Raw genomic sequence first — 230,157 nt, forward strand, 5'->3', positions numbered from 1 at the left:
CACCCGGCCGCGGACCCTCAGATCACGCCCGATACACAAAATTCCTGACAGACCCAGCGAGCACCAGAGCCGGGGTCTGAGCCTGCCTGCATTGGTTGAAGTTCGGGCCGCGTCATTGCAGCTACATATCAGTCATGCTGCTGCGAAGACTTCACATCTCACTAATATGAACTACCATATAACTGTGAAGTAGCTGTTATCTTACTATGATGATGTCTTCGGAATGAGGCCAGACTGGGCTAAAGCCGCACTGCCGCCGGTGCCCAAAAGGAGAAAGGATAGCGATGGAGAGCAGTTTGCAGGAACAGCTAGATGCATGGTTGCCCAGGCTGCGAAAGGCAAGAACCGACATGCAGCGCATCGAGGTCAAAGACGCCAAAGGTGGATTTCCGTCGAGCGCTCTGAAGAGCATCTCGGCATTTGCCAATGGGTCGGGTGGCTTGATTGTGCTTGGATTGGAAGAGCCAGGCTTTACCCCTACCAGGGCAGATGCCGACAAACTGGCATCAGACCTAGCTTCGCAGTGCGCCACCAATCTTGAACCGCGAATCCTGCCAGAGATCGAAATCTGCGAAGTAGACGGCCAGCAGGTGGTAGTGGCCGCCATAAGTGAATTGGACGCACACCAAAAGCCGTGCTTTGTCATGGAGAAGGGCCAGAGGGACAACGCCTACTCGAGGTCGCACGACGGCAACCGCCGCCTGACGTCCTACGAACACCATGCGGTGGAAGCGGCCAAAGGGCAGCCTGTGGATGATCAAGAGCCGGTTGAGGGCGTCGGCATCGACCATCTTGACAGCGACGCGGTGCAGGCAATGCTGCAAAGAATTCGAGCGATGAGGGGCCAGGCGTTTCGCGGTGCCACTGACGACGAGGTCCTCCGTATGCTCGGGGTCCTCGTCAATACGGAAGCAGGGGAGGCGGTCACAATGGCCGGGCTGTTTGCCCTGGGCAGATATCCCCAACAGTTTTTTCCGAGGCTGGGAATAACCTTTGCCGCCTATCCAACGGAGACGGGTGAACCGTTAGAAGACGGAACTCGATTGCTGGACAACCAGCCAATCGACGGCCCTATCCCGACGATGCTCAATGGCGCGTTCGAAGCATTGCAGAGGAACATGCTGAGACGTGCCGTAATTCGGGGGATGGGTCGTGAGGATCGCTGGGACTATCCGCTCGAAGCGATTCGGGAGGTGGTGATCAATGCCCTGATCCACCGCGATTACCACTCCGCCGCTCGAGGCCAGTCCGTAATGATGTCGCTCTACCCCGATCGGCTGGAGATCGTCAGCCCGGGTGGCCTATTTGGTGCCATTGATCCTGAGCAGTTGATGAATGAACCGGTTACCGCAGCACGCAATGTCCGACTGACGAAACTTCTCCAAGACGTTGTAGTTCCAGGAACGAACGAAACAGTGTGCGAAAACGCAGGATCTGGGCTCATCGCAGTAGCGGCGCGATTACGCAAAGCGGGTCTGTCTCCTCCAGAAATCGATTACAGCCTTTCGAAGTTCAGAGTTGTATTCCGCAATCACACACTTCTCGATGGGGACGCGGTGAAGTGGCTCGGGCTGGTCGCCCACGAGGATCTCAGCGACCGGCAGAAGTTGGCGCTGGCTTATGCACGCCAGAACGGTGAGATTGACAATCAGCGTTATCGCGCCCTGACTGGCTGTCAGGCCTATGAGGCCACACAGGATCTGACCGATCTGGGGCGGCGCGACCTGTTGAGGAAATCCGGTGATCGCCGATGGACCACCTGGCACTTGCCCGATCGCCTGCTGGGAGTAAGACATCCGCGACTTGAATTCCAGTATCCGAAGCCTCTGACGGTTGACATCTCTGATACTGAAGTGCCGTTAGCAGGTCCGCCGGACCGAACTTTGGCTCAGTTGACCCTTGGGCCGATAACTCCCAGACAAGGCCAAGTGTTCGACATGCTGGCCGAGGGCACAATGTCTAGTTCGAAGATCGCAGAGCGTCTCGGGGTGACTCGCGGCGCGGTACACCAGTTGCTGCGCTCTCTCGAAGATCGAGGTTTGGTGCAGACAACTCAGCCGGGACGCAAAAGCCGCTACCAACAATGGGCTCTAGCGGTTGATGCGGAGTGGGAGAATATACCGATTTTCGAAGACGGCTCTGATTGATCGAAATACCAGGTTGAGAAGTCGTCCCTAGCTAAGGCGATGCTGCCTAACCGCCAAGTCGAATGACTTATTCAACCAAGTCCCGCAGGGCGGCGAGGCGGGGGGCGATCAGATCGGCGATGACCTTGGGGCGGTCGGTGGGTGAGGCCAAGGCGGCTTCGCCCCACAGGGCTCGGCCGACGGTGAATCCGGCGCAGCCCGAGGCCATTGCCACCTCCAGTTGGTCGTGGTAGCTCTCGAAGCTGCCCCCGCCTGAAAGCAGGGTCCAGGGCATGTCGCACCGTCTGGTGATTTCCCAGCAGGCCGCGGCCCATCGGGCCTTTTCGGGGTCGTGGACGGGATCGACGGGGAACGGCAGCTTCAGCACGTCGACTCCCATGGGGGCGAAGCGGTCCACGGTCTCTAGCACGATCTGGGGGCGGACCGAAGGATCATCTAAGCCGTAAAACAGCGGCTCCACCAGCATGGGGATGCCCACTCGGCGGCACTCGGCCAGAATTTCGGCCGCAGCCTGCTCCTGGGCGGCGGCGTGGGGGCGGTCGGGCCGGTAGAGCACCAGCAGTTTGGCCGCAGCTGCGCCGCAGTCGGCGGCGGCCTGCACCGACCAGCCCTCCAGCAGGGCAACCGGCGAGGCTTCGGGGTCGGCCATGTATCCCTGGGCCTCCAGCGCGGCGGTGAAGCCCACTCCGGGGGGCAGCGTGCCGTCCAGAAGCTGGGGGATGGAGTACTCCGGTTCGAGCATCACCCCGGTGGCCTGTTCGGCTAGACCAGCCACTAGGTCGCGCTTGAGGTCAACGATGGCCTCGCTGGTTACCGAATCGGGATCGTTTGGTGCGAGGACGGCCCGCAGAGAGTCGCGGTGGTCGATGGCCAGCACCGCGAATCGCCCGTTGTGGGCTAGGTCGGCTACGCCCATGTCAGTTGGAGGGTACCGCGCCGGCCACCGGGAGGGTCCAGGCACCAGCGCCCCAGTCGGATTCGATCCAGGTGTGCTCGGCGGCGAAGCAGGGGGGAGTGCGCCGCTCTTCTCCAAGCAGCTCCCCGGCCAGATAGTTGAGGAAGTACATGTTGGCGCTGGGACAGGCCACCGACGTGTGATAGCCCTTGGGCACCAGCACTGCATCGCCGTCGCGGGCCACCACCGCCTCGTCGAATCCTTCCTCGGAGCGCCAGTTCCGGTGCATGCAATAGCCCTCGGGACGGTCCAGGCGGAAGTAGTACACCTCCTCCAGATAGGGCGAGCCGTCGCGGCCGTCGTGGCAGTGGGGCGGCCATCCCGACCAGGTTCCCCGAGGTACGAACACTTCGTAGAGGATGAGCTTCTCGGCGGGAAGCGGATGGGCCAGCGAGTGGACCACTTGGCGGTAGGCCTGGCCACCGCCCCGGATCTCCACCCTCATCTCCGAAGGCTCGAAAACCCGGGCCGGATAGCGGCCCTCGGCCGGGGCCGAGCCCACCGCGGCCGTCAGCGAGCCATCGGTTGAGATCTCATAAGGCGTACCCGGCGGCAGGTAGACGATGCGCCCCAGCTCCTCGAACACCGATGTGCGGCTGATGGCGGCGTCGACCCCTCCGGCTTGCACCCGACCAGCACCGGAGAGGGGGACGATGGCGGTCTCCCGATCGGACTCCACACCCGACCACGGATCAGAAGGGGTGAGCTCCACCACCGAGAAGGCCACGTTTTCCCAACCGGCCGACTCCGGGGTGACGTCGAGAATCCGCCCCGGTCCCGGCTGGGGGCGGATGGGGCCTGATGCGGATGCGGTGGGGGTATAGGCCATGGTCAGCCTCCTTTCGCTGTGTTTGTACCGGTGATCGCCGGCACCAGATCGCCGGCATCCATCTCTTGTTTGAATCGCTCCAGCAGCGCCCGAGTGCCCAACGGCTCATAGCCCAAGACCTCCCTGGTGCGAGGCGTGCCCAGGGAGCTGTCGTAAGGGATGCGGGCGCCGCCTAGCGATGCCATCATTTCCGGTTCAGGCGGCACCGACCGCAGCAACGACGGGTCGTGGCCGAACACGTCGCAGGCCGTTCGGGCCAGCTCCATGCGGCCCACTGGCTCGGCCCCGCAACAGTGGAAGATGCCTTCGGCATCGGGGTTGGCGGCGATCAGCCACATGGCCTCGGCGCACTCGCTGGCCAGACTCGACGTCGCCGTCATGTTGATGTCGTTGCTCTCCCACACCCCAAAGGGCTCGCCCTGCGACACGGCGTTGAGCACGGTGGTCACGAAATAGCCGAAGCCGGGGTCTTGGCCTCGGGGCATCTCGGACCGGGCCCAGTGGACACCGTTCACCGCCGACACCCGGGCCACCGCAGCCTGGTCGGCCCGTAGCAGGGCGGCCTGCTCGCTGATGGCCTTGAGCACGCCGTAGTAGTTCACCGGGTTGGGGGGAGTGTGCTCATCGGCGCCCGCTTGGGTGCCGTCGAACACCCAGTCGGTAGATACCACAATCAGCTTGGCCCCGGACCGGTTGGCCGCCTCGGCCAGGGTGAGCGTGGCATCAACGTAGCTGCGCCAGGCCAGCTCCCGCTGGGCGTAAATGCCGTCGAGGTCGTTGAGGATCATGGAGTGGACGATCACGTCGGGGTCGAAGTGGGCCACGCTGGCCAGCGCGGCCTCGCTGTCGAGCAAATCCAGCGGCTCTGTGGTGTAGCCCTGGGGGTTGTCGGGCACGAAGGAGTGGACCGGGCAGTGGACTGTGGCGCGGTGGCGTTGGGTGAACACCTTGACGATGTTGGAACCGATGAAACCGGTCCCCCCGGTGACGTAGGCCCGCATCGCTCAGCCGATCTCGCGGCGGCGGTCGGCGGTGGTCGCTGGTGGTCTCATGGGGTGCTCCATTTCCGGTTCAGCCGATCTCGTCGATCCGCACCGGGCGGTGCTCGCGGACTGACTTCCACGCGGCTAGGCCGATCACCAGCGGGGCCCGGCCGTCGGCCAGGGCGACCGGCGACGGTGCGCCCTCCATCATCTCCACGAACGCCCCCCACTCGGCCAGATATGAGGGTATGTACCGCTCCAAGAAGAAGTAGGGCAGCGTGGGTGCGTGGGCGCCGTCGGCGGTTCGGGTGATCGCCGTGGCCACCAGCGGGTTCTCAGAGGCCGCCATCCCCGCTGAGCCGAACGCCTCTACCCGCTGGTCGTAGCCGTAGACCGCTTGGCGGCTGTTGTCGATGGTGCTGATGGCGCCGTTCTCGTGGGTGCAGACGATGACCGCGGTGTCGAGGTCGCCGACCTCGCCGATGGCCTGGTCGACCCGCACCGCGCCAATGGCGTACACCTCGGTGACCTCGCTTGCGGTGATGAACCGGATCATGTCGAAGTCGTGGATGGTCATGTCGCAGAAGATGCCCCCGGATTGGTCTAGGTACATCAGCGGCGGGGGCTCCGGATCACGGCTGGAGATGCGAACGAGGTGGACGTCGCCGACCTCTCCGGCCTCCACGCGGTCGCGCACATAGCGGTGGCTGGGATCGAAGCGTCGGTTGAATCCAACCTGCACGGGGATTCCAGCAGCTTCGGCGGCGGCGATGCCCCGGTCCACGTCGGCCAAATTGAGGGCCAGCGGCTTCTCCACGAAGACGGCTTTGCCGGCCTCGGCCGCCGCCACCAGCAGGTCGATATGGGTGTGAGTAGAGGAGCAGATGGCTACCGCGTCCACATCGGAGGCCCGCAGAATCTCGGCCGGGTCCGCGGCTTGATGAACCCCCAGTTCGCCGGCCAGGGCCGCAGAGGCATCGGCCACTACGTCATAGACCGCCGTCACTACGGCGTTGGGCACCTGCTTGGCGATCAGCTCGGCGTGCATCCGCCCGATCCGCCCACAGCCCAGCACCCCGATACGCGCCGGGATCATACCCCGGACTCCTCGGATTCGGCTTGCAGGCTTGAGACCACCCGGCCGTTTCGTATCTCCACGGGGTACAAGGTAAGGGGGTCGGTGGCCGGATACCGAACCGCCTCCCCGGTGCGGAGGTCGAAGCGGCCGTTGTGCTTGGGACACTCCACCAGGCAGTCGAGCACCACGCCCTCGGCTAGGTAGGCCTGGCCGTGAGTACACAGCCCCTCGGCACACACCAAAGTGCCGTCGCCCAAGCGGAACAGGGCGTAGGCCTCATCGCCCACTTCCACCTGCCGGGCCGATCCGGGGGTGAGGGCGTTGGCAGGCCCGAGATCGATCAGGCCGTCGTGGCGGTCGCCGGCCCACATGGTGTGCCCGGTGTTGACAAAGCAGCGACCGCCGTCGGTGGCCGCAGGCAGATCGCCGCGGGGCTCCTCGTAGGCTGAGTCGCGCCACTGGCGGCGCAGGGTGGACAGGATCTGCCGATAGGCCGACCAGGTGTTAGGCGATGCCGGAGCCAGGCAGTCCTTCACCTCTTGGTGCAAAGCGGGCAGGGAGTAGTAGGGCACGGTGGGGAATATGTGGTGTTCCACGTGGTAGTTCATGTTGGAGTACAAGAACCGGAAGACGGGATTCATATGCACGGTGCGGGTGTTGAGGCGGTGGTCGAGTACGTCCTCCTGCAATCCGGCGTGCTGGGTGATGGCGAAGAACACCATCAGCCAGGCCCCATATACGGTGGGCAGGCCGACGTAGAGCAACGGCACAATGGACCAGATGGCAATCGACCATGCCGTCACGCCGGCCAGGATGGCGATATAGGCCCGAGACTCCCACTTCAGCTTGCCCAGCTCGTCGGCAGGAATGAAAGAGCGGGCCTCGTCGTCGATGTCCCCGATGGCGTGCTTGGCAGCGCGGGCTACCAGCCGGGGCACGTTCATCAGCGGCAAGAAGACCAGTGCTACTCCCGTGGGGGAGGGGGGGCGGGGAAAGATGATCTCGGCGTCGCGTCCCACCACGATGGTGTCGGTGTGGTGGCGGACGTGCGACCAGCGCCACAGGGTGGGCTGGCGCAGCAGCATGAACGAAGCCAGGTAGTACACCACATCGTTGAGCCACTTGGTTCTGAAGGCCGTGCCATGGCCGCACTCATGCCAGCGGGAATCGCCGGCACCCCCGTAGAGCGCGCCGTAGGCGGCAAAGGCGGGGATGGCCCACCAAGTGCCTAGCGAGAGGAAGGCCAGGTAGCCGAACCCGGCCAAGAGCCCGAGCCAGGCAATCGTGTCGATGGCGGCCCGGGCGTTGCCCCTGACTTGCAGCTCGCGCAGGCGCTCCGGATTGATGGGCGGGCGGAACCACTCAGCTTCGACCAGGCCAGCGGTCGCGGCCCGGTCAGCCTCGGGACCACCGACCCGGTAGTCGCGCCGCTCGGTACTCACTTCTTCGCCCGGCCCACCTGGCTCATCGGTTCACCATCCCACCCGTTGATCGGCTCTGCCGGTGTCCATGGCGGCCCGGGCGGCCCGCACATCGGCGCTGGCGCTCACCTCGGGCACGCCCACTTCCCAGAACGAGCCGCCCTCGGTCCAGCGGTAAGCATGGGTATTCAGGGCGATCACATAGGTGCTCTCGGCGGCCCTGGCCCGGCCGAACGCGGCTTCGAGTTCGGCGATGGAGGTCACGGTCTCGGTTTCGCAGCCCATGGAGGCGGCGTGGGCTGCGAAGTCAACCGCGGTTGGTTCCTGCACTCGGGAGTCGGCGATGAGGTTGTTGAACGGCACGCCGCCCTGGGCCAGTTGCAGGCGGTTGATCACCGCGTAGCCGCCGTTGTCGCACACGATGACGATGAGTTTGTGGCCGGTGAGCACCGTGCTATAGAGATCGCTGTTCATCATGAGGTAGGAGCCGTCTCCCACCAGCACCACCACCTCCCGGTCGGGCAGGGCCATCTTGGCCCCCCATCCGCCGGAGATCTCATAGCCCATGCAGGAGTAGCCGTATTCGCAATCGAAGGAATGGACGGCCTGGCCCCGCCATCCATTGACCAGCTCGCCGGGGAATCCTCCGGCCGCGGCCAGCACATAGGTGGACTCATCGGCGGCCCGGTCCACCACTCCCACGACCTGGGCGTAGGTGGGCAGATCGGCGTCGGCCTCGGCATCGTCGGCAGATCGTCCGGCCGCTGCCACCGTCTCGGGGGCGGCGATCTTGTCGATGTAGGCGTGGTATTGCGAAGTCTCCGAAGAGGCCCGGTCTGACCACTCCTCGGGGGCCCGGCAATCACCCAGGGCCGCTCCCAGCTCGGTGAGGCCCTCGCGGGCGTCGGCCACCAGCGGCAGCGAGCGATGCTTGGTGGCGTCGAAGCGGGCCGCGTTCAGACCGATGATCTGCACGTCGTCGCCCCCACCGAACACCGTCCACGATCCGGTGACGAAGTCGCCCAGGCGGGTGCCCACCGCCAGCACCACATCGGCCTCGGCAGCCATGGCATTGGCCGAGGTGCACCCGGTGACGCCGATGGGGCCGCAATTCAGCCGGTGGTCGGCCACCAGCGAGGTGCGCCCGGCCACCGTCTCCACCACCGGGATGTTGTGGATCTCGGCGAAAGAGCGCAGCTCGTCTTCAGCCAGCGACCAGTGGACCCCGCCGCCGGCCACGATCAAAGGCCGCTCAGCGGCAACCAGCGCGGCCGCGGCCCGACGAAGCTCGCGGGTGTCGGGCCGGGGACGGCGGATCTCGTGGATGGCCTCCTCGAAGAAACGGGCGGGGAAGTCGTAGGCCTCGCCCTGGATGTCTTGGGGCAGACCGATGAAGGCCGGACCGCAGTCGCCGGGGTCGAGCATGGTATTGACGGCGTTGGGGAGCGACTGGACCAGCTGCTCGGGCGCGGTTATGCGATCCCAGTAGCGGACTACGGGTCGGAAGGCGTCGTTTGCCGTCACAGTCGGATTGTCGAAGTGCTCCACCTGCTGGAGCACGGGGTCGGGGATGCGGCTGTTGAAGGTGTCGCCGGCCAACAGCAGCAACGGCATCCGGTTGGCCATGGCCACTGCAGCCGCGGTCACCATGTTGGTGGCACCGGGGCCGATGGAGCTGGTGGCGGCCATGATACGGCGGCGGCGGTTGGCCTTGGCGTAGGCCACCGCGGCCAGGGCCATGCCCTGCTCGTTCTGACCCCGCCAGGTGGGCAGCGCCTCGCCGGCCTGCTCCAGATCATGGCCCAGACAGGTGACGTTGCCGTGGCCGAAAATGGCGAATACTCCTGCGAACAGGGGGACGGCCTGGCCGTCGATCTCGATGCGCTGGGCCGCCAGATAGCGCACCACGGCCCCCGAGGTTGTCAGGCGGATGGTTTCCATGGCTGCCCTCCCTTCAATCCATCCTCAGCGATACCACATCTTCCCAGGTGCCGGTCTCCCAGCTCTTCAGCATGGCCGCTTGCACGCTCACACAGGCGAGCGCCTGCTCCATGCCCGCACTGTGAGGCCGCCCCTCGGCCACCGCGGCGAGGAACTCGTGGTCTTGGATGGCCACCATGTCCTCGAAGCCAATGGAGTTGGCGTCGCCCGGTACGAAGACGCCGTGGAAGGGGTGGCGATCGCTGGCCCGAACGGTGGTGTAGCCCTGCTGGGGGTCGGACGCCCGGAAAAGCTGGAGTTCGTTCAATGTCTCGTGGTTCCAGCTCAAAGCCCCCTCGGTGCCGTAGACGTCGAAGGCCATTTGGCTTTGGGGACCGACGATGGCCCGGCTGGCCTCGAACATTCCATGGCTGCCGTTGGCAAACACAGCCAGCGCGCCGAAGTAGTCCTCGTTGGTGACCTCGCCGGTGGGATCACTGGGGCTGCCTCGGTCGTAGTGGGTCCCTGCCCCTGACGGCAGCGGGCGCTCCTTGATGAAGGTCTCACCGATGCCCACCACCCGGGTGATGGGGCCGTTCAGCATCAGGGCCAAATCCACCGCATGGCTCAAGATGTCGGTGGTGGCACCGTGCCCGGCTTGGTCGATGAGAAAGCGCCAGGAGAGCAGGCCCATGGGGTCAGCCCCGTACATCGAGAAGAACCGGCCCCGATAGTTGGAGATCTGCCCCAGTTGACCGGTGGCGATGAGCTCTCGGGCGTAGAGCACCAGGGGGGCGAAGCGGTAGTTGTAGCCCACCCCGGTGACGATCCCGGCCTTGCGGCAGGCCTGGGCGATTCGGGCGGTCTGGATAGGAGTGCCTCCCACCGGCTTCTCGCAGAACACGTGCTTTCCGGCTTCGGCGGCCGCGGTGGCCAATGGCTCGTGGAGCATGTTGGGAGCGCAGACGACGACCACGTCGACGTCGGGATGTTCTATGGCGGGACGCCAATCTTCGGTGGCCTCTCGGAAACCGAAGGCACTGATCGCCGCATGGCGGCGGGACTCCACGTTGTCGGAGCAGATCACCAAGTCCACGTCGTAGGCCCGATCCTCGAACAGCGTGGGCAGACGCAGGTAGGAGCGGGTGTGGGCCTGGCCCATCCAGCCGAAGCCCACAACGGCCAGACCGAGTCGTTTTGGGGAGGTCACGGCCTGGTCCCTACCCGGCGGTCCACTCCCGGATGGGCTGCGGCAGGGTCGAGCAGGTGCTCGGGTATGCCGCCCCGCAGCCAGGTGAGAGCCTGGTCCAGCGCTTGGCCAATCAGCCTGACGATCCCCACGGTGGTGGTCGAGGCCACATGGGGGGTGACGACCACGTTGACGCGGCCCAACAGGGGATGGTCGGGGGGCAGCGGCTCGGGGTCGGTGACGTCGAGGCCCGCGCCGGCCACGTGCCCCGAGTCGAGGGCGGTCAATAGGGCTTCTTGGTCCAGCAGCGCGCCCCGGGCGCAGTTGATGATGATCACGCCAGGACGCATGGCAGCCAGCGAATCCGAATTGATGATGTGGCGGGTTTCGGAGGTGGCCGGCGCGTGCAACGACACCACGTCGGCCTCCGTCCAAAGCTGGTCGAGGCCGACCAACTCGCCCACGGGCGCGACCTCGAGATAGGGGTCGTAGACCAGAAGGCTCATCCCCAATGCCTCGGCGTAGCGCCCCAGAAGAGAGCCGATCCGCCCACAGCCCACCAAACCCAGCACTCGCCCGTCCAGCTCCAGCGCGCCGGGGCCAGTGAGTCGGCCCGGGCCACCCGCGGTACCGGCGGCCAGGCGAGCTTCGGAACCCTTGAGCCGCTTGGCCACCGACAGCATCAGCGCCAAGGCGTGCTCGGCGGTGGAAACCGTGGGGGCGTCGGGGGTGTTACAGGCGGCCACCCCGTGGGCGGCGCAGGCAGCGACATCCACGTTGTCGTAGCCGATGCCCGAGCGGGCTACCACCTTGAGGTTGGACAGCCGGCGGCAGGCATCGTCGTCCCACGCCCGGTCGGCGGCCACCACCACGCCGTCGGCGTGCTCTGGGCCGTCAACCAACTCCACATCGGGGGGAATAGCCAACTCTGATGGGGGAGTGCGGTCGATCCAAATCCGGAACTTGTTGCCTGATCCGGTCATGCTCCGGCCTCACCGGGGAAATCTGTTGGAGCGATCATTGTTCTCGGGCCAGCATCTCGTCGATCTCCGCAGGGGTGGGCATGGCGTCAGAACAGGCCAAGCGACCAGCCACGATAGCCCCGGCGGCGTTGGCCCGAGTGACGATTGCAACCGGGTCGAGGCCAGCCAGCAGCCCATCAGCCAGCGAACCCCCGAAAGCGTCGCCGGCCCCGAGGCCACAAACCACCTCCACTGGCATTGGGCGCACCTCGGAGCGGTTCTCTGGAGTGGCCACCAGCACTCCGTCGGCCCCCTGTTTCACGATGGCTAGCAACACGCCTCGATCCAGTAGCCGATCAGCGGCATCATGGGGATCGGAGGTGCCGATGGCAATCTCGCACTCGGTACGGTTGCCCACCGCAACGGTGGCCAACTCGACGGCCTGACCGATGTGGGTGCCGGCCTCTTGGGGGGAGTTCCAGAAGCTGGGCCGGTAGTCCAAGTCGAGCACGGTGTGGGGACGGCGGTTCCGCCGGTCGAGTACCTCCATCACGGTGGAGCGGGACGGTTCTTGGGCGAAGCGGGATCCGGCGGTCCACAGCACTGGCACTGTGGCGGCGATGTCGGGGATATCGGCAGGCCGCAGGTTCATCTCCGGGCCGCGGGGCTCGCGGTAGAACAGCAGCGGCGGGTCGGTCGGGGGGTCAAGGGCGCAGAAGGCCAGCGCGGTGCGCAAGTCGGGGTCAGTGGAGACGAAGCGATTGTCCACTCCGAACTTCTCGGCCAGTTCGCCCCTGATGTACTCGCCGAAGCCGTCGTCGCCCACCCGGGTCACCACCGCGGTCCGCCGCCCCAGTCGGGCGCAGGCCACCGCCACGTTGGTGGGGGAGCCGCCAATCGACTTGGCGAACGTTTGGACCTTGCTCAGCGGAACGCCGCTCTGCTGGGGATACAGATCGACGCTGACCCGTCCGATGGTCAGCACCTCGAGATTGGTTGGAGCGCGGGCAGCGTCAGCCGCCTGTGTGTCAGTCACGCAGTGATGCTAGTTGTGGCCAGAAGCTCCGACTATGTACCAGCTTGAGCCAGTTCGTGCTGAAGTGCTTCGAGCTCGGCACCACCGGCCATGAGCTGGGTCAGATCAGCTTGCGACAGCTCTTCCTTGGCCCAGTTGCCCATGGACACTCCCCGGTTGAGGATCACAAATCGATCGCCCACCGGGTAGGCGTGGTTGGGATTGTGGGTGATGAAAATGACCGCCAAGCCCTGGTCCCGGGCCTCCACAATGCGCCGCAGAACCACGCCCGACTGCTTGACGCCCAGCGCTGAGGTGGGCTCGTCGAGGATCAGTACCCGGGCGCCGAAGTAGCTGGCCCGGGCGATGGCCACCGACTGCCGCTCGCCCCCGGAAAGCGTGCCCACGGGTTGCTCGACGTCGCGGATGTCGATTCCCATCTTGGCCATCTCTTCTTTGGCGATGCGCTTGGCCCCCTCGATGTCAATCTGGCGGAAGGGCCAGATGCCCGTCTTCGGCTCTGACCCCAAGAAGAAGTTCCGCCACACCGACATGAGCGGCACCATGGCCAAGTCCTGGTACACGGTGGCGATCCCTCGACCCAGCGCCTCGCGGGGCGAGTTGAAGCGCACTTCCTGGCCTTCCATCAAGAGCGTGCCCTCGTCGTGCTGATGCACGCCGGCCAGGATCTTGATGAAAGTGGACTTGCCCGCGCCGTTGTCCCCCAGCACGCAGGTGACCTCGCCGGGATTCACCGTGGTGGTCACGCCGGTGAGGGCGATGATGTTCCCGTAGAACTTCGAGATGTTGTTGAGTTCGAGGAATTCAGCCATCAGCAGGTCTCCTTGAGGTTGTTGGTAGTCCGAATTGTCTGCCGGGAGAAAGTCATCGGACCTTCTCTGCTTGAGAGCGCACATAGTTGTTGACCAGCACCGCCACCAGCAGCAAGGCGCCCAACACCAGGAAGCGCCAGTCGCTGTTCCAGGTAGCAAAACCGATACCGGAGGTGATCATGCCCCAGATCACCGCGCCGATAGCCGCGCCGATGGCCGATCCATAACCACCGGTAAGCAGACAGCCGCCGACCACGGCCACAATGATGTAGCGGAACTCGTTTCCGTCGCCCACGTTGGCCTGCACTGAGTTGAGTCGGAAAGCGATCACCATGCCCGTGACCCAGGCCGACGCCGACACCAGCATGAACAGCGTGGTCTTGGTACGGGCGGCAGGCACACCCACCGAACGGGAGGCGTCCTTGTTGCCGCCCACGGCGAAAATCCAGTTTCCGAACTGGGTGCGGGCCAGGACCCAGGCCCCTGCCACTGCAAACAACAAGAAAAGCATCACACCCACGCCGAAGCGAGTCTGGGCCTGGGTAGCGGCCAGTTCTTCGCTGGTGATGAACATCAGCTTGGCCGCGATGCCCAGCATCACTGAGCCCAGCCCGACGAAGACCAGCGATCGGCCCACGCTCTCGTCGGAGGTGAACAGCGTGCGGTAGAGGGTGGCCAAGGCAAAGACCGCGAATGCGACGATGCCCCCCTTGGCCACCGCCATGATGATGCTGTAGAGAATCCCGTCGCCATCGGCCAATTCCAGGATCAATGACACGAGTCCTGCGACCAATCCGAGCACTGTCCCGACTTGCCGAGCGAGCGGGCCGTGTGCCGGTGGTGGCGGGGCAGAGGTGCGCCGGGCCGCGATCAGCCGGGCGACGGCGGAGGCGGCGAGTAGGAGCGCGATCAACAGCAGGGCAGTGAACAGCTCCACCCGCAGCTTTCGGGAGGTGGCCTCCGACTGGATGAAGAAGGCCAGTATCACGATGCCCACCGAGGTGAGGAGGGTGAACAATGCCGCTAGCCCTCGGCGCCGGGCGGCAATGCTCAGCAGTACCACCCCCGCAAGGGCCAAGATGCCGAACAGGATGGCTCGGGCCCCCTGCACGGTGATCATGTAGCTGACGGCGGGGATGAGGGCGATAAGGGCACCGATAGCGGGATATCCCACGCTGACCCGGCCCAGCGCGGCCAGCACGGCCAATACCCCGGTGGCGCCAATGCCGATGGCCAACACAGCGCGTCCCGGCGTGCCGGTCAAGAAGTCGAGGCGGTCGGCATTGTTGGAGTCCATGACGGCGGCGATGAGAATGGCACCGACAATGGCCACAACCCCGGCGATCAGGAACTGGACCACCCGCGGGTCGTGTTCCGTTGAGGTTGGTTCTCGCTCGGCTGGTTGGTAGCGGGCCAGACACCAGCCAGCCACCGCTGCCAGAACTCCCGCTCCGGTGATGATTCCGAATATCCAGTTGGAGCTCTTGCTGTCTTTGCTGAGCAGCAGGATGTAGCCAACTGTCCCGACAGCGGCTCCCACGATGAACATCAAGTATCCGCCCAAGACCGGTCTCTTCCGGCGAGAGTAGGCCAACTCCATGGTGCCCAGGATCAAGACAACCGCGCCGATGATGAGTAGACCGCTCCAAGCCCAGTCTCTGCTGCTCCAGAGATTGGTCCAGCCATCGTTCTCCCACACATGGCCGTTTCGGACCCAGGTGGCGCCGAAGATGTTGTCCCAGAACTCGTAGCCGCCCGACCGGTCGAGACCTTCAGCGATCACCTTGTTGGTGAACAGCTTGGTGAAGCCGAGCTTGGCCCCGATGAGGATGAAGAACGTGCCCAGGGTGACGATGAAGCTGGGCAGCGAGGTCTTGTCCACCAGCGTCCCGTTGAACCAGCCGATGGCCAAGGCAAAAGCCAGTGAGAGCGGGACTGCGAGGTGGAGGCTGAGCCCGGCACCGCCCAACTCAGCGGTGTCACTGCTCAACAAGACCACAATCACCGCGGTGGCCCCGGTCATGGAGCCGGAGGAGAGGTCGAACTCTCCTCCGATCATCAGCAAGGCCACCGGTATCGCCATCAAGCCGAGCGTGGCCGCTACGTCCAGATAGTTCGCTGTACCCCCAGCGGTTCCGAATGGGGCCGACACCAGCCAGAACAGCAGCCAGACTCCGACTGCGCCGATCAGAGCGCCGATCTCCGGTCTGGTCAACAGCTGTTGGACCGGACCTCGGTGGGCTAATCGCTCGTCTTCAACCGACGGCGAGCTATCCGTAGAGTCAGTCGTAGTGGTCGCGTCGGACACGAGAGCCCCCCTCTCTACCTGGGCGATGTACCCGGCCAATGGACTTCTTTGACTATAAGCGAAACGAAAGGAGCGCTGCCCGGATACCCGGGCAGCGCTCCTTTTTCTTGTTTCTTGCGACGCGCTCAGCGTCGCAGGTCAGTTTTTGGGTTTAGCGGGTTCCCTGGGAAACCAGCGCCTTGACCTCTGCCGCGTTGGCGGTGTCGACGAAGCCCGGGCCGGTGAGGATGGGCAGGCCGCCACCCGCGGTGTTCAGGTTGGTGGCTTGCAGGTGCATCAGGATGACCGGCAAGTAGCCCTGGAGGTACTGCTGCTGGTCGACCGTGAAGGCCACATGGCCATCCTCAATCTCATTGATGAGGTCGCTGGACAGGTCGAAACCGCCGATGATGAGGTCCCTACCGGCTTGCTCGCCGGCAGCAAGGGCCCGCAGGGGCAGGTTCGGACCGACACCGAGCACGCCGTCGATGCTCTCATCGCCTTGAAGGATCGCAGCAATGGTGTTCTGCTGCTCATCGGGGGTGGCGTCGAGACCGACGAACTCCGAGGTCACCTGGCCGTTGAAGGTCTCGGCCAGGCCATTGCAGCGCTCTTCCAGAGCCACGTTGGTCTGCTCCTGGCGGGCGCAGAGCACGTGGGTGGCGCCCAGTGCATTGAACCGCTCGCCGGCGCCGTTACCGGCCACGGTCTCGGTTTGGCCGATGTGGGTGGTGGCGCCGAGGGCCTTGTAGTTGTTCACACCCGAGTTGAGCGTGTACAGCGGGATGCCCGCGGCAACCACGGCCTCAGCCGCCGACTGGACGCCAGCCGGATCGGCCAGCGAGATGGCAATACCGCTGGAGCCGGCAGCGATGGCCGCCTCGATCTCCTGGGCTTGCCTCAGGGCGTCGTTGTTGGAGCCGAAGTAGACGACGTCGCAGCCGATGGCCGCGGCGGCGTCACGCACAGCCACCTCAACCACTGACCAGAAGGTGCCGGAGTCACCGTGGGTGATGACGTGGTAGGTGTGGTCGCAACCCTGGGTCGGGTCGACTTCCACGGCCTCCGTCGGCGCTGGAGCTTCAGTGGCTGGTGCCGCTGCTTCGGTAGGTGCGCTGGGTGCATCCTCGCTGGTGTCATCGTCGTCGTTGCCGCAGGCCGCGACTACGAGCGTGAACGCTAGGAGCAAAGCAAACAGCTTCCATAGCTTTCTCATTGTTGGGTTACCCCTCTCAAGGTAGTTGTTATTGGTTTTGTGAGGTTCCGGCACCCGCGAGTACGGGTTCCAGACTGCGCAGGAAATCGATGCTCTGGCGGGCGTCGAACCTCAGCCGAGCTACCGCAGAGGGATCATCCTCTGAGATTGCCGCATCCTGCTCCAGGACGTACCAGAGGTCGCGTCCTGATTTTTCCAGTAGGTCGACGATCTCGGCGATCGGCAGCCCTCCCTGGCCCAAGGGCGGGAATAGGCCCTGCTGAACGCCCTGCATGAGCGACAGCTCTCCCGCCATGACCCGAGCGGCGATGCCCAGGTCGACGTCTTTGATGTGTACAAGTGCGACGCGATCCAGATAGCGCTTGGTCATGTCCAGGACGTCAGCGCCCCCCAACAGAAAATGCGCGGTGTCGAGCACCAGCGCGGTATCGCTGATTTCCAGTACGCGCTCGGCTTCCCCTGCGGTCTCCACCAGGCATCCAAAATGGGGATGGAGGGCCTGGGTCAGACCGTGGTCGCCGGCTACTCGCCCTACTCCGGCCAAAGCGTCGGCCACGATTCGCCATTCGTGATCGGCCAGCGGCTCTTGGCGCCAGTCCTCCAAGTGGCTGACCACACAGGTGACAAAGAAGCCACCGCCTCCACCGGCGATCAGCGCCGCAGACTCAGCAGCCGAGGCCAGGGTGCTCCTGATTTGAAGTGGATCGTGCAGAACCAAGGGGACGAAGCCCCCGAGCAGCGACAGATTGTGGCTCTCGAGTACGGCTCGCAGGTCGCCGGGATCGGTGGGCAAATACCCGAGTGACCCAAGCTCGGTATGGGTGAACCCGGCCTTGGACATCTCCGTCAGCACGGCTTCAACAGGAAGCTGAAATCCCCAGCCGGGCATCTCGCAGACGCCCCAACTGATAGGCGCGGTCGCGGTTCGCTCAAACAGTGTCATGTGCGCGCCGAATCCCCTCCTTCGCGCCCCTCCAAAGCCCCATTTTGCTAGTGATCTTGCCAAATGGTCAAGTCGAAATTTCCCATTTGGCTCTATTCCGAGGCTATGACCATGTCGAGTTCAGCGAGAGCGCCGGAGATGTCGTCTTCTACCAGAATCCCGTGCATGCCGAGATGGCGTGCGGCGGCCACGTTGGGTTCGAAGTCGTCCAAAAATGCGCTCGTATCCGAGCTGGAAACTCCCAGTTGATCGAGGGCTAGCCGGTATATCCTCGGGTCGGGTTTGCGCATGCCCACCGTACTGGAGTCGATCACCGCGTCGAAGAGTTCGTCGACGGGGATGAGTTGGCGCCACATGTTGCCGAACTCTTTGGCGTTGTTGGTGATGATGGCCTGTTGCATGCCCGCCTCGTTGAGCTCTCGGACTTTTGACACGGCCAACTCTCGCCGCTCATCGTTGTTGGTGCCGGACATGGCCTTGAAGAACCCCTCGGAGTTGAACCCCTCAATGCCGTCTGCCCGGCAGGCCTCCGCCGCCGCCTCTAACGCGTCGGCCAGTGTGCCCTCACCCCGCTCCAGGCGGTGCCAAGGATGGTCGCCGTTGGCCTCGTAGCGCCCGAAGACATGCTCCAGGAGACGCTCGTTGGTGGTGCCCAGAGAGCGGGCATAGTCGTCGAGGTGGAACGGCGATCCGGTGAACACCCCGCCAAAGTCCCAGAACACGGCCTTGATCATCAATCACTTCCTAAGGTTCAGACCGAAGCGTATTGGCTGCCCCAGCAGCGGACCGAGCCGTCCTCTCGGAGCGCGCAGCTGTGGTAGTCGCCCGCGGAGATGGCGGTGAAACTTCCCTCGGGGATGCCATCCAACTGGCCAATCACGGTTCCATCGAAGTCTTGATTCGATCCCCAGCACGTGATCGTTCCGTCGTCTCGAAGGGCGCAGGAGTGCCAATAGCCTGCTGAGACGGCAATAAAGCTACCTTCAGGGATGTTGTCCAACTGCCCATAGCGGTTATCGCCCCAGCACTTGATGCCGCCAGCTTCTGGAAGCCCGCAAACATGAAAGCCGCCGGAAGCCAATGCGCTGAAGCGACCCTCGGGAGGACCACTTACCTCACCAAAAGCATCGGAACCCCAGCACAGAACAGTTCCGTCAACGAGCAATCCACAGGCAAAAGAATCACCGGCGGCTACCGAACTGAACTGTCCATCAGGGGCACTCAAGCTTTCGCGGCCCCAGCATAAGGCTGTGCCGTCTTCTCGGAGTCCGCAGCTGAATGACGAACCGGAAGTGACGGCGGTGAAGCGGCCCTCAGGAGAATTGCTTACTACGCCGGAATCGTCGGATCCCCAGCATAGAACGGTTCCATTGTCTTTTATCGCACAGGTGTGGATGTGGCCGGATGAGGTTGCCGAGAATCTGTCCGCGGGTGCAGTGGCCGAGCCGTGCGCGCCGCTACCCCAGCATAAGGCTGTGCCGTCTTCTCGAATACCGCAGGTGAAGCTCCTGCCAGCTTCGATAGCCGTAAATGAGTCTCCGGGAACGCCCAAGCCCTTGAAGTAGCCACCACCCCAGCATTGGATGGTGCCGTCTTCTCTTGCTCCACACACGTGCCAGGGTGCTGCTTCGATTGCTCGGAACTGCCCGCCCGGCACCTCCAGGGCTCCGTTGGCATTTGTGCCCCAGCATTGGACAGCTCTATCTTGCTTCAAACCGCAGGTGAAGCCGCTTCCCGCTGAAATAGAAGCAAAGGCTCCTGTGGGCGCATCCGACTCACCGTCGTCGTTGGATCCCCAGCATTGGGCGGTGCCGTCTGGCCGCAGGCCGCAGGTGTGCCAGGTGCCGGCGGAGATGGAGGTAAAGGTTCCGGTGGGCGCACTCGATTGGCCAATGAACTCGCCGTGTCCGTCGTCGTTGGATCCCCAGCATCGGGCGGTGCCGTCTGGCCGCAGGCCGCAGGTGTGCCAGGTGCCGGCGGAGACCGCGGCAAAGGTCCCGCCCGGCGCATTCGACTGGCCCACATAGGTGTTGTGCCAGATATCGCGATTGCTGCCCCAGCACTGGACGGAGCCGGTGGGCCTTAGGCCGCAGGTATGGAGATGCCCCGCGGTAATGGCCGTGAATCGACCAACGGGCGGACTTGCCAGCCCAACCTGGTTGCCCCGCTCATCGTCGTCGAAACCCCAGCACTTGACGTTGCCGTTGGCCCGCAAACCGCAGGTGTGCCACAGACCGGCAGCAATCGAAGTGAACGAGCCTGAGGGAGCGTCTTTTGGCTCAAGGTAGTTCTCGCCCCAACACACTGCGGCGCCGTCTTGCCGCAGCCCGCAATTGTGGTATTGAGCAGCGGTGACGGCGGTGAAGTCGCCGCTGGGGATATTGAGCCTGTTCAGATCACAGCGGTCGTGCTGACGCCACCCCAACTTGAAGAGGTCGTCGCAGCCAATGCGGTTGTCGCCGAGCGTGGCCCGAGCACTTGGGGCAGTCATGATCGACAGGAACTCTGAATCGTGTCCCAAATCAAAGACCGAGTGGCCCAGTTCGTGGCCAATGAGGATGGCGTGATTCTTGCGGTCGTTCGAATATCTCTCAAGCGTTGGAACTGTGACGGCTCCAATTTCAGGCGAGGCGTAACCGGCCACGCCGCTTCCCGAAGAGATCCCGGCGAGAATGAGCGGGAATTGGTATTGGCCAATGGCAGAGACCTGGGTTTCGCAGGGGTTCATCCCATGGGCATTCGACCAGTCGCCAATTCTTACGTCATTCCATGCCACATGGGGTGACACGATCCCCCCGGGCACGAAGTTCAACTTGACGGTGTTCGATGACTCCCGCAAGAAAAAATTGCGGATGTCCCCATTGAATCTGCCGGCCTCGGCTTGCAGTTTCGCTTGGGTGTATCCGGCGTTGGCCGGGACGCAGTAGAAGACATGGACATCGATCTGTTCCGGGTCGGGTTCTTCGACGGGTTCTTGGACGGGCTGCTCAGCGCAGCCGTCGGGCACGAGTTGGGTGTCGATGTCGAATCGGCAGCGGTAGACGTTGAGCAGTGATTCCTGGGCAACTACTAGGTCGTCGCGCAACATGACTTGATTTCGGGTAGGCGTGCCCCCGAAGTCGGCGGGCTCAGTCGGGCCCTGGCTGGGTTGGCCGCTGATACAGCCGCCCGGCACCTGTTGGGTGTCGATGTCGAATCGGCAGCGGTAGACGTTGAGCAGTGATTCCTGGGCAGCGATCAGTTGATCCCTGAGGGTGATGTCTTGGAGGGTTGCCCCACTGTCCTGCGCCGCGGCGACGGTGTTCCCGAGGGCGACGATTCCAGTGGCGAGCATCGTGATAGCCAAGAGACAGGCGGAAACCCACCTCAGCGCCAGGTTCAAGGCAATTTTCCTGTCTCCATGAGCTCTTGGAACTGTGCCTCGTCGAGAATCGGGATGCCTAGCTTCTCGGCTTTCTCCAGCTTGGAGGCACCGGGATTCTCACCCATCACCAGTGCAGTGGTCTTGGACGACACGCTGCCCGGCGACTTCCCGCCCCGAGCCTTTATGGCCGCGCCCACCCCGTCGCGGGTGTAGCCCTCCACCCCGCCGGTGACCACGATGGTCATCCCCTCCAAAGTCTGCGGCAGCGCTTCGGCCGGAGTGTCGTCGTTGTTGTCAGGGGGGATGAACTTGGTGGCGCGCAGCTCGGCAGCTTTAAGGTTCAAAACGATCTGCCGGTTGGCCTTCGTTTGGAAGAACTCACGGACGCTTTCCGCGATGATTGTACCAATCCCTTCCACATCAGAGAGTTCCTCGACCTCTGCCTTCATGATGAGGTCCAGGGCCGGCTCGTGCATGTTGGCAGACTTGCTTTCGTAATAGTCAGCCAATACTTCGCTGGCAGTGTCGCCAAAGTGGCGGATGTTGAGCCCCACAAGCAGCCGGGACAGTGGTTGGTCTTTGGACCTTTCAATGGCTTGTCTCAGATTGTCGATTGATTTGTCGGCGAAGCTGGCCAGTTGGGCCACCTCGTCAACGTGCAAGCCGATTTCATCCTTAATGCCATCGTCGAGGGCTCTGCTCCAAGTCAATTTTCTGAACTGTTCGAGCAGGTCCAGGTCAATGTTGAACAAGTCGCCGAAATCGGCGATCAGGCCGAGATGGAAAAGCAACCTGGCCTTTTGCTCGCCAATTCCCCTGCTTGGTTGCCCCGTGCTGCTGGTTTGTTCACCGGCGGTCTCATTTCTTTCGAAGTCCCGTATTTCCTGAGGGTCTAGGTCTTTATCGCTCAGCCTCTTGGGGGTAGGAGCAACGAATCTGATGGTCCGCTGGAGTGCTTCCTCTTGCTTTGGGGAGAATGCCCTACCAGGCGGCGAAGGGGGATCATCCTTCAGTGAGACCTCTTCGTTGCAGTCCGGAGGACTGTCGCCCGCTGTCGATGAGGGCAGGTCTCCCATCTTGACTCCCGCCGCGCGCAGCTTGGCGATGGACGATTGGTTCTCCTCTGAGCCAAAGAAAGTCCTGATCGCCTCGGCGACTGCCAACCTGACTCCTTTGATCTGAGCCAAGTCCTCTGCCGAAGCCTCGATGATGTCGTCGAGATGGGGGAATGCCTGGGCCACGGACTTTGCGGTCGTAAGCCCAAGTCCATCGATCCTGAGCCCAACCAGCAGTTCGGCCAGCGGGCGATGCTTCAGGCTCTCGATTGAGGCGGCCAGATCGGCGCGGCGTTCGGAATCGAGTTGGGAAAGGGCAGCAACCAGGCTGGATTCAAGGAAAATCTCTGCGTCATCATTGAGGCGAGTAGTCCAAGTGGCGCTCTTAAGGTCCCGAAGCAACTCAAAACCGTTGGAATCCAACCTGTAGATGTCATCCACACTGGCGATGAGTCCGAGCTTGATGAACAACCGGACTCGCTGTTCGCCCAAGTGCTCGATGTCCATGGCGTTCCGGGCGGCAAAGTGCTCGATCCAGCCCCGGATCTGCTCGGGACAGCGTTCGAAACGGCAATAGTGGGCTGCATCGCCCTCTTCTCTAGTTAGCGGCTTCTTCTCCGGACAAGGGCAATCTGAGGGGAACTCCCACTCAGGCAGTCCGGTGGGACGATCGGACAAGACTGGCCCCAACACCTCGGGAATGACATCGCCGGCTTTCCGAACCACGACGGTGTCTCCCTTTCGCACATCCTTGGCCTTGACCTGATCTTCGTTGTGTAAGGTGGCCATCGCCACTGTGGATCCACCGACAAAAACAGGCTCAAGCACGGCAAATGGGGTGGCCTTGCCCTTGCTTCCGATGGAGACCTGGATGTCCAAGAGTTTGGTGGTTTGTTCTTCAGGGGGAAGTTTGTAGGCAATAGCCCAACGTGGGGCCCGGCTGGTTGAGCCCAGTTCCCGTTGGAGGTCTAGGCGGTCGACTTTGATGACCGCGCCATCGATCTCGTAAAGAAGGTCGTGGCGCTGTGCCTCGCACCGCTCAATGAATTTCCAGGCTGCGTCGACAGAGTCCACCGTGGTGGTTTTTGGATTGACCGGCAGGCCCAGGCTCTCCAGATACTCCAGCATGGTGCTGTGAGTGGCCAATCCAGGGCCACCCTGAACTTCGCCAACCGAGTAGCACCACATGGACAAGCCCCTAGTAGCGGTAATCGCCGGATCCTTCTGTCGAAGCGACCCGGCTGCGGTGTTACGGGGATTGGCGTAGCGAGGCTTACCCTCGGCCTCTTGCTGAGCGTTGAGAGCCTCAAAAGCAGCCAGTGGCATGTAGATCTCTCCTCGCGCTTCAAGTACTCGGGGTGCTCCCGCGGGGAGCCGATGAGGGACGGACCGTTTACCCTCATATTCAAGAGCGAGGATGTTCGCAGTGATGTCCTCACCCACGCGCCCATTGCCTCGGGTAGCAGCCTGCACCAGTTTGCCGTCCTCATAGCGCAGCGAAACGGCCAGACCATCAAACTTGAGTTCGCACACAAGGTTGCCCAACTCCGCAGAGGGCATTTCCGTCTCAGATGTGCCTCCGTCTTTGCCTTCTCTTTCTTCGACCAACAGCAACGACCCCTGGCCACCTGCCTCTTCGGCAGCCCTGCGAGCCCGTTGAACAGCAAGACGGCGTCGGGCCCGATCGGCCCAAGCGCTCAGCTCGTCGCGATCGAAGGCGTTGTCCAACGACATCATCGGCACCCGGTGTTCGACCGGTTCGAACAATGTCGATGGGTCAGCTCCGACGGTTTGGGTGGGGGAGTCGGGTCGAGCCAGATCCGGATGGGCTGCTTCAAGATCCCGCAGCTCGCGTTTGAGCAGGTCGTAGTCGGCGTCGGGTATCTCCGGCATATCGTCGCCGTGGTAGCGCTGGTCGTGGTAGCGGACAAGCTCAATCAACTCCGCAATGCGGTCTTCCGCGCGGGCGCCTGCTCCCGATGTCACTGGCCGGATAGTACTGCTAGCTGGCGATGATGACGCCCGCTGTTTCGTTGGTGGATTCTTGTCCGGATTCGGTTCTTTGACTTGGGCTGCGGGCTCGTGGCCTAGATGGCGGGACGATCTGGCATTGCCCTGAGGAGTCTTGCGTGACCACGTAGCCATGTTTGTGGACCTTCTTGTGGCACTTGGGGCAGAGCAGCACGAGGTTGGTGATGTCGGAGGTTCCGTTGTTGCCCCACCAGGTGATGTGGTGGGCGCCACAGGCGCTGGCTCGCATGCCGCAGCCGATGCACTGCTTGTCTCGGATGAACAGGGCCAGCTTTTGGGCGGCGGTGGCGGCTCGTTGCTTTCTTCCCATATACAACGGCTGGCCGTCGGCTGCGAAGATGGCTGGGACGATGCTGGCGTCGCAGGCGATGTGTCGGAGATCGTCGATGTCGATTGGGGTGCCGTCGATGAGTCCAGCGTTCTTTAGTTGACCGCACAGAGTGTCGTAGTCGACAGAGACGATCAGTGTGGTGGGCTGCGGTGTGAGATCGCCGCATTCCAGTCGGTCAAAACTGGATTTGTCACTGTGGCGGCCGTGGCTGTCGGAATCGCGGAAGTCGGTGCCATCGTTCGTATCACAGCAATCAGCGTGTGATTTGCCGCAGGATTTTTTAGACCCCGCGGGTCGTTGGGTGATGAGAGCGACTAGAGCATCAGCAGTGCGCTGCTCGTGAGTACGATCCGAACTGCTTTTGGCGTCTTCTTTGAACATGCGGTCGGCTAGGGCATAAAGCGAGGTTTTGACCCGCTCGCCGGCGATGCGATCGAACTCCGCATGCAAGATGACCATCTCGTCATCGCCATCGAACACCTTGCCGATGCGGTGCTCGCGCTGGCGTTCATGGCGGGTCAAACCGTCGTCGGCCCGGCGCTGGTCTTCGTCGCGGGCCACAGTCTTCTTGAACACGTCCAAATCCTCGGTGATGGCTGCGGTGATCAGCGCCAATTCCTGCTCGGTTGACAGCGGGGCCCGTTGGTGGGACTCGCCCAACACTCGAGCGTGGTCAATGGAGATCCATCCTTGCTTGGCTGCATCCAGCGTGGTGGGCAGAGCATGGAGCGCGCTGGCGGTCTTGGCCTGCTGGCGGGCACGGTAACGACCGAGACCGAATTGGCGGCACAATTCCTCCACTGCCTCTTGGCCCTCTAGATCGCCTAACCGTCCCAACAAGGACGTCAGGTAGCCATCCAACTGGCGGCGAGCGCTGTCGGCTTGGAGGATCACCTTGACCAATTCACCCGACTCCATTTCGGATGAATCAGGCAGCTCTACTCCAACACAGCGGCCTCCACGGCCCGAAGGCCCGCTACTGGCAACTGCGGTGTTTCCCCTGGTGAAACCACCTAAATCCATGCCACAAGTCTACCGACGCCAGTGACAAATTGACCTCGCAGCTTTGGGCGGGGCCAAGTGTTTTGCCCTTGGCGTGTCGAGTCTTTGTCAGGAGAAGGCAGCGGGATCAGCCATCCGGAGGAAGTCGCTTTCGTTGATGATCTCAATGGCCGCACCGGAATCTCGTAGCTCTACTGCCTTGCGGAGCTTGGTTGACATGCCGTCAGCCCCGACTCTGCTGTAATCGGTCATCCCCAGGACCAGAAAGTGGGTGCGCTTGGAAATCGAGGTAGACGGCTTTCCGCCTGAATTGACAGTGACTTGAAATGCCGCATTACGGGTCATTGAGTCCAGGGTTCCAGTGAAGGCAACACGCTTGTCGAACAGCAGGCCATCAGGATCAATCTCATCAACGGTGGGTTCGATTTCCGATACACGCGGGCTTGACCTCGACGACGTCGAAGATCGTTGTGCGGCATTGGAGAAAGGTGCATAGTGGTCAACGGACAGCCGACCAATTCTGTAGCCCAATTTCTCGCACGCTTCGAAGACACCGCTGCTGTCGAGTTCGCACATGGTCAACAAGACTTGGGCGGCTGCACGGGCGTCCGACAGTGCATCATGGTGATTTAGGTCTGCAATGCAAAGGGCATCACAGACGTCTGGCAACCTCCAGGATCCAAGGTCTGGCCAGCGACTACGCGCCAGCCGGGAAGTGCATAGGAATGAAGATTCAGGAGGTGTGTAGTCGTGAAAGATCGCAGAGTGGCGAATAACTGACATGTCAAAGGGGGCGTTGTGAGCTACGAGCACACGATCTCCGATCAGAACGGAAGCTTGGGTCCAGACGTCACCGAATGAAGGTGCGTTCTTGGTATCAGCAGCGTGGATTCCATGCAGCCAAGTATTGAATTCCTCATATTCGTTGTACGGCGGTCGAATCAGCCAACTCTGCTCATCGACGATGCGTCCGGCGTCAACGGCAACAACTCCTAAAGCGCACGCAGAGGAGCGTTGGGCAGTGGCAGTCTCAAAGTCGATAGCAGCGAAGGAGCAGTCCTGCTCCCACTGGCGCTCTTGGTTTGGCCCGTTCGTCACCTGTTGCACTCTAGTGTTACACCGCGACGTTGAGCATGTGGTTGCGTCGTCAGATGAGGCTGTGGATGGTAAGAAGTGCTTGACCAGGGTCTAGCCCCTTGGCGTCTGGTCTTGGTCTGGCCGGTGCAAAGGAGACTGCATGGCTTCTAGCACTGCCAGGGCGACTTCGTGGTTTATGGCCTCGGGCACGGGGTGGGGACCCAAGGGCATGGTTTTGCTTTGGGTGGCCAGAAGCTCCAGTGAGCGGGCTTGAAGGGTGAAGCCGAGGTCCATTGACTCTATGGAGTTGCCCCGCGAGCCTTGGGCGGCAAGGTTCACGATCTGCCCATCGGCGATCACGAATACGCTCTTGTCAGCACCGAGGTCGTAGCGGGTGAGCGACGGTTCCATAGGGCTGGCTGACGCCGCATCTTTGAGTTCCGACACGGTGATCTCCCGGTCGGTATGGCCCGCGTTGGCGAGCACGGCGCCGTCGCGCATTTGGCGGATCAGGTCGACATCGACCACGCCCTCCCGTCCGGTAGCAGTGATGAAGACTTGCCCGATTCGCGCCGCTTCGGATGCGCTGGCGATGCTGAATCCGTCCATGGCCGCTTCGAGCAACTTCACCGGGTCGGGATCTACCACCACAACGTTGGCACCGCGGGCCGCGGCGAACTGCGCAACGCCTCGACCGCACCAGCCGTAGCCGAAGACCACCACGACCTTGGCGTGAAGCGAGATGTTGGTAGTGCTCACGACGGCGTCGACCACCGACTCGCCCACCCCGTACTTGTTCTCCACAATCGACTTGAGCGGGCTGTCGTTGATGACGATAACGGGCATCCGCACCCGCTGGGCATACTGCTCTCTCAGCAGAAAGGCGCCCGAGGTGGTCTCCTCTGTGGCCCCTAGCGGCAACCTGCCGGCTTCTATGCACGCCACGATCAGTTCCGCGCCGTTGTCCAGCAAGAGATCGAATCCCATGGCGGCCATATGTTCGAGGTGCGCAGACACCGAGTGGGCGTCGTCGTCGGGACGGTCGAGCACTTCGCAGCCCCACGACTCGATTTCTGCGACGGTGTCGAATTGGGTGGTGCCCACGTTTCCCAAGGCAGTTACTTGCGCACCCCCGCGAATGAGCGCGTTGATCAGCACCGCAGTCTTGGGCTCCAAGTGAATCCGCAGGCCGATGCCGAGGCCGTCGAAGGGACGGGTGCGGCTGAATTCTTCGGCCACAGAAGCCAGCACAGGCATGTGGCGGCGGGTCCAGGCGATACGCCCGCGTGCGTCACCCATGAATCTGAGCCGACGAACAAGCGTGACGTACCCAACAAAGGCGACTCACAGCCGAGATGGTAGAGGTTGGCTTTCCTTGGGGTAGGGAAGATGCTGTAGTGGGACGAGTGAAGGGTCTCTCGGGGGATCGGGCTTGGGCGTGGTTGGTGCGAGTGTGGTGGGCGGCATTGCCGTTCACTGCTGGGCCGCTCTTGGCCGATGGGTTGCACGAGACGGGCGCGGCCTGGCGGACCACAGCGTCGGTGGGGCTATGGGTGGTGTGGGGCGTAGTCCTGGTGGGGTCGTTGCTTGCCCATCCGACCACGCTGGTCTTGGTCCGGCTGGCCACACCCTCCGCCGTGGTGGCCTTGGTTTGGTCGGGGAGGGAGGGGGCCGATTGGGGCGAGGTTGCGCTGGTCTCGGCCATCACCGCCGGGGTGGCCGCAGTGTCGCTGAGCGCTCCGGTGGGCCATTTGTTCGTGAACGGCATTTCCTATGGTGACGAAGCGCGGCTCTTGCTTCGACCGTCGGCGCTGTTGCTGGCCGGGCCGCTGCCCGTAGCGGTGGCAATCACGGTCGGAGGCGTGGTGAGCGGGCCACTGCTGTTGGCTGCTGAACACTGGGCTATTGGCGGGGTGGTCACCGCGGCAGGCGGGGCTCTCGCGATGGTCGGCGCTCGCTCACTCCATTCGCTCACGAGACGATGGCTGGTGTTCGTTCCCGCCGGTGTCGTGCTCCACGACCACCTCGCGGTGCAAGACCCCGTTCTGCTCCGTCGCCGTGCGGTGGGCAGCTTCGGGCCCGCTCGACAGGGGTCCGATGCCTTGGACCTCACCCAAGGTGCCGCTGGTTTGATATTGGAGCTGACCACAAACCAGCCAATCACCCTGACCCCGCCCACCCGACGCAAGGGTTCGGCCGAAGAGATCCAGGCCAGCGGCATCCTCATCGCCCTTTCGCGTCCTGGCTATGCAGTGACCCTGGCCCACCAGCGCCAGCTCATTTCCTGAGACCCTGAGCACGGACAAAACTTTGGGCCTAAGATAGCGAGCACTGAAATACCTAGGGGGAGGGGCAACGTGGCGAGTGAATTCACCGATGCCGATTTTTTCGAGCATGTCCAGCGGTACGGGGGCAAGGAACTTGACTGGGAGCCGTTTGCCGCGCAAGGAGACCTGAAGGAGGAGTACCGGCGGGCCCATGTGCGGATGGTGGGGGCAAGCATCACGGGAAAGCACTACGAGCCGGGAACGGTCACGGCCGACAATTTCACCCTGTCGGTGATGATGATGCCCCCCGGTGCGGTGGCCCCCTCCCACGCACATGAGGTGGAAGAGGTTTTCTTCGTGGTCAAGGGAGAGTTGACCGCGTGGTGGGAGGATGACGACGGGCGGATCGTCGATACGGTCCTGAAGGAACGAGAGATGATCTACAGCCCTGCCGGAATCATGCACGGATTGCGCAATCACACTGATGAGGAAGCCCTGGTGCAGGTGGTGATCGGCGTCGGCCGCCCGCAGAAGCCCACCTATCTCGACGCCACCCTTACCAACCTCTGAGGCGCTCGTGCGGCTGGGGGAGATGAGCTGGACGGCTTTGGGTGAGCAGCTCAAACAGGGTCCGCTGGATGTGATTGTGCCCCTGGGCGCCCTCGAGCAGCACGGTCCTCATCTTCCCCTGGACACCGACTCCCTTATCGCCGAGGCGGTAGCCGACCGGGCGGCACAAACGGCGGGGGAGTGCATGGTGGTGCCCGGCATCCCCATAGGCGCCTCTAGTCACCATCTGGCTTTTCCCGGCACGGCCAGCCTGAGCGACACAACTCTCCGCAGCATGATGGTGGAAGTGATCCAGACCCTGCTGAGCCACGGTTTTCGGGGGGCCTATTTGGTGACCGGCCATGCCGGGAACGTCGGTGCTATGGCCGCAGTCATGGCTGAGTTGGATCCCACCGAACGGAGCCGGGTGGTCTCGTTCGACGATTGGCCCGCCCAACGGGACGCCGTTCATCGGGTGGCCGAGGATCAGCTCGGTTTGGACCGCGAGTTGGTCGGAACCCACGGCGGTCACTTCGAGACCAGCATCATTCTGGCCATCGCTCCCGACCGGGTGGATATGGCGTCGGCAGTTGCCGGCCATATCGGACCAGCAGCCTCGGCCAGTGCCAAGTTGCGCTCCGGGGGCATGGCCGCCCTCTCCCCGGTTGGCATCATCGGCGACCCCCGCGGGGCCACCGCGGATGCCGGGGAGCGCTACCTCGACGCCTTGGTGGATCTGGTGGTCGAGGGCATCGAAGCCCATCGCCATCGGTCGAGGCAAGAGGTGGCCCCGTGACCGAGCCGGCGGTCGCGATGGACTGGGACAGGATCCGTGTCGCCATACCCCGGGTGGTGGAAGCCGGGTTCGCGATCTTCGTGGTCATCATTTTGGGCGCGGTGATGACGGTCAAGTCCGACGTGTTCCTGACCACCGGCAACCTCCAGAACATCCTTCTGCAAACCTCGTTCTTGGCCTGCGCGGCCTTTGGGATGACCCTGGTCATCATCGCGGCCGAACTAGATCTGTCCCAGGGGTCCGTGCTGGCCCTCATCGGGGTGGTGGCGGCCGAGACCATGGTGCGGAACAACAGCATTGTGCTCGGCTTGCTGGCCGGTGTGGGCGTGGGCATCGCCGCTGGACTGTTCAACGGGCTCATCACCGCGGTGCTCAAAGTCCCGTCGTTCATCACCACCTTGGGGCTTCTGATCATGGCGAGGGGATTGGCCCGTGAAATCACCGCGGGCAACACGGTGGGCAACCTCCCTGGCGGCTGGAAGGCGTGGTGGAGCGGAGAGTTCATCGGCTTGCGAATGCCCATTTGGGTCGCGCTGGGCCTTGGCGTGGTCTACCACGTGATCCTGCGCTATTCCCGGTTCGGACTGCGGATCTACGCAGTGGGGGGGAACGCCGAAGCAGCCCGCCGGGCCGGAATCAACGTCACCAGAGTGCGGGTCACGGTGTTTGTGCTGGGAGGACTCGCCGTCGCGGTCGGAGGCTTCACCCTGCTGGGCCGGGTCAATGTCGGCCAGCCCAACGCCGCGGTGCTTACTGAGCTCTATGCGGTGGCCGCGGTCGTTCTCGGAGGCACCAACCTGTTCGGAGGACGGGGATCAATACCCCGCACCCTTGCCGGGGTGTTGCTGATCGGGGTGATTCGCAACAGCCTCAACCTGCTCAATGTGTCGTCCAACATGCAGGACGTGTGGCTGGGCGTTGTCTTCGTGCTGGCCATGACCTCACAATTCCTGCGCCGCTACTTGGACCGCTGGGCCAATCGAAGCGAGGACACCGCCATTGAAGTCGAAGTCGAGCACGAACTCGATGAAGAACGTCGCGCCATCGAACGGGCCGAGCAATCGGCCCGATCGGGCGAGAGAGAACTCCAAGATGCCGACCAGACCGAGCAATCGGCCCGATCGGGCGAGAGAGAACTCCAAGATGCCGACCAGACCGAGCAATCGGCCCGATCGGGCGAGAGAGAACTCCAAGATGCCGACCAGACCGAGCAATCGGCCCTGTCGACGTCGGAGCAACCATAAACACCCGGAGGGGAACCACAATGAAAACCAAAAAACTGTTGTTCAAACTTCTGGCGCTGCTGTTGGCCTTTGGGCTGGTGGTGTCGGCCTGTGGCAACGACGATGACGACGACGCCGCGTCCGGTGACGGAGGCTGTGAGGAGATCTACGAGGTGCGATACGCCAACCTGGCGACCTTCATCTTGTACTTCCGCGACCTCGAAGCTGGCCTGGCCGAGTTCGGCGCCCAGAACTGCTGGAACTTCGTCGCCGCCGACGCTGCGTACGTGATTGAAGACCAAGTGGCTCAGATCGAGGACTTCGTCACCCAGGGGGTCGACCTCATCATCGCCTCGCCTGGCGACCGCCAAGCGCTCATTCCCGCATATGAAGCCGCTGCGGCTGCCGGCATCCCCATGCTGTCTACTGGCGACAGCGTGCAGGAGGCCGCCCCGGAGATCGGCTTCATCGGCACTGACTGGGGTGTTGAGGGCACCAAGCAGAGCGAGTGGATGGTCGAACAACTCGGCGGATCGGGCAAGATCGCCCGGATCGGCGGACCGGGGGCCAGCGAGTATGTGGAGAAGCGGCGCGAGGGCTTCGAGCACACCATGGAGGCCAATCCCGGCGTCGAGGTGGTGTTCAACCAGAGCGCCAACAGCTTCACCGCTGAAGAGGGCCTCCGTTTGGCTCAGGACGCGCTGACCGCCAATCCCGACCTCGACGGAATATGGGCCGACAGCGACGCTCTGGCATTGGGCGCGGCCACCGCAGTGGAAGAGGCCGGCATCGACCATGCCGACATCCTCGTCACCGGTACCGACGGCGAGCCGGCGGTGTTCGATCAGATTCGGGCTGGTACCGGCGTGGATATGACCATCGCCCTGCGGGGCTACCAGTGGGGTTGGCAGACTGCCGAAGTCGCCCACCAGTACCTCACTACCGGCAGCACTGGCCAGGGATACTTCATCCAGGCCCCCACCTTCGTGGTGGATGCCGACACTATCGAAGGCATGACCAACGCCGACCTCCGGTAGGGGTTCTCCCCTCCGGTAACCCGAAAGCGAACATGACCTATCGGGCCGACGTCTTGATTATCGGTGCCGGTGCGTCCGGCGGGGTGGCGGCGCGCCACCTGGCCGAGCACGGCTTCGATGTCGTCTGCCTTGAGCAGGGCGATTGGCCCGATAGGTCCGCGTTCCCCGGCACTCGACCTGATTGGGAGCTGGCCATACGCAAGGACTGGGCCATGAGCCCCAATGTGCGTAATCGGCCGGAGGACTACCCGGTGGTTCACGATGAGTCGGACATCGAGCCCCTCATGTACAACGCGGTGGGGGGCAGCATGATCATCTACGCCGGGACGTGGCCTCGGATGCTTCCTTCGGACTTCCGGGTGCGGACGATGGACGGGGTGGCCGACGACTGGCCCATCGCCTACCGGGAGCTGGTGCCGTACTACGACGCCATCGACCAGCAGATCGGCGTGTCCGGCTTGGCCGGAGACCCGGCCTATCCTCCCCACGACGACTACCCGCTGCCTCCGCTGCCCTTGGGTGCGGCCGGGCGGCGGGTGGCTGAGGGGCACAACCGGCTGGGATGGCACTGGTGGCCTGAGCCCAATGCCATTTTGTCCGCCCCCTACGACGGGCGGCGACCGTGTGTGCAGCGGGGAGTGTGTACCTCAGGGTGCGCCGAGGGGGCCAAGGCCTCAACCGACCTGACCCACTGGCCCAAGGCGACCGCCGCCGGAGCCCGGCTCATCACCGGCGCCCGGGTCAGCCGAATCACTATGGGCCCGCGAGGGCTGGCCACCGGGGCCGTCTGGCTGGATCGCTCTGGCGTCGAGCGCCACCAGGAGGCTGATGTGGTGATCTTGGCGGCCAACGCCATCGGCACGGCCCGGCTGCTGCTGCTGTCGGCCGACGACCGCCACTGCCCCGATGGGCTGGCCAACTCCAGCGGCTTAGTGGGTCGTCGCTTGATGATGCACCCGTTCTCGGTGGTGACCGGGTGGTGGGACGATCAGGTGGAGGGCTGGCAGGGCCACTTCGGGGCCAGCATCACCAGCTACCAGTTCTACGAGACCGACCCCGGTCGCGGGTTTGTCAGGGGAGCCAAGTGGGCGCTTTCACCGGTCGGTGGTCCCCTCAACCACATCTTGCCCATGCGGGCTGGCAACGAGGTTTGGGGACCGGATCACCATGTACTCATGGGCCGCACCTTCGGCCGAGGAGCGAGCTGGGCCATTTTCGGCGAGGATCTTCCCGAGGAGTCCAACCGAGTAGAACTCGATTCCGAGTGCATTGACACCCACGGAATACCCGCGCCCCGGGTGAGCTACCGGATCTCCGACCACTCGCGGCGGCTGATGGCCTTCCAGGAAGACCGGGCCACCGAATCGCTGAAGGCATCGGGGTGCCAGGAGACCGCAGTGGCCAGCATGATCCCCTATTCGGGATGGCACCTCATGGGAACCGCCCGTATGGGCAATGACCCGGCTACTTCGGTGGTCAATCCCCGCCAGCAAGCTCACGACGTGGCGAACCTCTATGTCGCCGACGCCAGCGTGTTCGTGACCAGTTCCGGGGTCAATCCCACATGCACCATCACCGCGCTGGCCCTGCGGACCGCGGACCTGCTGGTTCGGCACCGCAGCGAGCAGAAAGTCCCGGCATGACTGCTGCCGTATCGCCTGCCGAAACCGCCGACATCGACATCGGTCGGCTGACTGCCCTCGCCGATGTGATGCTTCCCGCGGCCCACGGCATGCCCGCAGTCTCCGACGTGAAGGCAGTGGAGTTTTATCTGGCTCAAATTCTCAGTTGGCGCGACGATCTCCGCCAGCCCTTGGTCCGGGCGGTGGACGCGCTCGATCCAACTTCGTTCACCGTCGACCGACTGGCGGCCCTCCACGCCGACGACGAGGCCGCTTACGTCGCGCTGACCATCGCCGTCGCGGCCTGCTATTACCTCAGCCCGGTGGTACGCGAGCAGATCGGCTACCCCGGCCAGGTGGCCAAGACCTACGACCCCTACGCCTACACCGAGTGGGTGGCCGAAGGCCTGCTCGATCCGGTGGTTGAGCGGGGCCCGATATGGCGGGAGGCTCCCGAATGAGTCGGGCAGTGATGTTGGCGGACTACAGCCACGGACCCACGATTGAATCGCTCGATCTAGGGCCCGTTCTTCCCGGGGGCGCGCTGGTGCGGATCGACGCCGCCACCGTGTGCGGAACCGATGTCCACATCTCCGATGGCGTCTTCGGGCATCTGGCCCGTCTGCCCCTGGTAATGGGCCACGAGGGCACCGGCACGGTTGTGGAGTTGGGCCCGGGGTTGGAGCGCGACGCGCTGGGGCAGCCGATTCGAACCGGAGATCGCATCGTCTGGGCCCACAACTGGTGCGGCCGGTGCTATTTCTGTGCGGTGGCCAAGCAGCCCACGCTGTGCGAGAACACCATGGGCTATGGGTGGGGTCCCTATGAGGAGGGCGTGGCCAGCGGGACTTTCTCAGAACACCTTCATGTCTCTCCCGATTCGCGTGTCCTGCGGGTTCCCGCTGGTGTGTCCAGCCCACTGGCCTCGGCGGCCACCTGCGCTTTGCGCACGGTCATGCACGCCCTAGATCGAATGCCCCGCATTCGCTTCAGCGACACGGTGGTCGTTCTCGGGGCCGGTCCGGTCGGGGTTCTGGCCGCGGCGGCGGCTATGCGGAGTGGAGCCGACCAGGTAGTCCTCATCGGTGCGCCAGGGTCCCGGCTGGCCGCCACCGAGTCGTGGGAATTGACCGCCCGCATCAACATCGATGACACCGAGCCCGACGAGAGAATCGAAGCGGTTCGCAGCATGACGGAGGGCAGGGGGGCAGACATCGTGCTCGAATGCGCGGGGCCGCCCGATGCCTTCACCGAGGGTATGGAGATGGTGCGGGCGGGGGGCACGCTCATGGTGATCGGCCAAGCCCACGGCGAGACAGTGCCCGTGCCGACCACGGCCATGAAGGTCCGCCAGCTCACGGTGAGGACTTCGCTTTCGGCCGACATCTCCCACTTCCACGACGCCCTCCGGTTCTTGGACCGGCACGGCGGCGAGCTGGAGCTGGAATCGGTGGTGTGCTCAACGGCCTACTCGCTGGATCAGGTGACCGACGCGCTGGTCGCCATGCGGTCCGGCGCCGAGATGAAACCGGTGATTTTGCCATGACTGTCGAACTTCTTGAAGTCGACCTCCGCGACCGCTATCCGCTGTTGGTGGGAGACGGCGAGGTGTCCGATGGCGACATGATGGCGGCCATTGCCCCGGGCACCGGCGAGACGGTGGCCGAAGTGCCGCGAGCCGATGCCGCGGTGGTGGATCGCGCCGTCGATGTGGCTGCGAAGGCCCAACCGGGATGGGCGGCGCTGTCGGCCGCTGAGCGAGGCCGATATCTGCGCGCTCTAGCCGACGCGGTGCGGTCGCAAACTGAGCGTCTGGCCCGGATCGACGCCATGGACAGCGGGAACCCCGTGGCCGCCATGCGCAATGACGTGGCCTACGGGGCCGATGCCCTGGACTACTTCGCCGGCATCGCCCGAGAACTGCACGGAAAGACCCTGCCAGCCTCGGCCAACAGCCTCCATCTGACCTTGCGAGAGCCCTACGGCGTGGTGGGGCGCATCCTGCCCTTCAACCACCCGCTGATGTTCACCCTGTTCCACTCGGCCGCTCCTCTGGCCGCGGGCAACACCGTCATCGTGAAGGCCCCCGACCAAGCCCCCATATCCCCCTTGGAAGTGGCCTATCTCGCCGCGGAGATTCTTCCTCCCGGCGTGCTCACCGTGCTCACCGGTGACGGGGCGACAACGGGCGAAGCCTTGGTGGCCCACCCGGGCGTTGGCCGGATCGGGTTCACCGGGCGGGGCACGACCGGGCTGCGGGTGATGGAGGCTGCTGCGCAATCCGGGCAGGTCAAGAACGTGACCATGGAGCTCGGGGGCAAGAACCCCCTTCTGGTGGCGCCCGATGCCGATCCCGCATTCGTAGCCGAGCAGGCCGTGGGAGGGATGAACTTCGAGTCCTCCCAGGGGCAGTCTTGTGGGTCTACTTCGCGGCTCTATGCCCCGGCTGATCTGCACGACGAGATCGTTGACGCCGTGGCCGCCCGACTCGACCAAATCAGGGTGGGCGATCCTCTGGATTCCGCCACCACCATGGGGCCGCTGGTGTCGGAACCTCAGCTCAGGCGGGTGCGGGGCTTCGTGGAGACCGGCCACTCCGAGGGTGCCCGGCTGATTCGGGGCGGTGGCTCTCCCAACGGCGTGCCCGAGGGCGGGTACTACCTGGTGCCGACGCTGTTCGACCGGGTGGAGCCGGGCCATGTCATTGCCACCGAGGAGATATTCGGTCCGGTGCTGTCGGTTCTGGAATGGCGAGACCCCGACGATCTCATCGCCCAGGCCAATGCCACCCGCTATGGACTGACCGCCAATATCATCACCAACGACTTGGACTGGGCCATGGACGCCGCCCGCCGAGTACAGGCCGGATGCGTCTGGATCAATGGGCGGGGCCAGCACTTCCTGGAAACGCCATTCGGCGGGTACAAGGACTCCGGGTTGGGAGCAGAGGGATCGATGGAGTCGCTGCTCAGCTACACCCGCACCAAAGTCGTTCACATTCTCGATATCGGAGCGCGGCCATGAGCAGCAACAGCACCGAGGCCATTGCGGTTCTCAGGGAGAAGATCGCCACGTCTACTCGGATATTGGTCCGCGAGCGGCTGATCGGCCCCTTTGGCCACCCGTCGGCCCGGATTCCGGGCACCGACTTGGTGGCAGTGCTGGGGCACACACATGACGATGTGAAGGATCTGGCCAAGACGGAGCCGAGCGATGTGGTGGTGATGGACCTGGACGGCGAGGTTGTGGACGGATCGATGGATGCTCCCGGAGAGCGGTTCATGCACACAGAGATATATCGGGCCCGCCCCGATGTGGGAGCGGTGATCCACGCCCACCCCATGCACTGCATTGCCTTCTCTATGACCGACGTTCCCCTCGCCCCGGTCTGGCACCTGTGCACGCTGTTTGCCGACGGCGTGCCGGTGTACGACTCCGCAGTGCAGATTGACAACCCTGAGCGGGGCCAGGCAGTGGCCGCGGCCCTGACCGACCGGAAGGGGATCCTGCTGAAGGGGCACGGCCTGACAGTGGTGGGCTCGTCCATCGAGGAGGCCACCGTCAGCGCAGTCAACCTCGAGCGCTCAGCACGATTGCAGATCATGGCCCGAGGTCTCGGCACGGTGGAATCAATCGACCGGTCTGAGCTGACCGACGAGCTGCTCACCGACGGACTGACGCTGGAGGAGTACACCCATACCCAGTGGGACTACTGGGCGATGGAGATAGCCCGGTGAAGGCACTGCGGCGGGAGGATCCCCGGTTGCTGCGGGGCGGCGGACGCTATGTGGCCGACATCGAGCTTGCGTCGATGCGCTATGTCGCGTTCGTTCGCAGTCCTGTGGCCCACGCCGACGTGAACGGGGTGGAATTGCCCCCGGACGTTGTTGGCTGGACCGGCGCGGATCTGATCGGGCGGATCGACACGATGGCGCCCAACGAGGCCGATGGCGGCGTCTACCAGGACAAATTGCTGGAATCTCTGGGCGACGAGCGGCTATTCGTTCGCCATGAGGGTCGGCCGCTGCTAGCGGTGGACCGGGTACGACATGTGGGCGATCCGATTGCGGTCGTCATCGCCGAAACCCCCTATGCCGCAGCAGACGCTGCTGAACGGGTGCTCCTCGACCTGGCTCCCCGTACGCCAGTGATCGATCCCTTCGCGGCACTGGCCGACGACGCTCCCCGGCTGTACGACCACTGGCCCGACAACCGCTCTTTGTTTATCGCCGCCGGATTTGGCGACATTGACGGTGCCTTCGCCGAAGCCGCCCACGTCAGCCAGCGGCGACTGCACTCGGGCCGACTGGCCTGTCACCCGATGGAGCCGAGGGGCGTGGTGGCCGAGCACGATCCCCGTACCGACCTGCTCACCGTGTGGAGCAGCACTCAGATTCCCCATCCGCTGCGCACCGCCTTGGCCAAGGCTCTAGGCAGGCCGGCGCACCGCATTCGGGTTGTGGCCCCCGATGTGGGTGGCGGCTTCGGCGTCAAGGCCATTCCCTATGCCGAAGAGCTGGTAATGGCCTTTCTGGCCTTGGAGATGGGGGTCGCCCTCAAGTGGGTAGAGCAGCGGAGCGAGCACGGCCTGGCCGCGATCCAGTCCCGAGACCAGATCCACGAGATTGAGATGGCCCTCGACGGCGACGGTCGCATCTTGGGAGTGAGAGACCGCTTCGTCGTGGACAATGGAGCGGCCAATCCACTGGGCGTGGTCCAGCCCTATAACACCCTGGCCCACCTGTGCGGCTGCTACCGGGTGCCGGCTTTGGACGTGGAAGCCACCGCGGTGGTCACCAACAAGGCACCGGTCTCGCCCTATCGAGGAGCAGGAAGGCCCGAAGCGGTCTTTGCCATGGACCGCATCATCGAGGTGGCCGCCCGAGAAATGGGCATCGACCCGGTGGAGCTTCGCCGTCGCAATCTCATCACTGCCGACGAGATGCCCTATTCGGTGGGTCTCAACTACCGAGATGGCACGCCCATGACCTACGACAGCGGAGACTTCTCCGGATGCTTCGAGGCGGCCATGGAGTCGAGCGGGATGACACAGGGCCTTCGGGGTGGGGCGCGGGACGAATACGGTCGGTTGGTCGGCGTCGGTGTCTCCACCTATGTGGAGGGTACGGGAGTGGGGCCGTTCGAGAGCGCTCGGGTGCGGGTGGACGAGACCGGTTGGGTCGAGGTGGCTACCGGGGCGTGCTCACAAGGCCAGGGACATGAGACGGTGTTTGCCGAGTTGTGCGCTCAAACGCTTGGGGCCGACCCCGATCGGGTGACGGTGATTGGAGGTGACACCGCCGCGGTCGAACATGGCTGGGGCACGCTGGCCAGCCGCAGCGCGGTGGTGGCAGGCAGTGCAATCCATGAGGCGGCCACGGCCCTGCGAGAACGGATTGTGAATGCGGTGGCTGATCATTGGGAGTTGTCTCCCGCTGACCTGAGCATCCGACGGGGCGCAGTGGAGGTAGTGGGAACGCCCACTCGGCGCATGGAGTTGGCCGAGGTGGCCGCCGGTTTCGCTCCGGGAGGGGTGTTCGCCAACGGCAGCGAGGCAAGCTTGGACGAGGTGGTCTGCTTCGAGCCTCCGACGGTGACCTTTGCCGCCGGAGTGCATGTGGCCCGGGTTGCCGTCGATCCGACCACGGGCGCGGCCGAAGTTCTGGACTACGTCGTGGCCCACGACTGCGGGCCACTGCTGTCCCCCATGATCGTGGACGGCCAGATCGCTGGGGGAGTGGCCCAGGGGATCGGAGCAGCGCTGTTCGAGCAAGTTGCCTACGACGCCGACGGACAGCCCCAGAATCCCAGCCTGGCCGACTACCTGGTGCCCGACGCCGCCGGAGTGCCCGAATTGGCCGTCACCCATCTCGAGACGCCATCGCCGCTCAATCCGCTGGGCATAAAGGGCGTGGGGGAGGCGGGAGCAATCTCGCCTCCGGCCGCGGTAGCCAACGCCATTGAGGACGCCTTGTCCGAATTGGGCGTCCAGGTGAACCGGGTGCCGGTCTCACCCGACTATCTGTTCGAGCAATTGCAGGGAGCAAGATCATGACCGCTAGCCAACCTGGATCAGTTGCCGACACCTCCCGCACCGAGGGCTCCCAGCCGTCGGAAATCGCGCTGAGCGTGTCGGGGATCCACAAGCGCTATGGAGGGGTGGTTGCCCTTCGGGATGTGTCGTTGGACTTTCCCACCGGATCGCTCACCGCCATAGTGGGCGACAACGGAGCCGGCAAGAGCACCCTGCTCAAGGTGATCTCCGGTGCGGAGCAGCCCGATGCGGGAAGAGTCGTGCTGCACGGCGAGGCCCGTCGGTTCCGGTCCCCGTTGGACGCCCGCACGGCTGGCATCGAAACCGTGTACCAAGACTTGGCGCTGGCCGACAATCTCGACGCGGCCCAGAACCTGTTCATGGGGCGCGAGCACAAAGTGGGGTGGGGGCCGTTCACTTTCCTGCGGCGCCGGGCCATGCGTCGAGACACCGAGCAGATCATCCGTCGGCTCAACATCAAGATCCCGTCGGTGCGTATTCCGGTCCAGCACTTCTCCGGGGGCCAGCGTCAGGGAGTGGCCATCGCCCGGGCCATGAACTGGGGCAACGAGGTGATAATCATGGACGAGCCCACCGCCGCTCTGGGCATCGCCGAGACGGCCCGAGTGGAAGACCTCATCACCACCCTGCGGGAGCGCGAGCTGACCATCATCGTGGTCAGTCACAATCTGGACCAGGTGTTCCGCCTTGCCGACCGGATAGCGGTGATGCGCCGGGGCCAGCTCATCGAGCTCTTGGACGCTCACAGCACCGACGCGCAAAAGCTGGTTTCGCTCATTACCGGTCTGGCTGCCTCTCACGAAGGGGCGTGAAATGGCGCCCCGGGTAGGAGTCCAGATCAGGCCCAACCATGTGACCTGGGACGAGATGGCGGCCGCTTGGCGGCACGCTGACAAGGCTGGTGCCGACAGCATCTGGACGTTCGACCACTTCTTTCCGATTGACGGCGACCTCGAGGGCACTGCCTTCGAGTGCTGGTCCACGTTGGCGGCCATGGCGTCAGTCACCAAGAGGGCCCAAATCGGCCCGCTGGTCACCGGCACCGGATTCCGCAATCCCGATCTGCTGGCCGACATGGCCCGAACGGTGGACCACGCCTCGGGAGGCCGATTGGTGCTCGGCCTGGGTTCAGGCTGGTTGGAGCGCGACTACCAGTCTTACGGGTATGCCATGTCCCGTGATGCCGATCGAATTCGAGAGATGGAGGTGGCTATCCACCGAATCCGCCACCGGCTGGGACAGCTCAGGCCCGGCCCAGTGGGACCGCTTCCCATTCTGGTCGGCGGTCTGGGTCCGCGGATGACCCTGGATGTGTGCGCCCGGCTGGCCGATGCCTGGAACGGCTGGGGCACGCCCGATGAGATCGCCCACCTCAACCGGGTGCTGGACGGATGGTGCGAGCGGGCTGAGCGCGATCCATCTCAGATAGAGCGGACGGTGGCGGTGTTCGAAACCGCCAGCGATGCCACCTACGACGACTACACCGCCGCCGGGGCCGATCACCTGATCTTGGTGCGGTCGGGTCCCGACTATCAGATTGAAGAACTGGAGTCCCTTTTGGCCTGGCGGGACTCGCGGAGCGGGTCATGAAGAGCGCGTCCGGCTCGTTGTGGATGCCGTTCACCTCTGCTGGCGGCAGCACGCCACCGGTGGTGGTGGCTGGTGACGGGAACTACGTGGAGACCGATGACGGGGCTCGGCTGCTTGACGGCACGGCCGGAGGAGTGGCCTGTGTGATCTTGGGACACGGCCGAACCGAGATCGCCGACGCAGTGAGCGACCAACTCCGCATCCTGGAGTATCACTGCCTGTTCGGCTACAGCCATCCCCGGGCTCAGGAACTGGCCGAGGCTGTTGCCGCCCGAACTCCTGGCGATCTGAACCACGTCTTTTTCACAAACTCCGGCTCCGAGGCGGTAGAGACCGCCCTCAAGATTGCCCGCGGGTACTGGCGCCGGGTCGGCCAGGCATCCAAAACCGGCTTTGTGTCGCTGCATCGGGGCTACCACGGCATGAACCTTGGGGGGATTTCGGTGGGGGGCCTGACGGAGAACCGGTCGGGATTCGGACCTCTACTGGAAGGCTGCACTCAGGTACCGGCCCACGAGGTCGATACACTGGAACGCGAACTGGTCCATCGCGATCCGAGCACTATCGCTGCGGTGATTATGGAGCCGGTGCAGGCCGCTGGAGGGGTATACCCGCCGCCTGAGGACTATTTGTCCGAGGTAAGGGCGATGTGCGACCGCCATGATGTGCTGCTCGTGCTGGATGAGGTGGTATGCGGATTCGGACGGCTGGGGCACTGGTTCGGCGGTCACCGCTATGGGGTGGTTCCCGACATCATGACGGTGGCCAAAGGGCTCACATCGGCCTACATACCGATGGGGGCGGCCATAGCCAGCAGCGGGATTCACGAGGCATTCGTCGATCCCGAGGGCTCGATCGAGCTGATGCACGGTTACACCTACAGCGGGCATCCCGCGGCCTGTGTCGCCGGGCTGAAGGTGATCGAGATTCTGGAGCGAGAAGGCCTTGTCGACCACAGCCGCCAGACCGGGCGTCATCTCCAAGAGCGAGTCGGCAAGCTGGACTCCCTGCCAGTTGTGGCCGAAGTCCGAGGAGAGGGGATGCTGGCCGCAGTCGAGTTGGCCGGTGACAGCCCTGAGCCCCTCGTGGTCGAGGCCCAGCGTCGCGTCCAGTCTGCTGGAGTGCTGGTGCGGGCCCAAGCCGACCACCTGGGCATCTACCCGCCGTTCACGTTTACCGATTCAGAGGTGGATCGAGTAGTCGACACCATCGGAACGGTGCTGGAGGAGTTGTCGTGACCTACGACCGAGTTGACTCGATATTGGAGCAGTGGGCCAGCGAGCGTCCTGATCTGGACGCATCACCCATTGGCATCTTCGGGCGAATCTCTCGGATCGACCGATTGTTCGAGCAGTCAATGGCCGAGTTCCTCCGCCCCCACGGCCTTACGCTCGGCCTATTCGACGTCCTGGCAGCATTGCGGAGAAACGGGGAGCCGTTTCAGGCCAAGCCAAGCGAGCTGGCCGCCATGACCATGCTGACTTCGGGGGGAATGACCGGGCGCGTAGACCAGCTTGAGAAGCTGAATCTGATCCGCCGGGTGCCCGATCCCGACGACCGCCGGGTGATGATGGCCCAGCTCAGTCCGGAGGGCAAGGACCTCATAGACCGGCTCATGGGCGAGCACCTAGAACGCGAGCGGGACCGATTGGAGTGGTTGCAGGACGGAGAATCGGTGGAGTTCGCCGGATACTTGCGCCTGCTGGAGGCATCCCTGCGGTCCCTCCATGGACAAGCGCGGGGGAAGGTTTCAGCGACTAGGAAGCCGTGAAGCACCAAGAGATGGTGTCGGCATCGGCGGGACCGACCTCTTGGCGCCAATAGGTCGCCAGTACGCAGTTTTGTTCGGCGCGCAGGCTCTCGATCGCCTTGCCTTGATCGGGGCGAAATGTGAAGCGGTTGAGGTTGGGGAGATGTCGAATCTGACCAGGCGGTATCTCCACTCCGTTGATGGTCAGGCGGGCGTCGTAGCCGGCAGCCAAGTCGATGCCCACAGTTTCCTGGGAGAGGACTTCAGCGTTGCGGGGAGGGATGAGCTCGTCCACCGCGGCGTTGCCGGTGACGGCCACGTCGTTGTCGTCGGTGTCGGCCAGGAACAATGCCAAGAGAATGGCCGCGGCTCCCATCAGGGCCGCAATGCCCAACAGCACCCGGCGCAGAACGATGGATTCCAGCACGCTTCAAGTGTGCCCGCTGACAGGGTACGGAGACACCCTGGGTGGCGCGGAACTTGTTGATTCGCCAGGTACCCTCAGAGTGTGACCCAAGTAAGCGGGGCGCCCGGTGACCCTCAGTCAACTACACCGCCTCGGTGGTCAGCATGACCCAAGGCAGCGGGGAGATCGGCCGAGTTCTGGGCGGGCGCTACCGGCTTGTGACCCGCATCGGCGCCGGTCGATTCACCCATGTCTACTTGGCCTACGACTTGTCTCAGTCGCGTCGGGTGGCGGTCAAGCTGCTGGCCGAGGAGGTGTTGCCCGAGGGGTGGAACAGAGACGGGGTTTTCACCAGACGCTACCTGGAGGCTGCCGAGGAGGCTGCCGCGGTGGTTCACCCGCATCTGGCCGCCGTGTACGACTGGGGAGACTCCGAGGTCGGCCCCTATGTGGTGAACGAGTATCTGGTAGGCGGGAGCCTTCGGGGAATGCTCGATTCTGGGCACTTGCTGTCGCCTTCGCAGACGCTGATGGTTGGATTGGAGGCAGCCCGCGGGCTCGAGCACATTCATCGCCTTGATCTCGTCCATCAAGATGTCCGGCCCTCCAACATCCTGTTCGACGGCCGCGGCCGATCTCGTCTGGCTGATCTGGGCACGTCATCGGTATTGAACTCGTTCGAGTCGGGGGGGGCGCTCATGTCGAGGTCGGTCTTCTCGGAGATCGACGCGGTGCGCTATTCCTCCCCGGAGCAGGCGCAGAGGCTGGCTCCCGACCACAAGAGCGACGTGTATTCCTTGGTTCTGGTGCTCACCGAGGCGTTGTCGGGCCGAGTGCCATTCGAATCCGACGATCCCGAATACACGCAGATGGCCAAGATGAGCCGCCAGCTCGACCTGGCCGGTCAATTCGACCGGTTGGGACGGGTGTTGGAGATGGCGGGACGGCCGGAAAGGGACGATCGTCCCAGTGCCCGCGATCTGGGACTCGCGCTGCTGGCCTCGGCAGGAACGCTGCCCCGGCCGGTTCCGCTTCCGCTGCCCAAAGAAGGGCCGGAGATCCCCGATACCGCGGAGACCGCCGCGGTAGGGGCACCGTCGAATCGTTCAGATGCGGCAAGCGCACCGCCCGATGCCAGAGGCCCGGGGTTCAGACGCCTGCTGGCAGCGCTGGTGGCCATGGTGTTGCTGGGAGCAGCCGGATTTGGGGCATTTGCCCTCTGGGAGAGGCAATTCGGCACAGAAACCCAGCCGGTGCCGGATCTGTCTGGCGCTGACGAAGCTGAAATGCTCCGCATTGAGAGCGAATTCGGCTGGGTTCTCAATCGCCTCGACCAAAGACAAAACGGCACGGTGGCGGGCCAGGTACTCCGACAAGCGCCTCAGCCGGGTACCGGATTGGAGGAGGGGAAGACTGTCACGGTGTGGGTGTCATTGGGTCCTGAGCTGGTAGCAATTCCCAGCAACCTGGCCGGTCTCGCGGCGGAGGATGCTGAGACTTCGCTGGGTGCGGTGGGTCTTTCGGTGGGGGATATCACCCAGCGGCCCGACGAATCGGTGATCGCTGGGGTGGTCATCGAGGTGGACGAGCTCTTCACCGAGGTAGAGCCGGGCTCCAGCGTGGATTTGGTGGTTTCGCTTGGGCCTTTGCCTCGCGTGGTGCCCGACATCGAAGCCGGATCTTCGTTGGCCGTAGCCAGGGAAAGGCTGGAACAAGTCCGTCTGGGAGTGTTGGAGTGGCGGGTGTCAGACAATGAGGTGCAGGTCGACCACGTGGTGAGATTGGAGCCCCCGCCGGGAACCGAGGTGGCCGCCGACTCGATAATCACTGTGGTGGTCTCCACTGGGCCTGAGCAGGTACGAGTGCCCGATGTGGCCACCCTCGGAGTTGGCGATGCCCTAGGCGTTCTGGAAGAAGCGGGATTGTGTCTTGGCGAGGTCGAGGGTCCGCTGGAATCCGAGATTCTGGCATCCAACCCTCCCGCCGACACCGTGGTTGACTTCGGCACGTGCGTGGACCTGTTCACCCGCCCCGACGAAGAAGAGGGTGACAGTTCCGGATAAGGCTTACCACTATTCCAGGTCGGTGATTGCCTGAAGGCGGGCTTGAGCATGTCGGGCGAAGGCGATTTGCTCTTCGCTCGTTCCCTCGCCGAAGAGTATGAGGACGAGGGCCAAGTCGCCGTCTACCCGAAGGGCGCCGGTGAGAAAGCCGTGGGCAACGGCATCGGGATCGTCGGTCACGAACGCGGCCAGAGCCGCGGAATAGTCCAGTACGACGGTGGCATCAGGGTCTTCCAGATTGCCGGGAACGGGCAGCGGTCCCCCCGCTTCGGTGTCGATGTAGGCCTGGAACCGGCCGTCGCCGAAGGGGGTTCCGGTGACCATCAGGTTGACTTTGGCATTCTGCCGTGCCGCTGGCGCCTTTGGGGCAAGCTCATCCCGCAGCGCCATTGCTGCCTCGATCCATTCGGGGCTGAGAAACCGGTGCGACCCCATCATGGCAACGTAGACCGCCGAAAGACTCCGGCGCGGGAATGGGGCGGTACGATGTCGATTCGGTATGGGGCAGCAACGCATAACTCGGGCCGAGTGCGCCCATGTGGCCGCGTTGGCCCGCCTGGAGCTGACCGATGAGGAGCTGGACCGCTTCACCGGCCAGCTCGACGAGCTGCTGGACCATGTGGCCGAGGTGGAGGCGCTGGACTTGGAGGAGCTCCCTCCTACGATGCATGCCCTGCCCATTGCCAACCTGCTTCGTCCGGACACGCCTGGCGAGGTGCTCGACCGCGACGAGGTTCTATCTCAGGCACCGGTGGCTGAAAACGGGCAGTTCCGAGTTCCTCCAATACTGGGGGAGGCACCGTGAGCGCAGTGGAAATTGCCGCGGCAGTGCGGTCGGGACGCCAATCAGCCCGCTCGGCGGTCGAAGAGTGCTTGAGTGTGATCGAAGAAGGCGATGCTGAGGTCCATGCCTTCAACCTGGTGACCGCGTCGCGGGCTTGGGCTCGGGCTGACGAGATTGATGCCCAAGTGGCGGAGGGACAAGACCCTGGTCCGCTGGCCGGGGTTCCCGTCGCCCTCAAAGACAACCTGTGTACTCGGGAGGTGCCCACCACGTGCTCTTCTCGCATCTTGGAGGGTTGGGAGCCCCCGTATGACGCCACGGTGGTGGAGAAGCTCCACAATGCTGGGGCCATAGTGGTGGGCAAGACCAACATGGATGAATTCGCCATGGGCAGTTCGACGGAGAATTCGGCGTTCGGTCCCACCCGGAATCCGTGCAACCCCAGCCGCGTGCCGGGTGGGTCGTCGGGGGGGAGCGCGGCCGCCGTGGCCGCCGGGTTCGCCCCCATTGCGCTGGGCAGCGACACCGGAGGATCGATTCGCCAGCCCGCGGCGTTGTGCGGGGTTGTCGGAGTGAAGCCCACTTACGGGTTGGTGTCCCGCTACGGGTTGGTGGCCTTCGCCTCCTCTTTGGACCAGATTGGCCCGTTCACCACCACGGTGGCCGACTCGGCCGCGGTACTGGATGTCATAAGCGGGCCTGACCACCGCGACTCCACCAGCATCCGGGAATCCCAGCCTCCGGTGACCGATACGCTGACCGACGGAGTGGATGGGCTCCGGGTGGGAGTGCTGGCCGAGTTGAGCGGCGACGGCATAGCCCCCGATGTGTCGGCTCGCTTGCGGGCCGCGGTTGGCGCCCTGGAATCGGCTGGGGCCCGAGTAGCCGAGGCCAGCGTCCCTGCGGCGGTGTTCGGACTGTCGGCCTACTACCTGATCGCCCCCGCTGAGGCGTCCAGCAATCTGGCCCGCTACGACGGGGTCCGCTACGGATTGCGGATGGACGCTTCCAGCACGCCTGACATGAACACCGCCACCCGCTCGGCTGGCTTCGGCGATGAGGTCAAGCGCCGCATCATGATCGGAACCTACGCCCTGTCGGCCGGGTACTACGACGCCTACTACGGCAAGGCGCAGAAGGTCCGCACACTGATCATCAACGACTTCGCCTCGGTTTGGGAGCAGTTCGACCTGTTGGTGAGCCCTACCTCGCCCACCACCGCGTTCTCGCTGGGCGAGCGCACCGCCGATCCCATGGCCATGTACATGAGCGACGTCTGCACCGTTCCGGTGAACCTCACCGGACAGACCGCCATGTCGGTGCCCTACGGCGTCGGCGACGACGGCCTGCCGGTGGGCGTGCAGGTCATGGCCCCCGCCTTGGGCGAATCGGTCATGTTCCGGGCCGCTGCGGTTCTGGAAGCGAGCCTGTGATGATCGCGGCCACCCTCGACGTACCTGGATTGGGCGCTCCAGCCGACACCGAGTGGGAGACGGTGGTGGGGTTGGAGGTCCATGCCGAGCTGGCCACCGAGACCAAGCTGTTCAGCGCCAGTCCCAATCGGTTCGGCGGCGAACCCAACACCCACATCGACCCGGTGTCGCTTGGATTGCCGGGTTCGCTCCCTGTCCTCAACGAAAAAGCGGTGGAGTTGGCCATCCGGGTGGGACTGGCCCTCAACTGCCGAGTCCAGCCATCGATTTTCGCCCGCAAGAACTACTTCTATCCCGACATGCCCAAGGATTTTCAGATCAGCCAGTACGACCAGCCGATCAACGTCGACGGCTGGCTGGAGCTGCCCTCAGGCAAGCGGGTCGGAATCGAGCGGGCCCATCTGGAGGAGGACACCGGCAAGACCGTCCACATCGGCGGGGGAGGGCGCATCCACGAGGCCGGTTACTCGCTGGTTGACTACAACCGGGCCGGGGTGCCGCTCATTGAGATCGTGGGCCACCCGGAGCTGCGGTCGGCTGAGGAAGCCCGCCAGTACGTGACGGAGTTGCGAGCCGTTCTGGTGGCGGTGGGGGCGTCGGACGGCAAGATGGAGGAGGGTTCGCTGCGGGTGGACTGCAATGTGTCGGTGAGGCCGGTGGGCAGCAACCGGCTGGGCACCCGGTGTGAGATCAAGAACGTGAACTCGTTGCGCTCGCTGGGCCGGGCCATCGAGTACGAGTCACGCCGTCAGATCGATCAGTTGACCAGCGGCCATCCGATAGAGCAGCAGACCCGTCATTGGAACGAGGACGACGGGCGCACCCACGCCCTGCGCTCCAAGGAGGAGGACTACGACTACCGCTACTTTCCCGAGCCCGATCTACTGCCGCTTGACCCCAGCGCCGAGTGGGTGGAGCAGATCCGCCAGGCGCTGCCCGTATTGCCCCGCGACCGCCGGCAGTCCCTGGCAGAGGCAGCCCCCACAGTCGAGGCCGATCACATCGCACTGGCCGTCGAGCGCTCGATGGATGAACTGGCGCTGGTCGCCATCAGCGGGGGAGGGCCATCCGAGCGGGTGATGACCCATGTCATCCAAAACCTGGCCAACGGAGTTGGAATGCTTACCCCCGAATCCCTAGCCGGCTTGGTGGCCCTGGAGGAGGCGGGCGAGTTGACCGCAACCCAGGCCAAAAAGGTGCTGGCTGTGCTGGTGGAGAGAGGGGTATCGCCCCAAGAAGCGGCCCAGTCACTGGGGTTCGAGGCCATGGACTCCGGCGAGCTGGAGGCCCTGGTGGATGGGCTCATCAGCGAGCACCCCGACGAGTGGTCTCGCTTCTGCGATGGCGACAACAAGCTCACCGGATTCTTCGTCGGCCAAGTGATGAAGACCACCCAGGGACGGGCCGACGGAAAAGCTGTCACCCAGCTCCTCAACGCCCGCCGGGGCTAGGCGGCTGCGATTAGGACGATTGGGTAGGGTGCGGGGCGATATGACGCTTTTGGAACAGTCGGCCCGTTTGATCGACGAGTCGATCTACGAGGGACCGCGGTCAGTCCAGCCCATGGACGGCTCATTCCACGAGATCGCCGATGGCATTGCCGTAGTGTGCGCCTTCTCCCACGTCTGGTCGCTGGCCACTGACGAGGGGCTGGTGGCAATCGACACGTCGCTGCCGATGTTCGCTCCCGGCGTGCTGAAGCACCTCCATAAGTGGAGGAGCCAGCCGGTTCACACGATCGTTTACACCCACGGCCACGCCGACCACGTCGGCGGCGCCCCAGCCTTCGTCGAAGATGCCAAGGAGCGAGGAAGTCCGGCCCCCCGGGTGGTCGCCCATGAGGCAGTGCGACCCCGTTTCGACCGCTACAACCTCACGCACGGCTACAACCAAACGATCAATCGCCGCCAGTTCAGCGCCAACGACATGTTGGACCTGTTCGCCGACAACTGGGTGTACCCGAACACCACCTATGCCGATGCCCTCGATCTGGAGGTGGGCAGCGCTTCGCTTCAGCTCATGCACGCCCAGGGGGAGACCGACGACCACACCATGGTGTGGATGCCCCAAGAGCGGGCGCTGTTTGTGGGTGACCTGTTCATCTGGTTCTTCCCCAACGCGGGCAACCCCCAAAAGGTGCAGCGCTACCCCTCCGAGTGGGCCGCCGCTCTGCGGCGAATGATCGAGTTGCGTCCGGCTTTCCTGCTTCCGGCCCACGGCCTGCCCATTGCCGGCGAGGAGCGCATTGCCATGGTGCTGGATGATGTGGCCACCGCGCTGGAGGGTCTGGTGGCCGACACGCTGGAGATGATGAATGCCGGGGCGCGCCTCGACGACATCATTCATCAGGTGCGGGTTCCCGACGAGCTCATGGCTAAGCCTTACCTGCGAGCCGCCTACGACGAGCCCGAGTTCGTGGTACGCAACATCTGGCGGCTCTACGGTGGCTGGTACGACGGCAACCCTGCTCGCCTCAAGCCTGCCTCCGACCAGGCTCTGGCCGCTGAGGTGGCTCAGTTGGCCGGAGGCGCGGCGGCTGTGGCGGCCAGGGCCGCTGAACTCAGCAAAGCTGGCAATCTGAGGTTGGCCTGCCACCTCGCCGAGTGGGCTGCCCAAGCGGCACCTGATGACGCCGATGTTCTCGAGGTGCGAGCCGACATCTACCGCCAGCGGCGAGACCAAGAGCAGTCGCTTATGTCCCGAGGCATCTACAACGACGCCAGCCAATCATGAGGGTAAGCCGATCATGAAGATTGACACGGAAGCGGTGGATCTGGCCCTGACCACGACCAGGGCGGTGCGGAAGCGGCTGGATCTAGAGCGACCGGTGGACGACCAGATCATCCTCGACTGCATCGACATCGCCGAGCAGGCCCCCACCGGGGGCAACCAGACCAGCCGCCGTTGGATCGTGGTGCGCGATCCGGAGATCAAACAGGAGCTGGCCCGGCTTTACCGCGAGGTGGTGGGCGGCTTCATGCTCGAGGCTCGCGACCGCTTGGAGGGCACCGATCATCCCCGGGCCAGAACGGTGAGTTCGTCCGCCTATCTGGTGGAGCACCTGGCCGAGGTGCCAGCGATTGTTATTCCCACCATCGTGGGCCGTCACGACGGCAGCGGCGCGCCCGGCTTGTTCGACTCGGTCATCCAGAGCGGGTGGAGCTTCTGTGTTGCTTTGCGGGCCCGGGGGTTGGGCACCACTTGGACCACGGCCATCCTGGCCAAGGCCCCCGAGTTGAAGGAGCTGCTGGGCATCCCCGCAGAGATCACCGAGATCGCCATGTTCCCGGTGGCCTGGACCAAGGGCACCGACTTCCGACCCGCTCGCCGTACCCCAGCCCGAGACATCACCTTTTTCGACGGCTACGGCCGCATCTACGAGTCGGGGCCGGGATCATCGGCGACGATGGCCGCCGGTCCCGGAATGGTGGTGGAGACCGACATCGCGGCCGAGGTGGACGAAGTCTGGGCCGCAGTCACCGACATCGACCTGCCGGCGCAGTTCTCCGACGAGTTCACTGGGGCAAATTGGGACGAGGGTTTCGACGGCCCTGCCCTGGGGGCTGTGTTCACCGGCCGCAATCACCTAGAGGCGATGGGCGACTGGGAGGTCCCCTGCTTTGTGGACGTGTGCGAAGAGCCCACGGCCTTCGGCTGGTGTACCTCCGATCCCGACAATCCCGGCGCTAGGTGGCGCTTTGAGCTCCAGCCCCTTATGGGCGGCGGCACCCGGCTGCTGTACCGCCTCCTCCTCGGCCCCGGCCCCTCGGGTCTCAACATGTTCATCGAACAGAACCCCAACAAAGAGCACCGGATCATCGCCAATCGCCTCCGAGTCCACCGGGTCAACATGCAGCGGGTAATAGACGGCATCAAAGCCCACATCGAGGCCGCCGCCGGCTAGTCCGAATCTGCTCAGCGGACGGCGCCGGGAACCAGCCAGCGGGAGCCGGCGAATCGCCAGAGCAGGGCGATCAGGCGGGCGCCCATAAGGGCCCACATGGCCCCCCACAGCCAGCCGATGCCCGCGTCGGCGGCCATCACCCACAGGGCCAAGGGGATGAACACTGCCGCGGCGCCGGCCATGGCCACGGCCAGGAATCGCATGTCGCCGGCGCCGATCAGCACGCCGTCGAGGGCGAACACCACCCCGTTCACCGGCTGGATGAACGCCAAATGCAGCATCAGGAAGCCGACCAGGGACAGCACCGCCTCATCGCTGGAGAACACCAGCGGGAGCCACGGCCTGGTGATCAGCAACACAATGGTGGCGGCCAATCCGGTCGCCAACCCCCACTCGATCATGCGACGGCCCGCGGCCCGGGCTTGGGGCAACTCGTTGGCTCCCAGAAAGCGGCCGATCATGGCTTGTCCGGCAATAGCCACCGCGTCCAGCACCAGGGCCAAGAAGAACATGAGCTGGTAGATCACCTCATGGGCGGCCAATTCGATGTCGCCCAATCGGGCGGCCACGGCCACCGACATGGTGAACGAGGCCCGCAGAGCCGCGGTCCGCAGGAACAGGTCCAAACCGACGACGGCCAGGCGGGCGATCATCGAGCGGTCAGGAGCCATGGTCACTCCATGGGCCTTCACAGCCTCCCGGATCCACCACACGTAGGCCCCGGCGGCGAGCCATTGGGCGACAACGGTGGATAACGCCGAGGCGCCAATGCCGAATCCGAGTCCGTAGATCAGCACCAACTCCAGCGCGAGGTTCAGCCCGGCAGTGAATACCGCCACCTTGAGCGGGCGCAGCGTGTCTTGCAGCCCTCGCAGATAGCCCACCCCGGCCAGCGTGATGAGCATGCCCGGCAGACCGAAGAGGCTGATGCGCAGATATATCCGACCCTGGGCCAGCACCTCGCCGTCTGCTCCGAGGATTCTCAGCAGGGGGTCGGCGAAGACATAGGCCGCGGCGGCCAATACCGCGCCGACCGCAGCGGCCAGCCATAGTCCCTGCACCGCTTGCTGGGCGGCCCGGTAATGGTCTCCCGCGCCGATCAGCCGCCCCACCGCGGCGGTGGTCCCGTAGGCCAAGAAGATGAACAGAGACAGCGCCCCCAACAGCACCTGCGAGGCCACCGCCAGCCCGCCCAAATGAGGGGTGCCCAGGCGCCCCACCACTGCGGTGTCGGCCAGGGTGTAGAGCGGCTCGGCGATCAGCGCGCCCAGGGCGGGAATCGCCAACCGGGCGATCTCCCGGTCATAGGGCGACTTGTGCAAGCCCAATAGCCCTTTCATTTGCGACACGCCCGTTCCACTCCTACCGGGTTGCCGGGTTACCAGCTTTTGCCATGCCAGATTTCGCCATGTCGCTAGATAGCCTGTCGCTATGAGCGACATGAAGCCACGTTCACATGAGGTCACTTCTGGGGCTGAGCGGGCCCCGGCGAGGGCCATGCTGCGGGCAGTGGGCATGACCGACGACGACTGGGACAAGCCCCAGGTGGGGGTGGCGTCGTCGTGGAACGAGGTGACCCCCTGCAATCTGCCGCTGGACCGCTTGGCCAAGCGGGCCAAACAGGGCGTGCGCGACGCCGGCGGTTTCCCCATCGAGTTCAACACCATCGCGGTGTCCGACGGCATCTCCATGGGCCACGAGGGGATGCGGGCCTCGTTGGTGAGTCGGGAGATCATTACCGACTCGGTGGAGGCAGTGATGCACGCCGAGCGCCTGGACGCATTTGTGAGCTTCGCGGGTTGCGACAAGTCGCTTCCCGGCATGCTTATGGCCGCCGCTCGGCTCAATCTGCCGTCGGTGTTCGTGTATGGCGGGTCCATCCTCCCTGGACAGCACAACGGCAAGGTGCTCGACATCGTGAGCGTGTTCGAGGCGGTGGGCGCCCACGCGGTGGGCGACATCGACGATGAAGAGCTCGATGCCATCGAGCGCAATGCGTGCCCAACCGAGGGTTCCTGCGCGGGGATGTTCACGGCCAACACCATGGCCTCGATCGGGGAGGCGCTGGGCATGTCGCTGCCGGGTAGCGCTTCGGCCGCTGCCGTTGACCGCCGTCGCGACGACTACAGCTATGCCAGCGGCACCGCGGTGATCGGGCTCCTGCGAGACAACATCCGTCCCCGCACCATCATGTCCAAGGGGGCCTTCGAGAACGCCATCGCGGTGACCATGGCCTTGGGCGGATCGACCAACGCAGTGCTGCACCTGCTGGCCATCGCCTGGGAGGCCGATGTGGAGCTGGCGCTTGACGACTTCAACAAGGTGGCGGCCCGGGTTCCCCATCTGGCCGACACCAAGCCCCACGGGCAGTACCACATGGCCGACATCGACCGCATTGGCGGCGTTCCCGTAGTGATGAAGATGCTGCTGGACGAGGGCCTGCTGCACGGCGATGAGATCACCGTCACGGGCAAGACCATGGCCGAGAACCTTGCCCTGCTAAACCCGCCCGGACCGGACGGAGATGTGATTCATGGTCTGGACGACCCGCTTCACGATGTAGGCGGAATAGCAGTGCTAACCGGGTCTCTGGCCCCCAACGGAGCGGTGCTGAAGGTGGCCGGCATCGACTTCGACCATTTCGAGGGCCGGGCCCGGGTGTTCGATGGGGAAGACACGGCCATGGACGCGGTGCTGAACGGGCGCATCGAATCCGGCGACATCGTGGTGATCCGCTACGAAGGCCCCAAGGGCGGTCCCGGCATGAGGGAGATGCTGGCCATTACCGGCGCTATGAAGGGCGCGGGCCGCGGCGGAGACGCTGCACTGGTTACCGACGGCCGATTCTCGGGGGGCACCCACGGGTTCTGCGTGGGCCACGTGGCCCCTGAGGCCACCGAAGGCGGGCCGATTGCCCTGGTGGCCGAGGGCGATCGGATTCGAATAGACGTTCGGGAGCATTCCATCGACCTGCTGGTAGACGAGGCTACTCTGGCCGAGCGCCAGGCTAACTGGAAGCCGCCTGAACCCCGCTACACCAAAGGCGTGCTGGCCAAGTACGCCCGCTTGGCCCAGGGAGCCGAAAAGGGCGCCATCACCGAGGCCTGACTCGTTCGTAGAGACTGGGGTCAGACCAGGCCCCAGTGGCGCCGTCGAAGGCCCGGGCCGCGGGGGTCATCCACTCCAGCCGGCCTTGGCGGGCACCGCTGGACGACACTTCGACCAACTCGGGTGCGATGTCCAACTCCGCGCCGCTCGGCACCGCAAATGGCGGTCGGGGAGCGACGGCCAATTCCAATCCAAGCAGGGATTCCACTGCCCGGTCGCGGGCCTCGACCGAGTTCCCGTAGAACGCCGGGTCTTGTACTTGGGCCCATTTGTCAGCGCCCATCACCACCACGTAATACCCCTGGGCGATGTCGACGAGGAGCTGATGATCGGTGACCACAACCTCCACGCCGTCGATATCGGCCACTGACGCCTCCAACACCGCAATGCGGTCCTCGAACGTGGGGACAACCGTTGGCTCCTTGCCCAGCGCCACTCGCGACACCGCAAGGTCCACCCGCTCGAGCCCCCGTTGCCGCGCGGCCGCCCGGGCGATGGCCAGGTGCCCGATAGTGGGCGGGTTAAACGAACCGGGATACACCCCAAACCGTCTTGTCACAAGCGGGCCTTAGCGTTCATACTGGTGGCATCCTATGAAGCGCCATCCCCACACCGGAGCGATTCTCGTAGTACGCCTTTAGCGCGCGGTCCGGGCTCGGCCCGGGAACCGAGCGCTACCGACCTCCCACACCGGGAGGTCTTTCCATTTGGGAGAAGCCCGAAAGGTTGATCCAACATGAAAATGAACGGCGGACAAGCCCTGATGAAGGCCCTCGAGAACGAGGGCGTGGACATCTTGTTCGGGCTGCCCGGCGGGGCCATCCTGCCGGTGTATGACCCGCTGATCGACTCCTCCATCCGCCATGTGCTGGTGCGCCACGAGCAGGGCGCCGGCCACATGGCCGAGGGGTACGCCCACGCCACCGGCCGCCCCGGAGTGGCCATGGTCACCTCAGGCCCAGCGGCCACCAACATCGTCACCCCGCTGTGCGATGCGTATATGGACTCCATCCCCATGGTGGTGGTGACCGGCCAGGTTCCCTACGCCGCCATCGGCACCGACGCCTTCCAGGAGTGTGACACCACCGGCATCACCATGTCGGTGACCAAGCACAACTACCTGGTGACCGAGGCGGCCGACATCCCCCAGGTGATCCACGACGCCTTCTACATTGCCACCACCGGCCGGCCCGGACCCGTGCTGGTGGACATCCCCAAGGACATAGTCGACCCCAACAATCCCCGTTCGGCGATGGAGTGGTACGCCCCCGACAGTCACGACCTGCCCGGCTACCTCCCGAACATCGCGGGCGATGCCGAGCTGATCCGCCAGGCGGCCAAGCTCATCTGCGAGGCCGAGCGTCCGATCCTCTACACCGGGGGCGGCATCTTGAAGTCGCGGGGTGCGGAGGCCCTGTTGGAGCTGGCCGAGATGACCGGCATCCACGTTGTCACCACGCTGATGAACCGGGGAGGCTTCCCCGACGACCATCCGCTGTGTTTGGGCATGCCCGGTATGCACGGCAACTACACCGCGGTCACCGCCATGCAGGAGGCCGACCTGCTCATCGCGCTGGGCGCCCGTTTCGACGACCGGGTCACCGGCAAAGTGGGCGAGTTCGCCCCCTTGGCCAAGGTCATCCATGTGGATATCGACAGCGCCGAGTTGGGCAAGGTTCGCCGTCCTGACGTGGCCATTCAAGGCGATTGCCGGGTGGTCACCGAAGAGCTGGTCAAAGCGCTCAAGGAGATGGGGGGCAGCGAGGCCCAGCCCGACCGCAATGCCTGGCGGTCCCGCATCAGCGGCTGGCAGGAGCGGTTTCCCCTGACCTATGAGCAGTCCAAGGGCGACGATCTGCTGAAGCCTCAATACGTGTTGGAGCAGCTCCGGGATTCCACTCCGACCGACACCATCGTGGCCTCGGGAGTGGGACAGCACCAGATGTGGACCAGTCAATATTGGAAGTTCAACCACCCCTACACCTGGGTCAACTCGGGCGGCTTGGGCACGATGGGGTTCGCCATTCCCGCGGCTATCGGAGCCAAGGCGGGCCGACCGGACCGAATGGTGTGGGCGGTGGACGGCGACGGCTGCTTCCAGATGACCGCTCAAGAGCTGGTCACCGCGGCCACCGAGGGGTTTCCCATCAAGGTGGCTCTGATCAACAACGCCTATTTGGGGATGGTCCGCCAGTGGCAGGAGATGTTCTACGAAGAGCGCTATTCCGAGGTGTACCTGACCCGCGACGTGCCCGACTACAAGCTGTGGGCCGAGGCCCTGGGATGCGTCGGGCTTCGGGTGGAGTCACCCGAAGAGGTTGGCCCGGCCATCGAACAGGCCAATGAGATCGACGACAAGCCGGTGGTAGTGGAGTTCCGGTGCGAGGCTGAGGAGAACGTCTTCCCCATGGTTCCAGCGGGCATGTCCAACAGCGACGTCGTGGTCGACCCCTCCCAGCGGGACCGGCCCCGATGAGCCCAAATCCAATGAACCCAGTCCCCGGCTCTGACGGCGGAGGCACCACCACCCTGGTGGTGCACGTTGAGAACAAAGCCGGCGTGCTGGCCCGGGTGGCCGGGCTGTTCGCCCGCCGGGGCTTCAACATCGAGTCGCTGGCCGTGGCCCCCACCGTCGACGAGCGGTTCAGCCGTCTCACCATCGTGGTCGGGGTGGACGCCGCGCCGATGGAGCAGGTGGTCAAGCAGCTGGACAAGCTGGTCAACGTGGTGGATATCCAGGAGCTGAATCCCGCCGCCAGCGTTGAGCGAGAGCTGATGATGGTCACCGTCCGGGCCGATTCCGAGATTCGGGGTCAGATCCTGGATCTGGTGCGCATCTTCCAGGCCACCGTGCTCAATGTGGGTTACGACGAGATCATGGTGTCTCTTACCGGATCGCCCAGCCGAGTGGATGATTTCGAAGACCTTCTGCGACCCTATGGGATTGTGGACGTGCAGCGCACCGGCAAGGTGGCTCTGTCCAAGCTGGTCAAGAACGCCCCCGACCCTCTGGGTCCCTGATCAGAACAAGATCAATAGCCAATACCGACGACTGTAAGGACACCAAATGGCAACCGTGTTGTATGAGAATGACGTCGACCGCTCTCACATCGCCGATCGAAAGGTGGCGATCCTGGGGTACGGGTCGCAAGGCCACGCCCACGCCCTGAATCTGAAGGAGTCGGGGATCGACGTGCGAGTCGGGCTGCGGGAGGGTTCGTCGTCGGCAGCCAAGGCCGCCGAAGCGGGGTTGCGAGTGATGTCGATGGCTGAGGCATCGGCCGAGGCTGACATCGTCATGCTGCTTCTGCCCGACACCGAGCAGTCCGACATCTACCAGGCCCACATCGAGCCCCACCTCCAGCCCGGCGACGCCCTGTTCTTCGCCCATGGATTCAACGTGCGATTCGACCTGATCGCAGCTCCCGAGGGCGTGGATGTGGCCATGGTGGCCCCCAAGGGCCCCGGCCATCTGGTGCGGCGCACCTATGTCGAAGGCGGCGGCGTGCCCTGTCTGATCGCGGTGGGCCAAGACGCCTCCGGAAATGCCCGGGACCTGGCCTTGGCCTACGCCGACGCCATCGGCGGCGCCCGCGCCGGGGTAATCGAAACCACCTTTGCTGAGGAGTGCGAGACCGACCTGTTCGGCGAGCAGGTGGTGCTGTGCGGCGGACTCACCTCGCTGGTGACCGCGGCATTCGAGACGCTGTGCGAGGCCGGATACCAGCCCGAGGTGGCCTACTTCGAGTGTCTCCATGAGCTGAAGCTCATCGTCGACCTCATGTACGAGGAGGGAATCGGCGGGATGCGCTATTCCATCTCCGATACCGCCGAGTACGGAGACCTGAGCCGGGGCGACCGCATCATCAACGAGGACACCCGGGCCGAGATGAAGAGGATCCTGAACGAGATCCAGAACGGATCGTTCGCCGAGGAGTGGATGAGCGAGAGCCGCAGCGGCCGGCCCAACTTCCTGCGTCTAGAAGCCGAGGGCCAAAAGCACCCCATCGAGCAGGTAGGGGCTGAGCTGCGGGCCATGATGCCCTGGATCTCCGAAGGCCGCCAGAGTGTCCAAGCTGTATCCGGAGGCCAGGGGAAGGAATAGTCCCCGGGCCAGCCTTCGATAGCTGCGAAACGGCAGCAATTCATTAGTATCTATCCGGCAACTCCGAAAGGAAGAGAGAAGAGCCGTGAGCGAAAACTGGGGCTTTGAGACCAAGCAGATCCACTCCGGGCAGGAACCCGATCCGGCCACCGGATCGCGGGCCGTGCCCATCTACCAGACCACCTCCTATGTGTTCCGCGACACCGAACACGCCGCTGCGCTGTTCGGTCTGGCTGAAGTGGGCAACATCTACACCCGGATCATGAATCCCACCCAGATGGTGCTGGAGGCCCGGCTCTCCGCGCTGGAAGGCGGCACCGAGACCGCCATTGGGATCCCCGGCGCGCTGGCCATGGCCTCAGGCCAGGCCGCGGAGACGCTGGCCATCTTGAACCTGGCCGAGTCGGGCGACCATGTGATTTCCTCTGCGTCGCTGTATGGCGGCACCTACAACCTTCTGCACTACACCCTGCCCAAGATGGGCATCGAGGTGTCGTTCATCGAGGACCCCGACGACCTGGGCGCTTGGAAGAACGCCATCCAGGAGAACACCAAGGTGCTCTACGCCGAGACAATCGGCAACCCCAAGAACGACTGCCTCGACATCGAGGGCGTCGCCGCGGTGGGCCACGCCGAGGGAATCCCGCTGATGGTGGACAACACGGTGCCGTCTCCCTATCTGATCCGCCCGCTGGAGCACGGGGCCGACATCGTGGTCCACTCCATGACCAAGTTCATCGGCGGCCACGGCAACTCCATCGGGGGAGTCATCATCGACGGCGGCACCTTCGACTACGGGGCCAGCGGTCGTTTCCCCAACTTCACCGAGCCCGACCCCAGCTACCACGGCCTGGCTTTCTGGCCGGCTTTGGGCAACGGTTCCTTCATCATCAAGGCCCGGGTGCAACTGCTTCGGGACATTGGCGCGGCCATCTCACCGCAGAATGCCTTCTACTTCCTCCAGGGCCTAGAAACGCTCAGCATGCGCATGGAGCGGCACTGCTCTAACGCCAACGCGGTGGTCGACTACTTGGAAGGCCACGACCAGGTGGAGTCTGTGCAATTCGGCGGCCTGCCGTCCAGCCCGTGGCACGAGCGGATGAATCACTACACCGGCGGCAAGGGCTACGGCTCGGTGCCCGCCTTCCACATCAAGGGCGGACGCGATGCCGGTGAGAAGTTCGTGAACGCTCTCACCCTGCACAGCCATGTGGCCAACATCGGCGATGTGCGCAGCCTGGTGATCCACCCGGCGTCCACCACCCACTCCCAGCTCACCGAGGAAGAGCAGGTCAGCACTGGGGTGTACCCCGGACTGGTGCGGCTCTCGGTCGGTTTGGAGACGGTGGACGACATCATCGCCGACTTGGAGCAGGGCTTCGCAGCTGCCCGCGGCTGACCCCGCCGCCCGCGCAACCTCTACTTCGTGCGACGATAAAGGCGTGCGGCTCGCCCGCTTCCTCAAGTTTGCAACTGCGCCGTTCGCGTTGATGCTGGCGCTGGCCTTGGCCGTCGCGGGCTGCAAGACCCCCGATCTCCAGGGGCCGCTGGTGTCGTCGCCCGAACTGGCCACCCCCACTCCCACCCCCGAGCCTCAGGACACAGTGGTGCCCGGACCGACAGCCGAGCCGATTCGTTCCGGGATCAGCGATGAAGTGGTTCGCATCGGGGTAATCGCCGACAGCAGCACCGGCAACCCGGTTACCGGGGGGAGCGAAGCGGCATGGCTGGCCATGCGGGCCTGGGCCCAAGCGGTGAACAGCAGCGGCGGCCTGGGTGGCCGGGACGTGGAGGTCGTCCTTTTCGACGCCAACGTGTTCGACCACCGGGCCGCTATTCAAGAGGCCTGCGAGAGTGACATCTTCGCCTTGGTGGGGTCTTATGCCCTGTTCGACGGCGATGGAGCGGACCTCTTGAACGACGAGTCCTGCCTCTTGCCCGACTTCCCGGCTGCCGCACTGAGCCCGGCTCGGCGGTCTTCGCCGGTGACGTTTGTCTCCAATCCAACATCCAATACCGTTTGGCAGGCCGGTCCGGCCCAGTTCATGAGCGAACGTTTCCCGGCCGCCGCGGCCGCGGTGGGCACGGTGGTGCTGGACGTGCCGGCGGCGTTCTATCGGGCCCAGCGGGATATCGAGGCGGCCACTGCTGGAGGACTCAACTTTGTCTTTCAGGCCACGGCCGACGTGATCGATGAGGACTACGACGCGCTGGCCTCAGCCATGTTGGAAGCCCAGGTTCTGGGGATCACCTGGTCAGCCGACAGGAATCGGCTGATGGAACTGCTCCAGGCCCGGGCCGACCTTTTTGAGCAGCTGCCGACCTTCGATTTTCCTGCGCCCGAGGAAGAACCCACCACTCGGCCCGAAGTGGAGCCTGGCGATACTTCCGAAGCGGGCTCTGATGAGACGGGCGAAGGAGAGCCCACTGCCGATTCTGAAGTCGGGCCCCAGGAAGGGGAGGCAGAAGAGGAGCCCACGGATGGGCCAACCTTCGTCCTCTGCGGCGCCGACTGCTACTCGCAGAGTTGGGCGGCCGAAGTCGCCAAACTGGGGTCGGATCTTTGGGTGAGCATCGGGGTGCTTCCCTTTGAGGAGCCGGGCGACAACGTCGAGCTGGTGAGGTACGTGCTCTTCTTGAGAGAGGAAGTGGACGAGGAAGCCGAGGTGGACTTGATTGGCCTGTCCAGTTGGGCCTCAGCACTCTTGTTCGAAGAAGCGGTCAACCGGGCGATGTTCACCAGCGGCGGGGGACTGACCCGGGAGCTGGTGATTGAGGCGGCCCGCACCATAACCGAATGGGATGGCCGAGGCTTGCACGGGCCGACCAATCCTGCCGAGGGTATCCCGTCGCCATGCTTCCTGCTGATGAGCCCCACCCCCAGTGGCTGGATCCGCCGCCACCCCGCCACCCCGGGCACCATGGACTGCGATCCCGACAACTTGGTGGAGCTGGTGGAATCGGCCACCCTAGGGATCGACCCCAGCCGCCGCGATTCAGCCGGCTTGTCGTAGGGGTTGCGGCGACGATTCCCGAACAAATGGAGGTCGTGTTGTTGACCGGGGTCAGTTGCCGCTGACGAATTCGCTGTTCTCGGAGTCCCAGTAGAGCCGGACAAGCGGTGCGTTGTCAGCGCTGTACTTTCCTTCGCTGAGGGAGGCGGAGGTGGTGCCGGTGAGATCAAATGATCCCAGGCCACGGGCGGCCTCGAGGAACGATTCTTGGGTGAGCACCGGACCTGCGGTGCTGGCGATGGCAACGAAGAGGTCAACACCACGACATGATCGGATAGTCGGGGGGAGGTTGTTGGGCCTCGGGTTGGGGACATTGACGTTGACCACATTGCCGCTGCGGGTTTCATAGTTCTCGACGCATTCTCGAACGCCGGCTTCGCCAGCGTTGTAATAGTCTTGGAGCGTCGGGAAGCCGTAGGCATACAAGTCGACCTGGCTTGGGTCGTAGCCGAGTTCGACATACCCCGCCTTGCTGACCGAATCGGTGATGACCATCAGATCGCTTCCGGCCCGCTCCACGCCTCCAACCGCTCCGTAGCCAGCTGTATTGAAGGCCAAGACGGCATCTACACCATCAGCTTCTGCTCGTTCGATCCAGACGTCGACTTCTGCTTCCCCTGCCGGGACATCACCGGGTGGCGCAGTTCCGGACACCGCTCGGGTCACGGTGCCGCCGGCAGCTTCAACCAGCTCCTGCACTGGCCCAAGGAGGAACTCGTCATCACTCGATGCATGGATCTGGATCTTCCGACCGTCGATCAGCCCATCAGCCTTGGCAGCATTGACGAGACTGGCGATCCTCTCAATGAGCCCCCCCTGAGTGGTAAAGAGCAGCCCGCCGCTTCGACCGATGACGTCGGGTGCCATCTCGGCCGTGTTCACGGCCAGCGCCCCGTACAGCTCGGTGTAGCAGAGCACTCCGTCCCAGAGGACGAAACCCACAAACGCGAAGACCTCTTCGTCTTCGATGAACTGCACGCATACTGCCTCGATGGCAGAATCGTCGACTGGCGAGTATTGCCCGAACACCGGTACCAGCAGTCGCCCATTGACGCCTCCCGCGTCGTTGGCCCGGTCGATTGCGGCCTGCCACTGGGCCTCGTGGTCGCCGTTGTCGATGCCGAATTCGGTGACGTCGACGAACCCTACGCCGATCTTGATCTCAGTCTCGGTGACTCCGCGGTACGACGCGGTGAGCACCACCGGCTCGGGCTCGGGCTCCTCGGGGGCCGCCTCTTCAGCCGCAGTCTCTTCGGGCTCGGCGTCTTCGGGCTCTCCCTCCTCGGGTTTTGGGGCCTGAGGCTCGGCCTCGGATTCGGCGTCTTCCGGTTCAGCAGCTTGGGGTGCAGGTGCCTCGGGTTCCGCTTCTTCGGCACTCACCGGTGGGGCATCGCCGCCCGCCTCGGTGTTGTCGCTGCCTCCGCAGGCTGCCGCCACAAGCGCCAATGCGAGAACCAGAGCCAGGATCCATCGCCGCATCTTCCTGTCCCCCGAATCTTGCTGAGCAAAGGGTAGTCAACTAGAGCCCGGCGGGGCGGGTGCCGATGACTCCCTTGGCCTCGAGTTCAGTCAGCTCTTCGTCTGACAGACCCAACTCGCCGCCCAGTACCTCGTGATTGTGCTGGCCGAGGGTGGGGGCCGGGGTTGTGGTCCAGGGACCGGGTGACGTCTCGAACCGGAAAGGCAGGCTGGCCGCGGAGACTTCGCCGCATACCGGGTGTTGGATCGGTTCGATGAATGAGCGGGTCCGAAGCTGGGGGTGGTCGCCGATCTCGGCGGGCAGCACCATTGCGCTGGCCGGAATCCCGGCGTCGAGGAGTTGCCCCACCGCGTCGGCGTCGGTTTGGGGGGCCACCCATTCGGCAATCCCAGTGTCGATGGCGTCGGCGGCGGCCCGGCGCTTGTCGGCGGTGTCGTAGTCAGCCCAATCGGGGCGGTGGAGCAGGTCGCAGAGAGCCTTCCATTGGCAGCCGTCGGCCACCGCCACGGCCACCCAGCGTTCGAAACCGGCGGCGAGGTACACCCCCTGGGGCGCGGCCCGCGGTCCCCGATTGCCCTCTCGGGGGAGTTGGCGGCCAAGGGCGGAGTACTCCACCAATTGCTCGGCGGCGGCGTTGAGAGCGGCGGCCACCATGGTCACTTCCACCAGCCGTCCTTGGCCGGTGCGGTCCCGCTCCTCGAGGGCGGTGAGGGTGGCGAACACCGCGTGCATGCCGGCCAGCGGGTCGCACGGCCCCCGGGGAATCTGGGGATCCTCGTCCGGGTATCCGGTGATGTTGGCCATCCCGGTGAGCTGTTCCATGGTCTGGGCGAAACCGGTGTTGTTGCGCCAAGCGCCGCTGAGGCCGAAGGCGGGCATCCGGGTCATGATCAGTTTGGGGTTGATTTCTAACAACCGCTCCCAGGTGAGGCCAAAGCCTTCCATCACCCGAGGAGTGAAGTTCTCGATCACCACGTCGGCATCGGCAATCAGCCGCTCGGCCACCGCCACCCCTTCGGGAGAGCGGAGGTCGAGGGTGATGTCCCGCTTGTTGGTGTTGGCCCCGTGGAAGACCATGCCCCACTCCCACCACTGGTCCGCCGAGGGCGGGCGGGCGGAGGCGAAGCGCATTCCGTCGGCCCGCTGCACGGATTCGATTTTGATCACGTCGGCGCCGAGCAGGGCCAGGGAGTGGCTGGCGATGGGGCCGGCCCACCAGGCGGTGAAGTCGATCACTCGTAACCCGGCTAGAGGGAGCGCAGCGGGCTCCCCCCGGTTGGGTTGGGGGGTGTGGGCTTCGATCTGACCGGTGTGCTCTCCGGCGGCAGGGACCGGTCCGAATGGCCGGGTGGCGGCGCCGTGCAGTTTGTAGGGGATGGCGGGCTGGGTGAATCCGCCTGAGGGGTTGGTGGTGAAGGCGTCTCGGCCGGAGAACGCCTCCAGGGTGGGCACGGTGGCCCCGTTGCCGATGGGAGCCACCGGTATTCGCCGAGCCGATGCCTCGGCGATCACCTCGGCGGTGGTGCGCTGGGTGGTCCAGGCGTGCATGGCGGCTCGGAACTCGTCTCGCCGCTTCCAGCGGCCGCCGTAGCCGCACATCTCCTCGTCTTCGAGCCAATCGGGGCGACCGATCATCACCAGGAAGTCCAGGAATTGCTGGCGGGCCACCGTGCAGAAACCCACATGACCGTCGGCGGTGGGCTCGATAGAGGGAAGCTCTACATTGCGGCCGGGACGCTCGGGGTTGGTGTCGCCGCTCAGCTCGGCGGCGATCCACGCGTAGGTGTTCATGGTCATGACCATGGTCTCGAACATGGACACGTCTACGTGGTCGCCTTGACCGCTGCGCCCGGCCGCTCGGGCCGCGGCCAGCGCCCCCACCCCGGCGTATATGGCCGCGGTCCACTCGCCGATAACGCCACCGGCCTGCACCGGGGGTCGCTCGGGGTTGCCCCGCTTGCCGATGCCCCCGCATTCGGCCTGCAAGGTGAACTCGGTGGCCGGCCTATGGGCATAGGGGCCGGTGCGCCCCCACGGGGAAATTGACACCAGCACCAGAGCGGGGTTGGCCTGGCGGGCAGCGTCGATTATTGCCGGGGCAAGGCCCTGGTCAGTGGAGTCGATGAGGATGTCGGCGCTGGCCACCATGTCGGCTATGGCCGGGTCGCTGGGATCGCCGATCACCGAGCGCTTGGATGTGTTGAGGAACTGGAATAGCGGGCCGTCTTTGTCGCCTAGCTCCGCGCCTGACGCCGACCAACGCCGTAGGGGCTCGCCGCCGGGAGGCTCGACCTTGATGACGTCGGCCCCCGCGTCGGCCAGCAGCTTGCCCGCATAGGAGGCGGCGATACCCCCGCCCACCTCGATTGCCCGGAGGTGCTGGAGGATCATCGACAGCTGGTGGGGTCGACAGAAGACATCGCCCGGCAGATTACTCAGCAGGGAAGTGGGGCAGCCATGCCAGCGGTTTGGGCACCAGTGGGGTACGGGTGGCCTAATATTCGCGCTCGTCGAACAGGTCCAGTGGATGGAAGGAGTTGGCATGGCCACGGTTGCGCTGCATGAGGAGATCGAGCCGCTCAAGGACATGGTGCCGCTCGGGGTGATCAATGCCGACGTCTTGCCCGAGTTGCGGGCGACGCCGCTGGGGGAGCCTCCCGTACTCAGCGATGCGGTGGAGCGCACCGACCACGTGGTGGATGAGGCCAATGGTGTGGTGGTGCGGGTTCACCGAGCGGTGGGACAGGAGGGTGCTGTGCCGTGCGTGTACTCGATCCACGGCGGCGGGTACATCCTGGGCAGCTACGAAATGGATGATGCCAAGTTCGACAAGTGGTGCCCGAAGTACGGCATCGTCGGGGTGTCGGTGGAGTATCGGCTGTCGCCGGAGACGCCCTATCCCGGGCCGCTGGAAGACTGCTACGCCGGCTTGAAGTGGACGTATGACAATGCCGATGAGATCGGCATTGACCGGAACAAGATCGGCATCACCGGGGTCAGCGCCGGGGGAGGGCTGTGTGCCGCGCTGGCGCTGTTGGCCCGGGATCGGGGCGAGGTGCCGTTGCAGTTCCAGCTCCTGGACTGCCCAATGCTCGATGACCGCCAAATCACCCCGTCGAGCCGGCTCGACGATCTGCTGATCTGGAGGAGAGAGTCGAACGCGTTCGGCTGGCAGAGCTACCTAGGCGACCTCTACGGCTCTGATGATGTGCCCTACACCGCGGCGCCTGCTCGGGCTGAGGATCTGTCGGGCCTTCCTGATGCCTACGTCTGTATTGGCGGGGCCGACGGCTTCCGCGACGAGGACATCACCTATGCCATGCGGCTCTACAGCGCCGGCGTGCCTACCGAATTGCACGTGTATCCGGGCGCACCTCACGGTGTCGCCCTTTTCGCCCACCTTGAGATCGCCCAGCGCTATTCCGCCGACCAAGAAGACTGGCTCCGCCGCCAGCTAGCGCGGCTCGGCTGAGCACCTGCGGATTCGCGGGAATGCGCAACTGGTAATACCGGGTTATACTGGGGCTGTGAAAGTCGCAGTTTCCATTCCCGATGCGGTATTCGAAGCCGCTGAGGAGTTGGCCGCCCGTCGGAGGTGTTCTCGTTCGAATCTGTACGCCGAGGCATTGGAGCGGTTTTTGGCCGAAGCAGAGGGCGATAACGTCACCGCTCGTCTCGATGCCGTGTATGCCGAGGAGTCCTCGGGCCTTGATGAAACGCTGAAGCGAGCGCAGGCCGATGCGCTGTCAGATTCCTGGTGATTCACCGGGGTGAGATCTACTGGGTGGATCTACGAGAACCAACGGGATCAGAACCAGGCCGCCGTCGTCCAGTGCTTGTTGTGTCCAGCGACCGGTTCAACCAGAGCAGGATCGACACTGTGCTGGCGGTGGCCATCACTTCAAATCTCCGCCTCGCTGCCGCTCCCGGCAACGTTGAATTGCCTTCAGATACCACCGGTCTAGACCGCGACTCAGTGGCCAACGTCTCGCAGATCGTGACGATCGACAAGGCCTTGTTGTCAGACTGGGTCGGCCGGGTCGACCCCGCCACAATGCGGTTGATTGAGGCAGGCATGGGACTGGCCCTCGACCTGCCGATCTCCAGTCAATAGGGATTGCGATGTCGGGCTACCGTGACCAGTCAGCTTGCGAAATGGAGTTGAAGTGGCAGCGGTTTCGCTAGACGCCGAGATCGAGCGGCTCAAGCACACGGTGCCGACCCGTGATCTCAGCGTTGAGCTGCTGCCCGAGATTCGGGCCACATTGCCGGTTCAGTTCCCCGAGCTGAATGATGCGGTGGAGCGGTCGGACCATGTGGTGGATGGGGCCAACGGGGTGGTGGTGCGGGTGCACCGCCCGCGGGGGATTGAGGGCGCTTGGCCGTGCGTCTATTCGATCCACGGCGGGGGTTACATCCGAGGCACCTACGACATGGACGACGCCAAGTTCGACCGGTGGTGTCCGACCTATGGCATTGTCGGGGTGTCGGTGGAGTACCGGCTGGCGCCGGAGACGCCCTATCCCGGGCCGCTGGAGGACTGCTACGCCGGGTTGAAGTGGACGTTTGACAATGCTGATGTGATCGGGATCGATCGGGACAAGATCGGCATCACCGGGGTCAGCGCCGGAGGCGGTTTGTGCGCCGCAGTGGCGCTGCTGGCCCGGGATCGGGGCGAGGTGCCGTTGCAGTTCCAGCTGCTGGATTGCCCGATGATCGACGACCGTCAGATCACCCTGTCGAGCCAAATCGACGACCTGGTGATTTGGAACAAGGCGAGTAACGCCTTCGGCTGGAAGAGCTATCTGGGTGACCTCTACGGCACTGATGATGTGCCCTACACTGCGGCTGCGGCCCGGGCCGAGGATCTCTCTGGCTTGCCGGAGGCCTATGTTTGCGTCGGTGGTGCTGATGGCTTCCGCGACGAGAACATCATCTACGCCATGCGCCTCTATGGCGCCGGCGTGCCCACCGAGCTCCACGTCTACCCCGGTGCCCCCCACGGCGTCGGCCTCTTCCCTAACACCAAGATTGCCCAGCGCTACGCCGCCGACCGAGAAGACTGGCTCCGCCGCCAACTAGCGCGGATGGGATGGTTGATGGTCTAGTCGAATCTAGGCAGGGGATTCTGCTCTAGCCAGTGGCGGGCGTGGCTGTAGTTGTCATCGCACATCGCTAATGTATTGATATGAGATTTCACCGGTGTAGTTTGCGCCGTGCAGGATGTGCGGGGTGAGCGGCGACCGGCAGTTGCCGCTCTTGGAATCTCAGAGGTCGATGTTCAGAGCCGACTCTCAAGGCGAGTACGGAGAAGTGTTCACTCGGCGGTGGGTCGTAGACCTGATGCTTAACCTTGTCGGCTATACGCCTGAGGCCGACTTGGGAGGAAAAGTGATCCTGGAGCCATCCTGCGGATGTGGGGCGTTTCTGCTTCCTATCGTCGAGAGGCTTGCCGAGTCATGTGCTACGTATGGGCGCTCGTTGTCCGAGCTTGAGGGGGCCATCGCCGGATTCGATCTGCTTGACCACAATGCTGAGATCGCTCGCAAGGGAGTGGTGGCCAAACTGGTCGATTTGGGTGAGACCCTTGAGGACGCAGAGCACCTTGCCTATCGATGGGTCACAACGAGTGATTTCCTGCTGAGCGAAGAGCCGGTACACCCTGCTGATTTTGTAGTAGGGAATCCGCCGTATGTCCGTCTTGAGGACGTCCCCGGGGAAGTTAGCGATGCTTATCGGTCAATGTGGCCAACCATGCGAGGTCGAGCAGATGTCTACATCGGGTTCTTTGAGAAGGGGTTGTCATTGCTAGGTCCAGGGGGGCGGCTGGCCTACATCTGCGCTGATCGGTGGATGCGGAATCAGTATGGTGCGCACCTCCGTAAATTGGTGTCGAGCCGATATGCCGTGGACTCGGTCCTGGTCATGCATGATGTTGACGCGTTTGAAGAAGAGGTGTCGGCATACCCGGCGATAACCATGCTTCGAAATGGTGTCCAGGGTCCTGTGCAGGTGGTGGATGCCAACGATTCCTTCGATCAGGCCGAGGCTTCTCTGATGCTCGAATGGCTGCGCAATCCACGGCAGGCCTTTTCAGCCTCACGGGGCTTTGAGGCGGGGGAGTTGACAAGCTGGTTCAAGGGTCCAGACTTGTGGCCGGCAGGATCTCCGCAGACGCTTGAATTGCTAGCTAATCTCGAAAACCGGTTCGCCCCACTTGAAGACTCTCGGACGGGGACACGGGTTGGAATTGGTGTTGCTACGGGATGTGACGAGGTCTACATCCGGGCTGAGGCGGATGGGGTGGAGACCGATCGTTTACTTCCTCTCCTGACCGCAGGAGATATTGCAACAGGTCGTCCAGAATGGTCGGGGAAGTACCTGATCAACCCCTGGGGGGAGGATGGGCTTGTGGATCTGCATGACTACCCCGGACTGGCAAATCACTATGGGCGACACAGCAAGACGCTTCGTTCTCGCCACGTCGCCCGAAAGCGGCCGAGATCCTGGTATCGGACAATCGACCGGATTGACCCTGAGCTCATTGATCGGCCCAAGCTGTTGCTTCCAGACATCAAGGCGCTTTCCCACCCCGTCTTGGACACCGGTGGCTTCTACCCTCACCACAACCTCTACTACGTTGTTTCAGACGCATGGGACCTTGAGGTGCTGGGCGGACTCCTTCTGTCGGACATCGCCAACCTGTTTGTGGGTGCCTACTGCGTCAAGATGCGAGGCGGCACCTACCGATTCCAGGCACAGTACCTACGCAAGATCCGAGTACCCGCCCCCGATTCCATCAGTCCAGGATTGAAAGAACGTCTGCGAAGCGCCTTCAGCGGGCGGGACCGTCGGGCCGCGACAGAAGCTGCGGCAGAGGCCTATGGCATGACCATTAGCCCCGATCAGCTTGGCCGGCTCTCTCATCGTGGCATTCAATTGAGCAGGAGTTGACAGGAAGAGTCAATAGATGCCCACTCCAACCAATGCTCGATGGGCTACAAGTCAGCGTTGTACACCGTTCATGAATGTGTATGACACTGCTGAGGCTGATGGGCACACAAGCTGGAACCAAGTAGAGCAGGCGTTCCTTCTAGCCATGTCTCAGTTCGACGCCTCCATCGCCGCATCCGTCGGCGCAGATATGACGGACGACGAGAAGTCTGAACTTGGTGCTGATCTCCAGAATGGCAAGGGCGACTTTTTCAACGATCTACTCGTTCTTCTCCTCAAGCAGTGCTCGGGTGTTCAACTCCTGACATCTCGTCGACCCGTGCCTGGGCTGATCGTGCCCGTACACAACCTCGACTGCGTCTATCCAGCAGAAGGGGATCTCCGGTTCATGCTCGAGGCGAAGATGATGGGGACACCCAAGCACATCAACTCACCGAAGCAGAAGGAGAGCGGACGCCCCGGATCAGCCGATATCGATAAGCGGGTCAAAGAACTTGCTTTCAAGTGCATTGACCTGAAAGGCGAATTCAGCAGGCGCCAGGCCATGAGTGGCACAGCGCCACGTACCGGGGGACCGGGTGGAGGTGATCTGACCACCTGGCTCCGCTCAGTCGAGCCGAAGATCTATTTCTTCGTTGCCGTTCGAGTCATCAGCGACAGCGACTTTGAGCGCACTCTCAGATGGGCATCGACGGCGCAACAGGTCCTAGATGCCGTCGGTCTCTACTGCTTCGAACCCACCGACGGCACGTTCACCGATTACCAACGACGCGAAGGCGTCCCACCAGATCTCCAGCTCGAACGAGTGCTTTACAAGGCGTGCGTTGATCTACAAGCAATGCACCAATAGCAACGGCTGAGTCAGGCGGCAAGAAAACGTCAACCAGTCCGTAGCTTACAAAATGGACAAGGGGCCCTGACCGGACCCCGTTTTTTGGTCCACTTGATGTGTCCTCCTTTTTTCGGTCTCGGTTTGTGAGAGTGGTGGGGTTCCGAGCTGGGAGGTGCAGCGATGCCGTTTTCGTATTCGTCGGAGTTCCGGGGGATGGTGCTGGACCAGATGCGGGCTGGCCGGCCGGTGGCCGTGCTGGCCCGGGAGTTGGAGATGTGCGAGTCGACGCTGTATCGCTGGAAGCGCCAAGACCGCGCCGATCAGGGTTTGGCGCCCAAAACACCACCCGATCCTGCCGCCACGCGACCGTCGGCCGCCCCGGCGACGGCACCTGCCCCCGATACAGCTGAACCCCCCGCTGGCGCTCCCTCATCGTCGACACAACAAACACCTCCATCATCGAGGTGTTGCGACGACCGATTGAATCCGGCCAATACACGTCGTGGGCGTTCAGCCAAAAGCTCCGAAAAGAGAACCTGATCCAGTCACTGGGCACCACAGGCGACGCGTTCGACAATGCCGTGGTCGAAGCGTTCTGGGCGCGACTGCAAACCGAGCTGCTGGACACGAAGAAATGGAAGACCCGCACCGAGCTGGCCACTGCGGTCTTCGACTGGATCGAGATCTTCTACAATCGGACCCGGCGCCACTCATCGCTCGGCAACATCTCACCCGCCGAGTACGAGAAACGCCACCAACAACAACCACACGCCGCCTAACTCCCGCAAACCAGTCCAACAAACGGGGCACATCAGGTGGACGAACCTCAGGGGGTCACGCCACTGCCACCACAGCATTCACGATCATGATTGGCGAGTAGCCCAGGATCCCGACACCCGTCGCTGGATAACTAAGCCGCCACCTGATCCGTTCCCTGATGACGGAGTTGATTCGGCTCGATTGGATCAGCGCAACCCCGTGCTCAGACGATGACAAGCAATCCTGAGTAGAGGAGGGAGATTCCCAGCTCAGGAGTCTTCGACCAGGCGGGCGGGGAAGCCGCCCTTGGAGATGGGGCCCCATTGGTCGATGGTGAGGCGGATGAGGCACTTGGCTTGGCGGGCCATGGCCTCGCGGTACTCGTCCCAGTCGGGGTGCTCGCCGGAGATGACGCGGAAGTACTCGACCAGGCCGTCGAGAGCCTCGGGCATGTCGAGAACCTCGGCGGTTCCGTCGAGTTGCATCCACTCGCCGCCGAATTCGTCTGACATCACCACCATTGAGGCGGCGGGGTTGCGCTTGGCGTTTACCGACTTGGCCCGCTTGGGGTAGCTGGACACCACCACCCGGCCGCTGGTGTCGAGGCCCAGCGTCACCAGTGAGCTTTGGGGGCGCCCGTCGCGACGGGTAGTCAGTAGCACGCCTCGGTGCCGGGGGCGGACGAATTCCTCCATCTCAGCCCGGTCGACGTAGCGGTCGGTAGCGATTGAAGCCATGTGTTGAACCTAGTTGGAACCCGGTGAGATGAGCCTGTCGCCAGAACTACTGGAGCCGCTACAAATTGCGTCGGACGGGCAGCAGATTCTGGAAGACCGGGTCGCGGCCTTCGGCCCTTGCCGCGAACACCTCGGCCATGTCGTCGGGGTGGAACATGCCGGACTGCCAGGTGGCGACGTAGTTGAGGCTGTCGGCCACGCTGTGGTCGCGGGTGTAGTTGAGCATCTCCTTTGATCCCCAAATGGCCAGCGGCGACCGGGCGGCGACCTCACGGGCGATTCCGAGCACGCCGTCCAGCATGGCGTCTTGGTCGGGATACACCTGGTTGACCAATCCCGCGGCCTGGGCATCATCAGCAGTGAGCCGGCGGCCGGTGTAGGCCAGCTCGCGGGCCAGCCCATCGGGAATGATCTGGGGCAGCCGTTGCAAAGTGCCGAGGTCAGCAGTCAAGCCGATGTTGATCTCCTGGATGCAGAAAAAAGCATCGGCAGTGCAGTATCGCATGTCAGCGGCACTGACCATGTCCACCCCTCCGCCTACGCAACCCCCCTGAACCGCGGCCAACACAGGCATTCGGGCCTTTTCCAGACAGCTGAATGACTCCTGAAGGGTCAGGGTCAAGTTGCGGATCTCCGCCCGGACCCGGCCGAACTCTGGCGTCTCTGCTGGTTCTGCATCAGCATCCGAACCACCCGAGACCTGCGACTCTGGTTGAGTGAACACCGACAGGTCCATGCCCGCAGTGAAGTGGCGTCCGGTGGAGGAGATCACCAGCGCCCGAGCCTCACCGGTGTCCGACAGTTCGTTCACTGCGGCGGGCAGTTCAGACCAGAACTCCGGGATCATAGTGTTCTTGACTTCGGGCCGCGAGAGCTGCAAATGGGCTATCCCGCCTTCGAGGGCGATCTCGAAGCAGGTGTACGTTGGAAATGAACCAGCCATCTCTGGGCCTCCTCTCGTTCCCTCGACGGACCAATTGACTACAGGTCGGCGTCGGGGGGTGCTACCGAGCAAACTAATCCAGTGCTCGTGGTGGATACCCATACCCACGTGATTTCTGATGACTTGGAGCGATATCCGCTACAGGTGGCCGACTATCCGGGGGTGGAGTGGGTGTACGAGGCACCGGTCACCGCCGAGGGGCTGTTGGCCGAGATGGCAGATGCCAATGTGGACCGGGCGGTATTGGTCCAGGCCCTCGGGGGCTACGGCACGGACAATTCCTATGTCGTAGATGCTCGAGCGGCCTATCCCGACTCGTTCAGCGCGGTGGCCATTGTGGACGATCCGGCTGAGCTTGACGCATTGGCGGTGGCCGGGGTTGGCGGTGTGCGGTTCTACGCCGTCGGCGGGGGAGGGCCGCTGCAAGATGCGGCCACATGGGACATCGCGAGACGGCTCGGCCTCCGGGTCAGCGCGGCCACCGTGCCCGAGTACCTGCCCGCGCTGGGCGAGGCGGTGGCTTCCCATCCAGATGTGATCTTGGCTCTGGATCACTGTGGATTCGCTCCCGAGTCGATTGGCGACTACGCCCATCTGGAGAACTTGTACTTGAAGGTCACCCCCCATGTGCTGGATGCCGGCGAACCGGTGGCCATGCTGGAGCGACTGGCCGAGCAGTTCGGCCTCGACCGGCTTATGTGGGGATCGGACTATTCGCAGACCCACGATCGGCCCTACACCGAGCTGGCCGATCAGGCGCGGGCGGCCTGCGCGGCGATGTCTTCAAGCGAGCAGGCTCAGTTCCTGGGCGGCACTGCGCTGGCCCTCTGGCCAGAGCTGGCTTGAGCTAGTCCAGTTCCAGCATCTGGTCGACAACCGCAGCCATAGCGGCAGGGTTGCGCTCAACCTCTCGGGTTTGGCCGCCGGCGTCGAGGAACCGCTGCATCAGAGGCACGTGCTGGCCGGTAGCGGAGCAGGCCATCATCGCCTGGGTTTCGGTCAAGAGTCCGGGCTCCACTGGTCCGAGGGCAGCATCCACGGCTTGCTTGGCCTTGGTAATCGACAACCGCGGCGATGCGGCGATGCGACGGGCCACCTGGGCGGTGTGGGCCCGAAGCTCATCGGAGGGCAGCACCCGGTTGACGTAGCCGATGGCTGCGGCTTCCTCAGCGTTCACATCGTTGCCGGACAAGACAATCTCCAGTGCCCGGCTGCGGCCCACTAGTCGGGCCAGCCTTTGGGTTCCGCTGGCCCCGGGAATGATGCCCATGGCCACCTCAGGCTGGCCCAACATGGTGCGAGGTCCGGCGAAGCGCATGTCGAGCGACAGCAGAAACTCCGATCCGCCACCCCGGGCAACGCCGTCGATCATCCCGATGGTGGCCACCCCGATAGTTCGGCACCGGTCGAAGGTGACCGCGGCCATGTTGGGCTCGGCGGGCACATCAGCAGAGGCCTCCATGGCCAGGATCTGCTCTACGTCTCCGTGCATCAAGAAAAACTCCGGATCCGCGCTCTCAAACACCAGCACGCTGACATCGTCGCCTGCTTCATTGGCAGCCTCGACCGCGTTCAGCAAGCCGATCAACCCGCCGATCAAGACTCCGTCTACCAGCTGCTTGGGCGGATGGTCGATCACCACCCAGCCGATGCCGTCGTCAACGCTTAGCGAAAACGGGCCAAATGTTTGCTCACTTGCTTGTTCATTCATGAGTGCCCTCCCATTCATTCCAGAAACAGACTTCAGACAATGGCCGGCGCCGTACCGGGCCGAACGGTACCGCGGGCCACCCCATCGGGATGCCGCACACAATGTGAATGTCATCGGGAATCCCAAGCACCTCTCGCACCTCATCGGCTTGGAAGGTGTGCAGCGTGGTCAGAACCGTGCCCAATCCCAGGCTGCGAGCCGCCACCAGGAGATTCTGCACCGCGGGGTAGATCGAATGGCTCACTCCCCGCTGGGTGGAGCACACGATGATAAGTACCGGCACGTCGCCAATCTCGCGGGCGAACTTGGCAGCCTTCTCGACGATAGCGGTCTCTTGGTTTCGCAGCCATTGGGTGCCGGCCGCGGCTGGATTGTTGTAGGCCTCTTCCTGGGCGTCCAGGTACAGCTCGCCCAACCGGCGGCGCTTCTCAGGATCAGTAACCACCACGAAGCGGGCGAACTGGCCGTTGATGGCGCTGGGGGCTCGGATGGCCGCGTCCAGCACCTGGGTGATCAACTCCTCGGGAACCGGGTCGGGTCGATAGCGCCGTACCGCCCGCTGGGTGTGCATGGCCTCGAACACGCCGACTTCGGCGGTTGCTTGGTTCATGGGCGCAGAGAGTAGTGGGCGATGAAATGAATAGGCTGGCCACGCTCTCGGCGGTAGCCTGCACCCATGGCGCAAAAGCACCGCATCACCATCACCTATTGAGTTCCTTGAAACTATTCCGAGCACGCCGTGAGCGCTGCCAAGGACTTGCTTCAGAACTACCAGCACATCATTGAGGATCTGACCCTGGTGACTGGTGCATCGGGCATCTTCGACGTGGAAGTCGACGGTGAGATGCTCTATTCCAAATACGCCACCGACTGCCACGCCGACCCCGGCGAGGTGCTCAAGCTGTTTTCCGAGCAATACGCCCAAGGAGTGCTTGTCTACGGCTCGTAACCGCTGAGCCAATCTGAGCGGGCTTGATTGCCTACGCTACGGGCGTGGATGCCGAGCCAGCAGATGTCACTGTAGATATCGACCACCAAACCCCGGAGTTTGTTGCCGGTCGCCACAGCCGCTACCACGAGCTACGGGAGCGCTGCCCGGTGGTGTTCAACGAGCACTACGGCGGGTTTTGGATGGTCACCGACTACGAGTCGGTAGCCCAAGTAGCCCGAGACAACGAGACTTTCGCCCACAAGTACGAGCCCGATGCCCCCGACGGCATCTCCTACCAAGGCATCTGCGGCGTTCCCCGACCCGGTTATATCCCCCGCCAGGGAGTATCCGAGATCGACGGGCCCGAACATGCCGACCTGCGGCGGGTGCTGAATCCCCTTATGACCATCAACGCGGTCGAGAGCAATCGCCCCCGCATGGAAGCGGTGTCAGCCTGGTTTATCGACGAGATCATCGAGTCGGGTAAAGCCGACTTGGTGCTCGACTACACCACCCCTGTGCCCGCCGTGTTGACGCTCGAGATGATGGGCATGGTTTCGTCCAACTGGCAGCACTACGCCGATTTCTTCCATGCCACGTCGTCGTATGAGCCCACCGACGAGCGGTACCGGAGCGCGATCACCCACCAGCCGGAGATGTGGGCTGAGCTCAGGGACTTCGCCGGGTTCCGCCGGGAGAACCCGGCCGACGATGTCACCACCGCACTGGTCTCCTCACCACTCGACGGCCGAATGCTGAGCGACGACGAGGTCACCGCCATCATGTGGAACCTGGTGGCCGGAGGCCTCGACACCACCACGGCTCTGGTGTCATGGGGCCTGCACCACCTGGGAACCCACCCCGAGGACCGCGCCCGGCTCATCGAAGATCCCAGCCTCATTCCCGTCGCGGTGGAGGAGTTCCTCCGCTTCTACAGTCCTAGCGAAACCCTCACCCGTACCGCCTCCCGCGACGTTGAGCTGGGCGGCCGCCAGATCCGCCAAGGCGACATTGTGCTCATTTGCTGGGTGACAGCCAACCACGACCCGGCGGTGTTCGATGACCCCGGCAGCATTCGCATCGACCGCGCTGCCAACAAGCATTTGGCGTTCGGTCTGGGCGGCCACCGCTGCATCGGATCGTCGATCGCCCGCATCGAATCGGAGCTGATGCTGAGAGACATCCTTGCCCGCATGGGCGACTACGAGATCGACCCCGACGGATTCATGCCCTATCCCGGCAACCTGCTCTTGACCGGCGTGGTGTCGATGCCGGCCACCTTCACGCCTGGGACACGCTCAGGGGCAGCCGATCCCTTCGCCTGACGGCTGCGTAAATCCCAGTTGACGGGCTAGATGAGTATCTGGGCTCAGCTCAGCCGCTCCACGATCATGGCCATACCCTGACCGCCGCCCACGCACATGCTCTCCACGCCAATGGTCTTGTCAGCATCCTCCAACCCGTTCAACAGCGTGCCCATGATGCGGGCCCCGGTCATGCCGAAGGGATGGCCAAGGGCGATGGCCCCGCCGTTCACGTTGAGCTTGTCGTAGCCGATGCCCAGCTCGTCGGCGCTGGGGATGACCTGAGCGGCGAAGGCCTCGTTGATCTCCACCAGGTCGACGTCGTCGATGGTCATGCCGGCCCGGTCCAGCACCTGGGTGATGGCCGGAATGGGGCCGAGACCCATGATTTCGGGATTCACTGCGGCCACCCCTGAGGCCACGATCCGGGCCAGCGGTTTGACGCCCAGCTCGGCGGCCTTGGTGTCGCTCATCACCACCACCGCGGCGGCCCCGTCGTTGAGGGGGCAGGCGTTGCCCGCGGTCACCGTGCCGTCAGGCCGGAACACCGGATTGAGCTGGGACACCTTCTCGATCACGGTGCCGGCCCGAACGCCGTCGTCTTTGCTCACCAGCGTGCCGTCGGCCAGGGGATAGGGGGTGATCTCCCGCTCGAAGAAGCCCCGTTCCTGGGCGGCCTCGGCCCGATTCTGGGACATGACGCCGAACTCGTCCTGGCGCTCACGGCTCACGTTCCAGGCCTGGGCCACGTTCTCAGCGGTCTGGCCCATGGCGATGTAGATGTCGGGAAGGCCCTCGGGGGGCGACCATACCGGGGTGCCTTCCCCACTGCGCTCCACCGAACGGGCCTCGGCCTCGGCGAACTTGTCGTTCTTGCCGCCCCGATCGGAGGCGCCGGAGGCAAAGCGGCTCACGCACTCCACCCCGCCCGACACGAACATATCGCCCTCACCGGCTCGAACCGCGTGAGCGGCCATGCGGATGGTCTGAAGCGACGAGGAGCAGTAGCGATTGACGGTCACGCCAGGCACGTCCAGTCCAGCCAACAGCCCCGACAGCCGGGCGATGTTGTAGCCGGCCTCGCCCGCGGGCTGGGCGCAGCCCCACATCACGTCCTCTACGTCGGCGCCGTCGATCTGGGGGACTTTGCTGAGCACGTCGTCGATGATGAACGCCGACATGTCGTCGGGGCGGACATCGACCAGCGATCCCTTGACCGCCCGCCCGATCGGGGTGCGGGAGGTGGCGACGATTACTGCTTCGGGCATGGTGGCTCCTGAATTGGTTGGGTCGAGTTTGGAATTGGTCGGGGTGGGTGGTGACTGATCGGCCTAGGACAGATCGACCTAGGACAGATCAACCCTTTGAGTGTCAGTTCCGCTGCGAAGGTGCTTGCCGGGCCGGGCATCGGTGAACTGCCCGTTGCGAACGATCTCTTCGCCGTTGCAGAACACGTGGTCGATGCCGTCGGCTTCTCCATACAGGCGGGGAGCGCCGGCGGGCAGGTCGGCCACCACGGTGAGAGGCTTGGCCCCCACCCGGGACTCGTCGATAACCACCACGTCGCCGTGCCAGCCCTCTTGGAGCTGGCCCCGCTCCTTGAGCCCGTAGAGCTTGGCTTGGACGTCGGTCATCAGGTGGATGGCTTCTTCCATCGAGATGAGTCCCCGCTTCCGCATGCACTGGCCGAGCATCGAAGTGGCGTAGTTGGCCGTCATGAACAGATCCAAATGGGCGCCGGCATCAGAAGCGCCGATCACCGCCCGGCCGTCCCGCCAGATCTCCATGCGGGCCTTCCAGTCCTCATCCGAGGACACTGGCGGCGGGGTGCCAAAAGAGGTCTTCAACTCGTCGGCCACCACGATGTCGCACAGGGCATCGAAGGGCTTCTTGCCCTCGTCCTCGGCAATTTGGCCCACGGTGCGATTCCGATACTGCTGGTTCTCGGGGGCGAAGGTGTCGAAGATTATCTTGGTGGACCAGTCGGCCAGACCCTTGAGGGGTCCGGGCTGCTGGGCCAGTTCATCAAGGCGGTCGCGCTCGGCCTGATTTGACAGCAGCGCCATCTTTTCGGCGGGCGGGGCCAGCATGGCGCCCTCCCAGTCGGGCAGGGCATCGAGCACGAATCCTCCGGCCATGCTCAGGCGAACCGAGAAGGCCATGGGAATAGTGAGGGCCGCCACCTTGCCGCCGTTGGCCTTGGCGTGGTCGCTGGCCTCCAGTTTGGCGTAGCACTCGTCGAGGTTGCCGACCATCACGGTCATGACGTTCCAGTTGAGCTGGGTCTGGGCGGCCACCGACATGTCGGTCATCAGATTGGTGGCGGCATCGTCGAACGGACCGACGCAGGGGATCAGCTCAAGAGAGGTGCCCTCGAACTCCGAGCACACCCGGGCCAGCTCCACCAGCTCCTCGCGGCTGGCGTAGCGGCTGGGCACCATGTTGCCGAAGGGATCGTTGTGGGTGCGGGCGTAGGAGGAGGAGAATCCCAGGGCCCCGGCCTCCAAGCCGGCCCGGAGCAGATCCTGCATTTGGGCCAGCTCCTCGGGGGTGGCCTCCCGCTTCACGCATTCGGGTCCCATGACCACCCGGCGCAGTGCGGAATGGCCCACCTTGAAGGCGGTGTTGATGGACAGGGTGCCGTCGAAGGCGTCGAAGTACTCGGCAGTGGAGCGCCAATTCCAGGGAACGCCGGCCTGGAGCGACTCCAGAGGCATGCCCTCCACCCGGGCCAGCATGTGCATCAGGTACTCGCCGTCGGCGGGGTCGTCGGTCAGCGGCGCAATCGTGAAGCCGCAGTTGCCCCCGATGATGCTGGTCACGCCGTGCAGGGGCGAAGGGCTCAGGGTGGTGTCCCAGAACACCTGGGCGTCGAGGTGGGTGTGTACGTCGATGAAGCCCGGGCACACCGCCTTGCCAGTGGCATCCACGGTGTTGGCCGCCTCGGCGGCGCTCAGATCACCGATGGCGGCGATCCGGCCTCCTTGCAGTCCCAGATCGGCCCGGTAGCGAGGGGTGCCGGTGCCGTCGACAATGTCTCCGCCGTTGATGATGGTGTCAAACATGGTTCGCCCCTTGTGCGCGCCCCTTCGGCATGCTTTGTGAACAATCTAGGTCATGCCAGGGCTCATTGGCGAAGAACAGGGCGTTGGGTAAATGGCCCGTCCCAGAGCCCCGATAAGCTCTCTGCCCATGGCAGAGATCCCCCGCATCATCTCCGTGGACGACCACGTGGTCGAGCCCCCCGACCTGTGGACCGAGCGGTTGCCCCGCAAGTACCACGATCGCTGCCCTCGGGTTGAGCGCGACAAAGCCAAGTTCCACTTCGAAGGCGGGGTGTTCAGCTACGAGAAGGGGGTGCCCGACGGGACGTGGGGCGACTGGTGGCTCTACGACGACCTGATCTACCCGTTCCCCAAGCTCTCGGCCGCCATCGGGTTCGAGCCGCTCACCAACACCCCGGTGACGTTCGACGAGATCCTGCCCGGGTGCTGGAAGCAGAAAGAGCGACTCCAAGACATGGACGCCAACCATGTGGAGGCGTCGATCTGCTTCCCCAATGTGCTGCCTAGGTTCTGCGGCCAGGCCTTCTACGAGCGGGAGGACAAGGACCTGGCCCTGCTGTGCGTCAAGGCATACAACGATTGGATGATCGACGAGTGGTGCGCGGGCGACGGGGCAGGGCGCCTCATTCCGCTGACCATCATCCCGCTGTGGGATGCCCATCTGGCCGCTGAGGAGGTCCATCGTTGTGCCGACAAGGGCAGCTTCTCGGTGGCCTTCTCGGAGAACCCCTACCACCTGGGATTGCCGTCCATCCACGACCCCAGCGGGTTCTGGGAGCCGTTCTTCGCCGCCTGCGAGGAGACCGGGACGGTGGTGAACATGCACATCGGCTCGTCGTCGAAGATGCCGACCACTTCGCCCGACGCGCCGTTCGCAGTCAGCTCCACCATCACCTTCAGCAATGCCATGGGGTCGATGTGCGACTACATCCTGTCGGGCGTGTTCGTGCGGTATCCCGGTCTCCGGGTGGCCTATAGCGAGGGCCAGGTGGGATGGATGCCCTACGTGATCGAGCGCATGGACAAGCTGTGGGAGGAGCGGATCAACGACGACAACGGCGATTTCGGCGTGAATCTGCCCAACCCGCCGTCGTCCTACATTGCCGGCCATGTGTGGGGCTGCATGTTCGACGACGAGGTGGGACTGCGGAACCGCGACCTCATCGGCATGGACCAGATCACCTTCGAGGTGGACTACCCCCACGCCGACTCCACGTTCCCCCACACCAAGGAAGTGGCCACCAGGATCGTGACCCAGGCCCAGCTCAACGAGGAGGAGGCCTACAAGCTGCTCCGGGGCAACGCCATCGAGCTGTACGGGCTGGAGAGGTACGGCATCGCCGCCTAGCTCGGACGGCCGTTTGGGGTAGCGAGCATTTTGGCAAAGGGGGAATCGCCATGACACTGGCCGAATTGGAGCCGGTGAACGTCGACGAGCAGTATCGCCTGCTCATCGGAGGCGATTGGGTCGCTGCCGAGTCGGGCACCTATGAGATCGTCAACCCGAACACCACCCAGGTGATCGGCCACGCACCTGAGGCGTCGATTACCCAGGTGAACGACGCTGCTGCCGCGGCCAAGGCGGCCTTGCCCGGCTGGCGAGACACCCCGATGGCCGAGCGGTGCGCCATGATCGGCCGGGCCGCCGATTTGCTGGAACAGAATCTCGGCGGCCTGGTGGGCCTGGTCCAAGGGGAGACTGGGGCCACCATCAATGTGTCCGAGTCGATCCAGATCCCCTCTTGTGCCGACCGGTTCCGCCACTACGAGATCTCGGTGAACGTGGACGAACCCATCGAACCATACCCGGTGGCGGAAAACGCATTGGGGCCTGGTGGGCTGTCGTGCGCCCACGTAATCCGCCAGCCGGTGGGCGTGGTGGCTTGCATCACCTCCTACAACTTCCCGCTGGTCAACATGTCGGGCAAGATCGCCCCCGCGCTGGCCATGGGCAACACCTTGGTGATCAAACCGGCGCCCCAAGACCCGCTGGCGGTTATCAAGATGGGCGAGATCATTGAAGAGGCCGGATTCCCGCCGGGAGTAATCAACATCATCACCGGATCGGGTGCCGTGGCCGGGGCTGCGCTGGTGGAGTCCCGAGACGTGGACATGATCAGTTTCACCGGCTCCTCCGCGGTGGGGGCCAAGATCATGCAGGCGGGCGGATCAACCATGAAACGCCTGCTCATGGAGCTCGGGGGCAAGGGCGCGTGTGTGTTGACTGACGACTGCAACGTGGACGGCGCGGTCGGGGCCATCGCCTCGGTGTGGGGGTTCCACAGCGGCCAGATCTGCACCGCGCCCACTCGGGTGATCGTGCACCACTCCCGCTACGACGAGCTGGTAGACAAGCTGACCGCGGTGGCCGGAATGCTCAAGGTGGGCGATCCCCTCGACCGGGAGACGATTGTCGGCCCGGTTATCACCGAGCTTCATCGCGACAGGGTGGAGCATTTCATCGCCAGCGGCGTGGCCGACGGCGCCACCCTGCTGTGCGGCGGGAAGCGTCCCGACCTGCCCGGCTATTTCGTGGAACCCACCTTGCTGGCCGACTGCACTTCAGATATGCGCGTCGTGCAGCGGGAGATCTTCGGCCCGGTCGTCGTGGTGCTGGCCCATGACGACGACGACCACGCGGTGGAGCTGGCCAACGACAGCGACTACGGGCTGTTCAGCTATGTGTTCGCGGGCACCACCGCCCGAGCCTTCGAGATCGGCAAGCGCATCGAATCGGGCAATGTCGGTCTCAACTCGATGGCGCCCCACGTACACGCCCCGTTTGGCGGATTCAAGATGAGCGGCGTGGGCCGCGACCGCGGTATCTACGGCCTCCACGCCTACAGCGAGATCCAAGCCCTCAGCTGGATGTCCAGCTAGCCGCGCCTTGGGCGGCTTCCACCCAATAGGAGCAGGCGGTGGTCTCGAGGGTCATGAGGGTCATTGGGGTGTGGCACGCTGGTTGGTGTGGTTGAGGAGCCTCTTGGCGGGGGGATAGCCAATGCAGGGCAGGTGGTCCGAGTCGGTTCGCATGTGCTTCGCCCATCCAGTCCGCACTCGGATTCGATTCATGCCCTTCTTCGGGCGGTGAGACAGGCCGGATTCGAGGGCGCCCCTGAACCGGTCGGCATCGATGGCGACGGCCGCGAGCGCCTTGTGTTCATCGAAGGCGAGGTTCCAATACCGCCCTATCCGGAGTGGGGCCAGTCCGATGTCGCCTTGGCTTCTACGGCCGAACTGTTGCGCGGCCTGCATGACGCCGCCAACGGGTTCGACCCTCGAGGTCTCGCGTGGAACGACGGTCTGGCTGACCCTGCGGGCGGGGCAGTGGTTTGCCACAACGACGTGTGCCTGGAGAACGTTGTCTTCCGTGATGGCGTTGCCGTTGCGCTGCTCGATTTCGAATTCGCGGCACCGGGACGACCAATCTACGACCTGGCCTGCCTGGCCCGCTTGTGCGTGCCGATCGACAACGACTTCGACCAAGCCCGCCTCGGGTGGCGCCTTGCTGACGGGCCGGCGCGGCTGCGGGTGGTAGCCGACGCCTACGGCCTAGACCGGGACGGCCGGACGGAGCTGCTAGCAGCAATGGAGGACGCCCTCACCCGCGCCGAAGAGTTCATCTGGCTCAGAGTGGAATCGGGCGACCCCAACTTCGTCGAGATGTGGAACCGCACTGATGGTGCTGAGCGCTATCACCGCCGACGCCGCTGGTGGGACAACAACCACCATCACTTTGCTGCCGCCCTGCGATAGGGATCCGGTAAGCGGGCTATCCGCCTAGTGCCTTCTACCTCCAGGGCCCTAGCCCGATGCGGTGGATGTAGGTCCTATGGCCCCATCCTTTGCATGGGAGAGGAGTTCACTGATCAGTTGCTCCTTGGTCAGTAAGGACTTCTCGACCAAGGTGAAATCGATCTCAGTGATCAGCTCTGAGCTTTTGCCCCATGTTCGGCCTATATGCCACTTTTCGAACTGATCCACGGACAATTGGCCATTTTCAAGCAGCTTCAGCTTCTCTATGATCTCGGCATCGATTGCTTCCACGAGAGCAATCCTACGCGGCCGTGTGTCATAGACCACCGGGAAATAGTCGAAATTGGGTGGAAAGCAGGAGGACGCGCCTGTACGACGTGTCGAGCCCAGTGAGATCAGGGAGCGATTCAACAAGTTGGATTTGCTCGAGCGAATCATTCGCGGCGAATTGAAATCAATTCTTCTGGTTGACCGTCCGGTCCAGCCTGAAGTGGGATTACCCGAGGGGACGAGGAGCCAGATGGTCTGGTATCTCGGTCCTGACGGCCAAGAGCTTGCTCTCGTTCACCAATACTTGCTGCCCGACGGCACGATAGGAGGATCAGGGCGACCCGACCCCAAGCGCCTGATCTTGGACGACGAGATCATCTATTGCTGATGGTCGAGATCAGAATGGAAGATGCGCTGGGCTGCCCCTAGGCCGGGCGGTGGCCGCCGGGGCAGGGTGGGGTGGGCATCCAGGGTGCGGGCGGTGATGGCCACGTTGGCCCCCTCGGCCGCCAGCCGTTGGGCGATACCTCTGCCTATGCCTCGGCTGGCTCCGGTGACGATGGCGTTCTTGCCCTCGAATCGCTTCATGGCCAGCATCCTAAGTTCACAGGGTTTCCCCTCTCCCAGCCAGGGCCCTACAACTGCTCCCTTCAATGGCGTCGGAGCTAGGATCGCCACTCATGTTGAGCGAAGGTACGAAGGCTCCGGAGTTCACTGCCCCTGATCAGGACGGCAATGACCTGTCGCTAGCTGATCTGCGGGGCAATTGGGTGGCGTTTTGGTGGTACCCGAAAGCGTCCACCAAGGGTTGAACCATCCAGGGAAGGGGATTCCGTGATCGAATCTCCGAGTTTGAGGCTCTCGGAGCCGTAGTGGTGGGAGCGTCGTTCGACTCAGTTGAGGATCAGAAGGGCTTTGTGGACGGCGAGAGCTTTCCGTTTGCGCTGATTTCCGATCCCGACCGAGCTGTGGGTCAGGCCTACGACGCCGAGCGAGCTGAGGGCGAGCCCTATTACGAGCACGGTTTGCCCCGCCGGATCAGCTATCTGATCTCACCGGACGGCGCGGTGGCCAAGGCCTACGACCTGGAGGGCCAGGATCTGGACCAGCACGCCGCCGAGATCATCGCGGATATCAAGGCGTTGAGCTAGAGTTGCCTCTCTGAGGTTCCCTAGTGGCAGCTAGAACTCGATGACCCAGCGGCCTCGGGTGCCTCCGGCTTCCAGGCGGGCGTGGGCTTCGGAGGCGTTCTCCATGGGTACGGTGCCAGCCACCCGCAGAGAGACTTGCTCGTCTTCGGCTTGCTGGCGCAAGCGGTCGAGCTTGGCTTGCTCCTTGGCGTAGTCGAACACCCAGGTCACGTGGAACTGGATGCCCCGTTCGCCGTTGCCCGGCCATCCCCGCACCGAGGCGAAGCCTCCGCCGTCGCGCACTGCGGCCACCAACGGATCCATCTGCACCGATCCATCGGCCAGGCCGTCCACGCCGTCGGGAGCGTGCTCCCGTATGCGGTCGGCCACGTCGTCGCCCCGGCGAATGATCACGTCGGCGCCGAACGAGGCCACTAGCTCCTCGTCGGCCTCGGAGGAATCGGCGATCACCCGCAGGCCGTCGGCTTTGGCCAGCTCCACCATGTAGCCGCCGTAGCACCCAGCCGCCCCGGTCACTGCCAGGGTCTGGCCGGGTTGCAGGGCGAGCTGGTCGAGGCTGAGCCGGGCGGTGAGGCCGTTCATGGGCAGGGTGCAGGCCTCGGCAAACGACGATCCCGCTGGCATCCGGGCCACCGACTCCGCCGGCAATGCCACATACTCCGAATAGGCCCCATGCGACCCGCGGGGCAACACCATGGCCATCACCTGGTCGCCCACTTGAAGGTCGGTGTCGGCGCCCTCTCCGATCTGGTCAAGCACCCCGGCCACGTCCATGCCCGGCACATAGGGCGGCGGCCCGGTCTTGGCCTGCTGCTCGGCCCGGGTGCCAGCCCGCACATGGGTGTCGGTGGGGCTGACCGCGGTGGCCCGCACCCGGATCCGCACTTGGCCGGGGCCGGCCTCAGGGGTGGATAACTCCACCACCTCCAGAGCCTCCGGCCCGCCGTACTCAATGACTCCAACTGCTCGCATGGGCCGAGAGACTATCTACTGATCATCAGGCCGCGTGACTCAGTCCCAGCACCGGACTTTGTTGTCATCGCGCAGTCCACACGCATGATTGAGTCCGGCCGAAAGAGCGATGAAGCGGTCACCGGGAGGATCGACAACTCCACCACGGCCCCAGCACCGAACGGTCTGGTCGTCGCGGATGCCGCAAGTGAAGCCGGCTCCGGCCGCAATGGCGGTGTAGATGCTGAGCGGGGGATCGGCCTGCCCATCGCTGTTGTCGCCCCAGCATTGGGCGATGCCGTCGTTGCCCAGGCCGCATGCGTGGGTCGAGCCGACCGTGATTGCACTGAAAGAGCCCTCAGGAGGAGTCTCCCAGCCGTCCCCACCCCAGCACGCAGCAGTGCCGTCGCCTCGCAGCCCGCAAGAGGCCGGACCCCAGCCCACGGAGATGGCGGCAAAGCGCCCTTCAGGCGGTTCTGCGGGGTCGGGGCCTCCCACGATGTTGCTCCAGCACTGAAGGGTGCCGCTGTTGTCTATGCCGCACGACCGGCTTGCGCCCACGGAGATGGCGGTGAAGCCAACCTCAGGCGGATCCGCACCCGCTTGGTAGTTGTCTTCCCAGCATTCGGCAGCACCGGTATCGCGAATCCCACACGAGTAGCCGCTTCCCGCGGAGACTGCCGTGAAGTTGCCGCTGAGGTAGACGGCCCAGCCAGGGTTGTTCGCGCTGCCCTGCCAGCATTGAGCGGTGCCGTCTTCTCGAATGCCGCACGAATGATCTTCACCGGCGGCCACGGCGGTGAAGCGTCCCCCAGAGGCGTCGGGTTCCTCGATAGAGCAGGCTGCTAACAGGACCGCGATCACTGCAAGGGTCAGCGCCAGGCGGCCAGTTGTGACTCCTCGGAGTAGCGCCTGCCTCTGTGACACACCACTAGGAGGCCGAGCGGGCGGCCACCACATCCGCGAAATCGACGAATGAGCGAAGCGTGTGGCCGCCGTCCACGGTGATGAACTGGCCGGTGGTGAAGCTCGACTCCGGCCCGGCTAGATAACGGATGGCCCAGGCAACATCGTCAGGCCGGCCGATGCGTTGGAGGGGCTGCTGGTCGAGGTACTGGGCCACCACCGAGTCATTGTTCACCAAGCCTTGGGTGGTGTCGGTTGCGGTCAACCCCGGGCGCACCGCATTGACCCGGACGCCGAGGCCCCCCAACTCGTCGGCGGCCACCCTGACCAGGGCATCCACCCCGGCTTTGCCCGCGCAGTAGGGGGCCAAGAAACGACATGACTGGATGGCCGAGGTGGATGACACCGCCACGATTGAGCCGCCTCCAGCCTCAGCCATGTGGCGCCCGGCGTGCTTGATCATGATGAACGGGACAACCACGTTGAAGCTGACCGTCTCGGCGACTTGCTCGGGTTCGTAGTTGAGGATGGCGGCCATTGCGCCACCGCCGGGCACCGAGACCGCCATGTCGAGACATCCGGTGGGCTCGGCGGCTAGCCCCACCGCGGCCTGGACCTGGTCGCTGTCGGTGGCATCGCAGGCAGTCCAGCGGATGGAGCCGCCGGTGTCCGCGGCAAGCGGCCCGAGATCGTCGGCAACCTCTTGCAGATGGCCCGCGCTGCGGCTGGCGATCACCACGTGGGCCCCGTCAGCCACCAGCAGCCGGGCCGTGGATCGGCCGATCCCGCCCGCACCCCCGGTCACCAGGGCAGCCATACCAGCTAGCGGCCTACTCTCAGACAAGTCGCTCATATCTCGGCCACTCCTTCGCGAACGACGGTACACAGCAGTTCGGCATGGCGATGGGCCAAGTCGTCGGGCATGCCTGCGATGCTGGCCCAGCAGTATGCCTCCACCATGGGGATGCCCTCAGACAGGCGGCGCAAGTGCTCGATGGCCTCGTCGGGGGTCAGCACTTCCATCGGGGAGATGACCCCCATGGTGCTGCGCCGCTCCCGCAGCTTCTCCACCGTGAGCAGGCTAGGGGTCTTGCCGGTGCCCGATGCCCCCGCGGCGCGGTAAGTGTTCAGCTGCCAGGCCAGATGGGGGAGGATGCGCTCGTAGGCCTCCTCGGGGTCGTCAGCCACCACCATGCTCACCACCCCAGCCATATTGGCGATGCCCGGGTCGTGGCCAGCCTCGGCCAGTCCCTCGGTATAGGGCTCCAGCGACGCCTGGTTGATGGACAAAAGCCCGCAGCCCAGCCGACCAGCCCGGCGGGCACCCTGGGGGCCGTTGTAGCCCAGCCAGATGGGGAAGGGATTCTGCACCGCGGGCGGGGTGACGATGCCCCCGTCCAGTAGCTCCCGCACCTCCCGCACCCGCTGGTCAGTGGTGGTATAGCGCTTGGACAGGTCGGCGCTGTAGGCCGCGAACTCGTCGTACACGTAGCCCGCGCCCAGCCCCAGGTCGATGCGTCCGTTGCTGATCTGGTCGGCCACCGCGGCCTCTTCGGCGATCTGGGGAGCTAGGCGTAGCGGCGCCAGCAGAACCGCAGTGCCGATCCTGATGCGCTGGGTTCGTGCTGCTACTGCGGCGGCGAAAGTGAGGGGCTGGGGCAGATAGCCGTCCTCGAAGAAGTGGTGCTCGCTGAGCCACACCGAGTCGGCCCCCCACTCCTCGGCTTGGACGGCCAGCTCCAGCGACTGCCGGTAGAAGTCGGGCCAGGGCTTTTGCCACTCCGGCGGGTTCCGCAAGTCCATATAGATGCCGATGCGCATTGTCTGACCCTACTGATATTCGATGTTGCTATTCGTCCTGGGTGGCCGGGGGCATCCAGTCGGGCCAGTGGTCGGCCAGGGCGAGCGACCATTCCGGGGATCGCTTCTCCAGGAAGGCCATGACCCCCTCGGTGGCGTCGGGCTGGCCCATGACGTGGAGGTGAATGCGGCGCTCCAGGTCGTTGATGATGCCTTGATCGCCGGGTGAGGTGGTCCACAGCAGGCGCTTGCTGAGCGCCACCGACACCGGAGCGACGTTCAGGGCGATGTCTCTGGCTGTCTCCATGGCGGCAGGCAGAACTTCGTCAGCGGGCAGGGCGGCAGTGGCCAAACCCATCTCTGCGGCCTCCTGGCCGGTGTACATCTTGCCGGTGAGGAGGATCTCGATTGCCTTGGCGTGGCCCACGGTGCGGGGCAGTGTCCAGTGGGATCGCAGGTCGGGAAGCACGCCCCGGCGGTTCTGCACAATGCCCCAACGGGCATCGGCGGCGATATAGCGGATGTCGCATTGAAGGGCCATGGTCATGCCCAGGCCCACGGCGTGGCCGTTGATGGCGGCAATGACCGGCTTGCGAACGTCCCAGGGGTGGAACTCGAGGGGGTCGGACCGGAAGCTGTCGGTCTTGGGCGTGCCGAACACGCCGGGACCGCCGGAGAAGTCGGCCCCCGCGCAAAAGGCTCGTCCTTCGCCGGTGATAACCACCGCCCGCACGTCCTCATCGGCATCGCTGCGGCACAGGGCATCCGACATCTCTGTGCCCATCAGGGTGCTGAAGGCGTTGAGCTTCTCGGGCCGGTTCAACGTGATCACTGCCACCCGGTTCTCCACTGAGTAGGCGATGTCCTGGTAGCTGTTGGGAGCGTGGCCACCTGGGTTCTCAATCACTGGCCTTGGTATCTCCTCAAGGCTCGGGGGATGGTCAGCACGCCCGCGCCGGCGATGGCCACGGCGGCGATGGTGGGAATCCACATCCAGCCTGGGGGGACGTCCAGTTCGAAGAAGTTTCGGGTCCACGGCCACACCATCACGATCAGGTACGATCCACCCATAGCCGCGGCCAGGCCGATCTTCCACGGCCGCAGCGGACGGCTGATTGCCACCAAGATCACCAGCCCGACGCCCAGCAGGGTGAACGTGGCCACGGTGCGGGCCTCGGGCAGGGTGACCTCTTCGTGGCGTCGGGCGATCTCGTAGACGAAGAAGGACGCCACCGCGGCCAGCACCCCGGCGGGGACCGAGAATCGCAGCACTCGGGACAGAAAGCCGGGTCGGATCAGCTCGGTGCTGGGGGCCAGAGCTAGGAAAATGCCGGGCACGCCGATAGAGAAGGTGCCCACCAGGGTGAGATGGCGGGGCAAGAACGGGTATTCCACGGTGAAGATCCCCACCAGCACGGTGAGCAGCACGGCGTAGGCCGCCTTGGTCACGAACAGATTGGCCACCCGCTCCACGTTGTTGATCACCTTGCGCCCCTGGGCCAGCACCTCGGGCAGGGTGGCAAATGAGTTGTCCAGCAGCACCAACTGGGCCACGGCCCGGGTGGAGGCCGACCCGCTGCCCATGGCTATCCCCATGTCGGCGTTTTTGAGGGCCAGCACATCGTTCACACCATCGCCGGTCATGGCCACGGTGTGGCCCCTGGACTGGAGGGCATCCACCATGGTCCGCTTCTGCTGGGGGGTCACCCGCCCGAATACTGCGTTCTCAGCCAGCGCAGCAGCCATCTCGTCGGTGTCGTCGGGCAACTCCCGGGCATCCATGTGTTTGTCGGCATTGGGGATGCCGGCCCGCTGGGCCACCGCGGCCACCGTGGCGGTATGGTCGCCGGAGATCACCTTGAGGTTCACCCCCTGCTCCCGGAAGAAGGCCAGGATCTCGGGGGCGTCGGGGCGAATGGTGTCCTCTAGTAGGATCAAGGCCAACGGGGTCCGGCTCTCAGGCAACGTCTCGTCGGCCAGCGGCTCAGGACTACGGGCCAACAGCAGGGTGCGCCGGCCCTCTTCAGCGTGCCCGGCCACTCGGTTCATCACGTCGGGCAGGTCTCCGGCGATCACGTCGGGCGCCCCGAAGTAGAAGGCGCCGTGGTTGCGGAACTCCATTGCCGACCATTTACGGGCGCTGGAGAACGGCGTGACCCCTACCGGGCCCCAACCTCCGCCGTCATCGCCTGCGGGGGCCGGATAGGCATCGCGCACCGCCAGCATGGTGGCGTTGGGGGCCTCGTCAGCATGGGCCATAGCGCCCAGGGTGGTGGCGACTAGTGCGGGATCGACGCCGGGCAGGCTCTCCACATCGCCGAAGCTGATGTGGCCGGTGGTGATGGTGCCGGTCTTGTCCAAGCACAGCACGTCGGTGCGGGCCAGCAGCTCTACCGTAGCCAGCTCCTTGGCCAGCGCCCGCCGGCGGGCCAAGGCGATCACCCCGGCTACGAAAGAGAGGCTGGTGAGCAGCACCAGACCGTCGGGGACCATCGCCACCGCGGCGGCCACCGTACCCTGCAAGGCGTTCTGCCAGCGGTCCTCGGTGTCGAGCAGCACCAAGATGAGCAGGGCAGAAGCCGGAGGGATCATCACTATGAGCCAGCGCAGCACGGTGTCGATGCCGCGGCGCAGCTCGCTGTTGACCAGGGTAAATCGGCGGGCCTCCTCCGAAAGGGAGCTGGCGTAGGACTCGGCGCCGATGCGGGTGGCCTGGTAGCGGCCGCTGCCCGCCGCCACAAAACTGCCCGACAGCAGCTCGTCGCCGGGGTTCTTCTCGATGGGATCGGCTTCGCCGGTGAGCAGCGACTCGTCGGCCTCCAGGCCGGATGAGGTGAGCACTGCTCCATCCACCACTACTTGGTCGCCGGGGGCCAGCTCCAGCACCTCGTCGGCCACCACTTCGCTGACGCCGACTTCGGACAACTCGCCATCGCGGACCACTCGGGCCTTGGGCGCGCTGAGCACTGCCAGCCTGTCCAGTTCTCTCTTCGCCCTGATCTCTTGGGCCACGCCGATGACTGCGTTGGAGACCACCACTCCGACGAACAGGCCGTCGCGGGGGAATCCGGCCACCAGAATGGCGGCGAACAGCGCCAGCATGATCCCGTTGACAGGGGAGAACACATTGGCCCGCAATATCTGGGGCAGCGTGCGCACGGGTGCGTCCGGCACCCGGTTGGTGCGCCCGGAAGCTACCCGTTCGGCTACCTGTGCGGCAGTGAGCCCCCGCGCCGCTTCAACATCGGCGACTTGGTTCGGCGCGGAGTCAGAATCCATCAGGCATTGAAGTTACCGGCTCGACATGAACACGGGAGGAGTCATTTGCGGACTGGCAACTCGTCGTCGCACTGATGACTCGTCGTCGCACTGATGACTCGCCGTCAGACTGGTAACTCACCATCTCGTCACTGCCAGATGCGCAGCGAGCCCTCGAGCGTGGCGACGGCCACCGACATGGTGCCATCAGGTCGGGTCAGCAGCGCGATGTTTGAGGCCAGCGTGCCCCCGAGCGGACGGCTCCACATATCCACCGCTCCGTCGGGGCCATGGCGCACGCCGGCGATGTGCTGGCGGTCCAGCGTTGGGACGACCAGTTCGACATAGTTGTCCCGGTCGATGTCGGCGGCCACGGCCTGTTCGAGGTTACGGGCGCCGAACTCGTGGGACCGGTATCCCGTCCGTGTCGCCACAACCCCCAACTTGCCACTGCTCAAGCTCAAGAACCTGACCGAACCCTGAGCGTCGGGGTACAGCACTTCAACGATCTCAGTTTGCCCGGTGGGACCGAGCGGCCCAACCGCTACCAAGTGGCGCCAACCCAGCAATCGGTCCACCGGATCGCTGATCGCCACCACACCGCCCCCGGTACTGGACGCCACCACCAACCAGATTTGGCTGTCATTGCTGACGGTGAGCACCACATCGTCGACTCCGTCGCCGTCGGCATCGGCCAATAGGGGGGCGATGGACTCGATCACGTCGTCCCCTGACCGGTAGATCGTCTCCACCTCGTTGACTCCGACGGTGACCACCACTACCGCCGTGGCCTCCAGGTTGTCGCCCAAGGCCGAATGGGGGAAGCGATCGGTGGGCTCAGCCAGAACCAGCACCTTCTCGGGGCTGACCTGAACGACCCGGGTGTCGGGAAGCACCTTGAGATCGGGTCGCCACAGCGTGCCGTCGGGCTCCAGCACGGTGAGCCGCTGGAGATTGTCCACGTAGGCGGCTCGATTGCCGGTCAGATACACCGGCACGCTGTTGGGCGAGGCGTTGGCCGGGGTGGTGGCCAGACGCACCGAGTTGCCCTGCACGGCGAGCACTGGCGGCTGGCCCGGTGCCAGCCATCCACCGGGTATCTCGAAAGGAAGCGGCTGGCCTCCAATGGGGATCTGGTAGCCGTACACCGTTCCGTCGGCCAGAGCCACCGCCCAGACATCCCCATTGGGAGTGCTGGTACCGGTGACCCAAGTGGGGACGTCGCCCAGATTGATGTCCTTGGTGGTGATTTGCTGAATGAACCCGGTGCCCAGCCCCGAGCCGATGGCCAATCGGTTGCCATTGGGCTGAAAGACGGGATCCACGTAGGTCACCGGACCTCGGTCGGGGGGTGGAGTGGCGGTGGCCGGTGGCTGAGTGACCGCTGGGGTGGCGGTGGGGGTGGTCCGGGTAGCCGAACCCGAACCGCAGGCGCCGATAGCAACCACGATGAGCGCCGCCATCACAGCCAGAGCCCTATGTGATGCCGCCATTCGGCGGGAGGCGCTGCGGGTCATGTCCGCTCGAACCGCCAGCCGCCCTCCTTCAGGGTGAGGCGGTGCCGGGGGCCGGGCGCGCTGGCGTCATGGGCGTCGTACCCGGCATCGCCGTGCCACAGCGACACCGGGACCTTGCCGTCGAGGGCGATATGGGTCTCATAGTGGGGGATGTCGTCGGACCGGCCTCGGGCTGCGGCCAGGGCGTCGTCGACAGATGGGTGCTCGCCCAGCTCCATCAGCGTGATGAAGGTGGGTGGGACCATGTCGATCTCACCGGCGGCATGTCGGGCCAGGGTTTCGGCCGGGCGCCACCAGGCGTGCTCTTTGATCTCGCCGCCGTCCACAGTGACCCTGCCGGCGGGGGCGGGGGCGAGGAAAAACCAAGTGGCGAAGCGCTTGTTGATGGTGGTGGGGGGCACCCAGTGGGAGTAGGGCACCAGGTCATCGATTGCGATGGCCAGGTCGGCCTCCTCCTCGGCTTCCCGCACCGCCGCTACCCGGCTGGCGGCGAATATGTCGTCGGGCTGGCCGGCGGGGTAGTCGTCATCGTCCACTCGGCCGCCGGGGAACACCCACTTGCCGCCGACGAAGCTGAGCTTGGAGCTACGCCGCATCATCAGGGTTTCCAGCCCTCCGGGGGCGTCTCGCAAGAGCACCACGGTGGCCGCGGCCACGAGTTCCGGCGCTTCTTCGTCCTCCCCAGCCCAATCAGCGAACCGGTGGCGCTTGTCGTCGCTCGGGGATTCGCTCATGGTGATTCGGTCCCGAGCATTCGGGCACGAACCTCAGGTCTGGTTACAAATACCGGGGCGTTGTCGTCGCCCAGTATGGCCAGCTTCACTGACATGCCGCCGTCCACGGCCAGCACCTGTCCAGTGATGTAGCTGGCCTGGGGGCTGAGCAGGAACACCGCGGCGGCGGCGATCTCCGTAGCATGGCCTCGGCGGCCCAGGGGAATAGCCCTCCTGGCCGCTTTGGGAGACTCTTCGTCGCCGACCCGGGGCGTGGTGATGGTGCCGGTGAGATCGGCAACTAGCTGAGCCATCCTCTCACCCTACGGCCTGCTATCCGGTGGGCTGGGTCACGCAGAAATCATTGACTGCGAAATATCCCTGGCAAGATGAGGCGTCGGTTAGTCGGACAGAGGAGTTCGGGCGATGAAGGAGCTCAACGGCAGGGTTGCGGTGGTGACCGGGGCGGCTAGCGGGATCGGGTTCGCCTTGAGCAAGCGGTTTGCCGCCGAGGGGATGCAGGTGGTGATGGCCGACGTGGAGGAAGAAGCGCTGGCCCGGTCGGCCACCCAGCTTGGGGCCGATAGCGCCGATGTGCTGGGTGTGCTGTGCGATGTGAGCGATGCCGCTGCGGTGAGGGATTTGGCCGAGCAGACGCTGTCGGCCTATGGCGGGGTTCATGTGGTGTGCAACAACGCCGGGGTGGGACCCGCCGGGCTGATGCTGGAGACCACGCCCGAGGAATGGGATTGGATCGTGGGGGTGAACGTGATGGGCGTGGCCCATGGTGTGATCACGTTTGCGCCTCTCATGGTGGAATCCGGTGAGGGCCATATTGTCAACACCGCGTCAGAGGCTGGACTGGTCACCAACAGCGTGCTGGGCATGTACTGCGCCACCAAGCACGCGGTGGTGGGGTTGACCGAGTCGCTGTGGCGAGAGGTGCATCCCCAGGGTGTGGGGGTGTCGTGTTTGTGCCCCAATCTGGTGAACACCCAGATTTTCAACTCCGAGCGCAATCGCCCCTACGGCGCCGAGCTGACTGCTACTCAGAATGCCATCATGACCCCGCTGCGGGAGACGCTCAGCGCCCAGGGAATAGCGCCTTCAGTGGTAGCCGACAACGTGGTGAACGCCATTGTGGAGGACCGGTTTTGGGTGTTCACCCATGACATCACCCCCGAGGCGGCCGCCATCCGCTTCACTGATATCGAGGCTCGCCGCAACCCAACCGACCCCTACGCGGGGATGGAGTTATAGAGCGGTCTCTGCCTGCCGCTTCGGAGTTTCTCGGCAGCAGTGGGCTAAATTCTCGCCATGGCTGTAGTGGACCATGCTCCCCGTCTTCCCATGTTCGACACCCTGGACTTCGACGATTTCCATGCTGAGGAACTGCCCCGGCGGCTGGCGACGGGCAATGGGGCTCTGGCTGCTGACATCGCGGCCGGCACCCTGATCAAGAGCTTCGCCTGGCGGCTGACCGACGGCCGGTCGGTGACCTACGTAGTTGGCGATAACGGCATCGAGATCCGGCCGGGCGGCGACGCCGAGTTGGTGGTGGAGGTCAGCGAGCAGGACTGGTTCAACTACGTGGCCGAGCTGTGGACCTGGGTCGGCTTGATGTATGCCGAGGCCGCCGAGATGGTTCGGGGCGACTTCGGGCTGTTCGAGGACTTCGAGCCGGTGCTGTTGGCCATGTATCACGGCCGACCCTTGTACGAGGGGTGGGAGCCCACGGTGGATCTGTCCCGCAGCTTCACCCTCGACGACGACCACGAGGAGATGAGCCGGTTCCTCGATGAGGCTGGGTTCCTCCACATCCAAGGCGTGTTCAGCGACGGGGAGATCGAGGCTCTGCGGACCGAGGTGGAGCGCCAGCGCGGTGAGGCCACTCCCGATGACCACCGCTCGTGGTGGGCCACCAACGCCGACGGCGAGGAGGTCTGCTGCCGGGTGACCCACATGGACGACCGCAGCGAGCTGATGCTCGGATTGATCGGTGATCGCCGACTGGACGCCATCGGCGCGCTGGGCGGGGACGACTTCGCCGCCTATCCAGAGCGGGGAGACGGCGTCTCGGTGGTCATCAAGCTGCCCAGCATCGTTGAGGGTCTGGCCGATCTTCCCTGGCACCGGGACTGCGGCACTGGCGGCCACTCCATCACCTGTCCCACGGTGAGCATCGGCATCCAGCTCGACGAGTGCACCGAGGCCAACGGTCAGCTTCATTACCTGGCCGGTTCGAACAAGTCGTCCAACCGGGCACGCGAGGTGCGCGACGACTGGCCCACGGTGGCAATCAGCGCCTCGCCCGGCGACGTCACCGTCCACTACGGCCACACCATGCACGGCGCTCCGCCCCCCACCGATGCTCCCGAGTCCGGTGGCCGGCGCACCATCTATGTGGGCTACCACAAGCCCATCTGGGCCGAGTTCATTCCCCCGGGTCAGGGCTACAACGACATCTTGTTCAAAGACGGCGGCCGCATCCTCAGCCCCGAGGAATTCCAAGAGCAGGGCAGTTAACTGGCGGGCTGGACGCCAGCTCGCTCAGCGAACCAATAACCGGTCGAGAATCTCGTCGAAAAGGGGTTCGAGCTTCTTGGCGATGGTGTCGGTGTCTTCGCTGAGATAGTCGTGGGGTATCACCACTCGGGGGACGTCGGGCATGCCCAGGGAGCGGGCCACGGTGTCGGCGGCCACGGTGAAGGGCTCGGTGACCACGGTGACGGTGGGGATGCCCAGCCTCTCCAGATTCACGGCGTCGAGCACACTGCCCGACGTGCATGAGCCTCATTTGGCCAGGCCGTTGACCACCCCGGCACAGGCCCGGAAGGAGGCCAGCATGTCATCACCGGCCGGGCGGCTGAGCACCGGCTTGTGCTGGCGGACCACCGCGGTCACATCCAGGCGGTGGTTGAACTCCTGCTCCAGCACCTCGGTGTAGCGGGTGAAATCGGGGCCGGAGGAGGGGTTGTACTCGTTGACCAGGAAGCCGATGGTCAGCTGCCCCTGGGTGTGGCCCCGCCGGGGAGCCAGCGCCTCATCGCTGACCACCACCTCGCCCCGGGGATCAACCAGTTCGCCAATCAGATTCACTCCCCAATCCTGCCAGTTCTAGCCGTCTAACGCCCGGCTCACTGCGTAGCCGCCCAGGTTGCCCCAGCCGGCGCACACCGCCATCCAGGGAATGGACTCGGCGCCGGTGACCATCACATGGATGTCGGTGGGTCGCTCGGTCACCGGCACCAGCTCATCGGGGTTCTCAGCGTCCACCCAGTCGGGCCACCAGGCATAAGGGGGAACGCCGGGGGACAGGAGGTCGCCGATCCTCCGCCGGGCCTGCTGCCAGAGTTGTTCTTGCACCGACGCCCGGTCATAGCCGTTCTCGGCCATGTGCCGGGCCTCGTTCGGGGTTAGAACCACCAGGGTCTCGCCCATGGTGTGGGTGTTGTTGCACCCCTTGATGGCCATGGCGTCGGCCAACTGCGCCAGGCGATTCACCGGAGTGTCGTCGGCCCCCCACATGGCCACGCTGGTGGGGGATTCGCAGGCGAACACCGTGATCCCGCTGTCGGCCTCGATGCCCCGGGCCTGGTGCAGCGGGGGCCAGGGGCTGGCCGGCGACTCGGCCACGCAGAAGGCGTAGCGGCCAGGATGGCCGAACACCTCTTTGACCGGCTCGCCGGGCGTGGCCCCGCCCGCGTTCCACAGCAGCAGTTTGATGGCCCGGCCAATGGCAGCGTTGGCGTGGGCCCCGCCGCCGCTGAACACCGACTCGGTGTGGGCCATGTCGAGCCGTTCGACCACCGGCCCCGACACGATGACCAGGGGCCAGCACGGATGGGTGGTGGTGACCACCCCCCGCAGGTTGAAGCGGTCCTCCAACATGGCCTCCACGGCCACCAGCACCACCTCGAAGTGCTCCGGCCGACAGCCGGCCATTGCCGCGTTGGCGGCCACCACCTCGACGGTGGCTGCACCGCCCCTCGGCGGAATGGCCCCCAGCAGCAGGCCGGGGTCGCGGCCCGACGCCTCCACCAGGGCGTCCACCGCGGCTCGGGTGGGGGGATACACCGGCAACCCGTCGGTCAGCCCCTCGGCGTGGGCCAGCTCCACCCATTCTTCAATAGTGCTGGCGGTGGTGATGGCGCTCATGGGCTCAATCCCATCCGAAGAGTCGCTTGGCGTTGGGCTCGAACACATGGCCGTCCACGTCGATCACCTGATGCTCCGGCATGCCATGAAGCTAACCCGTCGGTCAGACAGTGACCCGTGCCGGGCGGCCAGTGCGTAATGTTCAGCCCATGGTTAGCCTTGGAGTCCTTCCTCACATGCACGAGTCGGTGATCACCGATCCCCGCTGGGTCACCCAATTCGCCCAGGCGATGGACGAAGAGGGAGTGGAGTCGATCTGGACGGTGGAGCACGTGGTGGTGGCCAACAACTACGAGCCCCGCTATTCCTATTCGGAGTCGGGACGCATGCCCGGCGCTCCGGGCGTGGTGATGCCCGATCCTCTGGAGATGCTGGCCTTTATGGCGTCAGTGACCGAGCGGGTGCGGCTGGGAACCGGGGTGGTGGTGCTGCCCCTGCACCCGCCGGCGGTAATGGCCAAGCGGGTGGCCACCCTCGATGCTCTCAGCGGCGGGCGGGTGATCCTCGGAGTGGGCAGTGGCTGGCAGGTCGAGGAGTACGCCGCCTGCGGGGTGCCTTATGAGGGTCGGGGCGAACGGTTGGATGAGTGCATCGGCGCTCTGCGGGAGCTGTGGGCGCCGGGCTACCGCACCTACGAGAGCAACGCGGCCAGCTTCTTCGAGTGCGAGAGCTTGCCCAACCCGGCCCAGCCCGGCGGGCCTCCCATCGTTATCGGCGGCAGCACCGGACGGGCCGCTCGGCGGGCCGGGCGGTTGGGCGATGGGTTCTACCCCTATGTGATCTCGCCCGAGGACTACGCCGACCGGGTGGCCGTCATCCGGGCCACCGCCGTTGAGCACGGCCGGGATCCCGACGCCATCGAGCTGACGGTGTGGCCGGGCAGCTACCAGCGGGGCGGCTCGTTCGACTTGGGACTCATCGAGAAGTACGCCGAGACGGGCCTTGACCGGCTCATCGTCTCGGCCGCCGAGTCGGGCAGCGCCGACATCGACGACATCCGCCGTTTCGTCGGGCGCTACCAGACCGAAGTCTTGGACAAGATGGGAGGATAGCCATGGCACTGACTACCTATATCGGCAACGTAAAGGTCATGCTGGTTCGGGAGATCCTGCAACCAGTTTCGCCCGAGGGCATGTATGCGGAGCCCGACATGGCGGTGTTCGAGGCCAACGCCGACTGGCTGGTGCCCCACTTCTTGGATGACTCTGGCGATCTGGCCCTGTCCATCCACGCCCTGGTGCTGGAGTCACAGGGCCAGACCATCATGGTGGACACCTGCATCGGCAACCGGCCCATCGAGATGATTCCGGAGATGGGCCACCTGGGCAACGGGTTCCTCGACGAGCTGGCCGCGGCGGGCTACGAGCCTGAAGACATCGACATCGTGCTGTGTACCCACCTGCACTTCGACCATGTGGGCTGGAACACCATCCTGGTGGACGGGGAGTGGGTGCCCACCTTCCCCAACGCTCGCTACCTGTTCGGCCGCACCGAGTACGAATACTGGGACTCCGGGGCTGAGGGAGCGGCCATCACCTTCGGCGACGCGGTGCGCCCTGTGCTCGAGGCGGGTTTGGCCGATCTGGTGGACAGCGAACACGCCGTCACCGGTGAAATCCGCCTAGAGCCCTCACCCGGCCACACCCCCGGCCACGTCAGCGTGAGAATCTCCTCTGCGGGCCAAGAGGCGGTGATCACCGGCGACCTGGTCCACCATCCCGTGCAGTTCACCGCCCCCGAATGGGTGATGACCGCCGACGACGACCCGCCCCGGGCCTCGGCCACTCGGGTGGAGTTCCGCGACCGCTACGCCGACTCCGGCATCCTCATTTTCGGCACCCACTTCGCCGGCCCCAGCTGCGGCCACCTCTCCCACACCGACGGCCGCTGGATCTTCACCGCTAAGTCGTAGCCGGCCGATGGCACTTTCTGCTGGAGTGCTTCCTGCAAGAGCTACGAGCTGGGCTGCACCTCCGTCGTTCGGAATGCCCCATGGAGCACGAGTCGAGGACACTCGGACGCGGAATTCGCGGCCTTTGGGGCCCTAAGCACTGCTGGTTTCCCGCCGTATTGGGAAATTTCGCCACACCCATCCATGTCGATCCCCCCAGCTGCCCCCACCTCCGCGATTGTCGAGATGGCGTCCGCTGTCACCTCCTTGGTGTTGCCAAACCTGGGCAAGCAGAACGCGAGCTCGATCTGACCGTTTGATGCTTGGCTCCACAAACTCGGATCCACCAGGCCATCGATCTCATGGAGCTTCTCAGCCATCTGCTCGAACGCGATAGAGAACTCTTCGCTGGTCAGCTTCCGCTCGGCGTCGCCATCGACGGCCACGAGAACACCCTCGTACGTCACCTCCACATGGATTGTCTCCACCGTCATCCCTCCTTCAGCCGGATGCCCATCTTCAGCTGGCAGCGTCGCGGTCGGCGAAGATGTCGGTGGCGATGCCGAAGGCCTTCATAGCGGCAGGGAAGCCCGCGTAGATGGCGGCCTGGATCATGACCTCGCATATCTCCTCCCGGTTCAAGCCGAAGGAGTCCAAGCCCATGATGACGTGCTCGCGGATGGCGAACTCGTTGCCTAGCGCAGTCATCATGGCGATGGTGGCCAGACTGCGCTCTCGACGGCTCAGCACGGGCCGACCCCACACCGCCGAGGGGCCGACTCTCAACATCTCCATCACGTCGTCGCGGACTTCCTCAGGTATCGGCAGGCGGCTGAGCACATCGGGCTGACGAGGTTCGGCCATAGCCCGACCGTACTTCAGCAATGGCAAGTGGTCGTACGCGATGCGCAAGTTGATCGAATGCAGTGGGGTAGTGGTCGTCGAGTCCGGTAGTTTGGACGGGCAGGTAAAGCCGATTGCAAGTGCTGAGGATTTGAGCACATGGAACACACAGACAAATTGAACCGCCCTATTGAAGTGTCACCCCGAGAGGGATACCGAGTCTGGCTTCGATACGCCGACGGGGTAGCCGGTGAGGTTGACCTCTCTGATCTGGCTGGACGAGGCGTGTTCAAGGCATGGCAGAGTCGAGCTTGCTTTGAGGCAGTGCGAGTTGCTGCCGATGGAGGGATCACCTGGGGAGAAGAGATCGAGCTTTGTCCGGATGCTCTCTACTTAAGGCTCACCGGCTAGGCGATTGGAGCCCTTGGGCAAGATCGACCCCCTGCAGTAGACCAAGGAGGGTTCATGGCCAGTGGGTTGGAGCGGTTTCGGGCCGCGGCGGAGGAGTTGGGGGTGCAGGTGGAGCCGGTGCGGTATCCGGCGGGCACTCGGACCGCGGCTGATGCTGCTGCCGCTGTGGGGTGTGATGTGGGGCAGATCATAAAATCTCTGGTTTTCGCCACTCCCACCAAGCTGGTACTGGCGCTGACCTCAGGGGCCAATCAGGTAGACACTGATCGCCTGGGTGAGATGGCCGGTGATGAGATCAGCTTGGCCGATCCGGATACGGTGCGAGCAGCCACCGGCTTTGCCATTGGGGGAACCCCGCCGTTTGGCCATCACACTCCACTGCCTACATGGATCGACGAGGACTTGCTGGCCTACGACACCGTGTGGGCCGCGGCTGGAACCCCTGATTCCTGTTTCCCCATCGCTCCGGCACGACTTGTCGCCGCGACGGGGGCCACTCCAGCAGCCTTTGTCCAGCGGCAGGAACGCGAGCACATGGGCCGATGGCTTGTCGATAACATGCCGCGCGGTCTCAATCTCGAACTGCCCGACAGGAGCGAACCCGATCGAGAGGTTCCCTTCCTGGGCGAGAATTAGGCGTTGCGCTGGTCGAGGGCGCCGGCGACGGCGGCACCGGCAGTGACGCCGCAGGCCGCGGCCCATAGCCAACTCAGGGCGGCCAGGGTACCGGCGGTGGCTACGGTAATGGCGGTGCCGCCCACGGTCCAGTTCACCGCTACTGCGGCCGCGGCGGAGACCACGGAGAACCAGACGGCCGATACCAGCCCGCCGATCAGGTCGTGGCGGAGGGGACGGCGAGGGCAGGACATCTTCTGCACCAGGGAGAACACGGCCACCGCCGACACAAAGCCGACCACCGGGGCCAGCCGAGGTTCCACCCACACCGCAATGGCGGTGGGTCCGGCGACGAGGGGAAGAGCTCCGACCAGGAGCCAAAACCCAGTGAATCGCTCCAGCCACCACGACCGGCGGGGGGCGCCCCGCACCCGACGGACGGCCCGACAGGCCGCGGCGGCGGCCCTCATGGTGCCCCACACCGCCACTACCGCGGCGATGGAGGTGGCCGCCGGGGGTGCCGAGACGACATCGGCGAACTCCTCGCCGATGTTGCTGTTCACATCGCTGAGCGCGGTTTGCCCGGCATCGGCCAACCACTCGTTGAACCGGTCGGCGATCCGGTCCGACACCGCCCGAATGGTGGAGGCGATGGCGGCGGCGGCCACCGCGGCCGGAAACAGCGACACCGCCGACCAGAAGGCGATTTCTGCCGCCCCGGTGCCGCCCTCTCCTTCCCGCCAGCACGAAATGGACTGCTTGGTCAGGGTTACAGACCTGGCGAACCAGCTATTCCTGTCAGCGGGCGGACCATCGTCTGTGCCCATTGGTGGATAAATCAGCCCGCTTGGGCTTCGGCCAGGCGGGGGATCAGGGCGTCGAAGACCTCGGCCCAATCGCCCACAAAGCCGATGTCCACGATCTCCCACAAGGGAGCTTCGGGGTCGGGGTTGATGCCCACCACCGTCTCGGCGTTGCGGACGCCCACAGTGTGGTTGAATTTCCCGCTCATGCCGATGGCGAAATAGAGCCGCGGGCTGATGCTGTGGCCGGTGATGCCCACCTGGCGAGCCCTGGGCATCCACCCGTAGTCGGTCACCTTGCGGGTGGCGCACAGGGCGGCACCGATGGCGGCCTGGTGCTTTTCCAGCTTGGGATAGTCGGCTGGTTCCACCCCCTGGCCCACGCCGATTACCACCGAGGCGTTGGCCAGCTCATCGCTGTCGTCGTCCCGATAGCGCCGGATGACTTCGAGGCGGCTGCGGCTGGGAGAGTCCAGTGACAGTCGGCGGGCCGGCGGCCGGTCGGCATTGGGCCGGGGGAAGGGCAGCACTCCGGGGCGCACCGTGGCCATCTGGATCGGAGACGAGCAGAGGATCTCGGCCACCAGCCATCCCCCGAAAGCCGGTTTCATGGCGATGAGCTTCCCGTGGTCGTCCACCTTCAGCCCCACGGCGTCGCCAGTAAGGCCTGCGCCCAGCGTCGCTGCCATCCGGGAGGCCACCTCTCGACCCCAAGCGGTGCCCGGTGCCAGCACGGCCCACGGCTGGGTCTTGCTGGCCCAGGCCGACATGGCCGACGCCAGGTCTTCCTCGACCGGCGACGTGCCGCCGTCATTGCCGGCGATGTCGATCTGCTCATCGGCCCCCCACGGGCCCAATTCTTCGTCGGGATAGTCGAGGCCGGGACCGAGGGCGACTACCTGACCGCCGATCTCCGCGGCCAGCTCGGCGGCTGCTCCCAGGAGCTCCCGGGTCACTCGCTCTCGGCCGGGTTCTACCAGCACGGCGATGATGGAGGCGCCTGACCCAGCCCCAGAGCGCCCGGCAACCACGTCCGGCTCGGGCATCGAGCCGGTGGCCAGCGCCCCCTTCTCGGCCAATATCACCACGGCCTGTTCGACCTGCTCGTCGAGCGGGCCGGTCATCATTTGGCGGCGACGCTCAACGTCGATCATCTGAACCGGACCGACCGAGGTAGGGCTGGCCTCTTGGCCCCACGGACCAGGACCCAGATCGGCGGCGGACACCTTCTGGATCAGCGAGCCGTCTGCGGTGGCCCAGGCCTCGGGGTCTTTGATCTTGCACGGGTCGCACAAGCGCTCGGCACACGACACCACCGCGGGAAGCCCCAGTGCCACATCCACCCACTCGTCGTCGTGCTCCAACCGCAGCTCGAGGCGGTCGCCGTGGAGGGAGAAATGACGAACCCCGGTGGCGAACGGCAAACCCAGCAGTTCGGCCAGCTGCGGGGGCACTTGGCCGGTGTCGGAGTCAACCGAGTTGCGCCCCATCATCACCAGGTCGAACGGCCCCAGCTTCTCCAGGGCGGCGGCCAGCGCCTTGGCGGTGGCCCAAGTGTCCGACCCGGCAAACTCCGGGTCGCAGATGTGAACTCCGGCGTCGACCCCGAACAAAAGGGCCTCGCGGCACACGTTCTCGGCCGACTGGGGACCGAGGGTGAACACGGTGACTGTGCCTCCGCTGGCCCGAGCTACCTCGGTGCCCTTGGCCACGGCGCGGCGGCAGTAGTCGTTCATGTGCATGTCGATGCCGTCTCGCACCATGCGACCGTCGGGTCCCAGCACCATGTCTTCAAACACCGGAATCTGTTTGACCAAGACGGCCACTCGCAGGGGGCGATCCGGCGCGATCACGTCGGCAGGGGGGTCGAACATCTGCTTCGAGGCTACCTAGTGGGGCGGAAACTCTTCGGGTTGGGCAACGTGCGCTGGGGCTGTAGTGGGCCGCTACGGTTGCCGGATGGCATTCACGAAGCGGCGAATCGTAACCGGGCACGACGAAACTGGGGCACCAGTGATCATCTCCGACGGGCCGGCGGAGCCGAGTTTCCTGGGAAGGACCACGGCCAGCCTGTGGTATGTCGGCCAGCCACCCGTCACCGTGGACGACGGAGGCGACGAACCGGCCGACCGCAAGGATTTCGTTCCTCCGCCCGGAGGGATCTCGTGGCGGATCTTTACCCTGAAGCCCTCGGGCGGCAAGGCGATCGGCCCCACTGACGATCCCCGATTCGACCAGGAGCGCGTGGGATTCCACGCCACTCCCACCATCGACTTCATCGAGGTCATCTCAGGCCGTATTCGCCTAGAGCTGAACGACCACTCAGTAGAGCTCGATGCCGGATCCTGTGTCATCCAGCGGGGCACATGGCACCGGTGGATCGTTCTGGGCGACGAGCCTTGCACGTTCAGCGCCACCATGCTGGGAGTGGGCGACGGCGATGACCCCGGGTTCGCCGGTGCGTCAACCGGCGCTTTGGGGCCTCGCCGGGTGGTGACCGACGGCGACGGGGTGTGCGCCGACGGCCCACCGGCCACCGCATCGCAGTCCGATGGAGGGGTGGTGACCGCCGAGCTGTGGCACACCTTTGCCCCGGTGGCCAGCGAGCTCCAGGGCGGCGATGGCGCGGCGTCGGATATGCAGCTCAACCCCCCGGGCGGGGGAGTGACCTGGAAGCAGGTGACCATCCCAGCCTCGATGGCCGACCAGGCCGCGTTGATGCACCGAACCCCCACCATCGACTTCGTGCGAATCGCCCAGGGCACGGTGGACCTGGAGCTGCCCGGCCAGCCGCCGACACACCTTGTCGCCGGCGACTGTGTGATCCAGCGGGGCACCGAGCACGCCTGGCGCAACACCGGCGATGGCCCGTTCACCCTCTCGGCGGTGATGATCGGGGTTGGGGATGGCTGATCTCGACCCTCGGCTCCAAGCGCTGCTCGACAAGGACGAGATCACCGACACCATTCACCGGGTGGCCCGGGGCACTGATCGGCTCGACAAGGAGCTGATCGTCTCCGGCTATCACCCCGACGGCTTCGATGACCACAACAATTTCCGTGGCAGCCCGGTGGAGTTCGCCGACTGGGTGCTGGAGGTGCTGGCCCACTTCGACTACACCCAGCACCTGCTGGGCCAGTCCCGCATCGAACTCGAGGGTGATGTGGCGTTTGTGGAGACCTACTGCAATGCCCACCACGTGGTGCATCCCACCCAGGAAGGGTCGGGGTCCGACATGCGCATGGGTCTGCGCTACGTGGACCGGTTCGAGCGCCGCGACGGCGGGCCCTGGCTGATCGCCACCCGGATATGCGCCTTTGAGTGGCGCTACACCCTCACGCTGAATTACTCGTTCCCCTACGACGACGACTTCACCATCGGTTATCGGGACCGCTCCGACATCACCTACACACGGAAGGGCCTGATGGGTGGCCCTCGATAAGCGGCACGTCCGGTTTGAGCGGTTGGACCTGGAGGAAGTGCTCCACGAGATGCTGACCTTGGCTGCTCGGGGCGACGGCAAGGGGTGGATGAACGTGCAGCCGCTGGTGGCTGATGAGAACCGGCCCCCTGAGTCACCCATCTTCAAGCTGTTCACCGCCAAGGGGCCGCCCATCCCGCTGGGCACTTGGGTGCCGGGCCACCACCATCGGGACAAGTGGCAGCCCGCTTCGGTGGGGTTGCAGCACGCCGGAGGCCGATACGCCGCAAAGCTGCTGGAGGAGCGGGGGGTTACCGAGCCCGACGGGTGGAACCGGCGCCAAGACCACATCAAGCGGGGCTTGGTCTACGAGCTGCCCGAGGGCCAAGACCCAAGAGTGGCCGTGGAGTTCCTGCTGGACGCCATGGCTCAGCTCGCTGCGTTGCCCCTCAGCGGGCGCTGGCTGGCGATCGTCTTGACTCAGCGCTAGCTCGGTATTGTCCCGATCCGGTCGGCGGCGTCCTTTTTGAGCTGCCCCTTGGCCACCTTGCCCCCCGAAGACCGGGGCAGGGCATCGACCACGAAGAGGTGCTCGGGCCACCACTCCCGGGACACGCCTCGCTCGCCCAGATGCTCCCGGAGTCCGTCCAAGTCCAGGCTGGTGCCGGGAACCAGCTCCACGTAGGCGGCCACTCGCTCGCCGAACACCGGATCGGGGGCAGCCACTGCGGCCACCATGGCCACCGCCGGGTGGGTCATCACTTCGTCTTCCACCGCGGGGGCGCTGATGTTCTTACCCCCTCGGATGATGAAGTCCGACGTGCGGCCCACCACCCGCAAGTAGCCGTCGTCGTCGATCTCCACGATGTCGCCCATCAGCATCCGGCCGTCGTCGGTCATCAGCTCGGTGTTGGCCATGCCGTTGTCGTAGTAGCCCAAGGCGGTGGCCGGTCCTCGGCAGGCGGGCTGGCCCCGGCCCCGCAGCTCCGGCAACCGCTGCCCGTCGTCGGGGTCATAGAGCGCGCAGTCCATCTCGGGCTCGCACTTGCCCCCAGTGCGCAGCCGGGCCGACCGGGGGTCGCTCAAGCGGGTCCCGCTCAGCATCCCGGTCTCGTTGGAGCCGTAGAAGTTCAACACCGTGCAGCCAGTGCGGTCCTCAAACTCGGCGGCCCGCTGATAGGGGATGGCCTCGCCCCCGGTGAACATCAGTCGCAGCGACGACAGGTCGCGGCCGTCGAAGGCGGGGGAGTTAAGCATCATGATGAACTGGGTGGTGACAGCGCACAGCACGGTCACCCGCTCGGCCTCGATGAGGCGCAGCAGCGCCGCGGCGTCGAAGTCGGCCATCACCACGGTGGGCACGCCCAAAATGGTGGGGGTGTAGTGGGCAGTCCACAGCCCGAAGCCGAACGGCGCGGGCACCGGCACGCAAAACACCTCGTCGGCCCCCAGACCGCTGTACTCCACCGCCTTCTGGTGGAAGTAGAACCAGCGGTTGTGGGTCTGCATCACGCACTTGGGCAGGCCGGTTGTTCCCGAGGTGGAGTTCAACAGGCACAGTTCCGAGGCCCCCAGACGGCGGGCTTCCACGGCTTCACCAAACTCGGGCACCGTTTCTGGCCCAGGGGCGGGCTCGCCATCCAGGAACAGGGCGGCATCCTGGCCGAGGCCGTCGATGGTGATGTGGTGGGCGAGGGCGGGCAGGCTTTGCCGCAGCTCGGCCACTGTTTCAGCGGCCGGGCGCCCTCGGAGGGCGGTCTCGGTGATGACAGCCCGGGCCCCGGATTTCTCAACCAGATGGGCGATTTCGGCCGGCCCGGCCCGGTGTCCGATCCCCATGACCACCACTCCGGCCTTGTCGGCCCCGGTGAACGCAGCGTGGACCGCGGCGCTGTCGGGCAAGATCACCGCCGCCTTGTCGCCCCGATCCAGCCCCGCCGCCAACAGCGCCGCCGCCACCCGATCCGACAACCGGTCATAGCCCGCCCAGGTGGTCCTATCGATGCTGCCCAAGGAGCCATCCCCAGACTCTCGGCTCCAAGTGATGTAGGCGGCATCGTCGGGCCGCTCGGCCGCGTTGCGCCGAATCAGATCGGTGGGCGTGTCGTGCCCCCACCATCCCGCAGCCACATAAGCAGCAGTTACCTCTGGATCAGCGGCTAAATCGTTCAGGTCGAAGCTCCATATCAGTATATTTCAATAAATAAGAATGAGTGTTGAGTAATACGGTGTCAGTCCGTACAATACTAAGGGCCGCACCGGGTCTCGTGCACAGACCCGGTGCGGCCCTAGGAGAGAGCATCGCCCTTTCCCAATGGGGCTACCCGGTTGGTCGGGGCGGTGCCAGATTTGACACCTCACCGCGGGGGTTCGACTCCCCCTAGCTCCACCGAGAGCATCCTACCCAGCCCACTTGCCCACGACAACAACAATCCAGGAGCAACCGGCACCGGCTAGACGGGTCTCAAAAGCTGTCGGGGTTGTTGACAACCGAGTCGGGGACGGGGTGGCGGAAGAGGTCGCTGGCGTTGGCCCAGCAGATGCGGGCCACCTCGTCGGCGGGGATGCCACTGAGCTGCTGGCGGAGCAGTTCCTGGGTGTTGGGCCAGGTGGAGTCGGCGTGGGGGTAGTCGGACTCCACCATTAGGTTCTCCAGGCCCATGTAGTGGCGTAGGTCGAAGGCCGAGGGGTCGTCGATGGCGCAGAACCAGAAGTTGCGGCGCAGGGTGTCGGCAGGGGAGAGCTCCACATCGTTCCAGGTGCCGTACATGGAGTCGTACTTGCGGACGTGCTCCAGGCGGTCCAACAGCCCGGCCACCCAGCCGAGCCCCCCCTCGCTGAGGGCGATCTTGATGTTGGGGAAACGCACCGGGATCTTGGAGTACAGCCAATCCACTGCGGCGAACATGGCGTAACCGAAGAACAGCACCCCCACGGTGTCGGAGGGGGCGTCGGGCGAGGTGGCCGGCGAGGTGCCCGAGGAGCCGACATGCAGGCACACCACCGTCTCAGTCTCCTCGCAGGCGGCCATGATCGGGTCCCAATGGCCGGAGTGCAGCGAGGGGAACCCCAAGGAGTGGGGGGCTTCGGAGAAGCTGATGGCCCGATAGCCCCGCTCGGCGTTGCGGTACACCTCGGCCGCGCCCACCTCGGGGTCGAGGAAGTAGGCGATCTGGCACGGGATCATGCGATCGGGATAGGCCCCGGACCACTCCTCGATGTTCCACCCATTCCAAGCCCGCACCGCGGCCAGAGCCAGGTCGGGGTCGGCGGTGAGCTGCTGGAACCGCTGGCCGCAGAAGCCGGGCAGAAACGACGGGAAGCACAGCGAGGCGTAGACCCCGTTGAGGTCCATGTCGGAAATCCGAGCATCGATGTCCCATGAGCCCCGGCGCATGTCCTCGAAACGGGTGGGTTCGAAGCTGTACTCGCTAACTGGCCGACCCACCACGGCATTGAACCCCACGTTGGGCAGCGAGTGCCCGGCATACAGCCAGGTCTCCGATCCGTCATCGAGAGTGGCCACCCTGGGGGCGTCTTCGGCGTACTTTGCCGGGAACCGGTCGGCGAAGGCCCCGGGGGGCTCCACGATGTGGTCGTCCACCGAGATCATCGGCATCCATCGGTCGGCCCGCTCGGGCTCGGGCAAGAACGTGACTTGGCCCTTGACGTGCTGGGTGAAGGAGGTATCGGCGGTGAGGTCGTCCAGCGATATGGCCATGCTCAAGCTTGCCCCGAATCAGCCCGGCTGGGCCACCGAAAGGCGTATTTGAAGGTCGGTGAAGTCGGGAGGACCGAGGCCGTCGCTGCAATGCAGGGTCAGGTAGCGCTCTGCTTGCTCCACGACCATCCCGGCGTTGCCCAGCCAAGCCGTCTCCAGGCCGCCCAGATCCCAGGCATTCCACACCTCCAATCGCCGGGCGTTGGTGCCGATCACGGTCAGCTCCACCTCAGCCGGACTGGTGTCGGACCAGAGTGAGATGACCTCGGAGGTGGCCCCGTTCACCTCGAGGAGCCCGTTCACCGCGCCTAGTTTGAGGGCTTGACGGCGATCAGGCCGGGCGACGATGCGCACCACCCGCACCTTCGTGCCCTCCGACACTGCTAAGCGAAGGATCGGCCGGACATTTTGCCCGCGGTGCTCAACTGTCTCAGCTCCGTCGGCAAACAGGTCGCTGAAGGTGGGGGCAGCCGTCATAGTCCCTCGATCATGGCCGGGCGAATGGGTCGAGGCCCTGGTCGTCCCAAGTAGGGGAGGGCTTGCTCTTGGTGGCCCAGCAGTAGCGCAGCATGGACTCGGGCAGGCTCAACTCCTCGATGGCACCAGTCCGGGGGTTGAAGCGCTGGGGTGCTTGTCCCACGGCCATAAGCGTCCGGTTGTCCTCGCCAAACACCGCGGAGGAGGGGCGCTCGGACAGGTTCTTCCAATAGCGGCGGCGCACGGCGGTGATCGACGGAGGAGTTCCCCGGGGGGTGATCTTGAAGATGGAGTCGCCCGCCTGCCAAGGCCCCGACGGGGTTGGCTGCTTTGGTTGGGGAGCGGGGTTGAGGTCGGGGAACTCGGCGGGCTGTTCGACGGGAAGTTCTGAGTCGGCCTCCATCTGTTCGATGGCTGCCGATTCGGCGGGCAGTTCCAGCAAGTCGCGGCCCGCACTCGGCGCCGAGGTGATTTCGGGGCTCTCCGGCGGCGCAGGGGAGTCGACAATCAGCCATGCGGGGGTGCCGGTAGTGCGGGGGCGGAATGTGCGACGGATCGGCTTGCCCATCCAGTCCAAGATGATGGCCAGGGTGGCCAGCGCCAGCATGATCAACAGAAAAACGAAGAAGACGGCAACCGAGGACATAGCTCTAGAGGTTGGATTTTATGTCCAGTGGTCCGTCTGTGAATTGGTCAGGGCGTCCAGCTAGGCATCGACGCCCCTCGCGGCGTTGCTCCTCCTTGCCGTACGCTCCGGGTATGGCTGCGTCGGTGCGCCTTGCGAGGAGCGCCGCTGCCGTCGCAATCCATCCCTGCCAATTCACAGACGGACCACTAGCGCCCCTGAAAGCGGGGTTCGCGGTGCTCGGAAAAGGCAGCCCGGCCCTCGGCAAAATCCTCGCTGGCCCAGCAGTCGGCGATGGCGTCCAGGGCTGCCTGTCGATCCCCCCGGCCCGCGGCAGAGGCGATGGAGAGCTTGACGGCCCGCAGTGTGAGAGGGGCATTGGCCACCAGGCGGGAGCAGAGCTTGTGTACCTCGCCCTCGAGCTCGTCGACGGGCACTACCGCATGGGCCAAACCCATGGCCGCGGCCTCCTCGGCATCAAACCGGTCTCCGGTCATCAAGATTAGCGCCGCATTGGCGTGGCCCACCCGGCCCACCAGCTGCTCGACGCCCTCGATGGGATAGCCCACCCCCAAGCGGGCGGCGGGGATGCCGAACTGCGAGCGGTCGGTGGCCACCAGCAGGTCGGCGTGCAGGGCCACCAGCAGCCCGCCGCCCAGGCAATACCCGTCCACCGCGGCGATCAGCGGCGTTGTGAGGCGGCCCAGGGCGGCCGGTCCTCGGCTGGTGCGGGCATCATCGGGGGAGGGGTTGCGACTCGGGCCCCGAGCGGAGTCCAGGTTGCCGATGTCGGCGCCGGAGGCGAACGCCCGACCCCCGGCGCCGGAAATGACCACCACCCGGATTTTCGCGTCTTGCTCGTAGGCGTCGACAACGGCGGCCAGCGCCGCGAACATGTCGGTGGTGATGGCGTTGTGCCGCTCGGGATTGTTGAACACGATGCGGCCCACCGCGCCCTCGACCTCGGCGATCAGCTTGTCGGTGCCGGTTTCCACTGTCTGGGCCATCGGTTAGTAGTAGCACGATGTCGATGTACGACCGCGCCGATCCGGGGAACGGGCCGCTGGCCGGCCTGCGGGTGATCGATCTCACTCGGGCTCGGGCTGGCCCGACCTGTACCCGGCAACTGGCCGATATGGGCGCCGACGTGATCTGCGTGGTCGATCCCCAGCGCCAGCTGCTGACCGGATCCGACCATCAAAACCTCCAGCGCAACAAGCGGTCGATGCAGCTCGATATGACCGATGACCGAGCACGGGAGGTCTTCTACCGGCTGGCTGAGCGGGCCGATGTGGTGGTGGAGAACTTTCGGCCCGCCGTTAAGGATCGCATCGGCATCGGCTACGACGTGCTGTCGGCCCGCAACCCTCAGCTGGTGTACGCCAGCATTTCGGGCTTCGGCCAGGAGGGGCCCTACGCCAATCGCCCAGGGGTGGATCAGATCGCCCAGGGGTTGAGCGGGCTGATGAGCGTGACGGGACCGCCGGGGAGCGGACCGTGGCGGGTAGGGGTCGCCATCTCCGACACCGCGGCGGGAACGTTTCTCACCCAAGGGGTGCTGGCCGCGCTGGTGGCCAGGGAGCGCACCGGACGGGGCCAGTGGGTCCACACCTCGCTGCTGGAGGCGGCCATCAACTTCATGGACTTCCAGGCGGTGCGCTGGCTGACCGATGGGGAAGTTCCGCCCCAGGAGGGCAACAACCATCCCACCATCGTTCCGATGGGCATGTTCGCCACCGCCGACGGGCACGTCAACGTGGCGCCGATGTCGCGGTGGGAGACCTTTGCCGAAGCCCTGGGCGTCCCCGAGCTGGCTAACGATCCCCGTTTCGCCGATCGCCACACCCGCACAGCCCACCGCAGAGAACTGGACGAGATCATCGAACAGCGCATGGCCACCGCCACCACCGCCGAATGGGTGGAGCGGCTAAACGCGTCCGGATGCCCGTGCGGGCCGGTATTGGCGGTGGACGAGACGTTCGCCGATCCCCAGGTGGAGCACCTCAACATCTACTCGACGGTTCCCGACCCTGACGGCGGCGAGATCGCCGTGCTGCGGCTGCCCCTCACATTCTCCGACACCCCCGCCGCGGTGGGAACCGGCCCCGTCCACCCCAACCACCACACCCGCGAGATTCTGGCCGAGTTGGGCTACGACGACGCCGAGATCGAAGCGCTGGCAGCCAGCGCCGACTGACTCTGGATCAGGGCAGGCGGGCCAGCAGGTTCAACAGCAGCTCGTAGAAGCCATCGGAGTCCACCTCGGTGATGTACTGGCAGTTGGCCGGCCGGTCGGTGACGTCCCACCAGTCCACCACGGTCATGCCTGTGGTGAGGGGGGATTCGGTCTCCACCTCCACATTGCAGTGGCGACCGCTATAGAGGTCGGAGCGCAGCAGATAGGCGATCACGTTGGGATCGTGGAGGGGGCCGCCGAAGGTGCCGTACTTGTCCACGTCGAAGCGCTCGTAGAAGTCCAGCATCCCGGCGGCGGCTGCCCCGGTGCGGGTGCCCAAGGCCCGAACCTGGTTGATCCAGGCGTCGGTCATGAGCGCCTTGTGGGTCACGTCGAGGGGGAGCATGGTGACCGGGGCACCGCAATGAAGCACAAGCTGGGCCGCTTCAGGATCCACGAACACGTTGAACTCCGCGGTAGGGGTGGTATTGCCCCCGTCGAAGAACCCTCCCCCCATGCAGACGATCTCCCGGATATTGCGGGCCGCCTCCGGGGCGGCCTCCAACACGGTGGCCACATTGGTCATCGGCCCCACCGGGCAGATGGTGATCTCCCGCTCGCTGGCAGCCAAGAGCGTCTCGGCCATCCAATCCACTGCGGATTGGGGTTGCAGTTCTGTAGTCGGGTCGGGCAGGTCGGCGCCGTCGATACCGGTCTTGCCGTGAACGTGCTCGGCGGTGACCAGGTCCCGGCGCAGCGGACGGTCGCAGCCCGCGAACACGGGGACATCGGTGCGGCCGGCCAGCTCAACGAGGATGAGGGCGTTGCGGGCGGTCAGCTCCAGGGGCACGTTGCCGGCCACCGCAGTGATGCCGAGCACCTCCAATTCGTCCGACGCCAATGCGGCCAGAATGGCGATGGCGTCGTCTTGGCCGGGGTCGGTGTCGATGATGATCGGCCGGGGGCCAATGGTGTTTTCGGTCATCTGCGCTTTCTTGCTCTGGTGGCGGCAACGGCGTGGGCGGATTTCTCGAGGTCGTCTTCCAGCGGTTCCAATTCCACGGGGCGCCCGGCGTGGTCCAGGGCCCAGCCCAGGAGAATATCGGCCAGCCAGGGGTTTTTGGGCAGAAGCGGTCCGTGCAGGTACGTGCCCACCTGACGACCGGCCACCGCCCCCTCGCAGCCGTCGTCTCCGTTGTTGCCGTGGCCTCGGCGCAGGCGGCCCAGTGGAGTACACCCCCCGCCCAGATGGGTGCGCCCGGCGTGGTTCTCATAGCCGACCACCGTGCGGGTGAGGCCGTTGAGGGTCACCTCCAGCACCACATCGCCGATGAGTCGGCTGGCTCCTGCGGCGGTCTCCACATCCAGTAGCCCGATCCCGGGCATCGGTCGGCCGTCGGCCGCCATGTAGCTGTGGCCCAGGAGCTGGTAGCCGCCGCACACCCCCAGCACCACCGCGCCGTCGCCGGCGGCATCAAGCAGTGGATCGGCCTTTTGGGCCAAGTCCTCAGCCACCAGTATCTGGTCGCGGTCTTGGCCGCCGCCCAGGTAGTAGAGGTGGCAGTCGGCGGGAATGGGATCGCCAAGCCCGACTTCCACCACATCCAGAGACAGCCCCCGCCACTCCAGGCGGCGCCGGAACACTGCGATGTTGCCCCGGTCGGCGTAAATGTTCATGAGATCCGGATACAGATGACACAGCTTGAGTGAGGGGTTGGCGGCGCTCATCGGTCCTCCCAGAAGGCAGGCACCAGGCCTCGTTCGGCCAGCACCGCCTGGAACTCCAGCAGCGCGGTGTAGGAGGGCAGCACATAAAGATCGCCATCGGCTCCGCTGGCCCCCAGCGCGGCGTCAAGCGCAGCCGACATCGAAGGGACAACCGAGAGCTGATCGGGGTTGAACCCGGCGTAGCGGAACCGCAGAGCCATGTCGTAGCCCCGGTCGCCGCCCACCGTGAGCGACGCCAGTCGACCGCTGTCCAACAGCAGCTCGTAGTCCACGTCCCAGATCCAAGACACGTCTTGGCCGTCGGCGGTGCGGTCGTTGAGCAGCACCAACAGGTGCAGGGGGTGGTCCTCCAGCAGCATGGTGCGGATGTTCTCGTTGGCCCCGGCCGGGTTTTTGGCCAGCAGCGTGGTCACCCTGACCGGGCCGATCTGGGTGCGCTCGGACCGCCCGAACGCTGCCTCCCGTTTGGCGAGCGCCGGGCCGATGGCCTCCGGGCCGAGGTCGAGGGCCCCGGAGGTGGCGGTGGCGGCCAGGGCGTTGTAGGAGTTGTGCATGCCCGGCAGCCGCAGTGACAGCTCGATCGGGCCCCGGGGGGTGTCGATGGCCAGCCGCTGGCCATCCAGGCCGTGCAGCTCCACCCGGGTGGCCCCTACGTCGGGCTGGGTTCGGGCCAGACCGCACTCCCAACACGACCACCGGCCCAGGTGGGCGATGGTGACCATCTCGTAGTGCAGCGAAGCGCCGCAGTGGCGGCACTCGGTGGCGTCGGCCGCGTGGGGTAGGCGGTCGCGGCCCACGCGGGGGTCTTCGATGCCGTAGGACAAGGTATTGGGGTGCCGGGCGACAATCTCGGCCACCGCGGGATCGTCGGCGTTGTAGATCACGGTCGTGGCCGAGTCGAGTTCGGCCACCGCTTCCCGCCATCGGTCCGCCAGGTGTTCCAACTCCCCGTAGCGGTCGAGCTGATCCCGGAAGAGGTTCATCAGGGTGACCGCCCGCGGCTTGGTTTGGGCCATCAGCCCCGGCAGGGCCGCTTCGTCCACCTCGAACAGGGCTACCTCGGCCCCATCGGCGTTGAGCAGCGCGGTGGCCACCCCTCGCTCCAGATTAGAGCCAGCGGTGTTGGCCACCACGCGGGCGCCGCTGGCGTCGAGTGCGGCCCGAACCAGCCGGGCGGTGGTGGTCTTGCCGTTGGTCCCCGAAAGCATGATCACGCCGTTGGGAACCGAGCGGGCCATCTCTGCGGTGGCCTCAGGACGCAGCCGGGTGAGCACCAGGCCGGGCAACGTTGTACCCCCGCCCCGCCCCAGCCGCTGCGACAGCCGCCCCGCCCCCCGAGCCGCGTTGGCGGCCAATCCCTGAGGCAGCGACGGCAGCTTCATACTGACGTATTGCTTACTACCGGAAGCGGCGGAAGAACTCGCGGATGTCGATGGCCAGGGCCTCGGGCTCCTCCATGGCCGCGAAGTGACCTCCCTCATCCATGTCCGACCAGTGGACGATGTTGTAGTTGTCGTCCAGCCAGTGCCGGGGGGCCTGCATGATCTCCATGGGAAAGCTGGCCATCCCCAGAGGGGTTTCGAGAGGGTCGCCCAACCCGGCCCCGCCGGGCCGCAGCGTCTCGTAGTACATCCGGGCCGACGAGCCTGCGGTGGCGGTGAACCAGTACAGCGAAATGTTGGTGAGCAGGCGGTCGCGGCTCACCGCCGATTCGATGGTGCCGTCGTTGTCGGTCCAGGCCAGGAACTTCTCGGCGATCCACGCCAGCTGGCCCACGGCAGAGTCGGTCAGGCCGTAGGCCAGGGTCTGGGGCTTGGTGCTCTGGATCTGCATGTAGCCCGCGCCCTCGGTGAAGTAGAGGTTGGCCCGGGCCAGACCGGCCTGCTCGGCCTCGGTGAGCTCGCCGGGCTCGCCCTCGGGGGCGGTGGCGAACAGGAAGTTCACGTGTACCGCCTCGCAGTGGTCGGGGTCGTGGCGTCCGATGTTCTGGGAGATCATCGAGCCCCAGTCGCCCCCCTGGGCTCCGTAGCGCCCGTATCCCAGCCGCGCCATCAGCTCGGCGAAGGCCTTGGCGGTGCGGACGGTGTCCCATCCCCGGTCGGCGGTCGGCCCCGAGAAGCCGTATCCGGGCAGCGAGGGAGCCACCACATGGAAGGCGTCGGCCGGGTCGTCGGGGTGGGTGAGCGGCCCGATCATGTCGAGGAACTCCACCACCGATCCCGGCCATCCGTGGCTGATGACCAGGGGATAGGCGTCGGGTTGGGGGGAGCGCTGGTGGATGAAGTGGAAATTCTGGCCGTCGATGGTGGTGGTGAAGTGGTCGAGCTCGTTCAGTTCGGCCTCTGCCGCCCGCCAGTCGTACTCGTCGGCCCAGTACCGGGCCAGCTCTTGGATGTAGCCCATATCCGCGCCGTAGTCCCAGCCGACGCCGGGAATCTGGTCGGGCCAGCGGGCCTCTCTCAGGCGGCGCCGGAGGTCCTCCAGCGCGGCATCGGGGATTTCGACGGTGAACGGGGTGATCTCGGACACGGGTCTCCTCAGGGGGATGCTTGTCGTTACGCGGGGGAGCGGGGGATGAGACCTGCGTTGTCGCGGGCTCTATTCAGGGTGGCCGCCGCCACCGTCCGGGCCTTGTCGGCCCCAGCGGCCAGCACCCGGGCGATCTCTCCGGGGTCCGACGACAGCTCGGCGTATCGCTCCCGAATGGGCGATAGCAGCTCGTTCACCGCTTCGGCGGTGTCGGCCTTCAGCGGTCCGTACTGGGCGTAGTCGTCGGCCACTGCTTCTGGGGTCCGCCCGGTGGCCGATGCCAGGATGCCCAGCAGGTTCGACACCCCCGGCTTGGTGCCGGGGTCGTAGTGGACCTCGTTGTCGCTGTCGGTCACCGCCCGCTTGAACTTGCGGGTCACGCTGTCGGGCTCCTCCAGCACGGCGACAGTGCCAGCGGACTCCAGCGACTTGGACATCTTGTCGCCCGGATTCTGGAGGTCCATCACCCGGGCCCCCGCCTCGGGGATCACGTGGGCGGGTACCACGAAGGTCTCTCCGTAGCGCCGGTTGAAGCGCTCGGCGATGTCTCGGCACAGCTCGATGTGCTGGCGCTGGTCGTCGCCCACCGGCACCAGGTCGGTGTCGTACAGCAGGATGTCCGACGCCTGAAGGGCGGGGTAGGTGAACAGCCCGGCCGATACGAATTCAGTCCGGTCGGACTTGTCCTTGAACTGGGTCATGCGGCGCAGCTCCCCGAAGCCCACGGTGCACTCCATCATCCAGGCCAGTTCGGTGTGCTCGCTCACCGAGCTTTGCACGAACAGGGTGGACCGATCGGGGTCGATGCCCACCGACAGGAGCATGGCTGCCGCAGCCAGGGTGTTGTCCCGCAGTTCGGCCGGGTCGGGGGCGGTGGTCAGTGCGTGGAGATCAACCACGCAGTACACCGCGTCGTGCTCGTGCTGGTAGGCCACCCAGTTGCACAGCGCGCCCAGCAGATTGCCCAGGTGCATGCCGCCGGACGGCTGGATGCCAGAGAACACTCGAGCCACGCCGGTCAAACTACCCGCCCCGATCTGAAAACCCCGAAGCGGTAAAGGGCGAGTTCTACACTTGACGGGTGGTCGCGCAGGTGAGAACGGAGGTGTCCGAAGGGCCGTTCGAAGTGCGAACCGAGGTCTTTGAGGGCCCATTTGACCTGCTGCTGCACCTCATCTTGCGCGACGAGGTCGATCTCTACGAAGTGAAGGTGGGCGACATCGTGGACGCCTACCTGGCCGAGCTGAACCGCATGGAGCAGCTCAACCTGGGCGTGGCCACCGAGTTCCTCCTGATCGCGGCCACGCTGGTCCAGCTCAAGAGCAGCCGCCTGCTGCCCGACGGCGATTCGCTCGACCTCGACGAGGAGCTGGCCCTGTGGTCGGAGCGCGACCTGCTGCTGGCCCGCCTGCTGGAGTGCCAGACCTTCAAGGGGGTGTCCCAAGCCCTCGAGCAGTTGGCCACAGTGGCCGGGCGCGCCCTGCCCCGCACGGCGGGACCCGACGAGCGCTACGTAGATTTGGTGCCCGACTTCTTGGAGGGGATCGGCCCCGACGATCTGAGAGCCGCATTCCTGCGGGCCACCGTGGCCCGGCCCACCCCCCGGGTGAACGTGCAGCACATCACCGACATCCCCATCAGCGTGGACGAAGTGGCCGCCGATCTCATGGAGCGGCTGCCCGAGATCGGGACGGTGGGATTCCGAGAGCTGACCGAGGATCTGGAGACCGGCATCGAGGTGGTGGTGTACTTCCTGGCCGTGCTGGAGCTCTACAAGCGGGGCTTGGTGGACGTGTTGCAGGCCTCGACGTTCGGCCGCATCGCCATCACCTGGACCGGCCAGGGCGAATTCGACGAGCCGCTGGTCGGGGTGGACTCCTATGACCGATGAGCACCGAGCCGAGCGGGGAAGCAGAAGCCCATGACCGATGACAGCCTTGAAGCCCGCCGGGCAGTGGAGGCCATTGTGATGGTTGCCGAGGAGCCGGTCCCGCCGGGGCTGATGGCCCAGCTAATCGAAATCCCCACCGGTCAGGTGGAGGCCATCTGCGACCAATTGGCCGAGGAGTACCGGGCCGAGGGCCGGGGATTCGAACTGGTTCGGGTGGCCGGCGGCTATCGGTTCCGCAGCCACCCCGATGCCGAGTCGTACGTGAAGCGGTTCGTGGTCAGCGGCCAGAGCTCCCGCCTGTCGTCGGCCGCCCTGGAGACCCTGGCCATTGTGGCCTACAAGCAGCCCCTGTCGCGGGCCCAAGTGTCGGCCATCCGGGGGGTGAATGCCGAAGGGGCCATGCGCACCCTCCAGCACCGGGGGCTGGTGCAGGAAGTGGGCCGGGACCCCGGCCCGGGCCAGGCCCGCCTTTTCGCCACCACCCCGGCCTTTTTGGAGCGGCTGGGGCTCGACTCCCTCGACGAGCTGCCCCCGCTGGTCGACTTCGTGCCCGGTGCCGAGGTGATCGAGGCTCTGGAGACCAGTCTGATGGCCGACAGCCGCCCGGCGCCGTTGCCCGAGAGCGGCAACAGCGATGCGCTGGAAGTGTGAGCGAGCCTGAGCGGATCCAGAAGGTCCTGGCCGCCGCCGGGGTGGCCAGTCGCCGGGCGGTGGAGGAGATGGTGGCTGAGGGCCGCATCACGGTCAACGGACAGCCCGCCCGGCTCGGCCAGCGGATCGACCCCGACCACGACGCCGTGGAGGTCGACGGCATCCCCGTGGGGCTGCGGACCGACCTGGTGTACTACCTGCTGAACAAGCCGCCCGGCGTGGTAACCACCGCGTCCGACCCCCAGGGCCGCCCCACCGTGGTGGACATGGTGCCCGAAGAGCCCCGGGTGTTCCCGGTGGGCCGCCTGGACGCCGACAGCGAGGGGCTGCTGTTGCTCACCAACGACGGGGGACTGACCCACCGGCTGACCCATCCCTCTTTCGGGGTGCCCAAGGAGTACCTGGCCCATGTGGAGGGCCGACCCAGCCGGGGGGCACTGAGAAGGCTGCGCGAGGGAGTAGAGCTGGAAGACGGCGCCGCTCAGGCGATGGCGGTGTCGCTACCCGAGCCGTCGGTGATCCGCATCGTGGTCCACGAGGGCCGCAACCGCCTGGTGCGGCGGATGTGCGAGGCAGTCGGCCATCCTGTGATCCGACTGGTCCGCATCCGCATCGGCCCGCTGGCCGATCGAAAGCTCCCGCCCGGCCAGTGGCGAGTGCTCAGACCCGGTGAAGTTCGGGAACTCGAGCGCCAGGGGACCGAACTCACCGGCAACTGAGTTCAGGGCCGCATCCAGGGGTCGGTACAATTTTGGCCGTGAGCAGCGCAGTGCGCGCCCTGCGGGGCGCCACCACCATCGACGTCGACACCGCCGAGCATATGGAGGAGCGGATCGTCGCGCTGCTGTCCGAGATGTTCGAACGAAACGACATCCACCACAGCGACCTGATCAGCGTCGTCTTCACCGCCACCTCCGACATCAACTCGGCCTTCCCCGCGGCCGCGGCCCGGAAATTCGGCCTCGGCGACGTGCCGCTGCTCTGCGCCCAGGAGCTGGACATCGAAGACGGAACCCCGTTGTGCCTGCGGGTGCTGATCCACCTGACCACGGAGCGGGGGCGCGACGAGTTGCACCACATCTACCTGGAAGGCGCACGAGGGCTGCGCGACGACCTTCCCGAGTGATGGCAGCACAGCGGGCCGCCATCATCGGCACCGGGCTGATCGGCGGCTCCATTGGATTGGCCCTGCGAGAGCGGGGCTGGTGGGTCACCGGAACCGATCAAGACGAGGCGGTGGCCGCCGAGGCGCGGCGCCGGGGCGCCCTCGATGAGGTAGGGCTGTCCACCGACGCCGATATCACCTTTGTGGCCACCCCGGTGGGATCGACCGCCCCCGAGGCCCGCAAGGCCCTGGCCGCAGGTCGCGGTCCGGTCACCGACGTGGGCAGCGTGAAGGCCCCGATAGTGTCGGCGGTGGACAGCCCCCGCTTTGTGGGCGGCCACCCCATGGCCGGCAGCGAGCAGGAGGGGGTGGCCGGGGCCCGGGCCGACCTGTTCCGGAACGCGGTGTGGGTGCTCACCCCCACCAACGAAACCGACGACGATTCCCTGGTTCGGATCCGCTCGGTGGTGGCCTCCCTCGGGGCCGACGTCGTATCGCTGGTTCCCGAGCGCCACGACGCTTTGGTGGCGGTGGTGTCGCACGTTCCCCATCTCACCGCCGCCACGCTCATGGCGTTGGCCGACGAGCGCTCTGAGGAGCACCAGGTGATGCTGCGGCTGGCCGCCGGCGGATTCCGAGACATGACCCGAATCGCCTCGGGGCATCCCGGCATCTGGCCCGACATCTGCGATGAGAACTCCGAGGCCATCTGCTCAGCGCTCGACCGGTTCATCGAGGCCCTGGCCGACGTTCGCTCGCTGGTGGCCGACGGCAACCGGGGCGGGTTGTTGGAACTGCTGGAACAGGCCCGCAGCGCCCGATCCCACCTGCCCTATGGCCTGGACCGAGACGTATCGCTGTCGGAGGTGAGGGTGCCGGTGTTCGACCGTCCCGGCGAGCTGGCCCGCATCACCAGCCTTACCACCGACATCGGGGTGAACATCTTCGATTTGGAGATCGCCCACTCGGTGGAGGGCGGCCAAGGCGTGGCCATCCTGGTGGTCAACACCGAGGCGTCCGACGCTCTGTTGGGGGCACTCAGAGAGCAGGGCTACGCCCCATCGTCGCGAGTTCTGTCGTGACCGCCATCTCCGTGGAGGGGAAGCGCCAGTTCACCGGGGGCCTGCGGGTGCCGGGCGACAAGTCGATCTCCCACCGGGCGCTGATGATCGCTGCTTTGGGCGAACGGCCGTGCACCATAAGGGGCCTCTCCGACGGCGACGACGTGGTCCGTACTCGCCTCGCCGTTGAGGCGCTGGGCGCACGAGTAGAGGTGGCCGAATCTGGTGAGGTGACCGTTACCGGGGGAGTGGGCGGCGCCCGCGGTCCCATCGACCTGGGGAACTCGGGCACCGGCATCCGGCTGATGGCCGGGCTGGTGGCCGGCTTCGATTTCACCACCACCCTGGACGGAGACGCATCCATCCGCCAGCGGCCCATGGACCGGATCATCGCCCCGCTAACCGAGATGGGAGCGTCAATACAGGGCAGCGGCGACAGCGGCTCGTTGGCGCCCCTGACCATCGAGGGCCGTCCGCTGCGGGGCATCGGATACACCCTGCCGGTGGCCTCGGCCCAGGTGAAGAGCGCGGTGCTGCTGGCCGCGCTGAGGGCCGAGGGGCCGACCACGGTTCACGAGACGGTTCCCACCCGGGCCCACACCGAAGAGATGCTGGCCGCGGCCGGAGTGAGGATGGAGCGCGGGGACTGCTCGGTGACGGTATGGCCTGGTGAGGTGGAACCCCCCGACGTCGACGTGCCCGGCGATCCCTCGCAGGCTGCCTTCTGGGTGGTGGGCGCCTGCACGGCCCCCGACAGCGACCTGACGGTGCAAAACGTCTACCTCGGCCCAGCCCGGGGAGGATTCGTCGACATATTGCAGCGCATGGGCGCCGACATCTCGATCGACTCGAAAACGGGAGATATCCGGGCTCGAACCAGCGAGTTCAAAGCCACCCGGGTGACGGCCCAAGAGATGCCGGGCTGCATAGACGAGGTTCCCATTTTGGCCGTGGCCGCCGCGGCCGCCGAAGGCACAACCGTGTTCGAGGACGTCGGTGAGCTGCGGATAAAAGAGACCGACCGGGCGGCGGCCGTCGCCGAACTGCTCGAAGTCTTAGGCGCAGGATGCCAGATCGACGGCGACACCCTGGCCATCACTGGAGTCGGTCGCGCCGAGGCATTGGGCAGCGGTACTGTGGATTCCCGTGGAGACCACCGGATGGCCATGGCCGCGGCCATCGCCGGAGCAGTGGGCAATGGCTTGATGACGGTCGAGGGCTTCGAGGCCACCCACACCAGCTATCCGAGCTTTGCCCGCGATCTGGACGCCCGCACGGGAAGGACGCCGTGAGCGATCCCGCCGAGGCGATGGGCGAGGGCGTGCGGGTGATCGCCATCGACGGTCCGGCCGGATCGGGAAAGTCCACTGTGGCCCGGAGGCTGGCCGAGCGGATGGGACTGGAGTATCTGGACACCGGGGCGATGTACCGCTCGGTGGCCTTCGCGGCAATGGCCCGGGAAGTCGACTTGGCCGATGCCGAAGCCATCGTTGAGCTGGCCCGAACCAGCGACATCCGAATCAACGACACCACGGTGGTCGTCGACGGGGTGGACGCCACCACCCAGATCAGAGGCCCGGAAGTGACCCGGTCGGTGAGCACGGTGGCGGCCATCTCCGGGGTGCGAGAGGTGCTGCGGGTGCGCCAGCGGGCCTGGGCGGTGGAACGAGGCGGAGGGGTCTTGGAGGGCCGTGACATCGGCACGGTGGTGTTTCCCGACGCCGAGCTCAAGGTGTATCTGAGTGCGTCGGTCGCAGTGCGGGCCGAGCGACGGGCTGGCGAAGTGAGCGCTCTCGACTATGAGACGGTGGCCGCCGACCTGGCTGCCCGGGATGCAGCCGACTCCAGCCGCCAGCACGACCCGCTGACCCAGGCCCCCGATGCCGTACACATCGACACCACCGACCTCACCGTCGACCAGGTAGTGGACGAGCTGATCGCCCGATTGGGATGAACCAGGTCGAGCTCCACCCCGAGGAACTGGAGGCCAGGGGGCGACTAGCCGGGGTGATTTTCCACTTCTTCGTGCAGCGGTTGGCCCGAGCGGTGTTCGGGGCGTATTTCCGCTGCTACACCCGAGGTCGGCGCAGCATGCCCCGGGAGGGCGGCGTGGTCATCGCCCCCACCCACCGATCCAATCTGGACACCCCGATGATCGGGGCATCAGCAGGGCGCCCGCTGCGCTACTTCGCCAAGAGCGGCTTGTTCAAGGGTCCGATAACCACATGGATGCTGGTGACCATGGGTGCCTTCCCTGTAAGGCGCGACACCATCGACCGCAGCGCCCTCAAAGCCGCCTTGGTGGTGCTGGAGGCCGGGCAGCCGCTGGTGGTGTTCCCCGAGGGGGAGCGCAAGTCGGGCGCCCGCATCCACCCGCTGCTGGACGGGGTGGCCTGGCTGGCGGCCAAAGCCCAGGTGCCGGTGCTGCCGGTGGCCATCGGGGGCACCGAGCGGGCCATGGGCATCGGCGTTCGGATGCCCCGGCCTCGAACCGTACGGTTCGTGTGGGGCGAGCCGCTGGCCCCGCCCGAGACCGACCACCGGGGCCGGGTGAACCGAGATGCCCTAACCCAGTATTCCAACGAGCTGCGGGAGATCCTCCAAGACATGTTCGATGGGGTCCAACAGGAGCTGGGCATCCCCGTCTGGGATCGCCAGGACCCGGCCTAGGATTAGCGGCTGGCCTCTAACGGGTGGCTTCAGCGGCTGGCAATAAGCCCGTCGAGCACGTCGCTGGCCGCCACCTTGCGGTCCACCATCGGGAGAGGCGAGGGGGGTCCTCCCAGGCTGAAGGAGGCCAGCGAACCGGAGGCCTCAATCAGATCGCGCAGGTTGCGGGGCGGGGGAAAGTACTCGTCCTCATCGGTGATGGACACTTCTTCGATCCCTTTGGCGGGGGCGAGCCGGTCGAGCACCTCGTTGATCAGCTCCTCGGGGGCCGAGGCCCCGGCGGTGAGCCCTACCACCCCGGAGATGTCGTCGGGCAGCTCTGAGGCCCGATTCACCCGGAACACCCGCTCGCAGCCCAGCTCCCGGGCGAGCTTCTCCAGGGCCATGGTGTTGGAGGAGTTGGCCGAGCCCACGATCACCACGGTGCCGCACTGCTCGGCAATGCCGGTCAGCGCCGCCTGCCGGTTGGTGGTGGCAAAGCACAGATCGCTGCGCCCCGGTGTCCACATGTCGGGGAACCGGTCGCGGGCCGCGTGCAGCACCCCCTCCCAGTCACGATGCGACAGCGTGGTCTGGGCCAGCAGGGCCACCGGATCGTCGAAATCGGGGAGCGACTCCACATCGTCGATGCTCTCCACTGGGTGGATGGCCTCCGGGGCCACCGCCATAGTGCCCACCGCCTCCTCATGGTCTTCGTGGCCCACGTACACGATGCGGTATCCCTTGCCGGCCCGCACCTTGACCTCATGGTGGACCTTGGTCACCAGCGGGCACACCGCGTCCACCATGTAGCTGGCCTGTTGGGTGGCCGCCTCCACCACCTCGGGGGCCGAGCCGTGGGCCGACAACATGATGGGATGGCCTGCGGGAACCTCGGAGATGTCGTCCACAAACACCACTCCGAGCTTCTCGAAGCGGCGGACCACCAACTTGTTGTGGACGATCTCGTGGTAGCAGTACACCGGCGCGTCGAAGGTGCGCACCAGCCAGGCCAGCGCCTTGATGGCCATTTCCACGCCGGCGCAGAACCCCCGGGGAGCAGCCAGGATCACCTTGTCCACGTTCACGGGACCAATTTAGTGGTCGGCCAGAGCATTCTTGGCCTCGTATCATTTCAGGCATGTCCGCGCCTCGGGTCACAGCGGTCGCCGACGGGTCGGTGGCTCAGCAATTCGGCCTGAGGGTCGGCGATGAGCTGCTTTCCGTGAACGGCAGCGTCCCCAAAGATGTCATCGAGTACCAGCAGCTTGTGGACGAGCCCGAGCTGAGCCTCGACGTGCGCCGCGACGGGGTGGTGCTGGAGCTCGAGGTCCTCAAACAGGCTGGCGAGCCTTTGGGGGCCCAGGTCGACTCGGCGCTGTTCGACCGGGTGCGGACTTGCGACAACCACTGCGAGTTCTGCTTCATCTACCAGCTTCCGCCGGGGCTGCGTCCCAGCCTGTATCTGAAGGACGACGACTACCGGCTCTCGTTTCTGTACGGCAACTTCACCACCCTGACCCGCTTCACCGAAGCCGACCTGGAGCGGGTGGTCACCGAGCGGCTCTCGCCGCTGAACGTGAGCATCCACGCCACCGACCCCGACGTGAGGGCCGACATGCTGCGGAATCGCCGGGGAGCCACCAGCCTGCGCTGGCTGCGGGCCTTGCTCGACCACGACATCGAGGTACATGGGCAAGTGGTGGTTTGCCCCGACGTGAACGACGGCGATGTGCTGGAGGACACCCTGGCTGGAGTGGCCGACGAGTATCCGGAGCTGGCCAGCGTGTGCGTTGTGCCCCTGGGAGTGTCGCGGCACACCTCTGAACCCCGGCTGAGACCCCATACCCGGACCGAGGCGGTTGCAGTGGTCGAGGCAGTTCACGAATGGCAGGAGATCAACCGGCAGATTCTGGGCCGCCGACTGGTGTTCGCCGCTGACGAGTACTACTTGCTGGCCGGGGTCGAGTTTCCCGACCCGGAAGCCTACGAGGGATTTCCCATGCACGAAGACGGCGTGGGCATGGCGGCCACGCTGGAGATGGAGTTCTCGGGTCAGACCGAGGAGGTGACCGGAACCCGCCCCGGATTCTTCGCCTGGGTGGAGGGGGCGCCCGCCGAGGGCTACCGGGCACCGAGGACCGACGGTTCCACGCCCATTGGCCTGCGGCCCCGCAAGGGCTCGCCGGTGGGGGTGGTCACCGGCGAGTACGGGGCCGCGGTGCTGGAGCCGCTGGTGACCTCGCTGGGGCGTGATGATGTGCGGGTGGTGCCAGTGGAGAACCAATTCTTCGGCGGCACCACTGCGGTGGCCGGGCTGCTGGTGGGCGCCGATATCGCCCGCACGCTGGCCGAACAGCCCGAGGGCCACCGCTACCTGCTGCCCGATGTGTGCCTTTCGCAGGGCGTGTTCTTGGACGGCACCCGGCCCGGCGATCTGCCCCGCCCCGTGGAAGTGGTTCCCACTGACGGGGCTGCGCTGAGACGAGCCCTCGATGGCTAGCTCCTTGCCTGCGGGTTCATCCCCGTCGTCCTCGCCACGCCTGCCCACAGTGGCGATTGTCGGGCGGCCCAACGTGGGCAAGTCCACGCTCATGAACCGGATTCTGGGCCGTCGGGAGGCCATCGTGGCCGAACAGCCCGGTGTGACCCGCGACCGCAAGGAGATGCCCGCTAGCTGGCAGGGACGGGAGTTCACAGTGGTGGACACCGGCGGCTGGCTGCCCCAGGGCGCGGGCGACAACGCCTCGATGGACGCCAAGGTCTCTGCCCAGAGCGAGAGGTCGATGGCTGATGCCGACGTGGTGGTATTGGTGGTGGACTCCCAGGCGGGCATCACCGGCGACGACGAGGGAGTGGCGGGGCGGCTCCGGGGCCGGGCCGGGCCGGTGCTGGTGGCGGTCAACAAGGTGGATGATGAGGTTCACGAGAACCTCATCTGGGAATTCATCGGCCTGGGGTTGGGCGATCCGTTCCCGGTGAGCGCGTTGCACGGACGGGGAGTGGGCGACCTGCTGGACGCGGTGATGGCTGAGCTTCCCGAGGGGCCAGCGGGGAGAGATGAGGCCGGCGCGGAGACTGGCGCCGAGGCAGATACCGAATCAGGCACCGACTCCCACATGGTGTCGGTCTCCATCGTGGGCCGGCCCAACGCGGGCAAGTCCACCCTGTTCAACCGCCTTATCGGCGACGACCGGTCGGTTGTCCACGACCAGCCGGGCACCACCCGCGACGCCATCGACACCGTGGTGGAAACCGAGCTGGGCCCGATCCGGTTTGTAGACACCGCGGGCATGCGCCGCCGGGCCCGCATCGACCAGGCCACCGAGTACTACTCGCTGCTGCGGGCGCTGGCCGCGGTCGACCGATCCGACATCGCCCTGTTGGTGGTCGACGCCACCGTGGGGGTCACCCACCAAGACCAGCGCCTGGCCGAGCGCATCGACGGGGCGGGCTGTCCCATCGTGGTGCTGCTCAACAAGTGGGACCTGCTCGACACCGAGGCCCGGGAGGCGATAGCCCTCGACATCGACCACCGCCTGCACTTTCTGGGCGACGCCGCGGTGTTGAGGGTGAGCGCCCTGTCGGGCAAGGGGTTGAACCGGCTCCTGCCCGAGCTTCGGGGGGTGATCGCCGAGTATCGGCGGCGGATCCCCACCCAGGCGGTGAACCGGGTGCTGCGCGACGCCCAGGCCGCCCATCCCGCCCCCGACGGCGCCCGAGTGCTGTATGCCACCCAGGGGGCGGCCGATCCCCCCACGTTCACGCTGTTCGCCAATCGGACCCTTCCCCGCACCTATCTGCGCTATCTGGAGCGCCGTTTTCGGGAGGCATTCGATTTGGGATCAGTGCCGGTCAAGCTGCGGGTTCGCCGCCGTTCGGGCGGGTAATCCCCGGCAATTGCCCCAAAAGCGGCAAGAGTCCCGCCATTTTGCGGGGTAATCTTCTGCGATGGAAACCCTCCTGCTCGTGCTGACCGCGGGTGTGTGCGCATTCGCCGCCGGCGTCTTCGCCCGAGCAGCCCGACACCGCTACCGGTTCCTGCTCCGGGTTGAGCACACCCACGCGGGGGAGGGGTACGACGAAGAGGGCGAGACCGCCTACAAGGCAGCCCACACCTTGGCCCAGTCGAGCTTCCGCCGGGATGCCCACTCCGCCCTGTTGTATGCAGCCCTGACCGTGGTGGCGGCCTTGACCGCGGTGCTGGAGTCCCGGGCGGTGGCCGCTGTCTTGGCCCTGGTGGTGGTACCCGCTCTCTTCCCGCTGTGGTGGGGGCGCCGCTCGGTGGCCGAGGCCCGCCTCACCCAGGAGCGGTTCGAGATGGAACGCCGGGCCGAGGAGACCCTGAGCCAAGGCGACCTCGCCCCCCAGGCATGGGCGGGGCGGCTGGCCCCCGACGACCTGCCCGACTTCGTCGGCTACGAGATGGGCCGGGTGTACCAGGCCGGCGAAGGCGTCATGGCCGGTGACTTTTTCGACGTGTTCCGGGTGGGTCCCACCCGGGTGGCTGCCGTCATCGGTGATGTGGCCGGACGGGGCATCGAGTCGTCCATCACCGCATTCCAGGCCAAGTACCTGCTCCGGGTGTTCCTGCGCCAGTTCCGCGACCCGGCCCAGGCCCTCGAGGAGCTGAACGCCCAGATGTCGTCCATTGAGCGGGCCGAGGAGTTCATCTCGGTGGTGATCGTGGTGTTCGACACTGAGGCCCAGTCCATGCGCTACGCCTCCGCCGGCCACCCGGCCGCCTGGCTGTGGCACGAGCGCGAGGTGCAGCCGCTGCGGGCCACTGGGGCCCTGTTGATGCTCGACCCCGACAGCACCTATTTCAGCCGGGAGATCCCCTTGGATTCGGGCGACATGGTGCTCATGTACACCGACGGCTTGGCCGAGGTGCGTTACGGCGACGCCCAATTCGGCGAGGACCGCATCTCCCAGCATCTGCGCCGCGATCCCACCGTTTCCCCCGACGTGCTGTGCAAGTCGCTGCTGGAGGCCGCTCGGGATTTCGCCGACGGCACCATCACCGACGACGTGGCCATCCTCGCCGTCCGCCGGGCCTGATCCCCACCAGTTAGGATTGCGCTTCGTCGAGCCCGGAGCGCTGAAGATCCGATAGGGGGCCCAGATGGCCGATGTCGTACTTGAGGATGTCAACAAGGAGTACAGCAACGGCTTTGTGGCGGTCTCCGACCTGAACCTGGAGATCAACGAGGGCGAGTTCTTGGTGATGGTCGGCCCGTCAGGGTGCGGCAAGTCGACCACCCTGCGGATGATCGCCGGTCTTGAGGACATCACCTCGGGAACACTGCAAATCGGGGGCCGGGTGGTGAACACCCTTCCCCCCAAAGACCGGGACATCGCCATGGTGTTCCAGAATTACGCGCTCTATCCCCACATGAACGTGTTCGACAACATCGCCTTTTCGCTGAAGCTCTCGCAGCGGCCCAAGGCTGAGATCAGAGAAAGGGTCAACGAAGCGGCTCGCATCTTGGAGTTGGAGAACCAGCTCGACAAGCGGCCGGCCCAGTTGTCGGGCGGCCAGCGCCAGCGGGTGGCCATGGGCCGGGCCATCGTGCGGCGCCCCCGGGTGTTCCTCCTCGACGAGCCCTTGTCGAATCTCGATGCCAAGCTCCGGGTGCAGATGCGAGCCGAGATCACCGAGTTGCAACGCGAGGTGGGGGTTACCACCTTCTATGTGACCCACGACCAGGTGGAGGCCATGACCATGGCCGACCGGGTGGCAGTGATCAGCGGGGGGATCTTGCAGCAGGTGGACAGTCCGATGAAGCTGTTCAACGAGCCCGACAACATCTTCGTTGCCGCGTTCATCGGCTCCCCGTCGATGAACCTGATGGAGGCGGTGGTCCACCGTGAGGAATCAGGCTTGCAGATGCAGTTGGGAAGCCAGACGCTGGCCGTGCCCGACTCGGTGCTGGGACAGCGGCCCGCTCTGGAGCGCTATCTGGGCTCGACGGTGGCGGTTGGGCTGCGGCCCAAAGACTTGGAGGATGCCGCCATCGCCTCCGACCACCCCACCGATCAGAGGGTGAGTGCGCATGTCTCCCACGCTGAGGCCCTCGGCTATGAGGTGATCGCGTACTTCGAACTGGACGCCAAGCCGGTCATCTCACAAGAGGCGCTGGAGTTGACTGAGGACCAGATGGCCGATGCCGCCCAGGACTCCACCCGAGTTCACGCCCGGTTCCACCCCACCACCGCGGTGCAGCCCGGAGACGTGATCGAGGCCGCGGTCACCATGGAGAATGCACATTTCTTCGATCTGGAAACCGGCCTGGCCATCCGGGGGTGACCAGGGGGCGTCTGAGCTCAGTTCCAGAGGAGCGGGCCGTGGTCGATTTGGGGCAGGACCATGCTGCCGAATCGATCGCACTCCGGGAGATGCGGATATCCCGAGAGGATGAAGGCGTCGATGCCTGCCTGCCGGTAGGCGTCCAGCTTGGCCAGCACCTCGTCGGGCGAGCCCACGATGGCTGCCCCTGCTCCTGACCGGGCCCGGCCGATTCCGGTCCACAGGTTGTCCTCCACGAAGCCATCAGCGTCGCTGAGATCCCGAAGCTCGGTTTGGCGGTTGACCCCAGCCGAGGCGGCATCCAGCGATCGCCGCCTGATCGCTTCGCCCGTGTCATCGTCGAGCCGGCTGACCAGTCGAGCGGCCGCTTCTCGGGCTTCTTCGGCGGCCGGGCGCACGATGACGTGGCTGCGCAGCCCGAAGCGCAGGGTGCGGGATTGGCGTTCAGCTCGGGCCCTCATGTCGGCCACGGTGGCCGCGACACCGGCAACCGTGTCTGGCCAGGTGAGGAAGACGTCGGCTGCGGCTGCGGCGGTTTCTTTGGCCGCTTCGGAGAAACCGCCGAAGTAGAAGGGGGGACAGCGGCCCGACACGGTGGTGGCCCGAGGGGGATCGAGGGCCAGATCGACGAATTCGCCGTGGAAATCCACCGATTGGCCGTTGAGCAGCGTTCGCAGCACCTGCATCCACTCCAGCGTTCTGCGGTAGCGGGGCTCGGATTCCAGCGCTTCGCCAGGAATGTCGCTGGAGATGATGTTGATGGTGAGGCGGCCATCCAGTATCCGGTCGATGGTGGCCAGTTGGCGGGCGAGTTGGGGGAGCCACATCTCGCCCATCCGCACCGCGAGAAGGAGTTGGATCTGGCTGGTGTGCGGAGCCACCGCGGCGGCGAACGCGGTGGAGTCGATGCCCAGGGTGTAGCCCGAAGGCAAGAGGATGTTGTCGAAGCCGTGCCGGTCGGCGGCCAAGGTGATGTCTCGGCAGTGCTCCCAACTGCTGGCCAGCTCGGGGTCGGCTACTCCCAGGTATTCGTAGTCGTCGTCGCACAAGGCGGCGAACCAGGCTACCTCCACTGGAGTCGAACTGCTCACGGCAGCGGCACGCCCTCTGAGGCCTCGATGATGGCGTATACGTCGGCCCGTTCGAGGGGGACGGCGGCGGCCGGGGCCGCTTCGGCCAGCCGCTCGGGGTTCTGTGTTCCCAGCAGGGCCACTGGGCGGGACGGATGGGCCAGGACAAAGGCCAGGGCCACCGCGGTTCGGCTGGTGTCGTGGCGCACGGCCAACTGGTCGAGGGCGGCGATCAGCTCGGGCCGCACGTCGGTTCCGGTGGCGAGGCTGCCTCCGGCCAGCGGACTCCAGGCCAGGGGAACGACCCCGTCGCGCATGCAGAGATCCAAAGTGCCGTCGCGCAGGGCGCCCAATTCCGCGGCGGAGTACTCGGGCTGGGTGGAGGCCAGCGGGAACGGCAGATGGGCTGCTAGGGCCTCATGCTGCTGGGGGGTGAAGTTGGAGACGCCTGCCTCGCGGATCTTGCCCTGTTCCCGCAGTGCGGCCAGTGCCTCGGCCAGCTCTCCGGGATGGGTGAACAGGTCGGGCCGATGGATCTGGTAAAGATCGATCACATCGGTGCCAAGGCGGGCGAGCGACGCCTCGCAGGCCTCGGTTATGGCCGAAGCGCCGGAGTTGTAGGGGGTGGGCGGCGTGATCCCCCCTTTGGTGGCCAAAACCATGCGGTCCCGCAGCTCGGGCGCCGCCGCCAGCACCCGCCCGAGATTGGCCTCGGCTTGGCCGAAGGCGGTCCCGCCCCAGTCGAGTCCGTACACATCGGCGGTGTCCACCAGGTTCATACCGAGCCCCAAGGCCGCCTCCAGGAGCTCTTGGTAGCGGGAATCGGAGCGCCCGACGAGTCGCCAGCAGCCGAATCCCAGTCGTCCGATGTGGAAGTCGCTACCGAGGGGGATGGGATCAGGGTTGACAAGGCGTTCTGGCACCGGATCAAGGTATCGTGTCGAGCCTCCGCCAGCGTCGTTCGAGGGGAAATAGTGATCCGTTACGGAGTGATTGGGACCGGCATGATGGGCCGTGAGCACATCGCCAACGTCTCCCACGTCCCCGGTGCCGAGGTGGCCGCGCTGGCCGATCCCCACCCACAGTCTCTTGAGGCGGCCGGAGCCTTGGCCCCGCAAGCAGATCGCTTCTCTGACTATCGAGACCTGTTGGAAGCCGAGGTATGCGATGCGGTGGTGATCGCCACCCCCAACATGACCCATGCCGAGGTGTTGGGCCATGTGTTGGGGTCCGACCTGCATGTGCTGGTGGAGAAGCCGCTGTGTACCACGGTGGCCGATTGCCACCGGGTGATTGACGCGGCCTCAGAACACCGCGGGGTGATTCGGGTGGGGTTGGAGTACCGGTACATGGCGCCGTTTGCCCGGCTCATCCAAGAGGTGGAGGCAGGGGCGTTGGGCCGGGTGCGGATGGTTTCGATGCGGGAGCACCGCTTCCCGTTTCTGTCGAAGGTGGGCGACTGGAACCGGTTCTCTGAGAACACCGGGGGCACCCTGGTGGAGAAGTGCTGCCACTTCTTCGACCTGATGAACTTGGTGATGCCCGGTCGGCCCGAACGGGTGTTTGCCTCGGGAAGCCAGGCCGTGAACCACAGCGACGAGCGCTATGGGGGTCGCCCGCCCGACATCGACGACAACGCCTACGTGGTGGTGGACTACGACGACGGCGCCCGGGCCATGCTTGACCTGTGCATGTTCGCCGAAGCCACCCACAACCAGCAGGAATTCGCGGTGATGGGCGACGCCGGAAAGGCGGAGGCGCTGGTGCCGGAGCACATTGTGCGAATCGGCCGCCGAGGCGAGCACTCCATCGGCAATGTGGAGGTTGTGCCCACGCCGGTCGAAGCGCCATTCGAGGGGTTCCACCATGGTTCGAGCTTTGTGGAGCACCAGCGATTCCTGGAGGCCATCGGCAACGGCAACAGCGCCGACGTCCAAACCCAGTCGATAGAGGCTCTCGAAGGCGCCATGTTGTGCGTTGCCATGGGGGTTGCCGGTCAGCGGTCGATGGCGACAGGCTTGCCGGTAGCGGTGGCCGATGCCCTCTGATGGGGGAGGGCGCGCTCAGCCCTTGACGGAGCCGGCCAGGAGCCCTCGCACAAAGTGGCGCTGAAGGCTGAAGAACACGATCAGCGGCACGATCATGATCACGAATGCGGAGGCGAAGCGGAGCTGGAAGTTGGAGCCCCGCTCGCCCACCAGATTGACCAGCGCCACCGTCATGGGCTCGTTGTCGGTGAGGAACACCGCGGCGATCAGATAGTCGTTCCAGGTCCACAGGAACTGGAAGACAGCGAATGCGGCCAACGCCGGTCGGGCCAGAGGCACCACCAAACGCCAGAAGATGGTGAAGTGGGTGGCGCCGTCGATTCGGGCTGCTTCGAACACCTCGCGGGGGAGCTGGCTGATGAAGTTGTGCAAAAGCAGCACGGCCAGCGGCAGGCCGAACGCGGTATGGGTCAGCCAAACCGCCGCCGCGGTGTTGGCCACGCCGACGTCGGGGATCAGCACGAAGGTCCAGTCCACCCCTGGGATGGTGAGCCGGGCCCCGTTGTTGAACAGCTGGAGCAGCGGCACGAAAGCCATCTGGTTGGGCAAGGCGATCATGGAGACCAGGGCGATGAAGAGCCAGTTGCGGCCCCGGAATTCAATCCACGCAAATCCGTAGGCGGCGAAAGCGGCTATGGCGATGGGGATGATGGTGGCCGGCACCACGATGGCGAGGGAGTTGAGGGCGAACTCCCACATGGACGGCTGAGCGGCGCTCTCCCGGAAGATGTCGCGGTAGTTCTGGAGGGTCAGGTTGTTGATGTCGTTCCACGACGTCCACCAACCGGAGCTGTTGATGTCTGGCACCTTGCGGAACGAAGAGATGAACAGCCCGAACGTGGGCACGGTCCAGACCACCACGATCAGCCACATCACCCAGCTGGGGGTGGTGGCCGCCAGTCGGCGGATCCGCTGGCCGGTGGGCATGAGCGCCTTGTCAACCGGACTCATCTCAGCTCCGATCCCGTCTCATGCCCGGTACTCATCTCAGCTCCGATTGGAGTCGGCGGATGTTGTAGATCATCACCGGCAGCACCAGGGCCAGCAGCACCACAGCGAACGCGCTGCTGGAGGTGAAGTTGCGGTCGCGCAGCTGGTCGAACATCTCGTTGGCCAGCACGTTGGTGCGGTTGGCGCCGTTGGTGGTGGCCTTCACCAGGTCGAAGACCTTGGTGACGATCACCATGAGCGTGGTGACCACGACGATGATGGTGGGGCGGATCTGAGGGACGATCACCCGCCAGAAGACCTGGATCTCATTGGCTCCGTCTACCCGGGCCGCCTCGGTGAGCTCCTCGGGAACGGCTCGGATGGCGGCCGACAACACGACCATGGCGAATCCGGTCTGGATCCACACCATGATGAACATGATCCAGAAGTTGTTCCACGGGATCATCGACGAGTTGATGAAGAAGCCGCGGGGTTGGAATCCGATGCCCTGGAGGATGGCGTTTAGCAGTCCGGTCTGATTGCCGGTGGGTTGGACCTCATAGATGAAGTCCCAGATCACCGCGGCGCCCACCATGGAGATGGCCATGGGCATGAAGATCAGGGTCTTGGCCACCCGCTCGCCCCGGGCCCGCTCGGCCAGGATGGCCAGCAGCAATCCCAACACGGTGGACAGCCCGGCCACGGTGACCACCCACCAGATGTTGTTCCACACCACGCCTCGCAGGGTGGACAGCGCGCCGAAGATGCCCAGGCCGATGGCGAGCACCAGCATCATGGATGAGGTTGGCGACCCCCAGTCCATCTCCAGATCACCCCTGCGCAACCGGGCCAGCAGCCACGCCACCACGAGGATGGCTGTCACCGCGGCCACGATGGCCAGCGTGATTCGGCTCGACACCACCACGGTGAGCACGTCCACGATCGCTGATCGGTTTGGCTCGCGGACCAGCGATTCAACGAAGCTGGCCAGAGCGGCGATTCCAATGAGGGCAGCGACACCGCTCAGCACTCTCATGGTTCCTCTGGCCGCCTTGACTCTCTGCGGGCCGCCGACGATTCGAGATGCGCTGGCCCACGCGGCGATGACGGCCACCGCGGCGGCGGCCAGGCCTACGATGAAGAGCCGGCTGGTGAAGATCGAGGTCCATCCTTCGACGGAGAAGAAGGTGCGGTCGGTGAAGATCTCCTCGTAGTGCTGGATGGTGAAGCCAGGCTCCCGACCTCTCGGACCGTTCTTGAGCGACAACCACATGGTGCGAAATCCGGGGATGACCAGGCCGCCGACGACGAAGAGCAGAGCCGGGCCCACGAACACCCAAGGCCTGAGTCCGCCTTCCAAGCGGATGCGCCGCTCCAGGGTCGGGACCAGTCCTCGTCCCGCAACCATGCCCAAGCCCCCACCGATCAGCCCGCTGATGACGATGGCCAGCCATCCCTCGGAGAATGGGCCGCCGATAGACGGTCCCTGGGGCACCCATCCGTTGTGCTGGAGCACGGCCCCGATGATCAGGCCCAATACCGCCCCGATGCTGGCCGTGAACGCCGACCACCGGTTCAGGGTGGAGTCAACGGTTCGATCAGCGCCGATGAACAGCACCGCGGTAACAGCCAGCGCACCGGCAACGCTAATGAGCATGGTGACGATCTGGCCCATGGCGCTCTTACCCTAGGCGGTACTCCGGGGCTGGCGCGTGAACGCGACGGGGCCGGGGGCGAAAATGCCGCCCCCGGCCCTGTTCAGAGTTGTTCAGCTCAGAGTTGTTCAGCCGCTAACGACTGAGTATTTGGCATTCGGCTACGGCCAAGCGTTCTCGGTGTCGTCGGCGAACTCCTGGGCCGTCTTGGAGCCCGACACGTAGTCGGTTCCAGAGCGCCAGAACTCGCCGGCGCCGACCTCGCCCGGCATCAGGTCAGAAGCGTCGAACCGGAACGGATCGGCGCTCACCAGGATGTCGGCCAGGCCGCGATCGAAGTCCGAGCTGTACAGCGAGGTGTCATGCTCGCGGTTGGGCGAGAGGAATCCGCCCTTGTCAGCCGTGATCCGGGCGTTGGCGTATTCGGCGGTGCCGATGTACTCCATCACAGCCAGGGTCTCGGGCTTGTCGGTGAAGGCCACCGCGTGGGTGCCCGCCCCGAGGACGACGGTGCCGAACTCGTCACTGACAGTCGGCAGGTAGAACACGTTGACGTCGCCGTTGGGGCCGAGCGATGCGCCGATTTCGGTGTAGAAGGCGCCGGCGAAGCTGGCCTGGCGGTGCAGCACGCAGTCGCCGTCGGCGATCGGCAGGGAAGCCTCTTTGAAGCCGGTGGCGGCGATCAGGTCGCGACCACCGAGCACGTTGCCCTCCTCGAACCAGATGTCGCCCACAAACTCGGCAACTTCGACCACTCGCGGGTCGTTGAACGGAATCTCGTGGGACACCCATTGGTCATAGACGTCGGGACCCTGGAGGCGGAGCATCATGTCCTCCATCCAGTCGGTGAACACCCAGCCGGTGGCGTCGCCCGACCCGATGCCGATGCACCAGGGGGTGAGGCCGTCGGCCTTGATCTGGTCAGTCAGCGCCTCGAGCTCGGCCCAGGTGCTGGGGATCTCGTAGCCGTTCTCGGCGAACAGCGTCGGGCTGTACCACACCAGGCTCTTCACATCGCCCTTGTTGGGCACGCCGTACACCTGCCCACCGGTGGTGGCCAGGTCGAACCAGAACGGGTCGTAGGCGCCGGAAATGCTGTCAAGCAGCGACTGGGGCAGGGCCACGGCGTCACCGGACTCACCGAACTGGATGATCCGGCCCGGCTGGGGGATGATCACGATGTCGGGCGGGTTGCCGCCTTCCAGAGCCAAGTTCAGCTCTGTGGTGGCGTCCCGAGTGCCGGAATACTGCACCTCGATGCCAGTACGAGCCTCGAACGGCTCGAAGCCGGCCAAGAATCCCTCGGCCTCCGGGCCGGTCTCCGGGCCGAGGATGTTGACCACGGTCCCAGCTAGGCTCATCTCCTCTTCTTCAGGAGCTTCTTCCTCGACCATTGGCTCTTCCTCAGGCATCTCCTCTGCCGGCGCGGCGGTAGGAGCTGGTGTGGAAGCGGCCGGCGCGTCATCGTCGTCGTTGCCGCAGGCTCCGGCCACGAGGGCGAAGGCAAACAGCAGGGCGACGAGCGCGAGCAACTTGGATTTCATTCTCATTGCAGGGATTCCCTCCGGATAAGTGAGCAATTGCCGGAAAAGCACGCTATCGCTTGGCTTTCGACAAGGGCAAGACAACGCCCCTGTTGGCCGTATGCGGAAAAACGGGCTGACAATGGCAAGCTAAATGGATGCCGTGGTGCGAGTCCTGTGAGCGGTTCTGGAACCCCTCCTCGGTCACAGAAGCGGGGGAGTGCCCCACCTGCGGTGCTGCGGTCGAAGCCCCGTCGGAGGTAGATGCCCCGACCCCTCAGAGAGTCCCCTGGCACTTCTGGCTAGCCATCACCGCCGCCGGCGTGTACCTCGCCTGGCGCGCCATCGACGGCATCGCCCTGCTGTTCTGAGGGGATGCACAATTGGTCGGGCTGCCGGGATTTGAACCCGGGACCTTCGGTCCCCCAGACCGACGCGCTAACCAAGCTGCGCCACAGCCCGCAACGCAGGGAGCATAGTGCGGCTGCACGAGGGCACCCCATGCGGATAAGTGGGATTGGGGCCCATCGGTGTCTATCGCAGTGTTGGTCGGGGGAGCCCCATGCGGATAAGTAGAATTGGGGCCGTGTTGGACCTGGTTATCCGCGGCGGCACGATTGTCGACGGCTCAGGTAGTCCGGGCTATTCGGGTGACGTCGGTATCGAGGGTGGGCGTATAGCGGTCGTTGGCGAAGTGGCCGACTCGGGGCACGGCGAGATAGATGCCACCGGCCGGGTGGTTTGCCCCGGCTTTGTGGACCCCCACACCCACTACGACGCCCAGCTCTTCTGGGATCCGGCCGCCTCTCCCTCCAACCTGCACGGGGTTACCACCGTTATCGGCGGCAACTGCGGATTCACCCTGGCGCCCCTCAATCCCGGCGACGCCCCCTACCTCCAGCGGATGATGGCCAAAGTGGAGGGCATGCCGCTCACCGCCCTGGAGACCGGGCTGGACTGGTCGTGGCGTACTTTTTCCGATTACCTGGCCCGCTTGGATGGCAACCTGGGAGTCAATGCCGGGTTCCTGGTGGGCCACTGCGCCATCCGCCGGGCGGTCATGGGTGCCGACGCCACCGGCAACGAAGCCTCCCCCGACCAGCTTGAGACGATGAAGGCCCTGTTGGCCGAGGGCATCGCCGCGGGCGGTCTGGGCTTTTCCACCTCGCTGTCTTACACCCACAACGACGGCGATGGCGTTCCGGTAGCTTCCCGATTCGCCAGTAACGACGAGGTGGTCGCGCTGTGCTCGGTGGTGTCAGAGCATGAGGGCACCACCCTGGAGTACGTCACCGATGGCTGCATGCAGGGCTTCACCGCAGATGAGCTCGACTTGATGGTGGCCATGAGTCGAACCGCCCGGCGACCGCTCAACTGGAATGTGCTCACCATCGACTCGGCCGACCCCGACCGCTACCGGGAACAGCTCGGCGCCTCGGTGCGGGCCGCCGAGCACGGAGCCCGGGTGGTGGCGCTGACCATGCCGGTGCTGGTGGGCATGAACATGAGTTTCCTCAACTACTGCGCCCTCAACATGCTGCCCGACTGGGGAGAGGTGCTGGGCCTACCGGTGGCCGAGCGCATGGCCCGCCTCGCCGATCCCCAAACCAGAGTGCATTTGGCCGAGCGGGCAGCCTCGCCCGACGCCGGGGTGTTCAGCCGGCTCACCGGATGGGGTGGCTATCGGATCGGCGACATCTTCAGTTCGGCCAACGACGGCTTCACCGGGCGCACCGTGGCCGAAATCGGCGCGGAGCGGGGAACCGAGCCCTTCGACACCCTGGTCGACATCGTGCTGGCCGACGAGCTGCGCACCGTGCTGTGGCCGGCACCCACCGACGACGATGACGAGAGCTGGCGGCTGCGGGCCGAGGCATGGCAGAGCGAGCACACGCTCTTGGGCGGCTCCGACGCCGGTGCCCACCTCGACCGAATGTGCGGCGCCCCCTACACCACCGCGTTTTTGGGCGACTGCCTGCGGGGCCGGCGGCTGGCTTCGCTGGAGACGGCCATTCACATGCTGACCGACGCCCCGGCCCGGCTGTTCGGTCTGCGAGAGCGAGGCCGCATCGAGCAGGGATGGCGCGCCGATCTCGTGGTATTCGATCCCGACACGATCGACTCCGGCACCATGCGCATGGTGGACGACCTGCCGGGCGGCTCACCCCGGCTGTTCGCCGACTCGGTCGGCGTCGACCAGGTGCTGGTGAACGGGGAGCTGATCGTGAGCGATGGGCAGGCGACCGATACTCGGCCCGGCACCCTGCTGCGGTCAGGGCGCGACACCGAGACCGTGCTGGTCGGGTAGTGGATCTAGAGCAGGCCAAGGTCACGCTGGCCCAGTCGCGGCGCCGGCTGGAGATTTTCTCGCTGCGCGGGCAGGCCCGCCTCGACACCCAGCGGTTCGACCAGGCTGTCCCGTGGATCATCGCGGTGCTGCTGGGCGTGGCCCTCTCGGGTCTGGCTCTGACTCGGGCCCATCAGCTGGATGCCGGGGCCGACTTGTCGGCCCACCTTCAAGGGCTGTGGCTCATCGGCGAGGGCTACGAGCCGCGCTCCAGCGTGGCCGGCCACAACCTGCTGTGGGAGCAGGCCGCGTTCATCCTCTACCCTGTGGCCGGGCTGGTCGCCCTGTTTCCCGACCAGCCCACCCTCTTGTGCCTGCAAGCCGCGGCGTTGGGGCTGGCCGTGGTGCCGCTGTGGCGCATCGCCCGCGACGTGGGAGGCCTCAAGTCGGGAGCGGCGTTTGCGGTGGTCTTCGCCTACTGCGCCTATCCGGCGGTCCACTCGATCAACCTCTCCGACTTCCACCCTGAGGCCTTGGCCGTGCCCGCGCTGTTTGCCGCAGTGCTCACTGCCCTCAAGGGGCGGTGGAACTGGTTCGCGGTGTTCGCGTTGGTGGTGGTGACCTGCCGGGCGGACCTGGCCTTCGCCCTTTCCGGGCTGGGCCTGCTGGTGCTGCTGGAGGGTCGCCGCCGCCCCGGAACCGCCATTTCCCTCGGCGGCCTGGCCTATGGGCTGGTGGCGATGACGGCCATCCAGCCTCGATTCAACGGCGGGCGATTCCCCCACATCGAGGCGTTCTCCGACTTCGGCAGCAGCCATCCGGGCTCGGTTCTGTGGGGCTTCATTTCCGCCCCCCACCAAGTAGTGGCCGACGCGGTGTCGCAGGCCAACTTCCAGATGATCGTCTTCCTGTTGGCCCCGGTCATGCTGCTGCCGCTGGTGGCGCCCCGCTATGTGCTGCCGGTGCTTCCTCTGTTCGCGGTGTACCTGGTGGCCGACGTGCCCTCCGGCCCGTTGGCAGATGCCTCCCAGACGGTGCCGATGATCCCGTTCGTCTTTGCGGCCACGGTGTTCGCGCTGGCCCGGTCGGGTCGAGTCTTGGTGGAGCGAGTCAACGTGGACCGCCGCCTGCTCACCGCACTGGTTCTGATGGCCAGCCTCTTCTTCTTGAGCGATGCCCCGAGCTCTCTGTATGAGAGGCCGTGGAACTGGGGCCAGCGCGACACGATGGACATCGCCCGCCAAGAGGCCGCCGACCTGATTCCGCCCGATGCGTCGGTGCGGGCTTCAGAGCATGTCCTTCCCCTGCTGTCGGACCGTACCCGGCTGTATGTGCTGCATGCCGGAGACGACCCCGACAGTGCCGCGGTGGCTGCCACCCCCAAGGTGGAGTGGATCGTGTTCGACGCCGAGTCTGCCCCCGAATGGAGTCCTCTGGATGTCGAGAGCTTCGATTTGGACATCCGGAGGACCGGTTTCGAGCGCCTGGAGATGGAAGAGGGGGTTGCGGGCCTGCGCGTCTACCGGCTCCGCAATGTGATCCAGAGTTAGCTCGGCGCTAACTCCCGGAGATGTGGGAGCGCAAAGCCTCGGTGGCCTCGGCCAGCTCTTCGGGGGGAACCGAGGCTTTGGCGTTGGCGAAGCTCAGATCGCCGATGTCGAACATCGGGATGACGTGCAAGTGGGTGTGGGGCACCTCGTGGCCGGCGATGATGAGGCCGACCCGGGGCGGTCCGAATGCGGCCATCTGGGCAGCACCCACCTCTTGGGCCACGACCATCAGATGGGCGGCCAACTCGGGAGGCACATCCAGCCAGTGGTCGATCTCGGCTCGGGGCACGACGAGCGCGTGGCCGGTCTGTATGGGGTTGATGGACAAGATGGCCACACAGTCGTCGTCTTCCCATACAAAGTGTCCGGGTAGGTCGCGGTTGATGATCATGGAGAAGACGCTGGCCATCTGCCCATAGTATGACCTGGTTATGTCGGGGCGGCCGGTGCTTACGGTTCCTAACTTCATATCGATGCTGCGGCTGGCGTGCGTGCCGGTGTTCTGCGTGCTGCTTCTGGGCATGGGAAACCGGGCCGGGGCGGCCATCTTGCTCGGCGTGCTGGGGGCCACCGACTGGGTTGACGGCTACATCGCCCGGCGATTGGACCAGGGCTCCGAGCTGGGGAAGATCCTGGACCCCACGGCCGACCGCCTGATGTTCTTGGCCGCGGTGGTGGCGATGATGGTGGACGGCTCCCTCCATGCGGCATTCGGGGTGACCATGCTGGCGAGGGAGGCCGCGGTATCGCTGGCCACAGTGGTGCTGGCAGCAATGGGGGCTCGCAGGATCGATGTGACCTGGACCGGCAAGACGTCCACGTTCGGCCTCATGTTCGCTCTGCCGTTCTTGCTGCTCGGCGACTCGAGCGTGGGAGGGGGCACCGCGCTGCGGGGCGTCGGCTGGGGCTTGGGCATCCCGTCGTTGGTGCTCAGCTACTACGCCGCGGTGGAGTACATCCCCCGGGCCCGCCAGGCCCTGGCCGAGGGAAGGGCGGGCCGAACCGCAGCCTCAAGCTGAGGTTGAGAGTTTTCCCGCCAGCCGGTACGGTGTCCTCAATGAACGTACCGGCTGAACTCCGCTATTCCGAAGACCACGAATGGACCAGGGTTGATGGCAACCGGGTTTGCTTGGGCATCACCGATTACGCCCAGGATGCCTTGGGCGACGTCGTCTACATCGATCTTCCTCCGGTGGGGACCGACGTGGCCAGCGGCGATCCGTTCAGCGAGGTCGAGTCCACCAAGTCGGTGTCAGAGATATACGCGCCGCTGAGCGGCACCATCGTCGAGGTGAACACCGATCTGATCGACCACCCCGAGCGGCTCAACGAGGACCCCTACGGAGAGGGGTGGATCTGCGTGATCGAGGCCTCCGATCTGTCGGAACTGGACAGCCTCCTGGACGCGGCGGCCTACACCGAGCTGACGGAGACCGTCGATTGACCTCCCGACCTGATGATGGAGAGACCCAAGGGGTCGTCTGCCCGCAATGCGGCTATGTCAGCGAGGCTGGGGTCAACTTCTGTGCCTCGTGCGGTTATTTCCTCAAACCGACTGGCGACCCTGACGGGGCTGGCTCGGTGGACGAGCCGACCACCGAGTTGGAGCTCGAAGCCGATCTGGTGAGGCTTCCGGCGGTATTGGTGGTAACCCAGGGGCCGACCGCGGGCAGCCGATTCGAGTTGTCCGATGCCCGGGTGGCCGTGGGTCGCCATCCCGACTCCGGCATTTTCTTGGACGACATCACGGTGTCCCGGCGGCACGCCGAGGTCTATCGGGACGGCCTGGTGCAACACGTCAAGGACATGGGCTCGCTGAACGGCACTTATCTGAACAGTCGGCGAGTGGAGGATGCCGGCTTGAAGAACGGCGACGAGCTCCAGATCGGCCGATTTAAGCTGGTGTTCTACGACGGGACCAGCGAATGACCGTCCAGTACCGGTCGATCGGCCAGGTTTTGGACCTGCTGAAAGACGAGTTCTCCGACATAAGCATCTCGAAGATCCGCTTTCTTGAGAGCCAGGGCCTCATAGATCCCGAGCGCAACCAGTCTGGGTACCGGAAATTCACCGAGGCCGACATCAACCGGCTGCGGTGGATTCTGGAGCAGCAACGGGATCACTTCCTGCCCCTCAAGGTCATCAAGGAGCGAATCGACGGTGAAGGTTTCGATGAGGTGGACGGACGCGGGGAGTCCGGCGAGGACGAAGCCGCCCCTCGCTCTCGGACGTCCGGGCGTCCCAACCCGTTGGACACCGGGGCGGTGTCGGTGTCGCTGACCCTCGACGAGCTGGCGTCGGCCAGCGGGCTGAGCCGCTCCAAGGTCGTCGAGCTTGAAAAATTCGGCCTCATCGAGCCCTTGGACGACGGAGCGCTCTCGCACTACGGCGCCGAAGCGGTCATCGTGGCCAAGGTGGCCGCCGGGTTCTTGGCCCATGGGCTGGAGCCCCGCCATCTGCGGGCCTACAAATCGGCCGCCGAGCGGGAGGCAGGTCTGCTGGAGCAGCGGATCATGCCGCTAGTGATGCAGCGTACGCCCAAGTCCCGCAAGCAGTCCCAAGACGTGCTGGTGGAGCTGATCAACCTCGGCTCGGAGCTGCGTCTCTCGCTGCTCCGGGATGCCTTGGCCAACCACACTGGGAACCGCTAGCCCCGTGGGGAGCGCCGACCCAGAGTTGTTCGCCAGCCGGGAGGCCATAGAGCAGGCCGTTGACCGCGTCGCAGTTGAGATATCGCAGCAATGCTCCGATGGAGTAGTGCTGGTGTCAGTGTTGAAGGGGAGCCTGCCTTTCCTTGCCGACCTGGTCCGGGCGGTGGCCATCGAGGTGGAGGTGGACTTCATGGCGCTGTCCCGGTTTGCGGCCGACTCGGGCCGCGTCCGGCTGGTCAAGGACCTGGACTGCGATGTGGGCGGACGCCGAGTGGTGCTGGTGGAGGACATCGTGGACACCGGGTTGAGCCTCGGCTATCTGATGGGAGAGCTGCGACGCCGGTCGGCCGCCTCGGTGGCGGTGGCCGCGCTGTTGAACCGGAGCGCTCGTCGCATCTTGCCGCTGGAGCCCGACTTTGTGGGATTTGAGGCCCCCGATGAGTTCTTCCTGGGCTACGGCCTCGACTGGGACGGCCGGTACCGGAACCTGGACCGGTTGGTAATCGGAGACCCTGGTCTATTGGCCGACGATCCCGACGCCTATGTCTCTATCCTCTACTAACGTGGAGTCGATGAAGGAGATGGAGCTGGTCGGGGTTCGGATCGAACTTCCGTCGAATGCCCCGATTGTGCTGCTTCGGGAAACCGATGGCGACTGCCGGCTTCTGCCCATCTTCATCGGTGGAGCGGAGGCACAGGCCATCGCTCTGGCCATGGAAGAGGTGGAGACTCCTCGACCCATGACCCACGACCTGTTCAAGAACGTGCTCGACGACTTGGGGGTGCGGATCGAGCGAATCGTGGTCACCGAACTGCGGGATCGGACGTTCTATGCCGAACTGGAATTGGCGGGAGGAAACGGGGCCCGGCGGATTTCAAGCCGTCCCTCCGACGCGGTGGCCCTAGCCGTGCGCACCGGCGCCCCAATTTTCGCCGACGAGTCGGTGCTGGAAGCCGCCGGGCACACAGTGGAGCCCGACGAGCCTGAGGGGGAAGAGCCCCCGGCCGAGGAAGTTCTGGACCAATTTCGGGAATTCTTGGACCAGGTGACCCCGGACGATTTCAACGGCTGACGCTTTCTCGCCTCAAATTCCTTTCTTGACAATCCACAGATCGAGGTTTACCCTGTGGAAGTTCATTGGCGTAGTTTCCCCGGTGTAATATGCCGAATTGGGAACGCGCCCCGGCACTGGAGAGTCAGATGAGCGAGTACGGACAAGTAGCCAAGGACTTCAGTTCCCCCCAGACCATTGAGATTGTCGGCATCACTTACCGCCAACTGGACTACTGGACACGCACTGAGTTGGTTGCGTCTACCGCGCAAATTGCCGAGGGAAGCGGCAGCCGCCGCCGGTATTCCTACAACGATCTGTTGGAGTTAAAGCTGATCAAGCGGCTTTTGGACGAGGGAATTGCCCTACAGCGGGTGCGCGAAGTATTCGACTATCTGCGCGACGAACTGGGAGAGGAAGTGGCCAGCGCCGATCTGGTGATCAACGGCAGTCAATCGCTCCTGGTTCGGACTGATGAGCAAATTCTGGATGCTCTGCGCCAAGGCCAGGGTGCTCTTTACCTTCGCATGGAAGGCCTTATCGAAGAGGTAGAGGCCGCCGTGAGGGAGCTTCCCGTTGAAGAGCCCCTTCCTGTGGATACTGCTGAGCCCCAAACCGGCGTCAGCACGGCCCAAACCGGCTCTTAAGGAGGCCGCCGAAAGCGTGTTCGCCCACGATTCTGAGCGGCAATTCGCCGAGTTGCTCGACTTTTATGGCGTCGAGTGGCGATATGAGCCCGAGACCTTTGTGCTCTCTCGCAACGAATCAGGCGAAGTGGCCGAGGCGTTCACGCCCGACTTCTACTTGCCCCAATTCGACCGCTACGTGGAGATCACCACCGCGCGCCAGAAGTACATCACCCGCAAAAACGGCAAAGTTCGCCGACTGCGGGAGTGCTACCCCGGCATCGATGTCGTTGTGCTTTGCCAGCGGGATTATCACAGCTTGTTGAGCAAGTATGGCTTCGACGATGTCACCGGAATGGACGGTGATCTGACCCACACTGGCGCCGGCGCTGGGACCGGCTAGCCGGTAGGGGAATTCCACGTGCGTTCCTCCCCGTTGGAGGGCAGGCATCAGGCGCTGGGGGCCAAGCTGGTTCCTTTCGGCGGCTGGGATATGCCGCTCTCCTATCCGTCGGGCACCCTGGCCGAGCATCGGGCTTGCCGAACCGAAGCGGTGGTGTTCGATGTGAGCCATCTGGGCACGCTTCGGGTGTCTGGTGTCGATGCCTACGAGCGCCTTCAAAAGGCGTTCACCAACGATCTGGCCCGGATAGAACCGGGACGTACCCAGTACACCCATCTGTTGGACCAGGACGGTTCGGTGCTCGACGACATCATCGTGTGGTGGGTGGCGCCGGAGAGCTTCGACGTGATGCCCAATGCCTCCAACACCGACCGGGTGGCTGACGCCCTAGGCGGCGCTGAGGCCGAAGACGGATTTCAGGCCGCTGATGTGACCGCCAGTCGTGCGGTGCTGGCGGTGCAGGGTCCTGAGGCCCGCAGTCGACTGGCCGAGGTGTCGCCCGGTGCTTCAGAGGTGCCCCGCAACTGCGTGGCCTCGGTGCAGTGGGAGGGCTCTGCGCTGACCGTGGCCGGTACCGGCTACACCGGCGAGGATGGGGTGGAGATCGCCGTGCCCACTGAGGCCGCTGAGCAGCTCTGGGATGCGGTGACTGCGGCGGGGATCATTCCCGCTGGCCTGGGGGCTCGGGACACGCTTCGCCTGGAGAAGGGTCTGCCCCTGCACGGCCATGAGCTCGGCCCGGGCATCACCCCGCTGCAAGCCGGGCTGGGCTGGGTGGTGCGCTGGGACAAGGCGTCGTTTCGGGGCCGGGAGGCTCTGGCCGCAGAGCGGGAGAGGGGCATCCACCGGCGATTGCGGGGACTGCGGGTGGAGGGCCGTCGTCCGCCCCGGGAGGGTCAGGCTGTGCTGCGGGGCGACGAGGCGGTGGGGGAGGTCACGTCGGGGAATTTCTCGCCCATGCTGGAGACGGGTATCGCCTTGGCCTTTGTGCCCCCCGACGCCGAAATCGGCGACGAGCTGGCCGTGGATATGCGAGGCACCCTCACGCCGGCCACCGTGGTCAAGCTCCCGTTCGTCTAGCGGAGCGTCAAGCGCTGACGGCCTCGAGCACCCGGCTTTGGGGGATGCTGCCCCGCCACGAGGTCAGGATCGTGCCATTGGCGTCCAACAGCATCCCCGCGGGCTGGCCGGAGATTCCCAGCTGACGCCAAGACTCGAAGGTCGGATCCCAGAGCATGGTGAAGGTGGTACCAGTGGACTCCACGAAGCTCTCGGCCAGCCCGAGGCTGTCTTGGGTTCCAACTCCGATGACGGTTACCTTGTCAAAGTTGTTTCGTGCGAACTGCTCGACGCTGGGGGCTTCCCGGCGGCAGATGGTTCAATGGGGCGCCCAGAACCAGAGCACGAGGGGCCGATCCGACGGGGCGAAGCTGGCCAGGTTCACGTCGGCCCCGGTGGCAATGTCCACCAATTCGACCGAGGGCAGATCAGATTCTGGAGCTGGGGCGGCGCTCTCTGTGGCCGGTTCGGGTGCTGGCGCCTGAGTGGCGGGGGCTTCGGCTGGGGCCGGTGCCTCGGTAGGAGCAGTCGCAGGGCTGTCGACGCTGTCTCCGCAAGCAGCTGCGCCTAGGGCCAAGCAGAAAGCCATGGCGAGTACCTTGATCTTCGTCTTCGTCAGCGCACCCACGTCAGGCTGCTCCAATGCCGGCCACCTTGTCCAGGATCCAGCTGTGCGAGGGGTTGGCCCGCCGATCGACCTCCTGGCCGAACCTATTTAGCACGATTATTCGGTGCTGGCTGGTGATTCCCAGTCCGTTCCAGGATGCACTGGATGAATCCCACAACATGGTGAAGGTCGTCCCGGTTCTGTTCACGAAATCCTCAGCCTGTCCGAGGCTGTCGCGGGCTCCGACGCCGATGAGGGTGAATTTGTCGGTGTTGTCTCGAGCCAACTGGTCGAGGCCGGGGGCTTCCCGGCGGCAGGTGGGTCAATGGGGCGCCCAGAACCACAGCACGATGGGCCGGTCGGACGGGGCGAAGCCGGCCAGGTTGACGGTGGTGCCGGTGGCCACGTTCACCATCTGGACCGCAGGCAAGTCTGAAGGGGGAACCGGCGTTGGCTCGGGAGTCGGTTCGGGAGTGGGTGGCGGCGTGGGCCTTGGGGTGGGCCGTGGCGTGGGTGCCGGAGTCGGTTCGGGAGTTGCCGCTGGGGTCGGCCGAGGTGCTGCCGGTGCGGAGGCGGGAGTCGCTCTTGGGGTCGGCTGAGGAGCCGAAGTGGCCGCGGGAGCGGGAGTGGACGCTGGCGTTGGAGCCGAAGTCGACTGGGGAGTGGCTGTTGGCTCAGCGGGTGCGCCGGTTGGCGCCGATTCCGTGGGCGCCGCAGTCGGAGCCTCGTCCGGCTCGGGCGAATCGGTGGAAGCCTCCACGCCGTCCTGGTCGGTACTCGACACTGTCGACGCCTCGGTGGGCGTTGCCTCGGTGGACGCGGCCTCGGATGAGGCCGGGTCCTGAGGCGTTTCTTGAGTCGACTCCGTGACGGTGGGGGTGGTCCCCACTTCTGCGCTGCCGGTTTCCGGCGTCTCGGAGCCACCGCAGGAGACCGCGACCAATCCCAGTGCCAGCACAAGCCCTAGGGCCGCGGAAAACCCTCTGTATTGGCCGCCGCTGCGGAGGGTCCGAGTTCTCACCCTCCCGATGCTACCGGGATAGCGGTCTAAGTCACTCCCCAAGGCGTCGGTATGGGGCGGTCTGCTCGATGCAGGTGGGAATGTCGGGGTCGTTGGGGCACGGGAAGTTGAACACCAGCTCGGTCACCACATCGGGAGCGCCGAACTTGTCGGGACCGAAGGTGGCAGGAAGCTGGTGCTGGATGTCCACCGAGCCCAAATTCCTAAAGGCGTTGAAAATGTCTTCGCGGGTTGGGTTTGGGCCAGCGTCGTAGATGGCCCGGGCCACCATGCGCATTTCAGCACACACACCAGTGGTCATGCCGTAGGCGCTGTCATAGCTCCCGTACACGTCGCGTATATGGGCGGCGCCGATGTCGTTGTTGTCGGCATAGGTCTCGTTGCACATGATATTGAGCGGTGCATTGAAGCTGAGCACAGGGTCGGCCACCCGGAAGTTCCCGGTGGGGGCATCATCGATGATGATGGTGCCGTTGTAGAGCTCGGCGGCGGCGTCGCCGCCGAACTGGGCCACCTTGCCCGACACCAGGTCGCCGGCCTGGCTGTTCAAGTCGGAGTTGTAGAACTGCACGTCGCCGGGGCGGAATCCCTGGCTAATCATCTCATTGATGAACTGGGGCAGGCTGAGCACGTTGAGCCCGGGGAAGACCACATCGACGCCCTCCTCCAGCATCTGCTCTACCGCTATGTCGTTGCCGAGGGTGCATTGGGTGGCTCCGCCGCATCCGATCTGTTCGGCCACGGCGATCTCGTGGCCCGCGGCCTCCAAGACATCGATGATCCCGGCCTGCACGGTCTCGGGCTGCCCGGGGGTGTCGGGCCAGATCACGGCGATGGTCTTCCCGTCCAGAGCGCCGGTGTCGATGACCGCCTGGGTCATGTTCACCACCGAGTGCTCGGCGACGGGGCTCATCGAATACAGCAGGCCATTGGCCTGCTCGTGGAAGTCGGCGGGGTTGCCCTGGGTGGTGAGGAACAGAGTGTCGTGGTCGGTAATGCACAAGATGGCGGTGCCCTGGAAGCCGGTGGAGTTGGTCACGATCACCGCGTTGTGATCCTCGGTGGCTTCGATACAGGCCTGGTTGCGCAGGGTGTCAATGTCTTCGCCGCCGCCGCCCAGCGCGGAAACCTCCACGAGGCGGAGGTCGATCTGGCGGCCCCAGATGCCGTTGCACTGTTCGTTGATCACCTTGGTGAAAGTCTCGAACATATTCGCTGGGTCGCCCACAGGAACGGCGAAGCCGATGCCCTCCAGCTCCTCCAGCTTGGTGCGGAGGTGGACGATGGTTATGGAGTCCTCGGTGATTCCCCTATCGGTGGCCTGGGGCGGCGAGTCGGGGTCGGGCGTGGCCGTGCAGAACACGTCCAGCGGCTGGAACGGGTGAGTCCGGTCGAATGTCCGGTGGAACTCGATGAACATGTCGCCCCGGGGCTCGTCGAAGCCGATTTCCACCGGCTCTTCGGGTGCGGGGTCGTCACCGTCGCCGGTGTCTGCGGGTGCCTCGGGTTCGTCGGGCGCGGGAGCGGTCGTCTCTTTTTCGGCCGGGGCGGGGTCGTCACCGTCGCCGGTGTCGGCAGGCGCATCCGGCTCATCGGGGGCCGGAGCAGCGGTCTGCTCGGAAGGTGCTGGTTGAGCCCCTCCATCATCGTCGTCATCGCCCCCGCATGCCGAGGCGATGAGCACCAGCGCCAGCAGCGCTCCGAGAATCTTGAGCATCTTGTGAGACACGGTTACCCCCTACGTGCGTTTGAACGGTGAACCCTAGCCGATGAATGAATGGCTGTGAACCGGCTGATACCGTGCGCTGCGCCTAGCTGATGGCCTAGTGTCGCGCCCCGATGGGGGATCAATGGACGACTCGGTAGGACCGGAAGTCGAAGACTCTCAGCTGGATGATCCGGTCCAGAGCCAACCGGCTGAATTGGATGATCCGGCCAGTCTGGCCTCGGCGGTCTTCGAGGAGGAGTCCAAGCGCCTAGCCGAGCAAGAGGCCAAGTCGGAGGTCATAGTGCTTCCCGACGACTTGTTGCCCGGAGTGGGCGAGGAGCCCATGACCCTCAAGCAGGGCATCCGGGCCGGCGGGGCCAGCATGCTGGTGGTGCTGTTCCTGCTCAACGTGATCGACGAATTCGATCGGGTGGCGATCGCCGTACTCCTCCCCGACCTCCAGGAGGCCTTCGGGGTGTCGGACACGGTAATCCTGGGCATCTCCTCATTCGGCGGCGTGGCCCTAGTGCTGGGAGCAGTGCCGTTGGCCTGGCTGGCCGACCGGGTGAAGCGCACTCTAATCGTGCCCATCGCCACCGCAGGGTGGGCGGTGAGCGTGTTTTTGACCGGGTTGGTGAGGAACCCGTTCCAGTATTTCTGGACTCGGGTACTCACCGGGGCGGGCCAGGCCAACCGTCTGCCGGTTCACTCCTCGCTGCTCACCGACACCTATCCCATTCCCGCCCGAGCCCGGATTTTCGCTTTCGAGGGCATGGGCCGGCCCATCGGCTTGCTCATCGGCCCTGTGCTGGCCGGAGCCATCGCCTCGATCGCCGGTGGCGACGATGGGTGGCGGTGGGCGTTCTATATCTTCGCCATTCCACCGATTGTCCTCGCGCTGGTGTCGCTGCTGCTCAAGGAACCCCCTCGCGCGGGGAACGAACAGCAGGCCATCTTGGGCGAGCAGTACGAAATGCCCCCCATCGGCTCGGACCTTCCCGTGTCGATGTCAACCGCCTTCGCCCGGCTCAAGAAGGTCAAGACTTTCTACTTCTTGGCCGTGGGCGTTGGCACCCTCGGCTTTGCGCTGGTGACGCTGCCCAGTCAGCTCAACCTCATGCTGAAGGACGAGTACGGCTATGAGGCGTTCCAGCGGGGATGGGTGACGTCGCTGGTGTGGCTGGCCAGCCTGGTTGCCATCCCGATTTCGGGCTTCAAATTCGACGGGATGTTTCGTGAGGATCCCACCAAGATGGTGAGGACCGCGGGCACCCTCATCATCATGTCGGGCGTTCTGGTGCTTGTCGCCATGCGATTCCACCAGCCCGCCATCATGATCTTCGGCATCAGCCTGGCCAACGCCTGCACTTCGGCCTCATTTGTGGCTGCCGCCCCCACTATCGGCGCAGTGGCCCCCTACCGGATGCGGGCCCAGGCCTTTGCCCTGCTGCCGGTGTTCATATTCTTGATGGGCGGCTTCATGGGCAGCATCATCGCCGGGTCGATCAGCGACGCCCACGGAGAACGCCTGGCCATCAGCATCGTGGCCCCGCCGGCGTCGATCATCGGCGGACTGCTGGTGGCCTACGGCTCCCGGTACATCAAACGAGATATCTCGCTGGCAGTGAGCGAGCTGGTGGAAGAGCAGGAGGAGATGCGCCGCATGTCGGAGCATCCCGACGACATCCCGGTGCTCCAAGTGCGAGGGTTGGACTACAGCTACGGCCCGGTGCAGGTGTTGTTCGACTGCGGTCTGGAGGTTCGCCGGGGCGAGACGCTGGCCCTTTTGGGCACCAACGGCGCAGGCAAGTCAACCCTATTGCGGGCGGTGAGCGGGCTGGGTGTGCCCGACCGAGGGGCCATCCGCCTCAACGGTCGTACCATCACCTACGCCGATGCCGAGTTGCGGTTCAAGCAGGGCATCGTGCAAGTGCGGGGCGGGGCGGGGGTGTTCCCCGGCCTCACGGTGGAAGAGAACCTCTTGGCCTCCATGTTGAGCACCAAGGAAGACAAGGACGAGATCTATCGGCGGGTTGAGCGGGTGTACGACGTGTTCGGCGTGCTGCGGGAAAAGCGCAACCAGGCCGCAGGCGACCTCTCAGGAGGCCAACAGCAGATGTTGGCCTTCGGCATGGGGCTGATGCACGAGCCCGAGGTTCTGCTCATCGACGAGCTGTCGCTGGGCTTGGCCCCGGTGGTGGTGCAGGAGCTGCTGGAGGTGGTAGAGCAGCTGAAGGAAACCGGGCTGACCATGATCATCGTGGAGCAGTCGCTAAACGTGGCCCTCAGCGTGGCCGAGCGGGCGGTGTTCATGGAGAAGGGCCGGGTTCGCTTTGAGGGCCCAGCCCAGGAGCTGGCCGAGCGGGACGACCTGGTTCGGGCGGTGTTCTTGGGCGCGGAGGGCGGCTAGCCCGTGAGCCAGATTGAACAAGGCCGGGCCGAAGACCGGATGGCCGTGCTGTGATCGACATCGGCTGGGAGATCTCCCAACAGGACTTGTTCTCGGGCAGCGTGCAGGGGCTCATAGTGGCCGCGCTGGCCGCGGGGTTCGTGCTCATCTACCGGTCCACCGGGGTGCTCAACTTCGCCCACGCCGAAATCGGCAGCTTCGGCGTGGCCCTGATGGCCATGCTCACGTTCCGCTACGACGTGCCCTACTGGCTGGCGTTCTTCTTGTCGGTGGGGGCGGCAGCCGGATTTGCCATGATCGCTGAGCTGGTGGTGGTGCGGCGGCTATTCGACTCGCCGCGCCTGGTGCTGTTCATCGCCACCCTGGGGGTGGCCCAGCTGGCCATCTTCGCCGCCATCCAGCTTCCCGACGTGTCCCGGCCAGGGCCGTTCCCGCTGCCCCCCAAGCTCACCGCCCAAGAGTTCCGCTGGGAGGTCACCGATCACCTCCGCATCGGAGGGCGCGAGCTCATCGTGGTGATCATGGTGCCGCTGGTGATCGCCGTCCTGGCGCTGTTCTTGGGCCGCACTCGATTCGGACTCGCTATCCGAGCATCGGCGGACAACGCCGACACCGGACGGCTGTTCGGCATCAGCGTGCGGCGGGTGTCCACCATGGTTTGGACCATCGGCGGGGCGCTGGCGGGGATCACGCTCATCCTGTTGGCGCCGTTCCGGGTGAGCGCCGCCGATGCGGGTACCGCCAGCCTCGGTCCCGGCCTGCTGCTTCGGGTGCTGTTGGTTGCGCTCATCGCTCGAATGCGGTCGCTGTGGGTCACCCTGATCGCCGGCATTGGCCTGGGCATCTTCCAGCGCCTGTTCCAGGGCAACGTGGATCGGGAGATCCGCGAGGCGGTGGACGTGATCTTCTTCATCGCCATCCTGGTGATCACGGTGATGTTCGCCCGCCGGGGCACCGAGGATGAGGGGGAGTGGTCGCTCTCGCCCAAGGTGAAGGCCATTCCCGAACGGCTCAGGGGACTTTGGTACATACGCAACCTGTCGCGGTTCGGGTTCGTGGCCCTATTCGGCGCTCTGGTGTTGCTCGGGGTGTTCCTCACCAAGAACTCCAACCTGTACACCTGGACCCGCATCTTGGGCTTTGCGTTGATCGCCTTGTCGGTGTCGATGCTCACCGGCTGGGCCGGCCAGCTCTCGTTGGGCCAATTCGCCTTTGCCGGAGTGGGCGGCCTCACCGTTGTGGCGCTGACCGAGGGTGGCGACATCCCCATCCCATTCGATTGGTGGGACTGGTCGTTCGACCTGCCGTGGGGAGTGGCCATGGTGATCGCGGTAGCGGCGGGGATGGTCACCGCGTTCATCATCGGAGTGCCCGCGCTGCGGGTGAAGGGGCTGATGCTGGCGGTGACCACGCTGGCATTCGCCATTGCCGCCATGTCGTGGATATTCGGGCAGGACGTGTTCACCCAGGGGGCCACCAACACCCCCAAGGTGGTTCCGCCGGTGTGGGGCCCGTTCGACTTCACCGCCTCCCGAAAATCGTTCTTCTTCATGGTGCTGGTGCTGTTGGCCCTGGCCGTGTGGATGGTGGCCCACCTGCGCAAGACCGGCATCGGACGGATGATGATCGCGGTGCGCGACAACGAGGACATGGCCGCGGCCTCCACCGTGTCGGGCAGCCGGATCAAGCTCATCTCGTTCACGCTGGCCGGGGGACTGGCTGCATTGGGCGGCGGGCTGATCATCACCGGCGAGCCCACTATCAATCCCCAGGTGCTGTTCAACGCCAACGAGTCGATCAACGTCATCGCCATCGCCATCATCGGCGGGCTGGGGTCGATAGCCGGGCCGCTCTTGGGCGTGCTGTGGGTGAAGGGCATCCCGGCCATATTCGGGGCCAGCGACGAGGTGAGGCTGCTCACCTCTGGCGTGGGCCTGCTGTTGCTGTTGATGTACTTCCCCGGCGGGATCATGCAGCTCCTCTACAAGCTACGCGACTTCTTGCTGGGGATGGCCGATGAGCGGATGGCGGCCCGGAACATTCCCGAGCCGGTGCCGGCGTTGGACAAGCCGGTGCCCATCACCAGCGAGCGCACGGTAGACATGGAGCCGGGACTCCCGTGGTTGGCTGTTCAAGACGTACACGTGCACTTCGGTGGCAAGGTGGCGGTGGACGAGGTGTCCATCGAGGTTCACCAGGGGGAGTTGGTCGGGCTGATCGGTTCCAACGGGGCGGGGAAATCCACCCTGATGAATGCCATCAGCGGTTTTGTGCCGTTCAACGGCCAGGTAGAGGTGCTGGGGCGCGATATCTCCCGGCTGCCGTCGTATCGCCGCCACCGGGGCGGCCTGGGGCGGGGGTTCCAGCACGCCAAGATCTATCCCGACCTTACCGTTCGGGAAGCGCTGATGGTGGCGATGGAGGCTCGCGACCGCTCGCTGCTGGTTCCGTCTCTATTGGGATTACCGCCGTCGCCGGGCCAAGAGCGGCGCAAACGGGCCGACGTGGACAGCCTCATGGATTTTGTGGGGCTGGGGCGCTACGCCGACCACTTCATCTCCAATCTGTCCACCGGAACCCGCCGCATCGTGGAACTGGCCAGTCTGCTGGCCGTTGACGCCAAGGTGCTGCTGCTTGACGAGCCCACCGGCGGGGTGGCTCAGCGGGAGAGCGAGGCGTTCGGCCCGCTCATCCGCCGCATCCAAGCCGAGCTGGGCGCGGTGGTGGTGGTGATCGAGCACGACATGCCGCTGGTGATGAGCATCAGCGACCGGGTGTATTGCTTGGAAGCTGGCTCGGTGATTTCCGAGGGCTCGCCAGACGAGGTACGGAATGATCCGCTGGTGATCGCCTCGTACCTGGGCACGGATGTGCGTGCCATCGAACGTTCCGGGGAGCGGTCTAGCTAAAGCCTCCGTAGGGCGGGGTTGGCGATTGCTGGGGGGATGTAGAAGGCGTCGTCGGGGTTGAGGTCCTTGCCGGGCGGCACCAACTCGTCGATGCGGTCTAGGACTTCGTTGGTGAGGCGGAGGTCGGGGTTCTCCAGGGCGGCATCTAGTTGTTGGGGGGTGCGGGGGCCGATGATGGTGGAGGTCACTGCCGGGTGGGCCAGGGTGAAGGCGTAGGCCAGGGTGGCCATCGAACAGCCGACCTCGGCGGCCAGGGCGTCGAGCTCTTCTACCAGGTCAAGCTTGTGGGCCACCACGGGGTTCTCCCGGTCCCAGCGCTGGGCGCTGACTATGTTGCGGGTGGCCCGGGAGTTATCCGGCCAGTCGGTGTCTTTGCGGTACTTGCCGGTGAGCCAGCCGCCGTTGAGGGGGCTCCACACGATCACGCCCATGTCGTAGTTCTGACAAGTGGGCAGCACCGACCGCTCGATCTCCCGGGTGAAGATGGAGTACGGGGGCTGCTCGCAGCGGACCCGCTCCAAGCCGCGGCGCTCGGCGGCCCACTGGCCCTCCACGATGAGCTCGGCGGGGAAAGTGGAAGTGCCGATCATGCGGATCTTGCCCGCCTGCACCAGATCGGTCAGCGCGGCCAGGGTGTCGCCGAAGTCGGTGCGGGGGTCGGGGCGGTGCATCTGGTAAAGGTCGATGTAGTCGGTGTCGAGCCGGCGCAGGTTGTCTTCCACTGCTTGGGTTACCCAGCGGCGGGAGCCGCCCTGCATGTTGATGTCATCGCCCATCGGGCCGTAGAACTTGGTGGCCACCACCACGTTGTCGCGCCGTCCCTTGATGGCCCGCCCGACGATCTCCTCAGAGATGCCCATGCTGTAGCGGTCGGCGGTGTCGATGAAGTTGATCCCGGCGTCAAGGGCCTTGTGGGTCATGGCCGCGCACTCGGTCTCGTCGTTGTTGCCCGCGGGGCCGTACATCATGGCTCCTAGGCACAGCGTGCTCACCTGGACTCCAGAGCCTCCCAGGGCGCGGTATTCCATTGGATTTCCTCTCAGGTGATTCGATGAGCTGGCCTTATTGGCCTGCGATCTCGGTGATCACCGCGACCACTGCCTCGGGCTGGGCCAGCATGGGGGAGTGGCTGCCCTCCATCACTATGGAGTTGGCGACCAGTCCCGCGCAGGTCCGCTGGAAGTCTGAGGTCAGGGTGCGGTCGTCGGCGCACACGATGTAGGTGGACTCCACGTCCCGCCATGCCGCTCGAGGGAACGAATATGGCGCTTGGCCCAAGGGCTGAGGGCGGAGTTGCGACTCGGCCCAGGCGATGTCTTCGGGGGAACAGTCGTGGTAGAAGAGGTCGCCTGCCGCTCCCTGCTTCACCGAGCTGTATCCACCTTCGCCGTGCTCCAAGGCGGGAAAGAAGTTCTCGGCGATCACCGCTTCAGCCACATCGGGCGGGTCGGCTTCTTCGCCCTCGTCGCCGGGCAGGATGGCGGCCAGATACACCAGGTGGTCCACCGTGGCCGGGTCGAGACCCGAGATGGACAGGCCTCCCAGTGAGTGCCCCACGGCGATAATTGGCCCGTTGTTATCCAGCCGGGCCCGCATGGCGTTGACATCGGCCTGGAAGGCGGCGATGTCTTCGGCGGTGGTGGGGCGGCAGAGGTCGGACGCCGTAGTGGCAATGCCCTCGGCTTCCAAGAGGGCCTGCACCCGCTCCCAGCACCAAGGTCCGTGAAACGCCCCGTGGGCCAAAACAACTCCTGTGGTCATGGGGCCGCACTTTAGCGGTCTAGTTTCTTTGGATATGAAGGTGTACGCGGGAATGGAGCCAAGATCATTCGGGCCTTGCAAGCCGGGTAGCGGGTAGGTTGCCGCCAATGGAGAACAGGGAGTCGTTGGAGGGAAGGCTGGAGCGGCTGGAGTCCATCGAGGAGATCCGGGGTCTGGCCGCCCGCTACTGCCTGGCATTGGATATGCGGGCCACCGATGCCTGGGTCAGCCTGTTTCCCGCTGATGTGCAGGTGGGCCGGGGGTGTTCCGGGCGGGCAGCGCTGGCCGAGTGGTTCCGCGAGACGATGGGCAGCCAGTTCACCGGCACGGCCCATGTGACCGGCAACCACATCGTAGAGTTCGACGGACCGGACCGGGCCAGAGGGGTGGTGTACTCCCGCAACGAGCACGAGACCGGCGACGAGTGGGTGATCATGACAATGATGTATTGGGACGATTACGAGCGCATCGACGGCCGGTGGTACTTCCGGCGGCGGCTGCCCTTGTACTGGTACGCCACCGACTTGAACGCCCCGCCGGTCGGGGAGAACAAGATGCGCTGGCCCGACGAGGAGCCCTATGAGGGGGCGTGGCACGAGTTTTGGCCCACCTACCAGGAGTTCTGGGAGACCCGCTTGGACGGGCCCGCCGATGTGGCCGAGCCGGCGCCGGTGGGGGAGTTCTTGACCTGGCTGCGCGAAGGCGCAGAGGGGCTGCCCAGCGTGCGGGTGCGTTGACGTGCGGGCTGCCTTCCACGAATTGCAGGGCGGGCTAGAGGTACTGCGAGTGGGGGAACTGCCCAATCCCGAACCGAGTCCTCACGATGTGTTGCTCGGCATCGTGTCGGTGTGCTCCGATTAGATCGTCACCACGACCCGCCGGTGCGATCCCGCGGACCTTCCAGTGGTGCAGGCCGACGCCGGGCAGGTCGCGCTTCTCATGGGTATTGTCTCGGCGTGTGCCGCGTGGATCACCGACGACTCGGCGGAGCGGGCCGATCCGGCGGGCGACGAGGCCCTAGTGGGCCGGGCGAGGGAGTTGGCGCACCGGCTGGCCGGGATCGTCGGAGCGGTAGTCTCGTTGAAGTCAACCCGAACTAGGAGCGCTTAGAAAGCGTATGGTGGTGGCTGGCATGAGCAATCAAAGCCCCCACCACACCCTGCCGATCGTATCGCGGCCCAGCGGCTACCGGCTCGCCGGTGGTTCTGGGGTAATCATCGTTGAGATAAGCGACAACTAGAGGTCACCAAATGAGGCTCACTCGAAGGGCGAAGTGGTTGGTGTTGGCGCAGGCCGCCACGACAATCGGGCTGTACTTCTTGCTGGTCTACGCGGTGCCACTTGACGGGATTTGGTGGTACGTCGTCTCGAGTGTTACTGCGGCCACAATCTCTACTGCGTTCTTCGCCCGCTGGGTGTTTCCCGAGAACTGACACCCTGAACCTACAAAGTCGCGCTGGGCGTGCGGGAATGGCTACCCCACCGGCGAAGTAACTCCGACCGTCTCCGGCGGCTCGAACCGGCAGGCGAAGTTTCTCGATTGGGACTGGCGGAAATTGCGCCCGCTCGGCGGCTCAACTAGGTTCCCGGCCACGAAACAGAAGCCCGTAGGGTTTCCCTGCGGTCAAATGCGCTGTGGGTCGGGTGTCTCCCCGCCTCCTGCCTTTTCCCCTCCGAAATGGATTGGGCCGGGGTGCGGGTTGGGTCTTGGCCCCCTTTGGATTTGGCCGCGGGCTTCTGTTTCGTGGAAAACCCGACCTTCCGAAGGGGGCCACCAAAATGAAGCTCACCCGATTGCTGAGAGTGTCTGCGAGCATGGCCGCAGTCTGCCTTGGGCTGACGATGCTGTTGCGCTATGCCATGCCCTTCAAGGGCCATCACTGGGGTTTCGCCGCACTCGCGGTGGGCGCGGCGGTGTCGTATGCGCTTCTCGTCCGCTGGTTCATGCCCCCCGATGTGCTGGCCGAGGCCGAGCCATCTGAGCTTCGGCTACTAGCCAGGGTTCGGCGCTTCGGGGTGGCTGCTACTGCAATCGTGGCCGCGTGGGCGGTGGTCGTCTCTATGGTTTCGGTTGCCGATGCCCACGAGCCCGCGCCGACGGCCGTTAAGGTCAAGACCGGTGAGGAGCGGGTGATTACCGGCTACAAGAATGGCAAGCAGACAGGTACCAAGCGGGTTCTGACCGGCTACACCACGGTTCCCGCCTTCAACTATGTGAATGTCCCCCAGTATGAGGATGTGGTCACCAAGAAGTTCACCGGAAACAAGAAGGTGCGGATTCCGCCCACCACCAAACTGGAGAGGATCGCGCCCTTCAGAAGAAAAAAGGAGGTTTTCAATTATGAGACACAGTGCATCTATTTGGGCTGCTTTCAGGTTAGGGTGAACCCGAAGTGGAAATGGGTTCCCGCCTACAACTACAAGTCGGTTCCCGCCTACAACTATGTGAATGTCCCCCAGTATGAGGATGTGGTCACCAAGAAATTCATCGGTAATACAAAGACCAGGATTCCGCCCTATACCAAAAGCGAGCCGGTGTACGAGAACCAGCCGGTCTATGAGCGGGTGCCGGTCTACGACACAAAGGACAAGTACGAGACGCGCTACACCTGCCCCAGCGGCCACGAGCCCCAAAACGGCAAGTGCGTACACCCCAGAACAACCAAGCCCGATCCCACGCCTGATCCGACACCCGACCCCACGCCGACAGCGGTTAGTTGTTCGGCTGGGCACTACGCACCGCCTCTCCCCACTACGATCACGCGCCCCGGCACCAATGAAAGTGTGCGGATCGCGACAGAAGACCAGGTCAGACAAAACCCCCAGATGAAGCTTTACGCAGTCTACTGGGAGCAGGTTGAAGGCGCCCACGGTTGCTTCAGGCTGGTGTATCCGAAGACTGCCGAGGGCAACCCCACGCCTGATCCGGTGCCCGACCCCACGCCGACAACCACGACGGTAGGCACCAAAACGACGTTCATGAAGTGTTTTGTCCAGCCCACGTCGGATTTGTTCTACTCGCCGAGAAAGTCCGGGCTGTTCCTGAGCACGAAAGAGATCAATGATAGGTACGCCGGAGGTTTTTCTGGTGCAGGTTTCGTGCCCGTTGACTGGGAACAGGTGAACAGCACCTGCTATCGGCCCTACTTCGACAACCAGAAAGGCGCGGGCTGGGATGCCGTGCGTGATGCAATCAAGACCGCAGTCTCCGAGCTGGCGACGGTCAGCAAGGCCGGGCTGAACCTGCTTTGCAGCGATCCGGTCTCATACATCGTTGGGTCAGCAGTTATTGGAAGTGCTAGCGGTGGGGCTGCTGCGGCGGCTGGGGCGAACATCGCGAGAGCGGCTGTCGCTAGCGGTGTCGCTGCGGGTGTCGCTGCGGGACTTGTCTATGGCACCTGCGTAGGGACCGCCGGATGGCGCGCCGACGCCGATGATTCCGACGCCGACGCCGATTCCGATACTGGTTCGGGTTCTGGCGATTCCACCCCTTTACCGGCGCCGACGGCGCCGGCGGCGACGCCTGCGCCGACTCCCACCGCCACTCCGGCGCCGGCGGCGACGCCTGCGCCGACTCCCACCGCCACTCCGGCGCCGGCGGCGACGCCTGCGCCGACTCCCACCGCCACTCCGGCGCCGGCGGCGACGCCTGCGCCGACTCCCACCGCCACTCCGGCGCCGGCGGCGACGCCTGCGCCGACTCCCACCGCCACTCCGGCGCCGACGGCGACGCCGGTTTCGACGCCTTCGCCTACCCCGCACCCTGTTTGCGGGGTTGTTCCTAGGAGCAGGGCGATTGATCGGCTGCCGAGCTTCGACGCGCGGTGCGGCCCGACGCCGCGGGCGGAGGCTGCGGACAGCAGCGAATGCACCGCTGTTGGGAGACAGTATGGCCGGATGATGTACGTATGCGTTCGCGGCTGGTGGGGCCGGAGGTAGCCGCCAGAACCCGCCCAGCGCGCCCAGGATCGCCCGTGTGCGCCTCTGGGCGTCGGGTGGTGTTCTCCTTAGGCCCCCTGAACCCGCCTATAGCCCGCTGTGAGCGGCTAGCGACAACGGCTACTAGGACAATGATGTACTGGGACGACTACGAGCGCATCGACGGCCGGTGGTACTTCCGGCGGCGGCTGCCCTTGTACTGGTACGCTTCTAATTTGAGTGCCCCGCCGATCGGGGAGAACAAGATGCGCTGGCCCTACGAGGGTCATGGCACGAGTTCTGGCCCACTTACCAGGAGTTTTGGGAGACCCGCTTGGACGAGTCCGCCGATGTGGCCGAGCCGGCGCCGGTGGGAGAGTTCTTGACCTGGCTGCGCGACGGAGCAGAGGGACTTCCCAGCGTGCGGGTGCGCTGACGTGCGGGCCGCTTATCACGAGTCCCAGGGGGGCTTGGAGGTTCTGCGGGTGGGGGAGTTGCCCGATCCTGAGCCGGGCCCTCACGATGTGCTGATCCAGGTCAAGGCCACGTCGATGGATCGGGTGGACGTCTATTGGCGGGAGGGGTCGCATGGCATGAAATTGCGTTGGCCCCAGCACGTGGGCGGCCGGGACATTGCTGGCGTGGTGGAGTCGGTGGGATCGCAGGTGACGACGGTGGCGGCGGGCGCCCGGGTGGTGGCATCGGGGGAGCGGACCCACGCCACACTGGCGCTGGCACCCGCGGAGTTGACGTTTCCCTTGCCCGACGGGATCAGCTTTGAGGCCGGAGGGGCCACGCCCACTGCGGGCCGCTCAGCCCATCAGGCACTCATTGAGAAGGCTCAGGTCCAGGCAGGGGAGACCGTGCTGGTGATGGCCGCGGGGTCGGGGGTGGGCAGTTTCGGAATCCAGATTGCCAGGGCCATGGGCTGTCGGGTCATCGCCACCGCTGGTTCCGCCGACAAACGAGCCCAGGCCGTGGCATTGGGCGCAGAGGTGGCCATCGATCACTACACCGATGACATCGTTACCGCGGCGCGAGAGGCCACCGACGGCAGAGGCGTGGACGTGGTGCTCGACCATGTGGGTACCCCGGTGTTTGCCGCCGCGGTGCGGTCGCTGGCGCCCGAGGGCCGATTCGTGACTTGTGGAGTCACTGCCGGGCACATGGGGGAGTTGCACTTGGGCCAACTGTTTGTCAAGGGCATCACCCTCTTGGGGGTAGGGCGTCCCGACAACCAGCGGATTGCCGCCACCATGAAGGGCTTGCTGGCCATGATCGCCCACGACCAGGTCTCGCCGGTGATCGCCGCCACGTTCGGATTGGATGAGATTGCTCAGGCTCACCGGCTCATGGAGAGTTCTGACTTCTTCGGCAAGATCGTTCTGGTTCCCTAGTCAGAGAGAGACTTATGCGCTCATTTGAGTTCCCCATCGAGGCGGGACACATTCAAGAGTTCAAGCGGGCGGTGGGCGACCACGACGCGGCGTTCGAGCCCGACGCGGCAGCCCCGCCCACGTTCATGGTGGCGGCCGACCGCTACGACCCCGACTACGACCGCCGACTGCGCTCCGACCGTGAATGGCCGCCCGTGGCCCCCGAGACGGGCTCCGGATTCCACGCCGGGATGGTGTTCGAATACCACCGCCACCCCCGGGCCGGCGAGGTGCTCACCGCCATCGTGGCTGACGGCGAAGAGTGGACCAAGCAGGGTCGCCGGGGCGGCGATTTGCGGTTCCGGGAGATCGTCACCACCTTTATCGACACGGAGGGACAGTCCTGCGTGACCGCCCGGTGGATCAACGTGCGGGCGGCCAATGAGGTGCGGGAATGAAGCCCGAAGTCGGGGCTGTGTATCGGCAGGTAGTGGCCGAGGGGCTGACCCGCACGCAACTGGTGGCCTACGCCGGAGCCTCTGGCGACTTCCACCCCTTCCACCACGACGAGACCTACGCCACCGCCCATGGATTCGACCGGATCTTCGCTCACGGGATGTTGACCATGGGCATTTCAGGACAGGCCCTGGTGGCGGTGTTCGGCCCGGAGGGTCTGGACCGCTACGCAGCCGATTTCCTGAAGCCGGTGTGGCCGGGAGACACCTTGACCGCCGAACTGACGGTGACTGCGGCCAATGCCGACGGCACTGTGGAGGTGGACATCTCCACCACCGATCAGCACGGCACCCTGGTCTTGCGGGGTTCTGCTGCTGGGAGACTGGCCGGGGGGTAGGCCGGATTTCAGGCCAGCAGCTCTTGGAGCCGCTCCACCGGGTTGCCGGAGGTCACCAAAGCCTCGCCGATGAGGGCGGCATCGTAACCGGCCTCTCGCACCGCGGCCATTGTCGTGCCGCCGGGAACGGCGATGCCCGACTCGGCGACTTTCACCACATGGGCGGGCAGCAGCGGCGCCAATCGCGCCGCCCTTTGGTAGTCCATGGTGAACGCCGCGCTCTTGGGCTTCTCCCGTTGGTTGACGCCGATGATGTCGGCCCCGGCTCCAAGAGCTATCTCTAGCTCGCTCTCCGACTTCACCTCGGTGAGCACATCCATGCCCAGTGACAAGGCCAGAGCGTGAAGCCCGGCCAGTTGAGCACCGGTGAGGTCGGCCACGATCAGCAGCAGCGCATCGGCCCCCATGTCGTGGGACTCGTACACATCGTCGGCAGTGGTGATGAAGTCCTTGCGCAACACAGGCAAGCCAGAGGCCTGAGCTGCGGCGGCGAGGTCGTCGCCGCAGCCGCCGAACATCGCTTCATTGGTGAGCACCGATAGGCAGGCCGCCCCACCGTCGCGATAGGCCGCCGCCATCTCGGCCGGATCGAGTTCGGCGTTGAGATCGCCCCGTGACGGAGAGCGCCGCTTGATCTCGGCGATGACGGCTACGTCGTCTCCCGCCAAGAGGGCCTGCTTGAAGCGTCCGGCCCGGCTGGCCCGCTCATCGGATCCCATGCGTCGGATGATACGGGGGAGTTCCGTCGCCGGAGAAAGCAGAAATGGGCGGCTAGGTGACCGCGGGAATGACTTCGGCAGCAAAAAGCTCGAGCGTCTCGGGGGCCGCGAAGTCGGAGAACTGGAGCACGAACTGCTCGGCACCCATCTCCCGGTCGGCTTGTAGGGCCTCTGCGACCTCATCTGGAGTTCCCGCCACGAGGGCCCAATCGCCAAATCGGCGCTGGGCGGTGGCCACCACTTCTTCGCGGGCTGCCGACGACGGGGCCAAGCCAATCGCCCGCTGCACCGACAGGCGGGCGTTGCCGGTCATGGGGATCAATTCGTCGAGCTCGTGCATTCCATACACCGGGCAGTTCCACCAGTCGGCGAAATCCCGCACCAACGGCATGGTGAGCTTGCGGCCCGCCCCGCCGATCAAGATCGGGATTTGGCCGTTCAGCGGGGTGGGCTGTTGCTGGGCGTTCTCCATCCTGAAGAACCGCCCTTCGTGGTTCACCGGCTCACCGGTGAGCAGGGCCTGCACTACTTCCAAGGTCTCCCGCAGACGAGCAGCCCTAACCGCGGGCGGCTCATCGCCGAGCCCAAAACGCTCCATCTCGTCAGGCACCGATCCCCAGCCAATGCCCAGATCGAAGCGTCCCCCGCTGAAATGGTCCAGGCTCACGATCATCTTGGCCAACAGCGCCGGATGGCGAAACTGACCGCACAGCACCATGTGGCCGATCCGCACCCGCTCGGTCCATGCCGCCACCGCGGTCGCCATCACGAAGGCGTCGTACATAGGGGCCGCGGGCAGCATGGGCGGATTCAAGTGGTCCATGAGGTCGATCTTGTGAAACCCACTGGCCTCCGCCGCCCGCACCCGCCCCTCGATGGTGCCCATGTCCATCCGCATTTGAGGCATAAACACGCTGAACTGCGGTGTGCTGGTCATTTCAGGATCCTTTGCCCAGGCCGCGATGTTGCATATCGTCGGTGTCTACGGTCCAGTTGCGCATGGCCTTTTCTTCGAACTCTTTGGCTTCGGCGAAGCTCATACCATCGGTGTCGTCGTAGATCCGCATGGTGGCCGCGGTGGCGGGGGTGGCGGCGGCCACGATTTGGGTGGCCAGATCCCGAGCATGGGCTAGCAGCTCTTCGTGGGGGACCACGTGGTTGACCAGTCCGATGCGCAGGGCTTCTTCGGCATAGACGAAGCGGGCGGTGGCGGTCATCTCCTTGGCCATGCGCTTGCCCACCGCTCGAGGCAATAGCGCGGTCATGCCCCAGGCGGCGATGACCCCGATTTTGGCGTGGGTGTCGGCGAATCGGGCTTGATCGGAGGCCAGGATGAAGTCGCAGCTCAGGGCGATCTCCAAGCCTCCGGTGACGCAGGTTCCGTTCACCGCGCAGATCAGGGGTTTGGCGGTGTCCCGACAGGCCTGGGCCGGGTCCTCGGCCTGGCGCTTGTTCCCGCCGGGGCCTTCCGAGACCCCATCGGCGGCCACCTCGCGCAGGTCCACGCCGCCGGTGAACACCGGGTCGGCCCCGGTCAAGATGATGGCGTCGACCCCGTCGTCGGCGTCGCAGGACCGCAGCGCAGCGCACAAGTTGTTGCGCATCCGCTTGGTCATGGCATTGCGGGCCTCGGGCCGGTTCAAAGTGATGGTGGCAATGCGGTGGCTGACTTCGATGAGCAGGCGCTGGTCTTCGGGGGTAATGGCTTTGTCGGCCATGTTTTCGCCTAGGAGCCGCCGCAATCCAACACGTCCACGGCTTGCTGGCGCAACCAGTGGTCGGCCAGCACCAGCAGCACTTGGGCCTCCACCATCGGCACCGCTCGGGGCAGCACGCATGGATCGTGGCGGCCCCGGGCGGCCAAGGTGACCGGGTTGTTGTCGCGGTCCACAGTCTCCTGGGTCGACGCGATGGTGGCGGTGGGCTTGAATCCCACTCGGATCACTATGTCCTCGCCGTTGCTGATGCCGCCCTGCACGCCGCCGGATCGGTTGGTGGCGGTGCGGGGACGGCCGTCGGGACCAGGGGTGAACGGGTCGTTATGCTCCCGGCCGGTCATGGTCACCCCGGCGAAGCCCGAGCCGATCTCGAACCCCTTGGCCGCGGGCAGCGACAAGGCGGCCTTGGCCAAATCGGCATCCAACTTGTCGAACACCGGTTCGCCCAGGCCGGGGGGCACCCTTCGGGCCACGCATTCGACAATCCCGCCCAGGGAGTTTCCGTCGCGGCGAGCTGCCTCTATGGCCTCGGTCATGGCCTCTGCATGCTCAGGAGACGGGCAGCGAGTGGCGTCGGCCTCCACATCAGCCAAGGTCACCGCCGCGAGGTCGACATCAGCAGTGATGGTGCCCACCTGGCAGACCCAGGCCAGCACCTCGATGTCGGCCGCGGTGGCCAAGAGCTGGCGGGCGATGGCACCGGCCGCCACTCGGCCGATGGTCTCCCGGGCGCTGGCCCGCCCCCCGCCCTGCCAGTTGCGAATGCCGTATTTGGCCTCGGTGGTGTAGTCGGCGTGGGAGGGGCGGTACATGTCCTTGAAATCTTCGTACGCGTTCGGCTGGGCATCGGTGTTGCCCACCAGCATGGCGATGGGCGATCCCAGCGTGCGGCCCTCGAACAATCCTGAGAGGATCGTCACTTTGTCGGCCTCGTCCCGCAAGGTGGTAAGCCGGCTCTGTCCAGGGCGCCTCCGGTCAAGGTCGTGCTGGACCATCTCCTCGTCCAGCGGCAGCCGGGGCGGGCAGCCGTCCACCACCGCGCCAATGCCGCCGCCATGGGATTCCCCAAACGTCGTGACCCGGAACAACTGCCCCGTCGAACTGCTCATTGCGACACAATGGCAGGGAGGTCGATCGACACAATCGGTGCTTCATCGGCATCCGGATCGCTCACCACGATCACCTCAGGTGAAGCGCCGCTCTCCGCGGCGGCCTCTGCGATCAACGTGGTTAGCTCTTCAAGGGTGTCAGCTCCCGCGTAGTAGGAGAAGTCGCCCATTTCGCCTTCCGCGCACCACGCGGGTCCCCTGTCTGGGTTCTCATAGGCCTTTATCCTGGACATATTCACCCTTCTGCCGAAGCTCAGAGTAGCGCGTCGATTTCAGGGTCAGATAGACCCGCGTCCTCGACGAGCAACTGCCGTAGAAGCCTCGGTGACAATTCTCGCCCCTTGTGCATCGGCAAACAGATTGATTTTCTACCTTCTGCTCGCAGCCAAACGTGAGATCCCTTTCCCAGTCTTGGAACTTCCCGGTATCCGATCTTGTGCAACAGGCGCAGCACTTTCGTGACCTTGAGGGCGGGAAATCTTGAAACAGGTCTGGGGATTAGACGAGAATATATGGATAATGACTGAGAAGCTAACGATTTCCCTGATGGTCGCGAGCCACACGCCTCTGTGCCAGCATTGGATGATGGACTTGGGTCTTTTGGGCAAGGTCGCTTTGGTCACAGGGAGCTATCGGGGGACGGGGAGTGGGATTGCCCGGGTGTTGGCTGCTGAGGGTGCCGAGGTAGTGGTCCACGGGTTTGAGGAGGGGCAGGCCGACTGGCTGGCTGACGAGCTGGGTTCGCCGGTCCGGGCGGTGTGGGGAGACATCTGCACCGATGAAGGGGCAGAGGCGGTGGCCAGCCAGTGCGGACCTGTCGATGTCTTGGTCAACAACTACGGGGTGGCGGTAGGCGGCACTTGGGGGGACGACGGCACCGATGTATGGGTTGACGCCTACAACCGCAACGTATTGAGCGCGGTGCGGATGACCCGGCTCATGGTTCCCGCCATGATGGAGCGGGGCTGGGGCCGAATTGTGCTGGTGTCCACGGTGGGGGCGACCCGCCCTGGCGACCGCATTCCGGGCTACTACGCGGCCAAAGGGGCCCTGCCCGCCATGACGGTGAGCTTGGCCCGGGAGTTGGCCGGCACTGGAGTGACGGTGAACTGCGTGAGCCCAGGGGCCATCGCCACCTCGGAGTTGGTGGAGATGTGGACCCGCCAGGCGGAGCGGGAGGGCCGCTCCACGGATTGGGACGACATCGAGCGCCATGTCACCACGGTGCAGATGCCCACGCTCACTGGGCGCATCGCCACCGTGTCCGATGTGGGCGAGCTGGTGGCGTTTGTGTGCAGCGATCGGGCTCGTCAGATCCACGGTGCTCATCTGCGGATCGACGGGGGCGCGGCCGACGTCGTCACATAACCGGGCGATCAGTCCATTCCGGTAACTAGGCTGCCCGGCGATGCCGACCCTGTATGACGTCGTCCGGGAATTCAGCTACACGTGGCCCGACAAGCTGGCCGTGCTCACCGAGCAGGACGGCCATCGTTCCTACCAGGAACTGGCCGCTCACGGTGGGGCGCTGGCTCACCAGTTCCAAACCCGCTTCGGATTGGGTCTAGGCGATCGGGCCTGCATCTGGATGCAGAACCGCCCCGAGTACATCGAATGCCAACTGGGTATGCAGGCCATCGGTTTGGCCGGGGTGCCCATAAACCCTGAGTGGACCGACCCGGAACTGGAATTCGTGCTCAACCACTCCCGGTGTCGATTGGTGTTTGCCGAGGCCGAGCGGGCCGAGCGGGCGGTGGCCCTGGCCGCGGGAATCGACTCGGTGGAGGCGGTGGTGAGCGTGGACGAGCCGGTTGAAGGCACCCTGCTGCTGGCCGACCTGATTGGCGAGTCGCCGGAGGGCGCGGGGCTGGACCTGCCCCCGGTGGACGGGTTCGTGGAGGGCAACGTGCTCTACACCTCGGGCACCACCACCGGGCGGCCCAAGGCGGTGCCGATGAGTCCCGAGCTGTTCGCCGGGGGAGCGGTGCCCTATGAGGAGATGTTCGGCCTGAGCCACACCGACCGCTCGCTGGTGGTGACCCCGCTGTTCCACGGCAACGCCATGGGCGGGGCCATGTCGGCGCTGAGCCGGGGGGCCAGCGTGGTCATGCCTCGCAAGTTCTCGGCGTCGCGCTTCTGGTCGCTGGTCGACCAGTATCGCCCCACCTACTTCCTCACCCTGGTGCCCATCATCAACATCTTGATGGCTCAGCCCCCCGGTCCCCACGAGAGGTCGCACTCGCTGCGGGTGATGATTCCGCTGGGCTGCGCGCCGATCATCGAGCAGATCGAGGAGCGCTATGGGGTGCCGTGCATGGACTGGTACGGCATGACCGAGGCCGGGTCGGGCACCTATACCCGCCTGGACGAGCCCCGCCGCCCCGGCTCGGTGGGCAAGCCGTTCGAGGGGTCGGTGCTGAGGATCTTCCTACCCGATGGGTCAGAAGCTCCGACGGGAGAGACGGGGGAGATCTGCTTTCTTCGGTCCACGATTGGCTTCAACGGCTACATCGAAGACCAGGAGGCCACCGAGGCCGCTACATCAGGCGACTGGTTCCGCACCGGCGACCTGGGCTACGTGGACGACGACGGCTACCTCTACTTCGTGGACCGCCAGAAGGACATCGTGCGCCGGGGCGGTGAGAACTTGTCCACCATCGAGGTGGAAACCGCGCTGCGCACCCACCCCGCAATAGGCGATATCGCCGTGGTGGCCCGCCCCGACCCGGTGCTGGGCGAGACGGTGGCTGCTTTCATCGTGGTGGCCGACGGCTGCGACCTCCCCGCCGAGGACGACCTGCGGACCCACACCGAGGGAACCCTTGCCCCCTACAAAGTGCCCACCACCATCGAGCCCATTGACGAGCTCCCCCGCACCGGCAACGGCAAAGTAGAGAAGTTCCGCCTCCGCCAACGCTTTGCTTGAGCAATCCGGGTCTGTCTTCTGATCTCTTCCCAAGGCACGCCGCGCTTCTCGGGAGGAATTTCGACCACCCCAGCCGGCTTGCCGCACCCACGGCCAGATTTTGGATGCAGACGTCGGCCCGCTCGACCATCTGCCCCAGCAGTGCCTGATCTTGGGCGTCTTTGAGGTCGAGGACGATCGACTCCTTGCCCCGGTTCAGCCAGGCGAAATAGCTGGCCAGCCCATCGGCGGCGGCGTCGTAGCCCCGGGAGAAGTCGCCCTCGGCCCGCTCGATTTTGATGACACGGGCCCCGGCGTCGGCCAGTCGACAAGATGCCAGTGGTCCCGCCACTGCTTGTTCGATAGAGACGACGAGCACACCGTCCAGCGGCTTTGCCGAGCTCACGCCAGCAACGTACTCCACGCAGCGGACAGGACAACTAGGCGTAAGCTCTGGCGATGATCCCACAGGAAATCCTGGACTTGGCCCGCGAGCATGCTGCGGCCGAAGCAGAAAATGACGCCGAGCGGACCCTGGCCACTCTGGTGGATGAGCCCACCTACGAATTCTGGCCGATGGGTGTGGGGTTCACCGGTGGTGATCTGGCCCGGACGTTCTACTTGGAGCAGTATCCGCGGTTCGCCCAGCGTGTTACCAATTTCGGGGTGCTCGGGGAATGGACCAACGATCAATGCGCCATTCAGGAGTATTGGATCGAGCTCGACGGAGAGACCCGCCACATGGTCATGTCCATGATGCCCGCCGAGGGCGATCTGCTGACCGGAGAAAAGCTGTACTGCGACGATGCCTTTGTGGAGGCTTTGCTCGGTCCCCTAACCGTGCACTTGAAGCCGCTCTAACCCAACAGGTGCTTTTGGACCTTTCCCAAGGCGTTGCGGGGAAGCTCCTCGACTAGGTGGAGCAGTCGGGGGTGTTTGAAGTCGGCGCAAACTCCGTCTAGGTGTGTTCGCACGTCATCGAGCTTGGGAGCCTTTCTGGAGGCGGGCACTATCCAGGCGGTGACGAGTTCGCCCCATTCCTCGTGGGGGGTGCCGGTGATGGCCACGTCTTCGACGTCGGGGTGGGTGCGTATGGCGTCCTCTACCTCGCGGGGGTAGACGTTCAGGCCGCCGGAGATCACCAACTCCTTAGCCCGGCCCCGCAACCGTAGGTAACCCGCCTCATCGAATTCGCCCAGGTCGCCAGTTTGGAACCAGCCCTCGTCGTCAAATGCCGCCTCGGTGGCCTCAGGGCGGCGCCAGTAGCCGGCAAATACATTGGGACCCCGTACCAGCACCTCGCCGCTGTCGGGGTCGAGTTGCAATTCCACGCCGGGGAGAGGAAACCCCACGGTGCCCGCTCGGCGCTCGGTGTCGTAGGGGTTGGACACCAGCATGATGGTCTCGGTCATGCCGTAGCGCTCCAACACTCTCACCCTGGCAGCCTCTTCCAGGCGGCGGTGCAGATCAGCGGACAGAGGAGCAGAGCCGGCCACACACAGCCGCAGCTGGGACAGCTTTGCCACTCGTTCTGATTGGGCCAGCCGGGTGTACATGGTGGGCACCCCGAAGAACAAGGAGGCGTCGTGGGCAGCGGCTGCGTCTAGTACCGCGTCGGGGGAGAATCCGTCAAGCAATATCGCCGACGCACCGGTCAACAGCGTGCCGTGCAGCCCGACGCCCAGGCCGTGCATATGAAACAGGGGCAAGGCCAGCACCAGGCGATCCTCGGGTTCCCAGCGCCAAGCGATGCGGACCGACTCGGCCCCGGCCAGCAAATTCCCGTGGGTTAGCACCGCCCCCTTGGGCGCCCCGGTGGTTCCCGAGGTGTAGCCCAACAGCGCGGGATCGCGACTGCCCATCTGGTCGAGGCTGGGAGCGGCTGCATCGTCGAGGTCCAGACGAGGGGAGACCACGGTCATCTCCGGGGCTAGTTCGGCCAGCCATCGCACCCACTCGGGCTTGTCCACAACCGCAGCCCGAGGCTCGGCGTCGCCCACAATGTGGGCCAGTTCGGCCTTCTGATAGGCCCCGTTCACCGGCACCACGATGAGCCCCAACCGCAGGGCAGCCACATGGGCTACGACCAGATCGACCGAAGCCGCCGCCGACAAGATGATCCGGTCGCCCTTGCGCAGCCCTGCTCCGTAGAGCCGCCCAGCCGCAGCCTTCGTGCGCCGGGCCAGATCACCCCTCGAAACCCAACCGGCACTGGCATCCCACAGAGTCGGCTTCGACGGCTCGGCAGCCCAGCGCTTGGCCCAAGCTGTCGGCAGACTGACTTCTTCCAGCAAGTCCACCTCATCGGGATCAACCCCAACAGGAAAGTGAACTGCATCGGCTCGTTCCGCCGCGTTCATCCAGCGATCATGTCACAGCATCTCGATATAGGCCGTTGTTTTTGTCACTTCCCGTGGATACGATGAACCCAATGCCTCTGCCTATCACTGACCCAGCCGAAGACGGCGTGGATTTTACGGAATATGTGGATGCATTTTTGGCAGTAGAGGCTGAATTAGCCGAAGGTGCCCTCCAAAATGAGCCTGAAGGCGATTTGCTGACCGTTGACGATCTTCGTGAATGGGCTGAGCGCCTCAGGTCCTCTATTGAGGAGGGCGATGACCTGGAGCCTCCCCGATAGGTTTTTGGGGCCAGTCTTCAACACATGGGCTGAATCAAAGGACGAAGCCGCTCGATACCAGCTTCTATTGGGACTGCTAGAGCTGGCTGATCGCCCGTGGGATGAACTGCCCGGATTCCCCGCTCCAGGACACTCACCCATGTGGCGTTGGGCCAAGATTGGGCCCACATTTGTGACGTTTCTAGTCGCTGAGCCTCAAGGCAAGCTTGTGATCATTGATATCAGGGACGAGTAGTCTCACTCCCCGTGCCCTTGAATCTGGCTACGGCCTGGGAGGCGGCTGCGGAAGTGGTGCCGGATGCCGATGCGGTGGTGTGTCATCCGGTCAGCAGAACGTGGCGGAAGTTTGAGGATCGCGCTGCTCGGCTCGCTGGCGCGCTGGAGGGATTCGGCATAGGCGCGGGCGACAACGTTGGGCTCTACCTCTACAACGGCAACCCCTACAGCGAGGTCACCTTTGCCGCGTTCAAGGCCCGGGCCGCCCCATGCAATGTGAACTATCGCTATCTGGCCGGCGAGTTGCAGCACCTGCTGGAAGATGCCGACGCCAAGGCGATGTTCTTCTCCCCGGAGTTGGCCGATCGGGTGGACGAGGTCCGTGAGCACTTGCCGCTGCTTCGAGCAGCTATTCAAGTGGGCGATCCTGGCGACCCCGTGCCCGACTGGGCGGTGGATTACGAGGTCCTCATCGCCGAGCATGATCCGGCACCTCCCATCGACCGCAGCCCTGACGACCTGTGGATCCTCTACACCGGCGGCACCACCGGCAAACCCAAAGGGGTCATTTGGCCCCACAGCTCGTTGATCGGTGCCATGGCCGGACCGTTTCGGGCGCTGACGCTGCCCCTCCCGGAGACAATCGAGTTGGTGAAGTCCAACATCGCGGCCATCTACGACAGCAACCGAGTCACCCGACAGTTGGCGGCATCACCGCTCATGCACGGAACGGGCAGCATCGTTGCGCTGGCTACATTCACTCAGGGCGGGGCGGTGATCACCATGCCGGAGCGCAGCTTCGACGCCGACGCCTTGTGGCGATGCGTTGAAAGGGACCGGGCGACCGTGCTGACCATCGTGGGTGACGCCTTTGGCCGACCCATGGCCGAAGCCTTGGATGCCGCGGCAGTTCGAGGCGAGCCCTACGACCTGTCGTCGGTGTTCATGATCATGTCCTCCGGGGTGATCTGGAGCCAGCCCGCCAAAGAGGCCTTACTGGTACACAAAGACATGAAGCTGGTGGACTCCCTGGGATCCAGTGAGGGCACCGGCACCGGCATGAGGATCAGCGACCGCAAGGGCGGCTCGGCCACCGCCCGATTCACGTTGGGGGAGAACGCCGCGGTGTTTGACGAGGACGGTCAGCCAGTGGAGCCCGGCTCGGGGCAGCAGGGCATGGTGGCCGTGGGCGGCCCCATCCCCATCGGCTACTACAAGGACCCCAAGAAGACGGCGGCCACATTCCGCACCATCGGCGGGCGGCGCTGGTCGGTGCCCGGCGATTGGGCCACCGTGGAAGCCGACGGCACCATAACCCTGCTGGGCCGGGGTTCGGCGTGCATAAACAGCGCGGGAGAGAAGATCTACCCCGAAGAGGTGGAAGAAGCGGTCAAGGCCCATCCCGCGGTGGCCGACTGCCTGGTGGTAGGGGTGCCCGACCCCAAATGGGGCGAGGCGGTAACCGCAGTGGTGCAGATGGCCAGCGAAGCCACCGACGAGGAGATCATTGCCGATGCCCGCAGCCGTCTGGCCGCCTACAAGCTCCCCAAGTCACTCATTCGCAGCGATGCCGTCAAGCGGGGGGCCAACGGCAAGCCCGACTACCAGTGGGCCAAAAAGTTCGCCCTCGAGTCCTTGGGCGTCGATTGATTTTTTCCGCAACTCTGAAAACATAGAGCCATGAGCATCAAAGTGACTGCGCTACCGGCGGCATTGGGAGCCACGGTGGAGGGGCTCGACGCCGATCACGGGCGCATTCATCGGGTCACCATCTACGACCCCTCTGGCGCTGGCCCAGTAGTGACCGCGCCCGCAGCCTAGCTAAAGCTCCAACAGGGCCTGTTCCACCACCTCGGTCAACGCGGGGTGGATGTAGAGCTGGCCTCGAGCCATCTCGTCCACGGTGAGGCCGAACTGGAATCCCTGGATGAGCTGTTGGATGAGGGTGGGGGCTTGGGGGCCGATGATGTGGGCGCCCAGCAGTCGCCGGGTCTCGGGATCGGCCAGCACTTTGGCGAAGCTGGTGGTGTCCTCCATGGCCCAGCCATAGGCTGTGTCGCTGTAGGGCCGAACGGCCTTCAGATAAGGTCGCCTCTCGGCCCGCAGGGCCTGCTCGGTGGCCCCGACCGCGGCCACCTGGGGATAGGCGAACACCGCGTGGGGAATACCGGAGTGATCGGGCGCCCGCAGGTCGTCGGGATGGGAGATGTTGTGGGCCACCGCCCGGGTGTCCTCGTTGGCAGTGTGCTTGAGCTGGGCCGCATGGCAGATGTCGCCCAGCGCCCACACCCCCTCAACACCGGTGCGCAAGAACTCGTCGGTCACCACATAGCCGGCGTCGTCCAGTTCGATTCCAGAGCGGGTCACGCCGAGCTGCTTGCCGTTGGGTACTCGGCCAGTGGCCAGCAACAGCACATCGCCGATCACGTTCCGAGCCTCTGTGTGAACGGTGACCTGCGACCCACTCTGGGACACCCTGGTGATGGGAGAGCCGAGGGTGCAGTCCATGCGCTGGGACACGATTTCGGTGAACGCGGCCGACACGTCCTCGTCTTCGGCCCGCAACAACCGGTCTGAGCGGTTCACGATGGACACCGACACCCCCATGGCGTCGAACACGTGACCCAGTTCAGCGGCGATGTAGCCCCCGCCCAGGATCACCAGCCGCTCGGGCAGCGACTCCAGGCGCATAACTGTGTCGGAGGTGTGGCAGGGCACATCGTCGAGACCAGAGATCGGGGGGATGAACGGCCGGGCCCCGGCAGCCAGCACGATGTGGTCGCCGGTGAGCTGGTGCCCGCTCACCTCCAGCACTTTGTGGCCGACAAAGCGGGCGTCGCCGTTGAACACGGTCACGTTGTCGAGGCTGTGGCGGTAGTCCTCCCCGCCCTGGGCGATTGGGTCTATGCGCCCGAACACCCGGCCCACGATCTCCGGCCAGCGCACTCCGTCCAGCGAGCTGTCCACCCCCAAGTGCCCGGTATGGCCGGACTGGTGGGCCATGTCGGCGGCGTACACAAACATCTTGGAGGGTATGCAGCCCCGGTTGAGGCAGGTTCCGCCGAATGTGTCCCGTTCGATCAGCGCCACTCGCCAGTCGTCGAAATCCGGGGTCAGCACGCTATTACCCGATCCGGTGCCCACCACCACCAGGTCGAATTGCTCGGGTGATTGAGACATCAGCCGCCCTGAGGAGGCCCTTTGGCGGTTTGGTCTTCGTCGATGAGCTGGCCCCGGAAGCTGGGGTTGCGACCCAACTGAATGTCCTCATGGCGGTTCATGATGGCCGGGGCGTACACGTAGTCGGTCCAGATGTAGAACTGGTTGTCGAGCACGGCCTGATACACCAACTCGGCTACCTCCGGCGGCTTCACAGCGTCTTCATAGATAGCCATCATCATCTGGATCCGCTCCTCGTCTTCGGGGGTGGGATCGGGCGGGATGATCGGTGAGCGCAGTGTTTCAGGGCGATTGCGCTCGGAATTGATGATGTTGGTGGTCACCAATCCTGGGCACAGCACTGACACGCCGACGGTCGAGCCGCTCTCCTGAAGTTCGTGGTAGAGCGTCTCGGAAATGGTCACCACCGCATGCTTGGATGCGTTGTAGGGGCCGATGTTGGGATACGACGTGTGGCCGGCGACTGAGCCGGTGTTCACGATGTGGCCGTCTCCATGCTCCATGATGTGGGGCAGGAACACCCGGATTCCGTGGATAACCCCCCACAAGTTCACTCCGAGAATCCACTGCCAATCGGCAGTGGTCAGGGTGTGTATCAACCCGCCGGAGCCGACTCCGGCGTTATTGCACACCACGTTGACCTGTCCGAACCGGGAGAAGGCCGCTTCGGCAAGATCGTTCATGTCCTGCTCCGAGCTCACGTCGGTGAGCACGCCCACCGCGTCCACTCCGGCGTCGTTCAACTCAGCGACCGCGGCGTCCATAGCCGGGCCTTCCACGTCGGCGATCATGATGCTGGCCCCGGCCGCGCCGAATCGGTCGGCCATGGCCCGGCCCATGCCGCTGGCCCCGCCGGTGATGACTGCTGCCTTGCCCTGAAGAGTGTCCATGAGCCGACGCTACTGCTTGCCTGGTGGCCGAGCCGATGTCGGCGGCGATGAAACCAGGGCTACTAGGGTTCCCGCCGTGAGCAAGGTCAACGCGGTTGTGATGTACCCGCTGGCGATGGAAGAGTCGGGGCTCGACGACCTTCACCGTCGGTTCCCAGGGGTTCAGTTCCACAACATCCCCTATTTCGAGCCCCACGGGCTGAGGGATGCCAAGGCCAAGGGCCGGGTCACCGAAGTGCTATTGGCCACGGCGCCGTCCCTGACTGAGGCCGAGAAGGAGACCATTGCGGCAGCCGATGTGCTGATGGCCCTCGACCTGCCCCCGGGGATCAGGGATTGGGCATCCCAACTGAGGTGGGTGCAGGCCATCGGGGCGGGGACCGGCCAACTGGAGCCGGCCAAATTGAAGGCCAAGGGCATTGTGTTGACCAACGCAGCCGGAGTGGCCTCAGCCCCAATCGCCGAGTTCGCCGTCGGACGCCTGCTAGAGGTGTGGAAGGACATCCGGGTGCTGGAGCGCCAGCAGAAGGACCATCACTGGCAAATGCACCAGGGCTTGTTGATGAAGGGGAAGACCATCGGCATCGTTGGCTTGGGGGCCATCGGCCGAGACGTGGCCCGTCGGGCCAAGGCCTTCGAGACCACCGTGCTGGGCAACCGCCGTTCGGCGCAAGCCGGCGACACCGACCCCGATGTGGATGAGCTGTACGGCCTCGACGGTCTTGATGAGATGCTGGTCCGCTGCGACGCGGTGGTGTTGTCTGCCCCGCAGACCCCTGAGACAGTTGACTTGTTCGACGCCGAACGCTTCGGGCGGCTCAAGCCAGGGGTAGTGCTGGTGAATGTGGGCCGGGGGTCGATCATCGACGAGGCCGCGCTGGTAGACGCGTTGAAGTCGGGACAGGTAGGCGCCGCAGTGCTGGACGTGACCCGAGAGGAGCCACTCCCCGCGGACAGCCCGCTGTGGGATGCGCCCAACATGTACCTGTCGCCCCATTGCTCCACCGCCCGAGAGGGCTACAACGAAGCCCTGATGGAATTGTTCTGCGACAACCTGGAGCGCTTTCTGGCCAACGAGCCGCTCCGCAACGTGGTAGACCCCGACCGGGGCTACTAGACAAGGAATGCCTACCCCACAGAGGATGACGAAACCATGCCGTCAGACGCCTGCAACGCCGCGGTCGCGGCCATAAGGGAGCAGTAGCCCGCCTGCGCGGCTCCCATCTCGCCATGGACCGGTTTGGCGTTCTCGGGCGACTCAATGACCGAGCGGGCTGAGCGCGATCCCATGCTGTATCGGCTCCGTGGAGTTTCGCCCCTGGCAAGACATGATGCACGTTTGGCACTTGCTTGCCGGCCTCGCCCCCGAAGCAGAAGAGGCATCGCCGAGCTGGCTGCCTACATTTCCGAGCGGACGTAGCCGTCCCGCCCGATCAGCTGGCGGCTAAGCGCGCCCCCAAGGTGCGCAGCTGCTGGGTGCCGGCGCCCAGGGAGCATTCAATGTGCTTGTTCCACAGGGTGTAGCGGTGGAGGGGGTAGTCGATGCTCACCCCCATGCCACCGTGGACGTGTTGGGTGGCGTGGGCCACGTCGTGGGCCCAATGGGATGCGTACCACTTGGCAATGGGCAGCCGCATCGACGCGTCGTTTCCCTCGGCCAGGTCGTACAGCGTGGCGTAAGTACACAGCCGAACCGCCTCGACGTGCATGAACTGGTCGGCCAGGCGCTGGGTGACCGCTTGAAAGGTGGCCACCGGGCGGCCGAATTGCTCACGCTCGGAGGTGTAGTCGGCGGCTAGGCGCAGCGCCTGATCAACCACACCCACCTGGGTGGCGCACAACAGGGCCACCGCATGATCGGCCAGCCACGCCACCGCTGCCTCGTCGGACGGACCCAAGGGCTCGCACTGGGCCCCGTAGAAGCTCACCTGGTGAACGGGCTGGAGCCGGGTGGACTTGCCCTCCACCATGGTCACCGCTGAGTCGGCCAAGTCCACGAGGAAAAGCCCCGTGCCGCTGATGATGCCGTTGTCGGAGCCATCGTCGAGTCCCGCCACTACCACGATCTTGGAGGATTCGGCGGCGAACTCGACCACCTCCTTGCAGCCCACCAATCTTCCATCCACCACCCGGGCCGTCGGGCTGGTGATGTCGTCGTTCAGGTATTCCTGAATGCCGAGAGTCAACAGGTTCGACCCGTCGGTGCAGCCGGGCAATTCCTGCCGGCGCTGCTCGTCGGAGCCGAAGGCGTCCACTGCCAGGGCAGCCAGCATTCCGCTCCACAACGGCAGCGGGGCCACATGGCGCCCCTGGGCCTCGAGCACCTGGCCGACGGCGATCAGATCCAGACCGCCGCCGCCCACGTCCTCACCCAGGCCGATGCCCACCAGACCCGCGGCGGCCAGCTCGGCGTAGAGGTCCCGATCGAACCACTCGTCGGCGGCCTCGGTCTCCATGAGCCGCTCCATGTCGAGGCGGTCGCCCATGATCCGGTTGGCCAGGTCGGCTACCGCCTGCTGTCCTTCATTGAGGGTGAAGTCCATTGCCTTGCCGCCTACTGCTACTTGCGGCGCTTCTCGCGGGGCAGGCCGAGGCCGGCCATGCCGATGATGTCTCGCTGGATCTCGTTGGTGCCGCCGCCGAAGGTCAGAACCCAACAGCCCCGATAGGACTCCTCCATTCGGTGGGAGAAATCGGCGTGGGGTGAGCCCTTCTTCAGGTGCCCGGTGGCCCCCACCACCTCAGTCAACCCGGAATAGATGAGATGCATCGACTCCGAGCCCCACACCTTGATGGTGGATGCCAGCGCCGGGTTCAGGTTGGTGCCCACGGTGGACTCGTAGGCCACTTTCCAGTTCAACAGGTCCAAGAACTCCACCCGGGCCCGGCACTCGGCCAGCTTGACCTGTACCCACTCCTGGTCGATAACCCGGCGGCCGTCGGGCAGCTTGGCTTCTTTGGCCCATTTGACTCCCTGGTTCACCAGATTGGCGATGCCCCCGGAGGCGCACAGCGACACCCGCTCGTGGTTGAGCTGGTTGGTGATGAGGCCCCAGCCTCCGTTCACCTCGCCCACCCGCAGCCAGTCGGGCACCCGCACGTTGTCGTAGAAGGTGGCCGTGGTGTGGCTGTTGCCCATGGTGACGAACGGCTGGATATCGAAGCCGGGGTCGTCGGCGGGCACCAAGAACATGGTGATGCCCTTGTGGGCGGGAGCATCGGGGTCGGTGCGGGCGGCCAGCCAGATGTAGTCGGCGTCATAGGCCAGGCTGGTGAACATCTTCTGGCCGTTGACGACCCACTCGTCACCGTCGCGTACCGCCTTGGTCTTGAGGGCGGCCAGGTCGGTGCCCGCGGTGGGCTCGGAATATCCGATAGAGAAGTGCATCTCCCCGGCCAGGATCTTCTTCAAGAAGAAGTCCTTCTGGCGGTCGGTGCCGTAATCCCGAATGGTGGGGCCGACCGTATTGATGGTGAGGAACGGCACCGGCACCTGAGCAGCCCACGACTCGTTGAAGAAGATGTACTGCTCGATGGGGGTGAATCCCTTGCCGCCGTACTCCAGCGGCCAGCCCACTCCCAGCCAACCGTCGCTGCCGATCTGGCGGATCAGGGCCTTGTAGTCCTCGTTGGCTTCGGTCTCGGTGTGGCGGATCTTCTCGCGCACCTCATCGGTCATGAGGTTGGCGAAATACGTCCGCAGCTCCTGTTGAAGCTCTAGCTGGTCATCGGTCAACTCGACGCGCATAGCCCAAGTCTGGCAGTCCCGGCAAGAGCTGGGCTATCCAGGGTTGCCCGCTAGGCCGATAGCCTCTCGGCAATGTTGGTCGTGGGGCTCACCGGAGGGATCGGGGCAGGGAAGTCCACCGCGGCGGCCCGGTTTGCCGAGCTGGGGGCGGCGGTGATCGACGTGGATGCCATTGGGCGAGAGGTGCTGGCCCCCGGAGGGCGGGCCGAGCGGGGAGTGATCGACGCCTTCGGACCCGGAATCACCGACGACAACGGCAATATCGACCGGTCGAGAGTAGCCGCCGAAGTATTCGGGCGTCCCGACCGGTTGACTGCTCTGGAGGCCATCAGCCATCCGGCCATCAACGCCGAATTGGAAATCCAGCTTTGGGGTTTGGCCGATGGGGGAGACGTGCAGGTGGTGATTCTCGACATGGCGGTGCTGACCGAGAGTCGACTCGGTCAGTTGGAGTCGGGGAGGGGCTACACCAAGGTTGTGGTGGTGGAGGCCCCTGAAGCAGTGCGCTTGCCCCGGCTGGTCGAGCGGGGACTCACCGAAGAGCAGGCCCGAGCCCGCATGGCCAGCCAGACCACCGACGCCCAGCGTCGGGCGATAGCCGACCATGTGATCGTGAACGATGGCACTCCGGAAGAGTTCGCCGTGGCCGTCGATCAGATTTGGGCCGAGCTGACTGGCGAGCAGATCAAGCCGATCAAGAACGGGGGATTGCGGCCCAGAGACTAGGACGCTCGACTTTCGGCCAAAGAACGGGTCAGGGAATCTATGCCGCGGGACGGACGGCTTCGGCTGGGTCCATTCGAGATGCCCTCCATGAGGGGTACATGCCGGCCACTAGCCCCACTCCGACGGTCACGGCCAGCCCGATGGTGATGAATGAGAACTCGATGGTGAAGGGCCAGTCCAGCACCTGGGTGGCCACGGCCACCACCGCCAAGCCGAGCACGATGCCCATCAGGCCGCCGAAGAGGGTCAACAACACCGACTCGATGAGGAATTGGGCCGCGATGTGGGTCTTCTTGGCTCCCAATGCCCGGCGCACTCCTATCTCGCCCCGGCGCTCCAGCACCGAGATCAGCATGATGTTGCCTACCCCGATGGCGCCCACCACGATTATCACCACCACCAGCAGGCTGAGTAGGGATTCAAAGTTCTCGCTGATGATTTCTCGGGCTTCCAGGTTCAGCGATGACACAGCCACCTCGCCGGGGGCTTCGGGATTGGCCTGTCGGGGGAGCAGCTCCCGGACTTGTTCGATCACATCCAGGTCGGCCTGCACCCAAATGCGCTCGGGATTGGCGTCGGCATCGTAGAGCTTCTCGGCCACGGAGAAGCCAATAAGCGCGGCTCGGTTCAAGGTCAGACCCTGGCTGATGGTGAAGGGTTCGAGCACTCCGATCACCGCGAACTCGTGTCCGGAGATGTGGACGGTGGGGTTGGCGTAGAGCCCATCGAAGCCCAATACCCCAGCTGTATCGGAGCCCAGCACCACGGTGGGCACATGCACGGTGGCGGCATCGTGGAATCGGCCGGCGGCCACCCCGCCTCGCAATGGGATGAGCAGGTCCAAGTCGGCCTCTTCTACCGCGAACAACCGAATGCCCCCCGTTTCCACTTCGGGAATGAGATCGGTCTTGCGGAGGGTTGCCGGCACACGGCGGATGGAGGCCACCACTTCGACTAGATCTCGCATGTGGGTGTCGATAGCCGCGGCTGCATCAGGCAGTAGTTCAGGGTCTCCGGCAAAGGAGGTTCCCGGGGTCAGCTCCAGCACGTCGATGCCTTGTTCCAGAAGATCGCGTTGCGCGTCGGCCTCCCCCGAATTGATGATGCCCACCAAAGCGATCAGCGATGCCACTCCGATTGCGATGCCGATGGCAGCCATGGCAGTGCGGCCTTTGCGGGTTCGCAGTCCAAGGGTGCCCAACGAGACGGCGTCGCGGCACCTCAGCCGACTGCGGGATCTATCCGTCATGATGCCGCGTTTTGCTGGTTGCCGGGGTCCATATCAGCCGTCTGCCGAGTCGCGGCTGATGAGGCCGTCGAGGATGGCCACTGAGCGGGGCATGCGGTCCGCCAGCTCTCGGTCATGGGTGATGATCACGATGGTCGAGCCCGCCCGGTTGAGTTCCAAGAAGAGCTCCACGATCTCCTCCGTGGTCTGGGAGTCGAGGTTCCCAGTGGGCTCGTCGGCCAGCACGATTGCCGGGTCACCCAACAGCGCTCGGGCGATGGCCACTCGCTGGCGTTCGCCGCCCGAGAGCTTTCCTGGTCGTTGGTTTATTCGGTGGCCAAGCCCGACACGATTCAGTACTTCCCGGGCCATCTGCCGCCGCCATCGGAGGCTGAGACCTTGATACAGGTTCCCGGTGGCCACGTTGTCCAGTGCGGTGAGCCCTTCCAGCAAGTGAAATTGCTGGAACACGAACCCGATGCGGTGGCCCCGCACCCCGGCCACCGCCCGATCTGACAAGTTCGAGAGTGTTTGTCCGTCTACGATCACCTCGCCAGAGGTGGGATGGTCCAGGGCTCCCATGATGTTCAACATGGTGCTCTTGCCCGATCCAGATGGCCCTACCACGGCCACCAACTCGCCGGCCCCAATCGTGAGGTTTACGCCGTCGAGAGCCCGCACCGGGGGAGAACCGGGGTAGTGCTTCACCACTTGGTGCAGCTCCAGCACCTTTCTGGGCTGTGTCAACATCCGAACGCCCCTCTTGGGCTTGAGGCGACTAGGGAATTCGCACCCGGTCGCCCACCTGGAGGTCCCCGTCGGTGATCTCGACGAAAGCATCCACGAAAGTGCCCACCTGCACCGGGACCAAGGTGGTGGAATCGTCGTGTACCACCTCGACGGAGAACCCTCCGTCCACCGTGGCGATCAGCGCCGAGGCGGGGACCACGAGGGCGTTGGGGGTCACCTCTTTGGTGATGGTCCAATCCACCGGAGCGGCGTCGAACCGGGATGATGCCTCACCGTCCAGCAGGACGATGATGACCTCGATGGTGGGATCTCCGGGGGCACCAGTCTGGGAGTTGACCAGTCGAGTAGCTACTCGGGCTACCTCTACTACCGCTCCGGGGGCAATGCGGCCGTCGGGCAGCTCCACCTCCACCCGGTCCAACCGATTGACGATCTCGGCATCGGCGGGATCGAGATTGCTGACGATCTCCTGGTGCTGGCCGGTGATGCTGAAGGCAGCCGCTTGCGCAGAGATCGTCTGGCCTTCACTCACATTCACCGATGAGATGCGGATGGGTTCTTCGATGAACACCACAAAGCCCATTTCGATGGTGCCGGTCTCCTCGACTCCCAAGCGGTTTTGCCACTCTTCCACCACATCTTCGGTGACTCGAGTGAATTCCTCGTCGATCGTCATGTCCTCATAGCCGGAAATTCTCATGTCGGCCATGGCTTGCTCTAGCTGCTCCACGTCGGGGCCGTCTTCCATGTCGCGCTCAAAACGCCGGTACATGGGGCGCTCGCCCCGCAACAGAATTACCGGGTAGCTGTTCACCTCGAAGAGCACGTCGCCAACGTCGAGCACCTCGCCCTCTTCGGGCAGACGACCGGTGACGATGCCCGCGGTGTTGGTGTGCAGTTGCTCAGGGTCGCCGTAGCCAAGCGTGCCGGAGAACTCTTCAATGTCCACTAGGTCGCGCCGCACGACTTCCGCGGTATTCAGCTCCTCGGTGTCTCGCAGAATGCTGGGACTTATCGTGGGGTTGGGGAGAGATGTCGTGCCTTCCGCCGCCGGCTGAGTAGCTGTGGCGCCCGAGGTGGGAGTTTGCGTACTGGTACCCGACGACTGGGCACCGGCGGTGCTCTGCGCGTTGCCGGAAGCCACTTGGGACGTGGGGGCCGGCTCATCGGTTGGAGGTGGTGCGGCTGCCTGATTGGGTTCTGCCCCCCCGAAGACCGGCAGGCACACCCTCAACCCGGCTTGGATCTCCGGGGTCACGCCGTCTCCGCCGCCGTCGCCCTGTCCGGGGAAGCCGGAATTGGGGTACTGGCCAAAGTCGGGGTCGGGGAAGTCATCAATCCCCTGGTCTCGCATGCACTGGGAGAACGCCACCGCATTCTCTTCTCGCTCCACCTGCTGCACGTTGGTGTCCTGTTGGGGCGCGAGAGCAATCAGTTCGCTGAAGACGCTGGCGCATGTCTGGAGGGCCGGGGCCAAACCGGGTTGGGTGAAGCTAACTCCGGCCTCTTGCATGGCTCTGAGGAATGAAGCCTGATCGACGATCTGCGAGCTGTCGATATCGGGGAAGTCGGGGAATCCCTCCTCACGGATGCAGCGGGAGAAGTCCACGAATGCCTCATCGCGCAAGCGCAGAAGCTCTTCTTCAGACAGCTCGCCTTCGGTGTCGGCCTGGGCGGGCACCAGTGTTTCAGACTCCTGATCTTGGTCCGGCTCCGCCGGGGGATTGGCGATCTGCTCATTGTCCGGGTCTGGTACGGGATCTGGCTCGGCCGGGGGATTGGCGATGCGGTCCAGGGCTTCGAATAGGCCGTCGGGCAGCACCTCGCTGAGGTCGGTCGTCACTACATTGTCGGTTTCGCTGCCCGGGGCGGTCCCGCAGGCGGCTGCTGTCAAGGCGACGGCCAGCAGGGCGCCGGCTATCAACCTCTGGTGTCGAATCCGTTTCGAGTGCTTCATTTTGAGTCCAGTCCAAATAAGCGGCGGGCGTTGCCTCCTGCTATCGCAACCTTGTCCTCGTCGGACAGGTCAGATTCCAGAAGCTGGCCCAAGATATGGCTGATGCGTTGGCCCAAGGGCCAGGAGTAGAGATCGGTTCCGTACACATAGCGGTGAGCGCCATGCTGGCGCACATGGTTGGCAATGAAGTCGAAATTGTACGAAAGACTGCAATCAAACACCAGATTGGGGCAGGTGGCGGCCAGATGGCCGCAGTGCTTGGTGCCCTCGTGGGTGGAGTATCCGTCCAGCACCAACATGGTGAGATTCGGGTGGCGGGAGGCCAGTTGCCCCACCTTCCACAGCGACTCCTCCGCGGTTTCGTCCAATGCGTGGACCACCGGGAGTAGGCCCAACTCGCCCATGGCCCCCACGTAGGTGGTCACCCAGTGGTTGTCGATGCTCACCCCTTGGAAACGGGTGTGAAAGCTCATGCCCACGAGGTTCAGCGGCCCGGCAGCTCGCTCCAATTCCCCGAGGCTGACCTCGCCGTCGCGGGGCTCCACGATGCCGATGGCCACCGGGAAGCGGTCGGGAGTGGCGTCTCGGTAGGCGGCTATGTTGTCGTTCACCGCCTGAGTGTCGGCATGGCCGTTGGGCCGCAGATAGCCGTGGCCGGGGATGACTGCGGCCTGGTCAATGCCGCCGGCATCCATGATTTCGATTCGCTTGGACAGTTCCAAGGCGGCATAGGCATCGGGATCGGGCGCCTGCTCAGGTGGTAGGCCCAGCGCCCCCGAGGCATCGCCCACATGATGGTGGACGTCGAAGACCGATATTCCCGACGAGCTGCCCACCGTTATCTCCGCTTGAAATTCGGCTTTCGCTTCTGGCTGAAGGCCAGCGGACCTTCTTTGGCGTCGTCGCTCTGGAATACCTTCCAGCCGTATTCGAACTCGTGGGCTAGGGCCTCTTCCTCGGTCATGCCATCGGTCTCATGCAGGGTGCGCAAAATGGCCTCCACCGCCAGCGGCCCGTTCTCGCAGATGGTTGCGGCGATTTCCTTGGCCTTGTCCAAGGCCTGGCCATCGGGCACCACATGGCCGACCAAGCCGATGTCCTTGGCTTCGGCTGCGGTGATGTGCTTTCCGGTAAGCAAAATCTCAGCGGCGACGGTGTAGGGGATCTGGCGGCGCAAGCGCACTGCGGAGCCGCCCATGGGGTAGAGCGACCAGCGGGCCTCGGACACTCCGAACCGGGCGCTCTCCCCGGCTACCCGGATGTCCATGGCCTGGAGGATTTCGGTGCCCCCGGCGATGGCCACCCCCTCTACCGCGGCGATGATCGGCTTGGTAGGCCGGTAGCTGCGCAGCAATGCCTTCCAGTGGAGCTCGGGATCAGCCGCCTGGCGGGCGGCCACGTCGATCTCGGGGTCGGCGTTGCCCGCATCGCCGCTCATGGCCTTGAGGTCGGCGCCCGAGCTGAAGTTCCCCCCGGCGCCGGTCACAATGATGCAGCGGATGTCGTCGTTGTTGTCCGCCTCGTAGTAGGCGTCCAACATCCGCACCATCATCGCCCCCGACAAGGCGTTGTAGCGCTCAGGACGGTTCATGGTGATGATGATTGATTGACCGTCTCGTTCCACGATGGCGTCGGGCACCGGCTGGTCTCCTTTGTACGAGGCCGCCAATCTGGCAGCCCCCGAAAACTAGTGGGCCGGTGGGTTCTGGGGCGAAACGGCTGGAGTTACTGGAAGTCCTCGATGGGCGGGCAGGCGCAGAAGACGTTCTTGTCACCGTGGGCACCGTCGATGCGCCCGACAGGGCACCAGTACTTGCGCTCGCGGATCTCTGGAAGGGCGAAGGCGGCTTGCTCTCGGGAATAGGGGCGGTCCCACTCGTCGTCGGCGATCACCGCCGCGGTATGAGGGGCGCGGCGCAGGGGGCTGTCTTCCATGGCGATGATCCCGTCGGCCACATGGTCGATCTCGGCTCTGATGGCAGTCATGGCTGCCACGAATCGGTCGAGTTCAGCTTTAGACTCCGACTCGGTGGGCTCGACCATCAGCGTGCCGGCCACTGGGAACGACACCGTGGGGGCGTGGAAGCCAAAGTCGATGAGCCGTTTGGCCACATCCTCCACGGTGACGCCGGTCTGGGCGTGGAGGGGACGCAGGTCGATGATGCACTCATGGGCCACTAGGCCGTTCTCGCCGGTGTAGAGCACCGGAAACAGGCCGTCGAGGCGCTTGGCCAGGTAGTTGGCGCTGAGCAGGGCCACTCCAGTGGCCTCCGTTAACCCCTCGCCTCCCATGGCGACGATGTAGGCCCAGGAGATGGGCAAGATCCCGGCCGATCCCCAGGGGGCGGCGGAAACCGCCCCCACTCCGGTGGAAGGGCCTGCTTCGGCTACCACCGGGTGGTTGGGCAGGAAGGGGGCCAAATGCGGGCCTACCACCACCGGCCCGACGCCCGGCCCGCCGCCGCCGTGAGGAATGCAGAACGTCTTGTGGAGGTTCAGGTGGGATACGTCGGCGCCGAATTGGCCGGGTTGGGCCACCCCCACCAAGGCGTTGAGATTGGCCCCGTCGAGATAAACCTGCCCGCCGTGAGCGTGAATCAGGTCGCACACCTCGGTCACGGTGGCCTCGTATACCCCGTGAGTAGACGGGTAGGTGATCATCAGAGCGCTGAGACGGTCGTCGTGCTCCTCGACATTGGTCTTGAGGTCTTCCATGTCCACGTTGCCGTCGTCGTCGCATTTGACCACCACGACCTTCATGCCGGCCATGACTGCGCTGGCCGCATTGGTGCCGTGGGCAGAAGCGGGAATCAAGCAGATATCCCGTTGGGATTCGCCTCGGGCCGCGTGATAGCCCCGGATGGCCAAGAGCCCGGCGAGTTCGCCCTGCGAGCCGGCGTTGGGCTGGAGCGACACCGCGGCATAGCCGGTGATGGTCACCAGCATCTGTTCCAGTCCGTGGATCAATGCCCGGTAGCCCTCGGTCTGATCCGACGGGGCGAAGGGGTGAATGGCGGCGAACTCGGGCCAGCTCACCGGCTCCATCTGGGTGGTGGCGTTGAGCTTCATGGTGCAAGACCCCAACGGGATCATGGTGCGGTCGAGGGCTAGGTCTTTGGACGCGAGGTGGCGCAGGTAGCGCAGCATCTCGGTCTCGCTGTGGTAGCTGTGGAAAGTGGGGTGGGTGAGGTAGTCGCTGGTTCGGACGCCGTCCGGGGGCAGGGCGTCTGGGGTTTCGGCATCGAGGGTGTCAATGTCGTCAACGCCAGCGGCAATCCCGAATGCCCGCCACAGGGCGGTCACGGTGGCCCGAGTGGTGGTTTCGTCCAGCGAGAACGCCACGGTGTCGTCGTCCACTGGGCGCAAATTGAGTCCCTCGGCCAGTGCGACCGCCATGACATCGGAGGCACGATCGGGCACATGGACGGTGACAGTGTCGAAGAAGTGCTCGGTGGCCAACTCGAAACCAGCCTGACGTAGCCCGGCAGCGGCAATGGCGGTCAGGCGGTGGACCCTTCGAGCGATACGATCCAGCCCCTCAGGGCCGTGGTAAACGGCATACATGGAGGCCATCACGGCCAACAGCACCTGGGCGGTGCAGATGTTGCTGGTGGCCTTCTCCCGGCGAATGTGCTGCTCTCGAGTTTGAAGGGTCAGCCGGTAGGCCACCGACCCGGCGTCGTCGATCGACACACCCGCCAGTCGCCCGGGCAGCGATCGCATGGCAGATTCGGGCACCGCGATGAAACCGGCGTGGGGACCGCCGAAGCCCAACGGAACCCCGAACCGCTGCGACGAGCCCACCACCGCGTCGGCCCCCAGCTCGCCGGGCGGCGTTAACAGGCAAAGGGCCAGAAGGTCGGTGGCCACTGCCACCAGGGCGTTGACATTGTGGGCGGCGGCGATGATTGCGCTCAGGTCGCCGATGCGCCCCGAACTTCCGGGATGCGACACCAGGACCCCGAACGCCCCGTCGGCGAGCTCTTCGATGTTGGCCTGCTCCAAGTCGGCGATCACGACCTCGATTCCCAGTGGTTCGGCCCGAGTGGCCACCACGTCGATGGTCTGGGGGTGGGTGTCGGCGTCGACGATGAACCGGTCGTCGGGCGCCTTGCGATTGATCCGCCGCAGCAGCGTCATGGCCTCGGCCGCCGCGGTGCCCTCGTCGAGAAGCGACGCGTTGGCCATGCCCATGGCGCAAAGGTCGGTGACCATGGTCTGGAAGTTGACCAGCGCCTCCAGGCGCCCCTGTGAAATCTCGGGCTGGTAGGGGGTGTAGGCGGTGTACCAGGCCGGATTCTCCAGCACGTTGCGGCGGATCACCGGCGGGGTGATGGTGTCGTAGTAGCCCATGCCGATCAGCGAGGCGACCACCGTGTTGCGGTCGGCGAGTTCCCGCAGCGCCTCGGTGGTAGCTGCCTCCGTCAGGCCTGGCGGTAGCTCCAATGGGGAATCGGAGCGGATGTTGGGCGGTACGGCGGCGTCCACCAGATCAGCGAGGCTGTCGTAGCCCAACTCTTCCAGCATCGCCTCTTGGTCGTCGGGGCTGGGGCCGATGTGGCGGGCTTGGAACTCATCAGGGTTCTCCAGTGCAGCCAGGATGTATGGAGTGTCTGGCGGGGATGACATGGCAGGTTCGAGGAACTAGGGGGCTAGCGCGGCTCCATCAGCCAGTCCGTAGCGGTTGAACGGTCCGAAAAAGCCGTGTTCATACAGGCCGTAGCCCACGTTGCCCTCATAGCTGTAGCGGGCCACATGGTCCACCACCCCGTACTGTCCGATCGGCTTGACTTCCTTCTCAACGCTCAACACCTTGCCCTGCACTACCAGTTCGGGCCCCTGGTACATGCCGTGGCGCCAATCGGCGTCCATGCCGTACCCGGTGCCCATCGAGACAAAGTTTACCAGCAGGGGCTGGCAGTCGATTTCAATGCCAGTCTCGGGAAACGAGATCGTGGAGTGGGTAAGCACCCGGGTGCCCGATTCGAACGTGTGTTCGTGCTCGGGGCGGCCCAAGTCCTCGTCAGGGCGACCGTCGGCCCAGACCCTCTTGCCTTCGACCAATCGCCGACTTCCGTCGTCCTCCTCGTTGTTCATGTAGAGCACGGCGTGGTCGTCGAACATCATCGGAAAGTAGTTCCACATGCCAGCCATGACGTTGACGCCCTGGCGGATGCCGTCGGTCTCAGGCTCGCCCACCGGGCGGATACCCCACGAACGGTCGCGGGCGCCGCCCCAACGGTCAGGGGTGACCGCGAAGTCCTCGCCGCCCACTGAAAGGGTGCCCTCCCACCGGCCAAGCTGGGCGAAGCGCTGGGTGTTGAACACCACCCGCCCTTCGCTGCGGATGAACTGGTTGGGCTCTTCGATAGCCCGGATCGACGCATCCCAGGTCACGTCCATGGCGATGGTGTGCTCGTTGGGCTCCACGATGAAGCGCACTTTCTGGAGGGGCTCGATGACCTCGATCCGCATGGGACCGACCGACATGTCCATGCGGTCGGTGAGCGGTCGGGAGCCTCGAATCACATGGTGCTCGTCGTTCCGGCGCACACAGCAGAAGGCGTCGTGAACGCCCAGGTTGGGATATTGGCCCATGCCGAAGATGGCAAACAGCTCGTCGCTGGAGCCGTGCATGCAGAAGTAGTTGCGGTCGTAGAAATTGCGGTCGGAGGTGGCGACATTGCGGATCCAATCAGGGGACTGGTGAACCGGGAACTCGTCCCAGGATGAGATGGCCATTGCTGTCCTTTCAGTAATCGTTGCGCGGCCGCCTACCTTATGTCCTCGTAGCAACGGCCATAGAAAGCAGAGGTCCATGAGCGACACGATGGAAGGCAAGGTGGCACTGGTGACCGGTGGTGCCAGCGGGATCGGCCAAGAAGCCGCGGTGCTGTTTGCCCGGAGAGGGGCCAAGGTCGCGGTGGCCGACCGCAATGCGAAGGGTGGGGCCGAGACGGTAGCCCGGATCGAGGCCGAGGGAGGCCAAGGCCAGTTCTTTGCCACGGATGTAACCGACGAGGACCAAGTGGCTGCTTTGGTGGCATCGGTGGTGTCGGCGTTCGGCCAACTCGACTACGCCTTCAACAACGCGGGCATCACCCATCCCTCCCGGCTGTTCCACGAGCTCACGCTGGAGCAGTGGGATGAGATGATTGCCGTGAATCTGACCTCGGTGTTTCTGTGCATGAAACACGAGATCATCCAGATGCTGGCCCAAGGCGGCGGAGCAATCGTCAATACAGCGTCGGGAGCGGCCATTATTCCTGCGCCCGGCCAGCCCCACTACACCGCGGCCAAACGAGGAGTGCTGGGTTTGACCACCTACGCAGCCGATGAGCTCAATAACAAGGGCATTCGAGTCAATGCCATTTGCCCGGGCATGATCGACACCCCGATGGTGGCTTCGTGGCGGGAGTCGAGCCCTGAGATGGCCGAGGCAGTCATCCAGATGATGCCCGGCGGACGTTTGGGGTTGCCGGAAGAAGTGGCTGAAGCCGCGGTGTGGCTGTGCAGCGACGAGGCACGCTGGGTGTCGGGCGACACCATGCTGGTTGATGGCGGGATGCTCAACCGCTAGCAGGCAGTGCGTAAGCTGCGATCATGACGAAGACGGCGGTGGCCGCGGTGGAGGGGTTGTTTACGCTCGATGCTGATGAGCCTCGGTTGATCGGTGGGAGAGCTCGTAGCCGGGGCTCCTACTTCTTTCCCAAGTCTCTAGCGGGTTCTGATCCGGCTTGTTTGGGAGACGAGATCGACGAAGTGCTGCTTAGTCGCACCGGCCAGCTGTGGTCCTTCACCACCGGTGAATACGCCCCGCCCGCGCCCTATGTGATCCCCGGTGACGAGTTCGAGCCCTATGTAGTAGCCGCGGTGCGACTGGCCGAAGAGAACCTGGTGGTGCTGGGGCAGGTGGTGTCCGGTGTCTCAGTGGACGAGCTGTCGGTGGGAATGGAGATGGAGTTGGTGATCGACGTGCTCTATTCCGACGATGAGCATGACTACTTGGTGTGGAAGTGGGCTCCGGTGGGGATGAACGAGAACGGAGAAGAGTGATGGACGAGATCGCCATTCTCGGGGTGGGCATGCACCCGTGGGGCAAGTGGGGCCGGAACTTTGTGGAGTACGGGGAGCAGGCCGCCCGTGACGCCCTTGCCGACGCCGAGGTGGGTTGGGACGAGGTCCAGTTCGTATCGGGGGCCAACAGCGTGCGCTGCGGCTATCCGGGCTACGTGTCGGCGTCTACCTTTGCCAACGCCCTGGGGTTCACCGGCTGCCAGTTGGCCAGTTCATACGCAGCGTGCGCCTCGGGGGCTACCGCGCTGAGCATCGCCCGGGCCCAGATCCTGTCGGGAGTGTGCGACGTGGCCTTGGTGGTGGGAGCCGAGTCCACCCCCAAGGGATTCTTCGCTCCTAACGCCGGGGAGCGCCACGAAGACCCCGACTGGCTCCGGTTCCACTTGGTGGGAGCCACCAACCCCACATATTTCGCCCTCTATGCCCGGCGGCGCATGGAGCTGTACGGCGATACCTCCGAGGACTTCGCCGCGGTCAAGGTCAAGAACTCCCGCCACGGTGTGTTCAACCCCAATGCCCGCTACACCAAGGAATACGACGCCGCCGACATCGCCAACTCCCCGATGGTGGCCGATCCGCTGCGGCTGCTGGAGATCTGCGCCACCTCCGACGGGGGCGCCGCGCTAGTGGTGTCCAGCTTGGAATGGGCCGCCAGCCGGGGAGTGGACAATCCGGTGCGGGTCTCGGGTATCTCCACGGTGAGCCCCACCTACCCCAACAGCGTGATCGAGCTGCCCTATTTGGCGTCGGACTCATGGGCTGCGGCGGGCGACGAGACCATGACCTTCAAGGACAACATCGCGGCCCGGGCCTACGAGGAGGCCTCGGTGTCGCCCGATGACCTGGATTTTGCCGAGGTGTACGACCTGTCATCGGCCTATGAGCTCGACTGGTACGAGCACATAGGGCTGTGCGAGCGGGGCGACGCCGCCAAGCTCCTGCGAGCTGGCGACACTGCGCTGGGCGGCCGCATCCCGGTGAACCCGTCGGGCGGGCTGGGCGCCTTTGGGGAGGCGGTGCCCGCCCAGGCCATCGCCCAGGTGTGCGAAATGGTGTGGCAGCTTCGAGGCGAGGCCGGCCACCGACAGGTGGATGGGGCCAAAGTGGGCTTGTCCATCAACCACGGCATGTTCGGCCACGGCTCCTCGGTGATCTGTACCCGCTGACTGACTTGCCCCGTTCTCGGTATGGGGGAGTTCCTTCTCGCTAGAGTGCCCGCCATGGCACCACCTGATCTGCTCAGCTCCGACGAAGACCGCTACGACGTGTACCGGGTATACCGGGACGAATACCCCTGCTTTCACGACGAGGCGTCCGACACGTGGTTCGTGAGCCGCTACGCCGATGTGGAGCACGTGTTCAAGAACCCGGAATTCAGCACCGACATGTACGAGTGGATGATTGAGCCGGCCCACGGACCGACCCTTCTGTCCAAGCACGGCGCCGAGCACTCCCGCTATCGCAATCTGGTGGCCCCCTTCTTCCGGGGGGCATTGTTGGAGGTCGACTTCATGCCCATGATCGAGGCCCAGGCAAAGTCCATGATCGACCAATGGATCGAAGATGGGAGCTGTGATCTGGTCGAGGGCCTGTCGAGGTACCTGCCTATCAAGGTGATCGTGGCCATGCTGGGCCTGCCCGATGAGGACCATCCGAAGTTCCAGGACTGGTATGAGTCGATCAATCGGTTCGTGTCCAACATCAATCAGGACCCGGACATCATTGCCGAAGGGGAGCAGACTCGGGTGGAGTTCCAGGAGTACCTGATGCCGGTTATCGCCGAGCGGCGCCGCAATCCCGGCAACGATCTGTTGTCGAACCTGGTCACTGCCGAGATCGACGGCAGCGGACTGTCTGACATTGAGGTCAAGTCGTTCACCAGCCTGTTGTTGACCGCCGGGGGAGAGACCACCGACAAGGCCATCGCCAGCCTCTTCAAGAACCTCCTGGAGCACCCCGACCAACTCGATCAGGTGCGCAATGACCGGTCCAAGGTGACTATGGCGGTGGCCGAAACCCTTCGCTACAGCCCGCCGGCCCACTGGATCCAGCGTCTGCCCCACGAGGAGGCCGAGCTTCCCTCGGGTACCGGCACCATTCCCGCCGGGGCCACCGTGACCGGCATTATCGGGGCGGCTAACCGGGACGAGCGCAAGTACACCCACACCGATCCCGAGCTGTTCGACATCAACCGCCTGGACCTACCCGCATCCAGCGCCTTTGCCGCCAACGCCGAGCACACCACCTTCTGCTTCGGGCGCCACCACTGCGTGGGCTCGTATCTGGCCAAGGCTGAGATAGAGACGGCGCTGAACATAGTGCTGGATTGCACTGAGAACCTCCGGTTGGCCGACGGTTTCGAGGCCAAAGAGGTAGGGGTGTTCCTCCGGGCCCCAGCCGAACTCCAGGTGGAATTTGATCCGGTAGGGGGCAGCTAGGTTCTGAGGCGATTGGTCCCGAAAAGCCGGATTTCCTACAATTTGGGCCTCAAGCGTTGGACCGATAGTGAATCGTCCGGAGAGGGGACAACTATGAAACGCTCCTTGTGGAAGCTGCTGGCAGCACTGCTGGCGTTGACGTTGGTTGCTGCGGCATGCGGCAACGATGATGACGACGTCGCGGATGAGCCGGCTCCGGCAGCCACGGAGGCGCCAGCCCCGGCGGCCACTGAAGCTCCGGCTCCGGCGGCTACTGAGGCACCAGCGCCAGAGCCCACCGAAGAGATGGCCCCCGAGCTGCCGAATATCAAGATCGGCTACCTCCAGTGGATTTACGCCGATGAGGCCGGTAAGCGCATCGAAGATGCGGCCAAGGAGGCGGTTGACTTCCTCGGTTGGGAATACGAGACCTGCGACGCCGCTGGCGACCCAGCCCAGATGCCTGTCTGTGGCAACCAGCTGCTTGATGCCGACATCGACGTGATGCTCACCGACGGAATTCCCGAGGCGTTCATCACCGACGTGCTCGAGCGGGCCGCAGCAGAGGGCGTTCCAATCCTCTCTGCCGGTGGCGAGGTGGAGCCCCGCGACTTCTACATCGCAAGCTTCGCCTCTGATGACACTGACCTTGGAGTTCAGCTCGCCAACTATCTGGTTGAGCAGCTTCCTGACGGGGGCAACATCATCGTGCAGACGGTGCCCACCGCATGGAGCGATAAGCGCATTACCGGGCTTAACTCAGTTATCGAAGGGACCGGCATCACCGTGGTCGACCAGTGGGAAGGCGACTTTGCCAACCTGGTTGCTGGTACAGAGGCGGATGTGACCACCAAGTTGCAGCAGTTTGACGATGTCGACGCTGTTTGGATCAACTTCTCGGTGGCCTCCATCGGTGCTGCGTCAGCCATTGGCGCTCTCTATCCCGACGGCGACGATCCGGACCGTCCGCTGCTGGTCACCTTCTACGCCAATCCAACAACGGTTAATGACATCCGGGATGGCCGGGTAGACGCCGCGGTGGATGAGAAACTGGAGTGGCAGAGCTGGGCCCAGGTGGATGCCGTCGCTCAGATGCTGGTATTCGGCGAAGATCCGAGCCAAGAGCGGGCCCCAACCTATGACGGCAGGAACTTCTCGGTCCGCCAGGTGGTCACCATCGACACGGTGAATGCCATGCCCGCTGACAGCACCGAGGTTCCCGCACCGGATCCGCCCGGTGACTACGAGGAGTACTTCCGCAACAAGTGGTGCAGTCAGTTCAGTGGGGTCGCGAACTGCGGCTAAGAGTCTGAACTTGCACTTCTAGGTGTAGGAAAATGCGTCCAATGGGCCGGTGGCAACGACGCTTGCCACCGGCCCATTCGCGTACAAGCTGCTACTTTGCCCGCAGGAGGTTCTAGCTGTGTCTGAAATGGCAACTGCTCAGGCCCCGTCACCAGAGTCCGGTGGCAGGCGTCAGGATTTTGACTTGCTCAAGGTCATCTCACGCTTTGGGGTGATCATCACGCTGCTGGCCAGCATCTTGATTTTCTCCATTCTCAACGATCGGTTCATTGAGATCAACGGGATCCGAACCAGTCTCAATCTGGCCTCTCCATTGCTGATGCTGGCTCTAGGACTCACCGTGGTCTTGGCCATGGGCGATTTTGACTTGTCGGTCACCGGAATACAGTCGGCGGCCGGGGCCATTGTCGTCATTCTCATTGTCAACCATGACTGGTCTTGGCTGCTCGCCGTATTCGTGGGATTGCTGTTTTGCTTGGTCGCGGGTTCAGTAAATGGCTTGCTTGTCTCATATGCAGGAATGCCTTCGTTCATCACTACGCTGGCAACCGGCCTGATATTGATTGGAACCAGATATGAGGCATCTGATGGCCGCAATATCACCGGCGCGAAAGACCTGCCTGCCATCTACCGGGACTTCGGTGTCGGTAGGCCGGACCCATGGTTGGAGTTGCATACACCGGTATGGATAGCGGCAGGGCTGGCCATCCTCATGTGGCTCCTTATGTCCAGAACCGAGGCTGGTCGCTACATGTATGCCATCGGCGGCAATCCTGAGGCCGCGCGGTTGTCGGGCATAAACGTCAAGGCTCTACGAGCCTTGGGGTTTACCGCCGTTGGCTTCATGGCGTTATTCGCCGCAGTCACTTCAACGGCAAGAACTGCTTCATCGGTGGCAGACAGCGGCTTCTCAACACTTCTTGGCGCTTATGCCGCAGCATTCTTGGGAGCGGCAGCCTCAAAACGGACACTTTTCAATGTGCCGGGGACTGTGCTTGGTGTGATCTTCTTGCAGGCCGTCGACAGGGGATTGATCTTGGAGGGATACAGCACCGGTGTCCGTGATATTGCAAAGGGCTGCATCCTGTTGTTGGCTATGGCCTTCACACGCATTGGCGCTTCCCGGCAATGACCGCAACAGCGCCGGCGGCCCTGGGGCCGCTGCTCGAAGTCACCGGCGTGACCAAGCGTTATCCGGGAGTCCTTGCGGTGGACGATGTGTCCCTCTCATTGGAGACCGGCCAGATCATCGGGTTGGTAGGCAAGAACGGAGCGGGCAAGAGCACGCTGATCAAGATCATTGCCGGGGCCGAGCACGCCGACGAAGGCCATTTGCAACTGAATGGAGAGCCTCTCGAATTGCACCGACCCCACGATGCCGCCGACGCCGGGTTGGCCTTCGTCCACCAAGACTTGCAGGATGTCGGCGATCTGTCGGTGGCCGAGAACGTGATGCTGGGCTTGGGCTATCCCCGCAAGATGGGATTGTTCGTGGACTGGACCGAGTTGTACCGCCAGGCCGCCGAGCCCATTGCCCGGTTGGAAGCCGATATCGATCCCCGCGAGCCGGTGGGGGAATTGAGCGTGGCCAAGCAGAGGCTGGTGATGATCGCTCGCGGATTGGCCCAGCAAGCCCAGTTGTTGGTGCTGGACGAGCCCAGCGCCTCGCTGACTGACGAAGAGATTGAGCATCTGTTCGCCGTAGTGCGGCGGCTGCGGGACGACGGCATCACCGTGGTTTACGTGTCGCATCGCCTGGAGGAGATCTTCGAACTCACAGAGCGGGTGATTGTGATGCGCAACGGGCAACTGGTGGCCGACGAGCCCACCGAGTCGCTGGATCGCTCATCGCTTATTGCCCACATCACCGGTCATGAGCACGCTCAAACAGCCGTTGAGCGGCGGGCCAGTCGGGGGGTTGGAGGACGTCCGGACGCCGAAGTGGTGCTAGAGGTGGATGGGGTTAGCGCCGATACAGGTGTGCATGGGTGCTCTTTCGACGTCCGCAAGGGAGAAATCCTGGGAGTGGGCGGGCTAATGGGCAGTGGTCGGACCGAGATGGTCCGGGCGGTGTTTGGCGCCGATCACCGTCGGGATGGCTCGGTTCGAGTTCACGGCATTGAGGTCAGCGACAAGCACCCGTCAGAGTCCATGGCGGCCGGGTTGGCGCTGTTGCCAGAGGACCGCAAGACCCAGGGCAACATCATGGATTTCAGCGTGCGCAACAACATCACGCTGGCTTCGTTGGATCGGCATCGGGTGCGGCCGCGTGTGCCGGCACCACTAGGGCGGTCGGAAAAGCAAGCAGCAGACCGGCGGATTGGCCGCCTGAGCATTGCAACCCCCCACGACCGCCAATTGGTTCGCCTGCTGTCGGGCGGGAACCAGCAGAAGGTAGTCATTGCCAAATGGTTGGAGCAGGGCGCCGATGTGCTGATCTTCGACGAGCCCACCATCGGTGTTGACGTGGACGGCAAAGAAGAGATCTACGACATCATGGAGGAGCTGGCAGTCGAAGGGAAGGCGGTGGTGTTCATCTCATCTGAGTTCTCCGAGTTGGTCGGCGTGTGCCATCGGGTGCTGGTGCTGCATGAGGGCCGCATTGTGGGCGAGCTTGAGGGTGATGCCGTCACCGAGCCGGCCATTGTGGAGATCTGCTACAGCCAGCACTGACCGCTTGTTTGCATCGCGGCGGTGTGGGATGTGTCGCTGGCGATCAGTACTGTGTTCGGCCACGGGCTCGGTTGAGTCGAGATGGATACTGACTGCTAGAGGCGGGTATGAGAAAGCTCCTGGTTTTGTTGTTCTGCGCGGCCCTGGCTGCGGCCGCCTGCTCAGATAGCGAGACCTATGTGCCGGTCACCGGCCAGGTCGATTCGGGCGGAGCCGCAGCGACCGAAGAAGCCGCTCCCACACCCCAGGCCACCACGACGCCCACGCCCGCACCGGAGACCGAACGGGAAGACGCCGAGGCCGACGAACCTGAGTCTCCGGCTGAAGATGAGATCAGTTGCCAGACTGCCGGCGGAGCTCCCGATGCCTTGGAGGGTGAGGGACTCCTGCCAGTTGACCCCGGCGTCAGGATTGGCACGCTGGACAACGGACTCACGTACTATGCGCGGTCCAACGACAGCCCGGGCGGCGCCTTGTCGCTGCGTCTGGTTGTGAATGCGGGATCGCTCAATGAACCCATTGTGGGGGCAGGCTATGCCCATTACTTGGAGCACATGCTGTTCAACGGCACCGAGAAGTATCCCGGCAACGAGATCACTGACGCGCTGCAAAGCATCGGGGTGGAGTTCGGCCCCGATATCAACGCCTACACCTCCTACGACGAGACCGTCTACATGCTCGATCTGGTCATCGACGAGGAGGAGGGCTCGGTGGACACCGCATTCGATGTGCTTGCCCAGTGGGCCCATGCCGCCACCATCACTCCTGAGGATGTCGAAGATGAGCAGGGGGTCATCCGGGACGAATACCGGATCAGAGAAGAGACCGGCTCAGGCCTCATCCACGAGGTGTTCGACCAGATGTATACCCGGGGAACTCCCTACCAGGGGCGTTCGCCGATCGGCACGGTGGAGAACATCGAGGCCACCACTGCGGAGGATCTTCGAGCCTTTTACGAGACGTGGTACGTCCCCTCCAACATGGCGGTGGTGGCGGTAGGCGATCTGCCCCTTGACACGCTGGAAGATCTGGTTGAGGAGCATTTCTGCGACATCGCAGCGGGCAGTGCTCCTGACACACCAGACAACTGGTCGGGGTTGAACCCGCAGCCGACGTTCGACATCGCCACATCCCCCGAGCAGCCCTACTCCTTTCTCTCCTTGGACATCCGCCTGCCCTCTTGGAACCCCAACACCATCGAGGGCGACCGGCAGCTCTGGATCGAGCAGATCGTCAGCATAATGGTGGAAAACCGCTTGCAGGACGGCTACGAGCAGGGGTTCCTATCGCAGATCGATCCGACGCACTGGTCGGAGTTCTCCCACACCAGGGGACTGCGCTACTACGGCACCAACCTGAGGGCTGAGGACTTCTCTGCCGCCCTCACCGACTACTGGTCGCTGCTGCTGAGCCTCGCCGAGCACGGCTTCGCCGAAGCCGACCTCCACAGGGCGGCCAGCATCATCAGGACCGATCTGCGAGCAGCGGTCGAGGCGGCCCCCACGGTCCAGGATAAACAGCACGCCAGCCGATACACCTCGCACTTTCTCGAGGGCCGCGACATCGGATCCGCCGAGGACACCGCGGCCCGCGTCGACGACCTGCTCGATGAGCTTGGGGTGGACGACCTCACCGAGCGCTACCGGGAGATCCTTGATGAAAGCGGTTTGATTCTGATCCCGGTGGGCCCCGACCCCTCCGAGGTGCCCAGCGTTGGGGAGATGCAGGCCGCCCTCGATGCGGCTGAGCCGGGTGAGCTGCCAGAGCAGCCCGTCGAGGCCGCCGCGCTGCTGTCGGCCCCAGAACCGGTCGACCCGGTGAGCGAAGGCGTGGTCGAGGCCCTGGCCGATGAGCTGGACGATGTCTATGAATGGGTGTTCGCCAACGGTGCCCGGGTCACCTACGCCTACTCTGACATTGCCGAGAACGAGGTGAGCCTGGACGCCACCTCCTGGGGCGGATGGTCGTCGCTCCAAGAGGGCGACCGGCCGCTGGCCCAATACTTGGCCACCCGTGCAGTGGTCAACAGCGGGCTGGGTGATCTGAGCCCTTCGCAGATATCCCGCTACCTCGACGACCGCAATGCCGGAGTGGCACCGTACATCGCTGAGACCACCGAGGGCTTTTCGGGGGCGTCCGACACCGTAGGCGTCGAGACCATGTTCCAGCTCATGTACTTGTACATGACCCGGGCCCGAGTTGACGACCAGGCCTTCACCGAAGCCGCCGACATCGGGGGCATTCTTCTGTCGCTATCGCAATCCGACCCCGACTGGCAAGGGGCGCTGGCCTATATGGAGGCTCGGTTCGGCGAAGCGTTCGGCTGGTTCAATTTGGCCGCCCCCCAAGAGAGGCTCGACGCCTTGAGCGCCGATCAGCTTCTGGGAATATACCGCCAGCGCTTCAGCGGAGTGGACGACCTCGAGGTGATCGTGGTGGGCGATGTGGATCGCGGCACCGTAGAGCAGATGGCCCGAACCTATGTGGGGACGCTTCCCGCAAAGGATGCCGACAGCTATGTGAACCGGCGCCCGCCGGAACCCGGTGGAGTGTTGCGCCGCGAAGTGGTGCTCGGCCCTGACAACCAAGCCACGTCGGCAATCTACTCCTACGAGGCGTCGCTGGAGGTGAACCCTGCGACCCAGGTGGCCAGCAGGGTGCTAGATGTGATCCTAGACACCCGGCTTGTGGAGGACGTGCGAGAGGATCTGGGCGATACCTATGTGGCCGGCGCATCGGTTGGCCAGAGCCTCACTCCCGAGCCCAGGGTTGCGGGAGAGGTTGTCGCCACTGGCGATCCTGACCAGATGGACAAGATCGAAGAGGAGATGGCCCGCATTCTGGTCGAGGTTCATGCGGGTGAGATCACCGAGGAGGAGTTCGAACAGGCCCGAGCGGTGGTTGGTGACGACTTCGAGCTGATCGACAACGGCGACCTGGTAAGAGTGCTGATTCGCCGGGCCTACGCCGATGACAATGATCTGCCCACTCCTGAGCGGCTGATCGAAGAGCTGGAGGCCTTGGAGCTGGCCGATGTGCAGGAGTTGGCGGCGCTGCTATTCGACCCCGATCAGCACATCCAGATCGTCCGAGTGCTGCCCGGTTGATCCAGATCAGACTTGGCGCTCTTGTTCGGCCCAGTGGGGGTCGCGCAGCACCCGCTTGAGGATCTTGCCGGTGGGGGCCTTGGGCAGCTCGTCCACAAAGGCCACCGACCTCGGTTTCTGGTAGGAGGCCAGGTTCTGGCGGGCGGCATCGATGATCTCGTCCTCGGTGGCGGTCATACCCGGCTTGAGCACCACGTAGGCCATGACCGATTCGCCCCAGGTGTCGTCGGGCACGCCGATCACCGCGGTCTCCAGCACAGCCTGGTGGGTGGCGATGGCCTCTTCCACCTGGACCGAGTAGATGTTCTCCCCGCCGGAGATGATCATGTCTTTGGCCCGGTCCACGATGAACACGTAGCGCTCGTCGTCCCAGGTGGCGATGTCTCCAGTCCACATCCAGCCGTCCTTGATGGTGTCGGCGGTGAGGTCGGGGCGGCGGAAGTAGCCCAGCATGTTGGCCTCGGATCGCACGATGATCTGACCGGGCGTCTTGCCGTCACAGGGGACGTCTGTGCCGTCGGGATCCACCACCCGAACCGAGGTCACGAACCCTTCTCGGCCGCACGACCGCAGCCTCTCGGGACGGTGGTCGTCGCGGATGGCCCGGATGTGATCCTCCTGCGACAAGAAGCACATGGTGGTGCCCTCGGTCTGGCCGTAGCCCTGGATGAGGGTGCAGGGGAACTTGTTCATGGCCTCGGTGATGACCCGGGAGGGCATGGGACCGCCGCCGTACTGGATGTTGCGCAGGCTGGAGATGTCGTAGTTGTCGAACCCCTCCACTGCCATCATCCAATTGAGCATTGTGGTGACGCCCAGGAAGGCCGACACACCCTCTTCTTGGATCAACTCCAAGGCCAAAGTGGCGTCGAAGTTCATCAGCACTAGCGGGCAGCCGTGGGCCAGGTAGTTCATGGCCAGCACCACCGGGATGTGGAACATCTGCCCGGTGAGCATGTACACGTCGCTGGGGACGATACGCTCGGCCACTGTTTGGTTGAGCATCCCGAAGTAGACGCTGCGGTGGCTGTGCAGGGCGCCCTTGGACTCCCCGGTGGTGCCCCCGGTGTAGAGGATGAACAGCGGGTCGGTGCCGCCCACTTCGGCCGATACCTCCGGCTCGGCATCCGATGACGATGCCACCAGCTCCTCGTAGGTGCCATCGCCGCCTTCGCCGTACTGGAGCCAGTTCTCCACCGAGCTCACCAGGCCGGACAGCTCGGCTGACTCGGAAGCGTAAGCCCCCTGGGTGATGTAGGCCCGGGGTTCTCCGTTGTTCACGATCTTGGCCAGCTCCGGGGCCGACAGCCGCCAGTTCATGGGCTGGGCCACCAGACCGGAACGTCCGCATGCGAAGTACAGGGCGGCGTACTCCACCGAGTTCTGGCTCAAGATGCCGACCCGGTCGCCTTTGTCCAGGCCCAAACCGACCAGCCCGTTGGCCAGGCGCCGGACGTGCTCGTCGAAGGCCGCGAACGTGACCCGCTGGCCGGTTGTGGAGTCGATGATCGCCTCGCGGTTCGGCGTCTGCCGGGCCCATTTGGCGGGAATCTGGCCGATGTTCATCTGCGGCTCCTTCCTAGAGGGCGTATGCGATGTTCATGGCCGTTCACGGCCCGTCCCGCCTAATACGGCAGGTCGAGAGCCAAGAACCGCTTTTGGATCTTCCAGTCGCTGCCTACGCGCACGCAGTCATCGGTGTACACGCCGCTGGACAGAACGGAGAGCTGGCCGTTTTCCACGGTAATAAGCACCAGATAGCTGATGGCAGTGATTGAGTCCTCGGTCTCGTTCTCGAAGTAGAGGTTGGTCACCACGTGGCGGCGCTGGTCGGTCTGCTCTTCCATAGCCCCGCTGAACAGCCCGGCGATGGCCTCCGACCCCTCGAAGGTGATCGGGTCGCCGCCGGCGATGGTCATCGCGAATACCGGATCGTCGGGAGCGAACATCCCGATGAGGAAGTCGCTGTCGCCTACGTCGTAGGCCACCCCGGCATGGTTCAACAGCTCGGTTACTGCTTGTTTGTCGGCCATTGGTTACTCCATTCCCAGTTGTTCCACCGTGCCTCGCCACGCGAGCGAGCCACCGTCGATCAAAATGTATGCGCCGTTGATGAAGCCCGCTTCTCGGCTGGCCAAGAAGCACACCAGCTCGCCCACCTCAGAGGGAAGTCCCAGCCGGGGGATTAGCGAGGTGTTGATGAGCGCCTTCTCGAACGCCGCCGGGTCGTCCGCCTGCTTCACGAAGTCGGTGACCATGTCGGTGGCGATAGCGGTAGGGCCATAGCAGTTCACCCTGATCCCCAGTGGGGCCAAGTCCACCGCCAGGTTCTGGGTTTGCAGCCGGATGCCGCCCTTGGACGTGCCGTAGGCAGAATTGTTGGGATAGGCAGACTGCGCGCCGGTGGATGCCGCGTTGACGATTGACGGCCAGTCGCTTTCCTTGAGGTAGGGGAGAGCGGCCTTCGAGCAGATCCAGGGTGCTACCGCGTTGACTTCCACCACCTTTCTGAACACGTCGAGGGGCATCTGCTCCAGATTGCACTGATCGGCTGCGGCTAGCCCGCTCTCATGGATGCCGGCGTTGTTGTGCAATACGTCGATGCCGCCGTAGGCCTCGGCAGCAGCGGCCATCAATACCTCAACCTGGTCGGTGTCGGTCACGTCGCAGTGCTGGTACGCAGCGGTCCCACCCGAAGCGTTGATCTCGTCGGCGACCGCCTGGCCCTGCTCGTCGTTGAGGTCGGAAACCATTACTTTGGCGCCCTTTTCTGCCGCGACCCGGGCGGTGGCCGCGCCTATGCCAGTGGCCGACCCGGTGATCACAAAACGCAGTCCTTCGATGCCCATGCCTACCCCCTTGAGTGCGATACGGCCCGCAGCGTAGGCGGTTGGTGGTCGGTGTGTGAAATGGCGGGGAGGATTGCCGCAGATGCGGTGGGCGCGGGGAAGCTGAATCGTGGGGCAGCGAGCGGCGATTGGTAGGTTTAGCCGGTGCCCACGCTGTCCACGACACCGCCGGAGCGGACCGGAGCCGACCCCCGTCCCGAGTTGGCCGTGCGTGAGGGGCGGATACTTTTGAATGGCAGCCGATGCGGGAACTGCGGCTATCCGCTGGCGGTGAACCCGCCGCGCTGTCCGATATGCGGGAGCGATTCCATGGCTCCCGCGACGTTCGGCCCCAAGGGGACGGTATTCAGCTCCACGGTGCTGCGGATTCCAGTGCCGGGGCGCACCCCTCCGTTCACTCTGGCCTATGTAGACGTGGACGATGGCCCTCGCATTCTTGCCCACGTCGACGGGTCCGACGAGGTCTTGGTTCCGGGTAGCAGGGTTGCACTGGCCGGATGGAGCGAGCACGGAGATCCAGTGGTGCAGAGGACAGGTCCATGAGCGGTGCTGGTGCGGCTATTTGGGGGGTGGGGACCTCGGCGTTCGGCAAACAGACTTCACTGGGCGGCCCCCGCTTGGCCTGGGGGGCCACGATCGAAGCATTGGACGATGCCGGGTTGAAGGCATCTGAGATCGACGCTGTGTACGCCGGTTCGGTGTTCGGCGACCCCGGCACCGTCACCCGCACTCTTCAGCAGATCGGGATTGTGGAAGTGCCGGTCATCACAATCGAGAACGCCTGTGCCAGTGGCACGTCGGCCTTCCATGAGGCACGGGTGGCGGTGGAAACCGGCCGGTACGAGCGGGTATTGGCGTTCGGCATCGAAACCATGACCGCCCATTTCGACGGCGCCATCAGCCCGATTGCCTCCGACCCTGACGGGGCCCAGGGCTATGCCATGCCCAGCATCTATGGAATATCGGCCACCCGGTACAAGTACGAGTTCGGGGTTGGCGACGAGCAGATGGCCGCGGTGGCAGTGAAGAACCGCCGCCACGCGGTAGGAAATCCTCGGGCTCAGCATCGCAAGACTGTCACCGTGCAGCAGGTGCTGGGCAGCCGCATGGTGGCCGATCCGATCACCTTGTTCCAATGCTGTTCGATTGCCGATGCGGCCGCGGCCGCGGTGATTGGGCCACTGGGCGGCTCTCATGATCCCACCCAGGAGGTGGCCATCCGATCCAGTGCGCTGCGCTCCGGCCGGCTGTGGGACCACACCACCGACAAGGTGTGGGGCTGGGACATCGTGGCCGACACCGCAGCCCAGGCCTACGAATCCGCCGGGGTGGGGCCGGGCGATATCGACGTGTTCGAAGTACACGATGCCTTCACCATCGGTGAGATCATCACCACCGAGGCATTGGGGATGTGTGGTCTGGGCGAAGGCGGGCGGCTGGTGGAGTCGGGCCACACCGCATTGGGCGGGGGCCAGCCGGTGAACCCATCGGGCGGGCTCTTGTCACGAGGCCATCCGCTGGGGGCCACCGGTCTGGCACAGATCGCCGAGATCGTCTGGCAGCTTCGGGGTATGGCCGCCGATCGCCAGGTGCCCGATGCCCGGCTTGGCGCGGTGGAGACCATGGGCGGTGGCACCGCGGGTATCGACGGCAACGCCTGTGTGGTGACCGTGCTGGAGCAAATGGGATGACCCCATGACTGAGCAGCCAACAGCGGTGATTGACGATGAGGTCCTGTCGCCGGAGCGGATCGCCGATCCCCATTCCTATTTCTCGGTTCTCCGAGAGCACGATCCGGTGCATTGGAACGAGAAGTACCGGGCGTGGTTCATCCACCGCTACCACGACGTGCTCGACGCCTTGCGGGATCCCCGGTTCTCCTCGGAGCGCATCGGCGCGGCCTATGACCGCCTCACCGAGGAGCAGAGGGCCGAGCGCCAGCCCACCTACGACATCTTGATGGACTGGCTGGTGTTCCGGGATCCCCCCGACCACACCCGGCTGCGGCGATTGGTGAGCCGGGCCTTCACCCCTCGAGCGGTGGAGGCGTGGCGGGATCGAATCACTGGCGTGGTCGACGAGCTGATCGACGGTCTGTCGGAGCGGGACCACTTCGACCTGATCGAGGACTTCGCCTATCCCATTCCCGCGGTGGTGATTGCCGAGATGATGGGGGTGCCTCCCGACGACCGCGACCGGTTCAAGGACTGGTCCGACGACGTGATGATCCTGGTGTTCGGGGCTCGGGGAGTGGGCGACCGCAGAGCTAGGGCTCAGCAGGGGCTGGTCGAACTGGCCGCCTATCTGGGCGACTTGGTGGCCCACTACCGCCAGCATCCGGCCGACAACATCATCTCCAACCTGGTGGATGCATCCGAGGGCGACGACAGCCTTGAAGATCCCGAGATCGTGGCCAACTGCGTGCTGTTTCTGTTTGGTGGCCACGAGACCACCACCAATCTGATCGGCAATGGCATTCGGGTGCTGCTCAATCATCCCGGCCAGCTCCAGAAGCTGCGGGAAGACCCCTCGCTGATCAAACCGGCGGTGGAGGAGATCCTGCGGTTTGACGGGCCGTCCAAGATGGAGGTTCGCACCCTGGCCGACGAGGTGGAGATGGGGGAAAAGACACTGCCGGCAGGCGACATGGTGTATCTCGTGCAGCACGCCGCCAACCGAGACCCCGACGCGTTCGATCAGCCCGATCGATTCGACATTGCCCGCGATCCCAACAACCACATCGGCTTCGGCTTTGGGCTGCACTTCTGCCTGGGGGCATCGGTAGCCCGGTTGGAGGGAACGATCGCATTGGAGGCCCTTGTTCGCCGCCTACCCAATCTAGAACTGGGTTCCGAACCTGAGGTGTGGGTGCCCACCATGTTGAGCCGGGGCTTGGAGCATCTGCCTGTGAGCCTGTCGTGAGCCCCCAGAGGCCGTTGAAGGGTATGGGTGCGGTGGTCACCGGGGCCACTGGTGACATCGGCGGGGCCATCGCCCGGGTGTTGGTCGACCAGGGTGCCCGAGTCGGCCTCATCGCCCGGCGGGCCGAAGTGCTGGAGGAATTGGCCGGCGAGTTGGGAGATGGCGGTGCACAGATCTCCGTCGCCCCTTGCGATGTGACCGATCCTGAAGCCGTGGCCGCCGCCGCTGAGACAATCACGTCTGACATAGGCCCGATTGAAGTGCTCGTGAACAACGCGGGAGGCGCCCGGTTCACCGCGCCGGTACTAGATATAGCTGAACCGGGTTGGTCCAAAACCGTGGCACTTAACCTGACTGCGCCCTTTCTGGTCTCGAAGGCGTTCGGCCGCTCCATGATCGAGCGAGGGCAGGGCAGCATCGTCAACGTCGGCTCCCTGTCGGGTCTGCGCCATCTGCCCGGAATGGCGGCCTACTCGGCGGCCAAGGGCGGCCTGTTCCAGCAGACCAAGGCTCTGGCGCGGGAGTGGGCCCCCCACGGAGTACGGGTGAACGCAGTTGCCCCTGGTTTTGTGGATACCAGTGGCTGGGATAGCTACGACAAAGACGCCGTGGTAGCCGAAGCCGGCATCGGCATCCCGCTGGGCCGGTGGGCGACCGCTGACGAGGTGGCTCTGCCGGTGGCCTTCTTGGCTTCCCCGGCGGCGTCCTATATCACTGGCGCGGTCTTGGTTATCGACGGCGGAATGCTGGCCTGATCGGGTCTAGTTACTGGTCAGGCGGAGCCCCGCATCAAGCCTGACCGCTTCGCCGTTGAGGAATGTGTTTTCCATGAAGTGAACCACCAGGTTGCCCACGTCAGCAGGAGTGCCCAGTCGATGAGGGAACACGTTGTCTTCCACCAGTTTGGCAATGAACTCCTCGTTGAGGGTGGCCAGCATGGGGGTGTCCATGGTGCCCGGCGCGATGGTCAGCACCCGGATGCCCCACACCGCCAGGTCGCGAGCCATGGGCAGAGTCAGACCGATCACCCCGGCCTTAGACGATCCATAGGCCGATTGGCCCACCTGGCCCTCGTAGCCGGCGATGGAGGCGATGTTCACGATGAGTCCCCGCTCGCCGTCGGCATTGGGCTCGTTGGCCGACATGGCCGACACGGCATGGCGGGCCACGTCGAACAGCCCGATCAGATTCACCTCGATGTGCTGTCGGAAGTGGTCCAGGGAGTTGGGGGTGCCGTCGCGGGACACCACCCGCTGCCCGGAGCTGATCCCCGCACAGCTCACCAGCACGTCAATGCGTCCGAATACCTGAGCCGCGGTGGCTACGGCCTGCGCTACGTCATCGGTGTCTGTGACATCGACGGGCACAAAGGCAACCGCGTCGCCCGTATCGGCTGCCATGGATTCTCCAGCCGACGAGGGCAAGTCCAATATCAAGGCCCGGCCGCCCTTGTCCACCAGCGTTTTGACCACTCCAGCGCCCAAACCCGAGGCGCCGCCAGTGACCAGAGCAACAGATTTGGCTACATCCATTACTCAGAACTCCCTTAGGCGGGCGCTGGTCGGGTCCACCTCGGTTCGCAGAATGTGCAGTTCCTCGGCCGTGGGCTGAGCCGTCGTGGGAACCTCGCCATCGGGCATCAGCACTTCGAATCCGGTGGCCTCCTGAACCTGTTCCGCGGTGACTTCTGGGTGCAGCGAGGCCAACCTCATCCTTTTGCTAACCGGCTCGAAATCGAACACGCACAAGTTGGTGATGCACAGCTGGGGTCCGCCGGGCATGCCCAAGCGTTCCCGGTGGTCGCCCCCGTCGCCCCAGCCCATGCCAGAACGGAAGTGAAGGTGCTCCACGAAGGTGCGGGGGTCGTGGGTGGACGACCACAAGTAGATGCGGGGGATCATGGCCCCGAGATCGGCCATCCCACCGCCGCCGGGCAGTCGCACTTTGGGGGCGTCGTAGGGGCCGATCACCGTGTTGTTCACGTTGCCGCAGGCGTCCATCTGCGCGCCCCGAAAAGCAAACGTGTTGTAGCGGGCTCCTTGGGCAAAGGCCCAGAAGTCGAAAGTGGAGTTGCTCAGCATCGAGGCCCCGGCCCACAGCGAATCCGACAAGGTGGAGTCGCCGATCTCGTCGGGGTCGGCATCGATGGCGATGGAGCTGGCCGCCCACACCAATTCTGGGGCGTGGGTGCGCCGGGCCAGCAGATAGCCGCACACCGGGATGAACGACACCGCGCCGTTGAAGGCCCGAGTGTCGTTGGACATGGCCCGGGAGAAGGTCACCACCATGAGCTCGTCCATGGTGCAGTGGTATCCGGGAACCGGGGTGCTCATGCAGTCGCTCCCGTCGCCACATTGTTGACGGCCAGAAAATCCTCCCAGGTCTCCGGTCCGGCCACTCGTTCTTGGAAGAACTGAGTGAATGTCTCCCGGTTGCGGGCGGCCTGGGAATACGCCAAGAAGAACTCCGAGTCGTGGCTGTAGTCGGGAAAGCACGAACACGGGAAAGCGCCCCGGGGGGCCGGAGCCACCGCATCGATCATGAATCCCGGATAGGTTGTCCGCTCCGGTTCCGCGGTGAATGCCTCGGTACCCAAGGTTCGCTCCACCGACACCACCGAACGGGCGGCGGCGTTCACCACTTCGTTGTCCAACCACATCAGCTTGGGATTGACCCTGGTGTTGCCCCGGTCGTCGGCCTCGTGGGCGTGCACCAAGGCCACGTCCACCGGCAGGCGAGTGCAGGCCACATAGTGCTCTCCGGTGGGGCCGTCCTTCTCCTCCCGCACCGTCCCTGAAGCGGCGTGCAGTCCCAGCACGTCGGTGCCCAGGCCGGCTTTGGTGGGTATAAATGGCAAGTCGTGGCTCTGAGCCTGGAGGCGGCATACCAACAGGTGCTCGCTGTACTCCTCGATGGCCACCTGGCCCGACTGCACCGCGGCCCGGAAGTTGGGGGCCAGCCCCAAGCCCTCGAAACTGACCAGCCCCGAGATCACCCGGCGTACGCATTCACCGGCCACCAACCAGTCCACCGCCATGCCTGACACGATGGCCACCAGTTCGAGGTCCTTCTTCTCCTGGCGAACCAGCTCGCGCACCAACGCCATGGGGGCGCTGTTCATCGACATGCCGCCGATGGCCACAGTGGAACCGTCGGAAATGGACGCTGCTGCTTGTTCCAGAGTCGTTATCTTGCTCATCGAATCTTCTGGCCCTCTTGGTGCCTCTGTTCTTGCCGTTCTTGCAGTCCGCCGTACTATACGGCCCATGACTGCTGCCCCAGACATCCTCTCACCCGAGTACGACGCCAACCCCTACCCGTTCTATGAGGTGCTGCGCAACGAGCATCCCGTGATGTGGCACGAGGGCACCCAGGCCTACGTGATCAGCCGCTATGAGGACGTGGCCGGGGCGTTTCGCAACCCCCAGATCTCCAGTCGGAACTACGAATGGCAGACCGAGCCGGTACACGGACGCACCATTTTGCAAATGGAGGGGAAAGAGCACTCGTCCTATCGGGGCATCGTCAACCCCATCTTCCGGGGCAGCTACCTAGAGCAGAGCATCGTGCCGGCCATCACCAAAGCAGCCCGCCAACAGATTGGCGAATTCCTGGCCGACGGCGAGGTGGATCTGTGCAAGCGGTTCAGCACCTACTATCCGATCGGGGTGATCGTGCAACTCCTCGACCTGCCGATGGAGGACGTGCCCCAGTTCTACGAGTGGTACACGATGATCATGGACTTCGTGTCCAACATCACCGGCGACGAGGAGAAGAATCGCCGGGGCATGGCCGCTCGGGAGGAGATGGGGGAGTACCTCATGCCCAAGATCGCCGAACGGCGGGCCAGCCCAGGCGACGACCTGCTCACCGCCATGGTGACCAAGGAGTTCGACGGGGTGCAGATGACCGACGACGACATCCGCGGCTTTTGCAGCCTGTTGCTGACCGCGGGCGGGGAGACCACCGAGAAGGCCATCACGCTGACCATGCGGAACCTGCTGGACAACCCCGAGCAGATGGCCGAGGTGCGGGCCGACCGCCAGCTCATCGGCAGCGCTTTTGCCGAGACGCTGCGCTTCACCGGGCCGGTGCAGATGATCATGCGCCACACCGATGAGCCGGTTGAGTTTTCCGGGGGCAAGGTGGAGGCGGGCTACACCCTGGAGTTGCTGCTGGGGGCCGCCAACCGGGACCCGGAGGCGTTCGGCGAGCCTGACCGGTTCAACATCCACCGCACTGACATGGAGTTCGACAAGGCGTTCACCGCCGCGGCCGATCACACGGCGTTCGCCCTGGGCCGCCACTTCTGTGTGGGGTCGATGCTGGCCCGGGCCGAGCTGACCGTGGCCCTGGATGCTTTGCTGGACGCCATGGACGACATCGCCTATGCCGACGGTTACGAACAAGTGGAGACTGGCGTGTACACCCGGGGGCTGACCTCGCTGCCGCTGACGTTTACGCCGAATCCGAATTTCGTTGCCGGCTAGCGGGGGACCACGTAGCCCGCGTCGTCGCGATCCCAAGTATCGGCAGTGATGCCCTCTTCGCGGAGCTTGAACTTTTGGACCCGCTCTGAGGGGGTCTTGGGCAAGTCATCGCACCAGCGCACGTAGCGGGGCACGGCGAAGTGGGCCATGCGGGGCACGCAGAAGTCCAGCAGCTCGGTCTCGGAAAGCTCGTGATCGGGCTTGAGCACCACCACGGCCATCACCTCTTCTTCGCCCAGCTCGGAAGGCACGCCGATAACCGCTGACTCCAGTACCGCGTCGCAGGTGTTGATAACCGCCTCCACTTCGTAGGAGGAGATGTTCTCGCCCCGGCGGCGCACGCAATCCTTCATGCGGTCAATGAAAGTCAGGTAGCCGTCCTCGTCGAGGCGGCCCCGGTCGCCGGTGTGGAACCACAGATTGCGGAACGCCTTAACCGTGGCGTCGGGCATGTCGAAGTAGTTGTCGATCATTATGTGGGGCTTCTTGGGCCGCACCACGATCTCGCCCGCAGTTCCGGGGGGCACCGGTTGGTCTTCGGGATCTACCACCTGCACGTGGTACAGGGCCGACTCTCGACCTGCGGTGCCGATCTTGCGCATACCCCGGCGGTTCTCGGTGGTGATGGCCACCTCGGTCATGCCGTACACCTCGCTGAGGTGGACCCCGAAACGCTCCTCGAACGGTTCCCAAATCTCAATCGGGCAGGGAGCGCCGAAGCCGTTGCGCACCGGATTGTCGGCGTCGTCGGGCCGCTCGGGCTGCTTCCACAGCATCATGATCAGGCCGCCCTGGTAATTGAAGGCGGTGATGCCCTCGGCCCGGCAGCGGTCCCAGAAACGGCTGGCCGAGAACCGCCGGTCCATGATGAGGCGGGCGTCGGCCTCCATGGCGCACATCACGCTGGTGTACTTGGCGTTGATGTGGAACAGCGGGAAGGCGGTGTAGAGCACGTCTTCCCTGTCGTAGCCCACCAAGTCCACCGTGTGTCGGGCCAAATTGAGGTTGGCCTCGTGGCACAGCATTACGCCTTTGGACGGCCCAGTGGTGCCCGACGTGTACAAGATGACCGCGGTATCCCGGTAGTCCACGTCGGGCTCGGGAGCAGGGGAGTCGAGGTAGAGGTCGGCCAGCTCGTGGACGGTGACGTGGCCGGGGAAGTCCGGAATGCCGACGTCCTCTGTGCCCTCGGCTCGGTTGACCACCACGTGCTCGAGGCCGGGCAAACTTGGGGCCGCCTCGGCGATGCGGTCGAGGTAGTCGGCGTCGCACACCACCGCCGAGGAACGGGATTGGCTGATCAGGTACTCCAGCAGGTGGCCCCGGTAGGCCTGATTGATGGGCACCTCCACCACCCCGGCCTTGTTCATGGCGAACCAGGCGTCGATGCACTCCAGTGAGTTCTGCATCATTAGGCAAGCCCGGTCGCCCGGACCCAATTCCAGGGAGGTCAAACCAGCAGCCAAGCGGTCGGAATCCAGATGGACCCCGGCGTAGGTCTTATCCCTCCCCTCCACGGTCAGCGCCAAGCGGTCGCCGTTGGCCTGGGCTTTGTGGCCGATCCAGGCGCCGATGGTGCGCGGCTGGGCTGATTTGGAAGAAGAGCTCATGGTCGCCCCCGTCAGTTCAGCACTTCGGGGGCCTCGCGCAGCAGTCGCCGCACCGCCCCCTCCCAGTAGTACCGAACCGTCATGTGATGGCTGTTGACCGCGGCCTTCAGGGTGGGGCGTTGTTCGGGGGGTATCGGCACCGGGGTTTGGCCAACCTGCATGGCGCCGTAATTGAGCCGGCACACCCGCTCGAAGTTCGAGGCCCGGTACACGGCCTGCTCGGTGGTCTCCCCGGCGATGAGCACCCCGTGGTTGGCCAAGATCACCGCGGTGGCGCTGCCCACCGCGTCGGCCATGTGCTGGCCGCCGGCGGCGTCGTCCACACCGCCGGTATAGGTGCCGAACAGGGCGATGTCGCCGTCGAACATGCAGGCCTGCTGGTCGGTGATCTCGGGCAGCTTGTGCATGGTTGACAGGAGGCTGCCGTAGTAGGGGTGGTTGTGGATCACCACTCGGGCGTCGGGGCGAGCCCGGTGCATCTCAGTGTGGATGAACACCGCCGGGGTGACATCCCAGCGGCCTTCCAGCACTTCGCCATCGGCGTCAATCATCAAGATGTCGGAGGCGGTGATCTCGTTCCACCACAGCCCATAGGGGGTACACCACATGGAGCCGTCGTCGGCATCGTCTCGCACGACGGTGATGTGCCCGGCCACATCCAGCGCATACCCCTCGGTGTCGAGGATGCGGGCGGCGCAGGCGATCTTCTGGGGCACAGTGAGCGGCTGGTCTAGTCCGGGCATCACCCGGGGAAATCCGCTTTGTCCGGCGATGGCTTCGTCAAGCTTGCCCATACCCTGCTAGATAGCACACTTGGAAGCTGCTCAAAGAATGTGAGAACACCGGGAGGGGCGGGCTATGGGCTGGAGAACAATGGGCGATGCCGGATATCCGGCCCGTTTGGACTCGAATCCGGCGGTGTCGCCGCGCATTCAACGGTGGGATCACATCGGGATCGCAGTGCGCTCCATCGAGGCTGCCGTGCCGCTGTTTCGGGATGTGTTCGGCGGGCAGTTCGTAATGGGGGGCGACGACGTGCCGCTCGACATCCGCACCGCCATGTTCAAGCTGCCCGACACCGTGAAGGTGGAGCTGCTGGAGCCGCTAAACGAGCAGAGCTACCTGCGCCGCTTCATCGATAAACACGGGGAGGGGTTCCACCACGTGACCATCTTCGTGGACGACGTGGAAGCTGCCATCGTGGACCTAGAGGCCACCGGCTATGAGGTGGTGGATACCGACCTGAGCGAACCCCACTGGCGGGAGACCTATGTGCGGCCCAAGTCAGGGCACGGCTGCCTGTTCCAGATCGTCGACTCTGAGATCGACTGGCTCGAGCCCCATCCGCACTGCACAGTCGAGGATGTGATCGCGGGGAAGTGGCGTTGGTGGAGGAGCCAAATCTGGCACGTCGACCAATTGCCCGACGGCTATAGCGAGTAGGGGGTTACAGCCCCAGTTCGGCTTGGAGCTTTTCGGCTAGGCGGAATTTCTGGATCTTGGTGGCGGACATGGGCCATTCGTTGGGAGCCACGAACTGGACGTGGCGGGGGATCTTGAAGCTGGCGATCTGGCCTCGGCAGAACTCGATCAGCTCCTCCTCAGTGGCCTCGGCGTCGGGCTTGAGCTCGACGAATGCCGCTGGCACCTCGGCGTACTTCTCGTCGGGCAGGGGGACCACCTGGGCGATGGCCACCGCCGGGTGGGTTTGGAGGTAGCTCTCGATCTCCACCGCGGCCACGTTCTCGCCGCCCACCTTGAGCATGTCCTTGGTGCGACCCAGATAGCTGATGCGCCCATCCGGGTCGAGCGAGCCGATGTCGCCGGTGAAGAACCAGCCCTCCTCGTCGAAGCACTCGGCGTTCTTCTCCGGGTCCTTGTAGTAGCCCTCGAACACGTTGTAGCCCCGCACCCAGATCTCTCCCGGTTGGTTGGGCTCAGAGAGCGTTTCTCGGGTTTCGAGGTTCTTGATCTTGACCTCGATGCCCCGGAACGGGCGGCCCGACGACACCGCCCAGGTCTCCGGCGGGTCGTCGGGGCCGGAGAAGGACACCACGCCGCCGCACTCGGTGAGTCCGTAGGCATTCACATGGCGGGCCCAGGGGAGCAGGGCGTGGATGGCCCGCAGGGCATCGGGCGGTGCCACGTTGTTCATCAGCCGGATGCGCTGGAACTCGTCGGAGTCCCAGTCGGGGTGGTTGATCATGGCCTGGGTGACCGGAGGGAAGGTGGAGAAGCACACGGTGGCCTTCTCATCCCGCATCTGCGCGATGGCCTCGGCTGGGTCGAAGTGGGTGATGGTCACGTAGGACGACCCCGCGTCCAGGCAGCCGATGAGAGGGAGAATCGAGCTCATGTGGAACAGGGGGAGCGGGTCCCAGAACACGTCGGTGTCGGTCAGCTCGAACCGGGACCGGCATGCCGTGACCGCGGTGCGCACCAGCGACTCGTGGTTCAAGGGGCAGCCCTTGGGCTCTGCGGTGGTGCCCGAGGTGTAGATCATGAGGGCCTCGTTGCGGATGGCCACCCGGGTACGGAGCAACTCCACCTCGTCGTCTGTGGCATCGTCGGCGAGGGCTTCGAACGCAGACCGGTCCACCATTCCGGCCGGGGAAGAACTGCCCAGCAGCACTACTGCCTTCAGCTCGGGAGCAACATCGAGATCGAGATTGGCCGGATCAGCAGCTTCTGCCAGACCGGGCAGGCAGTCGTGGAGGATCACCACATAGTCGGTGAACTGGTCGATGATGTCGCTGGTGACCAGTACCTTCAGGTCGGCGTTCTCGGTGACGTAGGCCAATTCCCGCCCCTTGAAGCGGGCATTGATGGGAACCGGAACCGCGCCAATGAGCGCCACTCCAAACATCACCTCGATGAAGTCCATGCAGTTGGGCATGAGGATCCCCACCCGGTCTTGGGGTCGAACCCCTAGCCCCAAAAGCGACCGAGCCGACCGCCTGGCCGCGGCCTCCAACGAGTTGAAGCTGTGCCGGGTATCGGGAAACACCACCGCGTCCTGGTCCCCATACAACGCAGCCCCCCGCACCACCAGATCGCCATACGTGGTCACGTCAACCCAAGTGCTCATCCCCGTAGCTTCGCGCACCCTGCCAGTTTGTTGCCTCCCCAGGAGATGGAGAGATCGAAAAATGTATAGGTGTTGTCACTTTTCGGCTATTTTTGTCGACATGGTGTACACAAGGCTCTTGGCGGTTCCCGACAGGAGCTTCTTTCTGTTCGGCGTGCGAGGCGTGGGCAAGAGCACATGGGTGCGCATGATGTTGCCTGAAGCCACCCGCTTCGACCTGCTGGACGAGGCGCTGTTCACTGATCTGCTGGCCGATCCAGCGTTGTTCGGGAACCTCTTGTCAGGCGTTGAGCCAGGACACTGGGTGGTAGTGGACGAAGTGCAGCGCATACCCGCACTGCTCAATGAGGTTCACCGCCAGATTGAAGAACGAGGTATTCGCTTTGCATTACTGGGCTCCAGCGCCCGGAAACTCAAGACTGCGGGCACGAATCTGCTGGCTGGGCGGGCAGCTCGCAAGGCCATGTATCCGCTCACTCCGGCCGAATTGGGTGGCGATTTCGATCTAGACGAGGCCCTTCGCTTTGGAACCATCCCTCTGGTTTGGGCCGCCGATGACCGCCGTGAAGTCTTGGAGAGCTACACCCAGCTCTATCTTCGCGAGGAGATCAGAGCTGAGGCCGCGGTGCGGAATCTGCCCGGTTTCATTCGATTCCTCCCGGTGGCCGCGCTGATGCATGCCCAGACGCTCAATGTGGTTGGCTTGGCACGAGACACAGGAGTTGCCCGTCCCACCGTGGCCGGCTATCTGGAGGTGCTAGAAGACACACTGCTCGTAACCCGCTTGGAGGCGTTCGAGGCCAAACTCCGGGTGCGAGAGCGACGACGTCCCAAGCTCTATTGGGTCGACCCCGGCTTGGTGAGAGCAGCGAAGCGACAACTCGATCCGGTGACCGCCGAAGAGCGAGGCGCGTTGTTGGAGGGCTGGGTCTATGGGCTTCTAAGGGCCCACAACGAAACCCAAGCGATCTTCGATGCCATTGCCTATTGGTCGCCCACCGAGTCGGATGCTGAGGTCGACTTCCTGCTCACTCGCGGCAATGAGCATCTCGCCCTCGAAGTCAAGGCCTCGACCGGCTACAACACCACCATGCTGAAGGGCCTGCGAGCCATCGACGGCCTGGCTGGCTTGACACGCCGCATCCTTATCTACAACGGCACCCGCGACTTCCGAACCGAAGACGGGATCCACGTCTGGCCCGTCGACCAATTTCACGAAGCTCTCACCACTGACCGGCTTTGGCCCTGAGCAGTTACTGCGCCGTGTTTCCATGTTCTGGTAGACACAGTTTGTGGACCTGGTTATCAAGAACCTCGACGAAGAAGTTGCCCGGCGACTGGAGGAGCAGGCAGTTGCCGCTGGGGTACCGCTGCATTGGCATGTGCAAAACGAGCTAGCTCGTATTGCTTCCCGACTCTCACCTGCTGAGCTGGTCAGTGGCCGTCAGCCGATGAACCGATCAGAGTTCGAGGCCATACGGCAGCGCTTGCGTAGTCAGGCCTGACAATTCATACTGCGCGAAAGTGTCTCTCGCTTTCAGATAATGACATAAGTGTGAGTTGGAATCGCACTACCGTCTACACCAAGGAAGCGAGGGACCGAGGATGTCCAGAACCATCCGCTCGATTGATCTGTTCGCGGGGGCAGGGGGCTTGTCGCTGGGATTCGATCTAGCCAACGACGAACTCGACAGCATCAGGTTTGAGTCCGCTTTCGCAGTTGAGCACGATCCCGCAGCAGCGCTGACCTACAAGACCAATTTCGGCGTCACCGTGTACGACGGTGATATCGAAGGGTTTGACCCGATCACTTACCCAGAAGCGGAGGTCATTGTCGGTGGCCCTCCCTGCCAGGGGTTTTCCCCGCTCGGCCGTGACCGGGATGACCAGTCTCGTGCTGAGTTGAACGCACTCTGGGAGCACTATCTCGCTGCGGTCGAGCAAGTTGAGCCGTTGGCATTCGTCATTGAGAACGTCCCGGAGTTTCAGAAGTCGGCTGAGTTCGAAGAGCTGCTGAGACGACTCGCATCTCATCCGCTGTTACGCGAGTACTGCTATAGCTACGGAGTGCTGAACGCGGTGGACTATGGAGTTCCACAAAGCCGGCGGAGGGGAATCTTTATGGCGGTGAGAGGCAGGGAGGTTCCGTGGCCGCCACCCCCCACGCATGGGGGTGGTCCAATAGGCCAGGAACCGGCGCGGACGGTGCGGGATGCCATTGGGGATCTGCCACCGAAGCCAACGACAGACCAGCCAGTCATGAGAGACGGGTTTCAGGACCTGCATATCCGCCGGAACCCACGGCCGACTTCTCTAGAGCGATACCAGGCAATCCCCGAGGGCGGCAACCGGTTCGACCTCCAGCGAGCTCGACCCGACCTAACCCCTGCCTGCTGGGCCAACAAGCCGACCGGAACGACGGACGTTATGGGCCGGTTGTGGTGGGACAGGCCCAGCTTTACCATCCGCACCGAGTTCTACAAGCCCGAGAAGGGTCGCTACCTGCACCCCAGCGAGGACCGCCCCATCACCCACCGCGAGGCTGCTCGACTCCAGACCTTCCCAGATGTCTTCATTTTCGAAGGCACCAAAATCGAGATCGCCCGCCAGATCGGCAACGCCGTCCCCTCGCTGCTGGGCAAGGCCATCGCCCTCCATCTCGCAAAGCTGCTGGGGCAGGGACGGTAGGGATTGACCGTCAACAAGCTGTTTTGTAGAACTTCGGCCAGTGAACGCAAGACCAGATCCTGAATTAGAAGCGGTTGCCGATGAATTGATGGGCATTCGAGACTTCGAGAGCCGAGTAGCGACCGTCCTTCGGGACACGCTTGACCAGCTCTACGATGGCCAACGCACCGGACGGTACAAGTGGGATCAGCTTCACAAGACGGAAAAGACCCATTGCGGAACCTTGGTCGAGATCAACATGCAGCGCGAGTTCCAGTTCGCAGACGGCAAGAAGCTCGACTACAAGATCGCCAACATAGAAGTGGACTGTAAGTACTCGCAGAAGCTGGGCGGTTGGATGATCCCAGTAGAGGCTCGAGGCGAGTTGTGCATGGTGATCTGGGCTGATGACGGTAAGTCGGTTTGGACGCTGGGTTTGGTCAGAGCTCTCAAGGAGATGCTCACCAAGGGGGGAAATAGGGACAGGAAAGCCAGCCTCAGCCAAGACGGGATGTCATCAGTACGCTGGCTCTTCCAGGAAAGCGAACTCCCACCAAACGTCCTGCTCCAGATTCCAGAAGCTGACGTCAACCACATCATGGGGCCCAAGTCTGGGGCCGAAAGGATCCGACGCCTGTTCCGCACCGTGCAGGGCCAGCGGATAGGACGTGGTGTCGTGGCCACCGTCGCCCAACAAGCCGACTACATGAAGCGAATCCGCGGCAACGGCGGTGCCCGCAGCCAGCTCCGGGAAGAAGGCATCATCATCCTCGGCCAGTACGAGGCCCACCGCGAGATCGCTCGCCAACTTGGAATCACAGTCCCTGGCAAAGGCGAGTCAGTCAGCGCCCGGGTAAGGGTTTCTGATTCTTCTACTCCAGACTCTGTGCTGATCGAAGGTTCTTGGTGGTGTTTAGCACGAGAAGTAGATTCAGCGGTGAAAGCTCCTGATGTGTCCACTTAGTGAGAGCGGAAGACTTCAGCAGAGTTATGGCGGGATGGTTACGTACATGTCGAAGCACAATGGATGGCATTACAATGACAACAGATGCATTTGATGATCTAAAAAAACACTTCAAGGCAATGGCGATCGAGTTGAAGAGCAAAGGCGAACAAGCAAGCGTGTTTGCCCACACTTCGGACACCGGAACGGAACGGGAGGAAGCATATCGAACCTTTCTTGAGCGACATCTCCCAAAGACCTGCGATGTGTTCCTTGGCGGGTACTTGTTTGATATGAATGGAGCTAAATCCTCCCAGATGGATGTCATAGTTACCGATGGGCATACTCCTAGATTCGTTATGCCGGATGGCAGCAAGCACATTGCGCCATTGGAGGGATCAGTCGGTGTCGCTGAGATAAAATCTAAGTTGGACAAGGATTCACTGCTTAGGGCTCTAGAGGGATGCGCGTCGATCCCTGGTATGCCAGACAAAAGTGGGCTTGCCAACCCTATGTTGAAATTGCATGATGAAGGCTGGTTAGACACTCCCTATAAGGTGATCTTTGCTTATGATGGAGTGGCGGCAGATACACTTCTAGACCATCTCAATAGTTTCTATCTTGAACACAGCGATATAACTTTAGACAGACGGCCTAATGTCATTCATGTATTGGGTAAGTATATGATCATTCGAGTGGTTTCTGGAATATCCTTTCAGACAATTGGTGATGCACCAAGCGACGATTCTCTTTCGATCGGACAATTTGAGGCACTGACCGTTCAGCCTGATGTGTCTGCAATGCTTTGGATTATAAATGCCCTGCACAAAAAGGCCTCTACCGCTTCTCATCTCTTGTACAAATTTGATGCATGGCACGAAAACATTGTCATGCGTCTTGTGGCTGAGCCTGCCTGACGTCTGGCAGCATGTCCGACTCATGGCGCGGCTTTTGACACGGGGCTGATAACCGTTAATGGGGGGCTCAAAGTTCATCTGGCGCAGAAACTTGAGACGAGTACCCGTGCTGACCCCGGCGTTGACCAGTACCTCGGCCAGCGCTCAGACCAAAGTTGGTGATTCCAGAGCAGGGTGAGCGTCCTGGGGATACCTACTTGACCTGGCACCAAGAGCACGTCTTTCAGAGGGTCGTCGCGACCTGACGCTGAGCTCTTGATGGTTTATGACGTTTCGAGGAGCGCGTCGCAGTCGATGAGGGTGGGGTTGGTGGGTGCGAGGCGGCGGATCATCACTTGGATGGCTTCGGGGTTGTTGTCGATGAGGAGGTAGTCGCGGCCGTGTTTGGCGGCGGCTTCGCCGAGGGTGCCGCTGCCAGCGAAGAAGTCGAGCAGGAGGTCGCCTGGTCTTGAGTGGACCTTCACCAGGCGCTCGAGGACGCCGAGGGGCTTTTGGGTGGCGTAGCCGGTCTTCTCTTTGCCGTTGGGGCTCACGATGGTGTGCCACCAAACGTCGGTGGGGGTCTTGCCCCGGGCGGCCTTCTCCTTGCCGACCAGACCGGGGGCCATGTAGGGGATTCGATCCATCTCGTCGAAGTTGAACGTGTAGTCAGCAGGGTCTTTGGCGTACCACAGGATGCTGTCGTGCTTGGCCGACCACTTCTTCTTGGAGCGGGCTCCGTAGTCGTAGGCCCAGATGATCTCGTTCATGAACGAGTCCCGGCCGAAGATCTGATCGAGCAGCACCTTGCAGTAGTGGACCTCCCGGTAGTCGATGTGGAGAAAGAAACTGCCGGTGTCGGCTAGGACCCGGTGGGCTTCCTCGAATCGGGGGGCGAGAAATTCCATGTAGTCGTCGAAGGCGTCGTCATAGCCCGACTTGCCAAGGCGGATCGTCTGGTAGCGGCGACCGGCGAAGCCAGTTCGGTCGCCGTTGGTTTCGTCGTGAATGGTCTTGAACCGCTCGCGCTCTTGCCGCTTACCGGTGTTGAAAGGCGGGTCAACGTAAATGAGGTCGACGCTGGCGTCGGGCAAGCTCTGCAGCACCGGCAGGTTGTCGCCAAAGACGATCTTCCCCATCCCGGCCAATCCTAGTGGTCAGGCTCCGACCTACTGGGTATATTGAAAGATATTGAAATGACTGGAATCCACAGTTATTTCCACATATCCACAGAACTTGAGACTTCGAACCTGCCTACCAGGGTGCTGGTCTGAAGCGGAGGCCTAGCAGGACGGGGATTTCGTCTTCGAGGCTTGGCGGGATGTAGAAGTCGGTGTGTTGAGTGGGCGGTTCTTCCAGGGCGCTTTTGGTGACCTCGGCGAAGCCGTCCACCACTAGGCTGGCATCGAAAGCGAGGTTCAGCTCGTGGGAGATGGGCCGATGGAAGTTGAGTTGCTCTTGGGGTTGACCGGGCATCCCGACGACTTCTTGGGCCATCGGTGTGAGGTAGTGGGAGATGATGATTCCCTCACGTTGGTCCTCGCTGGCCAGTTCTCCTTCGACTGTGAATTGCAGGTTGCTGGGGTTCTTGAACACCGGATGCATGGTCACCACCACCGCCACGCCGCCAGGCTTCAGGCAATGGGCGATGGCGGTGAAGAGGTCTTCGCTGGCCGGGATGTCCATGAGTGCCATCGTGCATGTCACAAAGTCGAACGAGCCCGGCTCGACATGGTCGGCTGTTTCAGCCAGCGGGAAGCAGAGCCACTCGATTTCTGTGCTGCGGTCATACGGCTCGGCAAGCTCTAGGAAAGTCTTTGACTGGTCGGCTCCGGTGACTTGGGCCCCGAGTTCGACGAGCTGGCGAGCCAGGACGCCGCTGCCGCAGCAGAGGTCGATGCCTCGTTTGCCCTGGATATCGCCCAGCAGGTTAAGAGTGGTCGGTAGCACCAGGTTCCGGTGCCAGTCATTGCCGGCATCCCTGTGGCGGCTGTCGTAGTAGTGGGCCAGTACGTCCCAGTCGTCCTTCACCCGCTGGTCATGCTCGGCACTGGGTCGCTGACTCTTGGCATCAGACATGGGAAGTCGTGGTCCTAACTCGGTGGCAGCCGATCTGCCGCTGGCCACGCTAGCTGGCTGCCGTGGTGCCGGCGGCGCGGGCCGCGACCAGCATTGGGCCGATGGTGCCGCCTGCGCCGGGGTAGGCCGCGCCGAGGGGGCTGGCGGCGGCGTTGCCCACCGCGTAGAGCCCCTCGATGAGGCCGCCATCTTGGTGGCGGACCTGGCCATGGATGTCGGTTCGGGGGCCTCCCTTGGTGCCGAGGCAACCGGGATGGAGGCGAACGGCGTAGAACGGCGGCTCTTCAAGCGGGCCGAGCGTGGGGTGGGGGGCCGTCGGGTCGCCGACAAAGCGGTCGTAGATGGAGCGGCCCCAGCCGAAGTCGGGGTCGTCTCCGGTGACGGCCAGATGGTTGAATCGGGTTACCGAGGCAGCTAGCTCTTCGCTGTCTACGCCGATAGCGGTGGCTAGTTCGTCCAAGCTGTCGGCTCGATGCAGCCACTCCGGATCAGGGCCGTCTCTGCGGAGCGGCCCCAGGTGGTAGCGGCGGCGGTAGCCGGAGTCGAATACCAGCCAGGCGGTGGCCGCCGGGTATTGGAACCCGGTGGGGTCGAAGGCCTGCATGGCCCGGCCTACGTCGTTGTAGTTGCGGGCCTCGTTGGCGAACCGCCGTCCCCGTGAGTCCACCATCAGCGACCGGGGCCGAGCGCGCTCGGTGAGCACCAGCCGGTGGAATGGCTCGCCGTCGATGGCTTCTCCGAGCACGGTCATGGCCGGACACCACCACGCCTCGGCCATGTTGCCCAACTCAGCCCCGGCGGCTAGCGACAAGCGCAGCGCAGTCCCGTCCATGCCGGGGGCGCCTACCGGTCCGGTCATCGGCCCTCGCAGAAACGCCCGAACCAAGGCGGGATCGCGCTCGAATCCACCGGAGGCCAGGATCACCCGCCCGGTGATCACGTCAGGGCCGATCCGCACGCCGTTCACCTTGCCGCCTGACTGCGCCAAACCGTCCACGCCGACGCCGGTGAGTATTGCTGCCCCCAAGGCTTCGGCAGCTTCTACCAAAGAGGCGATCATCGATCGGCCCATGGTGATCACGCCGCTGCGGGTCCGGGCCGCTATGTTGTCACGGTCGAAGTCACCGGTGGCCAGTTCCCGGTACGTGATTGGGGCAGTCACATTGGGTGCCGTGCGGATGCGCTGGTCGAGCTCTGGCGACGCCCGGCGGGGCTGGGGCTCCAGGGGGCGATGGCCTGGTTTTCCGCCCGGTAGCTCGGGGTGGTAGTCGGGATAGGGGACCGTTTGCCACGAAAGCCCGGTGGTCGAATCCAGCCAATCGGCCACTGCGGGTGCCTGATCGGCGAAGTAGTCCAATAGCTCGTCGTCCACATCCCCTAGGCACAGCGCCTGCAAGTACTCGCGGGCCTCGGCAAGAGAGTCGTCCACTCCTTCAGCGGCCATCAGCCGGTTGGCCGGCATCCAGGCCAAACCTCCCGACAGCGCGGTAGTCCCGCCCAGCACCGGCGCTCGCTCCACCACAGTCACCTCGGCTCCCGACTGGGCCGCGGCCACCGCGGCGGTCAATCCGGCAGCCCCCGACCCGACAACCACTACCGAGGACATGTTGGGCTCAATTCTCAACCCGTCAGTCTCGGGGAGTCCAGCGGAACCATCGGGATCTCAGCGCGTCAGCTTCGGGGAGTCCAGCGGAACCACCGGGTGACGATGAGGACACCGGCCACACCCCACGCCACCATGACCAGCCAGTTGGTCACGGGCCAAATCGACTTGTCGCTGAGGGGGTCGAAACTCCCTTGCAGGGCCACCGCCAGATGCCTGATGGGGAATATGTCGCCGATCAGGGTGATTGCCTGGGGTGTTTCGTCAGTGGCTGGCACATAGACGTCAGAGACGAAGTAAAGCGGCAAGACGACCAGGTTGAGGAACGGTGGGCCGGCCGTCTCATTGGGAACCAGGTTGGTGAATGCCAACCCAAGGGCACAGAACACTGCGCCCCCAATGATCAAGGTCACGATCAGGCTGGGAACCGTCTTCCACAACAGATCCACGTCGTAGACCGCCCAGCCGATCAACGCCATCAGCACCGCCATCAGGGCGATAACGGCGTAGGCGGTGGCAACCAGGCCCCCCATGAATACCCAGGGACGTATTGGGGTGCCCCGCACTCTCTTGAGAATGCTCGTCTCCCGGCGAAAGACCGTGACGATAGCCAGATTCACAAAGGAGGCTTGGACCACCGACAACGCGATGATGCCCGGCACAAAGCGACTGGCCAGCTTCGGGCCGACCGGGGTGACCAAGTCATTGCCGAAGAGAGCGGTGAGCACGAACAAGAAGATGAGGGGCAGGACGACGGTGAAAAAGCTGGCCAATGGGTTGCGCCACAGCAGCACGAAGTCGAAGCGGGTCTGAGTCGCCAGCTGCTGGAGTCCCCGAGTGTTCATCGGTTTAGCCCTCCGGCGCGGTCGGCCTCGCCGATCAACGCCAGGTAGGTGTCTTCCAGTGTTGGGGTCTGCACTTCCAGCGACTCGATCTTGCGGCCCAGCCGCCCGGCTACCTGCAACAGTGCGGCAACGGTGTCGGTGACCTCGTTGGTGAGAATGGCAAGTCTGGTGGGGCCCTCAGCTGTGCGGGGGCTTGAGTCCCCAGGCTGGCCCGCCACATCAAGCACCGTTGCCGCGGCTCGAAGCTGGTCGGGCAATTCGTCCAAAGGCACCTCTTGGGCATTCCACGAGATCCGGGTTTGCAGCGATGCCGCCTCAGCCAGGTCTGCGGCCGTGCCCCTGGCAATGATTTTTCCGGCGGCGATCACTGAGATCCGGTCGGCCAGGTTCTGGGCCTCGTCCATGTAGTGGGTGGTGAGCAGAACGGTCACACCCAAGTCGCGCAGGCCGTCGATCATGGCCCACGCCTCCCGACGGGCGGTCGGGTCGAATCCGGTAGTGGGCTCGTCGAGGAACAGCAGCTCGGGGTTTCCCACCAGCGCTAAGGCCAGATCAAGCCTGCGACGTTGACCTCCCGACAAGCGCCCGACCCGTTGGTCGCGGTGGTCCGTCAAGGCCACCAGCTCGATCACCTCTTGCACTGGGCGAGGGGCGGGGAAGTACGCAGCCCACATGATCACCGTTTCGGCGACTGTCAGATACTCCTCGGGCTGGGACTCCTGCAACACGATCCCGATTCGCTCCCGCCAATCCAGGCCCGCACTGGCCGGATCTTGGCCGAGAACAGAGACTTCTCCGGCAGTTCGGGTCCGGAAGCCTTCGAGAATTTCGACCGTGGTGGTCTTGCCCGCGCCGTTCGGCCCCAAGAAGGCCAGAATCTCGCCTTCTTCCACGTGGAGGTCAACGCCGGCGACTGCTTCGTGCGCGCCGTAGGACTTGCGCAGTCCGGTTACCTCGATTGCCGGGTTGCGCATGGCGTTCACTCTGGGCGCTGCGGGAGGGCAGAGCTACTTCGGCGCGGGCTTTTAGAAGTGATTCAACTTTCTAGCATGGAGGCCAACGCAGCGGTGTCGAACCACTGGGAGAGGCGGCAGATGCGGCCATCTTCCACGTCGAAGATGTCTACGGCGTCGAAAGCCACCTCGGTGCCATCGGCCGTGGTGCCGTTGAAGGTGATCTCCGCCACAACAGTGCTGCCGGACTCCAGGAATCGGGTGGGATTGTCTTGGTGGACCGGGAATCGCTCGAAGATCTTCTGGAACATGGCGATGGCCTTGTCGGATCCGATGCGGGGCCGCGACCCGGAGGGGATCAGGTCGAGCTCGGGATGAAGCACCGAAGCCATGAACTCCCAGTCCTCGGCGTTGAGAGCCGCGAAGTAGTCCTTGACTGTCTCTAGGGGGCTCATCCGCTGCCTCTCAAAATGTCTTTGACCTCGCGCATGGCCTTGAATGACCATCCGGCCAACTCGGGGTCGCCGAAGGCGGTGACGTTCCACATGATCAAGTGGCGCAGACCGGCGTCGTAGTAGGTGCGGACCTCCTCGGCGATCTGCTCGGGGGTGCCGCAGAAGCAGTAGTAGTCCACCACCTTGGGGGGGATGCCGTCGATGATGGCCTCGGCCTGTGCCCGAGGCACCGACGCGGGGATCAGGTCGTGGAATCCCTCGGGGGGTTCCACCCCGAGTTCGCGGAAAATCTGTGGGGGCAGCATCACCATAATGGCCCGCAGCAAGGGTGCTTCTTGCATGAGCCGCAGCGTGGCCTCGTCGGGGGCGGCAAGCACGTAGGCCAGCAAGCCAGGGGTGACCGCCTCTGCGTCTCGGCCCGCCTCCACCGACGCCTGGCGGATCGTCGCCAACGAGTCGGCGTAGACCTCGGGCGCCAGCTTCGTAGGAAGCCATCCGTCGGCTAGCCGACCGGTGATGCGCAGCAT

219 protein-coding genes, 2 tRNA genes and 5 pseudogenes (1 of these 226 only partly in view) are annotated in these 230,157 nt (G+C 64.6%); 118 read left to right on the forward strand and 108 right to left on the reverse strand.

The window, feature by feature from the left end; translation table 11 throughout:
- Positions 1-284 precede the first annotated feature (284 nt).
- Positions 285-2,147 carry a putative DNA binding domain-containing protein gene (locus OXG30_13745; protein ID MCY4135953.1) on the forward strand — a complete coding sequence of 621 codons (1,863 nt, stop codon included), beginning with the start codon at positions 285-287 and terminating at the stop codon, positions 2,145-2,147.
- 67 nt (positions 2,148-2,214) lie between these two features.
- Here the strand turns inward: OXG30_13745 and OXG30_13750 are convergent, their stop codons facing one another.
- From OXG30_13750 to OXG30_13840, 19 genes and pseudogenes are all read right to left on the reverse strand, one after another.
- Positions 2,215-3,063, reverse strand: a complete 849-nt coding sequence (locus tag OXG30_13750) for a DUF2090 domain-containing protein (protein MCY4135954.1) — start codon at positions 3,061-3,063, stop codon at positions 2,215-2,217.
- Between the two features lies 1 nt (position 3,064).
- Positions 3,065-3,931: a 5-deoxy-glucuronate isomerase gene (gene iolB / locus OXG30_13755; protein ID MCY4135955.1), complete on the reverse strand. Its 867-nt coding sequence runs from the start codon at positions 3,929-3,931 to the stop codon at positions 3,065-3,067.
- Positions 3,932-3,933: 2 nt separating this feature from the next.
- Positions 3,934-4,932, reverse strand: a complete 999-nt coding sequence (locus OXG30_13760) for a sugar nucleotide-binding protein (GenBank protein MCY4135956.1) — start codon at positions 4,930-4,932, stop codon at positions 3,934-3,936.
- A 70-nt stretch (positions 4,933-5,002) separates the two neighbouring features.
- On the reverse strand, positions 5,003-6,010 hold the full coding sequence (gene iolG, locus OXG30_13765) for an inositol 2-dehydrogenase (protein ID MCY4135957.1): 1,008 nt from the start codon (positions 6,008-6,010) through the stop codon (positions 5,003-5,005).
- On the reverse strand, positions 6,007-7,434 hold the full coding sequence (locus tag OXG30_13770; GenBank protein ID MCY4135958.1) for a fatty acid desaturase: 1,428 nt from the start codon (positions 7,432-7,434) through the stop codon (positions 6,007-6,009). The genes iolG and OXG30_13770 overlap by 4 nt, the downstream gene beginning before the upstream one ends.
- 30 nt (positions 7,435-7,464) lie before the next feature.
- Positions 7,465-9,354 (reverse strand): 3D-(3,5/4)-trihydroxycyclohexane-1,2-dione acylhydrolase (decyclizing), encoded by a 1,890-nt coding sequence (gene iolD / locus OXG30_13775; GenBank protein MCY4135959.1) that lies wholly within the window; start codon positions 9,352-9,354, stop codon positions 7,465-7,467.
- Positions 9,355-9,367: 13 nt separating this feature from the next.
- Positions 9,368-10,543 (reverse strand): Gfo/Idh/MocA family oxidoreductase, encoded by a 1,176-nt coding sequence (locus OXG30_13780; protein ID MCY4135960.1) that lies wholly within the window; start codon positions 10,541-10,543, stop codon positions 9,368-9,370.
- Entirely contained in the window at positions 10,540-11,505 is a 966-nt protein-coding gene (locus OXG30_13785; protein MCY4135961.1) for a hypothetical protein, read from the reverse strand. Before OXG30_13785 ends, OXG30_13780 begins: the two co-directional genes overlap by 4 nt.
- Positions 11,506-11,539: 34 nt before the next feature.
- On the reverse strand, positions 11,540-12,520 hold the full coding sequence (iolC, locus tag OXG30_13790; protein ID MCY4135962.1) for a 5-dehydro-2-deoxygluconokinase: 981 nt from the start codon (positions 12,518-12,520) through the stop codon (positions 11,540-11,542).
- Positions 12,521-12,552: 32 nt separating this feature from the next.
- Positions 12,553-13,332, reverse strand: a complete 780-nt coding sequence (locus OXG30_13795; protein ID MCY4135963.1) for an ATP-binding cassette domain-containing protein — start codon at positions 13,330-13,332, stop codon at positions 12,553-12,555.
- 52 nt (positions 13,333-13,384) lie between these two features.
- A complete protein-coding gene (locus tag OXG30_13800) occupies positions 13,385-15,547 on the reverse strand; it encodes a hypothetical protein (GenBank protein MCY4135964.1) in 2,163 nt (720 codons plus the stop codon).
- A 244-nt stretch (positions 15,548-15,791) separates the two neighbouring features.
- Positions 15,792-16,835: a substrate-binding domain-containing protein gene (locus OXG30_13805; protein MCY4135965.1), complete on the reverse strand. Its 1,044-nt coding sequence runs from the start codon at positions 16,833-16,835 to the stop codon at positions 15,792-15,794.
- A gap of 28 nt (positions 16,836-16,863) precedes the next feature.
- Entirely contained in the window at positions 16,864-17,778 is a 915-nt protein-coding gene (locus OXG30_13810; GenBank protein MCY4135966.1) for a sugar phosphate isomerase/epimerase, read from the reverse strand.
- 92 nt (positions 17,779-17,870) lie between these two features.
- Positions 17,871-18,512 carry an HAD family phosphatase gene (locus tag OXG30_13815; GenBank protein MCY4135967.1) on the reverse strand — a complete coding sequence of 214 codons (642 nt, stop codon included), beginning with the start codon at positions 18,510-18,512 and terminating at the stop codon, positions 17,871-17,873.
- 17 nt (positions 18,513-18,529) lie between these two features.
- On the reverse strand, positions 18,530-21,112 hold the full coding sequence (locus tag OXG30_13820) for a hypothetical protein (protein ID MCY4135968.1): 2,583 nt from the start codon (positions 21,110-21,112) through the stop codon (positions 18,530-18,532).
- A gap of 44 nt (positions 21,113-21,156) precedes the next feature.
- The gene (gene ligA / locus OXG30_13825; GenBank protein ID MCY4135969.1) at positions 21,157-24,183 is read right to left on the reverse strand and encodes an NAD-dependent DNA ligase LigA; all 3,027 of its coding nucleotides are present in this window, start codon (positions 24,181-24,183) and stop codon (positions 21,157-21,159) included.
- A gap of 16 nt (positions 24,184-24,199) precedes the next feature.
- Entirely contained in the window at positions 24,200-25,477 is a 1,278-nt protein-coding gene (locus OXG30_13830) for a DUF222 domain-containing protein (protein MCY4135970.1), read from the reverse strand.
- Positions 25,478-25,669: 192 nt separating this feature from the next.
- A complete protein-coding gene (locus OXG30_13835; protein ID MCY4135971.1) occupies positions 25,670-26,659 on the reverse strand; it encodes an exonuclease domain-containing protein in 990 nt (329 codons plus the stop codon).
- A 90-nt stretch (positions 26,660-26,749) separates the two neighbouring features.
- Positions 26,750-27,943 (reverse strand): annotated as a pseudogene (locus OXG30_13840) (adenosylhomocysteinase).
- A 92-nt stretch (positions 27,944-28,035) separates the two neighbouring features.
- On the opposite strand from OXG30_13840, the gene OXG30_13845 reads away from it, so the two are divergent.
- From OXG30_13845 to OXG30_13915, 15 genes are all read left to right on the forward strand, one after another.
- Positions 28,036-28,926 (forward strand): hypothetical protein, encoded by an 891-nt coding sequence (locus OXG30_13845; protein ID MCY4135972.1) that lies wholly within the window; start codon positions 28,036-28,038, stop codon positions 28,924-28,926.
- A gap of 69 nt (positions 28,927-28,995) precedes the next feature.
- Positions 28,996-29,475, forward strand: coding sequence for a dimethylsulfonioproprionate lyase family protein (locus OXG30_13850; GenBank protein MCY4135973.1), 480 nt, complete (start codon positions 28,996-28,998; stop codon positions 29,473-29,475).
- A gap of 22 nt (positions 29,476-29,497) precedes the next feature.
- Entirely contained in the window at positions 29,498-30,250 is a 753-nt protein-coding gene (locus tag OXG30_13855) for a creatininase family protein (GenBank protein MCY4135974.1), read from the forward strand.
- Positions 30,247-31,494 (forward strand): ABC transporter permease, encoded by a 1,248-nt coding sequence (locus OXG30_13860; protein ID MCY4135975.1) that lies wholly within the window; start codon positions 30,247-30,249, stop codon positions 31,492-31,494. The genes OXG30_13855 and OXG30_13860 overlap by 4 nt, the downstream gene beginning before the upstream one ends.
- A 20-nt stretch (positions 31,495-31,514) precedes the next feature.
- Positions 31,515-32,510 carry a sugar ABC transporter substrate-binding protein gene (locus tag OXG30_13865; GenBank protein ID MCY4135976.1) on the forward strand — a complete coding sequence of 332 codons (996 nt, stop codon included), beginning with the start codon at positions 31,515-31,517 and terminating at the stop codon, positions 32,508-32,510.
- Between the two features lie 32 nt (positions 32,511-32,542).
- Positions 32,543-34,153 carry a GMC family oxidoreductase gene (locus tag OXG30_13870; protein ID MCY4135977.1) on the forward strand — a complete coding sequence of 537 codons (1,611 nt, stop codon included), beginning with the start codon at positions 32,543-32,545 and terminating at the stop codon, positions 34,151-34,153.
- On the forward strand, positions 34,150-34,593 hold the full coding sequence (locus OXG30_13875) for a hypothetical protein (protein MCY4135978.1): 444 nt from the start codon (positions 34,150-34,152) through the stop codon (positions 34,591-34,593). Before OXG30_13870 ends, OXG30_13875 begins: the two co-directional genes overlap by 4 nt.
- Positions 34,590-35,678 (forward strand): zinc-binding dehydrogenase, encoded by a 1,089-nt coding sequence (locus tag OXG30_13880; protein MCY4135979.1) that lies wholly within the window; start codon positions 34,590-34,592, stop codon positions 35,676-35,678. Before OXG30_13875 ends, OXG30_13880 begins: the two co-directional genes overlap by 4 nt.
- Positions 35,675-37,156, forward strand: a complete 1,482-nt coding sequence (locus OXG30_13885) for an aldehyde dehydrogenase family protein (GenBank protein MCY4135980.1) — start codon at positions 35,675-35,677, stop codon at positions 37,154-37,156. Before OXG30_13880 ends, OXG30_13885 begins: the two co-directional genes overlap by 4 nt.
- Complete coding sequence (locus OXG30_13890) at positions 37,153-37,869, forward strand: class II aldolase/adducin family protein (protein ID MCY4135981.1); 717 nt, start codon at positions 37,153-37,155, stop codon at positions 37,867-37,869. The genes OXG30_13885 and OXG30_13890 overlap by 4 nt, the downstream gene beginning before the upstream one ends.
- Complete coding sequence (locus OXG30_13895; GenBank protein MCY4135982.1) at positions 37,866-40,187, forward strand: xanthine dehydrogenase family protein molybdopterin-binding subunit; 2,322 nt, start codon at positions 37,866-37,868, stop codon at positions 40,185-40,187. Before OXG30_13890 ends, OXG30_13895 begins: the two co-directional genes overlap by 4 nt.
- Positions 40,184-40,999, forward strand: coding sequence for an ATP-binding cassette domain-containing protein (locus tag OXG30_13900; GenBank protein ID MCY4135983.1), 816 nt, complete (start codon positions 40,184-40,186; stop codon positions 40,997-40,999). The genes OXG30_13895 and OXG30_13900 overlap by 4 nt, the downstream gene beginning before the upstream one ends.
- A gap of 1 nt (position 41,000) precedes the next feature.
- A complete protein-coding gene (locus OXG30_13905; GenBank protein ID MCY4135984.1) occupies positions 41,001-41,777 on the forward strand; it encodes an LLM class F420-dependent oxidoreductase in 777 nt (258 codons plus the stop codon).
- Positions 41,774-43,015 (forward strand): aspartate aminotransferase family protein, encoded by a 1,242-nt coding sequence (locus tag OXG30_13910; GenBank protein MCY4135985.1) that lies wholly within the window; start codon positions 41,774-41,776, stop codon positions 43,013-43,015. Before OXG30_13905 ends, OXG30_13910 begins: the two co-directional genes overlap by 4 nt.
- Positions 43,012-43,548 carry a MarR family transcriptional regulator gene (locus tag OXG30_13915; GenBank protein ID MCY4135986.1) on the forward strand — a complete coding sequence of 179 codons (537 nt, stop codon included), beginning with the start codon at positions 43,012-43,014 and terminating at the stop codon, positions 43,546-43,548. The genes OXG30_13910 and OXG30_13915 overlap by 4 nt, the downstream gene beginning before the upstream one ends.
- Here OXG30_13915 and OXG30_13920 read toward each other — a convergent pair.
- Positions 43,535-43,954, reverse strand: a complete 420-nt coding sequence (locus tag OXG30_13920; protein MCY4135987.1) for a hypothetical protein — start codon at positions 43,952-43,954, stop codon at positions 43,535-43,537. The genes OXG30_13915 and OXG30_13920 overlap by 14 nt on opposite strands.
- Before the next feature lie 143 nt (positions 43,955-44,097).
- Here OXG30_13920 and OXG30_13925 point away from each other — a divergent pair, with 143 nt between their 5' ends.
- Positions 44,098-45,996, forward strand: coding sequence for a PASTA domain-containing protein (locus OXG30_13925; GenBank protein ID MCY4135988.1), 1,899 nt, complete (start codon positions 44,098-44,100; stop codon positions 45,994-45,996).
- Between the two features lie 9 nt (positions 45,997-46,005).
- On the opposite strand, the gene OXG30_13930 is transcribed toward OXG30_13925, so the two are convergent.
- On the reverse strand, positions 46,006-46,431 hold the full coding sequence (locus tag OXG30_13930; GenBank protein MCY4135989.1) for a hypothetical protein: 426 nt from the start codon (positions 46,429-46,431) through the stop codon (positions 46,006-46,008).
- Between the two features lie 64 nt (positions 46,432-46,495).
- Between OXG30_13930 and gatC the strand changes: the two genes are divergently transcribed.
- The 5 genes from gatC to OXG30_13955 are packed head-to-tail and all read left to right on the forward strand — an operon-like array spanning position 46,496 to position 52,117.
- A complete protein-coding gene (gene gatC, locus OXG30_13935; protein ID MCY4135990.1) occupies positions 46,496-46,801 on the forward strand; it encodes an Asp-tRNA(Asn)/Glu-tRNA(Gln) amidotransferase subunit GatC in 306 nt (101 codons plus the stop codon).
- On the forward strand, positions 46,798-48,213 hold the full coding sequence (gatA, locus tag OXG30_13940) for an Asp-tRNA(Asn)/Glu-tRNA(Gln) amidotransferase subunit GatA (GenBank protein ID MCY4135991.1): 1,416 nt from the start codon (positions 46,798-46,800) through the stop codon (positions 48,211-48,213). The genes gatC and gatA overlap by 4 nt, the downstream gene beginning before the upstream one ends.
- Entirely contained in the window at positions 48,213-49,664 is a 1,452-nt protein-coding gene (gene gatB, locus OXG30_13945) for an Asp-tRNA(Asn)/Glu-tRNA(Gln) amidotransferase subunit GatB (GenBank protein ID MCY4135992.1), read from the forward strand. The genes gatA and gatB overlap by 1 nt, the downstream gene beginning before the upstream one ends.
- Positions 49,665-49,704: 40 nt before the next feature.
- Positions 49,705-50,946, forward strand: coding sequence for an MBL fold metallo-hydrolase (locus OXG30_13950; GenBank protein MCY4135993.1), 1,242 nt, complete (start codon positions 49,705-49,707; stop codon positions 50,944-50,946).
- Positions 50,947-50,959: 13 nt separating this feature from the next.
- The gene (locus OXG30_13955; protein MCY4135994.1) at positions 50,960-52,117 is read left to right on the forward strand and encodes a nitroreductase family protein; all 1,158 of its coding nucleotides are present in this window, start codon (positions 50,960-50,962) and stop codon (positions 52,115-52,117) included.
- An 11-nt stretch (positions 52,118-52,128) separates the two neighbouring features.
- On the opposite strand, the gene OXG30_13960 is transcribed toward OXG30_13955, so the two are convergent.
- Complete coding sequence (locus tag OXG30_13960) at positions 52,129-53,457, reverse strand: MATE family efflux transporter (protein MCY4135995.1); 1,329 nt, start codon at positions 53,455-53,457, stop codon at positions 52,129-52,131.
- Between the two features lie 91 nt (positions 53,458-53,548).
- Here OXG30_13960 and ilvD point away from each other — a divergent pair, with 91 nt between their 5' ends.
- Entirely contained in the window at positions 53,549-55,225 is a 1,677-nt protein-coding gene (ilvD, locus tag OXG30_13965; GenBank protein ID MCY4135996.1) for a dihydroxy-acid dehydratase, read from the forward strand.
- Here ilvD and OXG30_13970 read toward each other — a convergent pair.
- Positions 55,212-55,784, reverse strand: coding sequence for a hypothetical protein (locus OXG30_13970; protein ID MCY4135997.1), 573 nt, complete (start codon positions 55,782-55,784; stop codon positions 55,212-55,214). The genes ilvD and OXG30_13970 overlap by 14 nt on opposite strands.
- A 177-nt stretch (positions 55,785-55,961) precedes the next feature.
- Here OXG30_13970 and ilvB point away from each other — a divergent pair, with 177 nt between their 5' ends.
- Genes ilvB through OXG30_13995 form a run of 5 tightly spaced genes read left to right on the forward strand, consistent with a single transcriptional unit; the run spans position 55,962 to position 62,344 of the window.
- A complete protein-coding gene (gene ilvB / locus OXG30_13975) occupies positions 55,962-57,701 on the forward strand; it encodes a biosynthetic-type acetolactate synthase large subunit (protein ID MCY4135998.1) in 1,740 nt (579 codons plus the stop codon).
- An 11-nt stretch (positions 57,702-57,712) separates the two neighbouring features.
- Entirely contained in the window at positions 57,713-58,246 is a 534-nt protein-coding gene (ilvN, locus tag OXG30_13980; protein MCY4135999.1) for an acetolactate synthase small subunit, read from the forward strand.
- A gap of 46 nt (positions 58,247-58,292) precedes the next feature.
- Positions 58,293-59,330 carry a ketol-acid reductoisomerase gene (ilvC, locus tag OXG30_13985; protein MCY4136000.1) on the forward strand — a complete coding sequence of 346 codons (1,038 nt, stop codon included), beginning with the start codon at positions 58,293-58,295 and terminating at the stop codon, positions 59,328-59,330.
- A 52-nt stretch (positions 59,331-59,382) separates the two neighbouring features.
- Entirely contained in the window at positions 59,383-60,729 is a 1,347-nt protein-coding gene (locus OXG30_13990) for a bifunctional o-acetylhomoserine/o-acetylserine sulfhydrylase (protein MCY4136001.1), read from the forward strand.
- Positions 60,730-60,772: 43 nt separating this feature from the next.
- Positions 60,773-62,344 (forward strand): ABC transporter substrate-binding protein, encoded by a 1,572-nt coding sequence (locus OXG30_13995; GenBank protein MCY4136002.1) that lies wholly within the window; start codon positions 60,773-60,775, stop codon positions 62,342-62,344.
- 51 nt (positions 62,345-62,395) lie between these two features.
- On the opposite strand, the gene OXG30_14000 is transcribed toward OXG30_13995, so the two are convergent.
- Both OXG30_14000 and OXG30_14005 read right to left on the reverse strand, forming a co-directional pair.
- Complete coding sequence (locus tag OXG30_14000; GenBank protein MCY4136003.1) at positions 62,396-63,823, reverse strand: ABC transporter substrate-binding protein; 1,428 nt, start codon at positions 63,821-63,823, stop codon at positions 62,396-62,398.
- 40 nt (positions 63,824-63,863) lie between these two features.
- Positions 63,864-66,215 carry a CoA transferase gene (locus tag OXG30_14005; GenBank protein MCY4136004.1) on the reverse strand — a complete coding sequence of 784 codons (2,352 nt, stop codon included), beginning with the start codon at positions 66,213-66,215 and terminating at the stop codon, positions 63,864-63,866.
- 151 nt (positions 66,216-66,366) lie between these two features.
- Between OXG30_14005 and OXG30_14010 the strand changes: the two genes are divergently transcribed.
- The 7 genes from OXG30_14010 (at position 66,367) to OXG30_14040 (ending at position 72,389) form a co-directional block, all read left to right on the forward strand.
- Positions 66,367-67,296: an alpha/beta hydrolase gene (locus OXG30_14010; protein ID MCY4136005.1), complete on the forward strand. Its 930-nt coding sequence runs from the start codon at positions 66,367-66,369 to the stop codon at positions 67,294-67,296.
- Between the two features lie 55 nt (positions 67,297-67,351).
- Positions 67,352-67,585, forward strand: a complete 234-nt coding sequence (locus OXG30_14015; protein ID MCY4136006.1) for a ChpI protein — start codon at positions 67,352-67,354, stop codon at positions 67,583-67,585.
- Positions 67,579-67,938 (forward strand): type II toxin-antitoxin system PemK/MazF family toxin, encoded by a 360-nt coding sequence (locus OXG30_14020; protein MCY4136007.1) that lies wholly within the window; start codon positions 67,579-67,581, stop codon positions 67,936-67,938. The genes OXG30_14015 and OXG30_14020 overlap by 7 nt, the downstream gene beginning before the upstream one ends.
- Before the next feature lie 52 nt (positions 67,939-67,990).
- Positions 67,991-68,932 (forward strand): alpha/beta hydrolase, encoded by a 942-nt coding sequence (locus OXG30_14025; protein ID MCY4136008.1) that lies wholly within the window; start codon positions 67,991-67,993, stop codon positions 68,930-68,932.
- Between the two features lie 124 nt (positions 68,933-69,056).
- Positions 69,057-70,778 (forward strand): N-6 DNA methylase, encoded by a 1,722-nt coding sequence (locus OXG30_14030; GenBank protein ID MCY4136009.1) that lies wholly within the window; start codon positions 69,057-69,059, stop codon positions 70,776-70,778.
- Between the two features lie 145 nt (positions 70,779-70,923).
- A complete protein-coding gene (locus OXG30_14035) occupies positions 70,924-71,628 on the forward strand; it encodes a hypothetical protein (GenBank protein ID MCY4136010.1) in 705 nt (234 codons plus the stop codon).
- Positions 71,629-72,074: 446 nt separating this feature from the next.
- Positions 72,075-72,389 carry an integrase core domain-containing protein gene (locus OXG30_14040; protein ID MCY4136011.1) on the forward strand — a complete coding sequence of 105 codons (315 nt, stop codon included), beginning with the start codon at positions 72,075-72,077 and terminating at the stop codon, positions 72,387-72,389.
- Between the two features lie 249 nt (positions 72,390-72,638).
- Here OXG30_14040 and OXG30_14045 read toward each other — a convergent pair whose 3' ends face one another.
- Both OXG30_14045 and OXG30_14050 read right to left on the reverse strand, forming a co-directional pair.
- Positions 72,639-73,106 carry a PPOX class F420-dependent oxidoreductase gene (locus OXG30_14045; GenBank protein ID MCY4136012.1) on the reverse strand — a complete coding sequence of 156 codons (468 nt, stop codon included), beginning with the start codon at positions 73,104-73,106 and terminating at the stop codon, positions 72,639-72,641.
- A gap of 58 nt (positions 73,107-73,164) precedes the next feature.
- The gene (locus tag OXG30_14050; GenBank protein ID MCY4136013.1) at positions 73,165-74,049 is read right to left on the reverse strand and encodes a crotonase/enoyl-CoA hydratase family protein; all 885 of its coding nucleotides are present in this window, start codon (positions 74,047-74,049) and stop codon (positions 73,165-73,167) included.
- Between the two features lie 81 nt (positions 74,050-74,130).
- On the opposite strand from OXG30_14050, the gene OXG30_14055 reads away from it, so the two are divergent.
- On the forward strand, positions 74,131-74,895 hold the full coding sequence (locus tag OXG30_14055; protein MCY4136014.1) for an amidohydrolase family protein: 765 nt from the start codon (positions 74,131-74,133) through the stop codon (positions 74,893-74,895).
- A 1-nt stretch (position 74,896) separates the two neighbouring features.
- Here OXG30_14055 and OXG30_14060 read toward each other — a convergent pair whose 3' ends face one another.
- Together OXG30_14060 and OXG30_14065 are read right to left on the reverse strand one after the other, a co-directional pair.
- A complete protein-coding gene (locus OXG30_14060) occupies positions 74,897-75,760 on the reverse strand; it encodes an enoyl-CoA hydratase/isomerase family protein (GenBank protein ID MCY4136015.1) in 864 nt (287 codons plus the stop codon).
- A complete protein-coding gene (locus OXG30_14065) occupies positions 75,753-76,370 on the reverse strand; it encodes a nitroreductase family protein (protein MCY4136016.1) in 618 nt (205 codons plus the stop codon). Before OXG30_14065 ends, OXG30_14060 begins: the two co-directional genes overlap by 8 nt.
- A 129-nt stretch (positions 76,371-76,499) precedes the next feature.
- Between OXG30_14065 and OXG30_14070 the strand changes: the two genes are divergently transcribed.
- Positions 76,500-76,709, forward strand: a complete 210-nt coding sequence (locus tag OXG30_14070; protein MCY4136017.1) for an Rdx family protein — start codon at positions 76,500-76,502, stop codon at positions 76,707-76,709.
- Between the two features lie 44 nt (positions 76,710-76,753).
- Positions 76,754-78,016: a cytochrome P450 gene (locus OXG30_14075; protein ID MCY4136018.1), complete on the forward strand. Its 1,263-nt coding sequence runs from the start codon at positions 76,754-76,756 to the stop codon at positions 78,014-78,016.
- A 44-nt stretch (positions 78,017-78,060) separates the two neighbouring features.
- Here OXG30_14075 and OXG30_14080 read toward each other — a convergent pair whose 3' ends face one another.
- Together OXG30_14080 and OXG30_14085 are read right to left on the reverse strand one after the other, a co-directional pair.
- Positions 78,061-79,263, reverse strand: coding sequence for an acetyl-CoA C-acetyltransferase (locus tag OXG30_14080; protein ID MCY4136019.1), 1,203 nt, complete (start codon positions 79,261-79,263; stop codon positions 78,061-78,063).
- Positions 79,264-79,341: 78 nt separating this feature from the next.
- The gene (locus OXG30_14085; GenBank protein MCY4136020.1) at positions 79,342-81,060 is read right to left on the reverse strand and encodes an amidohydrolase family protein; all 1,719 of its coding nucleotides are present in this window, start codon (positions 81,058-81,060) and stop codon (positions 79,342-79,344) included.
- A gap of 127 nt (positions 81,061-81,187) precedes the next feature.
- Here OXG30_14085 and OXG30_14090 point away from each other — a divergent pair, with 127 nt between their 5' ends.
- The 3 genes from OXG30_14090 (at position 81,188) to OXG30_14100 (ending at position 84,816) form a co-directional block, all read left to right on the forward strand.
- Complete coding sequence (locus OXG30_14090) at positions 81,188-82,408, forward strand: amidohydrolase family protein (protein MCY4136021.1); 1,221 nt, start codon at positions 81,188-81,190, stop codon at positions 82,406-82,408.
- A gap of 50 nt (positions 82,409-82,458) precedes the next feature.
- Positions 82,459-83,940 carry an aldehyde dehydrogenase family protein gene (locus OXG30_14095; GenBank protein ID MCY4136022.1) on the forward strand — a complete coding sequence of 494 codons (1,482 nt, stop codon included), beginning with the start codon at positions 82,459-82,461 and terminating at the stop codon, positions 83,938-83,940.
- Positions 83,941-84,147: 207 nt separating this feature from the next.
- Positions 84,148-84,816 (forward strand): aminoglycoside phosphotransferase family protein, encoded by a 669-nt coding sequence (locus tag OXG30_14100; GenBank protein MCY4136023.1) that lies wholly within the window; start codon positions 84,148-84,150, stop codon positions 84,814-84,816.
- Between the two features lie 48 nt (positions 84,817-84,864).
- Here the strand turns inward: OXG30_14100 and OXG30_14105 are convergent, their stop codons facing one another.
- Positions 84,865-85,107 (reverse strand): hypothetical protein, encoded by a 243-nt coding sequence (locus OXG30_14105; protein MCY4136024.1) that lies wholly within the window; start codon positions 85,105-85,107, stop codon positions 84,865-84,867.
- Between the two features lie 229 nt (positions 85,108-85,336).
- On the opposite strand from OXG30_14105, the gene OXG30_14110 reads away from it, so the two are divergent.
- Entirely contained in the window at positions 85,337-85,474 is a 138-nt protein-coding gene (locus tag OXG30_14110; GenBank protein ID MCY4136025.1) for a hypothetical protein, read from the forward strand.
- A gap of 86 nt (positions 85,475-85,560) precedes the next feature.
- On the opposite strand, the pseudogene OXG30_14115 reads toward OXG30_14110, so the two are convergent.
- Positions 85,561-85,683: pseudogene (locus tag OXG30_14115) on the reverse strand (SDR family NAD(P)-dependent oxidoreductase).
- Positions 85,684-85,766: 83 nt separating this feature from the next.
- Here OXG30_14115 and OXG30_14120 point away from each other — a divergent pair.
- Positions 85,767-86,237, forward strand: coding sequence for a peroxiredoxin (locus OXG30_14120; protein MCY4136026.1), 471 nt, complete (start codon positions 85,767-85,769; stop codon positions 86,235-86,237).
- Positions 86,238-86,267: 30 nt separating this feature from the next.
- Here OXG30_14120 and OXG30_14125 read toward each other — a convergent pair whose 3' ends face one another.
- From OXG30_14125 to OXG30_14165, 9 genes are all read right to left on the reverse strand, one after another.
- Complete coding sequence (locus tag OXG30_14125; protein MCY4136027.1) at positions 86,268-87,209, reverse strand: NADP-dependent oxidoreductase; 942 nt, start codon at positions 87,207-87,209, stop codon at positions 86,268-86,270.
- Positions 87,210-87,248: 39 nt separating this feature from the next.
- Positions 87,249-88,052 (reverse strand): RCC1 domain-containing protein, encoded by an 804-nt coding sequence (locus OXG30_14130; protein ID MCY4136028.1) that lies wholly within the window; start codon positions 88,050-88,052, stop codon positions 87,249-87,251.
- A 67-nt stretch (positions 88,053-88,119) separates the two neighbouring features.
- Complete coding sequence (locus tag OXG30_14135; protein ID MCY4136029.1) at positions 88,120-88,947, reverse strand: SDR family NAD(P)-dependent oxidoreductase; 828 nt, start codon at positions 88,945-88,947, stop codon at positions 88,120-88,122.
- A complete protein-coding gene (locus OXG30_14140) occupies positions 88,944-89,915 on the reverse strand; it encodes an LLM class flavin-dependent oxidoreductase (protein MCY4136030.1) in 972 nt (323 codons plus the stop codon). The genes OXG30_14135 and OXG30_14140 overlap by 4 nt, the downstream gene beginning before the upstream one ends.
- Positions 89,916-89,943: 28 nt before the next feature.
- Positions 89,944-90,801, reverse strand: coding sequence for an enoyl-CoA hydratase-related protein (locus OXG30_14145; protein ID MCY4136031.1), 858 nt, complete (start codon positions 90,799-90,801; stop codon positions 89,944-89,946).
- Positions 90,798-93,173: an HAD-IC family P-type ATPase gene (locus OXG30_14150; GenBank protein ID MCY4136032.1), complete on the reverse strand. Its 2,376-nt coding sequence runs from the start codon at positions 93,171-93,173 to the stop codon at positions 90,798-90,800. The genes OXG30_14145 and OXG30_14150 overlap by 4 nt, the downstream gene beginning before the upstream one ends.
- Positions 93,174-93,301: 128 nt before the next feature.
- Positions 93,302-94,669 (reverse strand): hypothetical protein, encoded by a 1,368-nt coding sequence (locus OXG30_14155; GenBank protein ID MCY4136033.1) that lies wholly within the window; start codon positions 94,667-94,669, stop codon positions 93,302-93,304.
- Positions 94,666-95,403 (reverse strand): NUDIX domain-containing protein, encoded by a 738-nt coding sequence (locus OXG30_14160; GenBank protein ID MCY4136034.1) that lies wholly within the window; start codon positions 95,401-95,403, stop codon positions 94,666-94,668. Before OXG30_14160 ends, OXG30_14155 begins: the two co-directional genes overlap by 4 nt.
- Complete coding sequence (locus OXG30_14165) at positions 95,400-95,696, reverse strand: SDR family oxidoreductase (protein MCY4136035.1); 297 nt, start codon at positions 95,694-95,696, stop codon at positions 95,400-95,402. The genes OXG30_14160 and OXG30_14165 overlap by 4 nt, the downstream gene beginning before the upstream one ends.
- Before the next feature lie 112 nt (positions 95,697-95,808).
- Between OXG30_14165 and OXG30_14170 the strand changes: the two genes are divergently transcribed.
- Positions 95,809-96,642: an SDR family NAD(P)-dependent oxidoreductase gene (locus OXG30_14170; protein MCY4136036.1), complete on the forward strand. Its 834-nt coding sequence runs from the start codon at positions 95,809-95,811 to the stop codon at positions 96,640-96,642.
- A 57-nt stretch (positions 96,643-96,699) separates the two neighbouring features.
- Entirely contained in the window at positions 96,700-97,908 is a 1,209-nt protein-coding gene (locus OXG30_14175; protein MCY4136037.1) for a phytanoyl-CoA dioxygenase family protein, read from the forward strand.
- Positions 97,909-97,932: 24 nt separating this feature from the next.
- Here OXG30_14175 and OXG30_14180 read toward each other — a convergent pair whose 3' ends face one another.
- From OXG30_14180 to OXG30_14190, 3 genes are read right to left on the reverse strand one after another with little or no spacing between them, the layout of a single operon-like run.
- Positions 97,933-98,142 carry a hypothetical protein gene (locus tag OXG30_14180; GenBank protein MCY4136038.1) on the reverse strand — a complete coding sequence of 70 codons (210 nt, stop codon included), beginning with the start codon at positions 98,140-98,142 and terminating at the stop codon, positions 97,933-97,935.
- Between the two features lie 33 nt (positions 98,143-98,175).
- Positions 98,176-98,481 (reverse strand): hypothetical protein, encoded by a 306-nt coding sequence (locus OXG30_14185; protein MCY4136039.1) that lies wholly within the window; start codon positions 98,479-98,481, stop codon positions 98,176-98,178.
- 18 nt (positions 98,482-98,499) lie between these two features.
- Positions 98,500-99,540 (reverse strand): hypothetical protein, encoded by a 1,041-nt coding sequence (locus OXG30_14190; GenBank protein ID MCY4136040.1) that lies wholly within the window; start codon positions 99,538-99,540, stop codon positions 98,500-98,502.
- A 149-nt stretch (positions 99,541-99,689) separates the two neighbouring features.
- On the opposite strand from OXG30_14190, the gene OXG30_14195 reads away from it, so the two are divergent.
- Positions 99,690-100,592: an LLM class F420-dependent oxidoreductase gene (locus tag OXG30_14195; protein ID MCY4136041.1), complete on the forward strand. Its 903-nt coding sequence runs from the start codon at positions 99,690-99,692 to the stop codon at positions 100,590-100,592.
- 2 nt (positions 100,593-100,594) lie between these two features.
- Complete coding sequence (locus OXG30_14200) at positions 100,595-101,452, forward strand: MBL fold metallo-hydrolase (protein ID MCY4136042.1); 858 nt, start codon at positions 100,595-100,597, stop codon at positions 101,450-101,452.
- A 41-nt stretch (positions 101,453-101,493) separates the two neighbouring features.
- Here OXG30_14200 and OXG30_14205 read toward each other — a convergent pair whose 3' ends face one another.
- Positions 101,494-101,919 carry a hypothetical protein gene (locus OXG30_14205; GenBank protein ID MCY4136043.1) on the reverse strand — a complete coding sequence of 142 codons (426 nt, stop codon included), beginning with the start codon at positions 101,917-101,919 and terminating at the stop codon, positions 101,494-101,496.
- Positions 101,920-101,950: 31 nt separating this feature from the next.
- Complete coding sequence (locus tag OXG30_14210; protein ID MCY4136044.1) at positions 101,951-102,295, reverse strand: carboxymuconolactone decarboxylase family protein; 345 nt, start codon at positions 102,293-102,295, stop codon at positions 101,951-101,953.
- Between the two features lie 138 nt (positions 102,296-102,433).
- On the opposite strand from OXG30_14210, the gene OXG30_14215 reads away from it, so the two are divergent.
- Together OXG30_14215 and OXG30_14220 are read left to right on the forward strand one after the other, a co-directional pair.
- The gene (locus tag OXG30_14215) at positions 102,434-102,685 is read left to right on the forward strand and encodes a DUF2442 domain-containing protein (GenBank protein ID MCY4136045.1); all 252 of its coding nucleotides are present in this window, start codon (positions 102,434-102,436) and stop codon (positions 102,683-102,685) included.
- Between the two features lie 54 nt (positions 102,686-102,739).
- Positions 102,740-103,321: a YbaK/EbsC family protein gene (locus tag OXG30_14220; GenBank protein MCY4136046.1), complete on the forward strand. Its 582-nt coding sequence runs from the start codon at positions 102,740-102,742 to the stop codon at positions 103,319-103,321.
- Here OXG30_14220 and OXG30_14225 read toward each other — a convergent pair.
- Both OXG30_14225 and OXG30_14230 read right to left on the reverse strand, forming a co-directional pair.
- Positions 103,318-104,127 (reverse strand): YihY/virulence factor BrkB family protein, encoded by an 810-nt coding sequence (locus OXG30_14225; protein MCY4136047.1) that lies wholly within the window; start codon positions 104,125-104,127, stop codon positions 103,318-103,320. The genes OXG30_14220 and OXG30_14225 overlap by 4 nt on opposite strands.
- A gap of 11 nt (positions 104,128-104,138) precedes the next feature.
- Positions 104,139-105,977, reverse strand: coding sequence for an FAD-binding protein (locus OXG30_14230; GenBank protein ID MCY4136048.1), 1,839 nt, complete (start codon positions 105,975-105,977; stop codon positions 104,139-104,141).
- Positions 105,978-106,062: 85 nt separating this feature from the next.
- On the opposite strand from OXG30_14230, the gene OXG30_14235 reads away from it, so the two are divergent.
- Genes OXG30_14235 through OXG30_14245 form a run of 3 tightly spaced genes read left to right on the forward strand, consistent with a single transcriptional unit; the run spans position 106,063 to position 108,014 of the window.
- A complete protein-coding gene (locus OXG30_14235; GenBank protein MCY4136049.1) occupies positions 106,063-107,016 on the forward strand; it encodes a cupin domain-containing protein in 954 nt (317 codons plus the stop codon).
- Complete coding sequence (locus tag OXG30_14240) at positions 107,009-107,545, forward strand: nuclear transport factor 2 family protein (GenBank protein MCY4136050.1); 537 nt, start codon at positions 107,009-107,011, stop codon at positions 107,543-107,545. The genes OXG30_14235 and OXG30_14240 overlap by 8 nt, the downstream gene beginning before the upstream one ends.
- Positions 107,532-108,014, forward strand: a complete 483-nt coding sequence (locus OXG30_14245) for a hypothetical protein (GenBank protein ID MCY4136051.1) — start codon at positions 107,532-107,534, stop codon at positions 108,012-108,014. Before OXG30_14240 ends, OXG30_14245 begins: the two co-directional genes overlap by 14 nt.
- On the opposite strand, the gene OXG30_14250 is transcribed toward OXG30_14245, so the two are convergent.
- Positions 108,011-109,654 carry a class I adenylate-forming enzyme family protein gene (locus OXG30_14250; GenBank protein MCY4136052.1) on the reverse strand — a complete coding sequence of 548 codons (1,644 nt, stop codon included), beginning with the start codon at positions 109,652-109,654 and terminating at the stop codon, positions 108,011-108,013. The genes OXG30_14245 and OXG30_14250 overlap by 4 nt on opposite strands.
- A 186-nt stretch (positions 109,655-109,840) precedes the next feature.
- Here OXG30_14250 and OXG30_14255 point away from each other — a divergent pair.
- Positions 109,841-109,913 (forward strand) — tRNA-Ser (locus tag OXG30_14255).
- A 75-nt stretch (positions 109,914-109,988) separates the two neighbouring features.
- Here the strand turns inward: OXG30_14255 and OXG30_14260 are convergent.
- The 4 genes from OXG30_14260 to OXG30_14275 all read right to left on the reverse strand — a co-directional run bounded on the left by OXG30_14260 (position 109,989) and on the right by OXG30_14275 (position 113,354).
- Complete coding sequence (locus OXG30_14260; protein ID MCY4136053.1) at positions 109,989-111,245, reverse strand: amidohydrolase family protein; 1,257 nt, start codon at positions 111,243-111,245, stop codon at positions 109,989-109,991.
- A gap of 18 nt (positions 111,246-111,263) precedes the next feature.
- Positions 111,264-111,722 carry a hypothetical protein gene (locus tag OXG30_14265; protein MCY4136054.1) on the reverse strand — a complete coding sequence of 153 codons (459 nt, stop codon included), beginning with the start codon at positions 111,720-111,722 and terminating at the stop codon, positions 111,264-111,266.
- 10 nt (positions 111,723-111,732) lie between these two features.
- Positions 111,733-112,368, reverse strand: coding sequence for a hypothetical protein (locus OXG30_14270; protein ID MCY4136055.1), 636 nt, complete (start codon positions 112,366-112,368; stop codon positions 111,733-111,735).
- A gap of 188 nt (positions 112,369-112,556) precedes the next feature.
- Complete coding sequence (locus OXG30_14275; protein MCY4136056.1) at positions 112,557-113,354, reverse strand: enoyl-CoA hydratase-related protein; 798 nt, start codon at positions 113,352-113,354, stop codon at positions 112,557-112,559.
- 17 nt (positions 113,355-113,371) lie between these two features.
- Here OXG30_14275 and OXG30_14280 point away from each other — a divergent pair, with 17 nt between their 5' ends.
- The gene (locus tag OXG30_14280) at positions 113,372-114,544 is read left to right on the forward strand and encodes a CaiB/BaiF CoA-transferase family protein (GenBank protein ID MCY4136057.1); all 1,173 of its coding nucleotides are present in this window, start codon (positions 113,372-113,374) and stop codon (positions 114,542-114,544) included.
- Between the two features lie 7 nt (positions 114,545-114,551).
- On the opposite strand, the gene OXG30_14285 is transcribed toward OXG30_14280, so the two are convergent.
- From OXG30_14285 to trpS, 5 genes are read right to left on the reverse strand one after another with little or no spacing between them, the layout of a single operon-like run.
- The gene (locus OXG30_14285; GenBank protein ID MCY4136058.1) at positions 114,552-115,508 is read right to left on the reverse strand and encodes a nucleoside hydrolase; all 957 of its coding nucleotides are present in this window, start codon (positions 115,506-115,508) and stop codon (positions 114,552-114,554) included.
- Complete coding sequence (locus tag OXG30_14290) at positions 115,505-116,251, reverse strand: glutamine amidotransferase (GenBank protein ID MCY4136059.1); 747 nt, start codon at positions 116,249-116,251, stop codon at positions 115,505-115,507. Before OXG30_14290 ends, OXG30_14285 begins: the two co-directional genes overlap by 4 nt.
- Complete coding sequence (locus tag OXG30_14295; GenBank protein ID MCY4136060.1) at positions 116,248-117,633, reverse strand: MurT ligase domain-containing protein; 1,386 nt, start codon at positions 117,631-117,633, stop codon at positions 116,248-116,250. Before OXG30_14295 ends, OXG30_14290 begins: the two co-directional genes overlap by 4 nt.
- 16 nt (positions 117,634-117,649) lie before the next feature.
- The gene (locus OXG30_14300) at positions 117,650-118,771 is read right to left on the reverse strand and encodes an epoxide hydrolase (protein MCY4136061.1); all 1,122 of its coding nucleotides are present in this window, start codon (positions 118,769-118,771) and stop codon (positions 117,650-117,652) included.
- 35 nt (positions 118,772-118,806) lie between these two features.
- The gene (trpS, locus tag OXG30_14305; GenBank protein ID MCY4136062.1) at positions 118,807-119,793 is read right to left on the reverse strand and encodes a tryptophan--tRNA ligase; all 987 of its coding nucleotides are present in this window, start codon (positions 119,791-119,793) and stop codon (positions 118,807-118,809) included.
- A gap of 68 nt (positions 119,794-119,861) precedes the next feature.
- Between trpS and OXG30_14310 the strand changes: the two genes are divergently transcribed.
- From OXG30_14310 to OXG30_14345, 8 genes are read left to right on the forward strand one after another with little or no spacing between them, the layout of a single operon-like run.
- Positions 119,862-120,671 (forward strand): segregation/condensation protein A, encoded by an 810-nt coding sequence (locus OXG30_14310; GenBank protein MCY4136063.1) that lies wholly within the window; start codon positions 119,862-119,864, stop codon positions 120,669-120,671.
- Between the two features lie 30 nt (positions 120,672-120,701).
- Positions 120,702-121,322 (forward strand): SMC-Scp complex subunit ScpB, encoded by a 621-nt coding sequence (gene scpB / locus OXG30_14315; GenBank protein ID MCY4136064.1) that lies wholly within the window; start codon positions 120,702-120,704, stop codon positions 121,320-121,322.
- Positions 121,319-122,041 carry a pseudouridine synthase gene (locus tag OXG30_14320; protein ID MCY4136065.1) on the forward strand — a complete coding sequence of 241 codons (723 nt, stop codon included), beginning with the start codon at positions 121,319-121,321 and terminating at the stop codon, positions 122,039-122,041. The genes scpB and OXG30_14320 overlap by 4 nt, the downstream gene beginning before the upstream one ends.
- Positions 122,042-122,079: 38 nt before the next feature.
- Positions 122,080-122,448: a chorismate mutase gene (gene aroH / locus OXG30_14325; protein ID MCY4136066.1), complete on the forward strand. Its 369-nt coding sequence runs from the start codon at positions 122,080-122,082 to the stop codon at positions 122,446-122,448.
- Positions 122,448-123,509, forward strand: a complete 1,062-nt coding sequence (locus OXG30_14330; protein MCY4136067.1) for a prephenate dehydrogenase — start codon at positions 122,448-122,450, stop codon at positions 123,507-123,509. The genes aroH and OXG30_14330 overlap by 1 nt, the downstream gene beginning before the upstream one ends.
- Positions 123,506-124,780, forward strand: coding sequence for a 3-phosphoshikimate 1-carboxyvinyltransferase (aroA, locus tag OXG30_14335; protein ID MCY4136068.1), 1,275 nt, complete (start codon positions 123,506-123,508; stop codon positions 124,778-124,780). The genes OXG30_14330 and aroA overlap by 4 nt, the downstream gene beginning before the upstream one ends.
- A gap of 17 nt (positions 124,781-124,797) precedes the next feature.
- The gene (cmk, locus tag OXG30_14340; protein MCY4136069.1) at positions 124,798-125,442 is read left to right on the forward strand and encodes a (d)CMP kinase; all 645 of its coding nucleotides are present in this window, start codon (positions 124,798-124,800) and stop codon (positions 125,440-125,442) included.
- Complete coding sequence (locus tag OXG30_14345) at positions 125,439-126,158, forward strand: lysophospholipid acyltransferase family protein (GenBank protein MCY4136070.1); 720 nt, start codon at positions 125,439-125,441, stop codon at positions 126,156-126,158. The genes cmk and OXG30_14345 overlap by 4 nt, the downstream gene beginning before the upstream one ends.
- Before the next feature lie 29 nt (positions 126,159-126,187).
- On the opposite strand, the gene ispH is transcribed toward OXG30_14345, so the two are convergent.
- Positions 126,188-127,225 (reverse strand): 4-hydroxy-3-methylbut-2-enyl diphosphate reductase, encoded by a 1,038-nt coding sequence (gene ispH / locus OXG30_14350; protein MCY4136071.1) that lies wholly within the window; start codon positions 127,223-127,225, stop codon positions 126,188-126,190.
- Between the two features lie 53 nt (positions 127,226-127,278).
- Here ispH and OXG30_14355 point away from each other — a divergent pair, with 53 nt between their 5' ends.
- The 4 genes from OXG30_14355 (at position 127,279) to ugpC (ending at position 132,447) form a co-directional block, all read left to right on the forward strand.
- Positions 127,279-128,640, forward strand: a complete 1,362-nt coding sequence (locus OXG30_14355) for a DUF512 domain-containing protein (protein MCY4136072.1) — start codon at positions 127,279-127,281, stop codon at positions 128,638-128,640.
- Between the two features lie 49 nt (positions 128,641-128,689).
- Entirely contained in the window at positions 128,690-130,027 is a 1,338-nt protein-coding gene (gene der / locus OXG30_14360; GenBank protein ID MCY4136073.1) for a ribosome biogenesis GTPase Der, read from the forward strand.
- Between the two features lie 61 nt (positions 130,028-130,088).
- On the forward strand, positions 130,089-131,198 hold the full coding sequence (locus OXG30_14365; GenBank protein ID MCY4136074.1) for a PP2C family protein-serine/threonine phosphatase: 1,110 nt from the start codon (positions 130,089-130,091) through the stop codon (positions 131,196-131,198).
- A gap of 64 nt (positions 131,199-131,262) precedes the next feature.
- The gene (ugpC, locus tag OXG30_14370) at positions 131,263-132,447 is read left to right on the forward strand and encodes a sn-glycerol-3-phosphate ABC transporter ATP-binding protein UgpC (GenBank protein MCY4136075.1); all 1,185 of its coding nucleotides are present in this window, start codon (positions 131,263-131,265) and stop codon (positions 132,445-132,447) included.
- A gap of 17 nt (positions 132,448-132,464) precedes the next feature.
- Here the strand turns inward: ugpC and OXG30_14375 are convergent, their stop codons facing one another.
- Both OXG30_14375 and OXG30_14380 read right to left on the reverse strand, forming a co-directional pair.
- Positions 132,465-133,538: an LLM class flavin-dependent oxidoreductase gene (locus OXG30_14375; protein ID MCY4136076.1), complete on the reverse strand. Its 1,074-nt coding sequence runs from the start codon at positions 133,536-133,538 to the stop codon at positions 132,465-132,467.
- On the reverse strand, positions 133,535-134,440 hold the full coding sequence (locus OXG30_14380) for an aldo/keto reductase (GenBank protein ID MCY4136077.1): 906 nt from the start codon (positions 134,438-134,440) through the stop codon (positions 133,535-133,537). The genes OXG30_14375 and OXG30_14380 overlap by 4 nt, the downstream gene beginning before the upstream one ends.
- Before the next feature lie 51 nt (positions 134,441-134,491).
- Between OXG30_14380 and OXG30_14385 the strand changes: the two genes are divergently transcribed.
- Positions 134,492-135,565: a Gfo/Idh/MocA family oxidoreductase gene (locus OXG30_14385; protein MCY4136078.1), complete on the forward strand. Its 1,074-nt coding sequence runs from the start codon at positions 134,492-134,494 to the stop codon at positions 135,563-135,565.
- Positions 135,566-135,580: 15 nt separating this feature from the next.
- Here the strand turns inward: OXG30_14385 and OXG30_14390 are convergent, their stop codons facing one another.
- The 3 genes from OXG30_14390 to OXG30_14400 all read right to left on the reverse strand — a co-directional run bounded on the left by OXG30_14390 (position 135,581) and on the right by OXG30_14400 (position 139,700).
- Positions 135,581-136,516, reverse strand: coding sequence for a carbohydrate ABC transporter permease (locus tag OXG30_14390; protein MCY4136079.1), 936 nt, complete (start codon positions 136,514-136,516; stop codon positions 135,581-135,583).
- Between the two features lie 31 nt (positions 136,517-136,547).
- Entirely contained in the window at positions 136,548-138,170 is a 1,623-nt protein-coding gene (locus OXG30_14395; GenBank protein ID MCY4136080.1) for an ABC transporter permease subunit, read from the reverse strand.
- 141 nt (positions 138,171-138,311) lie between these two features.
- On the reverse strand, positions 138,312-139,700 hold the full coding sequence (locus OXG30_14400) for an ABC transporter substrate-binding protein (GenBank protein ID MCY4136081.1): 1,389 nt from the start codon (positions 139,698-139,700) through the stop codon (positions 138,312-138,314).
- A 131-nt stretch (positions 139,701-139,831) separates the two neighbouring features.
- On the opposite strand from OXG30_14400, the gene OXG30_14405 reads away from it, so the two are divergent.
- Positions 139,832-140,044, forward strand: coding sequence for a hypothetical protein (locus OXG30_14405; protein MCY4136082.1), 213 nt, complete (start codon positions 139,832-139,834; stop codon positions 140,042-140,044).
- A gap of 13 nt (positions 140,045-140,057) precedes the next feature.
- Here the strand turns inward: OXG30_14405 and OXG30_14410 are convergent.
- Positions 140,058-140,135 (reverse strand) — tRNA-Pro (locus OXG30_14410).
- A 124-nt stretch (positions 140,136-140,259) separates the two neighbouring features.
- On the opposite strand from OXG30_14410, the gene OXG30_14415 reads away from it, so the two are divergent.
- Both OXG30_14415 and OXG30_14420 read left to right on the forward strand, forming a co-directional pair.
- Positions 140,260-141,981: a D-aminoacylase gene (locus tag OXG30_14415; protein MCY4136083.1), complete on the forward strand. Its 1,722-nt coding sequence runs from the start codon at positions 140,260-140,262 to the stop codon at positions 141,979-141,981.
- Positions 141,981-143,510: a DUF2079 domain-containing protein gene (locus OXG30_14420; GenBank protein ID MCY4136084.1), complete on the forward strand. Its 1,530-nt coding sequence runs from the start codon at positions 141,981-141,983 to the stop codon at positions 143,508-143,510. The genes OXG30_14415 and OXG30_14420 overlap by 1 nt, the downstream gene beginning before the upstream one ends.
- A 7-nt stretch (positions 143,511-143,517) precedes the next feature.
- Here OXG30_14420 and OXG30_14425 read toward each other — a convergent pair whose 3' ends face one another.
- Positions 143,518-143,919 carry an HIT family protein gene (locus tag OXG30_14425; GenBank protein MCY4136085.1) on the reverse strand — a complete coding sequence of 134 codons (402 nt, stop codon included), beginning with the start codon at positions 143,917-143,919 and terminating at the stop codon, positions 143,518-143,520.
- A 22-nt stretch (positions 143,920-143,941) separates the two neighbouring features.
- Between OXG30_14425 and OXG30_14430 the strand changes: the two genes are divergently transcribed.
- The 9 genes and pseudogenes from OXG30_14430 (at position 143,942) to gcvT (ending at position 149,322) form a co-directional block, all read left to right on the forward strand.
- Entirely contained in the window at positions 143,942-144,529 is a 588-nt protein-coding gene (locus OXG30_14430) for a CDP-alcohol phosphatidyltransferase family protein (protein ID MCY4136086.1), read from the forward strand.
- Between the two features lie 38 nt (positions 144,530-144,567).
- A complete protein-coding gene (gene gcvH, locus OXG30_14435; GenBank protein MCY4136087.1) occupies positions 144,568-144,954 on the forward strand; it encodes a glycine cleavage system protein GcvH in 387 nt (128 codons plus the stop codon).
- Between the two features lie 191 nt (positions 144,955-145,145).
- Positions 145,146-145,439, forward strand: a pseudogene (locus tag OXG30_14440) (FHA domain-containing protein).
- Positions 145,436-146,161: a MerR family transcriptional regulator gene (locus OXG30_14445; protein MCY4136088.1), complete on the forward strand. Its 726-nt coding sequence runs from the start codon at positions 145,436-145,438 to the stop codon at positions 146,159-146,161. The pseudogene OXG30_14440 and the gene OXG30_14445 overlap by 4 nt, the downstream one beginning before the upstream one ends.
- A 4-nt stretch (positions 146,162-146,165) precedes the next feature.
- Positions 146,166-146,723 (forward strand): hypoxanthine phosphoribosyltransferase, encoded by a 558-nt coding sequence (hpt, locus tag OXG30_14450; GenBank protein MCY4136089.1) that lies wholly within the window; start codon positions 146,166-146,168, stop codon positions 146,721-146,723.
- A gap of 10 nt (positions 146,724-146,733) precedes the next feature.
- Positions 146,734-147,234, forward strand: coding sequence for a bifunctional nuclease family protein (locus tag OXG30_14455; protein MCY4136090.1), 501 nt, complete (start codon positions 146,734-146,736; stop codon positions 147,232-147,234).
- Between the two features lie 128 nt (positions 147,235-147,362).
- The gene (locus tag OXG30_14460; protein MCY4136091.1) at positions 147,363-147,860 is read left to right on the forward strand and encodes a MerR family transcriptional regulator; all 498 of its coding nucleotides are present in this window, start codon (positions 147,363-147,365) and stop codon (positions 147,858-147,860) included.
- 16 nt (positions 147,861-147,876) lie between these two features.
- The gene (locus OXG30_14465) at positions 147,877-148,242 is read left to right on the forward strand and encodes a hypothetical protein (GenBank protein ID MCY4136092.1); all 366 of its coding nucleotides are present in this window, start codon (positions 147,877-147,879) and stop codon (positions 148,240-148,242) included.
- 18 nt (positions 148,243-148,260) lie between these two features.
- The gene (gcvT, locus tag OXG30_14470; GenBank protein MCY4136093.1) at positions 148,261-149,322 is read left to right on the forward strand and encodes a glycine cleavage system aminomethyltransferase GcvT; all 1,062 of its coding nucleotides are present in this window, start codon (positions 148,261-148,263) and stop codon (positions 149,320-149,322) included.
- Between the two features lie 7 nt (positions 149,323-149,329).
- On the opposite strand, the gene OXG30_14475 is transcribed toward gcvT, so the two are convergent.
- From OXG30_14475 to OXG30_14485, 3 genes are read right to left on the reverse strand one after another with little or no spacing between them, the layout of a single operon-like run.
- Complete coding sequence (locus OXG30_14475; GenBank protein MCY4136094.1) at positions 149,330-149,617, reverse strand: TlpA disulfide reductase family protein; 288 nt, start codon at positions 149,615-149,617, stop codon at positions 149,330-149,332.
- Positions 149,618-149,620: 3 nt separating this feature from the next.
- Complete coding sequence (locus tag OXG30_14480; GenBank protein ID MCY4136095.1) at positions 149,621-149,929, reverse strand: hypothetical protein; 309 nt, start codon at positions 149,927-149,929, stop codon at positions 149,621-149,623.
- A gap of 1 nt (position 149,930) precedes the next feature.
- Positions 149,931-150,194 carry a hypothetical protein gene (locus tag OXG30_14485; protein ID MCY4136096.1) on the reverse strand — a complete coding sequence of 88 codons (264 nt, stop codon included), beginning with the start codon at positions 150,192-150,194 and terminating at the stop codon, positions 149,931-149,933.
- Between the two features lie 322 nt (positions 150,195-150,516).
- Here OXG30_14485 and OXG30_14490 point away from each other — a divergent pair, with 322 nt between their 5' ends.
- A complete protein-coding gene (locus tag OXG30_14490) occupies positions 150,517-150,753 on the forward strand; it encodes a hypothetical protein (GenBank protein ID MCY4136097.1) in 237 nt (78 codons plus the stop codon).
- 207 nt (positions 150,754-150,960) lie between these two features.
- Here OXG30_14490 and OXG30_14495 read toward each other — a convergent pair whose 3' ends face one another.
- Positions 150,961-152,658 (reverse strand): ABC transporter substrate-binding protein, encoded by a 1,698-nt coding sequence (locus tag OXG30_14495; GenBank protein MCY4136098.1) that lies wholly within the window; start codon positions 152,656-152,658, stop codon positions 150,961-150,963.
- A 121-nt stretch (positions 152,659-152,779) separates the two neighbouring features.
- On the opposite strand from OXG30_14495, the gene OXG30_14500 reads away from it, so the two are divergent.
- Positions 152,780-155,047: an ATP-binding protein gene (locus tag OXG30_14500; protein ID MCY4136099.1), complete on the forward strand. Its 2,268-nt coding sequence runs from the start codon at positions 152,780-152,782 to the stop codon at positions 155,045-155,047.
- Between the two features lie 50 nt (positions 155,048-155,097).
- Positions 155,098-157,956 carry a branched-chain amino acid ABC transporter permease/ATP-binding protein gene (locus OXG30_14505; GenBank protein MCY4136100.1) on the forward strand — a complete coding sequence of 953 codons (2,859 nt, stop codon included), beginning with the start codon at positions 155,098-155,100 and terminating at the stop codon, positions 157,954-157,956.
- Here the strand turns inward: OXG30_14505 and OXG30_14510 are convergent.
- Positions 157,953-158,984, reverse strand: coding sequence for an aldo/keto reductase (locus OXG30_14510; GenBank protein ID MCY4136101.1), 1,032 nt, complete (start codon positions 158,982-158,984; stop codon positions 157,953-157,955). The genes OXG30_14505 and OXG30_14510 overlap by 4 nt on opposite strands.
- Before the next feature lie 34 nt (positions 158,985-159,018).
- A complete protein-coding gene (locus OXG30_14515; GenBank protein ID MCY4136102.1) occupies positions 159,019-159,717 on the reverse strand; it encodes an alpha/beta fold hydrolase in 699 nt (232 codons plus the stop codon).
- Positions 159,718-159,824: 107 nt separating this feature from the next.
- Between OXG30_14515 and OXG30_14520 the strand changes: the two genes are divergently transcribed.
- The 9 genes and pseudogenes from OXG30_14520 (at position 159,825) to OXG30_14560 (ending at position 165,864) form a co-directional block, all read left to right on the forward strand.
- Entirely contained in the window at positions 159,825-160,454 is a 630-nt protein-coding gene (locus OXG30_14520; protein ID MCY4136103.1) for a nuclear transport factor 2 family protein, read from the forward strand.
- A gap of 1 nt (position 160,455) precedes the next feature.
- Complete coding sequence (locus OXG30_14525) at positions 160,456-160,578, forward strand: hypothetical protein (protein ID MCY4136104.1); 123 nt, start codon at positions 160,456-160,458, stop codon at positions 160,576-160,578.
- Positions 160,579-160,656: 78 nt separating this feature from the next.
- Positions 160,657-160,827: a hypothetical protein gene (locus OXG30_14530; GenBank protein ID MCY4136105.1), complete on the forward strand. Its 171-nt coding sequence runs from the start codon at positions 160,657-160,659 to the stop codon at positions 160,825-160,827.
- 140 nt (positions 160,828-160,967) lie between these two features.
- Positions 160,968-161,150: a hypothetical protein gene (locus tag OXG30_14535; protein MCY4136106.1), complete on the forward strand. Its 183-nt coding sequence runs from the start codon at positions 160,968-160,970 to the stop codon at positions 161,148-161,150.
- A gap of 346 nt (positions 161,151-161,496) precedes the next feature.
- Complete coding sequence (locus OXG30_14540; protein ID MCY4136107.1) at positions 161,497-163,656, forward strand: hypothetical protein; 2,160 nt, start codon at positions 161,497-161,499, stop codon at positions 163,654-163,656.
- Positions 163,657-163,787: 131 nt separating this feature from the next.
- Positions 163,788-164,071 (forward strand): annotated as a pseudogene (locus tag OXG30_14545) (nuclear transport factor 2 family protein).
- Position 164,072: 1 nt separating this feature from the next.
- Positions 164,073-165,032, forward strand: a complete 960-nt coding sequence (locus tag OXG30_14550; protein MCY4136108.1) for a zinc-binding dehydrogenase — start codon at positions 164,073-164,075, stop codon at positions 165,030-165,032.
- 14 nt (positions 165,033-165,046) lie between these two features.
- Positions 165,047-165,469, forward strand: a complete 423-nt coding sequence (locus tag OXG30_14555) for a MaoC family dehydratase N-terminal domain-containing protein (protein MCY4136109.1) — start codon at positions 165,047-165,049, stop codon at positions 165,467-165,469.
- Positions 165,466-165,864: a MaoC family dehydratase gene (locus OXG30_14560; protein MCY4136110.1), complete on the forward strand. Its 399-nt coding sequence runs from the start codon at positions 165,466-165,468 to the stop codon at positions 165,862-165,864. The genes OXG30_14555 and OXG30_14560 overlap by 4 nt, the downstream gene beginning before the upstream one ends.
- Before the next feature lie 8 nt (positions 165,865-165,872).
- On the opposite strand, the gene OXG30_14565 is transcribed toward OXG30_14560, so the two are convergent.
- The 5 genes from OXG30_14565 to OXG30_14585 are packed head-to-tail and all read right to left on the reverse strand — an operon-like array spanning position 165,873 to position 169,643.
- Entirely contained in the window at positions 165,873-166,583 is a 711-nt protein-coding gene (locus tag OXG30_14565) for an indole-3-glycerol-phosphate synthase (GenBank protein MCY4136111.1), read from the reverse strand.
- A gap of 52 nt (positions 166,584-166,635) precedes the next feature.
- Entirely contained in the window at positions 166,636-167,520 is an 885-nt protein-coding gene (locus OXG30_14570; protein ID MCY4136112.1) for an LLM class flavin-dependent oxidoreductase, read from the reverse strand.
- A gap of 1 nt (position 167,521) precedes the next feature.
- Positions 167,522-168,301, reverse strand: a complete 780-nt coding sequence (locus OXG30_14575) for an enoyl-CoA hydratase (GenBank protein MCY4136113.1) — start codon at positions 168,299-168,301, stop codon at positions 167,522-167,524.
- An 8-nt stretch (positions 168,302-168,309) separates the two neighbouring features.
- A complete protein-coding gene (gene aroC, locus OXG30_14580; GenBank protein MCY4136114.1) occupies positions 168,310-169,410 on the reverse strand; it encodes a chorismate synthase in 1,101 nt (366 codons plus the stop codon).
- A complete protein-coding gene (locus OXG30_14585; protein ID MCY4136115.1) occupies positions 169,407-169,643 on the reverse strand; it encodes a hypothetical protein in 237 nt (78 codons plus the stop codon). The genes aroC and OXG30_14585 overlap by 4 nt, the downstream gene beginning before the upstream one ends.
- Before the next feature lie 352 nt (positions 169,644-169,995).
- Here OXG30_14585 and OXG30_14590 point away from each other — a divergent pair, with 352 nt between their 5' ends.
- A complete protein-coding gene (locus OXG30_14590; protein MCY4136116.1) occupies positions 169,996-170,778 on the forward strand; it encodes an SDR family oxidoreductase in 783 nt (260 codons plus the stop codon).
- Positions 170,779-170,818: 40 nt separating this feature from the next.
- Positions 170,819-172,336 carry an AMP-binding protein gene (locus tag OXG30_14595; protein ID MCY4136117.1) on the forward strand — a complete coding sequence of 506 codons (1,518 nt, stop codon included), beginning with the start codon at positions 170,819-170,821 and terminating at the stop codon, positions 172,334-172,336.
- Positions 172,337-172,400: 64 nt separating this feature from the next.
- Here OXG30_14595 and OXG30_14600 read toward each other — a convergent pair.
- Positions 172,401-172,721, reverse strand: a pseudogene (locus OXG30_14600) (CoA transferase).
- 53 nt (positions 172,722-172,774) lie between these two features.
- Between OXG30_14600 and OXG30_14605 the strand changes: the two are divergent.
- The gene (locus OXG30_14605; protein ID MCY4136118.1) at positions 172,775-173,176 is read left to right on the forward strand and encodes a hypothetical protein; all 402 of its coding nucleotides are present in this window, start codon (positions 172,775-172,777) and stop codon (positions 173,174-173,176) included.
- Here the strand turns inward: OXG30_14605 and OXG30_14610 are convergent.
- The gene (locus OXG30_14610) at positions 173,173-174,675 is read right to left on the reverse strand and encodes an AMP-binding protein (protein MCY4136119.1); all 1,503 of its coding nucleotides are present in this window, start codon (positions 174,673-174,675) and stop codon (positions 173,173-173,175) included. The genes OXG30_14605 and OXG30_14610 overlap by 4 nt on opposite strands.
- Before the next feature lie 71 nt (positions 174,676-174,746).
- On the opposite strand from OXG30_14610, the gene OXG30_14615 reads away from it, so the two are divergent.
- From OXG30_14615 to OXG30_14625, 3 genes are all read left to right on the forward strand, one after another.
- Complete coding sequence (locus OXG30_14615) at positions 174,747-174,956, forward strand: hypothetical protein (GenBank protein ID MCY4136120.1); 210 nt, start codon at positions 174,747-174,749, stop codon at positions 174,954-174,956.
- A gap of 246 nt (positions 174,957-175,202) precedes the next feature.
- Positions 175,203-176,822: an acyl-CoA synthetase gene (locus OXG30_14620; protein ID MCY4136121.1), complete on the forward strand. Its 1,620-nt coding sequence runs from the start codon at positions 175,203-175,205 to the stop codon at positions 176,820-176,822.
- A 30-nt stretch (positions 176,823-176,852) separates the two neighbouring features.
- On the forward strand, positions 176,853-176,993 hold the full coding sequence (locus OXG30_14625) for a hypothetical protein (GenBank protein ID MCY4136122.1): 141 nt from the start codon (positions 176,853-176,855) through the stop codon (positions 176,991-176,993).
- Here the strand turns inward: OXG30_14625 and OXG30_14630 are convergent, their stop codons facing one another.
- The gene (locus tag OXG30_14630) at positions 176,994-178,352 is read right to left on the reverse strand and encodes a mycothione reductase (GenBank protein ID MCY4136123.1); all 1,359 of its coding nucleotides are present in this window, start codon (positions 178,350-178,352) and stop codon (positions 176,994-176,996) included.
- Positions 178,352-179,242: an SDR family NAD(P)-dependent oxidoreductase gene (locus tag OXG30_14635; GenBank protein MCY4136124.1), complete on the reverse strand. Its 891-nt coding sequence runs from the start codon at positions 179,240-179,242 to the stop codon at positions 178,352-178,354. The genes OXG30_14630 and OXG30_14635 overlap by 1 nt, the downstream gene beginning before the upstream one ends.
- Before the next feature lie 76 nt (positions 179,243-179,318).
- On the opposite strand from OXG30_14635, the gene OXG30_14640 reads away from it, so the two are divergent.
- Positions 179,319-180,359, forward strand: a complete 1,041-nt coding sequence (locus OXG30_14640) for a D-2-hydroxyacid dehydrogenase (GenBank protein ID MCY4136125.1) — start codon at positions 179,319-179,321, stop codon at positions 180,357-180,359.
- A gap of 11 nt (positions 180,360-180,370) precedes the next feature.
- On the opposite strand, the gene OXG30_14645 is transcribed toward OXG30_14640, so the two are convergent.
- The 3 genes from OXG30_14645 to OXG30_14655 form a co-directional block, all read right to left on the reverse strand.
- Positions 180,371-180,532: a hypothetical protein gene (locus tag OXG30_14645; GenBank protein ID MCY4136126.1), complete on the reverse strand. Its 162-nt coding sequence runs from the start codon at positions 180,530-180,532 to the stop codon at positions 180,371-180,373.
- Positions 180,533-180,675: 143 nt separating this feature from the next.
- Positions 180,676-181,785 carry an acyl-CoA/acyl-ACP dehydrogenase gene (locus OXG30_14650; protein MCY4136127.1) on the reverse strand — a complete coding sequence of 370 codons (1,110 nt, stop codon included), beginning with the start codon at positions 181,783-181,785 and terminating at the stop codon, positions 180,676-180,678.
- Positions 181,786-181,802: 17 nt separating this feature from the next.
- Positions 181,803-182,990, reverse strand: a complete 1,188-nt coding sequence (locus OXG30_14655; GenBank protein MCY4136128.1) for an acyl-CoA dehydrogenase family protein — start codon at positions 182,988-182,990, stop codon at positions 181,803-181,805.
- Between the two features lie 72 nt (positions 182,991-183,062).
- Between OXG30_14655 and coaE the strand changes: the two genes are divergently transcribed.
- On the forward strand, positions 183,063-183,716 hold the full coding sequence (gene coaE / locus OXG30_14660) for a dephospho-CoA kinase (protein ID MCY4136129.1): 654 nt from the start codon (positions 183,063-183,065) through the stop codon (positions 183,714-183,716).
- Positions 183,717-183,753: 37 nt separating this feature from the next.
- Here the strand turns inward: coaE and OXG30_14665 are convergent, their stop codons facing one another.
- The 7 genes from OXG30_14665 to OXG30_14695 all read right to left on the reverse strand — a co-directional run bounded on the left by OXG30_14665 (position 183,754) and on the right by OXG30_14695 (position 193,393).
- Positions 183,754-184,965 (reverse strand): ABC transporter permease, encoded by a 1,212-nt coding sequence (locus OXG30_14665; GenBank protein MCY4136130.1) that lies wholly within the window; start codon positions 184,963-184,965, stop codon positions 183,754-183,756.
- Between the two features lie 33 nt (positions 184,966-184,998).
- Positions 184,999-185,694, reverse strand: coding sequence for an ABC transporter ATP-binding protein (locus tag OXG30_14670; GenBank protein MCY4136131.1), 696 nt, complete (start codon positions 185,692-185,694; stop codon positions 184,999-185,001).
- 28 nt (positions 185,695-185,722) lie between these two features.
- A complete protein-coding gene (locus tag OXG30_14675; protein ID MCY4136132.1) occupies positions 185,723-187,651 on the reverse strand; it encodes a hypothetical protein in 1,929 nt (642 codons plus the stop codon).
- Positions 187,648-188,487, reverse strand: a complete 840-nt coding sequence (locus OXG30_14680) for an amidohydrolase family protein (protein ID MCY4136133.1) — start codon at positions 188,485-188,487, stop codon at positions 187,648-187,650. The genes OXG30_14675 and OXG30_14680 overlap by 4 nt, the downstream gene beginning before the upstream one ends.
- 2 nt (positions 188,488-188,489) lie before the next feature.
- The gene (locus OXG30_14685; GenBank protein MCY4136134.1) at positions 188,490-189,290 is read right to left on the reverse strand and encodes a crotonase/enoyl-CoA hydratase family protein; all 801 of its coding nucleotides are present in this window, start codon (positions 189,288-189,290) and stop codon (positions 188,490-188,492) included.
- Positions 189,291-189,376: 86 nt separating this feature from the next.
- Positions 189,377-192,280 carry an aminomethyl-transferring glycine dehydrogenase gene (gcvP, locus tag OXG30_14690; GenBank protein ID MCY4136135.1) on the reverse strand — a complete coding sequence of 968 codons (2,904 nt, stop codon included), beginning with the start codon at positions 192,278-192,280 and terminating at the stop codon, positions 189,377-189,379.
- A gap of 15 nt (positions 192,281-192,295) precedes the next feature.
- A complete protein-coding gene (locus OXG30_14695) occupies positions 192,296-193,393 on the reverse strand; it encodes a hypothetical protein (GenBank protein ID MCY4136136.1) in 1,098 nt (365 codons plus the stop codon).
- A gap of 76 nt (positions 193,394-193,469) precedes the next feature.
- Between OXG30_14695 and OXG30_14700 the strand changes: the two genes are divergently transcribed.
- From OXG30_14700 to OXG30_14735, 8 genes are all read left to right on the forward strand, one after another.
- Positions 193,470-194,231 (forward strand): glucose 1-dehydrogenase, encoded by a 762-nt coding sequence (locus tag OXG30_14700; protein ID MCY4136137.1) that lies wholly within the window; start codon positions 193,470-193,472, stop codon positions 194,229-194,231.
- 23 nt (positions 194,232-194,254) lie between these two features.
- A complete protein-coding gene (locus tag OXG30_14705) occupies positions 194,255-194,707 on the forward strand; it encodes an OB-fold domain-containing protein (GenBank protein MCY4136138.1) in 453 nt (150 codons plus the stop codon).
- Positions 194,704-195,894 (forward strand): lipid-transfer protein, encoded by a 1,191-nt coding sequence (locus OXG30_14710; protein ID MCY4136139.1) that lies wholly within the window; start codon positions 194,704-194,706, stop codon positions 195,892-195,894. The genes OXG30_14705 and OXG30_14710 overlap by 4 nt, the downstream gene beginning before the upstream one ends.
- Positions 195,895-195,948: 54 nt before the next feature.
- The gene (locus OXG30_14715) at positions 195,949-197,166 is read left to right on the forward strand and encodes a cytochrome P450 (GenBank protein MCY4136140.1); all 1,218 of its coding nucleotides are present in this window, start codon (positions 195,949-195,951) and stop codon (positions 197,164-197,166) included.
- Positions 197,167-197,259: 93 nt separating this feature from the next.
- On the forward strand, positions 197,260-198,450 hold the full coding sequence (locus tag OXG30_14720; protein MCY4136141.1) for a sugar ABC transporter substrate-binding protein: 1,191 nt from the start codon (positions 197,260-197,262) through the stop codon (positions 198,448-198,450).
- Positions 198,451-198,499: 49 nt separating this feature from the next.
- Positions 198,500-199,582, forward strand: coding sequence for an ABC transporter permease (locus tag OXG30_14725; GenBank protein ID MCY4136142.1), 1,083 nt, complete (start codon positions 198,500-198,502; stop codon positions 199,580-199,582).
- Positions 199,579-201,123, forward strand: a complete 1,545-nt coding sequence (locus OXG30_14730; protein ID MCY4136143.1) for a sugar ABC transporter ATP-binding protein — start codon at positions 199,579-199,581, stop codon at positions 201,121-201,123. Before OXG30_14725 ends, OXG30_14730 begins: the two co-directional genes overlap by 4 nt.
- Before the next feature lie 107 nt (positions 201,124-201,230).
- The gene (locus OXG30_14735; protein ID MCY4136144.1) at positions 201,231-204,230 is read left to right on the forward strand and encodes an insulinase family protein; all 3,000 of its coding nucleotides are present in this window, start codon (positions 201,231-201,233) and stop codon (positions 204,228-204,230) included.
- Positions 204,231-204,236: 6 nt separating this feature from the next.
- Here OXG30_14735 and OXG30_14740 read toward each other — a convergent pair whose 3' ends face one another.
- The 3 genes from OXG30_14740 to OXG30_14750 are packed head-to-tail and all read right to left on the reverse strand — an operon-like array spanning position 204,237 to position 207,079.
- On the reverse strand, positions 204,237-205,796 hold the full coding sequence (locus OXG30_14740; GenBank protein ID MCY4136145.1) for an AMP-binding protein: 1,560 nt from the start codon (positions 205,794-205,796) through the stop codon (positions 204,237-204,239).
- Between the two features lie 59 nt (positions 205,797-205,855).
- Entirely contained in the window at positions 205,856-206,263 is a 408-nt protein-coding gene (locus tag OXG30_14745) for a nuclear transport factor 2 family protein (GenBank protein MCY4136146.1), read from the reverse strand.
- A 3-nt stretch (positions 206,264-206,266) separates the two neighbouring features.
- Positions 206,267-207,079: an SDR family oxidoreductase gene (locus tag OXG30_14750; GenBank protein MCY4136147.1), complete on the reverse strand. Its 813-nt coding sequence runs from the start codon at positions 207,077-207,079 to the stop codon at positions 206,267-206,269.
- Between the two features lie 144 nt (positions 207,080-207,223).
- On the opposite strand from OXG30_14750, the gene OXG30_14755 reads away from it, so the two are divergent.
- Genes OXG30_14755 through OXG30_14770 form a run of 4 tightly spaced genes read left to right on the forward strand, consistent with a single transcriptional unit; the run spans position 207,224 to position 210,756 of the window.
- Positions 207,224-207,622 (forward strand): OB-fold domain-containing protein, encoded by a 399-nt coding sequence (locus OXG30_14755; protein MCY4136148.1) that lies wholly within the window; start codon positions 207,224-207,226, stop codon positions 207,620-207,622.
- The gene (locus OXG30_14760) at positions 207,619-208,770 is read left to right on the forward strand and encodes a thiolase family protein (GenBank protein MCY4136149.1); all 1,152 of its coding nucleotides are present in this window, start codon (positions 207,619-207,621) and stop codon (positions 208,768-208,770) included. The genes OXG30_14755 and OXG30_14760 overlap by 4 nt, the downstream gene beginning before the upstream one ends.
- A 4-nt stretch (positions 208,771-208,774) precedes the next feature.
- Entirely contained in the window at positions 208,775-210,001 is a 1,227-nt protein-coding gene (locus tag OXG30_14765; GenBank protein ID MCY4136150.1) for a cytochrome P450, read from the forward strand.
- Complete coding sequence (locus tag OXG30_14770; GenBank protein MCY4136151.1) at positions 209,998-210,756, forward strand: SDR family NAD(P)-dependent oxidoreductase; 759 nt, start codon at positions 209,998-210,000, stop codon at positions 210,754-210,756. The genes OXG30_14765 and OXG30_14770 overlap by 4 nt, the downstream gene beginning before the upstream one ends.
- A gap of 6 nt (positions 210,757-210,762) precedes the next feature.
- On the opposite strand, the gene OXG30_14775 is transcribed toward OXG30_14770, so the two are convergent.
- The 3 genes from OXG30_14775 to OXG30_14785 are packed head-to-tail and all read right to left on the reverse strand — an operon-like array spanning position 210,763 to position 213,200.
- Positions 210,763-211,533, reverse strand: coding sequence for an SDR family NAD(P)-dependent oxidoreductase (locus OXG30_14775; protein MCY4136152.1), 771 nt, complete (start codon positions 211,531-211,533; stop codon positions 210,763-210,765).
- Between the two features lie 3 nt (positions 211,534-211,536).
- Positions 211,537-212,334, reverse strand: a complete 798-nt coding sequence (locus OXG30_14780) for a hypothetical protein (protein MCY4136153.1) — start codon at positions 212,332-212,334, stop codon at positions 211,537-211,539.
- The gene (locus tag OXG30_14785) at positions 212,331-213,200 is read right to left on the reverse strand and encodes a hypothetical protein (GenBank protein ID MCY4136154.1); all 870 of its coding nucleotides are present in this window, start codon (positions 213,198-213,200) and stop codon (positions 212,331-212,333) included. The genes OXG30_14780 and OXG30_14785 overlap by 4 nt, the downstream gene beginning before the upstream one ends.
- Positions 213,201-213,267: 67 nt before the next feature.
- On the opposite strand from OXG30_14785, the gene OXG30_14790 reads away from it, so the two are divergent.
- Positions 213,268-214,491, forward strand: coding sequence for a cytochrome P450 (locus OXG30_14790; GenBank protein ID MCY4136155.1), 1,224 nt, complete (start codon positions 213,268-213,270; stop codon positions 214,489-214,491).
- On the opposite strand, the gene OXG30_14795 is transcribed toward OXG30_14790, so the two are convergent.
- Together OXG30_14795 and OXG30_14800 are read right to left on the reverse strand one after the other, a co-directional pair.
- Complete coding sequence (locus OXG30_14795) at positions 214,488-216,101, reverse strand: AMP-binding protein (protein ID MCY4136156.1); 1,614 nt, start codon at positions 216,099-216,101, stop codon at positions 214,488-214,490. The genes OXG30_14790 and OXG30_14795 overlap by 4 nt on opposite strands.
- 11 nt (positions 216,102-216,112) lie before the next feature.
- Positions 216,113-216,895, reverse strand: a complete 783-nt coding sequence (locus OXG30_14800; protein MCY4136157.1) for a class II aldolase/adducin family protein — start codon at positions 216,893-216,895, stop codon at positions 216,113-216,115.
- A gap of 64 nt (positions 216,896-216,959) precedes the next feature.
- Between OXG30_14800 and OXG30_14805 the strand changes: the two genes are divergently transcribed.
- Entirely contained in the window at positions 216,960-217,544 is a 585-nt protein-coding gene (locus OXG30_14805) for a VOC family protein (protein MCY4136158.1), read from the forward strand.
- Between the two features lie 4 nt (positions 217,545-217,548).
- On the opposite strand, the gene OXG30_14810 is transcribed toward OXG30_14805, so the two are convergent.
- Positions 217,549-219,189: a class I adenylate-forming enzyme family protein gene (locus tag OXG30_14810; protein ID MCY4136159.1), complete on the reverse strand. Its 1,641-nt coding sequence runs from the start codon at positions 219,187-219,189 to the stop codon at positions 217,549-217,551.
- 100 nt (positions 219,190-219,289) lie between these two features.
- Here OXG30_14810 and OXG30_14815 point away from each other — a divergent pair, with 100 nt between their 5' ends.
- The 5 genes from OXG30_14815 to OXG30_14835 all read left to right on the forward strand — a co-directional run bounded on the left by OXG30_14815 (position 219,290) and on the right by OXG30_14835 (position 223,716).
- Complete coding sequence (locus OXG30_14815) at positions 219,290-220,438, forward strand: DUF4143 domain-containing protein (protein ID MCY4136160.1); 1,149 nt, start codon at positions 219,290-219,292, stop codon at positions 220,436-220,438.
- Positions 220,439-220,481: 43 nt separating this feature from the next.
- Positions 220,482-220,694: a hypothetical protein gene (locus OXG30_14820; protein MCY4136161.1), complete on the forward strand. Its 213-nt coding sequence runs from the start codon at positions 220,482-220,484 to the stop codon at positions 220,692-220,694.
- A 100-nt stretch (positions 220,695-220,794) separates the two neighbouring features.
- Positions 220,795-221,877, forward strand: a complete 1,083-nt coding sequence (locus tag OXG30_14825; GenBank protein ID MCY4136162.1) for a DNA cytosine methyltransferase — start codon at positions 220,795-220,797, stop codon at positions 221,875-221,877.
- Positions 221,878-221,917: 40 nt separating this feature from the next.
- A complete protein-coding gene (locus OXG30_14830) occupies positions 221,918-222,820 on the forward strand; it encodes a NaeI family type II restriction endonuclease (protein MCY4136163.1) in 903 nt (300 codons plus the stop codon).
- Between the two features lie 74 nt (positions 222,821-222,894).
- Positions 222,895-223,716, forward strand: a complete 822-nt coding sequence (locus OXG30_14835) for a hypothetical protein (protein MCY4136164.1) — start codon at positions 222,895-222,897, stop codon at positions 223,714-223,716.
- 263 nt (positions 223,717-223,979) lie between these two features.
- Here OXG30_14835 and OXG30_14840 read toward each other — a convergent pair whose 3' ends face one another.
- The 7 genes from OXG30_14840 to OXG30_14870 all read right to left on the reverse strand — a co-directional run.
- Positions 223,980-224,834 carry a site-specific DNA-methyltransferase gene (locus OXG30_14840; GenBank protein ID MCY4136165.1) on the reverse strand — a complete coding sequence of 285 codons (855 nt, stop codon included), beginning with the start codon at positions 224,832-224,834 and terminating at the stop codon, positions 223,980-223,982.
- A 115-nt stretch (positions 224,835-224,949) separates the two neighbouring features.
- Positions 224,950-225,774 carry a class I SAM-dependent methyltransferase gene (locus OXG30_14845; GenBank protein MCY4136166.1) on the reverse strand — a complete coding sequence of 275 codons (825 nt, stop codon included), beginning with the start codon at positions 225,772-225,774 and terminating at the stop codon, positions 224,950-224,952.
- Positions 225,775-225,823: 49 nt separating this feature from the next.
- Positions 225,824-227,398, reverse strand: a complete 1,575-nt coding sequence (locus OXG30_14850; protein ID MCY4136167.1) for an FAD-dependent oxidoreductase — start codon at positions 227,396-227,398, stop codon at positions 225,824-225,826.
- A 47-nt stretch (positions 227,399-227,445) separates the two neighbouring features.
- On the reverse strand, positions 227,446-228,222 hold the full coding sequence (locus OXG30_14855) for an ABC transporter permease (GenBank protein MCY4136168.1): 777 nt from the start codon (positions 228,220-228,222) through the stop codon (positions 227,446-227,448).
- On the reverse strand, positions 228,219-229,196 hold the full coding sequence (locus tag OXG30_14860; GenBank protein ID MCY4136169.1) for an ABC transporter ATP-binding protein: 978 nt from the start codon (positions 229,194-229,196) through the stop codon (positions 228,219-228,221). Before OXG30_14860 ends, OXG30_14855 begins: the two co-directional genes overlap by 4 nt.
- Positions 229,197-229,258: 62 nt before the next feature.
- Complete coding sequence (locus OXG30_14865) at positions 229,259-229,630, reverse strand: nuclear transport factor 2 family protein (GenBank protein MCY4136170.1); 372 nt, start codon at positions 229,628-229,630, stop codon at positions 229,259-229,261.
- Positions 229,627-230,157 carry the end of an LLM class flavin-dependent oxidoreductase gene (locus OXG30_14870; GenBank protein MCY4136171.1) on the reverse strand. It continues 576 nt past the right edge of the window, so only the last 531 of its 1,107 coding nucleotides appear in the window; the start codon falls outside the window, past its right edge — the gene reads right to left on this strand; the stop codon is at positions 229,627-229,629. The genes OXG30_14865 and OXG30_14870 overlap by 4 nt, the downstream gene beginning before the upstream one ends.

Source organism: bacterium, assembly GCA_026708015.1.
Taxonomy (GTDB): Bacteria; Actinomycetota; Acidimicrobiia; order Acidimicrobiales; family Bin134; genus Poriferisocius.

Excerpts from the sequence above, each read along its gene's own strand:
- OXG30_13745 (MCY4135953.1), top strand. The coding sequence starts at position 285 with ATGGAGAGCAGTTTGCAGGAACAGCTAGATGCATGGTTGCCCAGGCTG.
- OXG30_13750 (MCY4135954.1), bottom strand. The coding sequence starts at position 3,063 with ATGGGCGTAGCCGACCTAGCCCACAACGGGCGATTCGCGGTGCTGGCC.
- iolB (MCY4135955.1), bottom strand. The coding sequence starts at position 3,931 with ATGGCCTATACCCCCACCGCATCCGCATCAGGCCCCATCCGCCCCCAG.
- OXG30_13760 (MCY4135956.1), bottom strand. The coding sequence starts at position 4,932 with ATGCGGGCCTACGTCACCGGGGGGACCGGTTTCATCGGTTCCAACATC.
- iolG (MCY4135957.1), bottom strand. The coding sequence starts at position 6,010 with ATGATCCCGGCGCGTATCGGGGTGCTGGGCTGTGGGCGGATCGGGCGG.
- iolD (MCY4135959.1), bottom strand. The coding sequence starts at position 9,354 with ATGGAAACCATCCGCCTGACAACCTCGGGGGCCGTGGTGCGCTATCTG.
- OXG30_13785 (MCY4135961.1), bottom strand. The coding sequence starts at position 11,505 with ATGACCGGATCAGGCAACAAGTTCCGGATTTGGATCGACCGCACTCCC.
- OXG30_13795 (MCY4135963.1), bottom strand. The coding sequence starts at position 13,332 with ATGGCTGAATTCCTCGAACTCAACAACATCTCGAAGTTCTACGGGAAC.
- OXG30_13805 (MCY4135965.1), bottom strand. The coding sequence starts at position 16,835 with ATGAGAAAGCTATGGAAGCTGTTTGCTTTGCTCCTAGCGTTCACGCTC.
- OXG30_13810 (MCY4135966.1), bottom strand. The coding sequence starts at position 17,778 with ATGACACTGTTTGAGCGAACCGCGACCGCGCCTATCAGTTGGGGCGTC.
- OXG30_13815 (MCY4135967.1), bottom strand. The coding sequence starts at position 18,512 with ATGATCAAGGCCGTGTTCTGGGACTTTGGCGGGGTGTTCACCGGATCG.
- OXG30_13820 (MCY4135968.1), bottom strand. The coding sequence starts at position 21,112 with ATGCTCGCCACTGGAATCGTCGCCCTCGGGAACACCGTCGCCGCGGCG.
- OXG30_13830 (MCY4135970.1), bottom strand. The coding sequence starts at position 25,477 with ATGGAGTCGGGTGAATTGGTCAAGGTGATCCTCCAAGCCGACAGCGCT.
- OXG30_13855 (MCY4135974.1), top strand. The coding sequence starts at position 29,498 with ATGAGCTGGACGGCTTTGGGTGAGCAGCTCAAACAGGGTCCGCTGGAT.
- OXG30_13865 (MCY4135976.1), top strand. The coding sequence starts at position 31,515 with ATGAAAACCAAAAAACTGTTGTTCAAACTTCTGGCGCTGCTGTTGGCC.
- OXG30_13870 (MCY4135977.1), top strand. The coding sequence starts at position 32,543 with ATGACCTATCGGGCCGACGTCTTGATTATCGGTGCCGGTGCGTCCGGC.
- OXG30_13875 (MCY4135978.1), top strand. The coding sequence starts at position 34,150 with ATGACTGCTGCCGTATCGCCTGCCGAAACCGCCGACATCGACATCGGT.
- OXG30_13880 (MCY4135979.1), top strand. The coding sequence starts at position 34,590 with ATGAGTCGGGCAGTGATGTTGGCGGACTACAGCCACGGACCCACGATT.
- OXG30_13885 (MCY4135980.1), top strand. The coding sequence starts at position 35,675 with ATGACTGTCGAACTTCTTGAAGTCGACCTCCGCGACCGCTATCCGCTG.
- OXG30_13890 (MCY4135981.1), top strand. The coding sequence starts at position 37,153 with ATGAGCAGCAACAGCACCGAGGCCATTGCGGTTCTCAGGGAGAAGATC.
- OXG30_13900 (MCY4135983.1), top strand. The coding sequence starts at position 40,184 with ATGACCGCTAGCCAACCTGGATCAGTTGCCGACACCTCCCGCACCGAG.
- OXG30_13905 (MCY4135984.1), top strand. The coding sequence starts at position 41,001 with ATGGCGCCCCGGGTAGGAGTCCAGATCAGGCCCAACCATGTGACCTGG.
- OXG30_13910 (MCY4135985.1), top strand. The coding sequence starts at position 41,774 with ATGAAGAGCGCGTCCGGCTCGTTGTGGATGCCGTTCACCTCTGCTGGC.
- OXG30_13925 (MCY4135988.1), top strand. The coding sequence starts at position 44,098 with ATGACCCAAGGCAGCGGGGAGATCGGCCGAGTTCTGGGCGGGCGCTAC.
- OXG30_13930 (MCY4135989.1), bottom strand. The coding sequence starts at position 46,431 with ATGGGGTCGCACCGGTTTCTCAGCCCCGAATGGATCGAGGCAGCAATG.
- gatC (MCY4135990.1), top strand. The coding sequence starts at position 46,496 with ATGGGGCAGCAACGCATAACTCGGGCCGAGTGCGCCCATGTGGCCGCG.
- gatB (MCY4135992.1), top strand. The coding sequence starts at position 48,213 with ATGATCGCGGCCACCCTCGACGTACCTGGATTGGGCGCTCCAGCCGAC.
- OXG30_13950 (MCY4135993.1), top strand. The coding sequence starts at position 49,705 with ATGACGCTTTTGGAACAGTCGGCCCGTTTGATCGACGAGTCGATCTAC.
- OXG30_13955 (MCY4135994.1), top strand. The coding sequence starts at position 50,960 with ATGAAGATTGACACGGAAGCGGTGGATCTGGCCCTGACCACGACCAGG.
- OXG30_13960 (MCY4135995.1), bottom strand. The coding sequence starts at position 53,457 with ATGAAAGGGCTATTGGGCTTGCACAAGTCGCCCTATGACCGGGAGATC.
- ilvD (MCY4135996.1), top strand. The coding sequence starts at position 53,549 with ATGAGCGACATGAAGCCACGTTCACATGAGGTCACTTCTGGGGCTGAG.
- ilvB (MCY4135998.1), top strand. The coding sequence starts at position 55,962 with ATGAAAATGAACGGCGGACAAGCCCTGATGAAGGCCCTCGAGAACGAG.
- ilvN (MCY4135999.1), top strand. The coding sequence starts at position 57,713 with ATGAACCCAGTCCCCGGCTCTGACGGCGGAGGCACCACCACCCTGGTG.
- ilvC (MCY4136000.1), top strand. The coding sequence starts at position 58,293 with ATGGCAACCGTGTTGTATGAGAATGACGTCGACCGCTCTCACATCGCC.
- OXG30_14000 (MCY4136003.1), bottom strand. The coding sequence starts at position 63,823 with ATGCGGCGATGGATCCTGGCTCTGGTTCTCGCATTGGCGCTTGTGGCG.
- OXG30_14005 (MCY4136004.1), bottom strand. The coding sequence starts at position 66,215 with ATGATCCTCCAGCACCTCCGGGCAATCGAGGTGGGCGGGGGTATCGCC.
- OXG30_14010 (MCY4136005.1), top strand. The coding sequence starts at position 66,367 with ATGGCCACGGTTGCGCTGCATGAGGAGATCGAGCCGCTCAAGGACATG.
- OXG30_14035 (MCY4136010.1), top strand. The coding sequence starts at position 70,924 with ATGTCTCAGTTCGACGCCTCCATCGCCGCATCCGTCGGCGCAGATATG.
- OXG30_14045 (MCY4136012.1), bottom strand. The coding sequence starts at position 73,106 with ATGGCTTCAATCGCTACCGACCGCTACGTCGACCGGGCTGAGATGGAG.
- OXG30_14050 (MCY4136013.1), bottom strand. The coding sequence starts at position 74,049 with ATGGCTGGTTCATTTCCAACGTACACCTGCTTCGAGATCGCCCTCGAA.
- OXG30_14060 (MCY4136015.1), bottom strand. The coding sequence starts at position 75,760 with ATGAATGAACAAGCAAGTGAGCAAACATTTGGCCCGTTTTCGCTAAGC.
- OXG30_14065 (MCY4136016.1), bottom strand. The coding sequence starts at position 76,370 with ATGAACCAAGCAACCGCCGAAGTCGGCGTGTTCGAGGCCATGCACACC.
- OXG30_14080 (MCY4136019.1), bottom strand. The coding sequence starts at position 79,263 with ATGCCCGAAGCAGTAATCGTCGCCACCTCCCGCACCCCGATCGGGCGG.
- OXG30_14085 (MCY4136020.1), bottom strand. The coding sequence starts at position 81,060 with ATGTTTGACACCATCATCAACGGCGGAGACATTGTCGACGGCACCGGC.
- OXG30_14090 (MCY4136021.1), top strand. The coding sequence starts at position 81,188 with ATGGCAGAGATCCCCCGCATCATCTCCGTGGACGACCACGTGGTCGAG.
- OXG30_14095 (MCY4136022.1), top strand. The coding sequence starts at position 82,459 with ATGACACTGGCCGAATTGGAGCCGGTGAACGTCGACGAGCAGTATCGC.
- OXG30_14110 (MCY4136025.1), top strand. The coding sequence starts at position 85,337 with ATGGTCTGGTATCTCGGTCCTGACGGCCAAGAGCTTGCTCTCGTTCAC.
- OXG30_14125 (MCY4136027.1), bottom strand. The coding sequence starts at position 87,209 with ATGCGAGCAGTTGGAGTCATTGAGTACGGCGGGCCGGAGGCTCTGGAG.
- OXG30_14135 (MCY4136029.1), bottom strand. The coding sequence starts at position 88,947 with ATGAGCGACTTGTCTGAGAGTAGGCCGCTAGCTGGTATGGCTGCCCTG.
- OXG30_14140 (MCY4136030.1), bottom strand. The coding sequence starts at position 89,915 with ATGCGCATCGGCATCTATATGGACTTGCGGAACCCGCCGGAGTGGCAA.
- OXG30_14150 (MCY4136032.1), bottom strand. The coding sequence starts at position 93,173 with ATGGATTCTGACTCCGCGCCGAACCAAGTCGCCGATGTTGAAGCGGCG.
- OXG30_14155 (MCY4136033.1), bottom strand. The coding sequence starts at position 94,669 with ATGACCCGCAGCGCCTCCCGCCGAATGGCGGCATCACATAGGGCTCTG.
- OXG30_14160 (MCY4136034.1), bottom strand. The coding sequence starts at position 95,403 with ATGAGCGAATCCCCGAGCGACGACAAGCGCCACCGGTTCGCTGATTGG.
- OXG30_14165 (MCY4136035.1), bottom strand. The coding sequence starts at position 95,696 with ATGGCTCAGCTAGTTGCCGATCTCACCGGCACCATCACCACGCCCCGG.
- OXG30_14170 (MCY4136036.1), top strand. The coding sequence starts at position 95,809 with ATGAAGGAGCTCAACGGCAGGGTTGCGGTGGTGACCGGGGCGGCTAGC.
- OXG30_14175 (MCY4136037.1), top strand. The coding sequence starts at position 96,700 with ATGGCTGTAGTGGACCATGCTCCCCGTCTTCCCATGTTCGACACCCTG.
- OXG30_14190 (MCY4136040.1), bottom strand. The coding sequence starts at position 99,540 with ATGAGCGCCATCACCACCGCCAGCACTATTGAAGAATGGGTGGAGCTG.
- OXG30_14195 (MCY4136041.1), top strand. The coding sequence starts at position 99,690 with ATGGTTAGCCTTGGAGTCCTTCCTCACATGCACGAGTCGGTGATCACC.
- OXG30_14200 (MCY4136042.1), top strand. The coding sequence starts at position 100,595 with ATGGCACTGACTACCTATATCGGCAACGTAAAGGTCATGCTGGTTCGG.
- OXG30_14210 (MCY4136044.1), bottom strand. The coding sequence starts at position 102,295 with ATGGCCGAACCTCGTCAGCCCGATGTGCTCAGCCGCCTGCCGATACCT.
- OXG30_14215 (MCY4136045.1), top strand. The coding sequence starts at position 102,434 with ATGGAACACACAGACAAATTGAACCGCCCTATTGAAGTGTCACCCCGA.
- OXG30_14220 (MCY4136046.1), top strand. The coding sequence starts at position 102,740 with ATGGCCAGTGGGTTGGAGCGGTTTCGGGCCGCGGCGGAGGAGTTGGGG.
- OXG30_14225 (MCY4136047.1), bottom strand. The coding sequence starts at position 104,127 with ATGGGCACAGACGATGGTCCGCCCGCTGACAGGAATAGCTGGTTCGCC.
- OXG30_14230 (MCY4136048.1), bottom strand. The coding sequence starts at position 105,977 with ATGTTCGACCCCCCTGCCGACGTGATCGCGCCGGATCGCCCCCTGCGA.
- OXG30_14235 (MCY4136049.1), top strand. The coding sequence starts at position 106,063 with ATGGCATTCACGAAGCGGCGAATCGTAACCGGGCACGACGAAACTGGG.
- OXG30_14240 (MCY4136050.1), top strand. The coding sequence starts at position 107,009 with ATGGCTGATCTCGACCCTCGGCTCCAAGCGCTGCTCGACAAGGACGAG.
- OXG30_14260 (MCY4136053.1), bottom strand. The coding sequence starts at position 111,245 with ATGGCCATATCGCTGGACGACCTCACCGCCGATACCTCCTTCACCCAG.
- OXG30_14265 (MCY4136054.1), bottom strand. The coding sequence starts at position 111,722 with ATGACGGCTGCCCCCACCTTCAGCGACCTGTTTGCCGACGGAGCTGAG.
- OXG30_14270 (MCY4136055.1), bottom strand. The coding sequence starts at position 112,368 with ATGTCCTCGGTTGCCGTCTTCTTCGTTTTTCTGTTGATCATGCTGGCG.
- OXG30_14275 (MCY4136056.1), bottom strand. The coding sequence starts at position 113,354 with ATGGCCCAGACAGTGGAAACCGGCACCGACAAGCTGATCGCCGAGGTC.
- OXG30_14280 (MCY4136057.1), top strand. The coding sequence starts at position 113,372 with ATGTCGATGTACGACCGCGCCGATCCGGGGAACGGGCCGCTGGCCGGC.
- OXG30_14285 (MCY4136058.1), bottom strand. The coding sequence starts at position 115,508 with ATGACCGAAAACACCATTGGCCCCCGGCCGATCATCATCGACACCGAC.
- OXG30_14290 (MCY4136059.1), bottom strand. The coding sequence starts at position 116,251 with ATGAGCGCCGCCAACCCCTCACTCAAGCTGTGTCATCTGTATCCGGAT.
- OXG30_14295 (MCY4136060.1), bottom strand. The coding sequence starts at position 117,633 with ATGAAGCTGCCGTCGCTGCCTCAGGGATTGGCCGCCAACGCGGCTCGG.
- scpB (MCY4136064.1), top strand. The coding sequence starts at position 120,702 with ATGACCGATGACAGCCTTGAAGCCCGCCGGGCAGTGGAGGCCATTGTG.
- OXG30_14330 (MCY4136067.1), top strand. The coding sequence starts at position 122,448 with ATGGCAGCACAGCGGGCCGCCATCATCGGCACCGGGCTGATCGGCGGC.
- cmk (MCY4136069.1), top strand. The coding sequence starts at position 124,798 with ATGGGCGAGGGCGTGCGGGTGATCGCCATCGACGGTCCGGCCGGATCG.
- OXG30_14345 (MCY4136070.1), top strand. The coding sequence starts at position 125,439 with ATGAACCAGGTCGAGCTCCACCCCGAGGAACTGGAGGCCAGGGGGCGA.
- OXG30_14355 (MCY4136072.1), top strand. The coding sequence starts at position 127,279 with ATGTCCGCGCCTCGGGTCACAGCGGTCGCCGACGGGTCGGTGGCTCAG.
- OXG30_14365 (MCY4136074.1), top strand. The coding sequence starts at position 130,089 with ATGGAAACCCTCCTGCTCGTGCTGACCGCGGGTGTGTGCGCATTCGCC.
- ugpC (MCY4136075.1), top strand. The coding sequence starts at position 131,263 with ATGGCCGATGTCGTACTTGAGGATGTCAACAAGGAGTACAGCAACGGC.
- OXG30_14390 (MCY4136079.1), bottom strand. The coding sequence starts at position 136,516 with ATGAGTCCGGTTGACAAGGCGCTCATGCCCACCGGCCAGCGGATCCGC.
- OXG30_14395 (MCY4136080.1), bottom strand. The coding sequence starts at position 138,170 with ATGGGCCAGATCGTCACCATGCTCATTAGCGTTGCCGGTGCGCTGGCT.
- OXG30_14400 (MCY4136081.1), bottom strand. The coding sequence starts at position 139,700 with ATGAGAATGAAATCCAAGTTGCTCGCGCTCGTCGCCCTGCTGTTTGCC.
- OXG30_14405 (MCY4136082.1), top strand. The coding sequence starts at position 139,832 with ATGCCGTGGTGCGAGTCCTGTGAGCGGTTCTGGAACCCCTCCTCGGTC.
- OXG30_14425 (MCY4136085.1), bottom strand. The coding sequence starts at position 143,919 with ATGGCCAGCGTCTTCTCCATGATCATCAACCGCGACCTACCCGGACAC.
- OXG30_14430 (MCY4136086.1), top strand. The coding sequence starts at position 143,942 with ATGTCGGGGCGGCCGGTGCTTACGGTTCCTAACTTCATATCGATGCTG.
- gcvH (MCY4136087.1), top strand. The coding sequence starts at position 144,568 with ATGAACGTACCGGCTGAACTCCGCTATTCCGAAGACCACGAATGGACC.
- OXG30_14445 (MCY4136088.1), top strand. The coding sequence starts at position 145,436 with ATGACCGTCCAGTACCGGTCGATCGGCCAGGTTTTGGACCTGCTGAAA.
- OXG30_14455 (MCY4136090.1), top strand. The coding sequence starts at position 146,734 with ATGAAGGAGATGGAGCTGGTCGGGGTTCGGATCGAACTTCCGTCGAAT.
- OXG30_14460 (MCY4136091.1), top strand. The coding sequence starts at position 147,363 with ATGAGCGAGTACGGACAAGTAGCCAAGGACTTCAGTTCCCCCCAGACC.
- OXG30_14500 (MCY4136099.1), top strand. The coding sequence starts at position 152,780 with ATGGACGACTCGGTAGGACCGGAAGTCGAAGACTCTCAGCTGGATGAT.
- OXG30_14510 (MCY4136101.1), bottom strand. The coding sequence starts at position 158,984 with ATGGAATACCGCGCCCTGGGAGGCTCTGGAGTCCAGGTGAGCACGCTG.
- OXG30_14515 (MCY4136102.1), bottom strand. The coding sequence starts at position 159,717 with ATGACCACAGGAGTTGTTTTGGCCCACGGGGCGTTTCACGGACCTTGG.
- OXG30_14520 (MCY4136103.1), top strand. The coding sequence starts at position 159,825 with ATGGAGAACAGGGAGTCGTTGGAGGGAAGGCTGGAGCGGCTGGAGTCC.
- OXG30_14530 (MCY4136105.1), top strand. The coding sequence starts at position 160,657 with ATGGGTATTGTCTCGGCGTGTGCCGCGTGGATCACCGACGACTCGGCG.
- OXG30_14535 (MCY4136106.1), top strand. The coding sequence starts at position 160,968 with ATGAGGCTCACTCGAAGGGCGAAGTGGTTGGTGTTGGCGCAGGCCGCC.
- OXG30_14540 (MCY4136107.1), top strand. The coding sequence starts at position 161,497 with ATGAAGCTCACCCGATTGCTGAGAGTGTCTGCGAGCATGGCCGCAGTC.
- OXG30_14555 (MCY4136109.1), top strand. The coding sequence starts at position 165,047 with ATGCGCTCATTTGAGTTCCCCATCGAGGCGGGACACATTCAAGAGTTC.
- OXG30_14560 (MCY4136110.1), top strand. The coding sequence starts at position 165,466 with ATGAAGCCCGAAGTCGGGGCTGTGTATCGGCAGGTAGTGGCCGAGGGG.
- OXG30_14565 (MCY4136111.1), bottom strand. The coding sequence starts at position 166,583 with ATGGGATCCGATGAGCGGGCCAGCCGGGCCGGACGCTTCAAGCAGGCC.
- OXG30_14570 (MCY4136112.1), bottom strand. The coding sequence starts at position 167,520 with ATGACCAGCACACCGCAGTTCAGCGTGTTTATGCCTCAAATGCGGATG.
- OXG30_14575 (MCY4136113.1), bottom strand. The coding sequence starts at position 168,301 with ATGGCCGACAAAGCCATTACCCCCGAAGACCAGCGCCTGCTCATCGAA.
- aroC (MCY4136114.1), bottom strand. The coding sequence starts at position 169,410 with ATGAGCAGTTCGACGGGGCAGTTGTTCCGGGTCACGACGTTTGGGGAA.
- OXG30_14585 (MCY4136115.1), bottom strand. The coding sequence starts at position 169,643 with ATGTCCAGGATAAAGGCCTATGAGAACCCAGACAGGGGACCCGCGTGG.
- OXG30_14590 (MCY4136116.1), top strand. The coding sequence starts at position 169,996 with ATGGACTTGGGTCTTTTGGGCAAGGTCGCTTTGGTCACAGGGAGCTAT.
- OXG30_14595 (MCY4136117.1), top strand. The coding sequence starts at position 170,819 with ATGCCGACCCTGTATGACGTCGTCCGGGAATTCAGCTACACGTGGCCC.
- OXG30_14605 (MCY4136118.1), top strand. The coding sequence starts at position 172,775 with ATGATCCCACAGGAAATCCTGGACTTGGCCCGCGAGCATGCTGCGGCC.
- OXG30_14610 (MCY4136119.1), bottom strand. The coding sequence starts at position 174,675 with ATGAACGCGGCGGAACGAGCCGATGCAGTTCACTTTCCTGTTGGGGTT.
- OXG30_14615 (MCY4136120.1), top strand. The coding sequence starts at position 174,747 with ATGCCTCTGCCTATCACTGACCCAGCCGAAGACGGCGTGGATTTTACG.
- OXG30_14625 (MCY4136122.1), top strand. The coding sequence starts at position 176,853 with ATGAGCATCAAAGTGACTGCGCTACCGGCGGCATTGGGAGCCACGGTG.
- OXG30_14630 (MCY4136123.1), bottom strand. The coding sequence starts at position 178,352 with ATGTCTCAATCACCCGAGCAATTCGACCTGGTGGTGGTGGGCACCGGA.
- OXG30_14635 (MCY4136124.1), bottom strand. The coding sequence starts at position 179,242 with ATGGACACTCTTCAGGGCAAGGCAGCAGTCATCACCGGCGGGGCCAGC.
- OXG30_14645 (MCY4136126.1), bottom strand. The coding sequence starts at position 180,532 with ATGGGATCGCGCTCAGCCCGCTCGGTCATTGAGTCGCCCGAGAACGCC.
- OXG30_14650 (MCY4136127.1), bottom strand. The coding sequence starts at position 181,785 with ATGGACTTCACCCTCAATGAAGGACAGCAGGCGGTAGCCGACCTGGCC.
- OXG30_14655 (MCY4136128.1), bottom strand. The coding sequence starts at position 182,990 with ATGCGCGTCGAGTTGACCGATGACCAGCTAGAGCTTCAACAGGAGCTG.
- coaE (MCY4136129.1), top strand. The coding sequence starts at position 183,063 with ATGTTGGTCGTGGGGCTCACCGGAGGGATCGGGGCAGGGAAGTCCACC.
- OXG30_14665 (MCY4136130.1), bottom strand. The coding sequence starts at position 184,965 with ATGACGGATAGATCCCGCAGTCGGCTGAGGTGCCGCGACGCCGTCTCG.
- OXG30_14670 (MCY4136131.1), bottom strand. The coding sequence starts at position 185,694 with ATGTTGACACAGCCCAGAAAGGTGCTGGAGCTGCACCAAGTGGTGAAG.
- OXG30_14675 (MCY4136132.1), bottom strand. The coding sequence starts at position 187,651 with ATGAAGCACTCGAAACGGATTCGACACCAGAGGTTGATAGCCGGCGCC.
- gcvP (MCY4136135.1), bottom strand. The coding sequence starts at position 192,280 with ATGTCATCCCCGCCAGACACTCCATACATCCTGGCTGCACTGGAGAAC.
- OXG30_14695 (MCY4136136.1), bottom strand. The coding sequence starts at position 193,393 with ATGGCCATCTCATCCTGGGACGAGTTCCCGGTTCACCAGTCCCCTGAT.
- OXG30_14700 (MCY4136137.1), top strand. The coding sequence starts at position 193,470 with ATGAGCGACACGATGGAAGGCAAGGTGGCACTGGTGACCGGTGGTGCC.
- OXG30_14705 (MCY4136138.1), top strand. The coding sequence starts at position 194,255 with ATGACGAAGACGGCGGTGGCCGCGGTGGAGGGGTTGTTTACGCTCGAT.
- OXG30_14715 (MCY4136140.1), top strand. The coding sequence starts at position 195,949 with ATGGCACCACCTGATCTGCTCAGCTCCGACGAAGACCGCTACGACGTG.
- OXG30_14720 (MCY4136141.1), top strand. The coding sequence starts at position 197,260 with ATGAAACGCTCCTTGTGGAAGCTGCTGGCAGCACTGCTGGCGTTGACG.
- OXG30_14730 (MCY4136143.1), top strand. The coding sequence starts at position 199,579 with ATGACCGCAACAGCGCCGGCGGCCCTGGGGCCGCTGCTCGAAGTCACC.
- OXG30_14735 (MCY4136144.1), top strand. The coding sequence starts at position 201,231 with ATGAGAAAGCTCCTGGTTTTGTTGTTCTGCGCGGCCCTGGCTGCGGCC.
- OXG30_14740 (MCY4136145.1), bottom strand. The coding sequence starts at position 205,796 with ATGAACATCGGCCAGATTCCCGCCAAATGGGCCCGGCAGACGCCGAAC.
- OXG30_14745 (MCY4136146.1), bottom strand. The coding sequence starts at position 206,263 with ATGGCCGACAAACAAGCAGTAACCGAGCTGTTGAACCATGCCGGGGTG.
- OXG30_14750 (MCY4136147.1), bottom strand. The coding sequence starts at position 207,079 with ATGGGCATCGAAGGACTGCGTTTTGTGATCACCGGGTCGGCCACTGGC.
- OXG30_14760 (MCY4136149.1), top strand. The coding sequence starts at position 207,619 with ATGAGCGGTGCTGGTGCGGCTATTTGGGGGGTGGGGACCTCGGCGTTC.
- OXG30_14765 (MCY4136150.1), top strand. The coding sequence starts at position 208,775 with ATGACTGAGCAGCCAACAGCGGTGATTGACGATGAGGTCCTGTCGCCG.
- OXG30_14775 (MCY4136152.1), bottom strand. The coding sequence starts at position 211,533 with ATGGATGTAGCCAAATCTGTTGCTCTGGTCACTGGCGGCGCCTCGGGT.
- OXG30_14780 (MCY4136153.1), bottom strand. The coding sequence starts at position 212,334 with ATGAGCACCCCGGTTCCCGGATACCACTGCACCATGGACGAGCTCATG.
- OXG30_14785 (MCY4136154.1), bottom strand. The coding sequence starts at position 213,200 with ATGAGCAAGATAACGACTCTGGAACAAGCAGCAGCGTCCATTTCCGAC.
- OXG30_14790 (MCY4136155.1), top strand. The coding sequence starts at position 213,268 with ATGACTGCTGCCCCAGACATCCTCTCACCCGAGTACGACGCCAACCCC.
- OXG30_14795 (MCY4136156.1), bottom strand. The coding sequence starts at position 216,101 with ATGAGCTCTTCTTCCAAATCAGCCCAGCCGCGCACCATCGGCGCCTGG.
- OXG30_14800 (MCY4136157.1), bottom strand. The coding sequence starts at position 216,895 with ATGGGCAAGCTTGACGAAGCCATCGCCGGACAAAGCGGATTTCCCCGG.
- OXG30_14805 (MCY4136158.1), top strand. The coding sequence starts at position 216,960 with ATGGGCTGGAGAACAATGGGCGATGCCGGATATCCGGCCCGTTTGGAC.
- OXG30_14810 (MCY4136159.1), bottom strand. The coding sequence starts at position 219,189 with ATGAGCACTTGGGTTGACGTGACCACGTATGGCGATCTGGTGGTGCGG.
- OXG30_14815 (MCY4136160.1), top strand. The coding sequence starts at position 219,290 with ATGGTGTACACAAGGCTCTTGGCGGTTCCCGACAGGAGCTTCTTTCTG.
- OXG30_14825 (MCY4136162.1), top strand. The coding sequence starts at position 220,795 with ATGTCCAGAACCATCCGCTCGATTGATCTGTTCGCGGGGGCAGGGGGC.
- OXG30_14835 (MCY4136164.1), top strand. The coding sequence starts at position 222,895 with ATGACAACAGATGCATTTGATGATCTAAAAAAACACTTCAAGGCAATG.
- OXG30_14840 (MCY4136165.1), bottom strand. The coding sequence starts at position 224,834 with ATGGGGAAGATCGTCTTTGGCGACAACCTGCCGGTGCTGCAGAGCTTG.
- OXG30_14845 (MCY4136166.1), bottom strand. The coding sequence starts at position 225,774 with ATGTCTGATGCCAAGAGTCAGCGACCCAGTGCCGAGCATGACCAGCGG.
- OXG30_14855 (MCY4136168.1), bottom strand. The coding sequence starts at position 228,222 with ATGAACACTCGGGGACTCCAGCAGCTGGCGACTCAGACCCGCTTCGAC.
- OXG30_14860 (MCY4136169.1), bottom strand. The coding sequence starts at position 229,196 with ATGCGCAACCCGGCAATCGAGGTAACCGGACTGCGCAAGTCCTACGGC.
- OXG30_14865 (MCY4136170.1), bottom strand. The coding sequence starts at position 229,630 with ATGAGCCCCCTAGAGACAGTCAAGGACTACTTCGCGGCTCTCAACGCC.